The organism is Saccharothrix carnea (assembly GCF_003014735.1).
Taxonomy (GTDB): domain Bacteria; phylum Actinomycetota; class Actinomycetes; order Mycobacteriales; family Pseudonocardiaceae; genus Actinosynnema; species Actinosynnema carneum.
This window is the reverse complement of record NZ_PYAX01000015.1, coordinates 1-173,140: the sequence shown is the minus strand read 5'-3', so window position 1 is coordinate 173,140 and position 173,140 is coordinate 1. Positions and strand designations below refer to the sequence as shown.

Sequence of the window (173,140 nt, the reverse complement as noted above, 5' to 3'; positions counted from 1 at the left end):
GCTACACGCTCGACCAGGCCAGCTGCGTGCCGAGCGTCGTGAGCCGCACGGCGGGCGCCAACAAGGGCATGCCGGTGTCGAACGGCACCTGCTAGCGGCAGCTGTCGAGGTCTGCGGTGGACGGGCGGAGCCCACCGCGACAGCGGGGTCGGGCGGGATCAGAAGCTGATTTCCCGGATCAGCGCGCCGCCCGACGCCGCCGTCTCCTGGAAGAACTCCACGAGGTCCACGTAGTTCTCCCGCAGGTACTCGATGTCGTCGCCGTCCCAGAGGTGCCTGAAGGGGTAGACCTCCGCCTCGCTCAGCTTCCGCGGGTCGTAGTGGCCGGCCAACACCTCGAACGGCACCGCGCTCAGCGCTTTGGCGGCATCGGCGACCATGCTGTCGCTCCACCCCGACAGGATGGCCTCGTCGTCGATGATGAAGCCGTCCTCGTGCAGCTCGACGTCCACCTCGGCCGCGTCCAACAGGAACTGGATGCCCGCCCAGGACTTCTCCAGGAAGCACGACAGCGCGTCCCCGTCCTGCACCCGCTCCAGCGCCCACTCCGGTTCCTTGATCGCCCGGTCCAGTTCCTCAGGGGTGACCAGGGTGAAGGCCAGCGTCGTGCTCATGTGCCCACCGCTTCCGTGCTGATCTTGTGAGGCCACCAACCTGCACAGGATCTTCGGCACCGTCAATCGGTCGATCGACCGACACCACGACGGCTCGTGAGCAGTTCCGCGATCACACGGGTACCCGGCGCGGCGCGACCGCCCGGACCGGGGAGCGGCACGACGTCGTCCGCGTGCAGTTCCCCGCCGCAGTGCGAGCAGCTGACCACCGGGGTGGTCTCGTGGTCGCAGGTGGTGTGCCGCAGGCGCAGCGGTGCGCCGTCCGGGGCCAGGTGGCGATCTCCCCAAGCCAGGAGGCTGACGACCACGCCGTAGAGGTCCTTGCCCGCCTCGGTCAGGTGGTACTCGTGGCGGACGGGGCGTTCCCGGTACGGCCGGCGCTCGACCAGGCCGGCGTCCACGAGCGTGGTGAGGCGGTCGGTCAGGGTGTTGGTCGCGATGCCCAGGTCGTCGGTGAACTGGTCGAAGCGGGTCAGGCCGAGGAACAGGTCGCGCAGGACGACCAGGGTCCACGGGTCGGCGACGATGTTCGCGGTGCGGGCCACGGAGCAGGCCATGGCGGCGAAGCGATCCCTGGGCATGACGCCCATCCTAGTCGATTGCGAAGTGCAAGTCAGCTGATCTAGGGTGGCTTGCAATTCGCAAGCTACCAGGAGGTGCGTTGTGTACCACGCCATCGTCCGTGCCAAGGTGCGCAGGTTGTGGGAACGGGTCGGTGCGGGGGACCACCTGGCCGCCGTGGAACTCGCCGCCGCGGACGTCAGGTTCAAGTTCGTGGGGGAGCCGCCGCTGGGTGCCGAGTTCACCGGTCGTGACCGGTTCGAGCAGTGGTTCCGCCTGATGCGCGAGAGCCTGCCCGGTCTGCGCATCACGCTCACCGACGTCGTGGTGCGCGGGTGGCCCTGGCGCACGACCGTCGTGACGAGGCTGACCATGGCCGCCACGCTCGCCGACGGCAGCGAGTACCGCAACGAAGGCGTGCAGTGGGTCACGCTGAGGTGGGGCAGGATGGTCGACGACTACATCCTGGAGGACACGGCTCGCCTGGCCGAGGCGTTGGGTCGTCAGGCCGGGACCCCGGCCTGACGAGGGCCAGACCGGTCGTCCCCGCCCACCCGCACCGCCGCGGACCCACCCCTCGGAGGCATCCCGTGACCGACCCGTTGAGCGCGGCCAAGGCCGAGGTGGAGGCCGGGTTGGCGGCCGCCGTCCCGCCGCGCACCGCCACCCTGGTCGTCGACGACGGCACCGAGATCGCCTACCACCGCTGGGACGCGGACCCGGGTGTCGACCAGGACCCGGTTCCCGTCGTGCTGCAGCACGGCTTCTCCGTCGACACCCTGGTCGAGTGGGCCGCCCGCGGCACGGTCGCCGCCCTCACCGCCGCGGGCCGCGCCGTCGTGGGAGTCGACGCGCGTGGCCACGGCCGGTCCCGGAAGTCGCCCGACCCGGCCCGTTACGGGGAACGACGCATGGCCCGCGACCTCCGCGCGGTCATCGCCGCCCTCGACGTCCCCGCGGTCGACCTCGTCGGCTACTCGATGGGCGGCATCATCGCCCTCCTCACCGCCACCGAGGAACGCGCCGTGCGTCGGCTGGTCGTCGGCGGTATCGGTGCCGGTGTCGTCGAACTCGGCGGCGTCGACACCCGCGTCCTGCCCGACGACGTCCTCGCCGAAGCACTGCTCGCCGAGCACCCACGCACCCTGTCACCGGTCGTCGCGGGCATGCGCGGGTTCGCCGAGGTCATCGGAGCGGACCTGCCGTCCCTGGCCGCCCAGGCCCGCTCCGTGCACAAAGGACACATCGACCTCGCCGCCATCACCGTCCCGACACTCGTCATCGCCGGTGACGACGACCCGCTCGCCGAACGCCCCCACGTGCTCGCCGACGCCATCCCCGGCGCCCGCCTGCGCGTGATCGCCGGTGACCACGGCACCGCGACCGGCAGTCCTGCGTTCCGTTCCGCGATCGTGCAGTTCCTGACGCAACCCGGCCCGGTACCGGACCTGGTCACGGGTTCCGCTCAAAGCCCTCTGGATCACCGTGGCAGATGAACGCGCCCCAGTAGTACGGGTGCGGCCGGGCCTTCCTCAGCTCCAGCTGTGCGTGCCGCAGCGCGGCGGCCCGCCCTTCACCAGCCAGGATCCGCCCGTAGAAACCGGTCATCAGCGTCTGGGTCTCCGCGTCGGGAACCCGCCACAGGCTCATCACCACCGTGCGCGCACCGGCCGAGGTGAACGCGCGGCGCAGGCCGAGCACGCCCTCACCGAAGTGGTGGGCGCCCAGGCCGGTCTCGCAGGCGGAGAGGGTGACCAGCTCGGTACCGGCCAGGTCCATCCCCGTCACGTCCTCCGCGGTGAGGATCCCGTCCTCGGCCTCGGTCGGCACCACGCCGCCGGCCAGCCACGTGTTGGCCCCGGCCAAGGCCAGCCCGGAGCGCAGGAACGGGCTCTCGTCGGCGTTCGACAACCGGCCGAGCAGCGGTCCGGCGAGGCCGGTCGGCGCGGCACGGTCCTGCTCGGGGTCGGGCAGGAAGTAGCCGTGGGTGGCGATGTGCAGGACCCTCGGGCGCAGGCAGGACTTGACGGCCGACTCGGTGGCGGAGGCACCCGTCAGCGGTGGGACGCCCAGCAGCGCGGCGACCGCCCGGCCCTCCCGCTCGGTGCCCGGTAGCCGGTCGAAGCGCAGCCCGGCCTGGCGCAGCTCCGAGGTGGTCCGGTCACCCGGATCGGTGGACGTACCAGGTGCCGACAGGTCGAAGTCGGGATCCGCGATGACCACCGGCGCTGTCCGCTCCACCGACGACGGGGTCGAGACGCGCAGCAGGTCGCGCCCTGATCCGAGGTAGCTGATCTCGTAGTCGTCGACGAGGCGACGGTCGGGCGAGACGGGCAGCACCTCCCAGGGCAGGCGGGACAGGTCGCCGTCCGGGCACAGGAACAGGCGGCGGGCATCGCCCAGCGCCGTGGCGAGCGGGTCGAAGACCGCGGCCCGCAGGGCTGTGCCCGCGTCGAGTTCGGTGGTGTCCGCGACCGGTTCGGGCGGCGCGAGATCGCGGGCGGCACCCGTCCCGACGACCTCGTCCCGGTAGCCGGTCACCAGCCGGTCGATCTCCTCGGCCGCACCGAGGTCGACCAGCCGGAGACGCTCGTCCGGCCGCAGGACGAAGGCCCAGTACCGCAGCTGTGCCCTGGGCGGGTCCACACCGGCCACCGGCTTCGTGAACGAGGACAGCCCGAAGCGCACGATCTCGACCAGCGCCGAGCCCGGTGGCAGCAGGGACCGCAACGACGGCGCGTTCAGCTGCCGCAGGCGTTGTTCCAGGTTCGTCGCGGGAACGGTCCGCGACAGCTCGGCCTCCAGGCGTTCCTTCTCCTCGGCCCAGGCGGCGAGCATGGCCTGGTGGGCGTGCGGCCCTTCCGGCCCCGGGCCGCTCAACGTCTTGCGGGCGATCTTCTCCCGCAACGAGCGCACGTGCGCGGTCTTCGGCTCCAGGTCGGGATCGTTCGCCAGGCGGATCCCGTCCCGCAGCACCGTTTGCGCTTCGCCCACGAGACCTTTTCGGCGCAGCACCAGGTCGAAGGCCTGGTCAACCACGTCATCAGGGGCACCGAGGGCGGCCACCAGGCTCAGCAGGTTGGACAACGACGGGGACCGCCGACCGAGCTGGTTGACCTGGAGCCGCTCCGAGGCGGTCGCGAACGAGTCGAAGAGCACCCGCGAATGGGCCTCCTCGGCTTCGACGGTCAACTCGAACGCCCCGCGCAGGTCACCGTCCACCGCGTGGACCTGACCGAGGTTGGTGAGCACCGTGGCGCTGAACGGGTGCACAGGCCCGACCAGCCGGTCGAGGATCGCGCGGCTCTCCGACAGCGCGCGCCGCGCCTCCTCGATCCGCCCGCTGTTGAGGTGCACGAGACCGAGCGAGCAGACGCCCGCCGCGTAGGCGGTGCTCTCGGTCTGCCCGGCGTTGCGGCGGATCTCCAGAGCGGACCGCAACACGCCTTCCGCGTCGGTGAACCGGCGCTGGTCCAGGTACAGCGCGGCCAGCACCTCACCGGCGGCGGCCAGGTCCGGATGCCCGGCGGGCCGCGTCTCCCGGAGGATCTGCCGAGCACCTTCGAGGAAGCCTTCGGCGCGCTCCAGGTCGCCGATCTCCCGGAGCATGTTGCCCACGTTCGTCAGGATCCTCGCGTACATGGGATGCGCCGACCCGAGCGACTCGTCCATGGACCGCAGTGCCTGGGTGCTGAGCGCTATCGCCCGGTGGACATCGCCCATCTCGCCGTACACCTCGGCGAGGTTGCCCTGTACCTCGACGTAGTCCGCGTCACCGGTACGCCCCGCGAGCCGGAGCTGTTCGAGCGCGTCGAGCAGCGCCGGTTCGGCCAGCTCGAACCGCGCGAGGTCGGCGTGGATGTTGCCCAGGACGTTCAGCGCTCCGGCGACCAGGACCCGGTTGCGGTGTTCGTGTCCTTCCGCGACGGTCACCAGCTCGCACAGCAACTGCTCTGCCCGGACCAAGTCGCCGGTCCGGTAGGCCGCCTGGCCGAGGTTGTAGAGGCTGTGGGTGCGCTCGGGGGAGTTCTCCTCCAGACCGGCCGCCCGCCGCCAACCCCGCTCCGCCAGGCTGACGGCGCCCGTGAAGTCCCCGCGTTCGAGCAGGTCGTTCGTCCTCGCGGTGAGCCCGGCGACCTCGTCCGCCAGGTCGCGGTCGGACGCGCGCGGTGCGGCGCGCAGGATCCGCGCGGCCATCCACGCCTCGAAGCACACCACGCCGGAGGACGCGCAAGCGCCGAGGTCGGCCAGCGCCTCGTCACGGTGTCCCTCGGCGAGGCTCCGCTGCGCCGCGTAGTAGAGCAGTTGGCACGTTTTCACGTCGTCGTCGGCCAGCTGCTCGACCTCGGCGGGCTCGGTCAGGCCGAGCGTCAGCGCGACGAGCGCCGCCTGCCACGGGTCGGCGACCAGGCTCAAGAGCAATTCCTCGAACTCCCGTGCTTCCTCCGTGCCGTCCGCACCGCACATCAGGAAGATCTGGAGCACCTCGTGGGTGGGCTCTTGCGCGTTGAGCAGGATGGCCAGCCGGAGGGACTCGCCGTCCGGGCCCTCGGCGAAGCGGTCGGCGAGTCGGGTCAGCCGCTGCTGGTAGGAAGGCGACCGCCAGTCGAGGCCGCCGCCGATGGGTGCCGGGTCGTCGGCCTCCAGCGGCAGCTCCGCACTCATGAACCGGAACACCGGAGCCAGGGCGGGAATCGGGTGCAGCGTGTGCGGGCCGTGGTCCGGCACCGGGTGGTTCTCCGGCCGTGCCCGGGCGATCAGGCGGTCCGCGGCCTCCTGCTGGCCGGTCGCCTGGTAGACCTCCAGCAGCGAGCCCAGCGTGGTCAGCGTGGTGGGGTGGTGGGCGCCCAGCTTCCGCTCCACGATGTCGGCGGCGCGGCGGAGCAGCGGTTCGGCCTCCGCGAAGCGACCCTGTCCCTTGTACAGGTGCCCGAGGTTGTTGAGGGCGACGGCGTAGCTCCGGTGGTCCTCGCCGGCCACCTCCCGCTGGTGGTCGAGGGCTTCGCGGTGGAGCCGCTCGGCACCGTCGAGATCGCCCTTCCGCTCGCGGACGACCGCCAAGTTGCCCAACGCCGTGGCGTACAGCCGGTGGCTGCCGTCCGCGGCGTCGACCAGGTCCAGGACGCGCCGCAGCAGCTGCTCGGCCTGATCGAGCTCGCCGCGTTCGACCTCCATCTGGGCGAGGTTGTTGAGCGTGGCGGCGACTTCGCGCCGATCCTCCGCCGACCTGCCCCACAACTCGGCCGCGGCCAGGTAGAGCGACCTCGCCTCGTCGAACCCGCCGGTGGCCTTGTGCAGGTAGGCGACGGTGTTCAGCAGGTTCGCGAGGTCGGCTTCGTCGGCGAAGTGCTCGCGGGCGAGGCGGACGGCGAGTGGCGCGAGTTCCACCGCCTCCCGGACGCGACCGGCGTCGCTGAGCGCGAGCATCAGGGTGTGCAGCCCTTGGGCGAAGTGCGCGTCGTCCTGCCCCCAGGTGCGCCGGGCGAGATCGCAGGCTTCTTCGGCGATCCGGATGGCTTCGTCGGGTTCGCCGCGTCGCACCATGTCCTGCGCGCGCCGGCGGTGGACGTCGAACGCCTGCTCGGCCGCGGTGTCGTCGGCAGGCGGTGCCGCCAGGTCGGCCTCGGCGAGGCTCTTCTCCACGCAGTCGGCGTCCCGCTGGACGGCTCCGCGCAGGTAGCGTTCCGCCTCGGTCCACCGGCCGGCCGTGAGCAGCCTGGCCCCGGCGTAGTAGAGCGCCTGGCAGCGGCGCACCTCGTCGGTCGCGGACGGCCAGACCGAGTCCAGGGTCTCCTGCCCGAACGTCAGCCGGACGAGCGCCTTCTCCCAGTCGTCGGCGGCGGCCTCCAACATCAGTCGCGGCAGTGCCGGCAACTCGTTCGACTGTCCGAGGCGTTGCACGCAGATGGCGATGAGCTGGCCGAGGACGAAGTCCTGGCTCGGTCCCTGCGCGGACAGGCCGCGGCGCGCGGCGTGGTAGCAGGTGACGTAGTCGCGGGCGGCGAAGGCGGCGAGGCATTCGGACAGGTCGGGAACGTCCGGTTCGTCCAAGTCCTGGCTCCGGCGTCGTCGTGTTTCCGGGTGCCAGGAGCTAAGCAGTGCCCGAAATCCCGCGCAATGCGTCCGAAGGGTGACGGAGGTCCACCGCTACCCGTCGTCCGGCGACGGTGGCAGCAACGTGCCGATCTCCGTTGGACCCTCCAGAACGCTCCCATACTCGGGGTGACACCACGGGGGAACGGGGAGGAAGCGTGCGGACCAGCACGAAGTCGGAGGTCGCGCAGATCGCCGAGGCGGTGGCGCGGACGGTGTTCACGCAGAGCAATCTGCTGTGGATGGTGCAAGGCGAGATCCAGGCCCGGTTGCCGGAGACCATCCGCCGGCACGCGCACGCGGCGCTGCCCACCCTGGCCCGCGCCGCGGTCGCCGAAGCCACGCCGGACCTGGCCGAGATGCGGGCCGCGGTGGAGGGGGCGGCGCGGAAGGCGTTGGAGGAGGACCTGCCGGTCCTGGTCAACCAGACCGCGGACGGCCTGTTGCCGGACCTGGCCAGGGCCGCGGTGCGGGACGCGACACCGGACGCGGCGAAGGTGCGCGAGGAGCTGGTCGCCGCGGTGGGCTCGGAGGTGACCGGCATCGTGCGCGGTCAGGCCGGGGACGTGCTGGCGGACGTGGTGCGCCAGGCCACCGAGCAGGTGCGCGACGCGGTCACGAGCACGCTTGAGCAGCAGTCCGAGGAGGTGATCGCCGAGCTGGCCCGCGCCGCGGTCGCCAAGGCGACGCCGGACCGTGACCGGGTGCGGGACGAGCTGGTGCACGCCGGGTCGGCCGCGATGGTCGAGGTGGTGCGCGCGGCGGTCGAGGAGGCGGCTCCCGGCGCGGTGCGGGACGAGGCGGAGAAGGTGCGCGGGTCGCTGGCCGACGCGGTGCGGCGGGTCGCGGAGGAGGTGCTGCCGGGGCTGGCCCGGGACGCGGTGGCCGGTGCGACCCCGGATCTGCGGCAGATGCACGACGAGCTGGCCGGCAAAGCCGCGGTCACGGCGACCGAGCTGGCCCGTGAGGCGACCCGCGAGGCACTGCCGGGCGTGGTCGACGAGGTGTCCGGGGAAGCGTTGAACTCGGTGCGGCGCGCGGTCCGCGACGAGGCGGAGAAGGTGTTCGCGCAGTACGCGCCGAACGTCGTCACGGTGGTGCTCCCGCAGGGCGGGAAGGTGGAGCTGGGCGCGGACACGCACAGCGTGCTGCCGGAGTTGCTGGTGGCCCTGCACGCGCGTTGCCACGTGCTGCTGGTCGGCCCGGCGGGCACCGGGAAGTCCATGCTGGCCAAGCACGCCGCCGGGGCGTTGGGCCTGGAGTTCCAGGCGCTGTCGCTGGGCCCGACCACGCCGATGAGCAAGGTGTTCGGCTACTACGACGCCCACGGCCAGTACCACGACACGCCGTTCCGCCGCGCGTTCGAGCACGGCGGGGTGATGCTGCTGGACGAGCTGGACAACGGCCACCCCGGGCTGCTCGCCGAGCTGAACCAGGCGCTCGCGCTGGGCACCTGCGCGTTCGCGGACCGCATGGTGGACGCGCACGAGAACTTCCGGCTGGTGGCCACCGGGAACACCTACGGCACGGGTGGCGACCGCCAGTACGTCGGGCGGCAGACGCTGGACTCCGCCACGCTGGACCGGTTCGTGGTGATCGACGTGCCGATCGACGAGGGGTTGGAGGAGCGGATCGCGCTGCGGCACGCGCCATCGCACCCGGACGCGGTGCAGGAACTCCTCGAAGAGGTCCGGGAGCTGCGGGGGCTCGCGGGGGAGAAGAAGCTGCCGGTGCTGTTCTCGCCGCGGACCAGCATCGACGGTGCCAAGCTGCTGGAGGCGGGCGCCACGTTGGACCAGGTGATCCAGTGGCGGGTGGTGCGCGGGCTCTCCGACGCGCACCGCAAGGCGCTCGGGCTGGACTGACCCGTGATCGACGTGAAGCTGCCACCGCTGCTGTCGTGGCGCGAGTTCCTGGATGCGGCGACGGTTCCACCGTCCATCCCCTTCGGGTCCAGCCGGAGGGCCGGTGTCGAGTGGCACGGTGCCTCCTGGGAGGAAGCGGTCCGGCTGGCCGTCGACGGCTGGCCGCTGGCCCTGGAGGAGGCCGACGTGACGATCAGCCAACTGCGCGACAGCGCCGGGCTGTCCCACGCGGTCACCGTGCTGGAACCGACCTGGGACGTGACCGGCAGCGAGGTGGACGTCGGCGCCTACCTGGCCGGGGTTCCGGAGTGCATGGTGGACGCGGTGCCGCGGCAGGTCTCCCGACGCGGCAAGGTGATCACGTTCCTCGTGCCGTCCTCGTACTCGCACCGGATCGGGCACCAGGTGATCATCAACCGCGGCCTGGCGCTGGCCACGCTGTGCGCCGCGATCATCGACGCGGGCCACAGCGTGGAGATCTGGTCCGGTGACGCCGGGGTCGTGCACCTGCCCGAGGGCAACCGGCGCTACTGCGGCGTGGCCCGGGTGATCTCGGCCGGCGAACCGTTCGACGTGGGCAGGCTGATCTTCGCGATGGCGCACCCGGCGATGCTGCGCCGACTGTGGTTCGGCATCTGGGACGCGCAGCCGGTCGAGGTCGCCGCGGCGATGTTCGCGGACAACTACGGGCGTCCCCCGTACCAGTGCCGTGCCGCCGACCTGCCCGCCGAGATCACCGAGCCGTACGTGTTCCCCTACCTGACCGAGGAGGACCGGCAGTGGGACGACCTGCCCACCGCGCTGTCCTGGGGGCGGCGGGTGTTCAGCGAGCTCGGGCTGATCCAGGACTGACCGGACGTCAGTGCTCGGTGGACGCCGTCGCGGCGGCCCTGGTTCGGTGTTCGGGAGCGCGGTGGTCGAGCAGGTGGGGGAGCAGCCGGTCCAGCCGGCCGGGCAGCCACCAGTTCCAGCGACCCAGCAGGACCATGGTGGCCGGCACGAGCAGGCAGCGGACGATGGTGGCGTCGACCACGATGGCGGTGGCCAGCCCGAGTCCGAAGACCTTGACCGTCGGGTTGTCGACCAGGATGAAGCTCGCGAAGACGCACACCATGATCAGGGCGGCGGAGGTGATCACGCCACCGGTCTCGGCGAGGCCGCGCCGCACGGCGGTGTGGTTGTCACCGGTGCGGGCCCAGTGCTCCTGGATCGCCGACAGCAGGAAGACCTCGTAGTCCATGGACAGTCCGAACAGGACGGCGAACAGCACCATGGGCACGTAGCTGTCGATCGGCACCGGCCCGTCGAGGCCGATCAGGTCCGCTCCCCAGCCCCACTGGAACACGGCCGTGACCACGCCGTACGCGGCGCACACCGACACGATGTTCATCAGCGCCGCCTTGACCGGCAGCAGCACGGACCGGAACGCCAGCAGCAACAGCACGCAGGACACGCCGATAACGGCCAGGATGAGCCACGGCAGCCGACCGGTGATGCGGTCGGCCAGGTCGATGCGGGTGGCGGTGCCGCCGCCGACGTGGGCGTCGCCGAACCTCGGCAGCACCTCGTCGCGCAGCCGTTCGACGAGGTCGTCGGTGGTGGGGTCGGAGGGTGCGGTGGTCGGGACGACTCGCAGGGACACCGCACCGGAGGGCAGCGGGCGCGGCGGTGACACCGACGCGACGCCGTTGGTCCCGCGCAGCGCGGCGGTGGCGGCCTCGGCTCGGGCGGGGTCGGTCAGCACCACGCTGAGCGGGCCGTTCTCGCCGGGCCCCCACGCCGCCGCGGTGGCCAGGTAGTGCCGCACGGTCTGCTGGTCCGTGCCGCGGTCGCCCGCGTCGGACTGCCCGAGCCGCAACGCGAGCGCCGGCGCGCCGAGGCCGAGCAGCAAGACCGTGCTCGCGATCGCGACCGCCACGGGGCGGCGGGCGGACCACGACGCGAACCGGCCCCACACGCTGCCGTCCAGTGCCTCGTCGGCGGCCGGCGCCGGACGGCCGCGGCCGAGCCGCTCACCCGCCATGGCGAGCACCGCGGGCGTCAGCGTGACGGCGGACAGCACCGCGCCGGCGACCAGCAACGCGCTGCTCCAGCCCAGCCAGGACACGAAGTCGACGCCGGTCAGCATCAACCCGCTGATCGACACGATCACGGTGGCACCGGCGAACACCACCGCCGCACCGGCCGACCGCGCGGTGCGCGCCACGGCTTCCGGCACGGGCAACCCGGTGGCGAGCAGCCTGCGCTGCCTGCTGACGAGGAACAGCGTGTAGTCGACCCCTACCCCCAGGCCGATCATCGCGGCGAGCGTCGGCGCGACGTCGGGCAGGCTCACCGCGCTCTTCAGGATGTCCAGCCCGGCCAAGCCGCCGACGACCACGAGCAGCGCGGTGACGACCGGGAGCAGCGCCGCGACCGCCGAGCCGAACGCCAGCAGCAGCACCACCAGCGCGGCGACGATGCCGATGATCTCGCTGGGTCGGGAGTTCAGCGCGGACAGCTGTCGCCCGAGCGCACCACCGAGCGCGACGTCCATCCCGGCGGCACGGGCGGGTTCCGTCGCGTCGAGCACCCGTTGTGCCAAGGCCTTGTCCGCAGTGGTCCCCACGTCGAGCGGCACGCTGAACCGCACGGCCGTCCGGTCCGGGCTCGGCTCGACCCGTTCCGGCACCGTGCCGACCCCGGGCACCGCCGACACCGCGTCCACCACCTCCCGCACCGCGGTCTGGAGCTCCGACGCGTCGACGTACCGGTTCCGCGGCGCGGTGAGCACCAGCTGGGAACTCTGCCGGCCGAACATGTCCGCCTCGGCCAACAACGCGTTGGCGGCCTCGCTGTCACTGCCGGGCACCACCACGTCCTCGGCCGTACCACCGTCGACCAGCCGCGCACCGGCGAGCAACCCGACCGCCAGCACCACCCACAACAACACCACCGCCTTGCGGTGCCGCCCGCACCACCGGGCAAGCGCTGAGAGCACGTCCCACCTTCCTACCCGGTTCCGCGACCCACTCGCCCGAGGCCGCCGTTCAGATCATCCAGGCCGCCTCTCGACGCCGTCACCCGGCCCGGTATGCCCACCAGCTCACGCAGGTCGTCGCCTCGGTCAAGGTGCAGCCGTGACGGGTGGAGTGCTCGCCGGCGGTAGGGGTTGGTCAGGAGCCGACGTGGACGTAGCCGGCCCATTGCGATACCGCGAGAGGGAACTCGGTGCGGAGTTCGCGCAGCACTTCGTGCAGGGCCTCGGCGGGTGGTGTGCCGGTGTGGACGCGGCGGTGGAAGGTGGCGGCCACGCGGGCGGCGGTGGTGTCCTGGATCGGCCACAGTGCGCCGACGACGTGGCGGAAGCCGGCGAGCTGGAACGCTGACGCGAGCGTGATCACCTCGTCCGGGGTGGTGAGGGTGGTGCGGGCGGTGGAGCACGCGGACAGGTAGGCCAGTTCGGCGTTCTCCAGGCGCAGCGCGCCGATGTCGGCGACGGTCAGCGCGCCATCGGCGAGCAGCAGGTGGCCGGCGGACGGGACGAGCGGGTCGCTGTGGGCGTGGCAGGCGAAGTGGGCCCACGTCGCGTGCGGCAGCGCGGCCAGCACGGCGGCACGGGTGGCGGCGGGGCCGCGCAGCGGTTCGGCGGCGGCCAGGAGCGCGGCGAGGTCGGTCGCCTCGGCGTCGGTCGCCGGCAGGTCGGCGTGGTCGGGGGTGGTGGGCATGGCGACGGCGAGGAGGTCGCGCCGGGTCGTCGGCGGGCGGGACCGGGTGTGGTTCAGGGTGCGGGCGGTGGGTGTGTAGGACGACACCACGCGGTCGAGCACGGCCTCGCCGGGGACGTCGTGCCGACCCGCGGCGTGCAGCGGGAGGTGGGTGAGCGCGCCGGTCGGGCACCACCACACGCGGGGCCACGCGGCGCGGGGCGCGCGGGTGTGGCCGAGCGCCTTCAGGACCGGTCCGGCGATCGTGTCCCACAACCACGCCAGCGTCTCGCGGACCACGGCCTGCGCGTCGAACCGGGCGACCAGGTCGCCGCCGTCGAGCGTGTCGAGCGCCGCGAGGTAGGCGCCGGTCCGCTGCTCGACCTCCTCCAGGGTGACGTGCCGCAACCGCTTCGAGCGCACGCCGCGCGAGGTGATCAGCAGGGCGTCGCAGCGCCACTGGCTGATGTTCACCAGCACGATCGCGCCATCGGCGACGCGCAGGTCCAACGCGCTCGGCGGGCGCAGGAAGGAGTCGAGACCGGGAACCGCGCGGATCCGGTCCAGCACGTCCTGCCACCGGCGCGACAACGCCTGCCGCTCGTCGGTCGACTGGGACTCGTCGGCCAGCTCCTCCAGCACCGCGTCCCACTCGGTCGCGAGGTGCGGCGCGCGGTCGCGCAGCGCGAGCGAACCCGCCCGGGCGTCGAGCTCGTCGACGAGGAGCACGCCGCGGGCCTGCTCCAGCAGCTCGACGGCGCGGATCGGGTCACCGGTCGCGAGGGCGGCGGCGGCCGCGTCGGTGTGCACACCGCGCAGGTCGGCCAGGCGGGACTCGCGGTCCGCACGGCGCACGTGCCGGGGCGCGACCTGGGCCACCAGGTCCACGCCGCCGGCGAAGGCCGCCAGCGCGACCCTCCACCGTCCGAGGACCACGGCCCACCTGCCCCACACCCGGTGGGCGCGGATGCGGGTGGCGGGCGGCGCGTTGAGCACCCCCGCACTCGCCTCGGCGACGCGGAGGGCCTCCCGCAGCGGACCCGTGGTGCCGGTCGCCTCACCGAGGACTCCCAGCGCGATCGAGAGGTTGAGCAGCCGGGAGCCGCGGATGGCCAGACCGGCGGGGGTCAGGGCGACGGCTTCACGGGCGGCGGTGACGGCCTTCTCCGCGTCGGCCCGGTCGCCGTCCACGAAGTAGCGCTCCATCAACGAGGAGGACAGGTTGTTGAGCACCTGGGGACGGGTCGGGTCGTGCGGCCCGAACCGTTCGGCGCCGCGCTCGGCGATCCGCACCCGTTCGCGCAACGTGTCCTTCTCGCCCGTGTGCTGGTACAGCAACATCATCACGACGCCCATCTGGTCCGTCAGGCGGGCCTTCAGGTCGTCGGTCGGGTGGACGGCCCCGAGGTGGTCCTGGATCAACCGGAGTGCGCGGTGCAGGTCGTCCACGTCCCGGGTGCGGCGGTAGCGGTCGGCCAGCGAGCCCGCCAGGTTCAGCACCGTGGACGCCCGGATCCGCGAGAAGGGATGCGCCTCGACCGCGCGCAGCCCGAAGTCGACCGCCTCGTCCAGGGTGTGCAGGTCGGGTGACAGCTCGGCGCGCCGCCGCAACGCCACCGCGAGCAGGTCCAGCCCCTGGGCCCGCTCCCCCTCGGCGAGGACGGCGCGGCCCACGGCGATCGCGGTGTCGAGGGAAGTGCGCGCGCCCGTCGCGTCGTAGTGCCGGAAGTGGGCCTCGGCGGCGCGGGACAGGACCGTCGACCGGTTCGGGTGGTCCGGCGGGCAGTCGGCGACGGCCCGGGTGGCGAGCCGGGCGCCTTCCTCCACCTGCCCGGCCTCGGCGGTGAGCAGCGCCAGCAGGGCGACGCGTTCGGCTTGCTGGCCTGTTGGCGCGGGGTGGGCGGTGACGCCGCGCCGGGCCAGGGCGAGCGCGTCGGCGAGCACCTCGGGCGTGCGCTCGAGGTCGTGCAGCTTGCGCAGCAGCATGGCGGCGTTGTGCGCGACGCGGGCCTCGTCCTCGGGATCGTCCGGGTCGGCGAGGTGGGCCCGGTTCAGGGCGATCGCCTCCACGAGCGCGGCGCGGTCGCCCACCAGGTCGTAGCGGTGCCCGAGGAGGGCCGCCCGGTCGTTCCAGTCCGGTTCGGCGGCGAGGGCGGTGTCGACGTCCGCGACGTCGTGGCCCGACGCGGCGAGGTCCACGAGGTAGCCCACGCGGGTGGCGCGCAGGCGCGGGTCGGTACCGCCTTCCAGGACGGCGAGCGCGGCGTCACGGCTGTCCCGGTCACCGGTGTGCTTCCACCTGCGCCACAACGCCTCGGCGTACATGCCCGTGCGAACCGGGTGGTCGGGGTGGGTCGGCGGGATCTGCGCGAGGGCGCCCGCCAGCACGGCCACCGTCTCGTCCAGGGCGGCGGGATCGGTCGAGGCCAGCCGGAACAGGGCGCTGCCGTGCAGGTACAGCAGTTGCTGCGAACGAGAGTCGAGGAACGGGCGCAACAGCTCGGTGATCTCGACGAGCGGAGCGTCGTCGTCGGTCAACCCGGCGATGGTGTGCAGGGTGGTCGCCAGTGCGACGAGCTGGTCGGGATCGCGCCGCTGGGCCACGGCGTCACGGCCCAGCGCGACGGCTTCCCGCGCCAGTGCCCGGTCCCCGGCGCGCTCGGCGGACAGCGCGAGCGCCATCGCCGCGACCCCCAGGGCTTCGGCGTCATCGGGCGGCGCCTGCCGGGCGTGCTCGACCGCGCGGTCGAGCACGGCCTGGTCACCGGTGCGGGTGTGCTCCAGGAGCAGCGCGCGGGCCAGTTCGGCACGGGCCGCCGGTGTGGCGTCGGTGGGCTCGGCGTCGAGGACGCGCTGCGCGGCGACCTGGGCGAACGTCAACGCTTCGGCGTCGCCGGTGTGCCAGGACAGCAGGCGTGCGGCGGCGGCGAGCACGACACCGCACCCGGCGGCGAACGGGTCGGCGGGATCGTTGGCGGTCGGGGAGAGGGCGTTGACGGCGACGTGGAACGCGGCCGGGTTGCCGAGCAGCATGCCGACCCGCACCAGCGCGGACCCGAGGTCGCGCCGCTGCTGACCCTCCGGGGCCGCGGGATCGCCCTCCCAGATCGGCGGCGCGAGGTCGGGGCGGAGCAGGAAGACCGGCGCGAGCAGGGTCTCGGCGAGGGCGTGCGACTCGGCCGCCGCCGGTTCTTCCCCCCACATCGACCGTGCCAGGTGCAGGGTGCCGACGACGTGCAGCACGTCGAAGTCGAACCTGCCCTCGGGGGACAGGAACGCCAACAACGCCTCGCCCGCCGCCTCCGCGTCCGGGGCGAGCACCGCCTCCGCGTCGCCGTCGTCGGCACGCGTGATCCGGCCCAGAACGTCCTGGATCAGCTCGTCCCGCACCCGCTCACCTCGATCACCGTGTATTCCTGACAGGCTGGACAGTCCCCGACGAAGAGGAGGAACGTCGTGCCGCACACCGACGAACACCTCGCCGCCTTCTGCACCACCTTGCCCGAACTGCGTGCCGCCGTGACGCGCCAGGGGTTGGGACGGGTGCTGGACGACGTGCTGGCGAGGGTGCGCGCGGGCCACCCGCTGCAGGACGAGCTACCGCGCCTGGGCATCCCCGCGGACGTGCTGCGCGGCAGCGACCTGGTGTTACCGGGGATGCGCGGTCGGTCGTTCGGCGAGGTGTACGTGTGCCCGGCGGACGCGTGCGGGCGGGAGGTGCCCCGGGAGCCGGGTGGTCCGGTACCGGCGGAGCGGTGCTGGTTGCGCGACGAGCCGCTGAGGCGGCGACAGGCGTGAACGCGTTCTTCGGTGAGCTGGGCAAGCGGCTGGCCGAGCGGTGGGTGTCGCTGCTCGTGCTGCCCGGCGTGCTGTTCCTCGCCACCGCGGCGGTGGGCGCGCTGCTGGGGCACGCGCACGCGCTGGACGTGACGAGGCTGGTCGCCCGGGCGGACGGGATCACCCGCGACCTCGGCACCCGGCCGCCCGCGGCCCAACTCCTCGCGCTGGCCGCCATGCTGCTGGGATCGGTGGCGGCGGGGCTCGTGGTGCGGGCGCTGTGCCCGGTGACTTGGCGCTGGTTCCTCGGCACCCGCCCGCGTTGGGCGGCACGGCGGCGGCGTCGGCGATGGGCGCGGGCGCACGAGCGGGGTGACGCGGCCAAGCGCAACCGGATCGCGCTCGCCGCGCCGACCCGGGCCACGTGGACCGGCGACCGGCTGGCGGCCGTCGAGGACCGGGTGCACCACCAGTACGCCGTCGACCTGAAGTCGTGGTGGGCGCGGTTGTGGTTGGTGCTGGACGACTCCGGGCGGGCCGAGCTGCGGGCGGCACGGGCGGAGGCGGAGGCAGCGGTGGCGACGACCACTTGGTGCGTGCCGTACGCGGTCGTCGGGGCGTTCTGGTGGCCCGCGGCGGTGGTGGCGGTGTGCGTCGCGGTCGTCGGGTGGGTGCGGGTGCGCGCGGCGGTCGAGGTGTACGCGGACCTGCTGGAAGCGGTCGTCGACGTGCACGCGGGCCGGCTGGCGCGCGAGCTCGGCGCACCGCTGACCACCGGCGAGGAGGTCACGGCGGCGTTCCGCAAGGGAACCTGAGCGAACGCGCCCACCACCGCGTCGGCGGGCGCTGTGTGGTTCCGGGCGGCTGAAGCGGCGGGGAAGAACAAGACTGTTCCTCCGGGAGATCGCCGTGCACGCTCGATGGCACCGATCATCGAGCTGGGGGAACGCGTGACCGCGAGCGGTGAGATCGAGGTCGAGCAGGAGTACGTGGCGGGCCTGTACGCCCGTCTGGACGCCCTGCGCGAGGAGGCGGCCGGACGGCTGGCAGCGGCGCGGCGGGCCGGTGGGGAGGCCGCTGTCTGGCAGGCGGAGGTGGCCCGACTGGACGCGGTGGAGCAGGGGTTGTGCTTCGGGCGGTTGGACCTGCACGACGGCAGGCGGATCTACATCGGCAGGCTCGGCCTGTTCCGGGACGACGACGGTGAACCGCTGCTGCTGGACTGGCGCGTCCCGGTGGCCCGGGCGTTCTACACCGCCACGGCGACCGCTCCGCAGGGTGTGCGGCGACGGCGGCGCATCACCACGCGGGGCCGGACGGTCGTCGCGCTGAACGACGAGTTGCTGACCCCGGACGGTGCGGGCGACGACGGCCTGGTCGGCGAGGCGGCGTTGCTGGCGGCGGTGACCGCGGCGCGGACCGGGCGGATGCACGACATCGTGACCACCCTGCAAGCCGAGCAGGACCGGATCGTCCGGCACGAGTCCGGCGGGGTGCTGGTGGTGCAGGGCGGTCCCGGCACGGGGAAGACGGCCGTCGCGTTGCACCGGGTCGCCTACCTGCTCTACACGCGTCCGCACCTGCGCACCCGCGGTGTGCTGGTGGTGGGTCCCAGCCGGATCTTCCTCGACTACATCGGCCAGGTCCTGCCGGGGCTCGGCGAGAACAGCGTGGTGACGGCGACCATCACCGACCTGGTGCCGGACGTTGAGGTCAGCCGGGTCGACCCGCCCGAGGCCGTCGCGCTCAAGGGCCGGGCGGTGATGGCCGAACGGCTGGCCGAGACGGTGCGGTCGCGGGTCCGGACACCGGACCACCCGGTCGACGTCGAGTTCGAGCAGCAGGTGCTGCGGCTGGACCCGCGTACGTGCGACCGCGCCGTGCGGAACGCCAGGCGGACCGGACTTCCGCACAACGAGGCGAGGTTGGTCCACCAGCGGGAGGTCGTGGACGCGCTCGCCCAGCGCCTGGTCGACGGCATGGAGGCGGTCGTGCTCACCGACACCGGCGAGGCGATCGACGGCGGCAGCGCGGACGGCCGGCTCGGCGAAGCCGACCTGCGCGCACTGGCCGCCGCTGGTTTCGTGATCGACCAGGACGAGCACGACGACGGGCCGAAGGCCCTGTTGGACCAGGCCGACCGCGTCGCACTGCGGAACTCGCTGCTCGCCGACGCAGGGGTCCAGGCCGTGCTCGACGCGCTGTGGCCACCGCTGACGCCGGAGCACGTGGTGTCCGACCTCCTGGGCGAGCCGGTCGATGGCTGGAGCGCCGCGGACGTCCCGCTGCTGGACGAAGCCGCCTCCCTGATCGGCCACGTCGGCGACCGCGTCACGTTCGGGCACGTGGTCGTCGACGAGGCGCAGGAACTGTCCGAGATGGCCTGGCGGATGCTGATGCGCCGGTGCCCGACCCGGTCGATGACCATCGTCGGGGACCCCGCCCAGACGGGGAACCCGGCAGGCACCTCCTCGTGGGACCACGTGCTGCGACCGCACGTGCGGGACCGCTGGCAACTCGCCCGGCTCACGGTCAACTACCGCACCCCGGCGGAGATCATGGCCGCCACCGCGGACCTGCTCGCCGCCCACCACCCCGGCACGCCTCCACCCCGGTCGGTCCGCTCGACCGGCGAAACGCCCTGGCGGATCCGCACCACCCGCGCCGACCTGGTCACCACCGTCACCGACCTCGCCACGGAACACGGCGACGGCCAACTCGCGATCATCGCCCCGAACGCCCACATCGAGCCCTTGGCCGCCGCGCTGTCCCTCCCCACCCCGCCGGACCTCACCGGCGAGGTGGTCCTGCTCACCCCCGGCCAGGCCAAGGGCCTGGAGTTCGACTCGGTCCTGATCGCCGACCCGGCCGAGATCCTCGGCACCGCACCACTGGGCCACAACGACCTGTACGTCGCCATGACCAGGGCCACCCAGCGGTTGGGCATCGTGCATCCCGGCCCGTCACCGGTCGAACTGACCGCCATACCGGACCGGTCGCACCGGCCGACCGGCGCGGAAACATCCGCTTGACCCGCTGAATCCGGGTACGCGACGGCGCAGGGCCGGTTTACTGCTCTCCGCGCGGCGGAGGAGGAACATGGCGGAGCGGTTCGGGCCCTACCTGGTCGGGGAGATGTTGGGCCGTGGTGGCATGGGGGTGGTGCACCGGGCCCACGACACCGTCAACGACCGCACGGTGGCGCTCAAGCGGCTGTTGGCCCACGACGAGGAATACGAGGCCCGGTTCCGGCGGGAGTCCCGGATCGCGGCGGGGCTCTCGCACCCGCACGTGGTGCCGGTACACGCGTACGGCGAGATCGACGGCACGCTGTACCTGGACATGCGGCTCGTGGAGGGCGTCGACCTGAAAGGGCTGCTGGCCGCCGGACTGACGCCGGACGACCTGCTCGGGCTGCTGCACCAGGTCGCCGAAGCGCTCGACGCCGCGCACGCCGCGGGGCTCGTGCACCGGGACGTCAAGCCCTCCAACGTCCTGGTGGACCGGTCCGGGCACGCCTACCTGGCCGACTTCGGCATCGCCCTCCCCACGGCGGCCACCGCGATCACCCGGACCGGGCAGGTCATCGGGTCGCTGGACTACCTCGCGCCCGAACGCCTCGGCGGCGAGGTGGACGGCCGCGCGGACGTCTACGCGCTGGCCTGCGTGCTGTTCGAGGGGCTGACCGGCCGGCTGCCGTTCGACGGGCTGGAGCCCGCCGCGAAGCTGGCCGCGCACCTGATGGAGCCGCCGCCCGTCGCGTCCCGGCTCGACCGGCGCATCGGGCCCGGCCTGGACGCGGTGCTGGCCCGGGGCCTGGCCAAGGACCCCGACCACCGCTACCCGACGGCGTCCGCGCTGATCTCCGCCGCCGCCGAGGCCACCCGGCTCAACGGCACCGCGACCGTGGCCGCCGACACCGCCGAGCGCGAGCTGTTCGTCCAGGCCGTCATCCGCTCGGCCGCCGGCACGGCCACCCTCGCGCGGGGTGAGGGCTGCCCCTACCCGGGGCTGCGCGGGTTCACCGAGCAGGAGGCCGGGTGGTTCCACGGCCGGGCGCACGTGGTCACCGAGCTGGTGGTGAGGCTGGCGGAGCAGGCCGTCCACCCGGAGCCGGTGGTCGTGGTGGGCGCGTCGGGCGCGGGCAAGTCTTCGCTGCTGCGCGCGGGGCTGCTGCCGGCGGTGCCGGACTGGCCGCACGTGGTGCTGACCCCCGGCACGGACCCGGTCGGTGCGCTCGCCGCCGCTGTCGCCGGTGTCACCGGAGCCGATCCCGCCGTGCTCGCGGACGGCATCCGAGCCGGTCGGCTCGGGCTGACCCGGCGGGTGCTGATCGTGGTGGACCAGTTCGAGGAGCTGTTCACGCACGACATCGGCGACCGCGAGCGGGTGGCGTTCACGTCGGCCCTCGCGGACGCGGGGTTGGGTCTCGTGGTGCTGGCCGTGCGCGCGGACTTCGTGGACCGCTGCATCGGCCTGCCGCCGTTGCGCCGCGCCCTGGCCCGCGCAGTGATCCTGGGACCGCTCGGCGTGGACGAGCTCGGCCAGGCGATCACCGCACCCGCCGAGGCGGTGGGCACGTCCGTCGAACCCGGGCTGGCCGCCCGGCTGATCGCCGACCTCGGCGGCGCCGACTACGACCCGGGCGCCCTGCCCCGCCTGGCGCACGCGCTGCGCGAGACCTGGCACCACCGCCAGGGCGACACGCTCACCCTGGCCGCCTACCTGTCCACGGGCGGCATCGACGGCGCCGTCGCGCGCACCGCCGAGCAGGTCTACGACCGGCTCTCGCCCGCCGACCAGCGCGCCCTGCGCACGACTGTGCTGCTCATGACGAGCGTGCACGACAGCGGCGCGGTCACCCGCCGGCGCGCGGTGCTGCCACCGAGCCCGGTGCTGGACCGGTTGGTCGAGGCCCGACTGGTCACCGTCGACCGCGACGGCGCGCAGCTCAGCCACGAGGCGCTGCTGTCGGCGTGGCCCCGGCTGCGCACCTGGGTGGACGAGGACCGCGAAGTCCTGGTGGCCCAGCGCAGGCTCGCGGACGCCGCCCGGCGCTGGGTCGACGCGGGCCGCCACGCCGGTGACCTGCCGCGCGGGCCGCGCCTGGTGACGACCCTGTCGTGGGCCTCCGGGCACCCCGCCCTCACACCCGTCGAACGGGACTACCTCGACGCGATCCGCCGGGCACGTCGGCGGTCCCGGACCGCCCGGGTGACCACCGCCGCCGCGTCCACCGCGCTGGTGGTGGTCGTCGCGATCGCCGCCACCATGGCGGTGCTGGCCCGTGGCGAGTCGGCGCAGCAGCTGTCCCGGCAGCGCGCCACCGAGTCGTTGACGACCCTTGACCCGGTGCGGGCGATCCGCGACGCCCTGCGCGCCCAGCACGCCGCCCCGACCCAGGAGGCGCGTTCGGCGCTGCTCACGGCGCTGGCCCGGACCGCGCCGCTGACGTTCACCGGGCAGGACCACCCGACCTTCGCCACCGTGCAGGCCGTCGCCGTGGACCCCGAGGGGCGGCGCATCGCCGTGGGTGGGCACCGGGGCGAACTGCTGGTCTGGGACGTCGTCGAACGGCGGGCGCTGATCGCTGTCGCGGACAGCGGCAACAGCGCCGACGAGGACGTGGCCGGTCTCCGGTTCTCCCCGGACGGGACGCGCCTCGCGGTCTCCGCCGGCGACACCGCCGTGTGGAACCTCGGTTCGGAGGCGAAGGAGTACGCCGGCCCGCGCACGGGTGGTTGGTCCTCTGGCGCGGTCGACTGGAGCCCGGACGGGACGCTCGCGGTCGCCGTCGGCGGCGGGGTGGAGTTGTGGCGTGACGGCACCCGCATCCGGTCGGCGTTCGCGCACGGTGGGCTGGTCAGCGACGTGAGGTTCCGCCCGGACGGGCGACGGTTGGCGATCGGGCGGTCCGATGGTGTGCTGGAGGTGTGGGACCCGACCGGGGAACGGATCGCCCTGCGCACCGAGCACCGCGACGCGCAGCCGGGCTCCAACCACCTCGTGCGCCTCGCCTACGCCTCCGCGTACCTGGCGTCCACCCGCTACGACGGCACCGTGCGGCTGTGGAACCCGGACACCGCCGAACCGCTCGGTTCGCTGGCGACGGGCAACGGCGGGCTGGCCGTGCTCGGCGACGGTGAACGGGTGCTGGTCGCCGGCACGGGGAAGCTGACCGCGCACTCGCCGGTCGACGGTGCCGTCATGGCCGAGTACCCGGCCGACGTCAGCCCGGTCTCCGCGCTGGCCTCCGCCGGCGGCACCGTCGTGGCCTCGGCGCTGGACAAGGCCGCCGACCCGGCGACCGCGAGGGTGACGCCGGTCGACATGGTCGTCGTGTGGCGGCCCAACCCGCACCGCTACGACGGCCTGTACGGCGCCGCCCAGAGGCTGGCCGTGGATCCCGCCGGTACGCCGTGGGTCGCCGACGAGCACCGCGTGGTGCCCGTCCGGAACGGCGGACCCGTGGCGGGCGTGGACGTCCGGTTCGGCCCGCGCGGGCACCGGGCGGTGACCCGTGCGCTGACCGAGGGGAAGGAGATCGCGGTGACCGACCCGGACGGCGACGAGCGCACGGTGCCACTCGCGGCGGGCACCGAGGTCAGGGCCGTCGCGGTGTCGGCGGACCTGATCGCGGCCGTGGTGCGTCCGCCGGGTGCGAAGGACTACTCCGAGATCCGGGTCTGGTCGCTGGACACCTTGACCGAACGCGCCCGCGTCGAGACGCCCTACCCGGTGCGAGACCTGCTGTTCTCCCCGGACGGGAGGTGGCTCGCCGGCGAGGTGCTCGGCGACGTCAGCACGTGGTCACAGGCGTGGGACACCGGATCGTTCACCCGCCAGGAGGGCCGGGTCGAGGACAAGGGCCTGCTCAACCTCACCTTCCACGGCGGAACGCTGGTCGTCGCGGCGGGCGGGACCGCGAAGTTCACCGACCCCGCCACGGCGCGCGTCGAACGGGAGTTCGCGATCGGCCCCGACGTGACCGACCTGGCCGTCGCCCCTGACGGCAGGACCATGGCGACCTCCTCCTCAGGTAGCACCGAGGTGAAGCTGTGGGACGTGACGACCGGAGAGCGGCTGGCCACCGTCCAAGGCCACCGGTCGAGCCCGCTCCCGAACACGCCTCGCCTCGCCTTCACCGGCGACGGGCTGGTGAGCGCCGGCGAGGAGGTGCTGATGATCCCGATCGACACGGGCACGGCCGTCACCCGGCTGTGCGCGCAGCTGACCGCCATTCCGAGGGCCGACACCGCCGATACCGGCTGCGGGTGACCGGCCGGCACCGATGACACCGGCACCGGCCGGACCCGGTGCCGTTACCCCAGCGCGTACGCCCTGGTGATCGTCTGGCGTTGGCTGTTGCCGTCGAGGTCGGTGACGCTCGACCGCGGTGACACGAACGCCGCGCCCGCCGGGTGGTCGACGGTCGCCTTCCAGCGGCCGTGTTCGGGCTTCACCGGCGCGCGGCGCCACGTGACACCGTCGTCATAGGACACCGCGACCACCGGTACCGGAACGCGGCAGACCCCGTTCCTCCGCACGCTTCCCCGAACCGGTGCCGCGGTGAGGCACGCGGCGATGTACCCGGGCGGATCGGGCCGCGTGGTTGCTAGAGTTCGCCGGCCGGCCGCGGGACTCCGGTGCGACTTCCGGAACCCGCCTCTGAAGCGATGATTCGCTGCTCGTGCCCCCATTCCCCGGCCGGCCCCGACCCATTCCCGGAGGTGGACGCGTGGACGCCATCGCCGCCGACGACATGCTGATGTTCATCAACGCGGCGACGACGTCCACGTCGCAGCGCGAGTTCCACGGCGGTGCCGACGACCAGCGGCTGTCGCTGGACTTCCTGCACGACTACGTGCTCGGCAACTACCGCGACCTGTACGCCGCGGCGCTCGCGCTGGACATCAACGACCACAACGCCGCGCTGATCGTCCGCAAGCTGCTGGCGACCACCGGCGACGCCACCGCGGGTCAGCGGCAGGCCGAGGGCAGGCTGATCGCGCGGCGGCTGCGGGCGCTGCCGCCGCAGCGCGTGTACGACCTGTTCCGCGCGTTGCGCCGGGCACGGGTGAACAACCGGCGCACCCGCGCGATCATCCGCGAGTGGTTCGCGGGGCGACCCGACCCGGCGTTCGACGCGGTGAAGTACCGCACCGGCCTGAAGCGGGCGCTGCGGCACGCGCACGTCGCACCGGACGGCGAGCTCGGCCCGTTCCTGTTCACGCCCGACGACCGCCGCCGGTACGACACCCCGCTGCTGGAGACGTGGCGGCGGGCGCACTACGAGCAGGCGTCGGTGTACGAGCTGCCCTACACCGTGGCGGAGGGGTTCGCCGCGAAGCACCGGATCGACCGGGCGACGTTCCTCAAGCGCATCGAGCCCCGGATGACCAGGCTGGAACGGCTGCGGGTGCAGGAGTCCGCGCGTCGGGGCAAGGCCGCGGTGGTGGTCGACCTCGGCTCGATGCCGCTGACCCGCCTGGCCCCCTACGTGCTGTCCCTGCCGGTGCCCGAGCGGGTCGACCGGCGCGGCGAGCTGACCGGCGCGCTGCGTGCGGCGGCGGTCCGTGCCGCGGGGCGGGCCGCGGGCGGCTGGGGCCGGGTGGCGGCGGTGCTGGACGACAGCTTCTCGGCGTCCGGGTCCGCGCAGAAGCGCCGCCGTCCGCTGGCGGTCGCGCTGGCCTGCCACTACCTGCTGGCCGAGCTGGCGGCCGAGTACGTCCCGCTGTGGACGTCGGGGCGCACCGACGCCCTGCTGGCCCACCCGTACGGGATGACGCCGCTGGGGGAGCGGGTGCTCGACGCGCTGGAGCACGCGCCGGACCGGCTGCTGATCGTGTCCGATGGCTGGGACAACGCACCCTACGGGCTGGCGTCGGAGGTGTTGCGGGTGTGGCGGGCGAGGCTCGACCCGGCCCGCCGGGTGGTCGCGGTGCACCTCAACCCGGTGTACGACGCGGACGACTTCGACGTGAAGCGGCTCGCCGCGGCGGTGCCGACTGTCGGTGTGCGCGACGCGGAGGACGTGCCCGCGCTGGTCGGGTTCGCCCGGTTCACCGAAGGCCGTACCGGTTTCGCCGACCTACGGGCGCACTTCGACGACCGGGTGGCCCGGTTCCTGGAGGAGGGGTGACGGTGCGGCTCGACCTGACCGGGCTGACCACGCGTGCGGCGCAGGTGTGGGGCGGTGTCCGGCTCGTGCCGTTGACGCGCGACGAGCCGATCACCGGGCTGCGGCTGCACGCCCGCGCCTACGGTGACGACCCGGGTCTGGTCGAGGTGGGCAGGCGCACGCACTACGTCTCCTACATCCCGCACGGTTTCGTGGCCACGTGGACCGACGACGACACCCCGGTCGCGGCGTACGGCACGCAGCTGAACGCGCACGGCACGTCGGTGAAGCGGGGTGCCACCGGCGACGAACCGCCCGCGCACGGCATGAGGCTGCGCTTCCACCGCCGGATGGCGCGCCGGGTCGACCGCAACCGCCTGCGGTTCCTGCCCCTGCACCTCGCCGTCGAGGGGTACCTGGCGCTGCACTTCGGCGGCCCGGAGGTCGTGTGGGAGGAGTGGTCGCAGCGCGCCATCCGCCGAGGCCTGTCACCGCGCGTGGAGGAGGCGTACGCGGGCGTCGAGGTCGCGGGACTGGTCGACGCGCTGAAGCACTTCGAGATCCACCCCGGCCAGTGCGGTGTGCTGGTGTACGTGGCCGACGCGTTGGCCTCGGCGTTCGTCGTGCCCCACCCGGACGACTACCGGGCGCTGCACGCCACGCTCGTGCAGGACATGTACGGCGAACTGGTCCACTACTACGCGACGCTGGCGACGCCCGCGCCCCGGTTCGACGTGCGGCTGCCCGACGACGTGGCGTCGTTGGCGGACCTGCGTGCGGCGGCGGCCCGGGAGCAGGCGGAGTGGGCCCGCTTCCACGACGCGACGATGGCGGACGGGCTGCTGGGCGAGAGCTACGCGACGAACCGCGTGTACCGGATGGGCGACTACGCGCTGTCCCGCTTCCTGCCGACGTTCCGCCTCAAGCAGGAGAACCACATCGGCGAACTGATCACCGACCGCGACGGCCGCACGGCGTACCTGAAGACGTTCCGCCTGTCGGAGTCCCAGATCCGCCGAGGCCACCTGCTGACCACCCTGGCAGCCCACCACTGGCACCTGCCGACCACCGCGACCGCGCTCGGCGTCACCGACGCCCAACTGGGCCTGCGCCTGCAAGCCGCCGGCTTCGGCGCCCTGCTCCGCGAGGACGTCCTGTCCCACTACCGCGCGGGGTGACCGCCGGACCACGGAGAGGCGGACGCGGCCTCAGCACAACGGGCTGACGACCTTTCCCTCGAACAGCCGGTCGATCTCGTCGGCGGTGAAGCGACTGGCGAGGCCGCACAGCCGTGCCTCCCACGCACGGGGGTCCAACGGGATCTCCAGGGTGCCGGCCTGGTCGACCATCACCAGCGACGAGCCGGTGACGGCGATGCGCGCGAAAGCGCCGCCCAACGCCAGGTCCGCAGTCGCCCGCCGGTTCGCCACGTCCCAGAACCGCAACCCGGTCGGGCCGTCGTTGCCGCCTTCCACGGTGACGAGCGCACCGTCGGGTGTGAAGCCCACCAGGTTCGTCACCTCGGTGGTGGGCAACGGTGGTGACGGCATGTGCTCGGCGAGCCGCCACAGCTGAACCTGGCCCTGGCCGACCAACATCGCCAGCGTGTCGCCGGTGGCGTCGAAGACGAACCCGCGGGGCCGGTCCACACCCGCAGTTCCCTTTGGACCGGTGGAGCGTCCGGTGAGCGGGTCGTACACCTGCACGTGGCCCGGCAGGGCCACGAACACCTCGTTGCCGTGCCCAGGGCGGCCGGCCAGCATGGGCACGTGGTAGATCCACGCGTCCCACTCCGGGACGATCTCCACGACGCGCGATTTCCGTGGTTCCGCCGGTTTGTCGTCGAGCCACCAGCCGGTCAGCACTCCCTGGTAGAGCACCGCGAGACGATCGCTGTCGAAGTACGCGGCGTAGGGTGCTTCCGCCGCCGCGGATCGGACGCGCACCGGTACGTTGAACCGCCCGCGAGGCTCCAGGGTCGGGTAGCGGAACAGCGAGATGGTCAGCCCGCGGTCCGTTCTGGTGGACACGCCGAGCACCCCGTCGCGCAGACCGACGCTCTCGATCCGGTGGCCGGCGGGGAGCGAGGAAGCCGGGAGCCGGGCCAGCTGGTGCCTCGACCGGAGTTCGGCGACCACGACGTCGCCGCCGTCGGTGCCGACCACCTCGGTGCCGGCACCGCTGAGGGCGAGGTGGTGGACGGGGCCCTCACCGGGGTTCGGGGGCAGGTCGTCGAACCGCAGGAGCGATCTGCCGCGGACCAGCACCGCCCCAACCCGCCCCGGTGCCCGCCGCACAACCGCGACGTCGATGAGGTCGCTGAGCGGGGTGGTCGAGGCGGGCGCGGGCAGCGGTGGCGTGGCGAAAGCGCGCGTGGAGCCGTCCGCCAGGTCCAGCACCCTCAGCCAGGTGTGGTCGGCTCCCCTGGCCGTAGAGGTCCGGACCACCGCGGCCGTCCGGTTGGCGTCGAGCCGGACGTGGCCGCAGGCCGCGGTGAAGCGGTGGCGTTCAGCGCCGGTCGTCGTGTCGAGCACCCGGACCACGTCGTCCGCGCACATCACGTAGTCGCGACCGTGGCGGGCCACGACACCGCCCGCGGGCAGCACGCGGACCTCGGCTCCGGTGGTCAGTTCGCGCACGACCACCCCGGCCCGCCGATCCGCCAGGACGGCTTTGTCATCGACCACCCAGGCTGCGGTGGTGTCGGCACCGCCGACGCGGTGGGGTACCTGGACGCGCTTCTCGACGTCCCAGATCTCGACATCGCCTTCGACGCCCGTCCACACCAGCCGGGAGCTGTCGGCGGTGAACGCCACGTCGCTGGTGGAGACCAGCCCGGGTCCCCGCGCGGACAGGTTCGAGTGCAGCGTGACCGGGGCCCCGTCGCCTCGCAGGTCCCACAACCTCAGCACGACCGGGCTCCCGAGCGCCACCCAGCGTCCGTCCGGGCTGACGGCGTATCGGTAGCCGGATGGCACCTGTCCGCTGGCCGTGGGTGCGTCGTCGAGAGTCCGCTTGGTCAGCGCGTTCCCGTGGATCCCGGTCGCGACGACCCTCCCGGTGAATCCCGGGTACAGGGCGCGATCGCCGTCCTCACTGGTCAGCACCTGCTGGACCGGCTGCAGATCGAACTCGCTGAACACCTTGTCCGCCGAGTGCCACGCCGAGTACTGCCGCATCAGTGCGTTGCGCGTTTCGGGGACGGACGGGTCCGTGCGGTAGGCGGCTATGGCCAGGCGCAACGCGCGGGCGGGGTCGTCCACCATCGCGGTGTCCGCCTCGGCCGCCAGCGAGCGGGCGTTCGCCGTGGCCAGTTGGGCGTCGAGCCGGTTCTCGTTCGTCGCTGTCGAGACCGCGAGGACTCCGGTGAGGAAGACCAGCACGAGCATCACCGCCGCGACCGCCCACAGCCTGCGCAATACCCGCTGCTGGTACTCCCGGCTGGCCGCGAGGTACCGGCGCTGCTCGGCGGTCAGCCGGTCGGTTCCGTGCATTTCGGCTTGGGCGAGGGCCACCCCGCGCAGCAGGCTGCCGTCATCCTTCTCCTTCGACTGGCGCCACTGGAGGGCCCGGCGGTCGAGCTCCTCCTGCCACTCGCGGAACTGCCTGGCCTCCGCCAACCACGTGCGCAGCTGCTCCCACCGGTCGATCAGGGCCTGGTGGGCGAGGTCGACGATCGGCTCGTGACTGGCGGTACTGCCGGTGACGACCAGCCGGGTCGCGGTGAGTTGTTTCGCGGCACGGGCCTGCTCGGGGGGCAGGGCGTCGAGCAGCACGGGCTTCCTGGTGAACCTGCCGTCGGTGTCCGGGCGGGCGAGCTGGACCAGCAGGTCCCTTGCGTGGCCGTCGTCCGCGAAAAGCCCTTCCCAGACTTCGTCGGCGTACTTCGACAGCGCACCCCCGATCTCTCCGATCTCGCGGTAGCCCTCGATGCTGAGCGCGCCGCGCCGCTTCTCCCACATCAGCGACAGGGCGAACTGCACCAGGGGCAGCGCGCCCGGTTCCGCGCCGGCATCGCGCAGGACCAGGTCGATGAGACCGGTTTCGAACCTGGTGCCCGGGACCGAGCTGATCGCCGCACGCAGCTGCTCGGGGCCCATCGGGGCGACCGGCACCAAGCCGTGCCCGATCTCCTTGGTCAGCAGCCGCTCCAGGGCACCGGGGCGCAGGGTCGCGACGGTCCGTGTTTCGGCGGTCCAGCGCAGCAGTTCGGCGGCCTGGTCGGGGTCGGTGTCGGCCAACTCCTCGAACTGGTCCAGGAACACCAGCACGTCGAACGAACCCAGCACCTGCGGGGTGAGCAGCCCGGCGAGCTTGCGCTCGCGTTCGAGCTGGTCGATCCTGCCCAGCCCGGGTTCGAGGACCGGCACCAGGGCGGAGGCCAGCATCCCGGCCGGGTCCTGTCCCCGCACCGGGCGCAGGGTCACCGCATTCGTCGACAGGGTCGGCAACAGCCCCGCTCGCACCAGGGAAGACTTGCCCACCCCAGACGGGCCGGTCACCACCACCAACCGGCGCCGGTCCACCGCCGCGACGAGCTCGGCGACCTCCTCGTCCCGGCCGCGGAACAACGCCGCGTGCTCGGCCTCGAACGGTGCCAGCCCTCGGAAGGGGTTCGGGAGGAACTCGCTCAGGTCCTCCACCAAAGCCGACACGGGCACCAGGTAGGCCGTCGTCGAGCGCTCCTGCACCGCGACCACCATCCCGGTCACCGCGCGGGCCTGGTCGTCCCATACCGGCGAGCCGCTGAAGCCGCGCTCGAAGCGCCTGCCGACTTGGTCGGCCTCCAGTTGCACCCAGCCGGAGCCTTGTCGGTCCAGCGCCCGCGCGGCCATCCACACGCCGTTGTCGTTATTGCGGGGAAAGCCGAACAGCCGGGCGGTGTGCCCCCAGTCGTCGGAGCTGCTCACGACCGGCACAGGGCCGGTGCCGGTCACGGGGCCGGGTAATCGGAGCAGCGCCACGTCAAGGTCCGGGCGTGACCGCTCGACTTCTGCGCGGTGTTCTCCCCGGTCGGGCACCAAGGGGAAGTCGAGGATGGCCGGCACGCTGCGCTCGACGATGTGGGCGCACGTGAGAACGATGTCGGGAGCCACCAGGAAGCCGACGCCGTGCACGACTTCGTCCTCGTCCCGGATGCGCACGACAGCGCGATGGAGCATCTCGTTCATCGGACGACCCCGTCCGCCGCGAGGCAGGGCGTGGCACCCCGCTCCCCTCGGCATCCCATGCCGTCATCTTGCCACGCTCGGTAACCGGGGTGTGGTTGTTGGTGCCGCCCGCCACGTCCGGGCCGGACGTGGCGGGCGGGCTGACCTGTCGTGGTCGACCGGTCGTCCAAGCAGGTTTCTCAGGGGCTGTCGCAGGTGACCGAGGGCGTCGTGGGAGACCCGCCGGCCAAGAAGCCGAACCTCGTCGTGCCGTTGGGGGACAAGGTGCCGTTCCAGCTCAGGTTCTTCACCGACACCGCCGATCCGCTGACGCTGAGCGCACCGTTCCAGACCTGCTTGATCGTCTGGCCGGTCGCGGTGGTCCAGCGGGCCGTCCAGCCCTTGGTGCCCGAAGCACCGGCGACGATGGTCACCTCACCTTGGAAGCCGCCGGACCAGGAGCCGACCGTGCGATAGGTCGCCGAACACGCACCGGGCGGGGTCGTGGTCGTGGTGGTCGTCGTGGGTCCCTTGTACTCCGCGGCCACCTTCGCCAGGTCGACGCCCTTGCCCCGCATGTAGGGCTGGTTGACCCAGGAGGTGAAGGCCGCCTTGGCCGCCGCCGACGAGGTGCCGGACCACAGTTCTTCCTTGTCCTGGTCGAAGTAGTTGACCAGCTTCAGGTCCGGGTAGCGGCCCGAGTCGAGGGCGGCGGACAGGTCGTTGATCCACTGCGCCTTGTCGCCGCCGTCCTCGCTGGAAGCGATCTCGGCGATCATCACCGGGCGTTTCGGCGCGATGGAGCGAGCCTTGGCGTAGGCGCTGGAGTACGCGGCCTCGAAGCTCGTCCAGTAGTTCCCGGCAGGGTCCCAGGAGGGTGCGAGGCCCCAGTTGTAGCCGTCGATCGCCACCCAGTCGACGTAGGCGTCACCGGGGTAGGACCGGGCGGGCTCGTTGAAGGCGCTGTCGGGCGTGGAGCCGTTGTTGAAGCACCACACCCACTGGACGTTGGTCGCTCCCGCCGCGACCACCAGGTCGTGGACGCGCCGGTAGGCGTTGACGTACAGGGCGGGGTCGCTGCCGTTGTTGACGATGCCCCACGGGTACCAGTTGCCGTTGAACTCGTGCCCCCAGCGCACCATGATCGGTGCGCCGACCGACGCGAACTCCGCGCCGCGCGCCCGGATGTAGCTGTCCCACTTCCCGTCGAGGATGTCCTGGAGGTGGATCTGCTCCGGATCGGCCACACCGAGGGCGGTGTTCCACGGTTCCCAGGTGTAATGGGTCATGATCCCCTGGTCCCAGAGGGTCCGGGCCGCGGTGGCGTTGAAGGCCCTGCCGGTGGCCCAGCTGTCGAACCACTGGACGCTGGCCGGTGCGACCCCGTAGCTGCCGACCGTGCCCGCGGGTACCTCGGTGGGGCTGGTCTCGCGGAACACGCCGAGGTACTTGGTCGACGGGTCCGCGGCGGCGCTGCCGCCGGCGACGGCCAAGCCCGTCCCCAGCACGAGGCCGGCGGCCACGAGGGCGGTCGCCGTTCGGAAGCGCCCTGACCTGGATCTGCGTGACATCGTTGTCCTCCATAGTCCTGGATTGGGAGCGCTCCCAGACCTCCTACCGGGTCTGATGTCCGGAGTGAGGTGGTCACCACGATGGCGCACCCAGCCTCCCCGCGTCAACGTTCTCTCGGTAGAGAGAAATTTTCTCTCGCGGTGCGGGCGGGTCGGGAGAGATCACGGCCTACGCTGTGGCCGTGGACGACACGACGGTGCGCAAGCGGGGTGAGGTCGGGGTTTCGCACATCGCCGCGCTCGCCGGGGTGTCGGCTTCCACGGTGTCGAAGGTGATCCACGGGCGGACCGGCGTCTCCACCGGGACGCGGCGGCGGATCGAGGCGCTGATCCGCGAGCACGGCTACCGGAAGGCCGAGAAAGCCGAGGCAGTGCCCATCGTCGAGGTGGTGTTCCAGGCGCTGGACAGCCCGTGGGCGCTGGAGATCGTGCGGGGCATCGAGCACGCCGTGCGGCCGCACGGGCTGGCCGTGACGCTGACCGAGATGGACGGTGCGCACACCCCGGAGAGCACGTGGGCCCGCCAGATGCTCGCCCGCCGCCCGGTCGGGGTGATCGCCGTGTCGGCGATGTTCACCGAGCACCAGCTGGCCCAGCTCGACAGCCGCGGCATCCCGCTCGTCGCACTCGACCCGACCGGGGAACCCAGCCACCCGATCGCGTCGGTGGGCGCGGCGAACTGGAACGGCGGCCTGGTCGCCACCCGCCACCTGATCCAGCTGGGCCACCGCCGCATCGGCATGCTCCGCGGCCCCGATGAGCTGCTGTGCTGCCGTGCCCGCCTGGACGGCTACCGGGCCGCGCTGGACGAGGGCGGCCTCCCGCACGACCCGGACCTGGTCCGCTCCGCCCCGCTGTACTTCGACGGCGGCCGGGACGCGGCCGCCGAACTGCTGCGGCTGCCGGACCGGCCGACCGCCATCTTCGCGTCGAACGACCTCCAGGCCCTGGGCGCCTACCACGCCGCCAGCGCGCTCGGCCTGGCGATCCCGCGCGACGTGAGCATCGTCGGGTTCGACGACCTGCCCATCGCCCAGTGGTCGGACCCGCCGCTGACCACGGTCCACCAGCCGCTGGCGCAGATGGGCGCCACCGCCGCCGGTTTCGTCCTGGCGCTCGCGGACGGCCGGACCATCGAGCACGACCGGCTGGAGCTGCCGACGAAGCTGGTCGTCCGGGGTAGCACCGCCGCACCGCCCGCCTCGACCCGCTGAAGCGACTCGGACGCGCGTCCCACGCGATGGTCACCACCCCCTACCGGGTCGATGCGAAGTCGGCCACCGCCGAGGGTGCGGGGTCCTTCGGGCCGCGCAGCGCGATGTAGGCGAGCAGCGCGACCATGACGGCGACGCCTGCCCACATGGCCTGCTGCCAGCCGTCCACGAAGGACTGCTGGGCGGCCTGGACGATCTGCCGCGCGTGCGAGCCGGTGCCGCCGGAGACCTCGACGGCGTTGGCGATGCCGTGGCGGGCGGTGTCCGCGGCGGCCTGGGGGACGCCGTGCAGCCGGTCGTCGATCGCGCCGCGGTAGCCGGCGGACAGGAGCGCACCCAACACGGCGACGCCCAGCGCGGTGCCGAGCTCGCGGGTGATGTCGTTGAGCGCGGAGGCGACGCCCTGCTTCCCGCTCGGCAGCGAACCGGTGATGGCCTCGGTGGACGGCGTCATCGACAGGCCCATGCCGACGCCCATGGCGAGCATGCCCGGCAGGATGGTCGGGTAGCCGCCCTCCGCGGAGACGAACGACGCCATCAGCGCCAGGCCTGCGCCGGCCAGGCCGATGCCCACGGCCATGGTCGAGCGGGAGCCGATGCGGGCGGCGAGCCGGGGTGCCAACCCGGAGGCCGCCATCATCATGAGGGCCATCGGCATCATGGCCGCCGTCGACAGCAGCCCCGACCAGCCGAGCACCGCCTGGAAGAACGGGAACAGGACCACCGCGATGCCCGCCTGGACGCCGAAGACCGCCAGCAGCGTGATCGAGCCACCGGCCAGGCCGCGTTCCCGGAACAGGCGCACGTCCAGCAGTGCCGCGTCACGGCGGCGCAGCTGCCAGGCCACGAAACCGATGCCGGCGGTGAGCCCGGCGACGAGGCTGATCAGCGTCGCGGGAGCGGTCCAGCCGCGTTCGGGTCCTTCCTGCAGCGCGAAGACGAGCCCGACGACGGCGACGGTGGAGACCAGCGCGCCGACCGTGTCGAAAGGATGGGCGGAGCGCTCACGGGAGTCGGGCACCGACTTCAGCGTCAAGCCCAGGGCCGCGACGACCAAGGCCACCGGCAGCACGACGAGCAGGCGCCAGTCCGCGACGTCGACCAGGAGGGCGGAGAGGAACATGCCGAGGACGCCACCTCCACCCGCCACGCCGGTCCACACGCCGATCGCCTTGCCGCGCTGCTCCGCGGGGAAGGTGGAGGTGATGACGGCCAGGGTGATCGGCATGATCATCGCGGCACCGACACCGCCGGCGACCCGGGCCGCGATCATGACCTCGGCGGTCGGGGCCAGGCCGGCCACGACGTTGGCGACACCGAAGGCGACGAGCCCGGCGACCAGCGTGGGCTTGCGGCCCAGGCGATCACCGATCGCGCCGAGCGGTAGCAGCAGCGCGGCCAGGGCCAGGGTGTAGCTGTTGATGATCCACAGCACGGTGTTCTGCGAGGCGGCGAACTCGACGGCCAGGTGGGTCTGGGCGACGTTCAACCCGGTCACCGACGCGATGACGGCCATCAGCGCGAGGGAGACGGCGATCAGGATGGTGCGCAGCTGACGCGCGTCCGGGGCACCACCACCGCCGGGTACGGCGTCGGCCTGCTGTGCGTGCTGGTTCGCACTCATGTGTTCCTCTCGAAAGGACATGGGGAGGTCGAGTGCCGGTGACGTTAGGCGCGTGTTGCCGGGAAGGCATAGACTCTTGCCTATGACGCAAGAAGAAGGCGGGCTGGACGGCCTCGTGCGCAAACGGATCCGCGCTCTGCGGCTCGCGCAGGGCCTGTCCCTGGAGGAACTGGCCGGTCGCGCCCACCTCAGCCAGTCCTCGCTGAGTCGCATCGAGAACGGTCAACGCCGCCTGGCGCTGGACCAGCTCGTCACGCTGGCCCGCGCCTTGGACACCACCTTGGACCAGCTCGTCGAGAACGCCGCCGACGATGTCGTCATCAGCCCCATCGCCCACGGCTCCGACAACCTGAGCTGGCCGATGAAGGGCGACCCGGCGCTGAGCGTCATGCGTCGGCGGCTGACCGAGCCGCCGCCCGACAACCCTGCCAAGATGCGCGCCCACCCTGGCCGGGAGTGGCTCGTCGTGCTCTCCGGCGCCGCGATCCTGTTGCTGGGCAACCGCCGCTTCCGCCTCGAGACCAACCAGGCGGCCGAGTTCCCGACCATGGTGCCGCACGCCATCGGCACCGAGGGTCGTCCTTGCGAGATCATGTTCATCTTCGACCGCGACGCCCGCCGCGGACACCGCGAGACCGACGACCAGCGCGGGAACGGCGACGGTGACGCCCACGACACCGGCCGGTAGTCGCACCGCCGCTGCCTTGCGCGGGTGGCAGCACCGGGGGCCATTCCCTTGCGCAACTCGCAAGAAGTCATGCACAAGGCGCATGGCGAGCTTAACGTGGCGGTATGACCCACACCCACGAGCACGGCCACCACCAGCACCAAGACAGCGAGCAGGCGGAGATCCTCGACCTGGACGCGGAAGTCCTCGCCGACCACGTCGCCGCCATCACCGAGTGGCTGCCGGTGAAGAGTGGCCCGCACCACATCGTGGACCTGGCCTCCGGTACGGGAGCGGGTACCTTCGCGCTCCTCGACCGCTTCCCCGAGGCGCACGTCACCGCCGTGGACGCCTCGCCCGGACACCTGCGACGGCTGCGCGAGAAGGCGTCCGCCCGGGGCGTGGGCGAGCAGGTCCGCACCGTGCAGGCCGACCTCGACCACGCGACCTGGCCCGACCTGGGAACGCCCGACCTCGTGTGGGCGTCGGCCTCCATGCACCACATGGCCGACCCCGACCGCGCCCTGCGCACCGTCCGCGACCTGCTCGCGCCCCACGGCCTGTTCGCCGTCGTCGAGCTCGCCGGCATGCCGCGCTTCCTGCCCGAGGACGCCCCCGCCGACCGGCCGGGCCTGGAAGAACGCCTGCACGCCGCGACCGAGCACTTCCACGCCGAGCACGTGCCCCACCGCGGCGCCGACTGGGGACCCATGCTGACCGCCGCCGGCTTCGCGGTCGAAGGCCGACTCACCGTCGCCGTCGACGGTTCCCGCCACGCGTCGATCGGCCGCTACGCCCTGACCGCGCTGCAACGCCTCCGCGCCGCCGCTGCGGCAGAGCTCGCGGCGGAAGACCTCATCGCGCTCGACCGACTGCTCGACACCCACGGCCCGCACAGCATCCTGCGCCGCGACGACCTCGCGGTGCGCACCGAGCGCACCGTCTGGGCCGCGCGCCGCGACTGACGCGTCATCCGGCGCAGGCGCACGCGGCTCGACGCGGCGGAGCCCGTCACCGCACGGTGTCGCCGTTGCGCCGACCGAGGTGAACTTCCTCCGGGTGTGTATCTGCAGGCACGGCCGCGGATCCTTTACGTCGGACCTGGCGAGCCGGGCCACGTGTGCCGCATCCACCCCGGGAGCTTCCGTTGACCGACTTCGACAGCATCGCCGCACAGCGGCCCGCCACCATCGAAGAGGCGATCCCCTGCATGCAGGTCGCGCTCCGGTACTTCCACGAGCGCAACGACTACCGGGCCGTGTTCCTGCGGGCGTACTACATCATCACGCTGAACGTGCACGCGGCGGTCCACGGGCTCGGCGACTACCGGAACCCCATCTTCTTCGACCGCGACTGGGTCCGGTCGCAGGCCGGCTACTTCGCGTCGCTGTACTTCCGGTCGTTGACCACGTTCGACCGGGACCCGGAGTCGGAGCGCGCCTGGAAGACCGCCCACCGGATGGCCGAGGACAAGACCTCCACGGTCCTGCAGGACCTGCTGCTCGGGTTGAACGCGCACATCAACTACGACCTCGCGTACGGCACGTTCCTCAACCTCAGGCAGCACGGGGACGACGCCGGGCACCTGCTGCTCCCACGCCGCAAGTTCGACCACGACCAGGTCAACAACATCCTGGTCCGCTCGATCCCGCAGATCGCCGAAACGCTCACCCGCGACTACGGCGGCGGCATCACGGTGCTGCGCAAGACGCTGCGCGGCCTGGACGTCGTGCTGAGCGGTACCGGCCTGAAGTACTACCGGGAACGCGTGTGGTGGTCAGCGGTCTCCTACCTGACCACCACGGACGAGGAGGAGGTCGGCCTGGTCCACCAGAAGCTCAACTGGGAGTCCGCCCAGTTGGCCAAGCTGATCGCCGACCAGAGCGTGTGGAGCCTGCCGGTGCGCACGATCGGCCGCGCGATCCGCAAGGAGGACTTCAGCCGCATCACGCTGGAGGTCCCGGCCGCCGGGTGACGTCACGCCGGGTTACTCGTGCTGGTCACCCCAGGCGCGGGCGTAGCGGTTGGCGTCGGGGCGTTTCGGGTCGCGGCTGCGGTAGACCACGTACGGCCGCACGAGGTAGCCGAGCGGTGCGCTGAACACGTGCACCAGGCGCGTGTACGGCCAGATGCCCAGCAGGACGAGCACGATCACGTTGTGCACCTGGAAGCTCAGCGGGATGCCCGTCATCACGTCCGGCTGCGCGGAGAACGTGAACAGGCCGCGGAACCACACCGACACCGTGGCCCGGTAGTCGTAGCCGCCGCCGATCAGGTTCTCGCCCACGGTGTTGACCATGCCGGTCAGGATCGCCGCCGCGAGCAGCGCGTACATGACCTTGTCACCGCGCGTGGTGGCCTTGCGCACGGCCGAGACGGTGAACCGCCGGTACAGCAGGATCGCCAGGCCCGCCACGGTGGCCGTGCCCGCCGCCGTCCCCGCCGTCACCGAGACCAGGTGGTACGTGCCGTCGCTGATCCCGACGAACTCGGTCCAGCTCTTCGGGATCATCAGTCCCATCACGTGCCCGCCGATCACGGCCAGCAGCCCGAAGTGGAACAGCGGGCTGCCCAGCCGCAGCAGCCTGCTCTCGTACATCTGCGAGGACCGGGTCGTCCAGCCGAACTGGTCGTGCCGGTAGCGCCAGACGTGCCCGACCAGGAACGAGGTCAGCGCGATGTACGGCAGGGCCAGCCACAGCAACGTGCTCATCGTCGTCCTCCCGACTCGGCGTGCAGCGCGGGGTCCATCGCGAACGGCTCCAGGCCGACGTCTTCCTCGGGCGGCCCTTCCGCGGCCAGCGTCGCGATCTTGCGGCGGTCCGCGGCGCTGATCTCCGGCAGCGTGGCGCACACGGCGTCCAGCACGGCCAGGTACGGCGACCCGCCGTCGGCCAGCGACAGCCGGATCATCTCCAGCACCGGGCCGTGCTCGACCAGCAGCCGACGCCCGGCGACGGGATCGGCGGTCGCGGCGAACTCCAGCACGACCGCGAGGTGGTCGGGCAGCTCGTGCTCGCCCAGCTCGACACCGGCCGCGCGGTAGGCGTGCTTGAACCGCAGCAGCGCCATGCCGCGCTTGCGGGTGTCGCCGTAGGCGTAGTACGACAGGTGCAGGCAGTTGCGCTTGCGCAGGTCGAAGGTCTCGACGTAGTGCTGCGCCAGCGCGCTCCCGGCCGTGGACCGCGCGTGGTCGATGAACGACACGAGCGCGGGCCCGGCCGGCGCCGGGAGCGACATCGCCGCCGCCCGGAGATCGGACAGGATGCGCGTCAGCGCCTCACCCGGGTAGTCGATCAGGAGCGCGGCGATCCGCCACACCAGCCGGCTGTCGCGGTCCGGTGCTTCCGCGGCCTTCTTGTCCCGCTTGCGCAGCACGCTCATCCGATGGCCTCGGGTTCGTGCGCGGCACCCGCGCCGGCGGAGCCGTTGCCCGAGGAACCGTTGCCGGACGAACCGCTGCCCGGGAACAGTCCGGAGGTGTTGACCCCGTCCCAGTCGAGCAGGTTGATCCGCTTGGTCTTGTCCGGCGGCGCCGCGCCGTTGGTGTCGGTCAGCTGGAACTTCTCCGTCATCACGTCGAACGCGGTCATGCCGGGGCCACCGTCGCCGTCCAGGCTGCACCCGGTGGTCAGGGCCTCCAGCCGGTGCGCGTCGGATCCCGCGCCCGCCGGGATCACGTAGCGGTCCTCGTACTTGGCGATGGCGAGCAGGCGGTACATCGACTCGATCTCGCCGGGCGCGAGCCGCACCGACGCGGCGATCGAGTCGTCCACGTCCTCGCCGAGGTTGACCTGGCGCATGTGGGCGCGCATCGCGGCCAGCCGCTGCAACGACGCCCGGACCGGTCCCACGTCACCGGCGGTGAACAGCTCGGCCAGGTACTCCACCGGGATGCGCAGCGCGTCGATGGCGCCGAAGAGGTTGCCCACCTCCTCGCCGTCGTGGCCGGTCTCGCTCAGCACGTCGACGACGGGCGACAGCGGCGGTACGTACCAGACCATCGGCATGGTGCGGTACTCCGGGTGCAGCGGCAGCGCCAGTTGGTAGTCCACGATCAGCCGGTACACAGGGGAGTTCTGCGCGGCCTCGATCCACTCGCCGGAGATGCCCGCCCGCTCGGCCTCGGCGACCACGCGCGGGTCGTGCGGGTTGAGGAAGACGTCGAGCTGCGCGGGGTAGAGGTCCTTGTCGTCCTTGACCGACGCCGCCTCACCCACCTTGTCCGCGTCGTAGAGCAGCACGCCGATGTAGCGCAGCCGGCCGACGCACGTCTCGGAGCACACGGTCGGGATGCCCACCTCGACCCGCGGGTAGCAGAACGTGCACTTCTCCGCCTTGCCCGTCTTGTGGTTGAAGTAGATCTTCTTGTACGGGCACCCGGTGACGCACTGCCGCCAGCCGCGGCACTTGTCCTGGTCCACCAGCACGATGCCGTCCTCGGCGCGCTTGTAGATCGCACCGGACGGGCACGACGCCGCGCACGACGGGTTCAGGCAGTGCTCGCAGATGCGCGGCAGGTAGAACATGAACGTCTGCTCGAACTCGAGCTTGACCTGCTCGGAGAGCTTGCCCAACACCGGGTCCTTGCCGATCTGCTCCGGACCGCCGCCCAGGTCGTCGTCCCAGTTGGCGCCCCAGGTCACCTTCGTGTCCTCGCCGGTGATGGACGACTTGGGCTTGGCCGTGGGCGTGGTGTCCGAGGGTGGTGCGGACAGCAGGTTCTGGTAGTCGTAGGTCCACGGCTCGTAGTAGTCGGCGACCGTGGGCATGTCCGGGTTGGCGAAGATGTTGAGCAGCCGCTTCAGCCGCGAGCCGGTGCGCAGGGTCAGCTTGCCGCGCTTGTTCAGCTCCCAGCCGCCCTTCCACTTCTCCTGGTCCTGGTACTGGCGCGGGTAGCCCTGTCCCGGGCGGGTCTCGACGTTGTTGAACCACGCGTACTCCACACCACCGCGGTTGGTCCACGCCTGCTTGCAGGTGACGCTGCACGTGTGGCAGCCGATGCACTTGTCCAAGTTCATCACCATGGCGAGCTGTGCCATCACGCGCATCAGTACTGCACCTCCTGGCTGCGGCGGCGAATGGTCGTGACCTCGTCGCGCTGGTTGCCCGTGGGACCGTGGTAGTTGAGGGCGAACGACTGCTGTGCGTAGCCGCCGACGAGGTGCGACGGCTTGATCATGAGCCGGGTCAGCGCGTTGTGGATGCCGCCGCGCTTGCCGGTCGCCTCGGTGCGCGGGACGCCGACGGCCTTGTCCTGCGCGTGGTACATGAACACCGTGCCCTCGGGCATCCGGTGGGACACGATCGCGCGGGCCACCACGATCCCGTTGCGGTTGACCGCTTCGATCCAGTCGTTGTCCGCGACGCCGATCTTCGCGGCGTCCCGGTCCGAGATCCAGATCGCCTGCCCGCCCCGGGACAGCGTGAGCATGTGCAGGTTGTCCTGGTAGGCCGAGTGGATCGACCACTTCGAGTGCGGGGTCAGGTACCGCACGGTCACTCCACCGTTCAGCGCCCCGACCGCCGGCTCGTTGAACAGCGCGGTCATGTCCAGCGGCGGCCGGAAGACCGGCAGCTGCTCGCCCAGCTCGAACATCCAGTCGTGGTCGAGGAAGAAGTGCTGGCGGCCGGTGAGGGTGTGCCAGGGCTTGAGCCGTTCGGTGTTGATGGTGAACGGGGAGTACCGCCTGCCGCCGGTCTCGCTGCCCGACCACTCCGGCGAGGTGATCACCGGCACCGGGCGGGCCTGCGTGTCCGGGAACGTGATCCGCTTGCCCTCGCTCTCGGCGGCCAGGTCGGCGAGTTCGGTGCCGGTGCGCCGTTCCAGGGCGCGGAACCCCTCCGTGGCCAGGCGGCCGTTGGTGGTGCCGGACAGCGCAAGGATCGCCTCCGCGGCGTGAGTGTCCTTGGCCAGCGACGGCCGTCCGGCGGCGGCACCGGACAGGACCGTCCCGTTGGCGCCCTTGAGGTACTCCACCTCTTCGTCGGGGTGCACGGTGACGCCCTTGGTGGTCAGCCCGACCTGCTCGACCAGCGGCCCCAGGGCGGCCATCTTGTCGGCGATCGCCGGGTAGTCGCGCTCCACGACCACCAGCCGCGGCATGGTCTTGCCGGGGATCGGCTCGCACTCACCGTTCTTCCAGTCCAGCACCCGCCCGCCCGGCTGCGCGGTGGCGTCGACGGTGTCGTGGGTGAGCGCGACGGCCACGATGTCCTTGCGCTTGCCCAGGTGCTTCTCGGCCAACCACGAGAACCCGCGGGCGATGCGGTGGAACGCCTCGAAGTCGGTCTTGGTCTCCCACGGCGGTGAGATCGCGGGGGAGAAGGCGTGCACGTAGGGGTGCATGTCGGTGGAGGACAGGTCGTGCTTCTCGTACCAGGTCGCGGCGGGCAGCACGACGTCGGAGAACAGCGTGGTCGACGTCATCCGGAAGTCCAGCGACAGCAGCAGGTCCAGCTTGCCGACCGGTGCCTCCTCGCGCCACGTCACCTCCTGCGGCCGCACCCCGTCCGAGTCTTGGGCGCGCAGGTTGGTATCGGTGCCGAGCAGGTGCTTGAGGAAGTACTCGTTGCCCTTGGCCGACGAGCCGAGCAGGTTCGCCCGCCACACGGTGAGCACGCGGGGGAAGTTCTCCGGTGCGTCCGGGTCCTCGCAGGCGAACCGCAGGTGCCCGGACTTGAGCCCGTCCACGACGTGGTCCGCGGCTGGTTTGCCGAGCCGTTCGGCCTCGTCGGCCAGGTCGAGCGGGTTGCGGTTGAACGTCGGGTAGCTCGGCATCCACCCCAGGCGGGACGCGAGCGCGATGTTGTCGGCGGCGGTGCGACCGGCGAACCGACCGGTGGCCAGCGGCGAGGACATCACGTCCGAGGTGAACGGGTCGTAGCGCCACTGGTCGGTGGCCAGGTACCAGAAGATCGTGCCCTGCATCTGGCGGGGCGGGCGCTGCCAGTCCAGCCCGAACGCCAGCGTCGACCACCCGGTGATCGGACGGCACTTCTCCTGGCCGACGTAGTGCGCCCACCCGCCGCCGTTGACGCCCTGGCAGCCGGTGAGCATGGTCAGCGCCAGGAACGAGCGGTAGATCTGGTCGGAGTGGAACCAGTGGTTGGTGCCCGCGCCCATGAGGATCATGGACCGGCCCTTGGAGCGCTCGGCGTTGTCGGCGAACTCCCGGCCGATCCGCTCGGCCGCGGCGGCGGGCACCCCGGTGATCCCCTCCTGCCAGGCGGGGGTGTAGGGCTGGGTGGCGTCGTCGTAGCCGCTGGGCCACTCGCCGGGCAGGTCGTCGCGGCGCACGCCGTACTGGGCGAGCAGCAGGTCGAACACCGTGGTCACCCGCCGGCCCGCGACGATCCGCGTCGGCACGCCCCGGTGCAGCACGCCCGGCTCGCTGGTGTCGAACCGCGGCAGCGCCACGGTGACCGGGTCGCCGCCGCGCGCCGACAGCAGCGGGTCGACGTCACCGAGGTCGAGGTTCCACTTGCCCTGGCCGGAGTCGGTGAACCGGTGCCCGAGCGACCCGGGCGGGACCACGGGCTCGCCGTGCGCGTCCAGCAGCACGGTCTTGGACTCCGCGCCCTCGCCGGTGTCGCCCAGGTCCGCGGCGGTGAGGAACTTGCCCGGCACGCAACCGTCGTCGGTCTCGGTCAGGGTGACCAGGAACGGCAGGTCGGTGTAGCGCTTGACGTAGTCGGTGAAGTACGGGGTGGTCTTCTCGACGAAGAACTCCCGCAGGATCACGTGCCCCATCGCCATGGCGAGCGCGGCGTCGGTGCCGGGGCGCGCGGGCAGCCACTCGTCGGCGAACTTGGTGTTGTCGGCGTAGTCGGGTGACACCACGACGACCTTCTGGCCCCGGTAGCGCGCCTCGGTCATGTAGTGCGCGTCGGGCGTGCGGGTGACCGGGACGTTCGAGCCCCACATGATCAGGTATCCGGCGTCGAACCAGTCCGCCGATTCCGGCACGTCGGTCTGGTCGCCGAACACCTGCGGGCTGGCCACCGGCAGGTCGGCGTACCAGTCGTAGAAGCTCAGCATCGAGCCGCCGACCAGCGAGACGAACCGGGCGCCCGCCGCGTGGCTGACCATGGACATCGCCGGGATGGGCGAGAAGCCCGCGACCCGGTCCGGTCCGTAGCGCTTGATGGTGTGCACGTGCGCGGCGGCCACCATCTCGGCGGCCTCCCACCACTCGGCGCGCACGAAGCCGCCCATGCCGCGGGCGGCCTTGTACTTGCGGGACTTCTCCGGGTCCTCGACGATGTCGGCCCAGGCGAGCACCGGGTCCTTCAGCCGTTCCTTGGCCTCGCGGTAGTACTCCAGCAACACGCCGCGCACGTACGGGTAGCGCACCCGGGCGGGGGAGTAGGTGTACCAGGAGAAGGACGCGCCGCGGGGGCAGCCGCGCGGCTCGTACTCGGGCTTGTCGGGCCCGATCGACGGGTAGTCGGTCTGCTGCGACTCCCAGGTGATCACGCCGTCCTTGACGTAGACCTTCCACGAGCAGGAGCCCGTGCAGTTCACCCCGTGGGTGGACCGCACCACCTTGTCGTAGGCCCACCGGTCCCGGTAGAACACGTCCGCGCCGCGCCCGCCGATCTGGTGCAGCGTGCGCCCGTCCGCGGAGGTCTCGCCCCGCTGGAAGTGCCTGGCGAGGCGCAGCAGCGAGTCGCCGATCTCGGCATCGGTCTCCGCACCGTCCGGACGAACGCTACCGGCGGGTGAATTCGACACGGCGATCACCTCCGAGGTAATAGTGAATCGCTAAATCGGCAGCCATCGTCAATGACCCTGCTGCGTCACCCTAGGGCGACGAACGGGTGCCTACAAGAAAGGAGTGGAATCCGCACGCTATCCCGCCGTGGGTGGTGAGCGTGACGTAACGTCGCGTTTACGAGCCTCCCCTTGCCTGCTCTCGCTCGTGGGTCGACCAACGGCCATCTACCTGCGAAGACGGGCTTCCGCGTGCCGTTGTCGCACCGCGCCAGGTGAGTGTCACCCGGTCGGTTCGCACCTATCTTTAACATCCAAGTCACATCAAGCCAAGGCGGACGGGTGCGGTTACCCACCGGTCGGAACGGTCCCGAGTATTCCTCGCCGCCGAATTCCTCGGCTGCCCCGCCTCTGGTCTTAATCAACGGGAGGCGTCCACGCGGCGGGAGCGCCGAAGGGGCTGTCGTGATTGTTGTGAAGTGGCGGTGGCCGGGCGGGTCGTCCTGATCGACGCGTGGCCCTTGCTGGTGCCGGCCATCACGGGATCGCCCGCGGCGGCGGATGGCCTGGCTGCGGTGCGTGCGCTGCGGTACCGCGGGGCGGTGTGAGCACACCGCCCCGCGGCCGGGTTCATCGTCCGAGCTCGACCTTGAGGATGCTCTCGTTGCTGTTGTCGGCGATGCTGTCCTTGTCGCCACGGGTGCTGGTGGTCAGCCACAGGCCACCGTCCGCGGACGGTTCCACGGTGCGCAGCCGCCCGTAGGTGCCGGTGAGGTGCTGCTGGACGTTGGTCAGGCTCTCACCGGCGATCTCGGCCCGGTACAGCCGCGCACCGCGCAGGCAGGCGATGTAGAGCGCGTCGCGGACCACCGCGATCCCGCTGCACGAGGCCTCGGCGACGGGATAGGTGCGCTTGGGCGCGACGAAACCGGGCTCGGCGCAGCTGCCGGTGGTGCCCTCGCAGCGTGGCCAGCCGTAGTTGCCGCCGCGGACGATCAGGTTCGTCTCGTCCATGACGGAGTTGCCGAACTCCTGCTCCCACAACCGGCCCTGCGAGTCGAAGGCCAGGCCTTGCGGGTTGCGGTGGCCGTAGCTCCACACGGCGTTGCCGAACGGGTTGTCGGCGGGCACGGTGCCGTCCGGGTTGATGCGCAGGACCTTGCCGGCGAGGTTGTCCCGGTCCTGGGCCCACTCGCCGTTCTGCCCGTCACCGGTGGCGACGTAGAGCTTGTTGTCCGGGCCGAACCGCAGCCGGCCGCCGTTGTGGTACTTGTTGCGCGGGATACCGGTGAGCAGCACCTGCGGCGTGCCCGCGAGGGCTCCGTCCGTGTAGCGGATGCGCACCACCCGGTTGTCGGTCGGGCTGGTGTGCATCACGTACACCCACGGGTCGGCCGTGAAGTCGGAGGCCACGGCGATGCCCAGGACCCCGCCCTCGCCATCGGTCCCGTCCGCGTTCGGCACGCGGCCCAGGACGGTCTTCGCGCCGGTGGCGGGGTCGAGGCGGACCAGCTCGAAGGTGTCGCGACGGCCGAAGAGCACCTGTCCGCCGGGCAGGGTGGTCAGGCCCCAGGGCAGGTCGGTCTCGGTGGTGACCCTGGTGATCGAGCACAGCGCCGTGGCGCAGGAGCTGCCCGTGGTGACCGCGACCGCCGTGCTCGGGGCCGAGCGGTTGGCCTGGGCGTCGCGCGCCCGCACCCGGTACTCGTAGCGGGTGTTCGCGGCCAGGCCGCTGTCGGTGAACGACGTCGTGGTCGCGCCGCTGGTCGAGCCGACCTGGACGCCGTCGCGCAGGATTTCGTAGCCGGTGACACCGATGTTGTCGGTGGCCGGTGACCAGCGGACCGTGACCGAGGTGCCCGAGGCGGTCGCCGTCACGCCGGTGGGGGTGCTGGGCGGTGTGGTGTCGGCCTGGCACTGCGGCACGGTGATCGTCACCGTGGGGCTGGCCTGGGAGACGTTGCCGGCGGCGTCGCGGGCGTTGACGTACAGGCCCCAGGTGGCGCCCGGGGTGACGGTCAAGTCGGCCGACAGAGCCGTGCCCGGCACCGAGGTCATGAGCTGTCCGTCGTGGTAGATGTCGTAGAACGCCACCGCGACGTCGTCGGTGGACGCCGACCACGAGAACGTCACGCCGGTGCACGTCAGGTTCGAGGTGCGGGCGTTGGCGGGCGCGGTCGGCGGCGTGGTGTCCGTGCCGAGCCTGACCAGCTGCCACTGCTGGTTGGCGCCGCCCGTGTCGGGCAGCTGCACGACCCGCGCACCGTCGGCGGTGGAGGAGTTCAGCACGTCCACGGCCTTGCCGCTCGCCCGGTTGAGCAGGCGCACGGAGCCACCGGCGGAGTCGGCCAGCCGGAACTGCTGGCCGGTGAGGTCGGCGTCGGTGGTCTGCACCAGGCCGGTGCCGTTGGCGGTGGACGGGAAGCTCAGGACCTTGTTGCTGTGCCTGGATTTGATCCGGTAGTAGCCGCCGCCGGAGTCGACGAACTGCCACTGCTGCCAGGCGCCGTCGTTGCGGGTGTACTGGGAGATCCGGGCATTGTTCGCGGTGCTGCGCCCGTACACGTCCAGCACCTTGCCGCTGTTGCGGTTGACCAGCACGTACGAGGCGTTGGTGTCCACGGTGGCAGCCGACGCGGTGCGTACCGGAAGAACGACCGCGGCGACCGACAGCGCCACCACCCACACCGCTCGCAGCCGCGCTCGGTGGACGGCGTTCTTCCTGGTCGCGAGGGGATATCGCATGGTCTTCCTCTCACGGAATGCAAGGCCAATCGCCTTGTTATCGCTAACAATTTGAGGAGGCGGAATGCCGCGTCGATGGCGGTCGACGTGCACCGAAGGGGGTACGAGCGGAAGTGTCGCTAGACGCGTCGGGCGGCGGTCGCGGAGGCGGCCCGGCCCGGTCTCAAGCGGAACGTGGACGACCCGGACGCCTTACGCGCACGTGGTTCCATGCTTCGCCTCCTTGCGAGCAGGGTGCGTTGCGGTTGCCGCCGAATACCGGGTGAGCACGACTGGGAGCGTTCCCAGGAGGCACCGTAGCGCAGCCCGATCACGGTCGACAAGCCCACGGGGCGGGTACCCGGTTCTCGTTAGCGCTAACACCCAATCTCTAGCGCGGACCACCGGCGACTTGACCTTCCAGTGCGGAAGGTCGTGCCACGCCGTGCCTCCCTTGGCCTTGAGCGGTACCCGCCGGTCACCGCCCGTCCGACGCGTCGGTGACCGTCCCGATGACCGGGACCCGGGGAGCACCCGGCGTGAGCGACGAGAGGTCGAAGCGGACCCGTTCGACCGGTTCGGCTTCCGCGTCGACCACCGTCAGCACGGACACCTCCCGGCTGACCTCCCCGCGCGGGAAGTAGGCCACCACCTGCACCCCGGTGGTCGACAACGGTCGCGAGGGCAGCGGGTCCTCCTGGGAGACGCGCTGGCGGAACCACGTCTCGTCGACGTCCGTGGTGGACAGCTCGACCCCTTCCGGGGCGGCCGCCCGGCCGATGATCGTGAAGTTCGAGTCGGCCGGGGAGGACAGGGTCACGCGCCACGTCAAGGTGCCGCCCTCGGTGACCGCGTCGATGACCGGGGTCGCGGTGACGGTCGGTTCCGGGTCGTCGTTCGGCACCGTCAACCGGTCCGCGTAGTGGCCGATGACCGTGCCCCGCACGGCCTTGGCGAGCACCACGCGCCTCGCACCGTAGCTGAACCGGGTGTTGCCGGTGACCTCGATCGGCACCTCGACCTCGTGCTGCCCCGGCTCGATCACCACCAGCCGCTCGGTGTACGCGCGGCCGTCCTCGTCCTGGACGAACACCCGCACGGAGCCCGCGCCGTCACCGGTGACCGAGACCGGGAACCGGACGGTCCGCGTGCCGGTGTCGCCCTCCTCGACGGTCAGCGCGCCGAGGTCGACGCGCGGCAGCGCCACCGGGCGGGGGTCGGGCAGGCCGGGCGCCCAGCCGTGGGCGTCGAGGAGCCACGCCTGCCCGGAGCCGCTCTGCGGTACGAGTTCCAGTTCGGCGACGTGGCGCAGGTCGATCCCGCGCGACGGCAGCGGCACGCGGACCTCCTGCGCCCAGTTGGCGGACAGCCGCTCGGTGGCGGGCAGCCCGTCCAGTGCCACCGTCCCCAGCTGCGCGCGCCGCCCGGACGCGTCGGTGACGGTCACGGTGAAGCGGTTGGCCGCGGTGTTGGGCGGCACGGCCAGCCTCAGCGCCAGCTCTCGCGCCCCCACCAGGGACACCGGCGCGGCGGGGCGCACGGTCGCCGCCTGGCCCTCGGCGGTCCACCGGAGTGCGACGGCGAACCGGCCGGACTCCGGCACCACGCGGTTGAACCGGACGAAGTGCGGTGACGGGCGGGTGACGGCCGGGTCGACGCACGCCGCCGCCGGGTCGGCCGAGACCTGCGCGCACACCCGAGCCGACCCGCTCGCCGAAGTCGTCCCGTCGAGCACGACGAACGGGGCACGCGCGCCGCCCACGGCGTGGGCGAGCACCCGCGCCGGGTCGGCCGAGGGCGCGCGGACGCCCGACCCGTCCAGCAGCGGCAGGACCCGCTGGTCACCGGCGACGAACAGGCGTGCCGCCGCGGCGATGTAGGTCGCGCCCGCGGTCTGCTGCTGCGCGGCGGTGAGCCGGGTGGCGGTGCCCGGCGAGCACACCGCGTCGACCCACGTGTCGCGGAAGTCGTCCTGCGCCGGGGCTTCCGCCTGGCCGGGGGTCCACTCGGTGTTGAAGAAGTTGTGGTTCGCGCCGACGAGGTACAGCGCGCTGTGCAGGGCGGTTCCCCGGCTCACGCCACGTGTCGCGTCCACGAAGAGCTGGCCCTGGAGGTCGGACACGTCACCGTCGCAGCCGGGCAGGATCGTCACCGATGGCACGTCCGGTGCCGGGTTGTGCCCGAAGATCGTCGGACCGATCAGCAGCTGGCCCTTGATCCTCCACCGCGCCGGGCCGTCGTGACCGGTACCGGGAGGCGGCGGGACGAGGCTGTCGATCGCGGCCCGGTTGACGCCTTCGCCGCCCCGCGAGTGCCCGACCAGGAACACGTTGCCCAGGTCGGCGACCGGCGCGGCACGGACGACCTCGGGTGCGGAACCCCGACCGGCGCCCGCCCAGTCCGCCCACTTCGCCAGGTGGGCGCGGACCAGCGCCGACCGCGCACCCGCGCCCGCTTCGACGTCCAGCGCGTCGTGGGCGTTGACCGCGTTGGCCGACACGGACACGGTCACGTAGCCCTGCGAGGCGAGCAGCCGTTGTGCCTGGAGGTAGCCGCGGTGGCTCGGTACCGGTTTCGCGGACGCCGGGCAGGGCCACTCCAGCAGCATCTGGGTGCCTTGGTAGCAGGTGATGTGCCTGCCGTGCAGGAAGAGGGCCAGTGGGCGCCTGCCCGGCGCACCGATCGGCGCGACGACGACGGCCTCGACCTCCAGCGGTACCGCGTACCCGGGCACGGTGATCGGGTCGAGTTCGTACTCACCGGTGCGCGTGGCGAACGGTCCGGGCCTGCCGGGATCGGTGTCCCCGGCGGGCTGCAGCGCGGGCGGCGCCACGTTGGCCGCGGTCGTCGGTGGCGTGGGCTCCTCGACGTCCAACCGCCTGCCGGACGCCCGTACCCGCAGCCCGTCGACGGCATCGACCCCGACCACGTCCAGGGTGTAGGTGCGCAGGTCGGCGGACGGGCGCGGTACACCGAGCAGCCGGTCGCCGTCCCAGAACTCGATCGCGGCACCGCCTGCCGGGATCGGACCGGGTGCCGTCCACGTCAACCCCGCACCGCTGATCGACCACCCCGGCGGCGGCACGTCCGGCCCTTGCCGGGCCAGGGCCGTCGCCTCGGCCGGCGTGATCAGCACCGCGACCACCAACGCGGATAACAGGAGTTTCATCGAGCGCATGTGCGGCCTCCCCGATCGACCGGCGGCCGACCAGTTCTAGCGGCACCGGGAGACCGGCCACAAGCGTTGTCGAAACTGTTGCGTGCCAACCACGCCAACACTGCCCGAAAGTCCCTACCGGTCGTGGCGCGCGCTCAGCCCATTCGCTGCGTCAGGACGGCCGACACGGTGCGCTGGACCGCCCAAGGGACACCTGCAACGCCGGGTGATGGAAATGCCGCTCGCACGGCGACGCGGAGCTCCGACCGGCCACAGGGCCTCATCCCTCAGGTCGGCGCAGGAGCGCCCACACCTCGCGCAACGACGGCGGCACCTCGTCCTCGTTGTCGAGCGACGTGATCCGGCCGAGGACCAGCTCCCTGATCTCGCCCGCGGCCACGGGGTCGGTGTGCCCGAGCCAGTGACAGACGTGATCGACGAGCACGTAGCGTGTCGCGTGCAGGTCGGCGTAGTGGGTCACGACCGTGTTCACGATGTCACGGAGCATTCCCGCCGCCACGTCGCCCTGTCCGGTCGGGAGGTACGTCGAGGCCAGGGCGGTCTGGACCCGCAGGGTCAGGTCGTGGACGGGTCCGAGGGTCCGCCGGCACGACCGGAGCAGCCGCTGCAGTTCGTCACGACGGTGCTCGGCATCGGAAGGTCCGGGCGACGGCGGGATCGCGGCGAAGTCCGACTCCAGCCGGGAGCGATCTTCGGGCGTGTGCGGGACCGGCAGCGGTGTGACCTGCTCCTCCGCGACGAGATCGGGATACGAGGTCCAGGTGGTCTGTTGCTCGGCCGTGCCCGTGCGGCGGATACCCGACACCTCCGCCAGGCGGGCCACCTGCTGGTGGAACTCTTCGGCGATCGGGGCACCTGCGGCAATCCACCGTGGGACGTAGTCGATGAACTCGTCGTAGGCACGGTCCAGGTCGGCCTGTTGCGGGTCACGCGGCCAATTCGTGTCGTCTTCGACGCGTTGCGCCAACACGGCGACCAGACGAACCAGTTCACGGTGGTACGTGAGCCTCAAGGGGTAGGTGGCGACGGCGGCAGGCACCGGCATCTCGGTCAAGGTGCGCATGATGCCGCTACAGATCTGCAGGCGGCAGAGCAGGATGCCGAAGCTGAAGTAGCGGAGGCCGTCTGTACCCATGGCCGTCCGCACCTTGTCGAACAGTTCCTCGATCTCGCCTGGTACGTCCTGGATGGTCGCCGACCACTGATCACTGGTCAGTCGCTGGAACTGCTCGCGGCTGGGCAGGTCGTCCAACCTCCGCTCGAAGCGCCTGACGAGCGCCGGCGTCACACCCAGGGCCTGGAGCCGCGACACCGCCCAATGACCCAGTCTCCTGATCTGGTTCACCACGGCAGGAGGGAACCCCCTGCTGAGGGTGATGGTTGCCTCGCAGTAGGCGCAAAGGAGGTTCTCCAGGTCATAGCCGAGATACAGCGCCTCCGGCGGGTGCGGCGTCCATGAGCCTGCCGGAGGCTCGATGTCACGGGTGTCGTCGCCGGTCACGTGACACCGAACAGTTGGAAACCCGCCCAGTGGTACGGGTGCGAGGTGCGAGGGTCGGCTGCGACCGACCGCTGGGCCTGTCGGAGCGCCTCGGTCACCGACACCGGGGATGTCAACGCGGAGTAGAAGCGGGTCATCAGCCGTGCGGTCGAGTCGTCCGGCACGGCCCACAGCGGTGCCAGCACGGCACGTGCACCTGCGGCGAGGAAGGCACCCGGGAAGCCCGAGTACTCGAAGCCCTGGGTCTCGGAACCTGTTCCGGCGTGGCACGCCGCCAGTACCACTAGCCGCGCGCGGAGCCTGTGGCGCGCCACATCGCCGTACCAGAGCACTTCGGGATCGGTGGCCGGCCCGCCGATGTGCAGCGCCGAGAAGTCCGGGTCCTCGGGGAAGAAGATGCCGTGGCACGCCAGGTGCGCGACGTCGGCGTCCGCCAGGTTGGCCATGACCGCGTGGTACTCCAACTCGTCACCGGACAACGTGAACGAGTCGGTGAACCGGCCCGCTGCGTGGTCGACTTCCCCGCGGGCGTGCGCCAACCCGCCGTCCGGGTCGCTGATCCCGACGAAGCGCTCGACGGTCCGAGGGGGCGGCTGGGGCAGCAGCAGACGAGCCAGGACGCTCAGGCTGGGAACCACGCTGACATCGCGTGTCGCCGACAGTTCACCGGTGCCGAGGACTCCGAGCGGGACGCGCCATAGCGGACCCGAGGGCATCAGGTAGACGCGGGACCCCACCGCGGTGTGGTCGAGAACGGGCCGCACCACGTGGTCCTCGAGCCTGGTCAGCGCGTCGCCCGGGTCGAAGGACGGATCCGACAGACCGGCGAGCGCATCGTCCACCAGGCGTTCGACCTCTGCTGTCGGCCAGCTCCCGATGATCTCGCAACGGTCCGGTGTGACCAGGTAGATCGACTGGGTACTGGCCAGGACGACCACGTGCTGATCCTCCGCGAGCATCGCGCGGACCTGGGCCACGTTGGCGGGCAGCGGCACCGTGGAAGGCGCGTGTCCCACCGTCACCAGGTGCTGCTCGTGGTGCCGTTGGTTGTCCCGTTCGAGCTCGAACGCCTCCGCCAGGTGGAAGCGGTCGTGCTCGGTCGGTCGTGCCAGGTAGTCCCCGAGGTGTTTCTGCAGGACGCGCGATCGGGTCCTTTCCCTGGCGTCGGGTGGGCAACGCCGCCACAGCGAGTACAACCCGGCTTGGACCGGCAACGCCCGGCTGCACGACAGTTCGATCAAGTCGAGTGCTGCCGCCGGCGACCGGAGTTCCTCGGCGGATCGCGCGGCCGCGAGGTAAGCGAGGAAGTTGTCACCGGAGAGGTCTCGCTGCAGGGTCGACGAACGCGCGTACCTTCGTCGCTCCTCGACGTCATCCACGATGCGGGACAACAGGGCCATGGTCTTCTCGGTCGGCCCGTGTCGCAGCATGTCGACGTGCAACAGCAGTGAACGCGTGCGGGCATCGCCCTCCTCAGGCGGCGTGAACGGCTGCCACTCCAACAAGGCCAACTTCTGCTCGCACATCGTGCGGTAGTACGCGGCACGCTCACCGAGCAGGTCGGCGTGCTCCGCGCACCACCGCAACCCGGTGATGAACCCGTCCGGACCGCCGCTGTTCCTCGCGTTCGTGTACGCCCGCCACCAGCGGCCGTACCCTTCGTCCAGTTCGGTGAGCCGGTCGAGCACGGCGAGGAGGTTCGGTTCCGAGTCGGCGTCGGCGAGGACCGTCGTCACGGCGACCAGAGCGTCACGTTCGCCGTCGCGGTTCCCGGCGCGCCGGTAGGCGGTGGCGGATCGCTGAGCGTGCGCGAGTGGTGCCCGCCACCCGTGCGGCCGGAACTTCGCGGTGTCGGCGAGGATCTCGAACTGGTCCAGTTCAGCGCCACCCTCACAGTCGGCGTCCCCTTCGGACTGCGCGAGGCGTACCGCTTCGGCGAGGACCGCCTGCGCTTCTTCGAGTCGGCCTTGGTCCCGCAGGGCCCGGGCCCGCGCACGCAACTCCTGGGACGCGGTGATCTCCTCGGCATCGTGCACCACCGGATCGTCGACGTCAGGGCGAGGCCCCCGAGCACGGGCCGACCGGACCATTTCCAGGTGCAGGGCGAAGAACTCCTTGAGAGCGCCGTCCGAACCGGGCAAGTCGTACGACGCGCTGACCGCGCAGTCCATGAGGCGTTCGGCCTGCGGCCCGAGCAGTTCCGGGTGCTCCCGCAACAACCGGGTCTTGCCGGAGTCGCTGTGGTCGAGGAGGAAGTGGACCACCACATCGCGCGTCGACTCGGGGATGTCCTCAGCCGACTCGACCCTGGACTCCCACACCGCGTGGACGACGCCCGCTATGAACAGCCCGGCCCTCACCAGGTGCTCGGCGTGCGTCACTTCGTCGGTGTCGTCCACAGTCCCCTTCTCGCGAATCGGAGGGGATTCTTCACCGGATCGGCCCTGAGTTCACCGTATAAATGGGGACAGGAGAAGAAGGTCGCGGACACCGCAGAGACGGGTAGCGGGAGGGCCTGGGACGCGCGTGTGTCTTTTGTCCCGTGCGTCAGGTCGCCGGACCGCGGGAACGGCGGGGTTTCGCTGAGCGCGGTGGTGTGGCGCGGATGTGGTCGCGGACTCGGCCCAGTACCTGGCTGAGGGTGTCGAGGTCGCGGTGGCGCAGGGGTTGGAACAGCAGTCGGCGCACGACGTCGACGTGACCGGGCAGGAGGCGGGCGATGAGGGCGCGGCCCGCGTCGGTGATGGCGACGACGACCGCCCGCTCGTCGTCGGGGTCGGACTCGCGGGTGACCAGGCCGTTCTTCTCCAGCAGACCGGCCTGGTAGGTCAGGCCGCTGCGGCTGTACACGACACCGTCCGCGAGATCGGTCATCCGGTGGCGGCCGTCCGGGGCGTCGGTGAGCCTGGCGAGGACCTGGAACTGCACCCAGCTGAGGTCGCCTTCGGTGCGCAACTGCTGCTCGACGGCGTGCTGGAGCAGTGAGCCGACCTCCATCAACGCGAAGTAGGCGTTGAGCTGATCGGCGTCGAGCGGTGCTGGGTCCGGGGTCACACCCGCAGTCTACTTGCTTCGAATTCGAAGCGTGCTATGGTTCGTACATGCTTCGAATTCGAAGCAACTTGCGAAGGGTGAAGGTCATGAAGGCGATCCGTTTCCACCAGTACGGCGAGGCCGCGATCCTGCGCTACGAGGACGTCGAGCGGCCGGTTCCCGGTGTGGGCGAGGTGCTCGTGCGGGTGGCGGGCACGTCGTTCAACCCGGTCGACGCCACCATCCGCGCCGGGTACCTGCGGCAGGTCTTCCCGGTCGGCCTGCCGCACACGCCCGGCATCGACGTGTCCGGCACGGTCGCGGAGGTGGGGGAGGGCGTCACCCGCTTCGAGGTCGGCGACCAGGTGGTGGGCTTCCTGTCGATGGTCGGCGACGGCGCGGCCGCCGAATACGTGGTCGCGCCGGTGGAGGTGCTGGCCGTCGCACCCACCGCGATCCCGCTCGGCGACGCGGCGGCGCTGCCGGCCGTGGCGCTGACCGCCTGGCAGTCGGTCGTCGAGCACGCCGGGGTGCGGCCGGGGCAGCGCGTGCTGGTCAACGGCGCGGGCGGAGCGGTCGGTGGTCACGCGGTGCAGCTCGCGCACCAGGCAGGTGCCGAGGTCGTGGCGGTGGCGGTGGGCCGCAACGCCGAGCGCGTGCGCGGTTACGGCGCCGACGAGGTGGTGGACCACACCGCCGGCGCGGTCGCCGACCAGGTGACGGGCCGGTTCGACGCGGTGTTCAACTTCGCGCCCGTGCCGCCCGAGGTCATGGCGGCGTTGGCCGGTGTCGTGCGCGACGGCGGCGTGCTGGTCACCACCACCACGCCCGGCCCGGAGAACGGCGTGCGCTCGGTGAGCGTGTTCGTCCGCAGTGACGCGGCCCAGCTCGCCGAACTGGTCGACCGGGTCGACGCGGGCAAGCTCCACGTCCACGTCGCCGAACGGGTCGCCCTGGTCGACCTCGCCGACGTCCACGCCCGCGGCGAAGCCGGCGCCCTCACCGGCAAGAGCGTCGTCCTGGCCTGACTCGCCCGACCGGCTCCGCGCGCACTGCGGCAAGCAGGCAATCAGGCCCGCGGTGCGCGTCGAACCGGTGGTGAGTGCGGGGCGGTGCCACTACGCCGATCGCGGTGTGGGGGAGGTGTCGGCGAAGATCAGGAACGTCGAGATCCTGCCCTCACGGCGGCGCAGTTCGGTGAAGGACGGGAACAGGTGCTCTTCGCCGTCGTGGGTGGTGTGCTCGACGTAGCCGTTGACGAACGCCCGATCGTCCACAGTGGTCACGTCGACGTGGTCGTGCCGCGTCGTGGCGTGGCGGTCGGCTTCCTTCGCGAGTTGGGCGACGGCAGCGGCCCGCCCGACGAGTTCGGGCCCGTTGCCGATCCGGAAGCGGACGTCGTCGGTCAGCAGTCCGGCCACCGCGGTCAGGTCCGCCGAGTCGACCGCGTCGAAGAACCCGCGCACCCAGTCGGGCACCTGGACGGGATTCTCGGCGAGGTGCTTGAGGTGGGTGACGCCGTCGCGGACCATGCGGGCCGCGGTCTCGTCGGACATGGGGTCGGCGCCCGAGACGGGCGTCCACTCCATGCGGTACTCCAGGGTCACGCCGTCAGGTCCGCGGCGGAGGGTGTTGTGGAAGCTGCCCGTGTAGGTGGGGTTGTCGACGTGCTCGAACACGATGTCGACCCCGCCGTCCACGGCTGTCTCGCGGATCCTCTCGCGGATGGTCAGCGGGACCGGGTAGGGCTGGAACATCTCGCGCAGGACGTGGTCGTCTGTGCGTTCCAGGATGGTGCTGCTGGTGACCGGCACGTACTTGCGCGGGTGGTCGACCTTGTCCGCGAGCAGTGCGCGGACCTCGTCGTAGGTGGCGTCTACGGTCGTGGTGTGCGAGGCGTGCGGCATGGCGTTCCCCTGGTCGTTCGGTTGTCCCGCTGATACCTGTCCGAACAGGTAAATCCTCGGGACTGTTCCGGCACGTGGCGGGCGTCACGCCTCCGGGTGCTGTTCGACTCAGGGGAGGGGCAGGTCGGGCGGGATCTGGAGCGCGACGGTGATGAGGGAGTGGACGCGGGTGGCGACCGCGGCCAACAGGCCTTGGACCTCGGGTGACGCGGCCTCCGCCGCGGTCTGGAGGGTGCGCAGGTCCTCGTCGATGCGGTCCAGGATGGCGCCGACGTCGGCGTTCTGGTTGGTGAGCGCGGTCGCGATCTCCTCCAGGGGAACACCCTGGACCTCGAGGCGTTGTACGAGGTGGATGCGTTCGACGTCGGACGGGTCGTAGAGGCGGTAGTTGCTCGCGGTGCGCTTCGCCGGCGTGAGCAGGCCGAGGCTGGTGTAGTAGTCGACGGTGCGAGGGCTGACCTGCGCTCGGGCGGCGAGCTCACCGATCTTGAGGAGGGCGACGGTCACTCTCGGTTTCACCTCCGTTCACTCAGTGCCAACCGTACAGCGTCACGTGCTACCGTGAAGTATGCCTGATAGCGCCGATACGGACGGCTGTAGTAGTGGGCCGGGTGGGACCCGGCTGATCATGATCTCTCCGCGTCTGGCGGGTGTGCCGTGTTGATCCTCGCCGGCTTGCTCGCGATCGTGGCCCTCACCGTGGCCACGGGGTACTTCGTGGCCCAGGAGTTCGCCTACATGGCGGTGGACCGGGGCCGGCTGCGGCAGATGGCCGAGGGCGGCGACAAGGCCGCGGACCGGGCCCTGCGGGTGACGCAGAAGTTGTCGTTCATGCTCTCCGGCGCCCAGTTCGGCATCACGGTGACGGCACTGCTCGCGGGCTACGTGGCCGAACCGCTGCTGGGCACGGGTCTGGCCGACCTGCTCGGGTTGACCGGTCTGCCGACCGCGGTGTCGGTGTCGCTGTCGATGGTGGTCGCCCTGGTGTTCGCCACGGTGGTGCAGATGGTGCTGGGTGAGCTGTTGCCCAAGAACTTCGCCATCGCCCGGCCGGAGCCGCTGGCCAAGGCGTTGAGCGCCTCCACGCTGGTCTACCTCAAGATCGCCGGTCCGGTGATCCGGCTGTTCGACGCGACGGCCAACCGGATGCTGCGCGCGGTCGGGATCGAGCCGGTGGAGGAGTTGCCGCAGGGCGCCACGCCGGAGGACCTCAAGCAGATCATCGGCGACGCGAGCAACGAAGGTCACCTGGACCCGGAGCTGTCGCACCTGCTGGAACGCGGTCTGGGCTTCCGGGAGCTGGTCGCCGAGCAGGCCATGTCCCCGCGGGTGGTGGTGCACTCGGTGCGCGCCGACGAGCCGGTCGCCCGCGTGGTGGAGCTGCTGGACACCGGTCACTCGCGGTTCCCCGTCTTCGGTGACGACCTGGACGACCTGCGTGGCGTCGTCGGGTTGGCCGAGGTGCTGACCGTCGAACCCGACCAGCGCTCGGTCACCCCCATCGGTGACGTCGCCTCACCCGCGCTGGTGGTGCCCGCCACGCTGCCGCTGCCCGCCGTGCTGGAACGGCTGCGCAGCGAACGGCGGCAGTTGGCGTGCGTGGTGGACGAGTTCGGCGGGTTCGCCGGTGTCGTGTCGCTGGAAGACCTGGCCGAGGAGCTGGTCGGGGAGATCCACGACGAGGACGACCTGGTCGAGGCCGTCATCGAGCCGTTGGCCGAGGGGGTGTGGCGGGTGCCCGGTCGGATGCGGGTGGACGAGATCGCCGACGCCACCGGCGTGGAGCTGCCCGAGCACGACAGCTACGACACCGTGTCCGGGCTGGTGCTGAGCCGGCTGGGGCGGACCGCCCGGGTCGACGACGAGATCAGCTTCGACGGCGTGTCGGTGCGGGTGACCGAGGTCGCGCGCAACGTGCCCTCGTCCGTCGTGCTGGCCGCGGCCACCGCAGTCCGGGAGGACGCCCGATGAGCACCACGTGGTCGTTGCTGATCTCCCTGGTGTTGTTGGTGGCCAACGCGTTCTTCGTGGCCGCCGAGTTCGCGCTCATCGCCGCCAAGCGGCACCGCCTGGAACAGGACGCCGAGACCAGCCGCGCCGCCCGCGCGGCCGTGGCCGGTATCCGCGAGCTGTCCCTGATGCTCGCCGGGGCCCAGTTGGGCATCACGCTGTGCACGCTCGGGTTGGGTGCGCTGGCCAAGCCCGCGGTGGCCGACCTGGTCGACCCGCTGCTGCTGGCCACCGGCCTGCCCTCGGGCGTTTCCTACGGCATCGCGTTCACGCTCAGCCTGGTGCTGGTGGTTTTCCTGCACATGGTGGTGGGCGAGATGGCCCCGAAGTCGTGGGCGATCAGCCACCCCGAACGCTCGGCGGTGCTGCTCGCGCTGCCGTTCCGCGCGTTCGCGCACTCCGTCCGCTGGATCCTCAGTGGACTCAACCGCACGACGAACGCGTTGCTGCGGCTGGGCAAGGTCGAGCCGCAGGACGAGCTGGCCCAGGCCCACCGGCCCGACGACCTGCGGATGCTGGTCCGCCAGTCCGCCGAGCACGGCCTGATCCCCGAGGGCCAGCAGCGGCTGCTGACCCGGATGCTGCAACTGCAGAACACCACCGTCGCGCAGGTCATGGTGCCCATCGAGGACACGCTGAGCGTGTCGGTGCACAGCAGCGCGCTCGCCATCGAACGGCGAAGCCGCGAATCGGGGCGTTCCCGGTTCCCGGTGATGGACGTGGACGGCCGGTTCCTCGGCCTGGTCCACATCCGTGAGGCGGTGCGCGCCATCGCACAGGGTCGTCGCGCGACCGCCCGGGAACTGATGGCACCGGCGGTGACGCTGCCCGCCGCCATGCCGGTCGCCGGCGCGGTCACCGCGATGCGCGCCGAACGAGCCCAACTGGCGCTGGTGTCCGACCCGGAGGACCGCGTCATCGGCATCGCCGCGTTGGAAGACCTCCTCGAAGAGCTGATCGGCGACTTCGAGGACGAGACCGACACCTTGCTCCGCACGTGAACAACCACCCCTCCCGGAGGAAGCACAGATGTTCAAACGGATGCTCAGCGCGTTCGGCGTCGGCGGACCGTCCGTCGACACCGTCCTGGACACCCCGCACGCCACTCCCGGCCAGGTGATCACCGGCCAGGTCCGCATCCAGGGCGGCAGCAACGACGCCAACATCGACCAGATCGTCCTGTCGCTGGTGACGCGCGTCGAGGTCGAGCACGGCGACCACGAGTTCGGTGGCGTGTCGGAGTTCCTGCGCGTCGTCGTCGCGCAGGGCGTGCGGGTGCCGGCCGGTCAGCCGATGGCGGTGCCGTTCCAGCTCCCGATCCCGTGGGAGACGCCGATCACCGCCGTGGGCGGGCAGCAGCTGCCCGGCATGACCGTCGGGGTGCGCACCGAGCTGGTCATCTCCGGCGCCCCGGACAAGGGCGACCTGGACCCGGTGCTCGTCGGCCCGCTGCCGTCGCAGGACCGGGTGCTGGAGGCGTTCGGGCAACTGGGCTTCCAGTTCCGCAGCGCCGACGTCGAAGCCGGTCGCATCCACGGCGTCAACCAGGAACTCGGCTTCTACCAGGAGATCGAGTTCTTCCCGCCCGCCCAGTTCGCGGGCCGGATCAACCAGGTCGAGCTGACCTTCGTCACCAACCCGCACGAGCTCGTGGTGGTGCTGGAAGCCGACAAGCGCGGCGGCATGTTCTCCTCCGGCTCCGACGCCTTCGGCCGCTTCCACGTGTCGCACCAGGACGCGATGCACACCGACTGGGCCGGTGCCATCAACCAGTGGATGGCCCAGATCGCCGAGCGCGGCGGCCACTCGGCCTTCGGCGGTCACGCCCCCGGCTACGGCCAGCCCGGTTACGGCCAGCCCGGTTACGGCCAGCCGGGCTACGGGCAGCACGGCCACTACGACGACGACCACCGCCACGGGCACCGCCGCGGTCCCGGCATGGGCGCCGTGGTCGGCGGTGTCGCGGCCGGTGTGGTCGGCGGCATGGTGATGGGCGAGATGGTGGAAGAGGTCTTCGAGGACGACGGCGGGATGGACATGGGCTTCGAGGAGTGAGCACCTCACCGATCGCCTGACCGCACGAGCATCACGAGGCCGTGGCACCGCGAGGTGTCACGGCCTTCGCGCGTCCCGCGGTAGGCAGGTTCGGCCGAGGTCCGCGACCCCCACCCAACGGTGGAGGTCGCGGACCGGGGATGTCGGATCCCGCAAGCGGTCAGGGCTGCACGGCGAAGGTGTAGCTCTTCTGGCCGGTGGTGACCGCGCCGCCCGCCGCCTTGGTGGCGGTGACCTCGAAGACGGCGGTGTAGGTGCCCGCCGCCTCGAACGCCCAGTTGGCGTGGGCGTGGCTGTTGATCGCCAGGGTGCGGCTGTCGGGCAGGCCGTTGCCGCTGTCGAACCACACGCTCACCGAGCCGCCGAAGCCGGTGGTGTAGACGCTGAAGTCGGCGGGACCGGTGACCGAGACGAGCTTCACGCTCACCGAGTTGTTCAGCAGCACGCCGGACGGGACGCCCGAGGTGTCGAAGCCCGGCCACAGGACACCGCTGACCGAGTTCTGCGGCAGGACCCAGAACGTCGACCCGGGCGCGCCGAGGAACGAGTACGCGCTGCCGGAGGGCACGGTGGACTTGCTCGCCGGTACGGCGTTGAGCGTCACGGTCGACGGGGCGCGGTCGACGGCGGGTGACACGGTGCCGTCGCGGAGGTCGAGCGTGAGCGCGCTGCCGGTCCAGTCGACGTCGATGACGTCCACGTGACCGGAGGAGAGGGTGGTCGCGTGGGCGGTGCCCGTGGTGATCAGGGCGAGCCCGGCGGCCAGTGCGGCGACGGCGAGGCGGGTGATCATGCGTTCACCTTGAAGGAGTAGGTGGCGGGGGCGGACGCGACGCGCTCGCCGGTCGCGGCGAGGGTCCCGACCGCGCGGACGGTGATGCTGTAGTGACCGGCCGCCTCGAACGCCCAGTTGGCGTGCAGGTGGCCGCCGGGGGTCAGGTCGACGCGGTCCGGCAGGCCGTTGCCGCTGTCGACCAGCACGTTCGGCGCGCCGACCGCGTCGGTGGTGAAGACGCTGAAGTCGTCGGGGCCGCAGACGTTCACCACGCGCAGGCGCAGCGAGCCGTCGACGAACACGCCGGGTTCGACCTCCTCGGCGGCGATGCCGGGCCACAGCAGGTCCGGGTCCTCGACCTCGGGCAGCACCCAGACCGGGGCACCGGGTGCGCCGAGGAAGGAGTACGCGGGGTCGGCGGGCACGGTGGTCTTCGCCGCGGACTTGGCGACGAGCAGGACCTCGGAGGGTTCGTACTCGGCCTCGGCGGCCTCGTCGTGGACGTGCAGGTGGAACTCGCCGTCCTCGTAGGCGACGCCGAAGACGTCGACGTGCCCGGTGTCGATGGTGACGACCGGTGCGGCCGTCGCGGGTGCGGCGGCGAGGCCGGACAGACCGGTCACCGCTGCGGTGAGCAGGGCGATGCGTGCGGTGGTGCGCAAGGTGGGTGCACTCCAATCGTGCGGTTGGTGCGGTCCGGTGGGACCACGGGTGGAGCGTCGCACATGACAATCGTTGCCAGCATCGGCCGGATGGCCTATTGAAAACGGTTGTCGTTCGGATTAGGTTCGCGGTGCCCTCGCCGGTCGGGTGACGGGTGTCTGGAGGTTCGAGAACACATGCGAGTGCGTGCGCCCTCACGGGCCGCCGCGTCCTTGTGCGCGGTTCTGCTCGCCGTGACCGCGTGCACCTCGGCCGGGGGCCAAGGCGATGGCGACGGCCTGTCAGTGGTCGCCACCACCGAGATCCTCGCCGACCTGGTGCGCAACGTCGGGGGAGACCGGGTCCGGGTGGACTCGCTGGTGCCACCGGGTGGTGACCCGCACTCCTACGAGCCGACACCGGCGGACGCGAAGAAGGTCGCCGCGGCGGACGTCACGTTCACCAACCACCTGCTGCTGGAAGAACAACGGCTGATCAAGGCGATCGACGCCAACGCCCGCGAGGGTACGCCGAACGTCTCGCTGGCCGAAGCCTCGGAGACCTACGGCGCGCACGTGATCCCGTTGGTGGAGAACGTCGGCCTGGACGTGCTGTGGCTGGGGCTGCGCGTGCGCGGTGACGGCAAGCAGCGCGGGGCCACGCGCACGTCGGAGGTGCGGCTGACCGCGACCGCCGTGGAGGGGCCGGGCGAGCTCGTGGCCTACCTGACCGAGTCGCTGGGCAAGCCGGTGGTGTACTTCGACTCCGGCGACGGTCTGTCCGATGTGGACTCCACCACGCTGCCGCCCGCCGCGCACACGCACCTCAACTGGGCGTTCACCGCGCCGGGCACCTACCGGCTGACGCTGCGCGCGTCGCTGGTCAACGGTGGTGACGAGATGCCGCTGGGGCAGAGCACGTTCACGTTCGCGGTGGGCGTCGACCCGACCGGTATCGCGAAGACCGTGCTCGACGAGGGCCACACGGACCTGACGGTCGACCTGGACACCGGCGAGTTGTACACGTTCAACGACCGCGCGGGCGGCACCACCCAAGAGGTCGTGCCCGCCGCGGAGGCCGTCATCGAGGTGCCGAACAAGGCCATCACGACGGTGCCGGACGACGCCAGGTTCGCGTTCCTGGGATCGGGCGGAACGTCGGTGCACCAGCTGCCGCAGGCGGTGCTGGGCAAGCACGTGCACGGCGAGATCGACCCGCACCTGTGGCAGGACGTGCGCAACGGCCGTGCCTACGCCGAGCTGATCCGCGACACCCTCCGCACCGCGGACCCGGCCGGTGCGGCGGACTACGACCGCAACGCCCGCGACTACCTCACCCGGCTCGACGAACTCGACGAGCAGGTCCGCGACACCGTGGCGGCCGTGCCCCGCCACCGCCGCCACCTGGTCACCACGCACGACGGGTTCGGCTACTTCGCCAGTGCCTACGACATGACCGTGGCCGGGTTCGTGGTGCCCAACCCCGCGCAGGAACCCAGCGTCGAGGACGTGCGCAAGCTGACCGAGACCATCCGCAACCTGGGAGTGCCCGCCGTCTTCATGGAACCCAACCTCGCCCAACGCGGCTCGGTGCTCACCCAGGTCGCCCGCGACCAGGGCGTCCAGGTGTGCCTGCTCTACGGGGACTCCTTCGACGAACGCACCCGCGACTACGCGGACATGATGCGCCACAACGCGGAGGAGATCGCCCGGTGCCTCGCCTGATCCGGGTCCTGCTCGCGGCCGCCGCCGCGCTCCTGCTCGTCCCACCGGCCGCGCACGCCGACGCGCCGGTCGTCATCGCGGACGGCCACGTGGACCTCGGTCCGCGCCTGGTCGACAGCCGGTGGACCCTCCAGATCCGGGACGACACCGGTGACGGCCCGGTGTGGCGCGAACCCGCCGACGTGGTGCTCCAGGTGGCGGACGTGGCCAAGACCACTGTCCCCGACGACCCGGCGTACGCGTTCCTCGGCACGCCCGGCACCGACGTCTGGGTGCTGCCGCAGGTCCAGGACCAGCGGTTGGTGTGGCCTGGCTGGAACACCCAGGACCCGAGCATCGCCGAGGTCGTCGGCCGGGAGGTGGACTGGCGGCTGCACGGCGTCGAAGGCCCCGGTCGCTTCGAGCTGTTCCTCACCGGCAACTTCGGCGCGCCGGAGACCATCTTCAGCAGCGAACGGCCCTATCCGCAGGAGACCGGCGTCGAGGCGGGCACCCACGTGCACGGCAACTGGGTGTTCACCGCACCCGGCGCCTACTCGCTGGACGTGGAAATGGCCACCGTCGACGGCCACGCGGACCGCGCGACGCTGCGGGTCCACGTCGGTCCGGGTGACCCGGCGACGGCGTTCACCACCGAGCCCAGCGTCCCGCCGTCCGGCGCCACCCCGGCACAGCCCGCAGGACCGTCCTGGGTGTGGATCGCGGTGGGCGGCGTGCTCGTGGCAGGTGCGGTGGCGGCGTTCGTCCTGCGCCGTGCCAGGAGAGGTACCGATGACTGAACCGGTGCTCGACATCACCGACGTGACCGTGCACCTGGGCGGACGCGAAGTGCTGTCCGATGTGGACTTCCGGCTGCGGTCCGGTGAACTGGTCGGCTTGATCGGACCTAACGGCGCGGGCAAGACGACGTTGCTGCGCACCGCACTCGGCCTCGTCCCGGTCCACCGGGGCACGGTCCTCGTCGGCGGCCGCACCCCGCGCCAAGCACAGGGAACGCTGGGTTACGTGCCGCAGCGCCACGAGTTCGCCTGGGACTTCCCCATCACGGTCGAGGGCGCGGTCGCCACCGGTCGCACCCACCTGACCGGCCTGCTGCGCCGACGCACCGCGCAGGACCGCGAAGCCGTCGCCGACGCCTTGGACCGCGTGGGCATGGCGGAGCTGAGGACCCGCCCGGTCGGCGAGTTGTCGGGTGGTCAGCGGCAACGGGTGCTGGTCGCGCGGGCGCTGGCGCTGCGGCCGCAGGTGCTGCTGCTGGACGAGCCGTTCACCGGGATCGACGCACCCACCCAGGAGTTGCTGAGCACGTTGCTGACCGGACTGCGCGACGAAGGCGTGGCGGTGCTCATGACCACCCACGACCTCGCCGCCGCCACCGCGCTGTGCAGCCGGCTGTGCCTGCTCAACCGCACGGTCGTGGCCGACGACGAGCCCGCGGCGCTGGCCGACACCGACATCTGGCTGCGCACGTTCGGCCTGGACCGGGCCGAGCAGCTGCTCAAGGCGCTGGGGGTGACCGGGTGACCGCGGCCTTCGAGTTCCTGACCGCGCCGTGGGAGTACGACTTCTGGCGGCGGGCGCTGCTGGTGGCGTTGATGTCGGGCCTGGTCTGCGGGGTGATCGGCAGCCACGTGGTGCTGCGCGGCATGGCGTTCATCGGCGACGCCGTCTCGCACGCGGTCTTCCCCGGCATCGCGGTCGCGTTCGTGCTCGGCTCGAACCTGGTGCTCGGCGGCGCGGTCGCGGGCGTGGTCACCGCGTTGCTGATCGCGGTGTTCACCCAGAACCGCAGGCTCAAGGAGGACTCGGTCATCGGGATCTTCTTCGCCGCCTCGTTCGGCCTGGGCATCGTCATCCTCAGCACCGCCCCCGGCTACGGCGGGTCGCTGGAGTCGTTCCTGTTCGGCTCGATCCTGGGCATCAGCGACTCCGACGTGGTGTCGGTGGCGGTGATCGGCGCGGGGGTGCTGCTGTGCACGGCGCTGTTCAACAGCCGGTTCGTGGCCGCGACCTTGGACCGCGAACAGGCCCGCGCGGTGGGTCTGCCGGTGTTCTGGCTCGACGTGGTGCTGCACGTGATGGTGACCCTGGCCATCGTCATCTCGTTGCAGGCCGTGGGCAACATCCTGGTGCTCGCCCTGCTGGTCACCCCTGCCGCCGCGGCGAGGCTGCTCACCGACCGGCTCGGCGCCATGATGCTGCTCGCCCCGTCGATCGGCGCGGGCGGCAGCGTGCTCGGCCTCTACCTGTCGTATGCGTTCGACCTGGCCGCCGGCGGTCTGATCGTGCTGACCCTCACCGCGATCTTCCTGCTGTGCTGGCTCTTCGCACCCCGCCACGGCCTGCTCACCCGGCCTCGACGGACCGCTGTCCCTGCCGTTCTCGCCGAGGAGAAGTCGTGACCCCGAACCGGACCGGTGCGCTGCTCGGCGTGGCCGCCGCGCTGCTGATGGCCGCGCCCGCCGCGATCGCCGAGCCGGAACCGACCACCCCGCCCGACGGGCCCATCGCGGACGCCGTGCTGGACGTCGAAGCCGACCGGCTGGCGCTGGACGGACCACCCGACGCTCTGGCGGCCACCACCGAAGCCGAACAGGTGGAACTGAGCTGGGACACCACCGCCATCGAACCCGGTTCCGTGTTCGGTGACCGGGTCGAACTGCGCACGTCCCTCAGGGACGAGTCCGCGGTGGAGACGCGCCACGGGGATCCGGTCACGGTCCCGGTGGCCGCGAGCGGAACGCTGAACGTCGACGTGCCGGCGCCGGGGGAGCACCTGCTCCGCGTCGAGGCCGTCGCCCACGCGCTCGACGGCCGGCCGCTGGCCGTCGAGCGCGACTACCGGTTGGTCGTCACGGAGCCGGCCCGACCCGAGGTGGAGGTCGCCGTCGAGCCTCGGGCACTCCCGCAGCTCCCGGCCCTCGCCGCGCCACAACCGCAGGTCGCCGCCGCCGCGCAGCAACCGCCCACGGCGACCGGCCGCGTCACCCTGGAGCGCGGCCACGTGGACGCCGTCGCGCCCCGCCTGCTGGCGGACGGCCTGCACGTCCAGGTCAAGGACGGCACCGCCACCGGCGTCACGACCTGGCGCGAACCCGCGGACGTCGAGTTCCGCGTCACGGCCGCCGCCCGCACCGAACTCCCGGCGCAACCGGCGCTGTCGTTCCTCGGCGGGGCGGGCGAGCAGGTCTTCCTGCTGCCGCAGACCCAGAGCGCGGACCTGCTGTGGACGGGCTGGAACACCGAGGAACTGCGTCCGGCCGACGTCTCCGGCCCGGTGACGTGGACGCTGACCGCGGTCGACGGACCGGGACCGTTCGGCCTGTTCACCACCGGTTCGTTCGGCGCACCGCAAGTCATCTTCAACAGCGGCGACGGCCTGCCCGACACCCTGTCCGTGCCCCTGGGCACCCACGCCCACGCCAACTGGGCGTTCGCCGAACCCGGCCGCTACCGGCTGACCTTCACCGCAGCGGCGACCGGTGCGAACGGTGCCGCGCTGACCGACACCGAAACCCTCACCTTCGTCGTCGGTGACGGCACCGGGGCACCGGCCCAACAGCAGCAGCCGGGCAACACCGGCCGACAGACCGGCACGCCCAACCGCCTGGCCTCCACCGGTGCCGAAGCGTTGCCCGCCACCGCCGGTCTCGCGCTCGCCCTGGTCGCGACGGGCACCGCCGCCCTCGTGCTCGCCCGCCGCCGCCCCGCCAAGGAGACCCCGTGACCACCCCGACCCGCGTGAGAACCGCCGTCGCCGCTCTCGCGGTCACCGCCCTCGCCGCGCTGTCCCTCGCACCGGCCTTCGCCCAGGAGTCCACGACCGTCGTGGACGTCGGGCACGTGGACCTGCTCGCCCCCGCGGTGGTCGATGGTGTGCTGGACATCCGCTACAAGGACGGCAACACCACGCCACCGACCGTCCGCGATCCGGAGCAGGTCGTCACGCACGTCAAGCCGGAGTCGCGCATCCAGGTGCCCGACCTCCCCGAGTACGCCTTCCTCGGCCCGGTGGGCAGCGACCTGTGGCTCATCCCGGAGATCCAGGACCCCAACGTGGTCTGGGCGGGCTGGAACACCGAGTCCCTGACCGACGACCAGGTCGACCCGGACTCGGTGCGCTGGACCCTCGACGCGATCGGCGGCGACCAGCCCGGCAGCGCCGCACCCGGCAAGCTCACCGTGTTCCAGAGCGGACCGGTCGGCGAACCGCTGCCGCGCGTGTTCGACACCGCGCACCCCCTGCCTCAGCAGTACCCGTTGCTGATCGGCACCCACGCCCACGCCAACTGGACGTTCTCCGCCGAGGGCGTCTACCGGCTCACCTTCACCGTCACGGCCACCACCCCGGACGGGACGCCGCTGAGTGACACCACGACCTACGCCATCGCCGTGGGAGCGGTCGACCCCACCACCGTGAAGCCCGGCCTCGGGACCGACCCCTCCACGACGACAACGACCACCACGACGACCACGACAACTACGACAACAACCACGACAACGACGACCACGGGCACGACGACAACGACCGCGCCACCCACCTCGTGCGTGGTCCTCGACGACGGCCACGTGGACCTCATCGCCCCACGCCTCCTCGACGGCACCCTGACCACCCGGGTCAAGGACGGCACCGCCGGTCCCGACCGGGCCGTGTGGCGAGACCCGGTCGACGTGGTGCTGCACCTGGTCCCCGCCGCGCGCAACACCGTGCCCACCGACCCCGCCTACTCGTTCCTGGGCACGCCGGGCGCACCGGTCTGGCTCATCCCGCAGACCCAGATCCCCGGCATCGTGTGGGCCGGCTGGAACACCGAGTCGCTCAGCCCGCAGGACGTCGCCGGGGGCGTCGACCTCCGCGTGACCGCCGTGGACGGTCCCGGCCGCCTCGGCATCTTCCTCACCGGCATCGCACCGGTCGTGCTGGTCGACTCCGGCGACGGCCTGCCCGACACCACCACCGTCCCGCTCGGCACCCACGCCCACGCCAACTGGGCCTTCGGCGCGGAGGGCACCTACCGGATCACCATCGAGGTCACCGCCACCCTCGCCGATGGCCGCGCGGCCACCGACAGCGACGTGTTCACCATCGCGGTCGGCGACGTCGACCCCACCGCCAACGGCGCTTGCGCACCCCCGAACACCACCTCGACGACCACGGCCACGACCACCGGTCCGACTTCGACCACCACGACGGCGGCGTCCGCGCCCACACGGCGCGGCCTGGCGTCCACCGGCGTCGGAGGGCTGGGCACGGCGGTGCTGGTCGCCGTCCTGCTGACCACCGGCGGTGCCGCGGCACTCGTCCTCACCAGGCGCAGGCGGACCCACCGCGGCTGATCGGACAGGGGACGCGGGGCCTGGACGAACTCGTGCAGGCCCCGCGTCCGTCAGCGTCCTTGGCTGGGGTAGGGGAGCAGGGCCATCTCTCGTGCGTTCTTGATGGCGGTGGCGACCTGGCGCTGTTGCTGCGGCGTCAGGCCGGTGACCCGGCGGGAACGGATCTTGCCGCGGTCGGAGATGAACTTCCGCAGCAGTGCCGCGTCCTTCCAGTCCACATCGGTGATGCCCTCCTTGCGCAGGAGGTTCGCCCGGCGCTTCTGGGTGCGTTCGATCTTCGGCATCCGGCTCACCAGCTCGACTTGCTGACGCCGGGCAGCTCGCCGCGGTGCGCCATCTCGCGCAGCCGGATGCGGGACAGGCCGAACGCGCGGTTGAACGCCCTGGGGCGACCGTCCACGGCGTCGCGGTTGCGCAGCCTGGTGGGGCTGGCGTCACGCGGCAGCTTCTGCAGTGCCCGCAGGGCCTCGTCGCGGCGCTCCGGGTCGAGTCGGACGATCTCCTTCAGCTCGTGGCGCCGCTCGGCGTAGCGGGCGACGACCTCGCGTCGCTGCCGGTCCTTGGCGATCTTGGACTTCTTGGCCATCAGCGCTCCTCCTTGAAGTCGACGTGGCGGCGCACGACGGGATCGAACTTGCGCAGCACCAGGCGGTCGGGGTCGTTGCGGCGGTTCTTGCGGGTCACGTAGGTGTAGCCGGTGCCCGCGGTCGACCTCATCTTGATGATCGGTCGGACGTCGGTGGACCTGGCCATCAGACCTTCACCCCCTGGCGGCGCAGCTCGGCCACCACGGCCTCGATGCCGCGCTTGTCCACGGTCTTGATGCCCTTGGTCGCCAGGGTCAGCACCACGTACCGGTTCTCCGAGGGCAGCCAGAACCGGCGGCGCTGCGTGTTGGGCAGCCAGCGCCGGGACGTGCGCCGGTGCGAGTGCGAGACCTGTTTGCCGAAGCCGGGCTTGCGCCCGGTGACCTGGCAGTGCCGTGACGACACGCTACCTCCAGTTTGAAACGACAATCGTTTCCGTTAGGCTAACCCACATGGGAACCGAGGTCCTACTGGTGGCCGGACTCGCGCACCACGACGTGGCCGAGGAGGTCTGGCGCGCGTCGCCGGGCTCGGTGCTGGTGCGCCACGACCTGCGCGACCTCGCCGAGGGCGTGGTGCGGCGGTGGGTTGACGGCGAGCTGACGGTGCTGGAACTCGCACACGGCTGCGTGTCGTGCACGCTGCGCCTGGACCTGATCCCGCTGCTCGAACGCCTCGGCGGTCTGGTCGTCGTGCACCTGGACCCGGCGCTGGAGCCCGAGGCCGTCTGCTTCGCCCTGCGCGAGGCCGACGTCCGGGTCGAAGCCGTGGTCACCGCGGTGGACCGGGCGACGTGGCTGGCCGACGCGACCGGCGACGACACGCTGGACGACCGCGGCCTCGGTGCGGCGGAGGGCGATGACCGCACGGTGGCGCAGGTCGTCGTGGGGCAGGCGGAGTTCGCCGACGCGATCGTCCTGACCGGCGACGGCGTGGACCCCGCCGCGGACGCCGTACTGGACCGGCTGAACCCGATCGCGCCCCGACGCCGCCGGGAGGCCCTGGACGTGGCCGAACTGCTGGCCGCGATCCCCGAGGGCTCCCGCCGGGGCCGTTTCGACGACGGTTTCGGCCCCCTGCTGCACGGGCAGCCGCCGCTGCACCCGGTCCACGGCGCGGCGGTCGTCCACTTCACCGAACGGCGACCGTTCCACCCGATGCGGCTGCACAGCGCGATCGACGTGCTGCTCGACGGCGTGGTGCGCACCCGCGGCCGGGTGTGGGTCGCGAGCCAACCGGATGTCGCGCTGTGGCTGGAGTCCGCCGGCGGTGGCCTGAACGTCGGCAACCTCGGCCCGTGGCTCGCCGCCGTCGCGGACTGGTCCGACGTGCCCGCCGAACGCCGGGCCGTCGCCTCGGCGTCCTGGGACCCCTACTTCGGCGACCGGGCGCAGGAACTCGTGGTCATCGCCGGCACCGCAGACCCGGAGGAGATCACGACGGCCCTGCGCGAGGCGCTGGTGACCGACGAGGAACTGGCGCTGATCGACGAGCTGGAGTTCGTCGACCCGTTCGCCGAGTGGCACGACGAGATGGAGGAATCGTGAAGCAGGGCATCCACCCCGACTACCACCCGGTGGTCTTCCAGGACCAGGCGACGGGCAAGGCGTTCCTGACCCGGTCCACGGCCACGTCCACGCGCACGGTCGAGTGGGAGGACGGCAACACCTACCCGCTCATCACCGTGGACATCACCTCCGACTCCCACCCGTTCTGGACCGGCGCGCAGCGGGTGATGGACACCGCCGGCCGCGTCGAGAAGTTCAACCGCCGCTACGGCAGGAGGAACCGCTGACATGGCCGTGCCCAAGCGCAAGACCTCGCGCAGCAACACCCGCCACCGTCGTTCGCAGTGGAAGGCGGAGGCGCCGAACCTGGTGCCGGTGACCACCGTGGACGGTCGCAAGCTGATGGTGCCCCGTCGCCTGGTGCCCGCATACCGCCGGGGACTGCTCTGATCGGACGATCGTGACGTGGAGGAGGCCCGCTCTGGTGGCTTCCTCCACGTCACCGGCTCAGCGTCGGAATCTTTCGGAGTCGGCACCGGGAGTCCCCCGAAAATCCGTTGACCGGTGGTCGGCAGGGTGAACATCATGGCCGACATGCAGCAGTGACCAGTGACGCTCGGAAGAGGTCGACGGCGGGGTCGAGTCGCGTCCCGCCGCCCTCCACCGTGCCGCTCGAAGCCCGCGCCGCCTGATCGGTGCGGGCCGTTCGCCACTGGTCCCGAGGCGATGCGCCGCACCACGCCTCCTGCACGAGTCCTGGAGTCCCCGAAGCCATGAGCGACCTCCGCCGTACCTTCCTGCCCTTCGAACGTGCCGGGTCCGGCATCCACCGCGAAGCGTTCTGGGCGACCTGCGACCTCGGTCTTCCCGTCATCCGCACACCGAAGACGCCCCTCCGCATCCCCGTGCCGCTGCTCGAACGCGACCGGCGGCGGATGTTCGAGGGCGACGAGCACGTGCACGGTCCGTCGTCCGGTCGCGGACACCACACCGCCCGGCAAGGCCGCTTGCGAGCCCGGAGGGAGCGGCACCTGGGCACCGGGACCCGGTATGCCGTGCTCCGGGCCCGACTGCGGGGTCGAGGTCGCCGTCAGCTGTGACCGGCGGCGATCGGGTGAGGCGTCAGACCACACAGCGTGGTGTGCTGCTCCGCTCAGGGGCCGCATGTTCGGGGGTTGACTGGTTCGGGCGACCTGATTACGTTCGCTCGGGCCAGTCTGACTTCACCGATGCGCCTCGTGGTGCCGGGCCGAGGACACCACACCTTCCGACCGAGATGAACGGCAGTGAACGCGGCCAACAGCCAGACCGGCAACCAGACGGGGTCCTCGATCGCACCGGGTAGGCGGTTCACCTGGCCGGTGGCCGCATACGGGGTCTCCACCTGCGGCAACTACCTGAACCTCGTCGCCCTCGCGCTGTTCACCTACGAGGTGACCGGCAGCGGGCTCGGGGTCGGGCTGCTGGCCGCCCTGCGCCTGGTCACGGGAAGCCTCGCCGGGTTCGCCGCCGGTGCGCTGGCCGAGCGGTTCGACCGGCGTCGGCTCATGATCGGCGCGGATCTCGCACAGTTGGTGGCGATGACCGTGCTCGCGGCCACCACCCGCGCCGCCGACGTCGTGGTGCTCGGTTGCGCGGTCGCGGTGCTCGGCGCGGGCAACAGCCTGTTCACCGTGGCACTGCGCTCGGCGGTGCCGGACATGGTGGGTGAGGCGGCGAGGGTCCGGGCGAACGGCCTGCTCGTCACGGCGAAGTCCGTGGCCATGGTGTGCGGTTTCGCCGGTGCCGGACCCCTGATCGGCATCGGCGGTTTCCCGGCCGCGTTCGCCTTCAACGCGGCGACCTTCGCCGTGTCGGCCGTCGCGCTGGCCCTGATCCGGTTCCGCGCCCACGACCCGGCGGCCGTGGCACCGGCCACCGGCGAGGCAGGTGCCCGGGCCACGCTCGCGGGCGTGGCGCCGGTCGTGCTGTTGATGCTGGTGCTGCGAGGGGTCGATGCCTTCGCGTCGTCCTCGCACAACACCGCCCTCCCGGTGTTCGCGGCCACCACGCGACCGGACGGGGCCGCGACGTTCATGAGCTACTTCTGGGTCGCCTGGGCGGTGGGGGTGCTGTCGGCCCACCGCGTCGTGACCAGGTGGGGCGGCCTCGGCACCGCCCACCGCCTGCAGCGGGCCTTCGGCTTGGCCACCTGCGCGATGGCGGTGTCGTTCACCCTGGCGTTCACCGGACTGCCCGACATCGCGATGGCGATCGTCGTCCTGGTCGCGGGCCTGGCTGACGGCGTCACCGAGATCGCCTACGTGTCACGCCTGCAAGAAGCACCCGACCACCTACGCACGCGGTTGTTCGGTCTCTCCGCGACGATCGAGACCTCCGGGTTCGCCCTCGGCATGGCAGCGGCGGGCGCCTTGTTGGAAGTCCTTCCCGCCCTCGCGGTCGTGGCCCTGCTCCACGGACTGGCGCTGTGCGCGGCGACGGCTTTTCTGTTGTTCACAACCCGCTCGTCGGCCCCCGGGTCGAGCGGTGGTACCAGGAGGCGGGAACGTGCCCGTGAGCACCACTTACCAAGGTCCTGAGCTCGAACCGGCCGAGGACGACCCCGGTTCCGTGGTCACGGCGCTGACCCGCGCGGCGCGGACGCGGCCGGACGCCGGGGTGGTCATCGTCGGCGCGGACGGCGAGGCCGACCTGCTGACCTACCCGCGGCTGCTGGACCGGGCACGACGAATCCTCGGTGGCCTCCGGGCGCGCGGCGTGGGACCGGGGGACCCCGTCCTGCTCTGCGGCCTGCCGCTCGACGACTTGTTCCCGTCGTTCTGGGCGTGCGCGCTCGGCGGCTTCCGACCCGCCATGATCGCCGAGCCCGTCGAGGACGGCTCGCCCGTCGCGGAACGGTTGTCGCACACCTGGACCTTGTTGGGGGAGCCGCTGGTTCTGGCCGGTTCCTCGTCGGCACGGTCGTTGGCCGGGTTGGCGCCGGAAGTGCGAGTGGTCACGGCGGTCGAGTGCGCGGAGCACGAACCCGCCCGCGAGCACCCGGAAGCGCGCCCGGACGAGGTCGTGCTGCTGATGCTGTCCTCCGGCAGCACGGGCGCGCCGAAGGCGATCTCCCTGACCCAACGCGCGTTGGTGCTGTTCGCGGCCAGTTCGAGGCGAGTCCTGGACGTGCGGCCCGAGGACGTGACGCTGAACTGGTTACCGCTCGACCACAGCGGGTCCTTCCTGCTCTACCACCTCATGGCGGTGTTCGTGGGCTGCACGAACGTCCACGTGCCCACCGAAGTCGTGTTGGCCGATCCGCTGCGCTGGCTCGACCTGATGGCGGAGCACCGGGCGAACCACAGCTGGGCGCCGACCTTCGCCTTCCAGCTGGTCGCCGACGCGGTCGCGGACCGGCGGCCCGACTGGGACCTCTCCGGCCTCAAGACCCTGATGTGCGGTGGCGAGCAGATCCTGTTACCGGTGCTGCGACGCTTCCTCACCGCGTTGGCGCCGTGCGGTGTCGACGATCATGTCGTAGTGCCCGCGTGGGGCATGGCGGAGACCACGACGGCCATCACCTACGGCCGGCTGGACCGGCCGGGCACCGTGCTGCGCGTGCTGACCTCCAGCCTCGACGGCCGGCTCGTGCACGCCGACGTCGCGGTGCCGGACCGGGACTGCACCACCTTCGTCGCGGTCGGGGAACCGGCCCACGAGACGAGCGTCCGCGTGGTGGACGAGCACGGCTCGGCGCTGCCCGAGGACCGGATCGGCAGGCTCCATGTCCGGTCGGCGCGGGTCACCCCGGGCTACCTGAACAACCCCGAAGCGACCGCGGCGGCTTTCGTGGACGGTGGCTGGCTGGACACCGGCGACCTGGCCTTCCTGTCCGGTGGACAGCTCGTCATCACCGGGCGGCACAAAGACGTGATCATCCTCAACGGGCACAACCACTTCGCGCACGAGATCGAGAGCGTGGCCGCGACGGTCACCGGCGTCCGGATCGGGGACGTCGCCGCCTGCGGGATCCCGGACGAGCGCACCGGCAGCGAATCGCTCGCCGTCTTCTTCGTCAGCGTCGGCGCCGACGACACGCGGATCGCCGGTGAGGTCAAGCGCGCCCTGTACGGCAGGCTGCGGTTGACCGCGGCACACGTCGTCCCCGTCGCGGACTTCCCGCGCACGCCCGCGGGCAAGGTGCAGCGCGCGAAGCTCCGCGACCGGCTGCTGTCCGGTGGTCCGAGGCGTGACGCGGCCGGGCTCCGACGTGTGGTGGCCGATGCCGTCGCCAAGGCGGCCGGGCGCCGCGTCGGTGACCGGGAACCCTTCTACGAAGCCGGGTTGTCGTCGGTGTCCCTCGTCGTGCTCCGGCAGCACCTGGAATCCGAGCTGGGCGGGGGAATTCCGCTCGCGCTGCTGTTCGAGCACCCGACGATCGCCGAACTCGCCGAACACCTGGCGGGCGACCAGCCGTCAGGCCCGCCACCCGCGCCGGACGCCGCGCCGGACACCCGGATCGCGATCATCGGGATGGCGGCGCGGTTCCCCGGAGCGCCCACGGTGGAGCAGTTCTGGGCGAACCTGCGCGCGGGCGTGGACAGCACCCGCACCTTCACCGCCGACGAGGCGGCAGCGGCGGGTGTGCCGCCGGAGCTGATCACCGATCCGGACCGCGTGCTCGCCATCGGGGCGCTCGACGACGTCGACGCCTTCGACGCGGAGTTCTTCGGGATGACGCCGCGCGAGGCGGAGCTGACCCACCCGGCGCAGCGGCTGTTCCTCCAGTGCTGCTACCACGCGTTGGAGCAGGGCGGCTACGCGTCCGGGGCGGACACCCGCATCGGCGTGTACGCGGGCTCGGGGATGAACCTCTACGGCCACCAGAGCGCGCCGGCGACCGGGGCGGACGATCCCACGACGGGCTTGCAGGCGACCATCGGCCGGGAACCGGACTTCGTCGCGACGAGGGTGGCCTACCGGCTCGGGTTGACCGGACCCGCGATCGGGGTGCGGACCGCGTGCTCGTCCTCGCTGGTAGCCGTGCACCTGGCGGTGCAGGCGCTGCTGAACGACGAGGCGGACCTGGCGTTGGCGGGCGCGGCTGCCGTGCACGTCCCCCAGGAGGCCGGTTACCGGTGGGAAGCGGGCTCCATCCTGTCGCGCTCCGGGCGTTGCCGGCCGTTCGACGCGCGTGCGGACGGCACGGTCGGCGGCAACGGTGTGGCCGCGGTGCTGCTGAAGCGGTTGGACCGGGCGCTCGCGGACGGCGACACCGTCCACGCGGTGATCCTCGGGTCGGCGGTCAACAACGACGGGGCGAGCAAGGTCGGCTTCGCGGCACCCGGTGTGGCGGGCCAGGTCGACGTGGTGCAGCGCGCGCTGCGCCGTGCCGGGGTGCCGGGTGACTCGCTCTCCTACGTCGAGGCGCACGGCACGGGAACCGAACTGGGCGATCCCGTGGAGTTCACCGCGTTGTCACGGGTGATCGGCGCGGACACCGAACGTCGCGGGTTCTGCGCGCTCGGCTCGGTGAAGGGCAACGTCGGCCACTTGGACAGTTGCGCCGGCATGGCCGGCCTCGTCAAGACCGTGCTGATGCTGAAGCACGGTGAACTGGTGCCCACGCTCAACCTCGAACAGCCCAACCCGCAACTGCGCCTGGCGGAGAGCCCTTTCGTGCTCGGCACCGCGCTGCGGAAGTGGACGACCGATGGCGGGCCGCGACGCGCGGGCGTGAGCGCGCTCGGCGTGGGCGGGACCAACGCGCACGTGGTGCTGGAGGAACCGCCGGTCCGAGCGGAACCGACGCCGTCCACCGACCCGGTGATCGTGGCGCTGTCCGCCCGCGATCCCCGGTCGCTCGAGGTGCTGGCGGACCGGTTGCGCTCCCACCTCGCCACTCACCCGGAGCTCCGCGCGGTCGACGTTGCCACGAGCATGGCGCTCGGCCGCCCGCACCTGCCGCACCGGCTGGCCGTGGTCGGGTCCGACGCGGCGGAGTTGGCGGACCGGCTCACCGACGTCGCACGTCGGGCCGGGGGCGAGCAGTCGGGGGAACTCGTGTTCGCGTTCCCGGGGCAGGGCGTCGCCCGGTTCGGCATGGCGCGTGAGCTGTACTCGGCGTTCCCGGTCGTGCGCCGGGTCCTGGACGAGTGCGGGCAGGTGTACGCGGCCGAGTTCGGGACGGGCCTGCTCCGGCTCCTCCTCGACGCGGACGGGCGGCCGGACGAGGTGTGGCCCACGGAGACCGCGCAACCGGCGCTGTTCGCCTTCCAGGTCGCGCTGGGCCGCCTGTGGGAGAGCTTCGGGGTGCGGCCGGCCCTCATCACCGGGCACAGCCTCGGCGAGTACGCGGCGCTGTGCCTGGCCGGTGCGATGTCACTCGCGGACGGCGTGCGGCTGACCGGGACGCGTGGTCGGCTGGCGGCGCGGTGCGAGCCGGGTGGCATGCTCGCGCTGTGGGCCGACTCCGTGGTGGCGGAGCGGATCGCCCGCGCCAGCGGTACCGAGGTCGCGGCGGTCAACGGTCCGCTGGCGCACGTGCTGGCCGGTTCGCTGGACGGCCTGCGCCGTGCCGAGGAGTTGCTCGACCGGGAAGGGCTGAAACGGCGGCGGTTGCCGGTCGACGGCGCCTTCCACACCGCACTGCTCGAACCCGTGCTGCCCGCGTTGCGGGAACGCGTCCGGTCGGTGTCCCTGCGGCCGACGCGGATCCCGTTCGTCAGCGGTCTCGACGGGCAGGTCCGCCCGGCGGGGTGGCAACCCGACGCCGACTACCTCGTGCGGCAGGCCAGGAAACCGGTCCGCTTCGACCTCTTATTGTCCGCAGTGGACGGCTACTCGTGCCTGGAGATCGGACCCGGCGAGGTGCTCACCAACACCGCCGAGAGCGACCGCTGGTCGGCGGGCCTGCGCGTCGGCGAGCACCCGGTGGCCGCGCTGTTGGGGGCACTGGGTGAGCTGTACGTCCGGGGTGTCGACGTGACGTGGCCCGAAGTCGTGCGCGGTGGCCGTCGCGTGCCGCTGCCGGGATACCCGTTCGCTCCCGTGCGGTTTCCGACCGTGGCAGCGGGGGAGCGGCCGGTCCCGCCGCGCGAACCGGTGGCGACCGAGGCGCTCGACGCGGTCCGCGAGGCGGTGGCCGAGGTGTTCGGGATGCGCCGCGAGGCGGTTCCGCCCGACCGGTCGTTGTTCGAGCTCGGTGCGGACTCCCTGACGTTGATGAACCTCAGCAGGGAGCTGGACCGGAGGTTCGGCGTGCGGGTGCCGATGCGGACGATGTTCACCGGAGCCGACACGGTGCGCAAACTCGCGTCGCTGGTCAAGCCCGACCGCGAGGAACTCCCGGAGCCCGCGCCAACGACCGACGCGCGGGACCTCATCGCCCGCCAGCTGTCGCTGAGCGAACGGCTGGTGGGTCTGATGGAACGCCAACTGGCCCTGTTATCAGCTCCCGACGCGGGCGTGGTGAGTCGTCCGGATCAGGCACCTGTGGTGAAACAGCCGGTGTCGCGGTCAACACCGGTACCGGAGCCGGTGCGCGTCCCCGAGCCGGGGGTGACCTGCGACTTCAGCCTCTACTTCTTCGGCGACTACCCGGAGCGACACGAGCGCGACAAGTACGCGTTGATCAACACGGCGACCGAGTTCGCCGACCGGCACGACTTCCACGCGGTGTGGTTGCCGGAACGCCACTTCCACTCCTTCGGCGCGTTGTTCCCCAACCCGTCGGTGCTGGCGGCCTCGCTGGCGGCGCGGACCGAGCGGATCCGGCTGCACGCCGGTTCGGTCGTGCTGCCGCTGCACAACCCGATCCGGGTCGCCGAGGAGTGGTCGGTGGTCGACAACCTCTCCGGCGGGCGGGTGGGCCTGTGCGTGGCCAGTGGCTGGCGCGCGACGGACTTCGCGTTGGCACCGCAGAACTACGGGCAGCACCGGGAGCTGGTGCACACGCAGCTGGACACCGTGCGCAGGCTGTGGGCCGGTGAGGCGGTCACGACGACGTCCGGCAGCGGCGACGAGGTCGACGTGCGCCTGTACCCGCGACCGATCCAGGCGAGCCCGCCGCTGTTCCTGGCGGTCGTCGGCAACCCGGACAGCTACCGGCGTGCCGCCGAGGAGGACCTCGGTGTCGTGACCAACCTCATGGCCCAGACCGTGGACGAGCTGGCGGACAACATCGCGCTCTACCGGCGCACCCGAGCCGCGCGAGGGCTCGATCCCGCGGCGGGCCGGATCGTCGTGCTGGTGCACACCTACCTGGGCGCCGATGCCGAGCAAGCGCGCGCCGAGGCCTTCCAGCCCTTCTGCGACTACCTGCGCTCGTCGCTGTCGCTGTTCAACCAGGTGACCAACAGCCTCGGCTTCGACATCGACCTGGACAACGCGCCCGCCGAGGACGTCGAGTTCCTGTTGGAGCAGGCGTACCGGCGCTACTGCGCCTCACGGGCGTTGATCGGCAGCGAGCGGACCGCCGTCGAGGTGGTCGACCGGCTGGTGGCCGCCGGTGTCGACGAGATCGCCTGCTTCGTCGACTTCGGCGTGCCCGCCGACGACGTGCTCGCCGCGCTGCCCGCGGTGGACCGGCTGCGGGTCAGGTACCGGTCGCGGCCGCTGCCGCTGTCACCCGCGCAGCGCCGGATCTGGTTGCTGGAGCAGATGTTCCCGGACAGCAGCTCCTACCACGAACCGAAGGCGATCCGGTTCGACGGACCGCTGGACGTTTCCGCGCTCGTCGGAGCGCTGGGCCGCGCCGTGAACCGGCACCCGGAGCTGCGCACGACCTTCGGTGACGTCGCGGGCGAACCGCACCGGCTGGTGCTGCCGGAGATCGACGTCGACTGCCCCGTCCTGGACTTCACCGGCTACGACGAGCAGGACGCGTTGCGCTCGGTGCTGGACACCGAGGGCAAGCGGGTCTTCGTCCTGTCCGAAGGGCCGCTGATCCTGGCCCGGCTGCTCAGGCTGGGGCCGGAGCGGCACCTGTTGTTCCTGTTGGTGCACCACATCGTGTTCGATTCGTCGTCCACCGCGGTGCTGGTGCGCGACCTCGCCGCCTACTACCGGGCCTGGCCGGCGCAACCCGTGGACGTGCCCCCGGTGGCCGTCCGGGTACCGGTCGAGGCCGACCCGGCGGTCCGGGCGCGCGACCTGGAGTTCTGGCGACGTGAGCTGGCCGACCTCCCCGTGCTGCGGCTGCCGACCGACCGGCCCCGGCCGCGGCTGCGGACCGGTGCGGGAGCGAGCACGACGCGGGAGTTCGGGCCGGACCTGCTGCGCGACCTGCGCGCGTTCGGTGCCGAACAGCGCACGACGGTGTTCATGTCGCTGCTCGGCGCGATCGGCGTGGTGCTCGGCACGTTCAGCGGCCGGTCGGACGTGGTGGTGGGGACGGCGGTGGCGAACCGGCCGCCGGACGCCGAGCGGGAAGTCGGACTGTTCCTCGACACGGTCGCGGTTCGCCTGGACCTGTCGGAGGACCCGGCGTTCACCACCCTGCTCCAGCGGATCCGGGAACGCACGACGGCCGCTTACGAACACCGGGAGGTGCCGTTCGACGAGCTGGTCGGTGCGCTGAACCCGGAGCGCGACGCGGCCCGCAACCCGCTGTTCCAGGTGATGGTGGAGTTCGAGCAGGAGGGCGAGGTGGAGTTCGACCCGCCGGGGTTGTCGGTACGGCTGCTCGACGTGCCCAGCGACCGTGCGCCGTTCGACCTCACCCTCTACTTCACCCAGCACGGCGGTGGCGTCCGGTGCGCCGTCGAGTACGACACCGACCTGTTCGACGAGAGCACCGTGACACGGATGCTGGACTACGTCGACCGGGTGCTGCGCCAGGCGCTGAACGCACCGGCGAGCCGGCTGTCCGAGCTGACCGCGCTCACCGAGGCGGACCGTGCGGCGGTGAGCTCCTGGCAGGGCGCCCCGGTCGAGCCGCCCGACGTGTGCCTGCACGAGCTGGTCGAGCGCCGAGCCGGTCGCGTTCCGGACGCCGTCGCGTTGCTCGGCGACGGCGTGGAGGTGCGGTACCGGGAGTTGGACGAGCGCGCCAACCAGGTCGCGCACCGGTTGCGTGCGCGTGGCGTCGGGCGTGGTGACGTGGTCGCGGTTCTCCTGCCACGGGGCCACGACCTCGTCACGGCGGTGCTCGGGGTGCTCAAGAGCGGCGCGGCGTACCTGCCCCTCGATCCGGGGTTGCCCACCGCGAGGTCGGCGTTCTACGTCGAAGACAGCGGAGCGACGCTGGTGCTGACCACCGCGGCGGTGCCGGCGGAGCACCCGGCTCTCGCCGGACTGCCGGTCCTCCTGGTCGAAGACGTCGACCGAGGGCTGCCCGTCGGCCCGGTCCCCGGCCGCACCAGCCCGGACGACCCGGCGTACTGCATCTACACGTCAGGCTCCACGGGGCGGCCCAAGGGCGTCCTCGTGCCGCACAGAGGGCCGGTGAACCTGGTGCGCTGGCACCTGGGGCGGCACGAACCGCTGCGCACCGCGCAGTGGACCTCGCTCTCCTTCGACGTGAGCGTGCAGGAGGTCTTCACGACCCTCGCGGCCGGTGCGACGCTCGTGCTGGTGGACGGGGAGGCCCGGCACGACCTGGCCGCCGTCGTGGCCCGGTACCGGGTGGAACGGCTGTTCCTGCCCTTCACGCCCCTGAAGTACCTGGTGGAGGCACAACCCGAACTGCCTTCGCTGCGAGAGGTCTACTCCGCGGGAGAGCCGCTGGTGCTCACCCCCGCGCTGCGGCGGTTCCTGGCCCGGCACCCTGAATGCCGCCTCTACAACCAGTACGGGCCGACCGAGGCGTCCGTCATCGTCACCTCGCACCGGGTGGACCCGGAGGGCGAGCCGCACCCGCCCATCGGCACGCCGATCGACGGCGTTCGGCTGAGGGTCGTGGACGCGTCGGGGAGGGACGTCCCGGTCGGCGTGGCCGGTGAGCTGCACATCGGTGGCCTGCCGGTGGCACTGGGGTACGTCGGCCAGGACTCGGCGGCGTTCGCCCCGGACCCCGACGAACCCGGTGCGCGGGTCTACCGGACCGGCGACCTGGTCCGGTGGCGGTCGGACGGGACGGTCGAGTTCCTCGGCAGGCTCGACGACCAGGTGAAGATCCGCGGCCACCGGGTGGAGCCCGGCGAGGTGGAAGTAGTGCTGGCGGGCCTCGACGGCGTCGCGAACGCCGCGGTGGTGGTACGGCCCGACGTCCGGGGTGAGCCGGAACTGGTGGCCTACGTCGTGCCGGAACGCGCGGCGACCGACGTGTCCGCGTTCCGGCGGGAACTGGCGCGGGTCCTGCCGGACTACCTCGTGCCCCGGCGGTGGGTCGTCCTGGACCGGTTGCCGTACACGGTGAACGGCAAGCTGGACCGCGACCGGCTACCCGTTCCCGAGCCCGACACCGCCGACCGGGGCGACGCCCCCGCCACCCGTGCCGAACGCCTGCTGCACGACCTGTGGCAGGCGGAGCTGGGCGTGGACGCGGTGCCGGTCACCCGGTCGTTCTTCGAGCTGGGCGGGCACTCGCTGACCGCGCTGCGCCTGGTGAACCGGATGGCCCGGGACCACGGCGTCGAGGTGTCCATGACGGAGTTCTTCCGCGCCCCGACCATCCGCGGCTCGGCACGTCGCCTCGAAGCGCACCAAGGCGCCGCGGTGGTCGACACCGCGCCGATGCCGTCGAGCATGCGCCGGCTGTGGCAGCGGCACCACGAGCGGACGGACCCCTCGGTGTACAACGTGGTCCAGCGCGTCGACATCGACGGCCGACTTGACCCCTCCGCGTTGGCGCGGGCGTTCCGGGAACTGGTGCGCAGGCACGCCGCGTTGCGCAGCCGAGCGGTGCGACGCGACGGTGACCTCCTGGTCGAAGTGCTCGACACCGTGGAGGTGGACGTGCCGGTCATCGACCTCGCGGGCGGTCCTCGGGAGGTCGACCGGTGGTGCCGGGCGCAGGGCGACGTGGCGTTCTCCCTCTCCGAGGCTCCGCTGTTCCGGCTGCGGCTCGCCAGGCTGGACGGCGCGCGGTGGGTGCTGGTGGTCGTGCTGAACCACGCGATCTGCGACGCGTGGTCGCTCGGCATCCTGTGGCGTGAGCTGGCCGAGCTGTACGCCGCGGCGCGGTCCGGCTCCGAGGCGGCCCTGTCGCCCCCGGGCCTCCCGTACACCGACTACGCGCGTTGGGAACACCAGCGGCTGAGCGGAGAGCGCCGGGCGGAGCTCGAACGGTTCTGGCGGACCGAGCTCGACGGCCTGCCACTGCGACCGGCGTTACCGGTGGACCGGCCGCGCCCGGCGCGGTTGTCCGGCCGCGGGGGACTGCACGAGTTCGCCATCGGCGCCGAGGTCGCCGACCGCGTCGGACGAGTCGCCACGGACCTCGGCACCACCCCGTACACCGTGCTGGTCAGTGCCTATGCCGTGTGGCTGGCCGCGTTGTGCGGGCAGCCCGAGGTGGCCGTGGCGGCGTCGAGCGCGAACCGGTTGCGGCTTGACCATGAAGACGTCTTCGGTTTCATCGGCGACGCGGTCCTGCTGCGGGCGAGCGTGTCCGCGGCGGCCGACTTCGCCGAGCTGGTCGTGCACCTGCAGGGCACCCTCTACCGGGCGCTCGACCACCAGGAGCTGCCGCTGACCGAGGTCGTCCGGCTGCACGACCCGGAAGCGGCGGACTCGCTCTTCCCGACCACGCTGTTCACCGTCGTGACCACACCGCCACCGACGTTCCCGCTGACCGGCGCGACCTCCGCGGTGACGATGCCGACGCGACCAGGACTGGCGCGCAACGAGCTCTACGTGGTCCTGGTGCCGTCCGACCACGGGATCCACGTGGTGATCGAGTACTCGACGGACCTCTTCGACGACGCGACTGCCGTGTCGATGGGTGCCGCGTTCGCGGAAACGCTGACCTCGCTGGTCGACGACCCCGGACAACCGTTGAGGCGAGGAGGAGCTCAAGCCTGACCGTCGAGCTGTCGCTGGACTCGTCGGGCGTCGGCGTCACGGCCCTGGTCCCGGTACAGCTTCAGCGCCTCCCGCCACACCTCGCGGGCCTGGTCGTGTTGGCCGAGCGCGGTGTGCGGGTGGCCGAGGCGGTCGAGGGTGTTGGCGGCCTCGTAGGCGTGGCCGAGGGTGTCGAACAGGGCGAGCACCTGCCGGTACCGCCGGATCGCCCGGTGGTGGCGGCCGGTGTGCTGGTCGATGAAGCCCAGCGTGTTCAGGGTGGCCGCCTCGCCGTGCAGGTCGTGGTGCTGTCGGTGCAGTTCCAGAGCGGCCTGGCAGTGGTCGCGCGCGGTGTCGTAGTCGCCCAGGCGGGCGGCACACCAGCCCACCATGTTGAGCGCGCCGGCTTCCCAGATCGGGTTGCCGACGACGCGGAGGAAGCCCAGGGCGTGCCGGGCGTGGTCCAGGGCCTGGCGGTTGTCCTCCTGCTGCGCCCACGACGCGGCCAGGTCCATGTGGGACCCGGCTCGTTGCAGGGTCTCCTGGTGGTGGTCGGCCTGGGCGAGTGCTCGGTGCAGGTAGCCGATGGCGTCCTGGTGCCTGTCCAACAGGGCGTGGGCGGTGCCGACCTGGCGAAGGGCGCGGATGCGGACGACGGGGTCGGGCAGGTGGGTGGCGGCGTCCAGCGCGAGCTGCCACCCGGTCAGGTTGTCGCGGAGGTGCCCCCGCCGTTTGTGGAAGGTCGTCAGGTTCCACGCCAGGTCCCACACGGCGTGGTGCCGGTGGTGGGCGGCGGCGATGCGCTGGGCGGCGAGCAGGTGCGGGTGTTCGGCGTCGAGCCAGGCCAGTGCGGCGGCCTGGTCGGACAGCGGAAGCGGGAGCACGCCGGGCGCGGGCGGCTCCGACCGGCTCTGCGCGTCGTTGGGTTCGACGAGGTCGTGGGCGGTGTGGCAGGTGTGCACGTAGAAGTCGACCACCCGCTCGAGCGCGGCCTGCCGCACGGGCTCGGGGAGCGTGGTGTCGGCGTGCGTGGCGGCGTAGGCGCGGACCAGGTCGTGCATCGCGTAGCGGCCGCCCGGTCGCCGGTCGACCAGGGACGCTTCCTCCAACGCCGCCAGGGTCGTGCGTGCGCGGGCGGGGGTCAGGGCGGCGAGGGAGGCCGCGGCGGGCAGGGTGGTGTCGGGACCGGGTGCGATGCCCAGCAGCCCGAACAGGGTGCGCTGGGTGTCGGTGAGCCGGCGCAGGGACCAGGACAGCACGGCGGGCAGGCCGGCGGCGGGATCGTCGTCGTCCAGCACGTCCAGGCCGAAGTCGCGCAGTTCGGCGGTGAACTCGGCCAGCGGGACCCGCGGGCGGAGGGAGGCGTGCCGTGCCGTGATCGACAACGCCAGCGGGTAGCGACCGCACAGCTCGATCAGCTCGTCGGTCGCCTCGGGTTCGGCGGCCAGGCGCTTGTCACCGAGGCGTTCGGCCAGCAGCGCGTGGGCTTCTTCCCGGGAGAGGACGTCCAGTTGGAGGTGGTGGGCGCCGTGCCGGTCGATCAGGGTGGCGAGCTTCGTGCGGCTGGTGACCACCACGGTGCAGCCGGGGGTGCCGGGCAGCAGGGGGATGACCTGGTCGGCGGTGGCGGCGTTGTCCAGCACGATCAGCATCCGCTTGTCCGCGATCAGGCTGCGGTACAACGCCGTCCGGGCGTCGAGGTCGACGGGGATCCGGCCGGGGTCGACGCCGAACGCGTCGAGGATGCCTCGTACCGCGACCGCCGGGTCGAGGGGCTGGCTGTCCGGGCTGAAGCCGCGCAGGTCGACGAACAGCTGCCCGTCCGGGAAGCGGTCGGCGCGGTGGTAAGCCCAGTGCAGCGCCAACCAGGTCTTGCCGATACCGCCCGTGCCGCCCAGAGCCGAGACGCACAGCGTCCCGCCCGCCCCGGTCAGGGCGCGGTCGAGTTCGGCCAGGTACTCCTCGCGCCCGACGAAGTGGGCCGGTGGTGCGGGCAGTTGTCGGGGCGTTCCGTCGCCGTCCCGGGGCGCGGGTCCGTCGAGGACAGTGGGGTCGGCGGGGTAGGGGTGGTCGGGCAGGGCGATCCAGGCGGTGTCGCGGACCTCCTTCACCGCCACCGGTACCTGCCGGAAGGTGGCCGGGTCGAGCACCGCGGAGTGGCGGACGACCTCGTCGAACAGCCAGCGCGACACGACCAGCACGACCAGGCCCGGCGAGTCCGCGAGCGCGCGCTTGACCTTCGGCGCGTCGAGCAGGCGGAACGCCGTGGTGACCGCGGTCGAGGTGACACCGTGGCGGTCGAAGACCACCTCACCGGCGTGGACCGCCACCCGCAGCCGGACGCGCTGGGCCGGCGGACTGGTGTCGTTGTGCCGCCGCAACGCCTCCACCAACGCCCCCGGCAGCACCTCCACCAGCGGCGCCTTGGCGTACTCGGCCGGGACCAGCACGAACACGCTGTCACCGCGGTCCTCGTGGTAGCACGCCTCCCACCGCACCCCGGCCGCGCGCAAGCTGTCGGCGACCACCCGGTACAAGCCCGCCCGGGTGCCGACCTGGTGCGGCAGCGTCCGGCGCGGATCACCGAACCCCTCCACGTCCACCACGACGATCGTGCGGTGCACGGCCTGACCCGAACCCACCATCCCAGCTCCCCGAGCACCCGGCCGGGCACGCCGATGAACCCGCGTTCTACCGCACCGCCGACCGCTGCCCACCCGGATCCGGCCCGCGTACCGCCCGAACGGCCGCACGGATCCACTCGCCCGGCCGAGCCCCGTCGAGGTCGTCGGCTGAACCGCGGCAACCGCGCGACGTCCACCCATGGGGCAGCGGTGGCACAATCGCGCCCGTGCCGGACGAGTACCTGGTGGGCCACTGGTCGGACCGCGAGCTGTACCCGCACGACCCGGAGTACTCCGAGCTCGCGTTCCAGGCGGACGGCACGGGCTGGACGTACTGGTGCAGTTGGAGCACGGCGTTCACCGTCGAGCGCTTCCGGTGGCGGGAGACCGCGGCCGGGGTGCTGGAGGTGAGGCTGGTGGTGCTGCTGTCCGGCACGTGGTCGGTGGTCGACGGTCGGACGCGGCACGAGGTGGAGGACCGGCAACCGCTCGCCACGACCTCGTCCCCGACCTACCGGATCACCGACGAGCCGCCCACCCTGGAACTCGACCGCCCGCTCGACACCGACCTCGGCGGGACCCGCTTCACCCTGCTGTCCCGCGAAGCCGTCGATCCGGTACCCGCACACCGCTGAGGTTCAGGACAGGAACAGCGCGGACAGCCGGGGCAGGTGCGCGCGGAACGTGTCGTCGGACCAGTGCCAAGCCGATCCCGCCGGTTCGTCCGGCCGCGCCACGGCGGCGAGTGCCCCGTCGACCGCCTCCGAGATCCACATACCCGACGGGTGAAACCCGGGCAGGCACCGCACTTCTGCGTATACCGGCGCCCCGCCTCGGACGAGGATCTGTCGACTCGTGCCGGCGGCCCGCTTCGCCAACGTGAGCCGACACCGACCGGCGGAGGGATCGCGATGACCGGGACGACCACGCAACCGAGGACGTTGCGCGAGGCCTTCGGCAGGCAGTGGCAAGCCTGGCCGGCCGGCGTCCGGGTCGTGTGGTTCGTGGTGCGCCCTTTGTGCACGGTCGTGGCGCTGGCCTCGTTGCCCGCCTCCGACGCACCGGTGCTCGCGGTCGTGGCCGCGGCGGTACTGCTGGTCGTGGCGAGACCGGTGGCTCGGCAGTGGATCGCACCGGTGGTCGCCGTTGCCGTGTGGTTCGTATCGCCGGTCGCCGCGGTGGCTGTGCTGCTGCGCGTCGTGGTGACCGTGGTGGTGCTGCTCGTGGCGGGACGGTCGTGGCGGCGCGGGCTGGTGCTGGTGAGGAGGGGCCGGCGGGCGTTCCTCCACCTGCCGCCACCCCGCGTCGTGGAACGCCGGTTGCGCCGGTCGCTGCTGTCGCCGGGTGACTCGCTCGACTTCAGCGACCCGATCATCGAGCTGTGGGCCGTCACCTGGGCACTGGCCGACGCACGCAGCCTCGGTCGGTGCACGGTGCGGCTCGCCAGGGGGTTGCTGTGGTGGGACTGGGGCGTGCCGACAGGGCCCAACTTCGAGGCGCGGCTGCTCAGGCTCGGCCTCACCGAGTCCGCGGTGCTGTGGTCGTCCCGGGTCGGTGCCGTCGTCGTGGCCGGCGGAGGGGCCTTGCTCACCGGGCTGACCACGTCCGGTCGAGGGCTCCCGGAGGTCGTGTCCGCGCTGCTCGCGGCGCTACCGGCGTGGTCGCTCACCCGGCGGTCCGTCCGGACGCGACCGCCGATCACCGGCACGGTGCTGCTGTTCGCCGCCGGTCCGGTGGTCTTCGGCGTGTCGGCACTGCCCCTGCTCGGGTGGGGGATCGTGGTCGGTCTCCTGGCCCGTGCGGTGTTCCCCGCGGCCACCGCCCGCATGATCGGGTCCGATGACGTCGCACCGCGGCTACCGCTCGCGGCGGGGATCGGCGCCCGCCGGACGTGGAACGCGGCCCGCCGGACGCACGAGGACGGACGTGCCGCCGAGGCGTTGCGGTTGTGGGGCGAGCTCGCCGGGGACGGCTCGCGGTCGCCTGCGGTGAGAGCCGCCGCGCACGCCGCGACGGCCCACGTCCACCTGGACCGCGGCGCCGTGCAGGAAGCGGTCCGGTGTGCGGAGGACGCGCTCGCGTTCACGGACGTGGAGCGGGTGCGACCGCTCGTGGACGGTATCGCCGGTCGGGTCTTCCTCGCCGCCGGCGACGACGAGCGCGCGGCCCGGCTGCTCGACCACGCCGTGACGTCCCGGCGTCAGCGCCGGGACCCGCAGGTCCTCGCCGCCCTCGCGCAGGTGCGCGCGTCCGCGACCGACCCGGACGAGGCGCTGCTCGCCCTGGGGCGGGCGACGGGCGGGCTGCTGCGCAGCGGCAACGTCTACATGCTCGTCGAAGCCGAGGTGGCGGTCGTCGCGCGGTACGCGGACCGGCTTCCCCTCGCCGACCTGGAGTCGAGGCTGTCCCAGGTGTTGTCGTTCGAGGACGATGCGTTTCCCGGGATGGGTCCCGTGCGACGCGAACGGGTCCGGGAGGCGCTGGCGCGTGCACGGCTGCTGCTCGGGCGGTTGCACGCGGACCACGGCCGCAACGGCACCGCGTCCGCGCACCTGCGCAAGGCGCTGGAGGACTTCGGCGGTCCGGCGCTCGCGGTCGACCGCGCGGTCACGAGCATCCTGCTGGGTGTCGTCCGCAACCGCTCGAACCCGCGACACGGCCTGCCCGAGCTGACGGCGGGCGTCCACGCCTTGGAGGAAGCCAGGGGGCAACTGGCGACGGGGCGGTACCGCACCCGGCTGGTGCACCGGCACACCGAGACCTACCGGCTGGCCCTCGACGCGCTCACCCGGCTGCTGCCCGTGGAACCGGCCGCGGGGATGGTCGCGTTCGAGCTGGTCGAGTCGTTGCGCCGCAACGCCCTGGCCCGGACGCTGCGTGACCGGATCTCGGACTTCGGCCCGGAGGTGGAGGGATTCCGCTCGCGCATAGAGGAGGTCGAGGCTGTCGGCGGCCCGGAGTCCGAGCAGGAGCTGGTCCGCCTGCACGACGGTCTCGCGAGGACGCTGTCGGCGGAGTTCGCGTCGGTGTACCTGCCGGAGCCGGTGAGGGTGCAGCCGTTGCGGGAGGTTCTCGGCAACGCGCACTGCCTCGCCTACCACTTCACCGAGATCGGTTCCCGTGGCGCGCACGGCCACGTCGTCCACCTGCCGCCGCAGGGCGACGCGGTGGTGCGACCGGTCACCGTCAGGGATCCGGACCTCCTCGCCGTGCTCCGGGCGGACGAGCCGGCGGCCCGGCACGCGGTGCTGTCCCGCCGCCAGTCGCACGACGTCGAGGCGCGCCGGTGGGCGGCCCTGGGCGCGGAGCTGCTGCCTGACGGGCTGCGACGAGCTCTCGCGAGCGCGGACGAGGCGCCCACGCTGGTGGTCGTGCCGAGCGCGGAGCTGTCGGCGTTCCCGTGGGCGGCGCTGCCGGTCGACGGGCAGCAGCTGCTCGTGGAGGCGGCGGTGGTGCAGATCGTGCCCGCGCTGGCGGTCCTGACCCCGGACCCGGCGCCGGCGGACGACGGGCCGGTGCTCGCCTACGTCGACCCGTCGGTGGGCACCGCCGAGGAGGCGCGCGTGGTGGCCGAACTCGGCCACCACCCGGTCGCGTCCCGGGACGCGATGCTCGGCGCGCTGCGATCGGGTCGCTTCGCGGGCGCCTACGTCGCCGCCCACGGTGACGGTCGGGGCCTGACGCAGCGGATGGTCTTCCACGACGGCGGGGCGTTGTCGGCGGCAACGGCCTTGACGCTGCCCTGGCCGCCGTGGGTGGTGTTCGCGGCCTGCTTCGTCGGGGACGTGCGCGTCGACACGGGACAGGACCCGCTGGGCTTGCCGGTCAGCTGCCTGCTGGGCGGCGCGGACTCCGTGATCGGCGGGATCATCGCGGTGAACAGCGCCGCGGCGAGCACCGTGTGCCCGGACATCGCGGGCGGGATCCGGCGGGGTGAGCACCCCGCAGTGGCGTTGCGGCACGCCCAGCTGGCCCACCTGCGCTCGTTCCGGAGCCGACCGGCCCCGGTGCGGTGGGCCGGGTTCACCTGCGTGAGCAGGACGGTCGCGCGTGGTTGACCCGCTCGGAACCCGACGAGGAGGAACGGTGCTGGAAGAGGAGGTCGTCGACCACGCCAGAGCGGTGCTCGACGACTTGCTGGGCTGGGAGATGACCGGGCAGGGCTGGCGGGAGGTCGCCGAGCTGGTCGCCGACCTCACCGAGGCCGTCCGCTCGGGTGCCTCGGACGCGGTCCACGATGCGACCGAGGACCTCGCGGTGGTCGCGCCGGTGCGCGCGACGCGGATCGGCGAGGAACCCGTCGTGCCGCCACCCCCGTTCGTGCTGGAACGGCGCAGCGAGACGCTGGACAGCCTGCGGGCGAACGAGAACGTGGAGGGCGACGATGAACGACCCGACGCCGGGTGAGCAGGACCTGGTCGTCCACGTGTTCGCCCCGTTGGGCGGTCGACACGCCCGGCGGGCGGGGGAGCAGGTGCGGGCGATCTGGCTGCGCTGCCGCGAGCTGTTGGGCGTGACCGACCCGATCGGCGGCACCGGCCTGCCCGCCGAGCCGCCCGCCTCCGTCCCGACAGGTCTGGACGGCGCACTGGCCGCGGCGCAGAACGAGGCCGTCGACCTCCAGCTCGTGCTGCGCCGCCACCACGACCTGCTGAACCTGTCGGTGCTGTTCGCCGCGCCGGCGCGGACGGGCCTCGCGTCCTTCGTGCCACCCGGCTGGATCGAGTTCGACCGGTGGTGGTCCGAGGTCCAGGGCGATGACGTCGGAGACCTGCTCGGCACGGTCCGGATCTACCAGGCCCAGCAGCCCGGCGAGTCGACCCCCGAACCCCTGCCCGGCCGATTGCGCGGCGGGATCCGGTGGGACGCGCGCCAGACGTTGGACGACGACCTCCGGCTGTGGGAGTCCGACCCCTCGACCGGGGCCGACCGCGACATCGTGATCACGGCACCGGTCGGCGAGGACGCCCGCCTGAGCGCGTGGACGTGGAGCCGGGGTGGCACGGAGATGCCGCCACTCGCGCGCTACCTGGCCAACGCGGCCAAGCTCCGGCACCACATCCGCGTCTGGCAGCGGGACGAGGACTGGCTGGCCCACCTGCGCGCCCAGGTGGACACCCGGGTGGACGAGCTGCAGGCGGACCTGACGCGGGCGGACGTGGCGGACGAGCTGCGCGGCGACGAGGCGGGGCTCGTCGTCGCCGCCGACCGGGTGGAGCGGATGCGTCGGTCGGTGGCCGTGGTGCGGGACAACATGGCGTCCCTGCTGCCCCGGCAGCTCAGTGCCGACACCGCGCTGGCCGACTGGTTCCACGCCCAGCTCGGCGACGCGCTCACCCAGCTCGACCGCAGCCGGAACCTGGCTCGGGAGATCCGGGCGATCGCGCCCGAACCCGTGCCGCCCCGCCCGGTGCCGCAGCCGGTGGGCAGGCGCTTCCGGATGGGGTTCATGGTCGACGTGGTCGACTACAGCGGCCGGACGACCCCGGACGAGGAGCGGATCCAGGGACGGGTCGCCGAGGTGGTCAGGGACGTGGTCGCCGACCTGGGCCTCGACTTCGCCGACGCGGACCACCAGGGGACGGGCGACGGGCTGCTGGTGTTCCTGCCCGACCACGTCGACGTGCAGCGGGCGTTGCCGTCCCTGCTCAACGGGATGGCGAGGCGGGTGGCGGAGGACAACGCCGTCCACCGCGACCGCGTCCGGCTGCGGATGGCGGCCGACGTCGGCCCGGTCGGGCTCGCGGCCCTCGGGTTCGGCGGCAAGGTCGCGCTCACCATCGGCCGACTGCTCGACAGCGCGCCGCTGCGGGCGGCCATCGCCGGTTCGCCGGAGACGGACCTGGCCGTGGTGCTGTCGGACCGCCTGCACGAGTACGTCGTCGGTGAGGGCACGCCGGGACTGGACCCGGACGACTTCGAACCGGTGGACGTCGTGGTCAAGGCGTTCGCCGGCCGCGGCTGGCTGTGGACGACGCGGCACAGCTGAAACGTTCGCCTCCGACCGGAAGGTGGTGCGGGTGGCCCACACCCCGACAGCAGGCAACAGCGGAGATGCGGCTCTGGAGGAGCTCCGCGCCGCCCTCAACGGCATCCCGCGCGACGACCCGGGTCAGGTGTTGCAGGACCGGGTCGGCCACCTGGCGAAGGTCGTGGCGCTCACCGCGCTCCGCGACGGCGACCCGCGCGCCGACCACGTGCTGGGTTGGTGGCACTGGATGCGCTACGAGGCCCTGCCCGCCGGAGCCGGTGACGTCGACTTCCGGTACGCCGCCGGTTTCCTGCACCCCTTCCTGGAGAGGGCACCCGGACTCCTGCCGATCGAGCTGGTCCGGCACCTCGACCGGCCGGTTCTCCCCGACCTGCTCCGCCGTGCGTTCGAAGGGCTCGTCGACCACCGCCGGACCGGGGAGCCCGAGGCACTGGGTCGAGCCGTCGTGCTGTTCCGGCGGGTCGTGCTCGCCTCCGACGACCACCCCGACCGCGGTTTCCACCTGTTCAGCCTGGGCACCGCCCTCCGGACCTGGTTCGAGCACAGCGATGACCTCGCCTTGCTCGACGAGGCCGTCGTCGCCTGCCGGGAGGCCGCGGCAGCCACTCCGGCCGGGGCTGCTGTCGACGGCATCTACCTGGCCCAACTCGGCGACGTGCTGCGGCTCCGGTTCGAGCGGACGGGCGAGTTGGCCGATGCCGACGAGTCCATCCGCCTCCACCGACGAGCCGTCAGTGCGACTCCGCCAGAAAACCCTTACCGAGGTGTGTTCCTGGGAGCGCTGGGCGGCGCACTGCAGAGCAGGTTCGAGCAGACCGGGGAGCGGGAGGTCTTGGAGGAGGCCGTCGAAGTCTGCCGGCGAGCTGTGCGGGACTCTCCCGCCGACGACCCGTTCCGCGCCGGCTGCCTCACCGGTCTCGGTGACGTGCTCCGGGCGTACTACGACCACACGGGAAAGCGGGAGGTCCTGGAGGAGGCGGTCGACGTCTGCCGGCAGGCGGTGGATGCCCGTTCCCTCGATGACGCCGAGCGCGCCGTGCCACTGGCCAACCTCGGCATCGTGCTGCGGGCCGAGTTCACGATGACGGGTGAGCTGTCCGTGCTCGACGAGGCCGTCGACGTCGGTCGTCGAGCGGTGGCGTCGACCGACGCCGCCCCTTCGGTCCGCGGCAGGCACCTGTCCAGCCTGGGCGGGGCGCTCCGCGCCAGGTTCGAGCGGACCGGGGACCACGCCGCGTTGGCCGAGGCGATCGAGGTCGAACGCCGGGCCGTCGAAGCCGTTCCCGCCGACCACCCGCAGCGAGGCCTCTTCCACTCCAACCTCGGCGAGATCCTCCGGGTGGAGTTCGAGCAGACGGGGGAAGCGCCGCTGCTGGACGAGGCCATCCACCACCTCCGCCAAGCCGTGGAGGTGACAGCGGGTGGCCACCCCCTTCGCCCCCTGTTCCTGAGCAACCTCGGCGGGCTCCTCCAGATCCGGTTCCACCGGACCGACGAGTTGCTCCTGCTCGACGAAGCCATCCGTCACCTGCGCGCGGCGCTGGAAGCGGCCCCGGCCGATCACCCCCGGCGCGGGGACCACCTCTGCGCCCTCGGGGTGGCCCTCGGCTCCAAGTTCGAGCGGACCGGTGACCCGGCGGCGCTGGACGAGGCGGTCGACCTCGGACGCCGAGGCGTGGCCGCCATCCCCGTGGAGCACGTCGATCGCGACACCCACCTGTTGAACGTCGCCGACGTGGTGATGACGAAGTTCAGGCAGACAGGCGACCTGAGGTTCCTCGACGAGGCCGTCGAGCACTTCCGGCTGGCCGCGGACACGACTCCCGGCGACCACGTCCGCCACGGCATGCACTTGCTGAACCTGTCCATCGCGCTGTCGACGCGGTTCCGCATGACCAAGCTCTTCGGCGACCTCGACGAAGCCATCCGGCTCGGCGAACGGTCCGTGGCCGTCACCCCCGCTGCGCACCCCAGCCGGTGCGGGCGCCTGTCCAACTTGGGCAGCGTGGTGCTGGAGCTGTTCGAGCGGACGGCCGATCGTCGCGTGCTGGACCGGGCACGCCAGTGCTTCACCGACGCCTGGGCGGTGGAGGCGGGGCCGGTCCACCTGCGGGTCGACGCGGCTCAGCGGGCGGCCGAGGCCGACCTGACCGCCGGCGACGTCGCCCACGCGTTCACGATGGCGGAACGGGCTGTCGAACTGCTCGGCCTGGTGGCGCCGCGGCGCCTGCGCCGGCCGGATCGACAGCACCGCATCGCCGACCTCGCCGGGCTGCCCGCCACGGTCGCCGCCGCGGCCTTGGCGGCCGGGAAGGCCGACCGGGCGGTCGAGTTGCTGGAGCAGACCCGCGGACTGCTGATCACCGACACGCTCGACACCCGCGGCGACCTCGGCACCCTCCGCCACCACGCACCGGCGCTGGCGGCGGAGTTCGGCGCGTTGCGTGACACGCTCGACGTGCTGGACCACGCCACCGCCGAATCCGACACCCCGGCTCCCGGTCACGCGCGCGAACAGGTCCTGGCGGACTGGGACCGGCTGCTCGCCGGGATCCGCGCCGTTCCCGCGCTGTCCGAGTTCCTGCTCCCACCGGGTATCGACCGGTTGCGGCACGCCGCGGCCGGTGGCCCGGTCGTCTACCTCGTCATCCACTCCCACGCGTGCCACGCCGTCGTGCTCACCGACGACGCCCGGCAGCCGGTCCGCGCGTTACCCCTGCCCACCCTGACCAAGGCCGACGCCTACCACCACATCGACCTCGTCCGAACCGCGACGAACCCCCTGGTGCCGGCCCGAACGCGGGTCGAGGCCGTCCGCCGCCTGCCCGTCACGCTGGCGTGGATGTGGGACGCGATCACCGGACCCGTGCTCGACCACCTCGGTCACCGCATGACACCCCACGACGACCCGGACTGGCCGCGCGTGCACTGGTGCCCGGTCGGGATCGCCACCTTCCTGCCCCTCCACGCCGCAGGTCACCACGTCGACCGGTCCACCGACGACAGTCCTCACCGGACCGTCCTCGACCGTGTCGTCTCCTCGTACACCCCGACCGCGCGGTCACTCCTGCACAACGCCGCGAAATCGCCACTCCGCGAGGCGGACAGCACGTTGGTCGTCGCCGTCCCCGACGCTCCCGACACCTCGCGGCTCCCCGGCGTCGTCGAGGAGGTCGAGCGGCTCCGCGACCTCGTCCCCACCGCCGCGGTGATGCCGACGCCGAGCACCCGTGACGCCGTCCTCGCCGCGTTACCCCACCACCCGGTCGCGCACTTCGCCTGCCACGGCGTGGCCGACTGGGTCGACCCCGCGGCGAGCAGGCTGATCCTGCACGACCACGTCACCGCACCGCTGACCGTCGCCGACATCACCGCCCTGAACCTCGGCAACGCCCGGCTCGCCTACCTGTCCGCGTGCAGCACCACGGACACCAACCCGCGGCACGCCGACGAGGCGACCCACCTGACCGCGGCCTTCCACCTCGCCGGCTACCGCGCCGTGATCGGCACCCTCTGGCCCGTCGACGACACCACCGCCACCGCCATCGCCCACCACACCTACCTGCACCTCACCGACCGCGGCACCACCCCACCGCAGTCCGACCGCGCCGCGATCGCCCTCCACCACGCCGTCCGCCACCACCGCGACAGCTATCCCCACAAACCCGTCCTCTGGGCCTCCCACATCCACACCGGCCACTGAGGGCTCCGGGTTCGGCCGGCCCGCCTACTCGTCGCCGCGGGCCTGGCAAGCCGTGTTCGCGACCGCCTGCGCGAGGTGGTGAACACGTGGCTCAGGCCGGCGGGATGTCGTGCCCCGGTCCTCGCTCGTCCTGCGGGCGGGGACCGCTGTAGCGGCGGTCGGCTGCGTCGATGCGCACGTCGTTGATGCTCGCTTCGCGGCGGCTCATCAGGCCGTTGTCGGCGAACTCCCACAGCTCGTTGCCGTAGGAGCGGAACCACCGGCCTTCCGCGTCGTGCCACTCGTACTGGAAGCGGACGGCGATGCGGTTGCCGTGGAAGGCCCACAGGCTCTTGCGCAGCACGTAGTCCAGCTCGCGTGCCCACTTGTCGGTGAGGAACTCGACGATCTCGTCGCGGCCGGTGAGGAAGACGTCGCGGTTGCGCCAGACCGAGTCCGGCGTGTAGGCGAGGGCGACCCGGTGCGGGTCCCGGGTGTTCCAGGCGTCCTCGGCGGCCTGGACCTTGGCCAGGGCGCCGTCGAGGTCGAACGGCGGGAACGGCGGTCGGGCGTCGGTCATGGCCGGGCTCTCCTTCACGGCGCCGTGAGCGGCGGGTTGTCGTGGGCGGGGGTCACGGAGTCGGCCCGCAGCGGCAGCAGCCGGCCGGCGACCACGTGCCGAGGGGTGAAGCGGACGCGGCGGCCGGTGCGGTCGTCGTCGCCGGTTGCTCCCGGGCTGGTCCACTCCACCTCGGCCCGGCCGGACAGGTGCAGCGTGCGGCCGGTGGTGAAGTCGAAGAAGAGCAGGGCGGCATCCGGGTCGGCGTGGATGTTGCCGAGAGTGGTGAACATGTTGTTGCCCGAGTAGTCGGGCCACCACAGCGACCCGTCCTCGACGCGGACGAAACCGGGCGCCCCGCCGCGGTGCGAGGCGTCGTTGCCGCGGGTCGGGTGGGTGGTGCCGACCAGCAAGGTGTCGGAGCGGCGGATCAGCTCTACGTCGTCCGGTGTCAGGCTTTCCCCGCGTCGGACCGGCGCGGGGTTCCGGGTCGTGTCGGGTGCGGCCCCGAGGTGTCGGACCTGGATGTACTGGGGGCAGTTGCCGAACGCCTGCGCCACGTCGACGCGCAGCCCGTCGTCCCCGGCGTCGGTCACGGTGCCGTTGCCCCGCAGACGCCTGCGTGCGGCGAACTCGACCGCGATCATCCCCACCGGCTGGTCCGTCGGCAGGCCGCGGAGCGGGTCCCCTTCGGCCGGTGACGTCCGTGCCGTGAGGGCGGTGGGGGAGTCGACGTGGAGGAATCCCGGCGGACCGGTGAGAGGGGAGAGCCACAGCGTGCCCCGGGCGTCGCGGGCGGTGATCGCCGCGAACGTCCGGTCCGCGAGGAACCGCGCCGCCCCGACGCCCAGCCCGGCGGGTGCGGCCATCGCCGAGAGCCGGGCGGCGTCCCTGGAGACCCCCGCGCGGCGCTGCACGGCCAACTCGCCCTCGTGGAAGCCCGCAGCCTCGGTGCGTGCCAGGTCGGTCATGCGGGCCGCACTCCCTTCGGTCAATGTTCTGACGCTTGGATGTGCCAGTAACCGTTAGAACCAGCCTGGCATGTCGCCACGGCCGTTGTCAACGGATGGAGGCCGCTGCAACCGTTAGAAGTGCGGTAACCTCGACGACGTGGACACGGACGCGCCACTGCTCGGCGAGCCGCTGCCGGTCGAGCTGATGAACACCGTCTGGGCCGATCGGGACGGCGTGCACGACGCGCTGCGCGACCGCGACGGCGTCCGAGCCTGGCTGCGCGCGCTCTGCCCCAGAACGGACCTGCTGACCCCGAACGACCTGGACGAGCTGACCGCGTCCGACCTCGACCGCCTGATCGGTGTGCGGGACGCGCTGCGCCGACTGGCCGCCGAGGTCACCGAGGACCCACGCCCGACCGCGGCCTCCGACCCGAGCGCACTCGAAGCGGCCGTGACCGTGCTGAACGAGGCCGCGGGCGACACGCCTCGCTGGTCCGCGCTGTCCTGGACGCCCGGCCGGCAGCCCGCACGGCACACCCGCACCAGCGGACGGGCCATCGCGGCGACCGTCTCCGCCATCGCCGAGGACGCCATCGCACTGTTCAGCCAGGACACCCGCCACCAGTTGCGCGCCTGCCTCGGACCGGGATGCGTCCTGTACTTCGTCAAGCACCACCCCCGCCGGGAGTGGTGCTCGGCGGGCTGCGGCAACCGCGCCCGCTCCGCCCGCCACTACCAACGCCACCGCGGCACGACGAGCTGACCTTCGCGCGGCGGTGGTGCTCGCCCCGGCCGGCTTCGGTGAACCGCGACGAAAGCGGCCGGTGACACGATGGGACCGGGGCGCCGATGTCGCCAGACGGCTGATCACCGCATCCGGAGCAACCTGGCCGCCAACCAGGGCTGAGCCGCCCCGGTCGCCGGCTCTCTAAGTCCTGGCACCAGGGCTCTCGGCGACGGTCAGCCGGCGGGCCGAGGCCAGGTCCGGGCAGCCCGCCAGGCGCAGCGCCGTCTCGAACTCGTGCCGCAGCACGTCCAGCACGGCTGTCACACCCCGCTCACCGCCCGCCGCGAGCCCCCACAGCACGGGCCTGCCGACCAGGACCGCCGTGGCCCCGAGCGCCAACGCCCGCAGGACGTCCACCCCGCTGCGAACCCCGCTGTCCAGCAGCACCGGGCACCGCCCGGCCACCGCGGCGACGACCTCCGGCAGTGCGACCGCACTCGGCACCGCACCGTCCAACTGCCGCCCGCCGTGGTTGGACACCACCACACCCCGCACCCCGAGGTCGACGGCCCGCGCCGCGTCACCCGCGTCGAGGACCCCCTTGACCACCAGCGGCAGGCTCGTGTGCGCCCGGATCCACTCCAGGTCACGCCAGCTCAACGACGGGTCGAACACCGCGCTGGTGTGCCGGGCGATCACCGAGTCGCCGGGCACCCGCTCGCCGACCTCGCCGTCCGTGTTCACCGGCTTGACCCACGACGGCAGCGCGAACCCGTTGCGCAGGTCCCGCAGCCGCCGCCCGAGCACCGGCACGTCGACGGTCAGCACCACCGCACGACACCCCGCCTCCTCGGCACGGCGCAGCAGCTTCACCATCACCTCGCGGTCGCGCAGCCAGTACAGCTGGAACCACGTCGTGCCGCCCGCCGCGGCCACGTCCTCGATCGGGTCGGAGCTGAGCGTGCTCACGACGTACGGCACACCGGCCGCCGCCGCGGCGGCGGCGACCGCACGCTCGCCACCGTCGTGGATCAGCCGCTGGTAGGCCATCGGAGCCACGGCCAGCGGCAGCGTCGACGTGGCCCCGAACAGCTCGCAGCCCGTGTCGCAGGCCGAGACGTCCACCAGAGTCCGCGGCACGACCGCGACCCGGTCCAACGCGGCCCGGTTCGCGGCGAGCGTGACCTCCTCGCCGCTGCCGCCCGCGATGTAGTCCCACACGTCCGGCGCCGACCGCTCGGCGGCCAACCGCTCGACGTCGGCCGTCGACCACACGTCCGGCAACGACCCGGCGCTCACGCGTAGGCCGCCGCTTGCATCGTGTACAGCTCGGCGTACAGGCCGTTCGCGGCCATGAGCTCGTCGTGCGAACCCTGCTCCCGGACGCGTCCGCCCGCCACCACCACGATGAGGTCGGCCATGCGCACGGTGGAGAACCGGTGCGAGACGAGCAACGTGATGGCACCGGTCCGCCGGCCGACCTCGCGCGCACCGGCCGCGTACCGCTCGAACAACCGGTGCTCGGCCTGCGCGTCGAGCGCCGAGGTCGGTTCGTCGAGGACGAGCAGCAACGGATCGCGGCGCATCATGGCCCGGCCGAGCGCGAGCTTCTGCCACTGCCCGCCGGACAGCTCGACCCCGTCCGCGTAGGTCTTGCCGAGCTGGGTCTCGATACCGTCCTCGAGGCGGTCCAGGACGTCCTCGGCCCGTGCGCGGCGCAGGGCGTCGTGCACGGCGTCGGCCGACTCGATCTCGGCCAGCCCGCCGACACCGACGTTCTCGCGGGCGAGCAGCTCGAACCGGGCGAAGTCCTGGAACCCGGTGGCGATGCGGGCGCGCCACTCGTCCACGGGGAAGCGGGTGAAGTCCGTGCCGTCCAACGTGACCGTGCCGGTGGTGACCGGGTAGAACCGGCACAGCAGCTTGACCAGGGTGGTCTTCCCGGCGCCGTTCTCACCGACGAAGGCGACCGTGCCGCCTGCGGGCAGGGCGAGGTCGACATCGGCGATCACCGGTCGGTCGGTGCCCGGGTAGGTGAACGACACACCGCGCAGCTCGACGCCGTCCCGGATGAGTCGGGGTACGTCCCGGTCGGGCGGGGGAGGGGCCTGGCTCGCCACCAGCGCGCGCACCCAGCGCAGGTTGCCCATGACCCGCCCGGTGCGCTGCATCTCCTGCAACGTGGCCACGGACGAGGTGACCTGCTGGTTCACCTGGGATGCCAAGGTCAGCACGAGCAGCACGTCGCCCACGCCGCGGCGGCCGGCCACCGCGTCACGCAGCACCAGAAGCGTGCCCAACACGTAGGCCACGGCGAAGAACAGCTCACCGCCGGTGCGCAGCACCACGGCCCGGCGCTCACCGCGCCACAGCTCCTCCGACGCGTCGTCCCAGGCCCGGCGCTGGCGCGCGCGCAGCTCCGACTCCAGCCCGCTGACGCGCAGCTCCTTGGCCGACGCCGCGCTCGCCACGAGCCCGAAGAGGTGCTTGGCGTGCCGGGACGGCGGTGCCGAGCGCTCGCGCGCGCCGTTGACGATCGACTCGGCCCGCCGCCCGAGCAGCAGCGGCGGCACGGCGGCCAGCGGCAGCAGCAACAGCAGCGGGTTGAGCCGGGCCAGCAGGACCGCGGTGATCGAGATCGCCACCAGCAGGCCGAGGCTGTTCAGCAGGCCCTCCATCGAACCCCACCCGGCCCGGTGCAGTTCCTGGCGCAGCACTTGGAGCTTGTCGGCGTACTCGGGCCGCTCGTGGTGCTCCAGCCCGGCCGAGCCGTTGGTCATCTCGATCAGCTCGCGCTCCAGGCGCGGCACGGCGCGGTCGCCGAGTTCGAAGTAGAAGATGTGGGCGAAGTGCCCGGCGGTCAGCGCGGCGATCACCGCGACCACGACCAGCACCGCCGCCACGGTCGCGCCCCGGACGTCGCCGGCCAGCGCCGAGTCGGTGAGCGCGGCCAGGGCGGGCGCGGCCAGCGGCATCGCCGACGCCTGGGCGATCATGAGCACGACGGCCAGCACCAGGCGGTACCGGCTCTCCTGCCAGGCGATGACGAACAGCTCCCAGCCACCGCGGACGACCTCGATCACCGGCTGACCCCCTCCACCACGGCGTCCGCCGCCGCGCCGTCGCCCGCCGGATACCCGGTGGCCGTGTCACCGTCCAGCGAGTCGTCCGCGGTGTCGTCGTCCAGGCCGTGCGCGAAACGCCTCGCCTGCAAGGTGAACAGGCGCGCGTAGTGGCCGCCCGCCGCGATCAGCTCGTCGTGCGAGCCGCGCTCGACCACCTGCCCGCCGTCCACCACCACGATGTGGTCGGCCCGCCGGACGCTGGAGAACCGGTGCGAGATCAGCAGCGAGGTCACCCCGCGAGTCAGCTCCACGAACCGGTCGAAGAACGCCACCTCGGCGCGGACGTCCAGCGCCGAGGTGGGCTCGTCCAGCACCAGGACCGTTGCCCCCGCCTCCAGCGCGTAGAGCGCCCGCGCGATGGCGATCCGCTGCCACTGCCCGCCGGACAGGTCCGTCCCGCCCGGGTAGGCCCGCGAGAGCGGCGTGTCCAGGCCGTTGGGCAGGGCGAGCAGCGCTTCGGCGATCCCGGCCCGTTCGGCGGCGCGCAGCACCACCGCCCGGTCGACCGGCGCGTGCGCCGCGCCCAGCGCGATGTTCTCCGCCGCGCTCAACTCGTAGCGCACGAAGTCCTGGAAGATCACGCCGACCTGACGCCGCCAGAGCACCGGGTCGAACTCCGCGATGTCCACGCCGTCCGCGCGCACCGCACCCGACGTCGGCTCGTACAGCCGCGAGAGCAGCTTCACCAGCGTGGTCTTGCCCGCGCCGTTGACGCCGACCACGGCCGTGCACCGCCCGGCGGGCAGGTCCAGCTCGATGCCGTCGAGCACGGTGCGGTCCGAACCGGGGTAGTGGAAGCCGACGCGGTCGAACGTGAGCGACGCGGCCGGCGTGCCCGGGGGAACCTCGGCCCGACCTCGCGGGCGCAGGCCCTCGTCCAGCTCGTCCAGCCGGTCGCGCAACCGTTGCAGGGCCGTCAGCGACTGCATCGCGTACTGGGTGCTGGTGTCCGACTCGGGGTAGTAGCCGCCCAGCGAGATCGCCAGCACGACCGCCTGCACCCCGAGCGCCAACGCGGTCAGGCTGACCCGCCCGGTCGCGGCGAGCTGGGCGGCGTACACCATCGCGCCACCCGCCAGCAGCAGGCCCAGCGACGTCAGCAGCAGGTACGGGGTCAGGTAGACGCGGCGGCGCGCCCGTTCGAAGGTGTTGCGCACGGTCTCCCACACGGCCGCGTAGCGATCCGCGAGCCAGCCGGTGAGGCCGAAGACCCGGATCTCCTTCGCCGCCACGTCGGTCATCGTGAGCTCGTGCAGGTAGCCGATCTCGCGCATCCGGCCGATGAGGTCGCGCCCCACCCGCGAGTACTTGCGCAGCCCACCGCGCTGGCCGTAGCGGAACGCCGACACCGCCGCACCGACCCCGAGCGCCGCGGGCCACCCGATCGCCAGCCCGATCGCCACCACCAGGGCCACCAGGCGGGTGTAGCGGGCGACCAGCGCCACCAAGCCGAAGCACGCCTGCCCCGGTGTGCCCCAGTCGCGCTCGAAGGCGCGCACGGCTTCGTTCAGCTCGTCCAGCGTGCGCTGGTCCTCCAACGGCCCGATACCGACCGGCCGCAGCATCAACGCCATCGCGTCGTCCCGCAGCGCGCTGTCCACCCGTCGACGCAACTGCTGGCCCAGGGCGTTGCCCACGGGGGTGAGGACCTGCGTGAGCAGGAACGCGGCGGCGGCGAGCAGGAAGATCGACGTGAGCCGGTCCCAGGCCGCGCTGCCGACCCCACCGCCCACCGCGGCGGGCACCTCGCCGATCAGCACGCTCGTCGCGAGCACGAAGGCCACCGGCAACAGGCCGAGCACGAGGTTGAGCACGGTCAGGAACACGACCAGGCCCACGCCGCCGGACGGCAGCAACCGCGCGATCCGCAACCGCGGCCGCACCGCCTCGTCCACCCAGTTCGCCCACGTGGCGCGCAACCCGGCCGGCGCGGGCGGTGTTCCGGTCGTCATGGCGCTCCCGCGAGTCCTTCGGTGGTGCGGTTCGTCGACGATCCTCAACCGGCTGGCCAGGCGCCCCTGGGCATCCAAGCACGGGGGTGCGAGCACCTTCAAGGAAGTGATTTCGTTTATCCGCAAGGTTTTTCTTGCGCAACTCTGCGGATGTGCTCCGCCCCGGGCGGCCGAAGCCGTAGTGCCGGGCCGAAGTCCCCTCCCCGGCGTTGTCGCGGAAGGCTACGGTCGTCGCGCGACAGGCGGCGTGCGGACGGGATGAGGTCGAGGCTGATGGCCACTGGTGGCTTCTCGTCGAAAGGGCCGGCTCGGGTGCGGGAGCTGCTGGAGCGCCACGTCGAGTCCGGCTTCGTGCCCGGCGCGGTAGCGGTTCTCGGCCGCCACGGCGAGGTGCACGTGGAAGCGGCGGGCACCCTCGCCTTCGAGGGCGCGGGCTCGGGGACGCCGATGGCGGCCGACACGATCTGCCGCACGGCGTCGATGACGAAGCCGCTCGTCGCCGCGTGCGCGATGACCCTCGTCGACGACGGCACCCTGCGCCTCGACGACCCGGTCGACGACCTCCTCCCGGAGCTGGCGGACATGACCGTGCTCGCCGATCTCCACGGGCCGCTGGACGACACGGTCCCGGCGGAACGCCCGATCACGCTGCGGGATCTGCTGGCGTACACCTGCGGCACCGGGATGTTCCCGACCAAGCCGGGAAGGGTCCCGATCGTCGACGCGGTGAACGCACTCGACTACTCGTCGCCGGACGCGTTCATGCGCGGGATGGGCTCGCTCCCGCTCGCCTACCAGCCGGGCGAGCGCTGGATGTACGACACCGCCTCCAACGTGGTCGGCGTGCTCATCGCCAGGGCCACCGGCATGTCCTTCGGGGACGCCTTCCGCGAACGGCTCTGCGACCCGCTCGGGATGAAGGACACCGCCTTCAGCGTGCCCGGCGCGGACATCGCCCGGTTCGCGACGGCGTACCAACGCGACAACGCCGCCACCGGCGAGCCGGTCGTGGACGACGGCCCGGACGGGCGGTGGAGCCGACCGCCGAAGTTCGAATCAGGTGGCGGCGGACTGGTCTCGACCGCCCAGGACTACTTCGCCTTCGCCTCGGCCCTGCTGGCCGGTGGTTCCCACGACGGCCGGCAGGTGCTTTCCCCGTCGTCGGTCGCGCTGATGACGAGCGACCAGCTGACCTCGGAGCAGAAGGCGGTCTCTGGGTTCTGGCCGGGGTTCTTCAGCGGGATGGGTTGGGGTTTCGGGATGTCCGTCCTGACCGCCCCCAGCGGGTTGGGCCTGTCGGCCGGCAGCTACGGGTGGTCCGGCTTCTACGGCACCGCCTGGTACAACGATCCCGCCCGGGACCTGGCGGCGGTGTTCTTCATGCAGCGGGGACACACGGGTGACCAGAGGTTGCCGATCTGGCACGACTTCTGGCCCGCCGTCTACGAGGCGATCGACGACTGACCGCGGGATCACCGCCCGGTGCCGGTGGCGAGGGGTGCCGGCCACGCGGCGGGGTCCGTCGTGTCCGGCGGGGCGGTGGGGCACAGGACGTAGTGGCGTGGGGCGAGGGCGTTGAGGTGGTCGGGTAGCGCGGCCAGGCAACGGGCATGGGCCTGTTCGGGTGTCCGCACGGCGTCGGTGGCGGTCAGGTAGGCGACCAGCTCGCGGCCGTCGACCGAGCCGAAGACGCGGGCCGTGGAAGGCGCCAGGGCTTCGTCCAGCAGCTGTTGCACCTCGGCGAGGTCGACCCAGCACGAGTCGACCAGCACCCAGTCGGGCGTGCGGGTGATGGGTTCCAGGCCGGTGACCTCGCGGATGCGCGACGCGTCGAGGTCACCCTCGGCCGCGGCGACCAGCAGGCGCTCGACGGCCAGCAACAACGACTCCATCTCGGCCCGGGGCACCAGCCCGGTGTCCGCGCTCCACGCGTCGAGCCGGACCCGGCCGTCCACCTCCTCCAGGCCGAACCGCAGCGGCGTCCCGTTGCGGGGCACCGGACGCGCCCGCAGTTGCGTCTGCCGCAGCGCGGCGGCGATCTCCTCCGGCCGGTGCTTGACGCCCGCGGTGACCCCGGACCACGACTCGGGCACGAGGCTGTTGAACAACGGGTCGTAGAGGAAGTGCATCCCCCGTTCGTGCTGGATCCGCTCGTCCGAGGCGCCACGCTCGACGCCGTCGTACCTGGAGTGCCTGCTCGCTTCCAGCACCGCGGCCCACGTGTGCTTGACCAGCGCGTCGAAGCTCCGGTCGCCGACCTCGACGGCGACGAGGTTGCCCTGCGCCAGGGAACCGACGAAGTCGACCAGGTGGCGCTCGAAGCGGTTGCTCGACAGCGACGGGAACACCAGCTCGCGGTAGCCGGTGCGGCGCGCCAGCACCGCGCACGTCGCGGCGAGCACGACGGAGGACCGGCTGGACCGGGTGCGTGCCGCCACCTGGCGCACGGCCAACGCGGCGGCCGGGGACGACAGCTCCACCGCCAGCGACTCGCCGGACGGCGCAGCCCCCGGCAGCGCGAGCAGGCAGCGGGGTTGCCGCCGCGCCAACTCCCGGACGTAGTCGTTCGCCGCCCGGGTCCGCCGTCGCTCGGCGGGGGTGGCCTCCAGCTCGGCCTGGTCCAGCGGCTGGTGGCGTGGTTCGCCCACCTGGCGGCGGTCCGGGTGCGCGAGCATCTCGGTGAACTCGCGCTTGAGCACCTCGATGGAGCCGAAGTCGACGGCCATGTGCGAGAACCCCGCGACGCAGGCGATGACCGTGCCGTGCTCGTCGGTGGCCACCGCCATCCGCAGCGTAGTGGCCGCCGTGTCGCCGCGTTCCCGCAACCACGCGAGCAGCCGCACGGCCACTGCGGGGCGATCGCGAGGCCCCCACGGACCCTCGCCGAGGGTGCACACGTCGAGCGTGAACACGCCGGTCGCCGCGACCACCTGGCGCGCGTCCTCACCCCGGACGTAGGTGGTCCGCAGGGATTCGTGCCTGGCCACCAGCACGGCGGCCGTCCGGGCGACGTCGTCCACGGACACCCCGCCGGGCACGGGCAGTTCGACGCGCAGGACCGCGGCGAGGTGGTCGGCGTCGGGCTCCAACCACTGCAGGGTGTTGAGCTGGCCGAGGGTGACGGGTCCCTCGGCCGCACGCGGTCCGGTGGAGCTGACCTGGATGGCGTCGACGGGCGTGAGCCGCACGCGCCGCCTGCGCTGACCGGTGTCGGTCGAGGTGCTCATCCCGTGCCGCCGATCAACCCGCGCAGCGCGCCGGCCACGTCCCCGTCCCGCGGGGTGTGCTCGCGCGTCACCGCCGATGGCCAGTCCGCGAACGCCGGGCGGTCGTGCGAGGGGCTGAGGAGGACGTCGAGCGGACCGGAGTACGGCCGGGGTGCCCAGTCGCGGACGGCGTCCTCGTTCGCCTGCCACACGCGCGCCGCACGCCCGACGAACCCGGGGGTCGCGTCCCACGGCACGAGGTCGAGCTCCTTCCACCGGTCCAGGACCGCGGCCGGGTCGCCGGGCGGCTGGTCGAACCGGGGTCCGGTGTCCAGGAGCCCGGCGTCGACCAGGGCCAGCAGCCGCACCTCGGCTCCCTCCTCGGTGAGCCGGACGGCCATCTCGTGGGCGACCGCCGCGCCGGTCGAACATCCGCCGAGCAGGTAGGGGCCGGTCGGCCGCACCGCGCGGACGGCTTCGACGTAGCTGTGCGCCATGGCCCGCACCGAGGCGACCGGGTCGACGTCCGAGTAGAGCCCGGCCGCTTGGAGCCCGAACACGCTGAAATCCTCGCCCAGCGCCTGGGCGAGCCCGGCGTACGGGCCGACCTGCCCGTTGGCCGGGTGGACCAGGAACAACGGGGGAGCCGTCCCGTCGCCGCGCTGGATCTCCACCAGCGGGCCGGACAGCTGCGCGTTGTGCTCGCGCAGCCGGGCGGCGAGGCTCTCCACGGTGGGGTGCTCGGTCATCACGTTCAGGGGCAGTTGCACGCCCAGGTCTTCGAGGACGGCGTTCACGACCCGGGCCGCGTCGAGGGAGTTGCCGCCCAGCTCGAAGAAGTTCTCCCGGATGCCGACGGCGAACCCGATGACCTCCTGCCACTGCCGTGCCAGCCACAGCTCCACCGGGTCGCGGGGGTGCCGGTAGCCGGTGTCGAGCACATCGTCCACGGTCGGGTTCATGGTGTGGGCGCACCGCCTTCGTGATCGGCGGCGAGCCGCCAGCGCTGGATCTTCCCGGCCGCGGAGCGGGGGAGTCGGTCGACGAACGTGAAGTGCTTCGGGATCTTGTAGCCGGCCAGCCGCCGACCGCAGTGCGCGGCGAGGTCGGCCTTGCGGACGCTCACCTCGGGCCGCAGCACCACCTGCACGCCGACCACCGACCCGAGGGTCCGGTGCGGCACGGCCAGCGCGACGGCGTCGACCACCGCGGGGTGGGCCAGCAGCGCGGCCTCGACCTCGTTCGGGTCGACCTTCTCGCCGCCCACGTTGATCGTGCCGTGGTCGCGGGGTTCGAGGTAGAGGTAGCCGTCGCGGTCGAGCCTGCCGCGGTCGCCCACCGTGGCGAACCCGTCCGGGGTGGTGCGGACGAGCTGGTCGTTGACGTAGTCGGACCGGCCGACCCGCTGGGGGGTGCGCATGAACACGGTGCCGGCCTCGCCCGGCGCGACCGGTGCGCCGTCGTCGCCCAGGACGCGGAGCTGGGTCAGGACACCGCGCCCGACCGTGCCCGGCCGGGCCAGCCACTCGTCGCCGCGGGCCAGCGTCACGCCGATGCCCTCGGTCGCGCCGTACAGCTCGAAGACCCGCTCGGGGCCGAGCAGGTCGATCCACCCGCGCTTGGTGTCCGCGTCGCAGGCGGCCGCGGTGTGCAGGAGTGCGCGCAGGCTGTCGAAGGCCGCCGGGTCCGCGTCGGCGAGCATCAGGATCTCGCGCATGTGCGTCGGCGTCAGCTGCACCCACTCGACGCGGTGCCGCCGCACCAGGTCCACGGTCCACTGCGCGGCGAAGAACGGTTGCAGCACCACGGTGTTCAGGTCCAGCAGCGCGTCCACGAACGCGGTGAACGGTGCCGCGTGGTACAGCGGACCGACGATGAGCTGCCGCTGGCCGGTGCGCCACCCGGTCTGCCGGATCACCAGCGACGGTGTCCGCGCCGGGTCGTAGCGCAGCGGCCCCGGTCGCGCGGAGATCTTCGGCACGCCCGTGCTCGCACCGGTCGCCAGCAGGTAGGCCACGGCGCCGTCCCGGGTCGACGGCGGCGTGGCCGACACGATCGCCGGTCCCGGGCGGTTCCCGACGTCCATCAGGTGGACGTGCCCGTACCGGCGGCCGAGCAGCCCGAGCAGGACGTCCCGCTCGGCGGCGGGGGTGGCGGGGTTCAGCGGGAAGACGGGCACCTCGGCCGCGAGCGCCGCCGCGATGCCGGTCGCCGCGCCCAGGGTGTTGGCCGCCTCCACGACGACGCACGACGGCACGTCCGGGTCGAGCGCCGCCCGCAGCGCGGCCGCCGCGTCCTCCACCGACTCGGCGAGCTCCCCCCACGACAGGGTCTGCTCGGCCAGGTCGGCGTCGAACCCGATCAGGGCCGTCCGACCGGGTTCGGCGCGGGCGATGTCGGCGATCCGCCGGTGCACGGGGAGGGTCATCGCTACCGCAGCATCTCGGCCAGCCGCCGGACGCTGGACGCGCTCATGAACTCGTACACGTCCAGCGGCCGGTCGAACTCCGCCTCGAGCGCGGCGATGATGCCCAGCGCGGACAGCGAATCGCCGCCCAGCTCCAGGAAGTCGTCGGTCGCGCCGACCGGCCGCACGTCCATCTGCGCCGACCAGATCGCCGCCACCCGCCGTTCGACGTCGTCGCGCGGGTCCTCGAACAGGGTGCACCGGCCGTCCGCGACGGCCGCCGCCAGCTGCCCGGCGTCCACCGCGCCGTCCGCCATCGGGACCTGGTCCACGACGAGCACCCCGTTGAGCCCGCAGTCCTCGCCCAGCTGTTGGTGCACGTGGTTGCGCAGCACCGGTCCGCTCAGGTACTCGGTCAGCTCGACGGCGGCGACCGTGACGTCACGCCCGTCGTGGCGCACGACGGCGACCTCGGCCCGGTTCACACCGGGGTGCGCGGACAGGACGTCGGCTATCTCGGCCACGTTCACCACGGGCGCTCTCCTATCAGCAGTTCGGCGACGAGGTCGTGCACCGCGGGCTCGCGCAGCAGGTCGGCGTGGTCGAAGTCCAGCGCGAGGCGGCGGACGTCGTCCACGGGCGGCTCGTGGTCCTTCGAGGACACGAACAGCGGTGTCCCGGAGCGCGTGTCGAACCTGCCCTGGGCGGCGAGCAGCATGTAGTCCACGTAGGCGGTGAACCCGCCGGTGAGCTGCTGCCGGAAGAACTGGTTGAGCGACAGCCGGGCGGCAACCTCGCCCATCAGCGCGTCGTACCGGTCGACCAGGGACGCGGCGATGCGGGGCAAGTCGTCCGGGTGCGCCTCGACCAGCGCGTCCGCCAGGGCACGCGCGTCGTCCAGCTCCTCGGCGGTCAGGTGGTCCGCGGAGGTCTCGATGGTGGACGTGAACTGGTGGCCCAGCGAACCGGCCGTGGTCGCCGCGGCGTCGAAGAGCACGGTCACCGGCGCGGGTGCCGACTCGGCGACGGCGTCGGCGACGCAGGTGGCCAGCGACGCCCCGGCGCAGTACCCCAGCACCGCGCGCACCGGTCGGCCGGTCGCCGCCGCGTCCGCCACCCAGCGGTCGACGCACGCGTCGAGCGGCCCCGAGCCCGGTTGGGCGATGTGCAGGAAGGAGGCGTCCACCGGAACACCGGACGCCAGGTCCGCGAACCCCGCCGCGGCCCGTCCACCGGGGAAGTCGAGGCACAGCACGAGGTCGGGTCCGCGATCGGACAGCTGTCGCCAGTGCGTCAGATCCACGGCCCGACCTCCTGGGTGTCCACGGCCGCCGTCAGCGCCCGGTAGTCGACCTTGCCGCCGGGCGTCTGGGGCAGGCGGTCGACGTGGCGGACCGCCACGTGCCGGCTCGGCACACCCAGCGCCTCGGCCAATCGCCGCCGCTGCTGCTCGTGCACGTCCGGGCCGCCCGCGCCGAACAGGTACACCACGTCGTCGCGGCAGACCACGGCGGACGGGTGGTCGGACCGCTCGACCAGGCGCTCCAGGTCGTCCAGGCTCGTGCGGACGCCGAGCACCTTGGCGATCCGCTTGGTGCGCCCGGTCAGGTAGAGGTAGCCGTCGCGCAGGTACCCGAGGTCGCCCGTGTCCAGGACGTCCACTTCGGGGCCGCGGCCGAGGTCGTCGCGACCGGTCGCGTAGCCGAGCATCACGCCCGGGCCGCGGTAGTGCACGGCGCCCTCGCCGGGTGCGGCCCGGTCGTGCGCCTCGACGGGCGCGATGGTGATGACGCCGCCGGGCACCGCCGTCCCGACCGAGCCGAGGCGGTCCGGGAGGGCGTCCGGGTCGAGGCACGTGATCCGCGAGGTGGCCTCGGTCTGGCCGTACATGGGGAAGAACCGGCCCTGCCGCCGCTGCATCATCCGCACCAGCCGCATCGTCAGCTCGTCGCCGAGACGTGCGCCCGACTGGGTCATCGTGCGGATGTCGGTGTGTTCCAACAGCTTCAGGTGCGCGGGGCCGAACGCCGCGTAGGTCGTCGGCACAGCCGCGAACGAGGTGGCGCCCGCCCTGGTCACGTGGTCCCACAGCGCCAACGACAACGGCGACCGGTCGGTCAGCACGATGCTCGCGCCCGCGCTCAGGTGGCTGTTCACCACCGATAAGCCATAGGCATGGGTGATCGGTAACGTCGTCGGCGCGCGCTCGGCGGCCGTGACGCCCAGCACGCGGACGATCGCGGCGGCGTTGTCGGCCACCCCGTCGTACGACAACCGCACCGCTTTGGGGCTCCCCGTCGTTCCGGAAGTCGACAGCAGCAGCGCCGTGTCCGGGAAGATGTCGCCCGCCGGTTGCGCCGAACGCCGGCGGAAGACGTGCGAACCTCCCACCATCTCGCCGGGCACGTAACCGAGGGCGGCCAAGTCCGAGCCGCCACCGGGGCCCGGCACGACGAATTCCGGCTGGTACTTCGAAACTATTTCGGACGAGGCGGGCAGGAATGCGACCGTGTGGCCGAGCCGCAGCGCGGCCAGGTAGGTCAGCAGCGTGGACAGGTCGCGATCTCCCGCGCACAGCACCAACGCCTTGGTGTCGTGGCGCAGGGACCGCTCCGCTTCGCCGACAAGAGCGGCCAAGTCGCCGTACGACACCGTCTGCCCGCCGACGAGGTGGACGGCAGGGGACCGCGGCGGCGCCTCTCCGTGCGTCACGAGATCCAGCATCGCCGAGGGCATGGCGCACATTCTGCGGTCTGTTCGGGAACCGGTCCATAGCCCGTATTCGGTGATGTGCTTGCACTTGACGGCCTCGACCCTCGTGGTGCAGATTCCGGTTGACCTCCCGGAGAGGGGAAGTTCCGCCATGGAATCCGAGATCCGCCAGTTCCTTTTCGACTCGTTGACGGTCATGAAGTACAGCACCGCCGACATGGACGACGACACGGTGCTCGGCCCGGCGGGCGCCGACCTCGAATCGCTCGCCCTGGCCGAGCTCTCGCTGCGGGTGGAGGACCACTACGGCGTCCGGTTCGACGAGGACGAGGCCGAGCGGTTCGCCGCCATGACGGTCGGCGAGTTCTGCGCCGAGGTGGCCCGGCGCGCGCAGACCGCCACGGCGACGTGAGCGCAAGCGCCGCCGTGACGGGGATCGGGCTGGTCAGCCCGGTCGGCACCGCGGTCGAGGAGGTCTTCGGGGCGGTGTGCGCCGGTCGGTCCGCGGTCGTGCGCCCGCCGGAGGACCACCCGCTGCACGGTGTGCTCGACGCGGCCGCGATCGGGCCGGTCATCGACCCGGAAAGCGTTCTGCCGCCGAAGGAAGCGCGGGTCGTCGACCGCTCGATCGTGATGGCGGTGCGGGCCGCGGACGACGCCTTGGCCGACGCCGGCATCGAGATCGGACGGGATGTCGACCCCTACCGCGTCGCGGTCGTGCTCTCCGGGGTCGGTGGGCTCGCGACGCTCGCCGAACAGGCGGTGGAGCGGTCCCGGCGCGGCCGTCTGGGCGTCAGTCCGTTGCTGCTGCCCGGTGTGCTGCCCAACATGGCGGCGGCGCGGGTCGCCATCAAGTTCGGCATCCGGGGGTACACGTCGTCGTCCGGCACGGCGTGCGCCGCCGGTGGGCAGTCCATCGGCGAGGCGATGCGCATCCTCCGGTCGGGCGAAGCGGACGTCGTGGTGTGCGGGTGCACCGAAGCGCCGCTGTTCCCGACGTTCGCCGACGCCTTCGGCAACGCGCTCGCCCTGGCCCGCGGCTGGCCCGACCCGACCACCGCGAGCCGCCCGTTCGACCGGCGCCGCAACGGCTTCGTGCTCGGCGAGGGTGCCGGTGTGCTGGTGCTGGAGCGGCCCGAATTCGCGCGGGCGCGTGGCGCGGCGGTGCACGCCGACGTGCTCGGCTGGGGTGCGACGAGCGACGCGCACCACCCGACCACGCCCCGGCCGGACGGTTCCAGCGCGGCGGAGAGCATGCGGATCGCACTTCGGGATGCCGGACTGTCCACAGGCGACATCGACTACCTCAACGCGCACGGCACGGGCACGAAAGCGGGCGATTCCGCCGAGTCGGCGGCGATCCGGAGCGTGTACGGCGACGCCATGCCGCCGGTCAGCTCGACCAAGGGGGTCACCGGGCACATGCTCGGCGCCTCCGGTGTGGTCGAGGCGGCGATCGGCATCGTGGCCATGCGCAAGGGACTGCTCCCGCCGACCCACAACCTGGACGATCCCGACCCGGCCTGCGACCTCAACCACGTCCGAGGCGAGGCGCTGGCGGCCCGGGTCGACGCGGTCATGTCCAACTCGTTCGGCTTCGGTGGCCACAACGTGAGCGTGATCTTCGGGAGTGCCGATGGGTGAACGGATCGTCAGCTCCCGCCTCACCGTGTCGTTCTCCGGGCCCGGCGCGGGAACCGCTCCGCTGTCCTGGGGCCAGAAGACCATCCTCCAGGACATGCGCACCAGCGACTGGACCTACAACATCAGCGGCGCGCACCACCTGCCGGAGGGCCTCACCGTCGCCGACGTCGCCGAACGCCTGAGCCGGTTGATGAGCAAGCACCCCGCGCTGCGGACGCGGTTCGGTACCGACGACGAGGGCGAGCCGTGCCAGGTGGTGCACGGCTCCGGGGAGATCGAGCTGGAGGTCATGACCTTCGCCGACCACCTCGACCGCACCGACGCCGTCGACCACGGCAACCGGCTGTGGCTCAAGTGGATGGCGGCACCGCTGGAGGAGCACACCCCGTGGCCGCTGCGCATGGGCGTGATGCAGTACCGGGGCGAGGCCGTGTACCTGGTGCTCACCCTCGGCCACCTGGTCGTAGACGGAGTGGGCGGGTTGCTGCTCATGACCGACCTCGACCTCGGCGAGCTGGTCGGCCGCCCGGTGGACCCGGACGCGGTGCGGCTGGCCGACCTGGCCCGCCGGGAGGCGACGCCGGAGCTGCGGCGGGTCAGCGACCGGGCCATGCGCTACTGGGAAACCCACCTCCGTTCCCTGCCACCGCTGACGTTCGGCGAGTCGGGTGCGCCGGACTACGAGGCGGGGCGGCGCTGCCGGAACGTGCGGTTCCAGTCGCGGGCCGCGTACCTGGCCGTGGTCGAGGCCGCCCGGCGGACCCGCACGGACACCGGGCGGGTGCTGCTCGCGGTGATCGCCACCGCCATCGCCCGGACGACCGGCGTCAACCCGCTGACCCTGCACGTGGCCGCGGGCAACCGGTACCGGCCCGGGTTGGCCGACGTCATCGGCTCGGTGGTCCAGAACGCCGTGCTCACCCTCGACCTCGACGGCACGGTCGACGACGTGATCGCGCAGGCGCGCCAGGCCACGACCGCGGCCCTGATGAACGCCTACTACGACCCCGACCAGCTGGCGGAGCTGGCCGCGCGCTTGGACGCCGAACGCGGCTACCCGGCCCGGATCACCTGCCGGATCAACGACCGGCGGTTCAGCACCAGGGCCCGTGCCGACGCGGTGGCGGACGCCCCACCCCTCACCGAGGACGAGATCAGGGCGAGGCTGCCCGAGACGTACGTCAAGTGGCACAAGTTCGTCTACCGGTGGACCGACCAGCTGTTCGTCAACATCGAGGACCACCCGGACACCGTGTACCTCCAGGTGGTCAGCGACACCGAGGTCTTCCCGGCCGAGCAGGTGGAAGCGATGCTGCACGCGGTGGAGGAGGTCGCCATCGAAGCCGCGTTCCACCCGGACGTGCCGACCGGCGCACGACCCAGAGAGGCCGTCACCGGCGCCTGACCGAGGGGCGGCCGATCAGTCCACTGAGGACTGATCGGCCGCGACCACGGCGAAGCAGAGGTAGCGCAGGTCCCGGTCGTAGTCGCCCACCAGCACCGCGTCCTCGGACGCACCGGCCAGGTGCCACCACACCCCCGTCATGGGCTGCCCGGCCGGCACCCGGGTGTGGTCCGGGTGGTCCGGCCACACCGCGGCGAGCGAGTCGCTCAGCACGACCCGTGCGCCGGGGTGGCCGGTCGACAGCTCGGCCACCCCGCGGCGAGCCAGCTCGGGCACGGCCTCCGGCACCACGTCGGGGTACTGGCGGACCTCGGTCGCCCGAGTGCCCGCCCCCTCTTCGTAGAGCATGGCCACGCCACGGTGTGCCAACGGTGTCGCCGCCGCGGACTCGTACGGCAGCGCACCCTGTTCGACCACGACCAGCAGAGCTCGCCGCACGCCGTAGTCGCCGATGACGCGCAACCCGGTGAACGGCGACGCGCTGCCCTGGTCGCAGACGGCGAACGACATCGGGGTGCCGGGGCAGACGTGGCTGAGGTAGGTCGCGGTCGCCCGGCCCGGCCACACGTCGTGGATCGAGAACGCCAGCACCAGCAGGTCGACCGGCTCCGCCGCGGGCACGACCTCCGCCACCAACGCCTTGGCCATCTCGCCGTACGACTGGCCGGACAGGTCGGTGACGGGTCCGGCGCCGAAGGGCCGGACCAGGTCCGCGAAGTAGTCGGTCACCTGCGCGCGGTGGTCGTCGTCGGCGAGGACGTCGGCGTTGCCGGTGAACGCCCTGCGCCCGGCGCGGACCAGGCGCATCACCAGGGCCGGCTGTGGCCGGCGATGAACGTGGCCAGCTCGCCCACGGTCAGCAGCTCGTCCGGGCGCATCCGCTCCACGTCGATCTGGATGCCGAGCTGCTCCTCCACCTCCAGCAGCAGCTCCAACCCCAGCGACGAGCTGACCCCCAACTCGTCGGCCATGTGCATGTCCTCGGTGATCGGCTCCTCGCGCTCGACCAGCCGCTTGAGGACGGTGGTCATGGCCTCTACCACGCGGTCCCGTAATGCGCTGTCGACCTGGGCGTCGGGTGCGGTCATGTCGGCCTCCTGGGTGGGACGGGGTATCAGTGCTGGAACACCATCGCGGAGAACGTCGCCCCGGCTCCGGCGCCGACGGTCGCGACGAGGTAGTGGTCGCCCTCGCGGAGCAGGTCGCGCTCCCGGGCGGTGCGGTAGTTGGCGAACGCGTCGGTGCAGAACAGGTGCCCGTTGTCGGGCACGTTCGACAGCAGCACGCGCTGCACGGGGAAGTCCATGAGCGAGCAGAGGCGTTGCCAGGTCACGACGTTGACGTTGTGCGGCAGGACCAACCGGATGTCGTCCAGGGCGAGCCCCGCGTCGGCGACGGCCCGGTTGATCACCTCGGCCAGCGACGGGCGGTACTGGCGCTGGAACTCTTCCTCGCGATCGCCGTACTCGCCGTCGAACTCGCCGCGTTGCGCGCACACGAAGGACAACATCCGGTCGCGCGGCCCGTCGGCGCTCACCAGGCACGCGGACGCGCCCTCGCCGAACAGCGACGTGCCCGGGATCAGCCGCGCGTGGCGGGTGAACGCCTTCTCGCCCGTCAGCACCAGCGCCAGGGCGTCCTCGTGCGGATCACCGGCGAGCAACCGACCGGCCAGCTCGACCGCCAGCAGCCCGCTCGCGCAACTCTGTTGCGTGACGGTGAAAGCCAGCGCGTGACCGAGTCCCAACTGACGGCAGACGTCGTGCAGCGGGTTGTGCGGGTACGGCACGACGACCGGCATCGCCCGGCCGTGGACGACGTACCGGACGCGGTGCTCCTGGCCGCGCAGCCCGGCGAGCCCTTCGACGGCGGCGCGCAACAGCTCGGCGGGCGACCGGTCCGGGGCGAACCGGACCTGGTCGAGTCCGTGGAACCGCCGGAAGAGCCTGACCTGGATGTCGGTCAGGTCGAGCGGGTCGGCCAAGTCCTCGATGGGAACGCGGAAAGCCGGTGTGTACACCGACACCGCGTCGAGAGCGGTCACCTTCGGGATCCCACCACGCCGTTCCGGGGAACGTCAATGTGTGCCACCATGTTGCGGTGTCGCGGTTTCTGCTGGTCGTACTGCCGCTGCAAGGCCACCTCTACCCCATGCTCGCGATCGGGCAGGAACTCGCCCGCGCGGGTCACGAAGTCGTCTGGTGCGGTCCGGAGAACGTGCTGCGCCCGCTGGTCGGTCCGGACGCGACGGTGCACCCCACCGGCGCACGGGCCTACCGCCGCTACGACGAGGCGGGGATGGCCGGGGTGCGGGCGATGTGGGACGGGTACCTGATCCCGTTCACCCGCTTCACCCTCGGCCCCGTCGACGAGGCGGTGCTGGAGCACAAGCCGGATGTCGTCGTCACCGAGCAGTACGCGCTGGCCGGCGCGTTGGTGGCGCACCGGCACGGCGTGCCGTGGGCGACCCTGTGCACCGGCACGCTGGAGCTGACCCCGCCGGCGGACCTCGTCGGGTTCGAGGACTACCTGGCCGACAAGATGGCGCAGGCAGTGGCGATGGCGGGCCTGTCCGACGAGCCGATCGACCCCCGGTTCTCGCCGCACCTGGTGATCGCCCTGATGACGCCCGGACTCGTGGGCGACGCCGTGCTGCCGGACCGCTGCGTGCTCACCGGCGCGGCGCTGGGCACCAGGCCGAACGCACCCGATTTCCCCTGGCACCTCTGGGATCCCGACCGCAGGCACGTGCTGGTCACGGTCGGCACGCTGGTCGGCCACATGATCGGCGACTTCTACGACCGGGCCGCGGCGGTGCTCGCACCCATGGCGGACGAGGTGCAGGCGGTCTTCGTGACCTCCGGCGTGGCCGCGGAGTCCTTCCCGGACAACGCCATCACCGCCGAGCTGGTGCCGATGCTCGACCTGATGCCGAAGCTGGACGCGGTGGTGTGCCACGCCGGTGGTGCCGTCAACGAAGCGCTCACCTTCGGGGTCCCGATGGTCGTCGCGCCGGTCCGGGCCGAGCAGGTGGCGCTGGCGCGGCAGGTCGCCCGGTCGGGCGCGGGCATCGAGGTGTCGATCCTGGACGTCACGGTGGCCGAACTGGACGCCGCCGTGCGGGCGGTGCTCGACGAGCCGGACTACCGGCGCCACGCCCGTCGGATCGGGGCGGAGTTCGCCGCCGCCGGTGGCGCGGCGGCTGCTGCCGCCCACCTGGTCGAGTTGGCGTCCGGCACGTGACCACACGCGAGCGGGAGGACGGTGCGGTGGACGGGTCCAGGGTGAAGGCGCTGCCGGCGGCCGAGGAGTTCGCGTGGGCCAGACAGCGGCGGGCCGACATCCGCCGCGCGGGTGGCGTGCTGGACCTGGTGCTGCCGCTGCGGGAAGGCGGTACCGGCCCCGCGCTGTTCTGCGCGCCGCCCTTGGTGGGTGCGAGCTGGTGCTACCTCGCGCTGCTGCCGCACCTCGCCCCCGAGCACCCGGTGTACGGCCTGCAACTGCGCGGGCTGCGCAGGCCCGAGCCGCTGCCGGTCGACCTGGCCGAGGCGGCGCGGGACTTCGCCGACCGGATCAGGATCACCCAGCCACAAGGCCCCTACCACCTGTTCGGGTGGTCGATCGGCGGCAACGTGGCGCACGCGATCGCCGAGGAACTGGAGCGGCGCGGCCACGAGGTCGGCCTGCTCGTCCTCGGCGACACGATGCCCGGCCTGCCGAACAGCCTCAGCGTGGCCGACGACAACCTGTGGCTGGTGTGCGACTTCGTGCTCCGCGAGTTCGGCTACCAGCCGGTGGTCGAGCCGGACGACCCCGACCCGGTGCGCCGGATGCTGGAGGTGGTCCGCGGTCGGCCGGGCTTGGGGCTGCACGAGTGGCCGGACCGCCAACTGCTCGCCCTGCCGCACGTGATCAGGAACAACCTCGCGGTGGCACAACGCCATCGCCCCGGCCGGGTCCGCTGCCCGGTGCTGTTCCTGTCCGCCACCGAGGACGAGCGGACCACCGAGGCGAAGGTGGGCTCGTGGGACGACTGCGTGAGCGGACCGGTCGACGTCGTCGAAGTGGACTGCCTGCACGAGCACATGCTGCTGCCGGCGCCGGTCGCGCGGATCGGCGCCGCGATCTCGGCCCGCCTCGGTGTCGGAACCCCGGCCCGCCTCGCCGGGAACCCGAAGTCTCCCGCACCGACTTCGGACACGTCCGAAAGCCTGATTGCCACAGGGGAATCGCGAACCTAGTCTCGGAGCACACGTCCGCGCCCGCGATCGCCAGGTTCACGAGACCGGTGCTCGTCGCCGCAGTCCGCGAAGCGCCACAGCCCCACCGCCGCCGATGCGGGAACCCGACTTGGTGACATCCGTTCGGTGGTCCACTGTTCTCCGCAAACCGGGAGGTCTGATGAGTCGGGCGAACCTGCGCACCGCGCTGGCGCAGGACATGCGGGTCGGCGCGGGCAACGTGCTGCCCATGCTGCTGGAGCACGGCGCCGACCTGGACGCCCCGCGGATGACCTTCGACGTCGACGTGGACGGCATACCCGCGTGGACGCCGCTGTCGCTGCGCGACCTGGCCGAACGGGTCGCGGCGCGCGCGGACTGGTTCGCCCGCAAGGGGATCGGCCGACGCGACCCCGTCGCCTTGTTCGTCACGTCGGCGGCCGACGTGTTCCTCAACTTCTTCGCGCTCAACCACCTCGGCGCGATCCCGGCGCTGATGAACGGGAGCATGCCCATCGAGGTCGCCGCGGAGTTCGTCCGCAGGCTGCGCGGCGTCGGTGTGGTGGTAGACGCCGACCACGCCGCGCTGCGGGAGCACGAACTGGGCGTGCCGGTCCTGGGTGACGCGGCGGAGACCGGCACCGGTGATCCCGCCCAGGCACCCCCGCCGTACCGCCACCACGGCGACGACCCCGTGGCGATCACGCACTCGTCGGGCACCACCCGGATGCCGACGCCGGTCGTGCACTCGCACCACAGCCTGTTCGCCGCGGTGCGCGCGGTGCGGCTCACCGAAGCCAGGCCGTACGGGCAGGTGCGCGAGCTGTCCGTGCTGCCCGCCGCGCACGCCGCCGGGATCATCGTGGTGAACCAGGCGCTGTGCAACGGGTACGAGCTGCTGTGCCTGTCCGGGCAGGGAGGGCCGTTCGAGCACAGCGGCGAGGTGGTCCTGGACGCCATCGAGCGGTGGCGGCCGACCGGGGTGTTCGGCTTCGCGGTCACCTGGGCGGAGCTGGCGCGGTTCGACCTGACCCGGCGCGACCTGAGCTCGGTGCGCAACTGGTCCAGCACCGGGGACTGCGCGCACGAGGCGCACATCCGCAAGCTCGTCGCGGTCGGCAGCCACCCCGTGTGGACGCCGGACGGCGTGGTCGACGTGCCGGGCTCGAAGTTCATCGACACGCTCGGCTCGACCGAGATGGGCCACGCCGCGTTCGCCATGAGCCACCGGCTGGGCAGCGACCGCTACGACCGCTGCGTCGGCAAGCCGTACCCGTTCGCGGACGTGGCGCTGCTGGACGTGACGACGGGCGAGGAGGTGCCGGTCGGCCAGGTCGGACAGTGCGGGCTCAAGTCGCCGACCCTCGCGCCCGGCTACTGGAACGACTCGACCGCCACCTACCGCAACCGCCTCAACGGCTACTACCTGACCGGTGACCTGATGTACCGGGACGAGGAGGGTTACTACTACCACCTCGACCGGGCCAACGACGCGGTCGACCTCGGCGACGGTGACTGGCTCTACACCGCGTTGACCGAGGAGCGCATCCTCGCCCGGTGCCCGGACGTCCGCGACTGCACGGTCCTGGCGACCAGGCGGGAGGACGGTCCGCCGATCACCGACGTGCTGCTGGTGCTGCACGAGGGCGCCGACCCCGCGCTGGACCGGGGCGAGGAGGTCCGCGCCGCGGTCGGTGAGGCGGTGGCGCGCACGCTGCGCCGGGTCGACGTCGTGCCCGACGCGCAGCTGACGGTCGGGCCGACCGGGAAGGTGCGCAAGTTCCTCATGCGGCAACGGGTTCTGGCGGACGCGCCCCACGGGAGGTAGTTCGTGCGGTATCCGCTGTCGTTCGCGCAGGCGCACGCGCTGTCCCTGCCCGAACCCCTGTCCCACGCGACCTGGCTGGACGGTCCGGTCGATCCCGTCGCGCTGCAACGGGCGATGGACGTCGTGGTCGCGCGGCACTCGACGCTCCGGACCCGCGTCACCGCCTCCGGCGAGCAGGTCGTCTCGGAGGCGGGTGGCGTGGTGGTCGAGCACGTCGTCCTGCCCGACGACGTAGAGCGGGCCGAGTCGGTCGCCGCGGCGCTGGTCGAGCGGCCGTTCGACCTCGCCCGCGACCCGTTGCTGAGGGCCGCCGTGATCGAGGTCGGCACGGACCGGTTCCTGTTCGTGCTGGTGGCGCACCGGGTCGTCGTCGACGGCTCGGCACTGGTGATGCTGATCGCCGATCTGTCCACTGTGTACCGCGAAGGACTGTCCGCGCTGCCGCGGTCGTGGATGGACTACGGGGACTACGCCGTGTGGCAGCGCGAGCGGTTGGACGGCGAGGAGCTGGTGCGCCGGCTGGAGCACTGGCGCGAGGTGTTGCGCGACGCGCCCGCGCCGGTGCGGCTCCCGGCCGGACATCGTGCCGCGCGGGTGACGGCGGCGGTCGACCCCGCCGCGGTCCGACGACTGGTCGACGTGGCGGGCGGTGTCGGAGCCACCCTGTCCACGGCGTTCCTCGCCGCGTACGCCGTGGTGCTGGCCCGGTACGCCCGGCGGGACGACCTCGTGGTCGAGGTCCCGGTGAGCGGTCGCGTGCGCGTGGAGCTGGAGCCCATCGCGGGCCCGTTCGCCGACGCGGTCCCCGTCCGGGTGTCCCTGGCGGGCGAACCGGCGTTCGGTGACCTGCTCGTCCGGGTGCGGGACGCCACGGCGCACGCGTTGTCGCACGACGAGGTCCCGCTGGCGAAGCTCGCCGGGGAACTGGGGGTCGACCTGTCCGCGCCGCGGTTCACCTCCGGGCCGCCTGCCGCGCCGGCGCTCGACCTGCCCGGTGTGACCGTGCGGCGCCACGTCGTCCTGACGGGCACCGCCGAAGCCGACCTCGACCTGCGTGCGGACGAGAGCGGCGCCCTGACCCTGGAGCACCGCACCGACCCGGGGTTCGCCGCCTGGTTGCTGCGGTCGGTGGTGGCCGTGCTGGAGCACGCGGCCGCGGACACCGCGGTGGCGGAGCTGCCGGTACCGACTCCTGAGGGGGACTGGTCCGCGGTGACCGGACCGTCGTCGAATGGCGCGGTCAGGACCGTCACCGCGGCGCCGGAGTCCGAGGCGGACGAGAACCCGGTGCCGTCGCGTGGCCGGATCGAGGAGACCATGGCCGGGATCTGGGCCGAGCTCCTGCGCACCACCGAGCCGATCGGCCCGCACGACAACCTGTTCGGTCGCGGCAGCGGGTCGTTGACCGCGGTCCGGTTCGCCGCCCGGATCGCCGACCTCTACGGCGTCACCCTGCCGATGGACCGCATCTTCACCTCGCCCACGATCGCGGCCCTCGCCGAGGTCGTGTCGGCCGAACTCACTCCCGACCCGCCCGACGACTCAGCCCGCGACGCCGCGCTGGCCGACCTCTCCGATGACGAGCTGGACGACCTGCTGCGCGCGGTCGTGGCCGCTCGCGAGCGCCGCCGGGCCACCGAGGGGGACCTTCGGTGAGCCCGCCGCCGGTCACCGCGGAGAACATCGCCGACCTCGCCACCGGGACGTTGTTCGGCGCGTTGGAGGATCCGGCGCTCAACTCGATGAATTTCCTCAACGAGGTCGCGATCCACTATCCGGATGCGATACCGCTGGCGGCCGGCAGGCCGAGCGAGGAGTTCTTCGACCTGGAGGACGTGCACCGGTATCTGCGCGCGTTCTGCCGGTATCTCGCGGACGAACTGGGGCGTACCGAAGAACAGGTGCGGCGCACCGTATTGCAGTACGGTCGGACCAAGGGGATCATCCACGAACTGGTCGCGGAAAACCTGCGGCTGGACGAGGGCATCGCGATCGACCCGGAATCGGTGGTGGTCACGGCGGGTTGTCAGGAGGCGATGTTCCTCGTGCTGCGCGCGCTGCGCGCCGACGAGCGCGACGTCCTGCTCGCCGTGTCGCCCGCGTACGTCGGGCTGACCGGCGCGGCTCGGCTGGTCGACCTGCCCGTGCGCCCCGTGCGCACCGGCGAGCGCGGGATCGACCTGGACGACCTGGTCGCGGTGATCCGACGGGAGCGCGCTGCCGGACGCCGGCCGCGCGCGTGCTACGTGGTGCCCGACTTCGCCAACCCGTCGGGGTTGAGCCTGGACGTGGCGACCCGGCGGCGGCTGCTGGAGGTTGCCGCCGAGGAGGACATCCTGTTGATCGAGGACAACCCCTACGGGCTGTTCCACGGCGACGCGGACCGGATACCCACGCTCAAGGCCCTGGACGAGGGGCGACGGGTCGTCTACCTGGGCTCCTTCGCCAAGTCCGTGCTGCCCGGCGCACGGGTGGGCTACGCGGTCGCCGACCAGCGGGTGGTCGGCGCCGATGGCGTGGTCGGCCTGTTCGCGGACCAGTTGTCCAAGATCAAGAGCATGCTGACGGTGAACACGTCGCCGATCGCGCAGGCCGTCGTCGGCGGCAAGCTGCTGGCGCACGGCTGCCGCCTCACCGGTGCGACCGCGCCGGAGCGGCAGCTCTACGACCGGAACCTGCGGCACCTCGTGGCCGGGCTGGCCGAGCGCTTCCCGCCCGGAACGGGCGTCACGTGGACCGTGCCGACCGGCGGGTTCTTCGTCGTGGTCACCGTCCCGTTCGTGGTCGACGACGCGCTCTTGGAACGCTCCGCCCGCGACTACGGAGTGTTGTGGACACCAATGGGTCATTTCTACGACGACAGTTCGGAAGTCCGCGCCCTGCGCCTTTCCTGCAGTGTCGTTTCGGTCGACCGGATCGACCGCGGCCTCGATCGGCTGGCCGCATTGATCAATGACCGGCCGGGCTGATCGGGGAAGCTGATGATTCGTCGCGGCCGATTGGCCGATGGTGCGTCGGGTGAACCCTGACGTACGATTCGGCTCACTCGGTCAGCGGGTTGGTCGAAACTTCGGCGCAACTTTTTCGGAATCACGTTGCGGGACCAGGCGGGAGAACTGATGACAAAAGGCCTGGCGTCGGCCGGATCGACACTCGTGGCGAGTCCGGAATGGGTCGACGAGATCCTGCTGCGCGGCGCGGACGACGATTGCTGCCTCTATTCGGGCGGACCGGTCGACCGGGCCGCGCTGCGTCGGCTGGTCGCGCAACGGCAAGCCCGCCTGGCGGAGGCGGGGCTGCGCGCGGGCGGGTCGCTCGCGCTGCGCCTGCCGCCCTCGCTCGCGTACGTGGCCAACCTGCTCGCCGGGTGGCGCATCGGCGCCCAGGTGAGCCTGCTCGACCACCGGCTCACCGCGTTCGAGGTCGACGCCGCGCTCGGCAGGCTCGCACCCCAGGTGCTGGTCGAGCCGGGCCGGATCACGAGCAGCCCGCTCAGCCCGTTCGCGGACGTGGAGGAGACCGTCACGGCCCGCCCCGGTCGTCCCGCCGCGACACCGCACGCGGTGATCCAGTTCAGCTCCGGCTCCACCGGCCCGTCCAAGGTGATCGGCCGCACAGCCGCCGACCTGGTCGCCGAGATCGAGCGGTACACCCGGATCGACGGCGTGCCGCTGCCGGGCGAGCGGATCGTGGTGCTGGCCTCGATGGTGCACGTGCTCGGCCTGGTCGGCGCCCTGCTGTACGGCCTGCACGCCGGTGTCCAGGTCAGGCCGCCCGAACGGCTCACCGGCGACAGCGTGCTGGACGCGGTCGCGGCCGAGCCGAGCCCGGCGACGGTGCTGGGCGTGCCGTTCCACATCGGACTGCTCGCGTCCGTGGTGGACCCGCCGTCCCTGCCGCAGCTCAAGCGGATGACCACCGGCGGCGAGCCGGTGCCCGCCGCGACCGCCGCCGCCTTCACCGGGAAGTACGGCGTGCCGCTGGGCAACATGTGGGGGATGACCGAGGTCGGCGTGATCGCCACCGACCTGTTCGGCGAGCACCGGCCCGCCCTCACCCCGGCCCCCGGGCTGTCGGTCGTCGAGCGCGACGGCGAGCTGCTGGTGAGCCGGGCGGAATCGCCGTACGTCGGCCTGTCCGACCCGGACCGGTGGGCGGACGGCTGGCTGCACACCAGGGACGCGGGCGCGGTCGACCCGGGCACCGGGCTCGTCACCGTCAAGGGGCGCCTCGACTCCCAGGTGTCGGTCGGCGGCCTGAAGGTCGACCTGACCGAGGTGGAGGCGACGTTGGCCGAACTGCCGGGCGTGGTGGCGGCCGTGGTGCTGCACGACGACGTCATCACCGCCTACGCGCAGCTCGACGCGCCCGCCACGGCGTCATCCGTCCAAGCGGCCCTGGCCGAACGGCTCGCCGCCTACAAGAGACCGCGACGGCTGCAGGTCCTCGACGTGATGCCCCGCACCACCACCGGAAAGCTGGTCCGCGACCGCTCGGTGCTCCGCCAGGCCGCGCAGGGGGTGGCGCGATGAGCGTGCCACCCGACCGCGAGGACATCCTGGCGATGCTCGCGAGCCTCGACGGCAGGCCCGCGCAGGACGTCCCCGAGATGATCGAATCGATGGAACTGGCCTGGCTGGTGCACCAGGTCGAACAGCGCTACGGCGTGCGCATGGAACTCGACAGCGGTCAGTACGGCCGCATGACCACCGTCTCGGGAGCCGCTGACGTGCTCCGGGAAGTGATCGGGATGCCTGATGAACATTTCCGGGATTGACCACATCGAGTTATACGTGGGTGACGCGAGGCAGACGGCGTTCTACCTCTGCACCGCCTTCGGGTTCGAGATCTGCGGTCAGGGCGGCCCCGAGACCGGGCTGCCCGGCCGGCGCTCGCTGCTGCTGCGACAGGGTGACATCCAGGTCGTGCTGACGACCGGCCTGGTCGCCGACCACCCGGCAACCGAGTACGTGCGACGGCACGGTGACGGCGTGGCGGTCGTCGGGATCGGGGTGGACGACGCCCGTGCCGCCTACCGCGTCCTCACCGAACGCGGCGCCGAACCGGTCTCACCGCCCCGCGAGCACGGGCGTGACGACCAGCGGGTCGTCGTCGCCGAGGTCTCCGGCTTCTCCGACGTGACGCACCGGCTGGTCGAGCGGCACGGCTCGCCGCGCGAGTTCCTGCCCGGCGCGATCGAGGTGACCGAGCCCGAGCCGGACACCGACGGCAAGCTGCTGCGCGCGATCGACCACCTGGCGATCTGCGTGCCGGTCGGCGGCCTCGAGCCGACCGCGCGGTACTACGTCGAGGTGTTCGGGTTCAAGCAGATCTTCGAGGAGTACGTCGAGGTCGGTGGGCAGGGCATGTTCTCCAAGGTGGTGCAGAGCCCGTCCGGGCACGTCACCTACACGTTGATCGAACCGGACCCCGCGCGCCAGCCGGGGCAGATCGACAACTTCCTGACCTGGCACGCGGGTGCGGGCGTCCAGCACGTCGCGTTCGGCACCGACGACATCGTCAAGGCGGTCAGCACGCTCGGCGACAAGGGCGTGCGGTTCCTCGGCACGCCGGGCGCCTACTACGACACGCTCGAAGAACGGGTCGGCCACCTGGACGCGCCGCTGGACGAGCTGCGCCGGCTCGGCGTGCTGGTCGACCGGGACCACTGGGGGCAGTTGCTGCAGATCTTCACCGAGTCGATGCACGTGCGCCGGACGCTCTTCCTGGAGATCATCGAGCGGCGGGGCGCGCTGACCTTCGGCAGCGGGAACATCAAGGCGCTGTACGAGGCGAAGCAGGGCGAGCTGTCCGGCACGACGGCCGGCTGAAGGGGAGAGCACCGTGAACGAGTTCGCGCTGACCGAGCGGGAGCGCGCCCTGCTCCCGACCGACGACGAGGTCCGGTTCTACGCCGAGCACGGCTGGTACCTGTCGAAGAAGCTGTTCTCCGACGACGAGGTCGACGAACTGGCCGCGGCGGTCGACCGGTACTACGCGGGGGAGCGGAGCCGCCTGCTGCCGACGCGCCCGCCCCGGCTGGCCTACTGGACGCCCGAGCACGGCGACGTCCAGCGCCACAACGACTACGTGCACTACGAGAGCGACCCGATCGCCAAGGCGCTGCTCAAGCCGCTGATCGGCGCGGTGGCCGCGCGGCTGGCGGAGGCCGACGAGATCCGGGTGTTCCAGTCGACCCTGATCTACAAGCCGCCGATCGCCGAGGAGCCGTCGAACGTCGTGCCCTGGCACTTCGACAAGCACTACTGGTCGTCTTCCTCGTCGGACCGGATGCTCACCGCGTTCATCCCGTTCCACGACTGCGACGAGGAACTGGGCACGATCACCATGGTCGACGGCAGCCACCGCTGGGAGGAGGTCGGCTCGGACGACAGCGCCACCAAGCACTTCGCCGAGCGTGACCCGGACCACCTGGAGAACCTGCTCACCGCCAATGCCGAGCACAACGGCACCACGGTCCGGAAGATCCCGATGATCATCCCCAAGGGACACCTGAGCTTCCACCACTGCCGGACCTACCACGGCAGCGGGCCCAACCGCTCCACCCGGCCGCGCCAGGCCATCTCGCTGCACCTGCAGGACGGTGACAACGCCTACCGCGAGTTCCCCCTGTCCGATGGCAACCTGGCCTTCTACAACCACGACTCCCTCGTGCGGCGCACCCCGGACGGCAAGCCGGACTACGCCGACCCGGAGTTCTGCCCGCCCGTGTGGCGCTCCTGACCACCGTGGCGGCACACGCACCGGACACCGACGTCGGCCTGTACCGCACGGTGCGGCTGATCCGCCGTTTCGAGGAGCGGGCGGTCGAGCTCGTCCGCTCCGGTGACATCATCGGTGGCATCCACCCGTACACGGGCCAGGAGGCCATCGCCGCCGGTGTGTGCGCGGCGCTGCGCTTGGACGACATGATCACCAGCACCCACCGCGGGCACGGGCACGTGCTCGCCAAGGGCGCCGATCCCGCCCGGGTGCTCGCCGAGCTGGCCGGTCGCGCCACCGGGCTGAACAAGGGCCGCGGCGGGTCGATGCACGCCGCGGACTTCGCGTTGGGCATCCTCGGCGCGAACGCGATCGTCGGCGCCAACGGCGCGATCACCGCGGGCGCGGCCTGGGCCGCCCGGCAGAGCGGCGGCGACCAGGTCGCGGTGAGCTTCTTCGGCGACGGCGCGGTCAACCAGGGCGTGCTGCTGGAGGCGATGAACCTGGCCTCCCTGTGGCGGCTGCCGGTGTTGTTCGTCTGCGAGAACAACGGCTACGCCACCACCCTGACCGTGTCGGATGCCGTCGCGGGCACGATCACCGGGCGTGGCGAGGCGTTCGGGATGCCGTCGGCGACGGTGGACGGGATGGACCCGCGCACGGTGCTCGCCGCGGCGCGCGAGGCGGTGGACCGCGCCCGCGCGGGCGGCGGGCCGTCGCTGGTCGAGTGCCTGACCTACCGGTTCGACGCGCACCACACGTGGGAGCACAAAGCCCGGGTGCGCTACCGCGACGACGCCGAGGTCCTCAGTGGACGCGAGCGGGATCCGGTGGAGATCCAGGGCGTGCGGCTGGCCGGCGGTGAGCGGGCACGGGTCGACGCGGAGGTCGAGTCCATGATGGACACCGCGGTCGCGTTCGCGCTCGACAGCCCGCACCCCGACCCCGTGGGCGCGCTCGACCACCTGTACGCCACCGGCATGCGCGCGCGTCCGGGCGGTGGTGGGTGATGCCGTGGCTGTCCTACCAGAAGGCGCTCAACCGCGCGCTGGGCGACGAACTGGCCCGCGACCCGGCGGTGTTCGTGCTGGGCGAGGACGTCCGGGTCGCGGTCTCCAACGTGACCGCGGGCCTGCTCAAGCGGTTCGGGCCGGACCGGGTGCTGGACACGCCGCTGTCGGAGCAGGCGTTCACGAGCTTCGCGACCGGGGCGGCGCTGGGCGGGCGGCGGCCGGTGATCGAGTTCCAGATCCCGGCGCTGCTGTACCTGGCGTTCGAGCAGATCGTCAACCAGGCGCACAAGTTCTCGCTGATGACCGGTGGTCAGACCCGCGTGCCGGTGACGTACCTGGTGCCCGGTTCCGGGTCGAAGACCGGCTGGGCCGGACAGCACTCCGACCACCCGTACGCCCTGTTCGCCCACGCCGGGGTGAAGACGGTGGTGCCGGCCACGCCCGAGGACGCCTACGGCCTGTTGACCACGGCGATCCGGGACGACGACCCGGTGGTGGTGTTCGCACCGGCGGCGGCGCTCGGCGTCCGGGTGGACGTCGATTTCGACGCGCTGGCCCCGGTGCCGCTCGGTGTCGGCCGGGTCCACCGCGCGGGCGAGGACGTCACGGTCGTGGCGGTCGGGCACCTCGTGCACGACGCGCTGGCGGTCGCCGAGGAGTTGGCCGGTGACGTCTCGGTCGAGGTGTTCGACCCGCGCACGGTGTACCCGTTCGACTGGGACGGGCTGGCCGCCTCGGTGGCCAGGACCGGTCGGCTGGTCGTGGTCGACGACTCCAACCGCATGTGCGGCATCGCGGCCGAGGTCGTGGCCACCGCGGCCGAGCGGTGCGACCTGACCGCGCCGCCCGTCAGGGTCACCAGGCCGGACGGCGCCGTGGTCCCGTTCGCCCTCGGGCTCGACCTCGCCGTGCAACCCGATCGCGCCCAGCTGACCGCCGCGATCCAGAAGGTGCTCAAGCAGTGACGACGGAGGCCCGCATGCCACTGGACCCGCCGCTCAGGACGATGCCCGAGGGCGCGGCCTCCCCACCGCTCTACACCCTGTCGATCGAGGAGGCGCGGGCCGCCGACCTCGCCGCGATCCGGGCGGCGGCGGGCGCGGGCGAGCCGGTGCGCCACGTCACCGACCGGCAACTCCCCGGACCGGGCGGCGACCTGCCGATCCGGGTCTACCGCCCGGTGGACGCGGTCGGGCCCCTGCCCACCCTGGTCTACTTCTTCGGCGGCGGGTGGGCGCTGGGCAGCATCGAGACCTCCGACGAGATCTGCCGCGCCCTGGCCAACGCGGTGCCGTGCCAGGTGATCACCGTCGGCTACCGGCTGGCGCCCGAGCACAAGTTCCCCGCCGCCGTCGACGACTGCCGCACGGCCGTCGCCTGGATCGCCGCGAACGCGGCCGAGCTCGGCGTCGACCCCGCCCGCCTCGCCGTGGCGGGCGACAGCGCCGGCGGCAACCTCGCGGCCGCGGTGACCCTCGACCGCGGTGGGCCCGCGCTGGCCGCCCAGGTGCTGGTCTACCCCAACACCGACCACCGCGGCGACACCGCGTCCATGCGCGAGAACGACGACCCCGCCGCGTTCAACCGCCGATCCGTCGCCTGGTACTGGGGCCACTACCTGGCGAGCCCGGACGACGGCCGCGACCCGCGGGCCTCACCCCTGCTCGCCGAGGACCTCACCGGCCTGCCGCCGGCACTCGTCATCACCGCCGAGCACGACCCGCTGCGCGACGAGGGCGAGCTGTACGCCGAACGACTGCGCGAGGCCGGTGTGCCCGTGGTCGCGACGCGTTATGCCGGGGTGGCGCACGGCTTCTTCGCCATGTCGGGCGTGGTGGACGCGGCTCGTGAGGCGCGGGCCGAGGTCGCCGCGTTCCTGCGCACCCACCTCGGTCGGTGAAACCGATGTCGCCGACGCCACGTTCGAGAGGGCTCTGAACCCGTGCGCATCCTCTTCTCCAGCCTCGGTTTGTACGGGCACACCTTCCCCCTGCTGCCGCTCGCCGTCGCCGCGCGGGAGCTCGGCCACGACGTCGACTACTTCACCGGCAGGCTCTTCTCGGATGTCCTGGCCTCACACGGCATCGAGCACATCGTGGGCGGCATGTCGCCGCGCAAGGCGTTCGAGTCCGCGATGGCGGGCGTCAGGCCCGAGAACCCGGGCGAGGTCGACGCCGAGCGGGTCGCGTTCACGTTCGCCTCGGTGCTGCCGCGCAGCTTCGCCACCGGGCTCGCGCCGGTCCTCGCCGAGCGCAAGCCCGACCTGGTCGTGCACGAGTTCGGCAACCCCGGGGCGGGCCTGGCCGCGAAGGTCGCGGGCGTGCCGGCACTGTGCCACTCGTACGGTCGGATGTGGCAGGAACCGGATTTCGCCGAGCCCGCGCGCGACTACCTCACCGCCCTCGGCGCGGAGTTGGGCGTCGAGGTGCCCCGCACCGACCCCATGGCGCTGGGCCACCCGTACCTCGACATCTGCCCGCCTTCGGTGCAGAACCCGGCGTTCCTGGCCTCGTCGGTGCACCGGATCCCGTTGCGGCCGGTGGCGTTCGCCGCACCGGGTGAGTTGCCGTCGTGGGTCGCGGAGCACCGGGAGCCCTTGGTGTACCTGACGTTGGGCACCGCGTTCAGCGAGGCGGCACTGCTGCGCACCGCCGTCGACGGCCTGGCGGCGGTGGGCGCGAGGGTGCTCGTGTCCGCGGGGCGGAAGGTCGATCCGGAGGCGCTGAGCGGACTGCCGGACAACGTCGTGGTGCTGCCGTGGGTGTCCCAGGGCGACCTACTGCCCCACGCGGACCTCGTGGTCCACCACGGCGGCGCGGGCACCACCTTGGGCACGTTCGGCGCGGGCGTGCCGCAGCTCGTCCTGCCGCAGGCGGCCGACCAGTTCAACAACGCCGAGGTGGTGACCGAGACCGGACTGGGCGACCACCTGTTGCCCGAGAACATGACCGCCGAGGCGATCGCGGCCAAGGCGCGGCGGCTGCTCACCGACGAGTCCGTGCGCGACGCGGCCCGCGCGATGGCCGCAGAGGTGGCCGCGATGCCGTCGCCGCACGACGTCGCCCGCACGCTGCCCGACTACACCTGACAGGCCGCCGCGCCCACCGGGGACGCGGTCCGCTTCGGGCAGGCGGCTCAGCAGTCGCCGCAGCGCCGACACCGTGCTGCACATCCTCGAACCACTCGACGCCGCCCTGCTGCGCCAACGGCTGTGAGGACTGCGCCGGGGTCGCAGTCATCCGGCTCGATCGTGACAGCCTCCGGGGACCGCTGACCGCGTGCGTCGTCGTCGAGCCTGGCAGGGGGATGCGGCGTCCTCGAACGGGTCGGTTCGGCCGCGCGCTGTGAGCGATGGGTGCAAGTTCACCCGTTCGGATGAAGAAATAAGCCTAACCGGACGATGGTCAACGGCGACACCTATAGGCAAAGGGGCAACCTCGGAGGCAGCTGTGAACGCTCAAGGAAACGATGTCGTGCTCGAATCACTACCCGACGCGGTCGTTGCCGCGATGGAGGTGCGGGACGGGTGGCGCAAGCGCAAGGGACAGGAGGAAGGCCTGGAGTTCCTGATCTCCGATCTGGCGCGGTGGCGGCCGGGGTCGACGGTCCGGGTGGCGTTCCTCGACGGTGACGACGCGCTGCACAAGGACATCGCGGAGGCCACCGGGCAGATCACCGACGCGTGCGACCTCCGCCTCGACTTCGGTGAGTCGGGTGGCAGGTACCGGCGGTGGAAGACCACGGACACCACCTATGCGGCCGAGATCCGGGTCAGCTTCGACAAGGGCGGCTTCTGGTCGCTCGTCGGCACCGACAGCACCGACCGCACCATCAGCGACCCGCTCAACGGCATCGGCGGCGGACCCGGCCAGCGCAGCCTCAACCTCGGCGGGTTCGCCACCCGGAAGCCCGACCGCTGGCAGGGCACCGTCCGCCACGAGTTCCTGCACGCCCTGGCCTTCCACCACGCCCACCAGAACCTGCGCGGATCGTGCCAGGACGAGTTCCGCTGGGAGGACGACCCGGGCTACGTCCCCACCCGCGACGATCGCGGCGTGTTCGTCCCCGACCCGGCGGGCCGCAGGCCCGGGATCTACACCTACCTCGGCGGGCAGCCCAACAACTGGCCGCGCAGCAAGGTCGACCACAACCTGCGCACCGTCGAGTCGCCCGATGTGATCGCGGGTCCGTTCGACCCGAAGTCGGTCATGCTCTACCGGTTCCAGCCGTTCTTCTACAAGAGCGACCCGAGCGCGTGCGCCCCGGCCGGCGACGGGCTCAACCTGTCCGAGGGCGACAAGCGCGGCCTCGACCTGCTCTACCCCCACACGGAGGCGGACGTCCACCGCCTCCGCGAACGGGCCACGGCGGCACTGCAGGCGCTGACCGGCGAAGAGGGCAACGGCAGCCGCTCGGCGTTCGAGCAACGGGTCGTCGACCTCCTCGGCGACTGGTGATCGGGCGGGTGGCCGCCGTGGTGCTGACCGAAGAGCAGTACAAGCAGGTCGCCGACCTGATCCTGGACCACGTGGGCGACCCGCCGAACACCGGTACCGTGCGCGACCTGTTCGGGCCCGAGGCGCTGCGCCGCGCACCCGCCGGCTTCAACGGCTACCACAGGGTGCGCTGCTGGCTCGACCACACGCTGGCGCAGCCCACCGCCGAGCTGTTCATCACCGTGGTGGAGATGGTCGACCAGGCCGGGGAACTGGTCTCGGTGCACCAGACCATCCGAGGTCTGCGCGACCGGACGATCGTGTGGCGAACGATCCGGACCGGCGACGTCTGGATGCCCGAGGGTTCGCCGTTCGCCGACCGGGACGCCCTGCGCAAAGCCATGGCCGACATCGCCACGGGCGGCGGTCCGCCGGTCGCCACGATCGACGGACCGACCGGGTACGGCAAGCGGACCATGGCCGAGTACATCGCCACCTGCGCGCGATGGCACGGCAACTACACGCCGCTGGTCGAGCAGCTGGAACGGCACGACGACCCGGGGTACGTCGACTACCTGGCGGCGCAGCTGCGGATCAAGCTCGGGATCGTGCCGCAGTCGGCCAACGACGCCGAACCGGAGCGGCGCGCCGTGACGCTGGCGAGGAACCTGGCGTCCGCGGCCGTCTACAGCGACACCCCGGTGTGGTTCGTGGCGAACCTGGTCCGCTCCGAGCAGGACCCGGGCGTGCTCACGTTCCTGGACGAGCTGATGCTCCAGATCCGGCGGAGCCGTCTGCTCGCGGCGAAGCTGCGGGTGACGGTGCTCGGCGACTTCGGCGCGGTCCGGCTGGCCAACCTGCCGGAGCTGGAGCACCGGCACGCGCTCGGTGAGATCGCCGAACCGGACGTGGCCGCCTGGCTGGCCGCCGCTGCTCCCGGCAAGGACCAGGAGCTCTACCACCTCACCGCGGCGAGCATCATGCGCAGCCTGGCCGAGGACCGCCCCACGCCCCGACTCCGCCTGCGGCTGCTGGCGCAGAAGTGCGTCGACGCCCACCGACTGCTGCTGGGGGCGTGATGGACTCCGGTGAGTACCTCGGCGAGCTGCTGGGGCTGGTGTTCGAGGACTCGCAAGACCTCCAGAAGTTCCTCGTGCTGGAAGGCATCCGGGTCAGCTCGCCGCCACCGGGTGTCGGGCACACGGCGTTCACCCGGCGGGTCGCCACCGACCTGATCCGCAGGACAGCGGTGGACGACCGGCTGTTCGCGGCGCTGGCCCGACGCGCGCCGGACCTGACCGGTCAGATCCGCCACGTCGCGAACTACTACCTCGGCGACGTACCCACCGCGAGCACGCCGGAGCGGTCCACCCCGCCGACCGACCCTCCCGATTTCGCCGCGCGGCTGCGGGACGTGCTGTCGCGGTCCCGGGTCCGCACCGACGAGGAAGTGGCGCTCGACGCCGACCACCGGCCGTGGACGACCGCGGCCGCCGTGCTCGGCGCGTTCCGGCCCGGCCGGCTGCGCCCGCTGGAGCCCACCACGACGTCGGCGCGGGTGACGCTGGCCGGGTTGTGCCGCACCCGCGCAGACGGGCGGTGGGTGCTGCTGGACGACGTCCGGTCGGCGTGCCTGGCCCGCCTGTTCCACGACGGGTCGCTGGGCGCCGCGCTCGACGCGAACGCCGACCTGCCCGACACCTGGCGCGACAAGGTGCGGGACCTGGTCTTCGGGTCCGGTATCCCCGACTCGGCCTGGGAGAGCACCGACGAGCTGGCGGAGTACGCGGCCGTGTGCCGCTGCCTGGAGCCGGTCGGCATCATCGACGAGACCGTGGGGATCACCGTGGAGGCGGTGCTGGAGCGGCGGGCTCTCCTCGACCCGCTGCGTGCTCTGGTCGGCACGCACTTCCGCGGCCGAGTGCGGGAGCGGGGGATCGTCGCCGACTTCGTCGCCGGTCGCACGCCGTTCACGCAGCTGACCGTGTGCGGGCCCGGCGGGGTGGGCAAGTCGAGCCTGCTCGGCAGCGCGCTGCTCGATCTCGAACTGCGGGCGATGTCCGCGGTCCCGTTCGCCTACCTCGACTTCGACCGCGTGCGCAACGACCCCCACGACGGCGCCGGCCTGCTGGGGCAGATCACGCGGCAGGTGCGGTTGCAGTACGCCGCGACCGACGACGCCCGGCTGTTCGCCGCCGTGGAGAGCGCGTCCGACCGGATCGACCTCGTCTCGGCGTCGGAGATCCTCGACGTCGACCTCACCGCCGAGCGGGAACTGCCCGAGCTGGTGGGGTTGTTCGCCGACCAGCTCGGCACCCTGCTGGAGGACGTGCTGACCAGCGAGTCGCCGGTGTCGCTGGTGCTGTTCCTCGACACCATGGAGGAGGTCCAGCTGAAGGGACCGGGCGCGGTACGCGACCTGGCGGACTTCCTCCACCTGCTGCACGCGCGGGTACCCGGCCTGCGGGTCGTGTCGTCCGGGCGCGGCGACCCGCCGGCGTTCCCGGGGTTCGCCCAACCCCACGTGGTGCTGTTGGGGGACTTGGACGACGAGTCCGCCGAACTGGTCCTGGCCGACCTCGGCGTCACCGACCGGGCGTTGCGCCGCACCGTCGTGCGGCGCTTCGGTGGCAACCCGCTGACATTGCGGCTGGCCGCCGATGTCGTCCGCAAGGTGGGGGCGGACGCCGTGGACGACGTCGTCGGGCGCGCCGACGCGGTCACCGGGATCGCGGGGGAGCAGGTGCTCGGGCTGCTCTACGACCGCGTCCTCGCCCACATCGGCGACCCCGAGGTGCGGCGCGTCGCCCACCCCGGTCTCGCGGTGCGGCTGGTCACCGTCGACGTGCTGCGCCGGGTGCTCGCCGAGCCGTGCGGCTTCGACCCCGAGGACGCGGAGTCGCTGTTCGAGCGGCTGCGGGCCGAGGTCGGCCTGTTCGAGGCAGACGGGCCGGACGTGCTGCGGCACCGGCAGGACGTGCGTGCGCTGATGCTGCGGACGATGCGCGACGAACCGTCTCGCGCGTCGACCCTGGCGAGGGTCCACGAGTTGGCGATCAAGTACTACCAGGGCCGCGACTCGGTCGAGGACCGCGCCGAGGAGGTCTACCACTGGCTGATGAGCGGCACGGACCCGCGCCGGCTCGACCGGCTGTGGCATCCCGACCTGCGCCGCCTGCTCGCACCCGCGCTCGGTGAGCCGCTGCCGCCCGCCGCGGCGCGGTGGCTGGAGCGCCGGATGGGCCTGGGCGAGCGGGGCCAGGCCGCCTGGGACCAGGGGGACTGGGAAGCCGACGCCTTCCTGCGGGCCACCTCGTGGCTGTCGTCCGGTGACGCGGACGCGGCGCTGGCCGTGCTCGCCGAACGGCCCGAACGACTGCCCGGCAGCGCGCTGCACGCCGTGGAAGTGCGTGCCCGGCTGGCCGCGGGCGACGTCGACGGCGCCGACACCGCGCTGCACGACGGCATCGCCGCCACCGTCGACGGCGACCGCGCCACCCACGCCGACCTGGCGGAACTCGCCGTCGAGGTCCGCGCCCGGCAGCACGACCCCTCCGGTGTGGTCAGGGCCGCCCGGTGGGCGGCGCGCGTCTGCGACCTGCTCGGCGACCGGACCCGCGCGATAGGCGTGCTCACCGACGCGATCAGGTGGCTGCGCGTCCTCGGCGAGCCCGCCGGTGACCTCGGCGACCAACTCGCCGCCCGGTTCGGCGAACTGGGCCGCGCGGAGATGGTGGCCGACCCGAACCTCGTCCGCCGCGTCCTGCACGTGGCGGGCCCCGACGAGGAGTCGGTGCTCCACCACGCCGCGACCGAGGTGGGCGACCGGACCGAGATCGACACCGGGGTGTTCGTCGCGGACTCGTACGCCGTGGCCAAGGTGCTGTCGCAGACCTCCGACGACGCGGCACCCGCGCTGGCGCGACTGGCCGACGAGGTCGGCCTGCGCGGACGGCGCCAGGACCTCGTGGAGTTGGCGCGGCAGGTCGTGCGGACCGGCCGCACCGGCCGCGCCATCGCGATCGGCCTCGACCGGGCGGTCGGCGACGTCGACATGCCCCGCCTGGTCGTCGACACCCTCGTTCGCGCCCCTGACGTCAGGAAATCGACATGACCTTCGCCCACCTCAGCCCGCAGGCCCTCGCCGAGGTCCGCCAGGCGGCCATCTCGGTCGGGTTCGCCGACACCGAGCAGCTGAAGGCGCTGACCTCCAGCATGGAGCCCGCCTACGTCGCGGTGGCCGCCCAAGGCGGCAATCCGCTGGCCCGCCTGATCTCGTTGCTCAACCGGATGAACACCACCCGCGCCCTGGTGTCGGGCGAGGTGCCGATGTGGGAGTGGCTCAACCAGGCCATCCCGCTGTCCGGTGGCCTCCCCGAGGAGATGGTGTTCCGCCGCGCGCTGGAGATCGTCTCCCCGGACGGGGTCGCCCGTCCCGGCACCGCGCCCACCGACGTGCCGCGCGAGGTGCCCGACGAGGTGGCCGCGCTGCCCGTGGCGGACGGTGACCTCGAAGTCGTGATCCTGAAGGACGACACGCTCGCGGTCGACTTCCTGCACATCGGCGTCGAGGTGGCGCGATCAGTGGCCAAGGTGGTCGTGCACCGGCACTTCGACGGCGTGCCGTCCACCGTGGCGGGAGGCGCTCCCGAGGTCGGGGACGGCACCGCCTGGATGATCGGCCCGAGGCTCCTGATCACCAACCACCACGTGGTCAACGCCCGGATCGGGCTGGACGCCAAAGTCGCGAGTGACCTCGACTTCGCCCTGCAAGGCCGGACCGCGAAGGTGGAGTTCGACTTCTACCGCCTGGACTCCGCGCCCCACCGGACGAGGTCGGTCGAGTGCGTGGCGGCCGATCGCGAACTGGACTACGCGATCCTGCGCCTGGCCGACGACCCGCCGCCCCGGCCACCGCTGCGGCTGCGCCCCAGCCCGCTGCTCAAACCCCGGGGCCGGGAACTGGACGAGCGGGTCAACGTGCTCCAACACCCCGGCGGCAACCCGATGCGGCTGGGCTTCCGCAACAACTACGTCGTCACCGGCACCGCCGACCACCTCAGCTACCTCACCGACACCGCCGGCGGCTCCTCCGGCTCCCCGATCTGCGACGACGCCTGGTCCGTCGTCGCGCTGCACCGAGGCTGGCGGGTCATCCCCGGCGACCCGCTGACCGTGCGCGGGCAGGAGGTCAAGCAGGAGAACTACGGCACCCCGATCGGCAGGATCCTCGACCACCTCGCCGCGAACCACCCGACCGTGCACGCCGAGGTGTTGGCCGGACAGGTCTGAGCGCGGTGACGCGCCAAGCCGTGCGCAGACGCCACTGGGGGCGGGCCGCGATCATGGGGGTGGCCCGCCGGTTCCGCCCAGGTCGTGCGGTTCGGCGGTGGAGTTGCGGACGACGAGCCGCACGTCGAGGACCAGCGGCTCGGTGTGGTGGTCCCCGCCTTCGGCGAGGTCGAGGAGTCGGTCGACGGCGTGGGTCGCCTTGCCGACGATGTCCTGGGCGACGGTGGTGAGCTTGGGCGTGATGTAGGCGCTGATGTCCAGGTCGTCGAACCCGACGACCGAGACCCGCTCCGGCACGGGAACGCCGACGTCGTGCAAGCCTTCGATGATGCCGATCGCGAGGATGTCCGCGGTGGCGAACACCGCGGTCGCGTCGGGGTGGCTCGCGAGCAGGCGCCTGCCCAGTTCGACACCGTCGTCATGAGTCGTGTCGACGGTCTCGATCGGACAGTCCCGGGGTGACGCCCCGGCGTCCCGCAGCGCCGCGTGGAAGCCGAGGAAGCGTTCGTGGACGACGCCGACATCGGTGAACGACGGCGCGGCGAACACGATCCGCCGGTGCCCCAGGGACAGCAGGTGCGAGGTGGCCAGGTGGGCGCCGGTGAAGTCGTCGGTGCGCACCCCGGTGGTCAACGGGTTGGCGGAGTAGCTGTCGATGGCCACCACCGGTGTCGCCCCGGTGACGCGGCGGCGCAGGCCGTCGACCTCCTCGTCGAGGAAGCCGAGCAGCACGGCACCGTCCAGGCTCCACGACCGCAGCGCCTCGCCGATCTCGGCGGTGTCGGACACCCCGCGCAGGAGCAGGTGGTAGCCGCGCTGGCGCAGTCGGCGCTCGATCTGACCGATGGTGGCGATGTTGTGCGGGGAGATGGTGAGGCTGACCTCGCTCTCGGCGGGCACCAACAGCCCGATGAGGCGGGAACTGTTGGCGGCCAGGCTGCGCGCGGACCCGTTGGGCACGTAGCCGAGTTCGGCGACGATCCGGCGCACCCGCTCGACCGTCTCGGCCGACACGCGATCGTGCTTGCCGTTGATCACGTTCGACACCGTCATGATGCTCACGCCCGCCGCCCTGGCGATGTCCTTCAGGGTCACCCGCACCGGCCCGATCTCTCCTCTCGCCTTCGCAGAACACCGGACTCGTCGTTGACACCTGCGCTGCGGCGAGGTTAGTGTCCCACACCACTTAGTATAGCGCTAAACCGCCTCTGACCGGCAACGTTCGGTTGATTTGTGGTGCCCTGCGCGCACCATGAGGGGGAGAGATCGTGACGATGGACAGCCCGGACCGGCCGTGGTGGCGCGGCGCGGTGATCTACCAGATCTACCCGCGCAGCTTCGCCGACTCCAACGGTGACGGCACCGGCGACCTCAACGGCGTCCGCGACAGGCTGCCCCACCTGCGCGACCTGGGCGTGGACGCGATCTGGTTCACCCCCTGGTACGCCTCACCGCTGGCCGACGGCGGCTACGACGTGGCCGACTACCGGGCCATCGACCCGGCGTTCGGCACGCTGGCCGATGCCGAGGCGCTGATCGCGGACGCCGCCGCGATGGGCATCCGCACGATCGTCGACGTCGTGCCGAACCACGTCTCCAGCGAGCACGCGTGGTTCAAGGCGGCACTGGCGGCCGGACCAGGTTCGCCGGAGCGGGAGCGGTTCTGGTTCCGCGAGGGCCGGGGTGAGCACGGCGAGCTGCCGCCCACGGACTGGGTGTCGAGCTTCGCCGGCGGCACCTGGACGCGGGTGCCGGACGGGCAGTGGTACCTGCACCTGTTCGCGCCCGAGCAGCCGGACCTGAACTGGAACCACCCGGACGTGCGGCGCGAGCACGAGGACGTGCTGCGGTTCTGGTTCGACCGGGGCGTGGCGGGCATCCGGGTCGACTCGGCGTCGATGCCCGTCAAGGACCCGGCGCTGCCCGAGGTGCCGCGGACCTACGAGGCGGGCGGGCACCCGTTCATCGACCGCGACGAGCTGCACGACATCTACCGCGGCTGGCGCGCGGTGGCCGACTCCTACGCCGAGCCGCGCGTGCTGGTGGGGGAGATCTGGCTGGACGACCAGCAGCGCTTCGCCCGCTACCTGCGTCCCGACGAGATGCACTCGGCGTTCAACTTCGACTTCATGGGACGCCCGTGGGAGGCCAAGCAGCTGCGCGAGTCGATCCAGTCCACGCTGGACGCGCACGCCCCGGTCGGCGCGCCGCCCACGTGGGTGCTGTCCAACCACGACGTCACCCGCCCGGTGACCCGGTACGGCCGCGAGGACAGCTCGTTCTCCTTCGCCACCAAGCGGTTCGGCACGCCGACCGACCCGGGGCTGGGGGAGCGACGGGCCCGCGCGGCGGCGCTGCTGACCGCGGCGCTGCCCGGCGCGCTGTACGTCTACCAGGGCGACGAGCTGGGGTTGCCCGAGGTGGAGGACCTGCCGCTGGAGGCGTTGCAGGACCCCATGCACTTCCGCTCCGGGCGCACCGACCCCGGGCGCGACGGGTGCCGCGTGCCGCTGCCGTGGACCCGCTCAGGTCACTCGTTCGGGTTCAGTCCGGACGGGTCGGGCGCGCCTGCCTGGCTGCCGCAGCCGGCCGCCGGGTGGGGCGAGCGCTCGGTGGAGGTGCAGTACCGGGACCCGCGTTCCATGCTGACCCTCTACCGGACCGCCCTCGCCCTGCGCCGGTCCGAACCCGGGCTGCGCGGAGAGCGCTTCTCCTGGTTGGACAGCACCGAGGACGTGCTGGCCTTCGCCCGTGACGACGTCGTGTGCGTCGTCAACCTCGGCGCCGCGCCGGTGCCGCTGCCCGACCACCACGAGGTGCTGCTGACCAGCGTCGACCTCGACGGTGACCACCTGCCCGCCGACGCCGCCGCCTGGCTGCGTGCCTGATCAACCCGAAGGAAAGACGATGAAGTCCTCCGCCGCAAGGCCACTGCCGACCAGACTCGCGACCGCGGTGATCGTGCTGCCCTTGCTCCTGACCGCGTGCGGCTCCGATCCCGACGACCAGGTGGGTGCCGACGGCAAGGTCGTCATCACCGTCGCGATGGACTCGGGCCTGGAGAAGGCCGCGATCGACGCGTTCACCAAGCGCGCCGAGCAGTTCGAGGCCGCCAACACCGACATCGACGTCCGCACCCAGGAGTACACCTGGACCGCCGCGTCGTTCACCGCCCAGCTCGCCGGCGGCACCATCCCCGACGTGTTCACCGTGCCGTTCACCGATGGCCGGGGCCTGATCGAGCGCAAGCAGATCGCCGACGTCGGCGAGCAGATCGCCCAGCTGCCCTACGCCGCCAAGCTCAACCCGAACGTCGCCAAGGCCGGGCAGGCCGCGGACGGCAAGCAGTGGGCGGTGCCGATCGCCGCCTACGGCCAGGCGCTGCACTACAACCGCACGCTGTTCACCCAGGCCGGGCTCGACCCGGACAAGCCGCCCACGACGTGGGCCGAGGTGCGCTCCGCGGCCAAGCAGATCACCGAGCGCACCGGCCAGGCCGGGTACGCGCAGATGACCTCGGGCAACACCGGCGGCTGGATCCTCACCACGCTCGACTACGCCTTCGGCGGCCGGATCGAGAAGATCACCGGCGACCAGGCCGAGGCCACCGTGGACACCCCGGAGATGGCCGAGGTGCTCGACACCTTGCGCGCCATGCGCTGGGAGGACAACAGCATGGGCGCGAACTTCCTCTACGACTGGGCCGGGATCAACCAGGACTTCGCCGCCGGCCGCATCGGCATGTACGTCTCCGGCGGCGGCAACTACGGCAACCTCGTCACCCAGAACGGCCTCAAGGCCGAGGACTACGGCGTCGCCGCCCTGCCACTGGCGGACAAGCCGGACGCGGGCGTGCTCGGCGGCGGCACGCTGGCCGTGGTGAGCCCGAAGATCGGCGAGCGCAGCAAGGAAGCCGCCGTGAAGTGGATCGACTTCTACTACATGGGCAAGCTGACCGACCAGGAGGCGGCGGTCGCCGACGCCAGGACGTTGGCCGAGACCGACCAGCCGGTCGGTGTGCCGACGCTGCCCGTGGTGGACCGCGCGACCTACGACCAGGCGCGGGAGTGGACCGCGCAGTACGTCAACGTGCCGTTGGACCAGATGACGCCGTACACGGCGAAGATGTTCGACCAGCCGCTGGTCACCGAGCCGACCCGGTCCACCCAGGACGTCTACAAGATCCTGGACCAGACCGTGCAGACCCTGTTCACCGACCGGTCCGCGGACGTGCCCGCGCTGCTGGCCAAGGCCGACGCCGAGGTGCAGGCCCAGATCGGCCGGGGCTGACGTGGCCGTCCGATCCCACTCCCGCGTGGCGGCGGTTCCCCCGCCGCCACGCGGTCCCCGCCCGCCGCGACGGCGGCGCACGCCCGCCACGTGGGTGCGCCGCGGCGGGTTGAGCACCCTGGTCTTCCTGCTGCCGCTGCTGCTGGTGTTCGGGTTCTTCTCGTGGGCGCCGATCGTGCAGTCGGTGGTGATGAGCTTCCAGCGGACCAACCTCGTCGGGCCCGTCGAGTTCGTCGGCCTGGACAACTTCGCCCAAGTGCTGGCGGACCCGCTGCTGTGGACCGCGTTGCGCAACACGGTGTGGTTCGCGGTGCTGGCGCTGCTGTTCGGCTACCCGCTGCCGCTGCTGGCCGCGGTGCTGATCAGCGAGGTCCGCCACCGCAAGGGGTTGTTCAGCGCACTGGCCTACCTCCCGGTGGTGATCCCGCCGGTCGTCGCGGTGCTGTTGTGGAAGTTCTTCTACGACGCCGGTCCGACCGGGGTGTTCAACACGGTGCTGGGATGGGTCGGGCTCGGGCCGTGGCAGTGGCTGCAGGACCCGGGCAGCGCGATGCCCGCGCTGGTGCTGGAAGCCACGTGGGCCGCCGCGGGCGGCACGGTGATCATCTACCTGGCGGCGCTGGCCGGGGTGCCCGCCGACCTGTACGAGGCCGCGGAGATCGACGGCTCGGGGATCTGGCGCAAGGTCTGGCACGTCACGCTGCCGCGGCTGCGCGGCGTGCTGCTGGTGACGTTCATCCTCCAGATCATCGGCACGGCGCAGGTGTTCCTGGAACCGTTCCTGTTCACCGGCGGCGGTCCCGCGAACTCGACCACGACCCTGCTGCTGCTGATCTACGACTACGCCTTCGCCAACAGCCTGGGCGGTGACTACGGCGCGGCCACCGCGTTGAGCCTCATGCTCGCGGCGGTGCTGGCGCTGTTCTCGACCGCGTACTTCCGGCTGACGAGATCCTGGAGCACGTCGTGAACCGAGGTCTGGTCTCGCCCACCGAGTGGGCGACCACCCGCACCCGGCTGGTGCTGCGCGCACTCCAAGGCCTGCTGCTGGGCGCGCTGCTGCTCACCGGCCTGGGCCCCGTGCTGTGGCTGGCCAAGGCCGCCGTCACGCCCACCCAGGACACGCTGCGCGCGCCCCTGTCGGTGTTCCCCCACGGGTTCGACCTGGCCAACCTGGCCACCGCGTGGACCCGCGTGGAGATCGACGAGTACTTCCTCAACACCGTGTGGCTCGCCGCCGGTTCGTGGGCCGTGCAGCTGGCGGTCGCCACCACCGCCGGGTACGCGCTGGCCGTGCTGAGGCCCCGCTACGGAGGCCTGATCACCGCGGTGGTGCTGGGCACGCTGTTCGTCCCCCCGATCGTGCTGCTCGTGCCGCTGTACCTGACCGTGGTCGACGCGGGAATGATCAACACCTTCTGGGCGGTGTGGTTGCCCGCCGGTGCGAGCGCGTTCAACGTCGTCCTCGTGCAGCGGTTCTTCGCGAGCCTGCCGCGCGAGGTGTTCGAGGCGGCCCGGGTGGACGGCGCCGGACCGTTCCGGATCTTCTGGTCGGTGGTGCTGCCGCTGTCGCGGCCGATCATCGGCGTGGTGTCGGTGTTCGCCGTCGTGGCCAGTTGGAAGGACTTCCTCTGGCCGATGCTGGTGCTGCCCGACCCCGCGGTGCAGCCGCTGTCCGTGCGCCTGCCCGCCCTGCAGCGCTACGTGGAACTCGACGTCTTCCTCGCCGCCCTGGCGATCTCGTCGATCATCCCGATCGCGCTGTTCCTGGTGTTCCAACGACTGTTCCTGAGCGGCGGCGCGCTGGAGGGCGCGGTCAAGGGATGAACCACGGCCCTACGACGGGCCTCCCCCTGCGAAGAGAGACAACAACGATGTTGAGCAAGCTGTCCAAGAGAGGGCTCGCGGCAGTCACCACGACGGTGATGGCCGCCGGTCTGATCACCCTGTGGAGCACGGCCGCCCCGGCGGCGCCCGCCGTGCTCGAAGCCGAGTCGGCCGCGCTCTCCGGCGGTGCCCGCGTCGAGTCCGAGCACACCGGGTACTCCGGCACCGGCTACGCCGGCGGGTTCACCGACGCCAACCGCGGCACCGCCAAGGCGACCTTCACCACCAACGCCGCGGCCGGGCAGAACACCCTGACGCTGCGCTACGCCAACGGCACCGGCTCGACCCGCACCCTGACCCTGTCGGTCAACGGCAGCGCCCGCCAACTCTCCCTGCCGGCCACCGCCGGCTGGGCCTCGTGGGGCAGCGTGCGCCAGAACGTGCAGCTCAACGCCACCGGCAACGCCATCGCGGTGTCCTACGGCGCCGGTGACAACGGCAACGTCAACCTGGACCACATCACCATCGAGCCGGCCCCCACCTCCGGCGGCGACCTCGAAGCGGAGTCGGCCCAGCTCTCCGGTGGTGCCCGCGTCGAGTCCGAACACGCCGGCTACTCCGGCACGGGCTATGTCGGCGGTTTCACCGACGCCAACCGGGGCACGGCGACGGCGACGTTCGCCGCCACCAGCGGCAGCGCCGGGAACAGCGAGCTGACGCTGCGCTACGCCAACGGCACCGGCTCGACGCGCTCCCTGTCCGTGTCGGTCAACGGCGCCGTCCGGCAGGTGTCACTGCCCGCCACCGCTTCCTGGAGCACGTGGGGGACCGCGACCGCAGCGGTGACCCTCAACGCCGGCGTGAACACGATCGCGGTCTCCTACGGCGCCGGTGACAACGGCAACGTCAACCTGGACCACGTCAAGCTGTCCACCGCCGTGCCGACCACCACCACAACGACCAACCCGCCGGGACCGGCCGGTTCCTACGAACTGGAGTCCGGGTTCCTCTCCGGCGGCGCCTCGACCGCCACCAGCCCGTCCGGCGCCACAGGCACCGGCTCGGTGACCCTGCCGGGCAACGGCGCGCGCGTCATCCGCAGCATCAACCAGACGAGCGCGGGCAACGCCACCATCACCCTGCGCCACACCAACTCCTCCGCAGGCACGGTGACCCTGTACGTCAACGGCGTCAAGGGACCGCGGTTGTCGTTGTCGGGCGGCAGCGGCTGGCGCACCACGACCCACAGCGCGGCACTGCGCTCGGGGCTGAACCTCATCGGCTACCACGTCACGACCGGCGACACCGGCGGCGTCCAGCTCGACAACATCGCGGTCACCAACACCGCGGGCCTGGCCGCACGTGGCGCGACCGTGCCCTACACCACCTACGAGACCGACAACGGCACCGGAACCCGCATCTCCGGCCGCACCTACACCACGGAGGCCGCCGAGGCCTCGGGCCGCAGCGCCATGAAGCTCACCGGTACCGGCCAGTACGTGCAGGTCACGCTGACCAAGCCCGCCAACGCCATCACCGTGCGCGCGGGCCTGCCCGACGACGCCTCGGGCAACGGCACCACCGCACCGCTGGCGGTGTACGCGGGCGGCACCAAGGTCCGCGACCTCACGCTGACCTCCAAGTACAGCTGGATGTACGGCGACTACCCCTTCACCGCCGGCCCCGGCGGCGCACGTCCGCACCGCTACTTCGACGACTCCCGCGTCCTGCTGCCCCAGACCTACCCCGCCGGCACGGTCCTCCGCCTGGCCAAGGACACCAACGCGACCAGCTACATCACCGTGGACCTGGTCGAGGCCGAGGTCGTCGACGGCCCGACCGCGGCCCCGGCCGGCTACCTCAGCATCACCGACCACGGAGCACGGGCCGACGACGGCGTGGACGACAGCGCCGCCCTCCGCTCGGCCGTCTCCGCGGCCCGGGGCACCACGGCCCGGGGTGTCTGGATCCCGGCCGGTCGGTTCAACCTCCACAGCCTGGTCCAGGTCGACGGCGTCGACGTGCGCGGCGCCGGTACCTGGCACACCGTGCTCCTGGGCGCCGACCGCCGCGGCGGGTTCTACGTCGCCGGCGCCGACACCACGCTGGCCGACTTCACCTTCGACGGCGACGTCACCACCCGCGACCCGGACGGCGCACCCAGCTCCGACGCGTTCGTCGAAGGCGAGTTCGGCACCGGGTCGCTGATCTTCAACGTGGCCTCCGACCACGCCAAGGTCGGCCTGTGGATCAAGCAGGCGGACGGCCTGCTCGTCTCGGGCCTGCGCATCCGCAACACGATGGCGGACGGCCTCAACGTCAACGGCAACACCGCCAACGTCCGGGTGGAGCAGAGCAACTTCCGCAACACCGGCGACGACGCGCTGGCCATGTGGTCCTGGGAAGCGGCGGGCACCGTCAGCCGCAGCGTGTTCGCGTTCAACACGGTCGCGCTGCCGATCCTGGCCAACGGCGTGGCCATCTACGGCGGTACCGACAACCGCGCCGAGGACAACCTGATCACCGACACCGTGTTCAACGGCTCCGGCGTCATGCTGTCCACCTGGCACGCGTCCATGCCGTTCAACGGCACCACCACCGTGCAGCGCAACACCCTCACCCGCACCGGCACCCGCAACTGGGACTGGCACACCCACACCGGCGCGATCTGGCTGTTCGCCGAACGCGCCGACATCACCGGCGCGGTCGTGCTGCGCGACCTGGAGATCAACGACAGCAACTACCACGGCCTGCTGCTGAGCTGGAACAAGGCCGTGAGCAACCTGACGGTCGCCAACGTCGGGATCAACGGCACCGGCGGCGCCACCGAGTCCTTCGACGACGGCGCCGGATCCGTGACCAACGCCGACTCCCACGGCATCTACTTCTACCTCATGTCCGGCACCGGCCGCTTCGACGGCGTGACCGTCTCCGGCCTCAAGGGCACGGGCAGCCGCGGGATGGTCAACGACGAGAACCGGTACACCGTCCAGCGCGGTGGCGGCAACTCCGGCTGGTGAATTACCGGTGCGACCCCGCGCGTGACTTCGGCGGGGTCGCACCACCGGCCCGGACCCAGGCGAGAAAACCGCCACAGACCCGAAAGTGCGACGAATGACCCCCTGGTGGCGTGACGCCGTGTTCTACCAGGTCTACCCGCACAGCTTCGCCGACTCCGGTGGCGACGGCGTGGGCGACCTGCCCGGAGTGCGATCCCGACTGCCGTACCTGCGTTCGCTGGGCGTGGACGCGGTGTGGTTGTCGCCGTTCTACCTCAGCCCGCAGGCCGACTGCGGCTACGACGTCGAGGACTACCGCGCGGTCGACCCGCTGTTCGGGACCGCGGCCGACGCGCGGGCACTGCTCGCCGACGCACACGACCTCGGCCTGCGCGTCATCGTGGACCTGGTGCCCAACCACTCCTCGTCCCGCCACCCGTGGTTCCGCGAGGCCCTGGCCTCGCCGGACTCCGACCACCGCGCCCGCTACCTGTTCCGGCCCGGCCGCGGTGACGGGCCGCCCAACGACTGGCGGTCGCTGTTCGGCGGCCCGGCGTGGACCCGCACCACGAACCCGGACGGCACGCCCGGCGACTGGTACCTGCACCTGTTCTCGCCCGACCAACCCGACTTCGACTGGACGCACCCGGCCGTCGCCGAGGAGTTCCGGTCCGTGCTGCGCCACTGGTTGGACCTGGGCGTGGACGGCTTCCGCGTCGACGTGGCCCACGGCCTGGCCAAGGCACCCGGGCTGCCCGACCACGGCGTGCCCACCCACCTGCTGGACCTGACCGCCACCCCGTTCTGGGACCAGGACGGCGTCCACGACATCTACCGCGACTGGCGGCGGATCCTGGACGCCTACCCGGGCGAGCGGGTGGCCGTGGCCGAGGCGTGGGGCCCGACGTTGACGCGCACCGCCCGCTACGTGCGGCCCGACGAGCTGCACCAGGCGTTCAACTTCCACTACCTGACCTGCCCGTGGGACCCGGTCGCGTTGCGCGGGGTCATCGACGACTCCCTGAGCGCCATGTCCGCCGTGGGCGCACCCGCGACCTGGGTGCTGTCCAACCACGACGTGGTGCGCCACGCCACCAGGCTCGCCCCCGACGCCGACCCGCGGACGGGGCTGCGCCGGGCCCGCGCGGCGACCCTGCTGATGCTGGCGCTGCCCGGCTCGGCCTACCTCTACCAGGGGGAGGAGCTGGGCCTGCCCGAAGTGCGCGACCTGCCGCCGCACGCGCGCCGCGACCCCGCGTTCGCCCGCACGGGCGGCCGTGACGGGTTCCGCGACGGTTGCCGGATCCCGCTGCCCTGGCGGGGAACGCGACCGCCCTACGGCTTCAGCCCACCCGGCACCCGCACGTGGCTGCCCCAACCCCCGCACTGGGGCGAGTACACGGTCGCCGCCCAGACCGGAGATCCGGCTTCGACCCTGGAGATGTACCGCGCCGCGCTGGCGGTCCGCAAGACCCTGCACGGCGATCTGGTCTGGCCGGCCACCGCGTCGGGGGTGCTCGCGTTCCAACGCGGCACCACGCGCTGCACGGTCAACCTGGGCGACCTGCCTTGCACCATCGAGACCGGCGGAGTCGACCGCGTCCTCGTGGCCAGCGGCCCGGTGCACCACGACGGCCACCGCACGAGCGTGCCACCCGACACGACGATCTGGTGGCGGGTCGGTGGTGTTGACGCTTCGTCGCGAACGAACCTAGCCTCGGTGTGAGAGCGTTCTCACGCTCTCTTCTCGGCCACCCACCCCTGCTGGGAGGTCCCATGCCGAACATCGTTGTCCGAGCATCCCTGGTGCTGTCGTTGATGGTCGTTCCCGACACGTCGACCGCCGCACCACCACAACCGACCTCCGCGGCGCCGCCACCGGCGGTCGCGCCCTGCGACAGCTACTGCGACGACCGGGATCCCTTCCTGCCGCCCGGCGCGCACCGGTCCCGCACCCGACCGGCGACGGCGGCGGCACCGCCCACCGTCCTCGCCCCGATCTGCAACACCCACTGCGACGGCCGTGATCCCGCGCTCTCGGCGGGGGAGCGGGTCGCCCAGTCCGTGCCCGCCGGAACCCGCCGGGTCGCGCTGCACTTCGACAGCACCGAGACCATGGGCTGGGCGGTGATCAGCGGCGGCGGTCAGGGCGACTCGGTCTGGCTGGACCGCTCCTACGACGCCGGCGTGACGTGGGAACCGAAGCTCGGCTCGACCACGACACCGGCGGGCTACGGCGGCTGGCGGACGCTCATGCACAACGTGGACGACTGGGCCGGCCTGCGCGTCGGGCTGCTGCGAGCCTGCGGCCAGCCCTCCGGGTCGTCGACCATCGCCTGCACGAGCTGGTACCGCACCACCTGGAACGCCTGGGACCGCCGCACGGCCGCGGCCACCGCCCTGATGCAGCGTTACAACCTGAGTACCGGCCTGTTCGACACCACCGGCTGGTGGAACGCCGCCAACGCGCTCAACGCGATCATCGACAACGCGCGGGTGAGCGGCATGGGGTCCTACCGCTACGCCATCGCCCGCACCTTCGACCTCAACCGCACCGCCTGGGACGGCAACTTCATCAACGAGTACAACGACGACGTCGCCTGGTGGGGACTGACGTGGCTCGCCGCCTACGACCTGACCGGCGACCGCCGCTACCTCGACACCGCCCGCGTCGGCGCCGACCACATCCACCGCTACTGGGACCCCACCTGCGGCGGCGGCATCTGGTGGACCTCGAGCCGGACCTACAAGAACGCCATCGCCAACTCGCTGTACGTCCAGCTCAACGCCGCCCTGCACAACCGGCTGCCCGGTGACACGACCTACGTGCAGCGCGCCCGGGACGGCTGGCGGTGGTTCGAGAACAGCGGGATGATCAACGGCTCGAACCTGGTCAACGACGGCCTGGTCACGTCGACCTGCCGCAACAACGGCCAGACGCCGTGGAGCTACAACCAGGGCGTGCCGCTGGCCGCGCTGACCGAGCTGCACCGCGCCACCGGCGACCAGGCGTACCTCACGCGGGCGCGGACGCTGGCCAACGCCTCGACCACGAGTCCCGCGCTCAACCCGGGCGGGATCGTGTTCGACGACGGTGGCGGCGGTGACGTCCCGTCGTTCAAGGGCGCCTTCGTGCGGGGTCTCGGGAAGCTGAACCAGGCGCTGCCGGACCGCCCGTACACCGCGTACCTCAAGCGGCAGGCGGACACGGCCCACGCGCGCGACCGCTCCGGCAGCGACTCCTACGACCAGCCGTGGGCCGGGCCGTTCCAGCGCAGCGACGCGGCCCGCCAGCACAGCGCGGTGGACCTGATGAACGCCGCGAGCTGACCGGTCCGCCCTCCTGCCCGAGGGCGGACCACCGGCAGGCGCGGCCTCCCGCGCCAGTCCGCGCCTGCCGGTAGCGCTCCCCCCGGTGTGCCTCCTCCGGAGCCGGGAACCGCCGGAATTCGTTCGGGTCACGGGATTTCCCGGCGTTGACGCGGCTCGTCCGCCACCGGCGACGGGCAGCTCCCACGACGCCGAGCCGACGAAGGTTCTGCGGCCGAATGCCGCCGCTCGCGCGGTCAATTGACGTACTTTTGTCTATCTTGAACAGTCTTTCGTTGACCCCGTACAAAAGTCGCCTTACCGTCGCCTGGCTGGTGTGACCCCAGTAACAGCTCCACTGCGCTGGGTCACGGCAACACCGAACCCCTTGCCGAGTCGAGTCCCCTGCTCACCGGCTTAGTCCAAGGGAGCGCCACCGATGTCCTTCCCTGCCCGCCACACCCGATGGCCTCGCGCCGCCGGATCACTGTTCTCGATAGCGTTGGTCGCAGCCGCGTCGCTGTCCATCACGTCGTCCGCGCGAGCGGCGGCGCCCCCGCCCCAGGAGCCGGGGGTGACGCTGCGGGTCTTCGACCTGCAGACCGAGCTCAGCAGGCTCTGCACGCTCAAGGCCGCCCAGACGCCCAACGTCGACAAGCTCATGCCGTCGGTCAACTGGACGACCACCGCCGACTTCGGCCTCGGTGACCGGTTCATGTCCGAGGTCACGGGCAACATCAACATCACTGCCGCCGGTGTGCACAACTTCCGCCTCACCAGCGACGACGGCGCACGGCTGCGGATCGGCAACACGCTGGTCGTCGACCACGACGGCCTGCACGGGGCCACGCCGAAGGACGGCTCGATCCAGCTCGGGACCGGCTACCACGCGCTGCGCATCGACCACTTCGACAACGTGGGCGGGCAGCAGATCACCCTGGAGTGGCAGCCACCCGGCGCGTCCGGGTTCAGCGTCGTGCCGAACTCCGTGCTGAGCACCGACGCGGGCGTGGTCCGGGTGACCGCCCCGGGCCGCAAGGACTGCGAGGGTGGCGCCGACTCGCCGGGCGACGGCCTGCCGCTGACCGGCGTGCACCCGGCCTACACGCTGACCAACCTGCGCCCGTCCGGGTTCGAGCCGCAGGTCAGCGGCATGGACTGGCTGCCGGACGGTCGTCTCGCGATCACCACCTGGGGTGGCTCGAACACCAAGGTGGGCGAGGTGCACCTGATCAGCGGCGTCACCGGCGCCACCGATCCCACGAAGGTCCGCACGCAGCGGATCGCCTCCGGTCTCCAGGAGCCGATGGGGATCAAGTACGTCGACGGCAAGCTGTACGTGTCGGAGAAGACCGGGCTGACCGAGCTGAACGACACCAACGGCGACTGGATCACCGACAGCTACCGTCGCGTCGCGACCTGGCCGTACGGCGGCAACTTCCACGAGTTCGCGTTCGGGATGCTGTACCGGGACGGCGCGTTCTACCTGAACCTGTCGGTGTCGATCAACCTCGGTGGCGCCACCACCGATCCCCAGCCCGCGCCCGACCGAGGCACGACGGTCAAGGTGGACAAGGCGACCGGGGCCGTCACCTACATCGCCGGTGGGCTGCGCACGCCCCACGGCATCGGCTGGGGCCCCGAAGGCGGCATCTTCGCCACCGACAACCAGGGTGGCTGGCTGCCGTCGTCGAAGCTGGTCCACATCAAGCAGGACCGCTTCTTCAACCACTACACCAACCCCACCGGTCGATTCGACAACCGCGCGATCACCGCGCCGGTGCTGTGGTTGCCGCAGAACGAGATCGCGAACTCGCCGAGCAACCCGGTGCAGCTGACCACCGGCCCGTTCGCCGGGCAGATGATCTTCGGTGACGTCACCTACGGCGGCCTGCAACGCGGTTTCCTGGAGAAGGTCGACGGCGAGTACCAGGGCGCGGTGTTCCGCATGACCCAGGGCCTCGAATCGGGCGTGAGCCGCATCAGCCTCGGCCCGGACGGCGCGATCTACACCGGCGGCATCGGCGCGGGCGGCAACTGGGGGCAGAACGGCAAGCTGAACTTCGGCCTGCAGAAGCTGACGCCCAACGGCGCGGACGCGTTCGACGTCGTCGCCATGCGCGCGATCCCGGGCGGGTTCGAGCTGGAGTACACCCAACCGCTGTCCGCCCAGACGGTGCAGGACCTGGCCGCCAAGTACCGGGCGACGCAGTGGCGCTACCAGGCGACCGCCGCCTACGGCGGCCCGAAGCTGGACCAGCAGACGCTGACCGTGCAGTCGGCGACGCCGTCCGCCGACCGCAAGAAGGTCACCGTCCTGCTCTCCGGCCTGCGCAACGGCCACGTGGTGCACCTGCGCTCGCCCCGGCCGTTCACCTCCGAGTCCGGCAAGTCGCTGTGGAGCACCGAGGCCTGGTACACGCTCAACGTCATGCCGGGCACCGTCGCCCGCACCGGGCGGATCACCGGTCTCGCCGGCAAGTGCGTGGACGTCGACAACGCGGGCACGGCGGACGGGACGAAGGTCCAGCTGTGGACGTGCAACAGCACGGCCGCGCAGCAGTGGACGGTGTCCACGGACGGGACGGTCCGCGCGTTCGGCAAGTGCCTCGACGTGAGCGCCGGCGCCACGGCCAACGGCACGGTGACGCAGCTGTGGACGTGCAACGGCACCGGCGCCCAGCAGTGGGTCGCGCAGCCCGACAACTCGCTGAGGAACACGAGGTCGGGCCGTTGCCTGGACGCGGCGGGGAACAACTCCGCGGACGGCACCGTGCTGCACATCTGGGACTGCCTCAACGTGGGCAACCAGAAGTGGGTGCTGCCCTGATCGCGGTGATCCGCGGGTTCGCCGGCCGCCCTGCCGGCCGGCGAACCACCCCTCGACCCCGTTCGGACAGTGACGTCTGGAAGGACGACACCAGGATGGCCACATCCCCGCGTAACCGGACCAGCCTCGCCTCCGCCGCCTTGCTCCTGGTGGCCGCCGCGGTCCAGACCGCCGTACCCACGACCGCCACCGCCCAACCGCCCGCGCCGCCCATCCGCGCGGCGGCGCCTTCGTTCCAGCAGGTCACCCTCGCCAAGGGCGCGGCCGAGATGGGCGAGCCGATCTCGATGACCGTGCTGCCCGACCGGTCGGTCCTGCACACCTCCAGGGACGGCACGGTCCGGCTCACCGACGCCGCCGGCAACACCAAGGTCGCCGGCAAGCTCGCCGTCTACGCGCACGACGAAGAGGGCTTGCAGGGCATCGGCGCCGACCCGAACTTCGCCACCAACCGCCACGTCTACCTCTACTACGCGCCACCGCTGTCCACCCCGGCCGGTGACGCGCCGTCCGATGGCACCGACTTCTCCGCGTGGAACGGCGTCAACCGGCTGTCCCGCTTCGTGCTCAAGGCCGATGGCACCCTCGACAGCGCCAGCGAGAAGGTGGTCCTGGACGTGCCGGCCAGCCGCGGCACGTGCTGCCACGTCGGCGGCGACATCGACTTCGACGCGGCGGGCAACCTCTACCTGAGCACCGGCGACGACACCAACCCGTTCGCCTCAGACGGCTACAGCCCGCTCGACGAGCGGGCCAACCGCAACCCCGCCTTCGACGCCCAGCGCTCCTCGGCCAACACCAACGACCTGCGCGGCAAGCTGCTGCGGATCAAGGTCAACGCGGACGGCGGCTACTCCGTCCCGGCGGGCAACATGTTCGCGCCGGGCACGGCGGGCACGCGGCCGGAGATCTACGCCATGGGCTTCCGCAACCCGTTCCGCTTCAACGTGGACAAGGCGACCGGTGTCGTCTACCTCGGCGACTACGGCCCGGACGCGGGTTCCACCAACCCCGCGCGCGGTCCGGCGGGCCAGGTGGAGTTCAACCGCATCACCGGCCCCGGCTTCTACGGCTGGCCGTACTGCACCGGGTCGAACACCACCGACGAGACCTACAACGACTACAACTTCGCCACCGGCACCTCCGGCGGCAAGTTCAACTGCGCGGGCGGGCCGACGAACAACTCGCCGCGCAACAACGGCCTGCCGTCGCTGCCCGCGGCGAAGGCGGCCTGGATCAAGTACGACGGCTGCTCCGTGCCCGACCTCGGCTGCGGCAGCGAGTCGCCCATGGGTGGCCCGGTCTACCGCTACAACCCGAACCTCAACTCGTCGGTGAAGTTCCCGCAGTCCTACGACGGGCACTTCTTCGCCGCCGAGTTCGGCCGGCGGTGGATCAAGGACATCGCGGTCAACGCCGATGGCACACCGGGCGCGATCACCTCGTTCCCGTGGACCGGCACGCAGGTGATGGACTCCGCGTTCGGCCCGGACGGCGCGCTGTACGTGCTGGACTACGGCACGGGCTGGTTCGCCGGTGACGCCAACTCGGCGCTGTACCGGATCGAGCACGTGACCGGTGGCCTCGCCCCGATCGCGAAGGCCGCCGCGGACAAGACCTCCGGGCAGGCGCCGCTGGTGGTGAACTTCTCGTCCGCGGGCTCGTCCGACCCGGACGGCGACGCCATCACCTACGGGTGGAGGTTCGGCGACGGCGGCACGTCGACGGCGGCCAACCCGCGGCACACCTACTCGGCCAACGGCGTCTACACCGCCACCCTGACCGTCACCGACAGCACCGGTCGGACCGCCACGGCGAGCGTGCAGGTCACCGTGGGCAACACCGCGCCGACCGTCACGCTCCACCTGCCGCAGAACGGGCAGCTGTTCGACTTCGGCGCCGCGGTGCCGTTCCGGATCACCGTCAGCGATCCCGAGGACGGTGCGATCGACTGCGCCAAGGTCAAGATCAGCTACATCCTGGGTCACGACTCGCACGGCCACAAGCTGACCGAGGCGTTCGGGTGCTCGGGCACCGTCCAGACACCCCAGGACGGCGAGCACGACCCCAACGCCAACATCTTCGGCGTCTGGGACGCGGAGTACACCGACAACAGCGGCGCCACCACGCACACCCAGCACGTCACCCAGCCGAAGACCCGCCAGGCCGAGCACCACGGTTCGTCCGGCGGCGTCGCGGTCTACAACAAGACCACGGCGCACGGCGGCAAGACGGTCGGCGACATCCACAACGGCGACTGGATCGCGTTCCAGCCCTACGTGCTGTCCGACGCGACGTCGATCAGCGCGAGGGTGTCGTCGGCCGGGGCGGGCGGCACCATCGAGGTGCGGGCCGGATCACCCACCGGCACGCTGCTGGGCACGGCGACCGTGCCGGTGACCGGGAGCTGGGACACGTTCACCGACGTCACCGCGAGCCTGTCCAACCGGCCCGCCGGCACCACCACGCTGCACCTGGTGTTCAAGGGCGGCGCGGGCGCGTTGTTCGACGTCGACGATTTCACCTTCACCACCGGCTCGCGCACCGGGCCGATCACCGGCCTCGGCGGCAAGTGCGTGGACGTCAGCGGCGGGAACACCGCCGACGGCACGAAGGTCCAGCTGTGGACCTGCAACAACACCAGCGCGCAGCAGTGGACCGCGTCCGCGGACGGATCGCTGCGCGCGTTGGGCAAGTGCCTGGACGTGAAGTCCGGCGGCACGGTGAACGGCACGGTGACGCAGCTGTGGACCTGCAACGGCTCCGGCGCGCAGCAGTGGGTCGCCCACTCGGACGGCACCCTGCGCAACCCGCAGTCGGGCCGCTGCCTCGACGCGGCGAACAACAGCAGCGCGGACGGAACCGTCCTGCACATCTGGGACTGCCTCGGCGCCGCCAACCAGAAGTGGACCGCGCCTTGATCGCCGCCCACAACCCAACGAGGAGCTACTGATGTCTCGACTGCGAACAGCGCTGTCGGCGATCGCCGCCTCGGCGGTGATGATCCTCGCCGTGGCCCCGGTCCCGGCGCCCGCGGCCGACCCCGCCTACAAGGTGCTGGTCTTCTCCAAGACCGCGGGGTTCCGGCACTCGTCCATCCCGAACGGCATCCAGGCCATCCGCGACCTCGGCGCGGCCAACAACTTCACGGTCGACGCCACCGAGAACGGCGCGGCCTTCACCAGCGCCAACCTGGCCCAGTACCGGGCGGTGGTCTTCCTGTCGACCACCGGTGACGTCCTCGACGCCACCCAGCAGGCGGCCTTCGAGTCCTACGTGCGGGCCGGCGGTGGTTACGTCGGCGTCCACGCCGCGTCCGACACCGAGTACCAGTGGCCGTTCTACGGTGGCCTGGTGGGCGGGTACTTCCACTCCCACCCGTCGATCCAGCAGGCGACGGTGCGGGTGGAGGACCGGGCGCACGCCTCGTCGTCCCACCTCGGCGGTGACTGGGTCCGCACCGACGAGTGGTACAACTTCCAGGCCAACCCCAGGTCGAACGTGCACGTGCTGGCACGCCTGGACGAGGGCACGTACTCCGGCGGCAACATGGGCGACCACCCGATCGCCTGGTGCCAGGCCTACCAGGGCGGCCGGTCCTGGTACACCGGCGGCGGGCACACCGAGCAGAGCTTCGCCGAGCCGGCGTTCCGCGCGCACCTGCTCGGCGGCATCCGCTACGCGGCCGGCACGACCCGTGCCGACTGCCGGCCCGAGAACGGCTACACGTCGCTGTTCAACGGCTCCAACACCACCGGCTGGAGCCAGGCGGGCCCCGGCGGCTTCACCCTCGCCGACGCCACCCTGACCTCGCACGGCGGCCTGGGGATGCTCTGGTACTCGGCCAAGGAGTTCCGGTCGTACTCGCTGAAGCTCGACTGGAAGCTGGCCGGTGACGACAACACCGGCGTGTTCATCGGGTTCCCGGCGAGCAGCGACCCGTGGTCGGCGGTCAACAACGGCTACGAGATCCAGATCGACGCCACCGACGCGGCCGACCGGACCACCGGTGCGGTGTACGGGTTCAAGTCGGCCGACATCGCCGCCCGGGACGCGGCGCTCAACCCGCCAGGCGAGTGGAACACCTACGAGCTGCTCGTCGAGGGCGAGCGGCTGCAGCTGTTCCTCAACGGCGTGAAGATCAACGACTTCACCAACACCGACCCGGTCCGCTCCTTGGCGTCCGGCCACGTCGGCATCCAGAACCACGGTGACGGCGACGACGCGTCGTTCCGCAACATCCGGGTGAAGGAGCTCTCCGGCGGCGGCACCCGGACCGGACCGATCACCGGCCTCGGTGGCAAGTGCGTGGACGTCAGCGGCGGGAACACCGCCGACGGCACGAAGATCCAGCTGTGGACGTGCAACAACACGGTCGCGCAGCAGTGGACCCTGCCGGGTGACGGCACGATCCGGGCGCTCGGCAAGTGCCTCGACGTGCGGTCCGGCGGCACGGCCAACGGCACGGTGACGCAACTGTGGACGTGCAACGGCACCGGCGCCCAGCAGTGGGCCGCGCAGTCGGGCGGCGCCCTGCGCAACCCCCAGTCCGGCCGGTGCCTCGACGCGTCGGGCAACAGCTCCGCGGACGGCACGGTGCTGCACATCTGGGACTGCCTGAACGTCGCCAACCAGAAGTGGACGCTGCCGTGACCAGATGATCCTGCTCGCCCGCCAAGGGATCCCGCCGCATGCCCGCCCGCGGCGGGATCCCTCCCGGTTGCGCGACGAAACGCGCCATGCGCCGGTGTGCCTCCGCTGTCGGGCGAGCCGCCGACCTAGGCTGCTGCCCCGGGTCGGCCGCGCCAGTCCAGGCACACGACCATCGCGTCGTCCTCGGTGCCGGACGTGTGGCGGTGGCCGGCGAGTTCCTGGAGGATCGCGCGGGGCACCTGGGCGGCCGGGAGCAGGCGGGTGGCGTTGATGGCGCGGGCGAGTGCGCGCTCGCCGTAGCGCTCGCCGGCGACGGAGGCGACGTCGTAGACGCCGTCGCTGACGAACACCAGGCGGTCGTCGGGCAGGACCTGGAACTTCTCGGACCTGTACTGGGTCTCCTCGAACATCCCGAGCGGCATCTGGGCGTCGAAGGTCACCGGTGCGACGGCGCCTCGGCGCAGCAGCCACATGCGGGGCGAGCCGGCGTCGATGATCTCCACCAGGCCGGTGTCGAGGTCGAACTCCAGCAGGAGGACCGAGACGTGGACCCGACCGCCGTACTGGCCGTAGACGGCCTGGTCGGCGAGGGCGGCCTGGTCGGCGAGCGGGATCCCGGCGCGGCGGGCGTTGCGCAGGGCGTTGACGGCGAGGTTGGTCAGCAGCGCCGCGTCGATGCCCTCGCCCATGCCGTTGGTGACGGTGAGCGCGAGCCGGTCGGCCGAGGTGGACCAGTCGAAGTTGTCGCCGTAGATGGCGTAGGCGGGTTCGAGTTGGGCGCCGATGCCGTACTCGGGGCGGCTGCACGCCCGTCCGGGCAGCAGTTGCCACTGCATCTCGGCGGCCAGGGTCAACCGGTTCGCCCGGCGGGCCTGGAGGTAGAGGTCGGTGTCGCGTTCGGCGACGAGGATCTCGTGCGCCAGGACCTCGGCGGCCTGCGCCAGGGTGTCGAGGGTCGCCCGATCGGGGGTTTCCGTCAGGTCGACGGTGAGCACGCCCAGGCGGTCGCCGCGCACGGTGACGGGCAGGTGTGCCGTCACCCCGGCGGTCGCGCGCTGCTCGACGTGCGCCTCCTGGGTGCCGAACGCCTTGCCGGGCTCGCTCGTGCCGACCGGCACGGGGTGGGTGGTGTAGGGCAGGACGGAGACGGGCTGGAGCATGGTGAGGGCGTAGTCGGCCATCAGCAGGTCGACGCGGGTGGCGCGGAACAGGCGGGACAGCTGCGCGCGGATCACGTCGAGCAGTTCGTGGGCGCGGCGACGCGGAGGGAGTGCGCGATCTCGAGGTATCTGCCGTCGACGGGTGCGGTCATGTGCTTCTGCGCTCTCCTGCTGATCGCCGCACGGTCGTCACGGGCGGGCACGGGCTGACAACGGGCGTCGGGGATGCGAGAGTGGAGGGCGTGAACCGGTTCCGCCCGCGCCCGGACCCCGACGAGGTGCTCCATGTTCTCACCGAGGTCGTGGAGCGGATCGAGGTCCTCTGGGAACGGAGCCGCGAAGCGTCGCCCGCGCCGCTGTCGGCCTCGCAACTGCGGGCGATGTTCGTGCTGGAACGCGTCGAAAGCCTCAACCTGCGCGCACTCGGCGAGGCGCTGGACTCCACGCCACCCTCGGTGAGCAGGCTGTGCGACCGGTTGCAGGCCGTGGGGTTCCTGGAGCGGTCGCTGAGCCCCAACAGCCGCCGGGAGGTCGACCTGCGGCTCACCGAGCGTGGTCGGACCTACCTCGCCGACCTGCGGGCCAGGCGCAACGAGCACCTGCGCGGCCTGGTCGAGGCGCTGCCGGCGTCGTCGCGGTCGGCGATGGTGGAGGGGTTGACGCGGCTGAGGGACGCCGCCGAGGACGAGAACGCGCGGGGCGGACAGGTGCGGCCCGATGAGGGGCGTGGCACGCAGTCGGCCTAGCGGAGTCGGGCCTGGCCGGAGCGGGGTCATCATCGCCTTCTGCCAACTTCCGTGCGCCGACCGTTGTGCCGCGGTTCGTGCCTCCTGCTAACGTTTGTCGAGAGACAATAGTTTAGTGAGCAGGAGTAGTTGTCGGGAAGGGGTGGGCGTGGCCACCGAGGACGACCTGAAGGTGCGTGACCTCCTCGTCAGGGTGCTGCGCGAGCACGACGCGGAGATCCTCGACCTCTGGGTGCGTGCCCAGTCGGAACGGGCTGCCGTGACCGCGCTCGGCGAGCGTGAGCTGCGGTCGGAGGCCGCGGGCGTCATCGCGGCGTTGCGGGAGGGCCTGGAGACCGGTCTCCCGGTGGGCGACGTGGTCGAGCGCCACGCGCCGGCCCGCGAGGCGGTGGTGCGGTTGTCGGTGCGTCGCGCCCGCGCCGGGGTGGACCCGACCGCCACGGCACTGGCCACGCTGGCGTTGAAGGACACGCTGCTGGACGTGCTGCGCGAGCACACCGACGAACCCGGTGCGCTGTTCTCCGCCGCGATCACCGTCAACAGGCTCCTCGACGCCGCCGGCGCGTTGACGTTCGCCTCGTACGTCGAGGGCCGCGAGGAGATCATCCGCACCCAGCACCGGCAGATGCTGGAGCTGTCGACCCCGGTGGTGCGGCTGTGGCGCGGCGTGCTCGCGGTGCCCCTGATCGGCACCCTCGACAGCGCCCGCACCCAGTTGGTGATGAACGGGTTGCTGGAGGCCATCCAGGCCGACGAGGCGCCGGTGGCCATCATCGACATCACCGGTGTGCCGACCGTGGACACCGTGGTGGCACACCACCTCCTCCAGACCGTCACCGCGGTGCGGCTGATGGGTGCGGAGTGCTTCATCAGCGGCATCCGGCCCGCCATCGCCCAGACCATCACCCAACTGGGCATCGACCTGTCGACGATCACCACCAGGGCGACGCTCGCCGACGCCTTGGCCGAAGCCGTCCGGCTGCTGGACGCGGACTTCCCGGACATGGCGTCGGAGCGGGTGCGGAGCGCGCTGTGACCGCCCCGCCGCCCGCGGGCGTGCCGATCATCAGGCTCGGCGACATCCTCCTCACCGGTCTGCTCGACGACCTGGACGACAAGACGGCGCTGCGGTTCACCGAGGAGCTGACCGAGCGCATCGCCGACGAGGGTGCCCGCGGTGTCGTCATCGACATCTCCCGCCTGGAGATCATCGATTCGTTCGTGGCCCGCGTGCTCACCGAGTCGGCGGCGGCGGGCAGGCTCCTGGGCGCGCGGATGATCGTGGCCGGGATGCGCCCGGCGGTGGCCATCACGTTGTGCGGCTTGGGGTTGGCGCTGTCCGGTGTGGAGACGGCGCTCACCGCCGAGCGGGCGGTCGCGGCACTGGGGTGGCGCAGGGATCCGGCGCGTGTCCACGGGAGCCGGCCACATGCGACCAGGTGAGGCCTCCGCCGTCGACGCACCCGTGAGCCCGGTGGGGTTCACCGAGTCCACGCACCCGGTGCGCGACGAACCCGACCTGCTCGCCACCCGCCACGCCGTCCGCTCGGCGGCGGTGGCGGCGGGCTTCGACCTGGTCGGCCAGACGATGATCGTGACGGCCGCGAGCGAACTGGTGCGCAACGCCTACATCCACGGCGGCGGCGGCACGCTGACCATCAGCGCGATCGGCGCCGCGCACGGCCGCCGCGGGCTGCGGCTGACCGTCGCCGACAGCGGGCCGGGCATCCAGGACGTGGAGGCGGCGTTGACCGATGGCTTCAGCACCGGTGCCGGGCTCGGCCACGGCCTGGGCGGTACCCGCAGGCTGGTCGACGAGTTCGCCATCGACACCGAAGCCGGCCGCGGCACGACCGTCACCGTCGTGCGGTGGGTGACGTGAGGCCGCCGGCCACCATCGCCATCCCGGTCGACCACGTCAGCGCCGCGCACGTGGCCGCGCGGACCGCCCGTGCCCTGGCCGCGGACGCCGGTCTGCCCGGTGTCCTGCCCGAGCACGCCGCGGTGATCGCCTCGGAACTGGCCGGCAACCTCGACAAGCACGCCCACGACGGCGTCGTCCACCTCCAGCGGCTGTTGGTGGGTGTCGGCGTCGAGATCGTCTCCTCCGACCGCGGCCCCGGCATGACCGACCTGCGCCGCTGCCTGACCGACGGCCACACCACCACCGGGACGCTGGGCGTCGGCCTCGGCGCCGTCCAGCGGATGTCCAGCGACTTCGTCATCACGACCGAGCCCGGCGAAGGCACCCTCGCCGCGGCCACCCTGCGCGCCCCCGGCGAACCCGCCCACCGCGACGTCGCCCTCGGCCACGTCCTGCTCCCCGCCGCGGGTGAGGAGCACAGCGGCGACACCGTCGCGGTCCACGAGGAGCCGGACGCCACCACGTTGTTGCTCGTGGACGGCCTTGGCCACGGCGAGGCGGCCGGCGAAGCGGCCCTGACCGCGGCCGACGTGTTCCACCGCGATCCCGCCCGACCGGTGCGGGAGGTGATGCGGGCGCTGCACCGCGGCATCCGGCACACCCGCGGCGCCGCGGCCGCCGTCGTCCGCGTCGGAGCCACCCGGCTCGACTTCTGCGGCATCGGCAACATCACCACCGCCGTGCTCACCGGAACCCGCAACCACCACCTGCTCAGCCGTCCCGGCGTCGTCGGGCTGCGCGTGGACGAGCCGACCGAACACCGCGTCGACCTCCCACCGGGCAGCACGGTCGTGATGCACAGCGACGGCGTGGACGGCCGCTGGTTGCTCGCCTCGCCCGCGCACCGCCCGCAACCGCCACCCCTGCTCGCCGCGCACCTCCTCCGCGACCACCGCAACCACCGCGACGACGCCGCCGTGCTCGTCGCCCGACCCCGAGCCCGTGCCGAATGACCTCCGACGTCCCCACCGCCCGGACAACCCCCGACACCACGCGCGCGTTGCGGGCCCGCGTCAGGCACCTGTGCCACGGGTACGGGATACCCCTGGAGCAACGCGCCCGGCTCGTGCTCAGCGCCACCACCGTGGCCCGCGCCGCGGGCGGGGCGACCGTCACCGCCCGGCTCGACCAGAACGCCCTGGTGATCATCCTGGGGCCGGCCACGCCGCCGGACCCGGGCACCGCGCTCGACCTCCCCCTGCCGCCCGAACCCAGCGAACCGGGGACCGTCGCCTGGCGGATCCCGCTCCCCGCCACCACCGGGAAGGCCGAGCCGGTGCACACCGACGACGAGGCGGCGACCGAGGCCGAGCTGCGCGCCGTGCTCGCCCGCGCCGACGCCCTGGAGCGCGACCACCGCGAACTCAAGCACGAACTGGCCGAGACCAACAGCGGCGTGCTCGCCATGTACGTCGAACTGGCCGAACGCGACGAACGCCTCCGCCGCGCGCACGCCGCGATCTTCCGCGAACTCGAAGACGCCCTGCGCCCACCCCCGCCGACCGTTGCCGGTGTCGAGTTGGCCGTGCACTACCAACCCGCCGGCGAGGACACCCCCACCGGCGGCGACCTGTACGACTGGTTCGTCCTGCCGGACGGGACCCTGCACATCACCGTCGTCGACGCCGTGGGCCACGGCGTCACCTGCACCCGCACCGCCCTCGACGTGACCCACACCGTCCGCACCCTCGCCATCGAGGGCCACCCGCTCGACGACCTCGTCCGACGCGCGGCGCGGATCAACCCGGACGTCATGGCGACGGTGCTCCTCGCCCGCTTCGACCCGGCCACCGGCCTGCTGCACCTGGCCAACGGCAGCCACCCGCCGGCACTGCTGGTGCGCCCCGAGGACACCGCCTACCTGCCCGCAGACGGCCGCGGCGTCGGGTTCCCGCTCCCCGGCAGCACCGAGATCCGCACGACCCGACTCGCACCCGGTGATCTGCTGCTGCTCTACACCGATGGCCTGATCGAAAGCCGCGGCGACGCGGACACCGACGAAATCCGCCTCGCCTCGACCGCCCACCGCCACGCGGCCCTGCCGGTGGACGAGCTGGCGGCGACGGTCGTCCACGAGATGCACGACGACGTCCGCTACACCGACGACACCTTGCTGCTGGCACTGCGATACACCGACACCGATCTCCCGTTCATCGGGTGCGGATAGCGCTTTCCGCTCGGACGCCGGAACGTCCGAAAAGGGCGGTACGTCGCCATCGTCGAACGTGTTCGACGCACCGGCCCATACGAGATGCGGCCGTTGACCCCCAAGGGAAATCTGCGCAACTCTTCCGCCGAAGAAGTCCTCTCGTCCGGCGGCCCGGCCGCCGTGCCGACTCAGGCGAAAGGCACGAACATGACACTGTCGTCATGCGGTGCGGTCATGCGATCGGCGCTCGTGCTGGTCGTGGGCGCGGTCGTCGCGCTCGCACCGGTCGCACCGCCCGCCCAGGCGGCCACGGTCGACACCACGGCGAGCTACGCGGTGGTGGCCCGGCACAGCGGCAAGGCCATGCAGGTGCAGTCCACAGCCGATGGCGCCGCTGTGGTGCAGGCGACCAGGACCGACTCGGCCGCGCAGCAGTTCCAGTTCGTCGACTCCGGCGGCGGGTTCTACCGGCTGAGGTCCCGCTACAGCGGCAAGGTCGTGGACATCTCCGGCTCCTCCACCGCCAACGGCGCGAACGTGGTGCAGTGGACCGACAAGAACTCGACCAACCAGCAGTTCGGCCTGGTCGACGCGGACGCCGGGCACGTGCGGATCGTCAACCGCAACAGCGGCAAGGCGCTGGACGTGTGGGAGCGCTCGACCGCGGACGGCGCGCGGGTGTCCCAGTACGACGTCAACGGCGGCACCAACCAGCAGTGGCTGCTGGTCCGGCTCGGCGGCGGCACGCCGGGCGGCAACGGTTCGCCGACCGACCCGAACGTGAAGTACTTCGGCCGGTGGAACACCGCCGACCCGACCGCGCACGTCTCGGAGTGGGCGGGCGCCTACGTGCTCGTCGGGTTCACCGGCCGCACGGTGAAGTTGAAGCAGCGCAACGCGATCGACTTCTACGTCAGCATCGACGGCGGCCCCGACGTCTCGTACGTCAACCGCAGCGGCACGGTGGACCTCACCCCGACGCCGCTGGCGAGCGGCAACCACACCCTGCGGGTGTCCTACCGGCCGATCGCCGGCTCCTACCGGGGTGACGCGGTGTTCCGCGGCGTCGAGCTGGACGCGGGCGCGACGACGTTCGCGCCGAGCGTGCCGGCCAAGCTCGTCGAGTTCGTCGGTGACTCGATCACGGTGGGCCAGCAGTCGTCCAAGCAAGCCCTGACCGCCTACGGCTGGCTGGTCGGCGAACGCCTGGGCGCGGGTCACACGCAGATCGCGGTCGGCGGTGCGTGCCTGGTCTCGGCGGCGGACGGCTGCATCGGGATGAGCGACCGGTTCCTGCGCACCGGTTTGCAGGCCGACGCCGCGAACTGGGACTTCTCCCGCTACCGCGCCGACGCCGTGGTGATCAACCTCGGCACCAACGACGTCGGCCACAGCGTCACCGGACCGCAGTTCCAGTCCGCCTACGTCACGCTCCTCCAGCGGGCGCGCCAGAAGTACCCGAACGCCACGATCCTGGCGATGCAGACCTTCCGCAAGCGCTACATCCCGGAGACGCAGGCGGCCGTGCGGGCCGTCGCCGACCCGAAGGTGCGGTTCGTCGACACCACGGGCTGGATCGTCGAATCCACCGACACCACCGACAACGTGCACCCCAACGACCAGGGCCACCGCAAGATCGCCGACCGGCTCGCGCCGATCCTGTCGGCGGCACTCACCACCGGCTGAGCCGTCGTCCCCGCTCCACGTCCGGGAGCTCTCCTTCCCCGGACGTGGAGCCGGCCTGCGCACGAACCCCCTCCCGCCATGCGGGCGAACCGCAGCAAGGAGCACACCCATGCCCTCTCGGACCGCCGTTCTGCGCGCGGCGCTGGCCGTGACACTCACGGCCGGCGCGCTCACCGTCCTCGGCACCGCGCCCTCGCACGCCGCACCGGCCGGTTGCACCGGCACCGGCCCGATCACCTGTCGCTACGACGTGGCGCCCGGCCACTACGACGTGACCGTGCGGCTGGGCAGCCGGTCCCGCGCCGCCGGCACCGGCATCACGGCCGAGGCCCGCCGCCGCGTGCTGAACGCGGTGGACACCGCCGCGGGCCACCTGCTCGACCGGGTCGTCACGGTCGAAGTGCGGCAACCGGAAGGGCAGCCGACGGGTCAGGGCGGCACCGGCACGCCCGGGTTGACCCTGGTGTTCGACGGGCGTTCCCCGGCGGTCGAGGCGATCACCGTCCGGCCGGTCCGACCGCCGGCGTTGTTCCTGGTCGGCGACTCGACCGTGTGCGACCAGCCCACCGCGCCCTACACCGGCTGGGGCCAGCTGCTGCCCGCGCGCCTGCGCGAGGGCCTGTCGGTGGCCAATTACGCCGACTCCGGCGAGAGCTCCGGCTCGGTGCTGTCCAACCCGGTGCTGTTCCCGGCCGTGCGGTCGCAGACCCGCGCGGGTGACACCGTCGCGATCCAGGTGGGCCACAACGACAAGCGCACGACCGCCACCGCGTTCCGCGACAACCTCACCCGGATGGTTCGCGAGGTGCGCGCGGCGGGCGGCGCGCCCGTGCTGGTGACGCCGCCGGTCCGCCGGCTGTTCGACTCGGCCGGGCGGCTCACCGGCACCGCGTGGCACGTGAACGAGCTGGGCGTCAACCTGCCCAGCGAGATGAAGGCCGTCGCCCGCGCGCAGGGCACACCGCTGGTCGACCTGACCACGTCGTCCGCGAACCTCGTCCAGCAGCTCGGCGTCACCGGGTCGGAGCGGTTGTTCCTGACGCGGGAGAAGGGTGACAACACCCACTTCTCCGAGTACGGCGCGGCCGCGATGGCGGCCCTGGTGCTCGACGAGGCCCTGCGGCTCGGCGTCATCAGGTCGACCCAGGTCCGCTAGACCAGCCGGCACGACATGGAGGATCGATGAGGATTTCCCGGCTCACCAGGAACTTGGCGGTCGCGGCGGCGGTGTGCGCCGCCGCGGCGGTCGTGACCACGCCGGCGCAAGCCGCGCCCGCGCCCTGCCTCGCCACCGACCGGACCGGTCCGGGGGTCGCCGCCGCGCCGTTCAAGGTGTGGCTGGCCGGTGACTCCACCGTGGCCAACCCCAACTCCGGCGTCAGCTGCCCGGCGGGCTGGGGCAGCCAGTTCGACCGGCTGTTCACCGACGACGTCACCGTGGTCAACAACGCCGTGGGCGGGCGCAGCATCCAGACCTGGCTCTACGAGTCCAACGTCAAGAGCACCAAGGACTCCACCGGCGAGTGCGTGGTCAGCCCACGCACCTACGCCTCCCGCTGGGCGACCATGCTGTCCACCAACGGCATGAGGGCGGGGGACTGGTTGATCATCCAGTTCGGCATCAACGACGGCGACCGCAACTGCCCCCGGCACGTGGGCACCACCCGCTACCGCCAGCTGCTGTCCACAATGGCGCGTGAGGCCAAGGCCCGCGGTGTCAAGCCGGTGTTCGTGACGCCGGTCGCCGCGATCCGCTGCTCCGGCTCCACCGCCGTGGGCAACCGCGGGTTCGTGGCCGAGACCATCGCCCAGGGGCAGGCCGACCAGGTGCCGGTCATCGACCTGCACCAGCGCAGCGTCGCCCTCTACAACTCGCTGCGCCTGTGCCCGAACAACGGCGACTACACGCAGGGCGCGGTCGGCGCGTTCTTCTGCAACGACCACACCCACTTCGAAGCCGCCGGCGCGGCCCGCATCGCCGAGGTGGTCGCGCGGGCGCTGCGCGAGCAGGGCATCGGCCTCGCCTCGTCCCTGCGCTGACACCCGTTCGGCGGATGGCCGGCCCGGCGAGCACGTGCCGGGCCGGCCGCTGGGCCCGGTCGGCCCGGCACGGCGTCACCAGCATGACCCGTCGCAGGATCGTCGCAGTGCTGGCCATCGTGGCCGGCGTCGCGCTGCTCGGTGTCGACCGCTTCGGCGTTGACCACTCCCAGCGGCGAGACCGAGACACCGCCGCCGCGAGCCGCGTTGGCGCACAGCGGTGTGCAGCGCGTCATCGCCGCCGCCCAGGACAAGCTCCGCCGGTCACCGGAGGACGCGGCCACCTGGGCGTCGCTCGGCGGCAGCTACGTGGAGCAGGCCCGGATCACCGGCGATCCCTCGTACTACCGCAAGGCGCGGGGTGCGCTGGAGATCGCGGCACTGGAAGAGGCACCCGTCCGATCCGGGTCAGTGCGGTACGTGGGACGCCCCACAGGGCAGTTCCGCCCAGACGGTCTTGCCGCCCGGGTGCCGCTCCACGCCCCAGGTCCCGGCCAGCTTGTCGACGATGACCAGGCCCCGGCCGCGATTGGGCCCCAGCCGGGAGCGGCCGTACGTGAGGTCGTCGGCCGAGGCGTCATCCACCTCGATGCGGACGACACCCCGGTCCGCCGAGCACCGAAGTCGGACGGCACGAGGGCCGACGCCGTGGTCGTAGGCGTTGCTGACCAGTTCGGTGATCACCAGCCTGCAATCGTCGAGCTCGTCCTCGGTCAGGCCGACCAGCGCTTCGGCCGCCCAACGCCGCACGGCGGCCAACGGCGGAACGTCCTCGTCCAGGGGCAACGCGACCGTGGTCGCCGGGTCGTCGCTGTCCACCGGCCTCACGTCCTCCTCGACTGAAGACGCGTGGCCGGCCAGCTGTTCCCCGTCACGCTCGGATTCGGTCGGCGACCACAATACGGGCAATCGGTCCGAAGGCGGCCGTGATGAGACGCGACTCGCGAGCAGGACTCACCCCAGGCGCTTCGTGGGTGGCCGCGGTCGGGCCGGACCCGACCGCGGCCACCCCGTCGTGCTCAGTGGCGAAACGCCAGGCCGGTGACGCTGCCGGGGACCAGGCCGACGAGCCGGGCCCGACCGGTTCCCAGGTCGATCCGGTAGACCCGCGCACCCGAGGCGGCCAGGGCCTCGCCGTTCGGGGCGATGTCGAAGCCGTTGGTCCGGCCGATGTCTTCTTCGGACTCCGCGCGCTGCGACTGGCCCTGGAGAGGATGGGCGTGCGGCACTGACCGGCGTGCGCCGCCGGGCCGCCCGGTCGGGTGGAGGTGGGTCGGGCAGGGCGCGATGGCCCGGTGAGCAAGCCGGAAGCAGCGGGACGGCGCCGTCCCGCCGTGCGGTCACCGGTGGTGTTTGGTGAGGCCCAGTTGGAGCACGTCGAGGTAACCGGATCCGAAGCCGGCTTCGCAGTAGGCGAGGTAGAACTCCCACAGGCGGCGGAAGGTGTCGTCGAAGCGCGTGGCGGCGACCCTGGGCCAGTTGTCGAGGAAGCGGGCGCGCCAGTGGTGCAGGGTGCGGGCGTAGTCGGGTCCGAGCGAGCGGCGTTCGGTGATGGCGAGTCGGGTGTGGTGCCGGACCGCGTCCTGGATCGCGGGGACGGACAGCAGTTGGCCGCCGGGGAAGACGTACTTGTGATCCAGGTGTAGGAGCGGCGGGTGGCCAGGAGGCGGTCGTGCGGCATCGTGATCGCCTGGAGCCCGACCCGGCCGCCGGGCTCGAGCACGCGGTCGAGGGTGCGGAAGTAGGTGGGCCAGTAGTCGGCGCCCACGGCTTCGATCATCTCCACGGACACCACGGCGTCGTAGCTGCCGCGGGCTTCGCGGTAGTCGCGCAGCAGCACCTGCACGCGGTCGGTGAGCCCGGCCTGGGCGATGCGTTGTTCGGCGAGGTGCTTCTGCTCGGCGGAGATGGTGAGCGTGGTGACGCGGGCGCCACGCCGGGCGGCGCGGATCGCCAGCGCGCCCCGGCCGGTGCCGATCTCGAGCAGGTGGGTGCCGGCGCGGACGTCGGCGAGGTCGAGCACGCCGCCGGGTTGCCCGTCAACCTCGCGATCAGCGCCGCCGCGGCGAGCCCGAGGACCACCGCTACGCCGAGATGCGCCGTCGTGCCAAGGGGAACCCCCACCTGCACGTGCTGGTGCGCGCCTACCTGGCTCAGGCGGTCGTGCTGTGGCTGGTGTCGCTGCCGGTCCAAGCCGCCCAGTACGGCTCCGGCGCCCACCCCGCGGTGATCGCGGCCGCGACGGCGTTGTGGTCGGTCGGCATGGTGTTCGAAGCGGTCGGCGACTGGCAGCTGCAGCGCTTCCGGGCCGACCCCGCCCACCGCGGCCAGGTGCTCGACCGAGGGCTGTGGCGCTACACGCGGCACCCGAACTACTTCGGCGACGCCTGCGTCTGGTGGGGCCTGTTCCTGGCGGCGTGCTCGTCGTGGTACGGCGTGGCGACCGTCGTGGCACCGGTGCCGATGACCTTCCTGCTCGCCAAGGGCACCGGCAAACCGATGCTCGAAGACCACCTGCGCCGTCGACGACCCGCCTACGCCGACTACGTCCGGCGCACGAGCGGTTTCCTGCCGATACCGCCCCGGCCCACCCGTCAAGGTGAACCGTGACCGGCAGGCGCTCCGGGCCAATCCGCGCGGTCGGCGGCTGCGAAGACCTGGTATGAACGCATCCACGTCCAGGCAGCCGTCCGATGCCGCGGTGCCGCGGCTGCCCCTGCGGGCGGCCGCCGCGGTGGGCCTGATCGCCGTGGCCGCGGCGTTGGCCGCGGGACACCTCGTGGCCGCGCTGATCGACCCGTTCGCCTCGCCGTTCCTGGCCGTGGGCAACACCGCGATCGACCTGACACCGCACCCGGTGAAGGACTTCGCGATCCGCACGTTCGGTGAGAACGACAAGATCGTGCTGCTGGCCGGCATGGCCTTCGTCATCACCGCCGCGGCGGCCCTCGCCGGACTGCTGTCCCGCCGCAGCGCGTTGCCGGGAACCGTCCTGGCGGCGACGCTGGGGGTGCTCGGCGTCGCGGCGGTGCTCACCCGTCCCACGCTGGACACGATCGCCGTGCTGGCCCCGTTGACCAGCCTGGTCGTGGGTGTGCTGGTCTTCCGGTGGCTGCACCGGCTCGCCCGCCGAACCCGGGTGGGCGAGCCCGGTGCGGACGAGTCGCAGCCCGTCGAGAGCGCCGGTGAGCCGCGGACCCGCGCGGTGGACTGGTCGGTGCCCGGCCTGGGTCGCCGCCGCTTCCTGATCACCTCCACCGCCGTCGCCGCGGCCGCCGGCGCGACCGCCGCCGCGGGGCAGTTCGTGGGCGGCCGGGTGGACGTCGAGGCCTCTCGTCGCTCCATCCGACTCACCCCGGACGTGACCGCGCCACCGATCCCGGCGGGCGCGGACTTCACCGGTGACGGCACACCGACCTTCATCACGTCCAACGCCGACTTCTACCGGGTGGACACCGCGTTGTCCGTGCCGCGGCTGCGCGCCCAGGACTGGCGGATGCGCGTGCACGGCCTGGTCGACCGCGAACTCGTGCTCACCTACGACGACCTGCTCAACCGCCCGCTGGTGGAGAAGACCATCAGCCTGTGCTGCGTGTCCAACGAAGTCGGCGGCCCGTACATCTCCACGACGAACTTCATCGGCGTGTCCCTGCGCGACCTCCTCACCGAAGCAGGCGTCCGGCCGGGTGCGGACCAGCTCGCGACCCGCAGCGCGGACGGCTGGACGTGCGGCACGCCCGTCGAGGACATCATGAAACCCGACAGCGACGCCTTGCTGGCCATCGGCATGAACGGCGAGCCGCTACCGGCCGAGCACGGCTTCCCCGTGCGGATGGTCGTGCCCGGGCTGTACGGGTTCGTCTCGGCCACCAAGTGGCTGGTCGACGCCGAACTCACCACGTTCGCCGACTTCGACGCCTACTGGGTCAAGCGGGACTGGGCACAACGCGCCCCGATCAAGACCATGTCCCGCATCGACCGGCCCAAGCCCTTCGAGCAGGTCCCCGCCGGGAAGTTCGTCGCCGCCGGCGTCGCCTGGGCCCAGCACAAGGGCATCGACAAGGTCGAGGTCCGCGTCGACGGCGGCCCCTGGCAGGCCGCGACCCTGAGCACCGAGGTCAACGTCGACACCTGGCGCATGTGGCGCGCCGAACTCGACCTCCCCGCCGGCTCGCGCACCCTCGAAGTCCGGGCCACCGACCGAACCGGCTACACCCAGACCAGCGAACGCGCCGAACCGATCCCGGACGGCGCCGCAGGCCGGCACACCATCGTGTTCACCGCCCGGCCCTGACCAGCCTCGCCGTGGCCGCTGCGGAGACGGCCCGACTTTTTCCGGCTTCGACCAATCCGACGCCGCGGCGGTACCGAATCACTCATGACAAGCCGGGAAACACAGTTCCGGCCACCGTCCTCGAAGGAGCGACTCCCATGCGCAGCACCCGGCTCGCGTCCGC

General features: G+C 72.1%; 123 protein-coding genes and 2 pseudogenes. 78 read left to right on the top strand and 47 right to left on the bottom strand.

Annotated elements, in window-relative coordinates; all coding sequences use genetic code 11:
• Positions 1 to 158 precede the first annotated feature (158 nt).
• Together B0I31_RS33115 and B0I31_RS33110 are read right to left on the bottom strand one after the other, a co-directional pair.
• Positions 159 to 614 (bottom strand): DUF1877 family protein, encoded by a 456-nt coding sequence (locus tag B0I31_RS33115; RefSeq protein WP_106619329.1) that lies wholly within the window; start codon positions 612 to 614, stop codon positions 159 to 161.
• 62 nt (positions 615 to 676) lie between these two features.
• Complete coding sequence (locus B0I31_RS33110) at positions 677 to 1,195, bottom strand: winged helix-turn-helix transcriptional regulator (protein WP_106619328.1); 519 nt, start codon at positions 1,193 to 1,195, stop codon at positions 677 to 679.
• Positions 1,196 to 1,277: 82 nt separating this feature from the next.
• Here B0I31_RS33110 and B0I31_RS33105 point away from each other — a divergent pair, with 82 nt between their 5' ends.
• Together B0I31_RS33105 and B0I31_RS33100 are read left to right on the top strand one after the other, a co-directional pair.
• Positions 1,278 to 1,700, top strand: coding sequence for a nuclear transport factor 2 family protein (locus tag B0I31_RS33105; RefSeq protein WP_181320636.1), 423 nt, complete (start codon positions 1,278 to 1,280; stop codon positions 1,698 to 1,700).
• Positions 1,701 to 1,765: 65 nt separating this feature from the next.
• Entirely contained in the window at positions 1,766 to 2,671 is a 906-nt protein-coding gene (locus tag B0I31_RS33100; protein ID WP_245950609.1) for an alpha/beta fold hydrolase, read from the top strand.
• Here B0I31_RS33100 and B0I31_RS33095 read toward each other — a convergent pair.
• The gene (locus B0I31_RS33095) at positions 2,628 to 7,226 is read right to left on the bottom strand and encodes a CHAT domain-containing protein (protein ID WP_106619326.1); all 4,599 of its coding nucleotides are present in this window, start codon (positions 7,224 to 7,226) and stop codon (positions 2,628 to 2,630) included. The two genes, B0I31_RS33100 and B0I31_RS33095, sit on opposite strands and share 44 nt — an antisense overlap.
• Positions 7,227 to 7,426: 200 nt before the next feature.
• Between B0I31_RS33095 and B0I31_RS41350 the strand changes: the two genes are divergently transcribed.
• Together B0I31_RS41350 and B0I31_RS33085 are read left to right on the top strand one after the other, a co-directional pair.
• The gene (locus tag B0I31_RS41350) at positions 7,427 to 9,133 is read left to right on the top strand and encodes an AAA family ATPase (protein ID WP_219910911.1); all 1,707 of its coding nucleotides are present in this window, start codon (positions 7,427 to 7,429) and stop codon (positions 9,131 to 9,133) included.
• A 3-nt stretch (positions 9,134 to 9,136) separates the two neighbouring features.
• Positions 9,137 to 9,985, top strand: coding sequence for a DUF7192 family protein (locus B0I31_RS33085; RefSeq protein ID WP_106619325.1), 849 nt, complete (start codon positions 9,137 to 9,139; stop codon positions 9,983 to 9,985).
• A gap of 7 nt (positions 9,986 to 9,992) precedes the next feature.
• Here the strand turns inward: B0I31_RS33085 and B0I31_RS33080 are convergent, their stop codons facing one another.
• Positions 9,993 to 12,113 (bottom strand): MMPL family transporter, encoded by a 2,121-nt coding sequence (locus B0I31_RS33080; protein ID WP_146174044.1) that lies wholly within the window; start codon positions 12,111 to 12,113, stop codon positions 9,993 to 9,995.
• A gap of 175 nt (positions 12,114 to 12,288) precedes the next feature.
• Entirely contained in the window at positions 12,289 to 16,209 is a 3,921-nt protein-coding gene (locus B0I31_RS33075; protein ID WP_106619323.1) for a CHAT domain-containing protein, read from the bottom strand.
• Positions 16,210 to 16,275: 66 nt separating this feature from the next.
• On the opposite strand from B0I31_RS33075, the gene B0I31_RS33070 reads away from it, so the two are divergent.
• From B0I31_RS33070 to B0I31_RS42185, 4 genes are all read left to right on the top strand, one after another.
• Positions 16,276 to 16,617: a hypothetical protein gene (locus tag B0I31_RS33070; protein ID WP_106619322.1), complete on the top strand. Its 342-nt coding sequence runs from the start codon at positions 16,276 to 16,278 to the stop codon at positions 16,615 to 16,617.
• On the top strand, positions 16,614 to 17,411 hold the full coding sequence (locus B0I31_RS42775) for a hypothetical protein (protein WP_281262337.1): 798 nt from the start codon (positions 16,614 to 16,616) through the stop codon (positions 17,409 to 17,411). The genes B0I31_RS33070 and B0I31_RS42775 overlap by 4 nt, the downstream gene beginning before the upstream one ends.
• 105 nt (positions 17,412 to 17,516) lie before the next feature.
• Positions 17,517 to 19,628, top strand: coding sequence for a HelD family protein (locus tag B0I31_RS33060; protein ID WP_106619320.1), 2,112 nt, complete (start codon positions 17,517 to 17,519; stop codon positions 19,626 to 19,628).
• A 67-nt stretch (positions 19,629 to 19,695) separates the two neighbouring features.
• Positions 19,696 to 23,874 (top strand): serine/threonine-protein kinase, encoded by a 4,179-nt coding sequence (locus B0I31_RS42185; protein WP_106619319.1) that lies wholly within the window; start codon positions 19,696 to 19,698, stop codon positions 23,872 to 23,874.
• A 44-nt stretch (positions 23,875 to 23,918) separates the two neighbouring features.
• Here the strand turns inward: B0I31_RS42185 and B0I31_RS33050 are convergent, their stop codons facing one another.
• Positions 23,919 to 24,098, bottom strand: coding sequence for a hypothetical protein (locus tag B0I31_RS33050; protein ID WP_146174043.1), 180 nt, complete (start codon positions 24,096 to 24,098; stop codon positions 23,919 to 23,921).
• Between the two features lie 236 nt (positions 24,099 to 24,334).
• Here B0I31_RS33050 and B0I31_RS33045 point away from each other — a divergent pair, with 236 nt between their 5' ends.
• Complete coding sequence (locus tag B0I31_RS33045) at positions 24,335 to 25,738, top strand: hypothetical protein (RefSeq protein WP_219910910.1); 1,404 nt, start codon at positions 24,335 to 24,337, stop codon at positions 25,736 to 25,738.
• Positions 25,735 to 26,895 carry an ARPP-2 domain-containing protein gene (locus B0I31_RS33040; RefSeq protein WP_106619317.1) on the top strand — a complete coding sequence of 387 codons (1,161 nt, stop codon included), beginning with the start codon at positions 25,735 to 25,737 and terminating at the stop codon, positions 26,893 to 26,895. The genes B0I31_RS33045 and B0I31_RS33040 overlap by 4 nt, the downstream gene beginning before the upstream one ends.
• A gap of 30 nt (positions 26,896 to 26,925) precedes the next feature.
• On the opposite strand, the gene B0I31_RS33035 is transcribed toward B0I31_RS33040, so the two are convergent.
• Both B0I31_RS33035 and B0I31_RS33030 read right to left on the bottom strand, forming a co-directional pair.
• Complete coding sequence (locus B0I31_RS33035; RefSeq protein ID WP_181320635.1) at positions 26,926 to 30,888, bottom strand: nSTAND1 domain-containing NTPase; 3,963 nt, start codon at positions 30,886 to 30,888, stop codon at positions 26,926 to 26,928.
• Between the two features lie 179 nt (positions 30,889 to 31,067).
• Positions 31,068 to 32,438: a cellulose binding domain-containing protein gene (locus tag B0I31_RS33030; protein WP_106619315.1), complete on the bottom strand. Its 1,371-nt coding sequence runs from the start codon at positions 32,436 to 32,438 to the stop codon at positions 31,068 to 31,070.
• 182 nt (positions 32,439 to 32,620) lie between these two features.
• Between B0I31_RS33030 and B0I31_RS33025 the strand changes: the two genes are divergently transcribed.
• Positions 32,621 to 33,652, top strand: a complete 1,032-nt coding sequence (locus B0I31_RS33025; protein WP_106619346.1) for a LacI family DNA-binding transcriptional regulator — start codon at positions 32,621 to 32,623, stop codon at positions 33,650 to 33,652.
• Between the two features lie 40 nt (positions 33,653 to 33,692).
• On the opposite strand, the gene B0I31_RS33020 is transcribed toward B0I31_RS33025, so the two are convergent.
• Positions 33,693 to 35,276: an MFS transporter gene (locus B0I31_RS33020; RefSeq protein WP_106619314.1), complete on the bottom strand. Its 1,584-nt coding sequence runs from the start codon at positions 35,274 to 35,276 to the stop codon at positions 33,693 to 33,695.
• A gap of 82 nt (positions 35,277 to 35,358) precedes the next feature.
• On the opposite strand from B0I31_RS33020, the gene B0I31_RS33015 reads away from it, so the two are divergent.
• The 3 genes from B0I31_RS33015 to B0I31_RS33005 all read left to right on the top strand — a co-directional run bounded on the left by B0I31_RS33015 (position 35,359) and on the right by B0I31_RS33005 (position 37,918).
• On the top strand, positions 35,359 to 35,964 hold the full coding sequence (locus B0I31_RS33015) for a helix-turn-helix domain-containing protein (RefSeq protein ID WP_106619313.1): 606 nt from the start codon (positions 35,359 to 35,361) through the stop codon (positions 35,962 to 35,964).
• Between the two features lie 104 nt (positions 35,965 to 36,068).
• On the top strand, positions 36,069 to 36,908 hold the full coding sequence (locus B0I31_RS33010) for a class I SAM-dependent methyltransferase (RefSeq protein ID WP_106619312.1): 840 nt from the start codon (positions 36,069 to 36,071) through the stop codon (positions 36,906 to 36,908).
• A gap of 182 nt (positions 36,909 to 37,090) precedes the next feature.
• Entirely contained in the window at positions 37,091 to 37,918 is an 828-nt protein-coding gene (locus B0I31_RS33005; RefSeq protein WP_106619311.1) for a DUF5995 family protein, read from the top strand.
• Between the two features lie 12 nt (positions 37,919 to 37,930).
• Here the strand turns inward: B0I31_RS33005 and narI are convergent, their stop codons facing one another.
• The 9 genes from narI to B0I31_RS32960 all read right to left on the bottom strand — a co-directional run bounded on the left by narI (position 37,931) and on the right by B0I31_RS32960 (position 55,116).
• Entirely contained in the window at positions 37,931 to 38,656 is a 726-nt protein-coding gene (gene narI / locus B0I31_RS33000; protein WP_106619310.1) for a respiratory nitrate reductase subunit gamma, read from the bottom strand.
• Positions 38,653 to 39,327, bottom strand: a complete 675-nt coding sequence (gene narJ, locus B0I31_RS32995; protein WP_106619309.1) for a nitrate reductase molybdenum cofactor assembly chaperone — start codon at positions 39,325 to 39,327, stop codon at positions 38,653 to 38,655. Before narJ ends, narI begins: the two co-directional genes overlap by 4 nt.
• The gene (gene narH, locus B0I31_RS32990) at positions 39,324 to 40,994 is read right to left on the bottom strand and encodes a nitrate reductase subunit beta (RefSeq protein WP_106619308.1); all 1,671 of its coding nucleotides are present in this window, start codon (positions 40,992 to 40,994) and stop codon (positions 39,324 to 39,326) included. The genes narJ and narH overlap by 4 nt, the downstream gene beginning before the upstream one ends.
• On the bottom strand, positions 40,994 to 44,680 hold the full coding sequence (locus tag B0I31_RS32985) for a nitrate reductase subunit alpha (RefSeq protein ID WP_219910908.1): 3,687 nt from the start codon (positions 44,678 to 44,680) through the stop codon (positions 40,994 to 40,996). Before B0I31_RS32985 ends, narH begins: the two co-directional genes overlap by 1 nt.
• Before the next feature lie 609 nt (positions 44,681 to 45,289).
• Entirely contained in the window at positions 45,290 to 47,404 is a 2,115-nt protein-coding gene (locus B0I31_RS32980) for a PQQ-dependent sugar dehydrogenase (RefSeq protein ID WP_106619307.1), read from the bottom strand.
• Positions 47,405 to 47,861: 457 nt separating this feature from the next.
• A complete protein-coding gene (locus tag B0I31_RS32975) occupies positions 47,862 to 50,552 on the bottom strand; it encodes a hypothetical protein (RefSeq protein WP_245950608.1) in 2,691 nt (896 codons plus the stop codon).
• 268 nt (positions 50,553 to 50,820) lie between these two features.
• On the bottom strand, positions 50,821 to 52,062 hold the full coding sequence (locus tag B0I31_RS32970) for a hypothetical protein (protein ID WP_146174042.1): 1,242 nt from the start codon (positions 52,060 to 52,062) through the stop codon (positions 50,821 to 50,823).
• Positions 52,059 to 54,461, bottom strand: coding sequence for a CHAT domain-containing protein (locus tag B0I31_RS32965; RefSeq protein WP_106619304.1), 2,403 nt, complete (start codon positions 54,459 to 54,461; stop codon positions 52,059 to 52,061). The genes B0I31_RS32970 and B0I31_RS32965 overlap by 4 nt, the downstream gene beginning before the upstream one ends.
• A 148-nt stretch (positions 54,462 to 54,609) precedes the next feature.
• Complete coding sequence (locus B0I31_RS32960; RefSeq protein WP_425444444.1) at positions 54,610 to 55,116, bottom strand: MarR family winged helix-turn-helix transcriptional regulator; 507 nt, start codon at positions 55,114 to 55,116, stop codon at positions 54,610 to 54,612.
• Positions 55,117 to 55,202: 86 nt separating this feature from the next.
• On the opposite strand from B0I31_RS32960, the gene B0I31_RS32955 reads away from it, so the two are divergent.
• Positions 55,203 to 56,123, top strand: a complete 921-nt coding sequence (locus tag B0I31_RS32955; RefSeq protein ID WP_106619303.1) for an NADP-dependent oxidoreductase — start codon at positions 55,203 to 55,205, stop codon at positions 56,121 to 56,123.
• Between the two features lie 90 nt (positions 56,124 to 56,213).
• On the opposite strand, the gene B0I31_RS32950 is transcribed toward B0I31_RS32955, so the two are convergent.
• Entirely contained in the window at positions 56,214 to 57,002 is a 789-nt protein-coding gene (locus tag B0I31_RS32950) for a nuclear transport factor 2 family protein (RefSeq protein ID WP_106619302.1), read from the bottom strand.
• 108 nt (positions 57,003 to 57,110) lie between these two features.
• Positions 57,111 to 57,509 (bottom strand): helix-turn-helix domain-containing protein, encoded by a 399-nt coding sequence (locus tag B0I31_RS32945; RefSeq protein WP_106619301.1) that lies wholly within the window; start codon positions 57,507 to 57,509, stop codon positions 57,111 to 57,113.
• A gap of 150 nt (positions 57,510 to 57,659) precedes the next feature.
• Between B0I31_RS32945 and B0I31_RS32940 the strand changes: the two genes are divergently transcribed.
• From B0I31_RS32940 to B0I31_RS32930, 3 genes are read left to right on the top strand one after another with little or no spacing between them, the layout of a single operon-like run.
• Positions 57,660 to 58,973, top strand: coding sequence for a hemolysin family protein (locus tag B0I31_RS32940; protein WP_106619300.1), 1,314 nt, complete (start codon positions 57,660 to 57,662; stop codon positions 58,971 to 58,973).
• Positions 58,970 to 60,013 (top strand): hemolysin family protein, encoded by a 1,044-nt coding sequence (locus tag B0I31_RS32935; RefSeq protein WP_106619299.1) that lies wholly within the window; start codon positions 58,970 to 58,972, stop codon positions 60,011 to 60,013. The genes B0I31_RS32940 and B0I31_RS32935 overlap by 4 nt, the downstream gene beginning before the upstream one ends.
• 28 nt (positions 60,014 to 60,041) lie before the next feature.
• Positions 60,042 to 61,067: a sporulation protein gene (locus B0I31_RS32930; protein ID WP_106619298.1), complete on the top strand. Its 1,026-nt coding sequence runs from the start codon at positions 60,042 to 60,044 to the stop codon at positions 61,065 to 61,067.
• A gap of 160 nt (positions 61,068 to 61,227) precedes the next feature.
• On the opposite strand, the gene B0I31_RS32925 is transcribed toward B0I31_RS32930, so the two are convergent.
• Positions 61,228 to 61,860 carry a choice-of-anchor M domain-containing protein gene (locus B0I31_RS32925; RefSeq protein WP_106619297.1) on the bottom strand — a complete coding sequence of 211 codons (633 nt, stop codon included), beginning with the start codon at positions 61,858 to 61,860 and terminating at the stop codon, positions 61,228 to 61,230.
• Positions 61,857 to 62,504: a choice-of-anchor M domain-containing protein gene (locus B0I31_RS32920; protein ID WP_106619296.1), complete on the bottom strand. Its 648-nt coding sequence runs from the start codon at positions 62,502 to 62,504 to the stop codon at positions 61,857 to 61,859. The genes B0I31_RS32925 and B0I31_RS32920 overlap by 4 nt, the downstream gene beginning before the upstream one ends.
• Positions 62,505 to 62,789: 285 nt before the next feature.
• Here B0I31_RS32920 and B0I31_RS32915 point away from each other — a divergent pair, with 285 nt between their 5' ends.
• The 6 genes from B0I31_RS32915 to B0I31_RS32890 are packed head-to-tail and all read left to right on the top strand — an operon-like array spanning position 62,790 to position 69,545.
• The gene (locus tag B0I31_RS32915; RefSeq protein ID WP_245950607.1) at positions 62,790 to 64,208 is read left to right on the top strand and encodes an anchored repeat ABC transporter, substrate-binding protein; all 1,419 of its coding nucleotides are present in this window, start codon (positions 62,790 to 62,792) and stop codon (positions 64,206 to 64,208) included.
• Positions 64,196 to 64,987, top strand: a complete 792-nt coding sequence (locus tag B0I31_RS32910) for a choice-of-anchor M domain-containing protein (RefSeq protein ID WP_219910907.1) — start codon at positions 64,196 to 64,198, stop codon at positions 64,985 to 64,987. Before B0I31_RS32915 ends, B0I31_RS32910 begins: the two co-directional genes overlap by 13 nt.
• The gene (locus B0I31_RS32905; RefSeq protein ID WP_106619294.1) at positions 64,980 to 65,732 is read left to right on the top strand and encodes an anchored repeat-type ABC transporter ATP-binding subunit; all 753 of its coding nucleotides are present in this window, start codon (positions 64,980 to 64,982) and stop codon (positions 65,730 to 65,732) included. Before B0I31_RS32910 ends, B0I31_RS32905 begins: the two co-directional genes overlap by 8 nt.
• Positions 65,729 to 66,610, top strand: coding sequence for an anchored repeat-type ABC transporter permease subunit (locus B0I31_RS32900; RefSeq protein WP_106619293.1), 882 nt, complete (start codon positions 65,729 to 65,731; stop codon positions 66,608 to 66,610). Before B0I31_RS32905 ends, B0I31_RS32900 begins: the two co-directional genes overlap by 4 nt.
• Positions 66,607 to 67,935, top strand: coding sequence for a choice-of-anchor M domain-containing protein (locus B0I31_RS32895; RefSeq protein WP_106619292.1), 1,329 nt, complete (start codon positions 66,607 to 66,609; stop codon positions 67,933 to 67,935). Before B0I31_RS32900 ends, B0I31_RS32895 begins: the two co-directional genes overlap by 4 nt.
• On the top strand, positions 67,932 to 69,545 hold the full coding sequence (locus tag B0I31_RS32890) for a choice-of-anchor M domain-containing protein (RefSeq protein ID WP_106619291.1): 1,614 nt from the start codon (positions 67,932 to 67,934) through the stop codon (positions 69,543 to 69,545). Before B0I31_RS32895 ends, B0I31_RS32890 begins: the two co-directional genes overlap by 4 nt.
• Before the next feature lie 50 nt (positions 69,546 to 69,595).
• Here the strand turns inward: B0I31_RS32890 and rpsR are convergent, their stop codons facing one another.
• From rpsR to rpmB, 4 genes are read right to left on the bottom strand one after another with little or no spacing between them, the layout of a single operon-like run.
• Complete coding sequence (rpsR, locus tag B0I31_RS32885; protein ID WP_106619290.1) at positions 69,596 to 69,829, bottom strand: 30S ribosomal protein S18; 234 nt, start codon at positions 69,827 to 69,829, stop codon at positions 69,596 to 69,598.
• Between the two features lie 5 nt (positions 69,830 to 69,834).
• The gene (rpsN, locus tag B0I31_RS32880) at positions 69,835 to 70,131 is read right to left on the bottom strand and encodes a 30S ribosomal protein S14 (protein ID WP_106619289.1); all 297 of its coding nucleotides are present in this window, start codon (positions 70,129 to 70,131) and stop codon (positions 69,835 to 69,837) included.
• Positions 70,131 to 70,298: a 50S ribosomal protein L33 gene (rpmG, locus tag B0I31_RS32875; protein ID WP_106619288.1), complete on the bottom strand. Its 168-nt coding sequence runs from the start codon at positions 70,296 to 70,298 to the stop codon at positions 70,131 to 70,133. The genes rpsN and rpmG overlap by 1 nt, the downstream gene beginning before the upstream one ends.
• Positions 70,298 to 70,537 carry a 50S ribosomal protein L28 gene (rpmB, locus tag B0I31_RS32870; RefSeq protein WP_106619287.1) on the bottom strand — a complete coding sequence of 80 codons (240 nt, stop codon included), beginning with the start codon at positions 70,535 to 70,537 and terminating at the stop codon, positions 70,298 to 70,300. The genes rpmG and rpmB overlap by 1 nt, the downstream gene beginning before the upstream one ends.
• Positions 70,538 to 70,584: 47 nt before the next feature.
• On the opposite strand from rpmB, the gene mrf reads away from it, so the two are divergent.
• From mrf to B0I31_RS32840, 6 genes are all read left to right on the top strand, one after another.
• Positions 70,585 to 71,679: a ribosome hibernation factor-recruiting GTPase MRF gene (gene mrf / locus B0I31_RS32865; protein WP_106619286.1), complete on the top strand. Its 1,095-nt coding sequence runs from the start codon at positions 70,585 to 70,587 to the stop codon at positions 71,677 to 71,679.
• The gene (locus B0I31_RS32860; RefSeq protein WP_106619285.1) at positions 71,676 to 71,927 is read left to right on the top strand and encodes a type B 50S ribosomal protein L31; all 252 of its coding nucleotides are present in this window, start codon (positions 71,676 to 71,678) and stop codon (positions 71,925 to 71,927) included. The genes mrf and B0I31_RS32860 overlap by 4 nt, the downstream gene beginning before the upstream one ends.
• A gap of 1 nt (position 71,928) precedes the next feature.
• Positions 71,929 to 72,090, top strand: a complete 162-nt coding sequence (gene rpmF, locus B0I31_RS32855) for a 50S ribosomal protein L32 (RefSeq protein WP_106619284.1) — start codon at positions 71,929 to 71,931, stop codon at positions 72,088 to 72,090.
• 323 nt (positions 72,091 to 72,413) lie between these two features.
• A complete protein-coding gene (locus tag B0I31_RS32850; RefSeq protein ID WP_106619283.1) occupies positions 72,414 to 72,740 on the top strand; it encodes a hypothetical protein in 327 nt (108 codons plus the stop codon).
• A gap of 186 nt (positions 72,741 to 72,926) precedes the next feature.
• Positions 72,927 to 74,219 (top strand): MFS transporter, encoded by a 1,293-nt coding sequence (locus B0I31_RS32845; protein ID WP_106619282.1) that lies wholly within the window; start codon positions 72,927 to 72,929, stop codon positions 74,217 to 74,219.
• Positions 74,194 to 84,588, top strand: coding sequence for a non-ribosomal peptide synthetase/type I polyketide synthase (locus B0I31_RS32840; RefSeq protein ID WP_219910906.1), 10,395 nt, complete (start codon positions 74,194 to 74,196; stop codon positions 84,586 to 84,588). Before B0I31_RS32845 ends, B0I31_RS32840 begins: the two co-directional genes overlap by 26 nt.
• Here the strand turns inward: B0I31_RS32840 and B0I31_RS42770 are convergent.
• Positions 84,579 to 87,212 (bottom strand): tetratricopeptide repeat protein, encoded by a 2,634-nt coding sequence (locus tag B0I31_RS42770; protein WP_106619280.1) that lies wholly within the window; start codon positions 87,210 to 87,212, stop codon positions 84,579 to 84,581. The genes B0I31_RS32840 and B0I31_RS42770 overlap by 10 nt on opposite strands.
• Before the next feature lie 206 nt (positions 87,213 to 87,418).
• On the opposite strand from B0I31_RS42770, the gene B0I31_RS32830 reads away from it, so the two are divergent.
• Entirely contained in the window at positions 87,419 to 87,826 is a 408-nt protein-coding gene (locus tag B0I31_RS32830; RefSeq protein ID WP_106619279.1) for a hypothetical protein, read from the top strand.
• Positions 87,827 to 87,829: 3 nt separating this feature from the next.
• Here the strand turns inward: B0I31_RS32830 and B0I31_RS40920 are convergent, their stop codons facing one another.
• On the bottom strand, positions 87,830 to 87,967 hold the full coding sequence (locus tag B0I31_RS40920; protein ID WP_181320633.1) for a hypothetical protein: 138 nt from the start codon (positions 87,965 to 87,967) through the stop codon (positions 87,830 to 87,832).
• 135 nt (positions 87,968 to 88,102) lie between these two features.
• Here B0I31_RS40920 and B0I31_RS32825 point away from each other — a divergent pair, with 135 nt between their 5' ends.
• Genes B0I31_RS32825 through B0I31_RS32810 form a run of 4 tightly spaced genes read left to right on the top strand, consistent with a single transcriptional unit; the run spans position 88,103 to position 96,886 of the window.
• On the top strand, positions 88,103 to 91,249 hold the full coding sequence (locus B0I31_RS32825) for a CHAT domain-containing protein (RefSeq protein WP_106619278.1): 3,147 nt from the start codon (positions 88,103 to 88,105) through the stop codon (positions 91,247 to 91,249).
• 28 nt (positions 91,250 to 91,277) lie between these two features.
• Positions 91,278 to 91,598 carry a CATRA system-associated protein gene (locus B0I31_RS32820; protein ID WP_106619277.1) on the top strand — a complete coding sequence of 107 codons (321 nt, stop codon included), beginning with the start codon at positions 91,278 to 91,280 and terminating at the stop codon, positions 91,596 to 91,598.
• On the top strand, positions 91,576 to 93,180 hold the full coding sequence (locus B0I31_RS32815) for a CATRA conflict system CASPASE/TPR repeat-associated protein (protein ID WP_106619276.1): 1,605 nt from the start codon (positions 91,576 to 91,578) through the stop codon (positions 93,178 to 93,180). The genes B0I31_RS32820 and B0I31_RS32815 overlap by 23 nt, the downstream gene beginning before the upstream one ends.
• 31 nt (positions 93,181 to 93,211) lie before the next feature.
• Positions 93,212 to 96,886, top strand: coding sequence for a CHAT domain-containing protein (locus B0I31_RS32810; RefSeq protein ID WP_146174041.1), 3,675 nt, complete (start codon positions 93,212 to 93,214; stop codon positions 96,884 to 96,886).
• Positions 96,887 to 96,977: 91 nt separating this feature from the next.
• Here B0I31_RS32810 and B0I31_RS32805 read toward each other — a convergent pair whose 3' ends face one another.
• Positions 96,978 to 97,445: a nuclear transport factor 2 family protein gene (locus B0I31_RS32805; RefSeq protein ID WP_106619274.1), complete on the bottom strand. Its 468-nt coding sequence runs from the start codon at positions 97,443 to 97,445 to the stop codon at positions 96,978 to 96,980.
• A 14-nt stretch (positions 97,446 to 97,459) separates the two neighbouring features.
• Positions 97,460 to 98,395 carry a pyridoxamine 5'-phosphate oxidase family protein gene (locus B0I31_RS32800; RefSeq protein ID WP_106619273.1) on the bottom strand — a complete coding sequence of 312 codons (936 nt, stop codon included), beginning with the start codon at positions 98,393 to 98,395 and terminating at the stop codon, positions 97,460 to 97,462.
• Positions 98,396 to 98,534: 139 nt separating this feature from the next.
• Here B0I31_RS32800 and B0I31_RS32795 point away from each other — a divergent pair, with 139 nt between their 5' ends.
• Positions 98,535 to 99,143, top strand: a complete 609-nt coding sequence (locus B0I31_RS32795) for a CGNR zinc finger domain-containing protein (protein ID WP_219910905.1) — start codon at positions 98,535 to 98,537, stop codon at positions 99,141 to 99,143.
• 165 nt (positions 99,144 to 99,308) lie between these two features.
• On the opposite strand, the gene B0I31_RS32790 is transcribed toward B0I31_RS32795, so the two are convergent.
• From B0I31_RS32790 to B0I31_RS32780, 3 genes are read right to left on the bottom strand one after another with little or no spacing between them, the layout of a single operon-like run.
• On the bottom strand, positions 99,309 to 100,406 hold the full coding sequence (locus B0I31_RS32790; RefSeq protein ID WP_106619272.1) for an alpha-hydroxy acid oxidase: 1,098 nt from the start codon (positions 100,404 to 100,406) through the stop codon (positions 99,309 to 99,311).
• The gene (locus B0I31_RS32785; RefSeq protein WP_106619271.1) at positions 100,403 to 102,190 is read right to left on the bottom strand and encodes an ABC transporter ATP-binding protein; all 1,788 of its coding nucleotides are present in this window, start codon (positions 102,188 to 102,190) and stop codon (positions 100,403 to 100,405) included. The genes B0I31_RS32790 and B0I31_RS32785 overlap by 4 nt, the downstream gene beginning before the upstream one ends.
• Positions 102,187 to 104,184: an ABC transporter ATP-binding protein gene (locus B0I31_RS32780; RefSeq protein ID WP_106619270.1), complete on the bottom strand. Its 1,998-nt coding sequence runs from the start codon at positions 104,182 to 104,184 to the stop codon at positions 102,187 to 102,189. The genes B0I31_RS32785 and B0I31_RS32780 overlap by 4 nt, the downstream gene beginning before the upstream one ends.
• A gap of 273 nt (positions 104,185 to 104,457) precedes the next feature.
• Between B0I31_RS32780 and B0I31_RS32775 the strand changes: the two genes are divergently transcribed.
• Positions 104,458 to 105,648 carry a serine hydrolase domain-containing protein gene (locus B0I31_RS32775; RefSeq protein ID WP_106619269.1) on the top strand — a complete coding sequence of 397 codons (1,191 nt, stop codon included), beginning with the start codon at positions 104,458 to 104,460 and terminating at the stop codon, positions 105,646 to 105,648.
• An 8-nt stretch (positions 105,649 to 105,656) separates the two neighbouring features.
• Here B0I31_RS32775 and B0I31_RS32770 read toward each other — a convergent pair whose 3' ends face one another.
• From B0I31_RS32770 to B0I31_RS32745, 6 genes are read right to left on the bottom strand one after another with little or no spacing between them, the layout of a single operon-like run.
• On the bottom strand, positions 105,657 to 107,411 hold the full coding sequence (locus B0I31_RS32770) for a condensation domain-containing protein (protein ID WP_146174040.1): 1,755 nt from the start codon (positions 107,409 to 107,411) through the stop codon (positions 105,657 to 105,659).
• Positions 107,408 to 108,352, bottom strand: coding sequence for a thioesterase domain-containing protein (locus B0I31_RS32765; protein WP_106619267.1), 945 nt, complete (start codon positions 108,350 to 108,352; stop codon positions 107,408 to 107,410). Before B0I31_RS32765 ends, B0I31_RS32770 begins: the two co-directional genes overlap by 4 nt.
• Complete coding sequence (locus tag B0I31_RS32760; RefSeq protein WP_106619266.1) at positions 108,349 to 109,818, bottom strand: AMP-binding protein; 1,470 nt, start codon at positions 109,816 to 109,818, stop codon at positions 108,349 to 108,351. Before B0I31_RS32760 ends, B0I31_RS32765 begins: the two co-directional genes overlap by 4 nt.
• A gap of 2 nt (positions 109,819 to 109,820) precedes the next feature.
• Entirely contained in the window at positions 109,821 to 110,330 is a 510-nt protein-coding gene (locus B0I31_RS32755) for a phosphopantetheine-binding protein (RefSeq protein WP_106619265.1), read from the bottom strand.
• On the bottom strand, positions 110,324 to 111,100 hold the full coding sequence (locus B0I31_RS32750) for a hypothetical protein (RefSeq protein ID WP_106619264.1): 777 nt from the start codon (positions 111,098 to 111,100) through the stop codon (positions 110,324 to 110,326). Before B0I31_RS32750 ends, B0I31_RS32755 begins: the two co-directional genes overlap by 7 nt.
• A complete protein-coding gene (locus B0I31_RS32745) occupies positions 111,091 to 112,509 on the bottom strand; it encodes an AMP-binding protein (RefSeq protein ID WP_181320631.1) in 1,419 nt (472 codons plus the stop codon). The genes B0I31_RS32750 and B0I31_RS32745 overlap by 10 nt, the downstream gene beginning before the upstream one ends.
• Positions 112,510 to 112,660: 151 nt before the next feature.
• On the opposite strand from B0I31_RS32745, the gene B0I31_RS32740 reads away from it, so the two are divergent.
• The 3 genes from B0I31_RS32740 to B0I31_RS32730 are packed head-to-tail and all read left to right on the top strand — an operon-like array spanning position 112,661 to position 115,558.
• On the top strand, positions 112,661 to 112,921 hold the full coding sequence (locus B0I31_RS32740) for an acyl carrier protein (RefSeq protein WP_106619341.1): 261 nt from the start codon (positions 112,661 to 112,663) through the stop codon (positions 112,919 to 112,921).
• Positions 112,918 to 114,153 (top strand): beta-ketoacyl-[acyl-carrier-protein] synthase family protein, encoded by a 1,236-nt coding sequence (locus B0I31_RS32735; protein ID WP_106619262.1) that lies wholly within the window; start codon positions 112,918 to 112,920, stop codon positions 114,151 to 114,153. Before B0I31_RS32740 ends, B0I31_RS32735 begins: the two co-directional genes overlap by 4 nt.
• Positions 114,146 to 115,558, top strand: a complete 1,413-nt coding sequence (locus B0I31_RS32730; RefSeq protein WP_106619340.1) for a condensation domain-containing protein — start codon at positions 114,146 to 114,148, stop codon at positions 115,556 to 115,558. The genes B0I31_RS32735 and B0I31_RS32730 overlap by 8 nt, the downstream gene beginning before the upstream one ends.
• 15 nt (positions 115,559 to 115,573) lie before the next feature.
• On the opposite strand, the gene B0I31_RS32725 is transcribed toward B0I31_RS32730, so the two are convergent.
• Genes B0I31_RS32725 through B0I31_RS32715 form a run of 3 tightly spaced genes read right to left on the bottom strand, consistent with a single transcriptional unit; the run spans position 115,574 to position 117,602 of the window.
• On the bottom strand, positions 115,574 to 116,365 hold the full coding sequence (locus B0I31_RS32725) for a 2-hydroxy-acid oxidase (RefSeq protein ID WP_106619261.1): 792 nt from the start codon (positions 116,363 to 116,365) through the stop codon (positions 115,574 to 115,576).
• Positions 116,365 to 116,646, bottom strand: coding sequence for a phosphopantetheine-binding protein (locus B0I31_RS32720; protein WP_106619260.1), 282 nt, complete (start codon positions 116,644 to 116,646; stop codon positions 116,365 to 116,367). Before B0I31_RS32720 ends, B0I31_RS32725 begins: the two co-directional genes overlap by 1 nt.
• Positions 116,647 to 116,672: 26 nt before the next feature.
• A complete protein-coding gene (locus B0I31_RS32715) occupies positions 116,673 to 117,602 on the bottom strand; it encodes a 3-oxoacyl-[acyl-carrier-protein] synthase III C-terminal domain-containing protein (RefSeq protein ID WP_106619259.1) in 930 nt (309 codons plus the stop codon).
• Positions 117,603 to 117,658: 56 nt separating this feature from the next.
• Between B0I31_RS32715 and B0I31_RS32710 the strand changes: the two genes are divergently transcribed.
• The 17 genes from B0I31_RS32710 to B0I31_RS32630 all read left to right on the top strand — a co-directional run bounded on the left by B0I31_RS32710 (position 117,659) and on the right by B0I31_RS32630 (position 139,070).
• Positions 117,659 to 118,801 carry a glycosyltransferase gene (locus B0I31_RS32710; protein ID WP_106619258.1) on the top strand — a complete coding sequence of 381 codons (1,143 nt, stop codon included), beginning with the start codon at positions 117,659 to 117,661 and terminating at the stop codon, positions 118,799 to 118,801.
• On the top strand, positions 118,798 to 119,799 hold the full coding sequence (locus B0I31_RS32705) for a thioesterase domain-containing protein (protein WP_106619257.1): 1,002 nt from the start codon (positions 118,798 to 118,800) through the stop codon (positions 119,797 to 119,799). Before B0I31_RS32710 ends, B0I31_RS32705 begins: the two co-directional genes overlap by 4 nt.
• Before the next feature lie 160 nt (positions 119,800 to 119,959).
• Positions 119,960 to 121,606 (top strand): class I adenylate-forming enzyme family protein, encoded by a 1,647-nt coding sequence (locus tag B0I31_RS32700; protein WP_106619256.1) that lies wholly within the window; start codon positions 119,960 to 119,962, stop codon positions 121,604 to 121,606.
• A gap of 3 nt (positions 121,607 to 121,609) precedes the next feature.
• Positions 121,610 to 123,262 carry a condensation domain-containing protein gene (locus B0I31_RS32695; RefSeq protein ID WP_106619255.1) on the top strand — a complete coding sequence of 551 codons (1,653 nt, stop codon included), beginning with the start codon at positions 121,610 to 121,612 and terminating at the stop codon, positions 123,260 to 123,262.
• Positions 123,259 to 124,575, top strand: coding sequence for an aminotransferase-like domain-containing protein (locus B0I31_RS32690; protein WP_342751521.1), 1,317 nt, complete (start codon positions 123,259 to 123,261; stop codon positions 124,573 to 124,575). The genes B0I31_RS32695 and B0I31_RS32690 overlap by 4 nt, the downstream gene beginning before the upstream one ends.
• 186 nt (positions 124,576 to 124,761) lie before the next feature.
• Positions 124,762 to 126,138 carry a class I adenylate-forming enzyme family protein gene (locus B0I31_RS32685; RefSeq protein ID WP_245950606.1) on the top strand — a complete coding sequence of 459 codons (1,377 nt, stop codon included), beginning with the start codon at positions 124,762 to 124,764 and terminating at the stop codon, positions 126,136 to 126,138.
• The gene (locus tag B0I31_RS32680; protein ID WP_181320628.1) at positions 126,135 to 126,383 is read left to right on the top strand and encodes a hypothetical protein; all 249 of its coding nucleotides are present in this window, start codon (positions 126,135 to 126,137) and stop codon (positions 126,381 to 126,383) included. The genes B0I31_RS32685 and B0I31_RS32680 overlap by 4 nt, the downstream gene beginning before the upstream one ends.
• Positions 126,364 to 127,437 (top strand): 4-hydroxyphenylpyruvate dioxygenase, encoded by a 1,074-nt coding sequence (gene hppD / locus B0I31_RS32675; RefSeq protein WP_106619253.1) that lies wholly within the window; start codon positions 126,364 to 126,366, stop codon positions 127,435 to 127,437. The genes B0I31_RS32680 and hppD overlap by 20 nt, the downstream gene beginning before the upstream one ends.
• A gap of 13 nt (positions 127,438 to 127,450) precedes the next feature.
• A complete protein-coding gene (locus B0I31_RS32670; RefSeq protein WP_106619252.1) occupies positions 127,451 to 128,350 on the top strand; it encodes a phytanoyl-CoA dioxygenase family protein in 900 nt (299 codons plus the stop codon).
• A gap of 5 nt (positions 128,351 to 128,355) precedes the next feature.
• Entirely contained in the window at positions 128,356 to 129,339 is a 984-nt protein-coding gene (locus B0I31_RS32665) for a thiamine pyrophosphate-dependent dehydrogenase E1 component subunit alpha (RefSeq protein WP_106619338.1), read from the top strand.
• Positions 129,339 to 130,307 (top strand): alpha-ketoacid dehydrogenase subunit beta, encoded by a 969-nt coding sequence (locus tag B0I31_RS32660; RefSeq protein WP_106619251.1) that lies wholly within the window; start codon positions 129,339 to 129,341, stop codon positions 130,305 to 130,307. Before B0I31_RS32665 ends, B0I31_RS32660 begins: the two co-directional genes overlap by 1 nt.
• 14 nt (positions 130,308 to 130,321) lie before the next feature.
• Positions 130,322 to 131,242 carry an alpha/beta hydrolase gene (locus B0I31_RS32655; protein WP_106619337.1) on the top strand — a complete coding sequence of 307 codons (921 nt, stop codon included), beginning with the start codon at positions 130,322 to 130,324 and terminating at the stop codon, positions 131,240 to 131,242.
• A 42-nt stretch (positions 131,243 to 131,284) separates the two neighbouring features.
• Positions 131,285 to 132,430, top strand: coding sequence for a glycosyltransferase (locus B0I31_RS32650; RefSeq protein WP_106619250.1), 1,146 nt, complete (start codon positions 131,285 to 131,287; stop codon positions 132,428 to 132,430).
• 385 nt (positions 132,431 to 132,815) lie between these two features.
• Complete coding sequence (locus B0I31_RS32645; protein WP_146174038.1) at positions 132,816 to 133,799, top strand: zinc metalloprotease; 984 nt, start codon at positions 132,816 to 132,818, stop codon at positions 133,797 to 133,799.
• 17 nt (positions 133,800 to 133,816) lie between these two features.
• Positions 133,817 to 134,857, top strand: coding sequence for a hypothetical protein (locus tag B0I31_RS32640; protein WP_146174037.1), 1,041 nt, complete (start codon positions 133,817 to 133,819; stop codon positions 134,855 to 134,857).
• A complete protein-coding gene (locus tag B0I31_RS32635) occupies positions 134,857 to 137,892 on the top strand; it encodes an ATP-binding protein (protein WP_245950604.1) in 3,036 nt (1,011 codons plus the stop codon). Before B0I31_RS32640 ends, B0I31_RS32635 begins: the two co-directional genes overlap by 1 nt.
• A complete protein-coding gene (locus B0I31_RS32630) occupies positions 137,889 to 139,070 on the top strand; it encodes a trypsin-like peptidase domain-containing protein (RefSeq protein ID WP_106619246.1) in 1,182 nt (393 codons plus the stop codon). Before B0I31_RS32635 ends, B0I31_RS32630 begins: the two co-directional genes overlap by 4 nt.
• Before the next feature lie 51 nt (positions 139,071 to 139,121).
• Here B0I31_RS32630 and B0I31_RS32625 read toward each other — a convergent pair whose 3' ends face one another.
• Complete coding sequence (locus B0I31_RS32625) at positions 139,122 to 140,171, bottom strand: LacI family DNA-binding transcriptional regulator (RefSeq protein ID WP_106619245.1); 1,050 nt, start codon at positions 140,169 to 140,171, stop codon at positions 139,122 to 139,124.
• A 173-nt stretch (positions 140,172 to 140,344) separates the two neighbouring features.
• Between B0I31_RS32625 and B0I31_RS32620 the strand changes: the two genes are divergently transcribed.
• The 10 genes from B0I31_RS32620 to B0I31_RS32575 all read left to right on the top strand — a co-directional run bounded on the left by B0I31_RS32620 (position 140,345) and on the right by B0I31_RS32575 (position 158,978).
• On the top strand, positions 140,345 to 141,958 hold the full coding sequence (locus tag B0I31_RS32620; protein ID WP_106619336.1) for a glycoside hydrolase family 13 protein: 1,614 nt from the start codon (positions 140,345 to 140,347) through the stop codon (positions 141,956 to 141,958).
• 19 nt (positions 141,959 to 141,977) lie between these two features.
• Positions 141,978 to 143,360: an ABC transporter substrate-binding protein gene (locus B0I31_RS32615; protein WP_106619244.1), complete on the top strand. Its 1,383-nt coding sequence runs from the start codon at positions 141,978 to 141,980 to the stop codon at positions 143,358 to 143,360.
• 109 nt (positions 143,361 to 143,469) lie between these two features.
• Positions 143,470 to 144,330: a carbohydrate ABC transporter permease gene (locus B0I31_RS32610; protein ID WP_245950603.1), complete on the top strand. Its 861-nt coding sequence runs from the start codon at positions 143,470 to 143,472 to the stop codon at positions 144,328 to 144,330.
• Positions 144,327 to 145,187 carry a carbohydrate ABC transporter permease gene (locus B0I31_RS32605; protein WP_106619242.1) on the top strand — a complete coding sequence of 287 codons (861 nt, stop codon included), beginning with the start codon at positions 144,327 to 144,329 and terminating at the stop codon, positions 145,185 to 145,187. Before B0I31_RS32610 ends, B0I31_RS32605 begins: the two co-directional genes overlap by 4 nt.
• A 47-nt stretch (positions 145,188 to 145,234) precedes the next feature.
• Positions 145,235 to 148,207, top strand: a complete 2,973-nt coding sequence (locus tag B0I31_RS32600) for a CBM35 domain-containing protein (RefSeq protein WP_181320626.1) — start codon at positions 145,235 to 145,237, stop codon at positions 148,205 to 148,207.
• A 94-nt stretch (positions 148,208 to 148,301) separates the two neighbouring features.
• Positions 148,302 to 149,912: a glycoside hydrolase family 13 protein gene (locus B0I31_RS32595; RefSeq protein WP_106619240.1), complete on the top strand. Its 1,611-nt coding sequence runs from the start codon at positions 148,302 to 148,304 to the stop codon at positions 149,910 to 149,912.
• A gap of 50 nt (positions 149,913 to 149,962) precedes the next feature.
• Complete coding sequence (locus tag B0I31_RS32590) at positions 149,963 to 151,516, top strand: glycoside hydrolase family 76 protein (protein WP_245950602.1); 1,554 nt, start codon at positions 149,963 to 149,965, stop codon at positions 151,514 to 151,516.
• Between the two features lie 418 nt (positions 151,517 to 151,934).
• Positions 151,935 to 154,325, top strand: coding sequence for a ricin-type beta-trefoil lectin domain protein (locus tag B0I31_RS32585; RefSeq protein WP_106619239.1), 2,391 nt, complete (start codon positions 151,935 to 151,937; stop codon positions 154,323 to 154,325).
• A gap of 95 nt (positions 154,326 to 154,420) precedes the next feature.
• Positions 154,421 to 157,246, top strand: a complete 2,826-nt coding sequence (locus tag B0I31_RS32580) for a carbohydrate-binding protein (protein WP_106619238.1) — start codon at positions 154,421 to 154,423, stop codon at positions 157,244 to 157,246.
• Between the two features lie 79 nt (positions 157,247 to 157,325).
• On the top strand, positions 157,326 to 158,978 hold the full coding sequence (locus B0I31_RS32575; protein ID WP_245950610.1) for a ThuA domain-containing protein: 1,653 nt from the start codon (positions 157,326 to 157,328) through the stop codon (positions 158,976 to 158,978).
• A gap of 125 nt (positions 158,979 to 159,103) precedes the next feature.
• Here B0I31_RS32575 and B0I31_RS32570 read toward each other — a convergent pair whose 3' ends face one another.
• Positions 159,104 to 160,213 carry a PP2C family protein-serine/threonine phosphatase gene (locus tag B0I31_RS32570; protein WP_245950601.1) on the bottom strand — a complete coding sequence of 370 codons (1,110 nt, stop codon included), beginning with the start codon at positions 160,211 to 160,213 and terminating at the stop codon, positions 159,104 to 159,106.
• Between the two features lie 167 nt (positions 160,214 to 160,380).
• Between B0I31_RS32570 and B0I31_RS32565 the strand changes: the two genes are divergently transcribed.
• The 9 genes from B0I31_RS32565 to B0I31_RS32525 all read left to right on the top strand — a co-directional run bounded on the left by B0I31_RS32565 (position 160,381) and on the right by B0I31_RS32525 (position 168,683).
• A complete protein-coding gene (locus tag B0I31_RS32565) occupies positions 160,381 to 160,884 on the top strand; it encodes a MarR family winged helix-turn-helix transcriptional regulator (RefSeq protein ID WP_106619333.1) in 504 nt (167 codons plus the stop codon).
• Positions 160,885 to 161,032: 148 nt separating this feature from the next.
• The gene (locus B0I31_RS32560; protein ID WP_219910904.1) at positions 161,033 to 161,920 is read left to right on the top strand and encodes an STAS domain-containing protein; all 888 of its coding nucleotides are present in this window, start codon (positions 161,033 to 161,035) and stop codon (positions 161,918 to 161,920) included.
• Positions 161,917 to 162,327, top strand: a complete 411-nt coding sequence (locus tag B0I31_RS32555; RefSeq protein WP_106619236.1) for an STAS domain-containing protein — start codon at positions 161,917 to 161,919, stop codon at positions 162,325 to 162,327. Before B0I31_RS32560 ends, B0I31_RS32555 begins: the two co-directional genes overlap by 4 nt.
• Positions 162,314 to 162,766, top strand: a complete 453-nt coding sequence (locus tag B0I31_RS32550) for an ATP-binding protein (RefSeq protein ID WP_106619235.1) — start codon at positions 162,314 to 162,316, stop codon at positions 162,764 to 162,766. Before B0I31_RS32555 ends, B0I31_RS32550 begins: the two co-directional genes overlap by 14 nt.
• The gene (locus tag B0I31_RS32545) at positions 162,754 to 163,761 is read left to right on the top strand and encodes a SpoIIE family protein phosphatase (RefSeq protein ID WP_106619234.1); all 1,008 of its coding nucleotides are present in this window, start codon (positions 162,754 to 162,756) and stop codon (positions 163,759 to 163,761) included. The genes B0I31_RS32550 and B0I31_RS32545 overlap by 13 nt, the downstream gene beginning before the upstream one ends.
• Positions 163,758 to 164,975, top strand: a complete 1,218-nt coding sequence (locus tag B0I31_RS32540; protein ID WP_106619233.1) for a PP2C family protein-serine/threonine phosphatase — start codon at positions 163,758 to 163,760, stop codon at positions 164,973 to 164,975. Before B0I31_RS32545 ends, B0I31_RS32540 begins: the two co-directional genes overlap by 4 nt.
• Before the next feature lie 216 nt (positions 164,976 to 165,191).
• Positions 165,192 to 166,643 carry an RICIN domain-containing protein gene (locus B0I31_RS32535; protein ID WP_245950600.1) on the top strand — a complete coding sequence of 484 codons (1,452 nt, stop codon included), beginning with the start codon at positions 165,192 to 165,194 and terminating at the stop codon, positions 166,641 to 166,643.
• Between the two features lie 109 nt (positions 166,644 to 166,752).
• Positions 166,753 to 167,799 carry a rhamnogalacturonan acetylesterase gene (locus B0I31_RS32530; RefSeq protein WP_106619232.1) on the top strand — a complete coding sequence of 349 codons (1,047 nt, stop codon included), beginning with the start codon at positions 166,753 to 166,755 and terminating at the stop codon, positions 167,797 to 167,799.
• A gap of 26 nt (positions 167,800 to 167,825) precedes the next feature.
• Positions 167,826 to 168,683, top strand: a complete 858-nt coding sequence (locus B0I31_RS32525) for a GDSL-type esterase/lipase family protein (protein ID WP_106619231.1) — start codon at positions 167,826 to 167,828, stop codon at positions 168,681 to 168,683.
• 408 nt (positions 168,684 to 169,091) lie between these two features.
• Here B0I31_RS32525 and B0I31_RS32520 read toward each other — a convergent pair whose 3' ends face one another.
• The 3 genes and pseudogenes from B0I31_RS32520 to B0I31_RS42165 all read right to left on the bottom strand — a co-directional run.
• On the bottom strand, positions 169,092 to 169,511 hold the full coding sequence (locus tag B0I31_RS32520) for an ATP-binding protein (RefSeq protein ID WP_245950599.1): 420 nt from the start codon (positions 169,509 to 169,511) through the stop codon (positions 169,092 to 169,094).
• Between the two features lie 191 nt (positions 169,512 to 169,702).
• The gene (locus B0I31_RS32515) at positions 169,703 to 169,912 is read right to left on the bottom strand and encodes a DUF4394 domain-containing protein (protein ID WP_106619230.1); all 210 of its coding nucleotides are present in this window, start codon (positions 169,910 to 169,912) and stop codon (positions 169,703 to 169,705) included.
• A gap of 111 nt (positions 169,913 to 170,023) precedes the next feature.
• Positions 170,024 to 170,706, bottom strand: a pseudogene (locus B0I31_RS42165) (class I SAM-dependent methyltransferase); the annotation flags it as partial.
• 47 nt (positions 170,707 to 170,753) lie between these two features.
• On the opposite strand from B0I31_RS42165, the pseudogene B0I31_RS42160 reads away from it, so the two are divergent.
• Both B0I31_RS42160 and B0I31_RS32505 read left to right on the top strand, forming a co-directional pair.
• A pseudogene (locus B0I31_RS42160) lies at positions 170,754 to 171,293 on the top strand (DUF1295 domain-containing protein); the annotation flags it as partial.
• Positions 171,294 to 171,345: 52 nt separating this feature from the next.
• Positions 171,346 to 172,977: a molybdopterin-dependent oxidoreductase gene (locus B0I31_RS32505; RefSeq protein ID WP_106619229.1), complete on the top strand. Its 1,632-nt coding sequence runs from the start codon at positions 171,346 to 171,348 to the stop codon at positions 172,975 to 172,977.
• The last annotated feature ends 163 nt before the right edge of the window (positions 172,978 to 173,140 follow it).

Excerpts from the sequence above, each read along its gene's own strand:
- B0I31_RS33115 (WP_106619329.1), bottom strand. The coding sequence starts at position 614 with ATGAGCACGACGCTGGCCTTCACCCTGGTCACCCCTGAGGAACTGGAC.
- B0I31_RS33110 (WP_106619328.1), bottom strand. The coding sequence starts at position 1,195 with ATGCCCAGGGATCGCTTCGCCGCCATGGCCTGCTCCGTGGCCCGCACC.
- B0I31_RS33060 (WP_106619320.1), top strand. The coding sequence starts at position 17,517 with ATGGCACCGATCATCGAGCTGGGGGAACGCGTGACCGCGAGCGGTGAG.
- B0I31_RS42185 (WP_106619319.1), top strand. The coding sequence starts at position 19,696 with ATGGCGGAGCGGTTCGGGCCCTACCTGGTCGGGGAGATGTTGGGCCGT.
- B0I31_RS33035 (WP_181320635.1), bottom strand. The coding sequence starts at position 30,888 with ATGAACGAGATGCTCCATCGCGCTGTCGTGCGCATCCGGGACGAGGAC.
- B0I31_RS33030 (WP_106619315.1), bottom strand. The coding sequence starts at position 32,438 with ATGTCACGCAGATCCAGGTCAGGGCGCTTCCGAACGGCGACCGCCCTC.
- B0I31_RS33020 (WP_106619314.1), bottom strand. The coding sequence starts at position 35,276 with ATGAGTGCGAACCAGCACGCACAGCAGGCCGACGCCGTACCCGGCGGT.
- B0I31_RS33015 (WP_106619313.1), top strand. The coding sequence starts at position 35,359 with ATGACGCAAGAAGAAGGCGGGCTGGACGGCCTCGTGCGCAAACGGATC.
- B0I31_RS33010 (WP_106619312.1), top strand. The coding sequence starts at position 36,069 with ATGACCCACACCCACGAGCACGGCCACCACCAGCACCAAGACAGCGAG.
- narI (WP_106619310.1), bottom strand. The coding sequence starts at position 38,656 with ATGAGCACGTTGCTGTGGCTGGCCCTGCCGTACATCGCGCTGACCTCG.
- narJ (WP_106619309.1), bottom strand. The coding sequence starts at position 39,327 with ATGAGCGTGCTGCGCAAGCGGGACAAGAAGGCCGCGGAAGCACCGGAC.
- narH (WP_106619308.1), bottom strand. The coding sequence starts at position 40,994 with ATGCGCGTGATGGCACAGCTCGCCATGGTGATGAACTTGGACAAGTGC.
- B0I31_RS32980 (WP_106619307.1), bottom strand. The coding sequence starts at position 47,404 with ATGCGATATCCCCTCGCGACCAGGAAGAACGCCGTCCACCGAGCGCGG.
- B0I31_RS32975 (WP_245950608.1), bottom strand. The coding sequence starts at position 50,552 with ATGAAACTCCTGTTATCCGCGTTGGTGGTCGCGGTGCTGATCACGCCG.
- B0I31_RS32955 (WP_106619303.1), top strand. The coding sequence starts at position 55,203 with ATGAAGGCGATCCGTTTCCACCAGTACGGCGAGGCCGCGATCCTGCGC.
- B0I31_RS32950 (WP_106619302.1), bottom strand. The coding sequence starts at position 57,002 with ATGCCGCACGCCTCGCACACCACGACCGTAGACGCCACCTACGACGAG.
- B0I31_RS32935 (WP_106619299.1), top strand. The coding sequence starts at position 58,970 with ATGAGCACCACGTGGTCGTTGCTGATCTCCCTGGTGTTGTTGGTGGCC.
- B0I31_RS32930 (WP_106619298.1), top strand. The coding sequence starts at position 60,042 with ATGTTCAAACGGATGCTCAGCGCGTTCGGCGTCGGCGGACCGTCCGTC.
- B0I31_RS32925 (WP_106619297.1), bottom strand. The coding sequence starts at position 61,860 with ATGATCACCCGCCTCGCCGTCGCCGCACTGGCCGCCGGGCTCGCCCTG.
- B0I31_RS32905 (WP_106619294.1), top strand. The coding sequence starts at position 64,980 with ATGACTGAACCGGTGCTCGACATCACCGACGTGACCGTGCACCTGGGC.
- rpsR (WP_106619290.1), bottom strand. The coding sequence starts at position 69,829 with ATGCCGAAGATCGAACGCACCCAGAAGCGCCGGGCGAACCTCCTGCGC.
- rpsN (WP_106619289.1), bottom strand. The coding sequence starts at position 70,131 with ATGGCCAAGAAGTCCAAGATCGCCAAGGACCGGCAGCGACGCGAGGTC.
- rpmG (WP_106619288.1), bottom strand. The coding sequence starts at position 70,298 with ATGGCCAGGTCCACCGACGTCCGACCGATCATCAAGATGAGGTCGACC.
- mrf (WP_106619286.1), top strand. The coding sequence starts at position 70,585 with ATGGGAACCGAGGTCCTACTGGTGGCCGGACTCGCGCACCACGACGTG.
- rpmF (WP_106619284.1), top strand. The coding sequence starts at position 71,929 with ATGGCCGTGCCCAAGCGCAAGACCTCGCGCAGCAACACCCGCCACCGT.
- B0I31_RS32850 (WP_106619283.1), top strand. The coding sequence starts at position 72,414 with ATGAGCGACCTCCGCCGTACCTTCCTGCCCTTCGAACGTGCCGGGTCC.
- B0I31_RS42770 (WP_106619280.1), bottom strand. The coding sequence starts at position 87,212 with ATGGTGGGTTCGGGTCAGGCCGTGCACCGCACGATCGTCGTGGTGGAC.
- B0I31_RS40920 (WP_181320633.1), bottom strand. The coding sequence starts at position 87,967 with ATGTGGATCTCGGAGGCGGTCGACGGGGCACTCGCCGCCGTGGCGCGG.
- B0I31_RS32825 (WP_106619278.1), top strand. The coding sequence starts at position 88,103 with ATGACCGGGACGACCACGCAACCGAGGACGTTGCGCGAGGCCTTCGGC.
- B0I31_RS32815 (WP_106619276.1), top strand. The coding sequence starts at position 91,576 with ATGAACGACCCGACGCCGGGTGAGCAGGACCTGGTCGTCCACGTGTTC.
- B0I31_RS32805 (WP_106619274.1), bottom strand. The coding sequence starts at position 97,445 with ATGACCGACGCCCGACCGCCGTTCCCGCCGTTCGACCTCGACGGCGCC.
- B0I31_RS32800 (WP_106619273.1), bottom strand. The coding sequence starts at position 98,395 with ATGACCGACCTGGCACGCACCGAGGCTGCGGGCTTCCACGAGGGCGAG.
- B0I31_RS32780 (WP_106619270.1), bottom strand. The coding sequence starts at position 104,184 with ATGACGACCGGAACACCGCCCGCGCCGGCCGGGTTGCGCGCCACGTGG.
- B0I31_RS32775 (WP_106619269.1), top strand. The coding sequence starts at position 104,458 with ATGGCCACTGGTGGCTTCTCGTCGAAAGGGCCGGCTCGGGTGCGGGAG.
- B0I31_RS32770 (WP_146174040.1), bottom strand. The coding sequence starts at position 107,411 with ATGAGCACCTCGACCGACACCGGTCAGCGCAGGCGGCGCGTGCGGCTC.
- B0I31_RS32765 (WP_106619267.1), bottom strand. The coding sequence starts at position 108,352 with ATGAACCCGACCGTGGACGATGTGCTCGACACCGGCTACCGGCACCCC.
- B0I31_RS32760 (WP_106619266.1), bottom strand. The coding sequence starts at position 109,818 with ATGACCCTCCCCGTGCACCGGCGGATCGCCGACATCGCCCGCGCCGAA.
- B0I31_RS32740 (WP_106619341.1), top strand. The coding sequence starts at position 112,661 with ATGGAATCCGAGATCCGCCAGTTCCTTTTCGACTCGTTGACGGTCATG.
- B0I31_RS32730 (WP_106619340.1), top strand. The coding sequence starts at position 114,146 with ATGGGTGAACGGATCGTCAGCTCCCGCCTCACCGTGTCGTTCTCCGGG.
- B0I31_RS32725 (WP_106619261.1), bottom strand. The coding sequence starts at position 116,365 with ATGCGCCTGGTCCGCGCCGGGCGCAGGGCGTTCACCGGCAACGCCGAC.
- B0I31_RS32720 (WP_106619260.1), bottom strand. The coding sequence starts at position 116,646 with ATGACCGCACCCGACGCCCAGGTCGACAGCGCATTACGGGACCGCGTG.
- B0I31_RS32700 (WP_106619256.1), top strand. The coding sequence starts at position 119,960 with ATGAGTCGGGCGAACCTGCGCACCGCGCTGGCGCAGGACATGCGGGTC.
- B0I31_RS32680 (WP_181320628.1), top strand. The coding sequence starts at position 126,135 with ATGAGCGTGCCACCCGACCGCGAGGACATCCTGGCGATGCTCGCGAGC.
- hppD (WP_106619253.1), top strand. The coding sequence starts at position 126,364 with ATGAACATTTCCGGGATTGACCACATCGAGTTATACGTGGGTGACGCG.
- B0I31_RS32660 (WP_106619251.1), top strand. The coding sequence starts at position 129,339 with ATGCCGTGGCTGTCCTACCAGAAGGCGCTCAACCGCGCGCTGGGCGAC.
- B0I31_RS32655 (WP_106619337.1), top strand. The coding sequence starts at position 130,322 with ATGCCACTGGACCCGCCGCTCAGGACGATGCCCGAGGGCGCGGCCTCC.
- B0I31_RS32635 (WP_245950604.1), top strand. The coding sequence starts at position 134,857 with ATGGACTCCGGTGAGTACCTCGGCGAGCTGCTGGGGCTGGTGTTCGAG.
- B0I31_RS32630 (WP_106619246.1), top strand. The coding sequence starts at position 137,889 with ATGACCTTCGCCCACCTCAGCCCGCAGGCCCTCGCCGAGGTCCGCCAG.
- B0I31_RS32620 (WP_106619336.1), top strand. The coding sequence starts at position 140,345 with ATGGACAGCCCGGACCGGCCGTGGTGGCGCGGCGCGGTGATCTACCAG.
- B0I31_RS32615 (WP_106619244.1), top strand. The coding sequence starts at position 141,978 with ATGAAGTCCTCCGCCGCAAGGCCACTGCCGACCAGACTCGCGACCGCG.
- B0I31_RS32600 (WP_181320626.1), top strand. The coding sequence starts at position 145,235 with ATGTTGAGCAAGCTGTCCAAGAGAGGGCTCGCGGCAGTCACCACGACG.
- B0I31_RS32595 (WP_106619240.1), top strand. The coding sequence starts at position 148,302 with ATGACCCCCTGGTGGCGTGACGCCGTGTTCTACCAGGTCTACCCGCAC.
- B0I31_RS32590 (WP_245950602.1), top strand. The coding sequence starts at position 149,963 with ATGCCGAACATCGTTGTCCGAGCATCCCTGGTGCTGTCGTTGATGGTC.
- B0I31_RS32585 (WP_106619239.1), top strand. The coding sequence starts at position 151,935 with ATGTCCTTCCCTGCCCGCCACACCCGATGGCCTCGCGCCGCCGGATCA.
- B0I31_RS32580 (WP_106619238.1), top strand. The coding sequence starts at position 154,421 with ATGGCCACATCCCCGCGTAACCGGACCAGCCTCGCCTCCGCCGCCTTG.
- B0I31_RS32575 (WP_245950610.1), top strand. The coding sequence starts at position 157,326 with ATGATCCTCGCCGTGGCCCCGGTCCCGGCGCCCGCGGCCGACCCCGCC.
- B0I31_RS32550 (WP_106619235.1), top strand. The coding sequence starts at position 162,314 with ATGCGACCAGGTGAGGCCTCCGCCGTCGACGCACCCGTGAGCCCGGTG.
- B0I31_RS32540 (WP_106619233.1), top strand. The coding sequence starts at position 163,758 with ATGACCTCCGACGTCCCCACCGCCCGGACAACCCCCGACACCACGCGC.
- B0I31_RS32535 (WP_245950600.1), top strand. The coding sequence starts at position 165,192 with ATGCGATCGGCGCTCGTGCTGGTCGTGGGCGCGGTCGTCGCGCTCGCA.
- B0I31_RS32530 (WP_106619232.1), top strand. The coding sequence starts at position 166,753 with ATGCCCTCTCGGACCGCCGTTCTGCGCGCGGCGCTGGCCGTGACACTC.
- B0I31_RS32525 (WP_106619231.1), top strand. The coding sequence starts at position 167,826 with ATGAGGATTTCCCGGCTCACCAGGAACTTGGCGGTCGCGGCGGCGGTG.
- B0I31_RS32505 (WP_106619229.1), top strand. The coding sequence starts at position 171,346 with ATGAACGCATCCACGTCCAGGCAGCCGTCCGATGCCGCGGTGCCGCGG.